Origin of the sequence: Streptomyces sp. CB01580 (assembly GCF_001905795.1) — a bacterium.
In the GTDB taxonomy this organism is placed as follows: domain Bacteria; phylum Actinomycetota; class Actinomycetes; order Streptomycetales; family Streptomycetaceae; genus Streptomyces.
Window position 1 is genome coordinate 53,333 of record NZ_LIXJ01000003.1, and the last position, 230,686, is coordinate 284,018.

At 72.0% G+C, this 230,686-nt stretch carries 187 protein-coding genes, 1 other RNA gene, 6 pseudogenes and 1 riboswitch (2 of these 195 cut by a window edge); of the genes and pseudogenes, 82 read left to right on the forward strand and 112 right to left on the reverse strand.

Annotated features, from left to right (window positions below; translation table 11 throughout):
• The 4 genes from AMK22_RS05320 to AMK22_RS05335 form a co-directional block, all read right to left on the reverse strand.
• A protein-coding gene (locus tag AMK22_RS05320; RefSeq protein ID WP_073782082.1) for a hypothetical protein crosses the window boundary here: on the reverse strand, positions 1-299 show its 5' portion. 76 nt of this gene lie to the left of the window's left edge; the window shows 299 of its 375 coding nt (coding positions 1-299); it begins with the start codon at positions 297-299; its stop codon lies beyond the left edge, outside the window.
• Positions 299-670: a hypothetical protein gene (locus AMK22_RS05325; RefSeq protein WP_242433847.1), complete on the reverse strand. Its 372-nt coding sequence runs from the start codon at positions 668-670 to the stop codon at positions 299-301. Before AMK22_RS05325 ends, AMK22_RS05320 begins: the two co-directional genes overlap by 1 nt.
• Before the next feature lie 65 nt (positions 671-735).
• On the reverse strand, positions 736-927 hold the full coding sequence (locus AMK22_RS05330) for a hypothetical protein (protein ID WP_073782083.1): 192 nt from the start codon (positions 925-927) through the stop codon (positions 736-738).
• Complete coding sequence (locus AMK22_RS05335) at positions 924-1,130, reverse strand: helix-turn-helix domain-containing protein (RefSeq protein WP_073782084.1); 207 nt, start codon at positions 1,128-1,130, stop codon at positions 924-926. The genes AMK22_RS05330 and AMK22_RS05335 overlap by 4 nt, the downstream gene beginning before the upstream one ends.
• A gap of 280 nt (positions 1,131-1,410) precedes the next feature.
• Here AMK22_RS05335 and AMK22_RS05340 point away from each other — a divergent pair, with 280 nt between their 5' ends.
• The 3 genes from AMK22_RS05340 to AMK22_RS05350 are packed head-to-tail and all read left to right on the forward strand — an operon-like array spanning position 1,411 to position 3,672.
• Complete coding sequence (locus AMK22_RS05340) at positions 1,411-1,815, forward strand: helix-turn-helix domain-containing protein (RefSeq protein ID WP_073782085.1); 405 nt, start codon at positions 1,411-1,413, stop codon at positions 1,813-1,815.
• 16 nt (positions 1,816-1,831) lie between these two features.
• Entirely contained in the window at positions 1,832-2,035 is a 204-nt protein-coding gene (locus tag AMK22_RS05345; protein ID WP_073782086.1) for a hypothetical protein, read from the forward strand.
• Positions 2,032-3,672 carry a recombinase family protein gene (locus tag AMK22_RS05350; RefSeq protein ID WP_073782087.1) on the forward strand — a complete coding sequence of 547 codons (1,641 nt, stop codon included), beginning with the start codon at positions 2,032-2,034 and terminating at the stop codon, positions 3,670-3,672. The genes AMK22_RS05345 and AMK22_RS05350 overlap by 4 nt, the downstream gene beginning before the upstream one ends.
• 256 nt (positions 3,673-3,928) lie before the next feature.
• Here AMK22_RS05350 and AMK22_RS05355 read toward each other — a convergent pair whose 3' ends face one another.
• Entirely contained in the window at positions 3,929-5,110 is a 1,182-nt protein-coding gene (locus AMK22_RS05355) for a peptidoglycan-binding domain-containing protein (RefSeq protein ID WP_242433848.1), read from the reverse strand.
• A 512-nt stretch (positions 5,111-5,622) separates the two neighbouring features.
• On the opposite strand from AMK22_RS05355, the gene AMK22_RS05360 reads away from it, so the two are divergent.
• Positions 5,623-7,602: an MFS transporter gene (locus AMK22_RS05360; RefSeq protein ID WP_107430491.1), complete on the forward strand. Its 1,980-nt coding sequence runs from the start codon at positions 5,623-5,625 to the stop codon at positions 7,600-7,602.
• Between the two features lie 105 nt (positions 7,603-7,707).
• Here AMK22_RS05360 and AMK22_RS05365 read toward each other — a convergent pair whose 3' ends face one another.
• Both AMK22_RS05365 and AMK22_RS05370 read right to left on the reverse strand, forming a co-directional pair.
• On the reverse strand, positions 7,708-8,193 hold the full coding sequence (locus AMK22_RS05365; RefSeq protein ID WP_073782089.1) for a GNAT family N-acetyltransferase: 486 nt from the start codon (positions 8,191-8,193) through the stop codon (positions 7,708-7,710).
• 152 nt (positions 8,194-8,345) lie between these two features.
• Positions 8,346-9,536 (reverse strand): DUF2330 domain-containing protein, encoded by a 1,191-nt coding sequence (locus tag AMK22_RS05370; RefSeq protein ID WP_073782090.1) that lies wholly within the window; start codon positions 9,534-9,536, stop codon positions 8,346-8,348.
• Positions 9,537-10,004: 468 nt separating this feature from the next.
• On the opposite strand from AMK22_RS05370, the gene AMK22_RS05375 reads away from it, so the two are divergent.
• Complete coding sequence (locus AMK22_RS05375) at positions 10,005-12,047, forward strand: bifunctional glycosyltransferase 87/phosphatase PAP2 family protein (protein ID WP_242433849.1); 2,043 nt, start codon at positions 10,005-10,007, stop codon at positions 12,045-12,047.
• Positions 12,048-12,329: 282 nt separating this feature from the next.
• Here the strand turns inward: AMK22_RS05375 and AMK22_RS40590 are convergent, their stop codons facing one another.
• The gene (locus AMK22_RS40590) at positions 12,330-13,493 is read right to left on the reverse strand and encodes an AEC family transporter (protein WP_242433850.1); all 1,164 of its coding nucleotides are present in this window, start codon (positions 13,491-13,493) and stop codon (positions 12,330-12,332) included.
• 203 nt (positions 13,494-13,696) lie between these two features.
• The gene (locus tag AMK22_RS05395) at positions 13,697-15,052 is read right to left on the reverse strand and encodes a cytochrome P450 (protein ID WP_073782751.1); all 1,356 of its coding nucleotides are present in this window, start codon (positions 15,050-15,052) and stop codon (positions 13,697-13,699) included.
• A 327-nt stretch (positions 15,053-15,379) separates the two neighbouring features.
• Here AMK22_RS05395 and AMK22_RS05400 point away from each other — a divergent pair, with 327 nt between their 5' ends.
• Complete coding sequence (locus tag AMK22_RS05400) at positions 15,380-16,549, forward strand: steroid 3-ketoacyl-CoA thiolase (RefSeq protein WP_073782091.1); 1,170 nt, start codon at positions 15,380-15,382, stop codon at positions 16,547-16,549.
• A gap of 115 nt (positions 16,550-16,664) precedes the next feature.
• A complete protein-coding gene (locus tag AMK22_RS05405) occupies positions 16,665-18,023 on the forward strand; it encodes an alpha/beta hydrolase (protein WP_073782092.1) in 1,359 nt (452 codons plus the stop codon).
• Positions 18,024-18,116: 93 nt separating this feature from the next.
• Here AMK22_RS05405 and AMK22_RS40595 read toward each other — a convergent pair whose 3' ends face one another.
• The 7 genes from AMK22_RS40595 to AMK22_RS05440 all read right to left on the reverse strand — a co-directional run bounded on the left by AMK22_RS40595 (position 18,117) and on the right by AMK22_RS05440 (position 26,512).
• Positions 18,117-18,887 (reverse strand): hypothetical protein, encoded by a 771-nt coding sequence (locus tag AMK22_RS40595; RefSeq protein WP_242433851.1) that lies wholly within the window; start codon positions 18,885-18,887, stop codon positions 18,117-18,119.
• A 310-nt stretch (positions 18,888-19,197) separates the two neighbouring features.
• Complete coding sequence (locus tag AMK22_RS05415; protein WP_073782753.1) at positions 19,198-19,992, reverse strand: ECF transporter S component; 795 nt, start codon at positions 19,990-19,992, stop codon at positions 19,198-19,200.
• A 146-nt stretch (positions 19,993-20,138) separates the two neighbouring features.
• Positions 20,139-21,857 (reverse strand): ABC transporter ATP-binding protein, encoded by a 1,719-nt coding sequence (locus tag AMK22_RS05420; RefSeq protein WP_073782093.1) that lies wholly within the window; start codon positions 21,855-21,857, stop codon positions 20,139-20,141.
• Positions 21,854-23,134, reverse strand: a complete 1,281-nt coding sequence (locus AMK22_RS05425) for an energy-coupling factor transporter transmembrane protein EcfT (RefSeq protein WP_242433852.1) — start codon at positions 23,132-23,134, stop codon at positions 21,854-21,856. The genes AMK22_RS05420 and AMK22_RS05425 overlap by 4 nt, the downstream gene beginning before the upstream one ends.
• Entirely contained in the window at positions 23,131-23,814 is a 684-nt protein-coding gene (locus tag AMK22_RS05430; protein WP_073782094.1) for an SCO2322 family protein, read from the reverse strand. Before AMK22_RS05430 ends, AMK22_RS05425 begins: the two co-directional genes overlap by 4 nt.
• Entirely contained in the window at positions 23,811-25,094 is a 1,284-nt protein-coding gene (locus tag AMK22_RS05435) for a prenyltransferase/squalene oxidase repeat-containing protein (RefSeq protein WP_073782095.1), read from the reverse strand. Before AMK22_RS05435 ends, AMK22_RS05430 begins: the two co-directional genes overlap by 4 nt.
• Positions 25,095-25,229: 135 nt before the next feature.
• A riboswitch (cobalamin riboswitch) is annotated at positions 25,230-25,302 on the reverse strand.
• 169 nt (positions 25,303-25,471) lie between these two features.
• Positions 25,472-26,512: an MBL fold metallo-hydrolase gene (locus tag AMK22_RS05440; protein ID WP_073782096.1), complete on the reverse strand. Its 1,041-nt coding sequence runs from the start codon at positions 26,510-26,512 to the stop codon at positions 25,472-25,474.
• A 911-nt stretch (positions 26,513-27,423) separates the two neighbouring features.
• Between AMK22_RS05440 and AMK22_RS05450 the strand changes: the two genes are divergently transcribed.
• On the forward strand, positions 27,424-27,876 hold the full coding sequence (locus AMK22_RS05450) for a hypothetical protein (RefSeq protein ID WP_073782098.1): 453 nt from the start codon (positions 27,424-27,426) through the stop codon (positions 27,874-27,876).
• A gap of 71 nt (positions 27,877-27,947) precedes the next feature.
• On the forward strand, positions 27,948-29,282 hold the full coding sequence (locus AMK22_RS05455; protein ID WP_073782099.1) for a VanZ family protein: 1,335 nt from the start codon (positions 27,948-27,950) through the stop codon (positions 29,280-29,282).
• 220 nt (positions 29,283-29,502) lie between these two features.
• Here the strand turns inward: AMK22_RS05455 and cutA are convergent, their stop codons facing one another.
• Positions 29,503-29,772 (reverse strand): divalent cation tolerance protein CutA, encoded by a 270-nt coding sequence (cutA, locus tag AMK22_RS05460; RefSeq protein ID WP_242433872.1) that lies wholly within the window; start codon positions 29,770-29,772, stop codon positions 29,503-29,505.
• Between the two features lie 261 nt (positions 29,773-30,033).
• Between cutA and AMK22_RS05465 the strand changes: the two genes are divergently transcribed.
• The 3 genes from AMK22_RS05465 to AMK22_RS05475 all read left to right on the forward strand — a co-directional run bounded on the left by AMK22_RS05465 (position 30,034) and on the right by AMK22_RS05475 (position 32,617).
• Complete coding sequence (locus AMK22_RS05465) at positions 30,034-30,720, forward strand: hypothetical protein (RefSeq protein WP_073782100.1); 687 nt, start codon at positions 30,034-30,036, stop codon at positions 30,718-30,720.
• A 182-nt stretch (positions 30,721-30,902) separates the two neighbouring features.
• Positions 30,903-32,384: an aldehyde dehydrogenase gene (locus AMK22_RS05470; RefSeq protein ID WP_073782101.1), complete on the forward strand. Its 1,482-nt coding sequence runs from the start codon at positions 30,903-30,905 to the stop codon at positions 32,382-32,384.
• A complete protein-coding gene (locus AMK22_RS05475; RefSeq protein WP_073782102.1) occupies positions 32,384-32,617 on the forward strand; it encodes a ferredoxin in 234 nt (77 codons plus the stop codon). The genes AMK22_RS05470 and AMK22_RS05475 overlap by 1 nt, the downstream gene beginning before the upstream one ends.
• Before the next feature lie 61 nt (positions 32,618-32,678).
• Here the strand turns inward: AMK22_RS05475 and AMK22_RS05480 are convergent, their stop codons facing one another.
• Both AMK22_RS05480 and AMK22_RS05485 read right to left on the reverse strand, forming a co-directional pair.
• Complete coding sequence (locus tag AMK22_RS05480; protein ID WP_242433853.1) at positions 32,679-33,101, reverse strand: hypothetical protein; 423 nt, start codon at positions 33,099-33,101, stop codon at positions 32,679-32,681.
• 100 nt (positions 33,102-33,201) lie between these two features.
• A complete protein-coding gene (locus AMK22_RS05485; protein WP_073782104.1) occupies positions 33,202-34,704 on the reverse strand; it encodes an extracellular catalytic domain type 1 short-chain-length polyhydroxyalkanoate depolymerase in 1,503 nt (500 codons plus the stop codon).
• A gap of 742 nt (positions 34,705-35,446) precedes the next feature.
• Between AMK22_RS05485 and AMK22_RS05490 the strand changes: the two genes are divergently transcribed.
• Both AMK22_RS05490 and AMK22_RS05495 read left to right on the forward strand, forming a co-directional pair.
• Complete coding sequence (locus AMK22_RS05490) at positions 35,447-36,325, forward strand: 3-hydroxybutyrate dehydrogenase (RefSeq protein WP_073782105.1); 879 nt, start codon at positions 35,447-35,449, stop codon at positions 36,323-36,325.
• A gap of 29 nt (positions 36,326-36,354) precedes the next feature.
• Positions 36,355-38,406 carry a helix-turn-helix domain-containing protein gene (locus AMK22_RS05495; protein WP_073782106.1) on the forward strand — a complete coding sequence of 684 codons (2,052 nt, stop codon included), beginning with the start codon at positions 36,355-36,357 and terminating at the stop codon, positions 38,404-38,406.
• Between the two features lie 304 nt (positions 38,407-38,710).
• Here AMK22_RS05495 and AMK22_RS05500 read toward each other — a convergent pair whose 3' ends face one another.
• The 7 genes from AMK22_RS05500 to AMK22_RS05530 all read right to left on the reverse strand — a co-directional run bounded on the left by AMK22_RS05500 (position 38,711) and on the right by AMK22_RS05530 (position 45,519).
• Positions 38,711-39,598: an alpha/beta hydrolase gene (locus AMK22_RS05500; RefSeq protein ID WP_073782107.1), complete on the reverse strand. Its 888-nt coding sequence runs from the start codon at positions 39,596-39,598 to the stop codon at positions 38,711-38,713.
• Positions 39,595-40,755 (reverse strand): branched-chain amino acid ABC transporter permease, encoded by a 1,161-nt coding sequence (locus AMK22_RS05505; protein ID WP_073782108.1) that lies wholly within the window; start codon positions 40,753-40,755, stop codon positions 39,595-39,597. Before AMK22_RS05505 ends, AMK22_RS05500 begins: the two co-directional genes overlap by 4 nt.
• Positions 40,752-41,639, reverse strand: coding sequence for a branched-chain amino acid ABC transporter permease (locus tag AMK22_RS05510; RefSeq protein WP_073782109.1), 888 nt, complete (start codon positions 41,637-41,639; stop codon positions 40,752-40,754). The genes AMK22_RS05505 and AMK22_RS05510 overlap by 4 nt, the downstream gene beginning before the upstream one ends.
• Positions 41,639-42,427 carry an ABC transporter ATP-binding protein gene (locus AMK22_RS05515; RefSeq protein ID WP_073782110.1) on the reverse strand — a complete coding sequence of 263 codons (789 nt, stop codon included), beginning with the start codon at positions 42,425-42,427 and terminating at the stop codon, positions 41,639-41,641. Before AMK22_RS05515 ends, AMK22_RS05510 begins: the two co-directional genes overlap by 1 nt.
• Positions 42,424-43,227 carry an ABC transporter ATP-binding protein gene (locus AMK22_RS05520; RefSeq protein ID WP_079185934.1) on the reverse strand — a complete coding sequence of 268 codons (804 nt, stop codon included), beginning with the start codon at positions 43,225-43,227 and terminating at the stop codon, positions 42,424-42,426. The genes AMK22_RS05515 and AMK22_RS05520 overlap by 4 nt, the downstream gene beginning before the upstream one ends.
• A 3-nt stretch (positions 43,228-43,230) precedes the next feature.
• Entirely contained in the window at positions 43,231-44,487 is a 1,257-nt protein-coding gene (locus tag AMK22_RS05525) for a substrate-binding domain-containing protein (protein WP_073782111.1), read from the reverse strand.
• Between the two features lie 414 nt (positions 44,488-44,901).
• Positions 44,902-45,519 (reverse strand): TetR family transcriptional regulator, encoded by a 618-nt coding sequence (locus AMK22_RS05530; RefSeq protein ID WP_073782112.1) that lies wholly within the window; start codon positions 45,517-45,519, stop codon positions 44,902-44,904.
• A gap of 292 nt (positions 45,520-45,811) precedes the next feature.
• On the opposite strand from AMK22_RS05530, the gene AMK22_RS05535 reads away from it, so the two are divergent.
• The 7 genes from AMK22_RS05535 to AMK22_RS05565 all read left to right on the forward strand — a co-directional run bounded on the left by AMK22_RS05535 (position 45,812) and on the right by AMK22_RS05565 (position 52,691).
• Complete coding sequence (locus tag AMK22_RS05535) at positions 45,812-47,146, forward strand: glycosyltransferase family 4 protein (RefSeq protein ID WP_073782113.1); 1,335 nt, start codon at positions 45,812-45,814, stop codon at positions 47,144-47,146.
• A 129-nt stretch (positions 47,147-47,275) separates the two neighbouring features.
• Positions 47,276-48,094, forward strand: a complete 819-nt coding sequence (locus AMK22_RS05540) for a class I SAM-dependent methyltransferase (RefSeq protein ID WP_073782114.1) — start codon at positions 47,276-47,278, stop codon at positions 48,092-48,094.
• Positions 48,091-49,176 carry a prenyltransferase gene (locus tag AMK22_RS05545; protein WP_073782115.1) on the forward strand — a complete coding sequence of 362 codons (1,086 nt, stop codon included), beginning with the start codon at positions 48,091-48,093 and terminating at the stop codon, positions 49,174-49,176. The genes AMK22_RS05540 and AMK22_RS05545 overlap by 4 nt, the downstream gene beginning before the upstream one ends.
• Positions 49,177-49,302: 126 nt before the next feature.
• Entirely contained in the window at positions 49,303-49,860 is a 558-nt protein-coding gene (locus tag AMK22_RS05550) for a hypothetical protein (protein ID WP_073782759.1), read from the forward strand.
• A 39-nt stretch (positions 49,861-49,899) separates the two neighbouring features.
• Positions 49,900-50,679: a maleylpyruvate isomerase family mycothiol-dependent enzyme gene (locus AMK22_RS05555; RefSeq protein WP_073782116.1), complete on the forward strand. Its 780-nt coding sequence runs from the start codon at positions 49,900-49,902 to the stop codon at positions 50,677-50,679.
• A 226-nt stretch (positions 50,680-50,905) separates the two neighbouring features.
• The gene (locus tag AMK22_RS05560; RefSeq protein WP_073782761.1) at positions 50,906-51,994 is read left to right on the forward strand and encodes a PHP domain-containing protein; all 1,089 of its coding nucleotides are present in this window, start codon (positions 50,906-50,908) and stop codon (positions 51,992-51,994) included.
• A gap of 4 nt (positions 51,995-51,998) precedes the next feature.
• Positions 51,999-52,691, forward strand: a complete 693-nt coding sequence (locus AMK22_RS05565) for a VOC family protein (protein WP_079185935.1) — start codon at positions 51,999-52,001, stop codon at positions 52,689-52,691.
• Here the strand turns inward: AMK22_RS05565 and AMK22_RS05570 are convergent.
• The 7 genes from AMK22_RS05570 to AMK22_RS05600 form a co-directional block, all read right to left on the reverse strand.
• Positions 52,684-53,691, reverse strand: coding sequence for an LLM class F420-dependent oxidoreductase (locus tag AMK22_RS05570; RefSeq protein WP_073782763.1), 1,008 nt, complete (start codon positions 53,689-53,691; stop codon positions 52,684-52,686). The two genes, AMK22_RS05565 and AMK22_RS05570, sit on opposite strands and share 8 nt — an antisense overlap.
• A gap of 111 nt (positions 53,692-53,802) precedes the next feature.
• Positions 53,803-54,672, reverse strand: coding sequence for a hypothetical protein (locus AMK22_RS05575; RefSeq protein ID WP_073782117.1), 870 nt, complete (start codon positions 54,670-54,672; stop codon positions 53,803-53,805).
• Between the two features lie 184 nt (positions 54,673-54,856).
• Entirely contained in the window at positions 54,857-55,789 is a 933-nt protein-coding gene (locus AMK22_RS05580) for an N-acetylmuramoyl-L-alanine amidase (protein WP_073782765.1), read from the reverse strand.
• Between the two features lie 189 nt (positions 55,790-55,978).
• A complete protein-coding gene (locus AMK22_RS05585) occupies positions 55,979-56,635 on the reverse strand; it encodes a class I SAM-dependent methyltransferase (protein ID WP_073782118.1) in 657 nt (218 codons plus the stop codon).
• A gap of 115 nt (positions 56,636-56,750) precedes the next feature.
• Entirely contained in the window at positions 56,751-57,830 is a 1,080-nt protein-coding gene (locus AMK22_RS05590; protein ID WP_073782119.1) for a methyltransferase domain-containing protein, read from the reverse strand.
• A complete protein-coding gene (gene tgmB / locus AMK22_RS05595; RefSeq protein WP_073782120.1) occupies positions 57,827-58,801 on the reverse strand; it encodes an ATP-grasp ribosomal peptide maturase in 975 nt (324 codons plus the stop codon). Before tgmB ends, AMK22_RS05590 begins: the two co-directional genes overlap by 4 nt.
• On the reverse strand, positions 58,801-59,022 hold the full coding sequence (locus tag AMK22_RS05600) for a hypothetical protein (protein WP_073782121.1): 222 nt from the start codon (positions 59,020-59,022) through the stop codon (positions 58,801-58,803). Before AMK22_RS05600 ends, tgmB begins: the two co-directional genes overlap by 1 nt.
• 193 nt (positions 59,023-59,215) lie before the next feature.
• On the opposite strand from AMK22_RS05600, the gene AMK22_RS37310 reads away from it, so the two are divergent.
• From AMK22_RS37310 to AMK22_RS05620, 4 genes are all read left to right on the forward strand, one after another.
• The gene (locus AMK22_RS37310) at positions 59,216-59,545 is read left to right on the forward strand and encodes a DUF397 domain-containing protein (protein WP_079185936.1); all 330 of its coding nucleotides are present in this window, start codon (positions 59,216-59,218) and stop codon (positions 59,543-59,545) included.
• Between the two features lie 153 nt (positions 59,546-59,698).
• Complete coding sequence (locus AMK22_RS41990) at positions 59,699-59,935, forward strand: hypothetical protein (protein ID WP_199883137.1); 237 nt, start codon at positions 59,699-59,701, stop codon at positions 59,933-59,935.
• A 150-nt stretch (positions 59,936-60,085) separates the two neighbouring features.
• Positions 60,086-60,433: a hypothetical protein gene (locus AMK22_RS05615; RefSeq protein WP_073782122.1), complete on the forward strand. Its 348-nt coding sequence runs from the start codon at positions 60,086-60,088 to the stop codon at positions 60,431-60,433.
• A gap of 45 nt (positions 60,434-60,478) precedes the next feature.
• Positions 60,479-64,441: a hypothetical protein gene (locus AMK22_RS05620; RefSeq protein ID WP_143203522.1), complete on the forward strand. Its 3,963-nt coding sequence runs from the start codon at positions 60,479-60,481 to the stop codon at positions 64,439-64,441.
• A gap of 93 nt (positions 64,442-64,534) precedes the next feature.
• Here AMK22_RS05620 and AMK22_RS05625 read toward each other — a convergent pair whose 3' ends face one another.
• The 3 genes from AMK22_RS05625 to AMK22_RS05635 are packed head-to-tail and all read right to left on the reverse strand — an operon-like array spanning position 64,535 to position 68,270.
• Positions 64,535-65,890, reverse strand: coding sequence for a M20/M25/M40 family metallo-hydrolase (locus AMK22_RS05625; protein WP_424860931.1), 1,356 nt, complete (start codon positions 65,888-65,890; stop codon positions 64,535-64,537).
• Positions 65,887-67,317, reverse strand: coding sequence for a cytosine permease (locus AMK22_RS05630; protein ID WP_073782124.1), 1,431 nt, complete (start codon positions 67,315-67,317; stop codon positions 65,887-65,889). Before AMK22_RS05630 ends, AMK22_RS05625 begins: the two co-directional genes overlap by 4 nt.
• The gene (locus tag AMK22_RS05635; protein ID WP_073782125.1) at positions 67,317-68,270 is read right to left on the reverse strand and encodes a DUF1177 domain-containing protein; all 954 of its coding nucleotides are present in this window, start codon (positions 68,268-68,270) and stop codon (positions 67,317-67,319) included. Before AMK22_RS05635 ends, AMK22_RS05630 begins: the two co-directional genes overlap by 1 nt.
• 219 nt (positions 68,271-68,489) lie before the next feature.
• Between AMK22_RS05635 and AMK22_RS05640 the strand changes: the two genes are divergently transcribed.
• Complete coding sequence (locus AMK22_RS05640; RefSeq protein WP_073782126.1) at positions 68,490-69,323, forward strand: IclR family transcriptional regulator; 834 nt, start codon at positions 68,490-68,492, stop codon at positions 69,321-69,323.
• Positions 69,324-69,409: 86 nt separating this feature from the next.
• Positions 69,410-70,138, forward strand: a complete 729-nt coding sequence (gene pepE, locus AMK22_RS05645) for a dipeptidase PepE (protein WP_073782127.1) — start codon at positions 69,410-69,412, stop codon at positions 70,136-70,138.
• A 231-nt stretch (positions 70,139-70,369) separates the two neighbouring features.
• On the opposite strand, the gene AMK22_RS05650 is transcribed toward pepE, so the two are convergent.
• On the reverse strand, positions 70,370-72,211 hold the full coding sequence (locus AMK22_RS05650) for an MFS transporter (RefSeq protein ID WP_073782128.1): 1,842 nt from the start codon (positions 72,209-72,211) through the stop codon (positions 70,370-70,372).
• A 354-nt stretch (positions 72,212-72,565) separates the two neighbouring features.
• On the opposite strand from AMK22_RS05650, the gene AMK22_RS05655 reads away from it, so the two are divergent.
• The 3 genes from AMK22_RS05655 to AMK22_RS05665 all read left to right on the forward strand — a co-directional run bounded on the left by AMK22_RS05655 (position 72,566) and on the right by AMK22_RS05665 (position 77,571).
• Positions 72,566-74,752 carry an acyl-CoA dehydrogenase gene (locus tag AMK22_RS05655; protein ID WP_073782129.1) on the forward strand — a complete coding sequence of 729 codons (2,187 nt, stop codon included), beginning with the start codon at positions 72,566-72,568 and terminating at the stop codon, positions 74,750-74,752.
• A gap of 78 nt (positions 74,753-74,830) precedes the next feature.
• Positions 74,831-76,054 carry a lipid-transfer protein gene (locus AMK22_RS05660; protein ID WP_073782130.1) on the forward strand — a complete coding sequence of 408 codons (1,224 nt, stop codon included), beginning with the start codon at positions 74,831-74,833 and terminating at the stop codon, positions 76,052-76,054.
• Positions 76,055-76,140: 86 nt separating this feature from the next.
• Positions 76,141-77,571 carry an MFS transporter gene (locus tag AMK22_RS05665; protein WP_073782131.1) on the forward strand — a complete coding sequence of 477 codons (1,431 nt, stop codon included), beginning with the start codon at positions 76,141-76,143 and terminating at the stop codon, positions 77,569-77,571.
• Between the two features lie 15 nt (positions 77,572-77,586).
• Here AMK22_RS05665 and AMK22_RS05670 read toward each other — a convergent pair whose 3' ends face one another.
• Entirely contained in the window at positions 77,587-78,225 is a 639-nt protein-coding gene (locus AMK22_RS05670) for a response regulator transcription factor (RefSeq protein ID WP_199883138.1), read from the reverse strand.
• Positions 78,226-78,611: 386 nt separating this feature from the next.
• Here AMK22_RS05670 and AMK22_RS05675 point away from each other — a divergent pair, with 386 nt between their 5' ends.
• The 3 genes from AMK22_RS05675 to AMK22_RS05685 all read left to right on the forward strand — a co-directional run bounded on the left by AMK22_RS05675 (position 78,612) and on the right by AMK22_RS05685 (position 82,025).
• The gene (locus AMK22_RS05675) at positions 78,612-79,511 is read left to right on the forward strand and encodes a MaoC/PaaZ C-terminal domain-containing protein (protein ID WP_073782132.1); all 900 of its coding nucleotides are present in this window, start codon (positions 78,612-78,614) and stop codon (positions 79,509-79,511) included.
• A 267-nt stretch (positions 79,512-79,778) separates the two neighbouring features.
• Positions 79,779-80,855 (forward strand): Zn-dependent alcohol dehydrogenase, encoded by a 1,077-nt coding sequence (locus tag AMK22_RS05680; protein ID WP_073782133.1) that lies wholly within the window; start codon positions 79,779-79,781, stop codon positions 80,853-80,855.
• A gap of 216 nt (positions 80,856-81,071) precedes the next feature.
• Complete coding sequence (locus tag AMK22_RS05685) at positions 81,072-82,025, forward strand: 3-oxoacyl-ACP reductase (RefSeq protein WP_073782773.1); 954 nt, start codon at positions 81,072-81,074, stop codon at positions 82,023-82,025.
• A 516-nt stretch (positions 82,026-82,541) separates the two neighbouring features.
• Here the strand turns inward: AMK22_RS05685 and AMK22_RS05690 are convergent.
• A complete protein-coding gene (locus AMK22_RS05690; RefSeq protein ID WP_073782134.1) occupies positions 82,542-83,837 on the reverse strand; it encodes a hypothetical protein in 1,296 nt (431 codons plus the stop codon).
• A 209-nt stretch (positions 83,838-84,046) separates the two neighbouring features.
• Between AMK22_RS05690 and AMK22_RS05695 the strand changes: the two genes are divergently transcribed.
• The 4 genes from AMK22_RS05695 (at position 84,047) to AMK22_RS05710 (ending at position 88,260) form a co-directional block, all read left to right on the forward strand.
• Complete coding sequence (locus tag AMK22_RS05695) at positions 84,047-85,090, forward strand: ABC transporter substrate-binding protein (RefSeq protein ID WP_073782135.1); 1,044 nt, start codon at positions 84,047-84,049, stop codon at positions 85,088-85,090.
• A 223-nt stretch (positions 85,091-85,313) separates the two neighbouring features.
• Complete coding sequence (locus AMK22_RS05700) at positions 85,314-86,156, forward strand: Nif3-like dinuclear metal center hexameric protein (RefSeq protein ID WP_073782136.1); 843 nt, start codon at positions 85,314-85,316, stop codon at positions 86,154-86,156.
• The gene (locus AMK22_RS05705) at positions 86,153-86,896 is read left to right on the forward strand and encodes a zinc ribbon domain-containing protein (RefSeq protein WP_199883152.1); all 744 of its coding nucleotides are present in this window, start codon (positions 86,153-86,155) and stop codon (positions 86,894-86,896) included. Before AMK22_RS05700 ends, AMK22_RS05705 begins: the two co-directional genes overlap by 4 nt.
• Positions 86,896-88,260: a bifunctional RNase H/acid phosphatase gene (locus tag AMK22_RS05710; protein WP_073782138.1), complete on the forward strand. Its 1,365-nt coding sequence runs from the start codon at positions 86,896-86,898 to the stop codon at positions 88,258-88,260. The genes AMK22_RS05705 and AMK22_RS05710 overlap by 1 nt, the downstream gene beginning before the upstream one ends.
• A 166-nt stretch (positions 88,261-88,426) precedes the next feature.
• On the opposite strand, the gene eda is transcribed toward AMK22_RS05710, so the two are convergent.
• The 4 genes from eda to AMK22_RS05730 form a co-directional block, all read right to left on the reverse strand.
• The gene (gene eda, locus AMK22_RS05715) at positions 88,427-89,047 is read right to left on the reverse strand and encodes a bifunctional 4-hydroxy-2-oxoglutarate aldolase/2-dehydro-3-deoxy-phosphogluconate aldolase (protein WP_073782139.1); all 621 of its coding nucleotides are present in this window, start codon (positions 89,045-89,047) and stop codon (positions 88,427-88,429) included.
• Between the two features lie 87 nt (positions 89,048-89,134).
• Positions 89,135-89,935, reverse strand: a complete 801-nt coding sequence (gene yaaA, locus AMK22_RS05720; protein ID WP_073782140.1) for a peroxide stress protein YaaA — start codon at positions 89,933-89,935, stop codon at positions 89,135-89,137.
• A 58-nt stretch (positions 89,936-89,993) separates the two neighbouring features.
• Positions 89,994-90,830, reverse strand: a complete 837-nt coding sequence (locus AMK22_RS05725; protein WP_199883139.1) for a hypothetical protein — start codon at positions 90,828-90,830, stop codon at positions 89,994-89,996.
• A gap of 5 nt (positions 90,831-90,835) precedes the next feature.
• Positions 90,836-91,603, reverse strand: coding sequence for a MerR family transcriptional regulator (locus tag AMK22_RS05730; RefSeq protein WP_073782142.1), 768 nt, complete (start codon positions 91,601-91,603; stop codon positions 90,836-90,838).
• A 107-nt stretch (positions 91,604-91,710) separates the two neighbouring features.
• Here AMK22_RS05730 and rnpB point away from each other — a divergent pair.
• Positions 91,711-92,112: RNase P RNA component class A (rnpB, locus tag AMK22_RS05735), an RNA gene on the forward strand.
• 447 nt (positions 92,113-92,559) lie between these two features.
• Positions 92,560-93,456 (forward strand): metallophosphoesterase family protein, encoded by an 897-nt coding sequence (locus AMK22_RS05740; protein ID WP_073782143.1) that lies wholly within the window; start codon positions 92,560-92,562, stop codon positions 93,454-93,456.
• Here AMK22_RS05740 and AMK22_RS05745 read toward each other — a convergent pair.
• Together AMK22_RS05745 and AMK22_RS05750 are read right to left on the reverse strand one after the other, a co-directional pair.
• Positions 93,434-93,799, reverse strand: coding sequence for a VOC family protein (locus AMK22_RS05745; RefSeq protein ID WP_073782144.1), 366 nt, complete (start codon positions 93,797-93,799; stop codon positions 93,434-93,436). The genes AMK22_RS05740 and AMK22_RS05745 overlap by 23 nt on opposite strands.
• Positions 93,800-94,085: 286 nt before the next feature.
• Positions 94,086-94,745 (reverse strand): ScbR family autoregulator-binding transcription factor, encoded by a 660-nt coding sequence (locus tag AMK22_RS05750; RefSeq protein ID WP_073782145.1) that lies wholly within the window; start codon positions 94,743-94,745, stop codon positions 94,086-94,088.
• Positions 94,746-94,874: 129 nt separating this feature from the next.
• Between AMK22_RS05750 and AMK22_RS05755 the strand changes: the two genes are divergently transcribed.
• Both AMK22_RS05755 and AMK22_RS05760 read left to right on the forward strand, forming a co-directional pair.
• Positions 94,875-95,909, forward strand: coding sequence for a ScbA/BarX family gamma-butyrolactone biosynthesis protein (locus AMK22_RS05755; protein WP_079185938.1), 1,035 nt, complete (start codon positions 94,875-94,877; stop codon positions 95,907-95,909).
• Positions 95,906-96,895, forward strand: coding sequence for an NAD-dependent epimerase/dehydratase family protein (locus AMK22_RS05760; RefSeq protein WP_073782146.1), 990 nt, complete (start codon positions 95,906-95,908; stop codon positions 96,893-96,895). Before AMK22_RS05755 ends, AMK22_RS05760 begins: the two co-directional genes overlap by 4 nt.
• 122 nt (positions 96,896-97,017) lie before the next feature.
• Here AMK22_RS05760 and AMK22_RS05765 read toward each other — a convergent pair.
• From AMK22_RS05765 to AMK22_RS05775, 3 genes and pseudogenes are all read right to left on the reverse strand, one after another.
• A pseudogene (locus AMK22_RS05765) lies at positions 97,018-97,517 on the reverse strand (PhzF family phenazine biosynthesis isomerase).
• A gap of 81 nt (positions 97,518-97,598) precedes the next feature.
• The gene (locus tag AMK22_RS05770; protein ID WP_073782147.1) at positions 97,599-98,066 is read right to left on the reverse strand and encodes a lamin tail domain-containing protein; all 468 of its coding nucleotides are present in this window, start codon (positions 98,064-98,066) and stop codon (positions 97,599-97,601) included.
• A 233-nt stretch (positions 98,067-98,299) separates the two neighbouring features.
• A pseudogene (locus AMK22_RS05775) lies at positions 98,300-98,398 on the reverse strand (3-oxoacyl-ACP reductase); the annotation flags it as partial.
• 285 nt (positions 98,399-98,683) lie between these two features.
• Between AMK22_RS05775 and AMK22_RS05780 the strand changes: the two are divergent.
• Entirely contained in the window at positions 98,684-100,312 is a 1,629-nt protein-coding gene (locus tag AMK22_RS05780; protein ID WP_073782148.1) for an alkaline phosphatase D family protein, read from the forward strand.
• 137 nt (positions 100,313-100,449) lie between these two features.
• Here AMK22_RS05780 and AMK22_RS05785 read toward each other — a convergent pair whose 3' ends face one another.
• Positions 100,450-101,499 (reverse strand): Gfo/Idh/MocA family protein, encoded by a 1,050-nt coding sequence (locus AMK22_RS05785; protein WP_073782777.1) that lies wholly within the window; start codon positions 101,497-101,499, stop codon positions 100,450-100,452.
• Positions 101,500-101,583: 84 nt separating this feature from the next.
• On the opposite strand from AMK22_RS05785, the gene AMK22_RS05790 reads away from it, so the two are divergent.
• On the forward strand, positions 101,584-102,912 hold the full coding sequence (locus AMK22_RS05790; RefSeq protein WP_443333276.1) for a multidrug effflux MFS transporter: 1,329 nt from the start codon (positions 101,584-101,586) through the stop codon (positions 102,910-102,912).
• A 206-nt stretch (positions 102,913-103,118) separates the two neighbouring features.
• On the opposite strand, the gene AMK22_RS05795 is transcribed toward AMK22_RS05790, so the two are convergent.
• Complete coding sequence (locus AMK22_RS05795; RefSeq protein ID WP_073782149.1) at positions 103,119-104,426, reverse strand: hypothetical protein; 1,308 nt, start codon at positions 104,424-104,426, stop codon at positions 103,119-103,121.
• 343 nt (positions 104,427-104,769) lie between these two features.
• On the opposite strand from AMK22_RS05795, the gene AMK22_RS05800 reads away from it, so the two are divergent.
• Positions 104,770-105,780, forward strand: a complete 1,011-nt coding sequence (locus AMK22_RS05800) for a small ribosomal subunit Rsm22 family protein (RefSeq protein ID WP_073782781.1) — start codon at positions 104,770-104,772, stop codon at positions 105,778-105,780.
• A 141-nt stretch (positions 105,781-105,921) separates the two neighbouring features.
• On the opposite strand, the gene ddaH is transcribed toward AMK22_RS05800, so the two are convergent.
• Positions 105,922-106,794, reverse strand: a complete 873-nt coding sequence (gene ddaH / locus AMK22_RS05805) for a dimethylargininase (protein WP_338014137.1) — start codon at positions 106,792-106,794, stop codon at positions 105,922-105,924.
• A 180-nt stretch (positions 106,795-106,974) separates the two neighbouring features.
• Between ddaH and AMK22_RS05810 the strand changes: the two genes are divergently transcribed.
• Together AMK22_RS05810 and AMK22_RS05815 are read left to right on the forward strand one after the other, a co-directional pair.
• Positions 106,975-107,637 (forward strand): TetR/AcrR family transcriptional regulator, encoded by a 663-nt coding sequence (locus tag AMK22_RS05810; protein ID WP_073782785.1) that lies wholly within the window; start codon positions 106,975-106,977, stop codon positions 107,635-107,637.
• 143 nt (positions 107,638-107,780) lie between these two features.
• On the forward strand, positions 107,781-108,527 hold the full coding sequence (locus AMK22_RS05815) for a bifunctional DNA primase/polymerase (protein WP_073782150.1): 747 nt from the start codon (positions 107,781-107,783) through the stop codon (positions 108,525-108,527).
• A 58-nt stretch (positions 108,528-108,585) separates the two neighbouring features.
• On the opposite strand, the gene AMK22_RS05820 is transcribed toward AMK22_RS05815, so the two are convergent.
• From AMK22_RS05820 to AMK22_RS05855, 7 genes are all read right to left on the reverse strand, one after another.
• Positions 108,586-109,518, reverse strand: a complete 933-nt coding sequence (locus AMK22_RS05820) for a hypothetical protein (protein WP_338014138.1) — start codon at positions 109,516-109,518, stop codon at positions 108,586-108,588.
• Positions 109,451-110,425 carry an iron uptake transporter permease EfeU gene (efeU, locus tag AMK22_RS05825; protein ID WP_073782152.1) on the reverse strand — a complete coding sequence of 325 codons (975 nt, stop codon included), beginning with the start codon at positions 110,423-110,425 and terminating at the stop codon, positions 109,451-109,453. Before efeU ends, AMK22_RS05820 begins: the two co-directional genes overlap by 68 nt.
• 88 nt (positions 110,426-110,513) lie before the next feature.
• A complete protein-coding gene (gene efeB, locus AMK22_RS05830; protein WP_073782787.1) occupies positions 110,514-111,797 on the reverse strand; it encodes an iron uptake transporter deferrochelatase/peroxidase subunit in 1,284 nt (427 codons plus the stop codon).
• Positions 111,798-111,850: 53 nt separating this feature from the next.
• Positions 111,851-112,987, reverse strand: coding sequence for an iron uptake system protein EfeO (gene efeO, locus AMK22_RS05835; RefSeq protein WP_073782153.1), 1,137 nt, complete (start codon positions 112,985-112,987; stop codon positions 111,851-111,853).
• Between the two features lie 550 nt (positions 112,988-113,537).
• Complete coding sequence (locus AMK22_RS05845; RefSeq protein ID WP_073782155.1) at positions 113,538-114,371, reverse strand: heme ABC transporter ATP-binding protein; 834 nt, start codon at positions 114,369-114,371, stop codon at positions 113,538-113,540.
• A gap of 40 nt (positions 114,372-114,411) precedes the next feature.
• Positions 114,412-115,512, reverse strand: a complete 1,101-nt coding sequence (locus AMK22_RS05850) for a FecCD family ABC transporter permease (RefSeq protein ID WP_073782789.1) — start codon at positions 115,510-115,512, stop codon at positions 114,412-114,414.
• 11 nt (positions 115,513-115,523) lie between these two features.
• The gene (locus tag AMK22_RS05855) at positions 115,524-116,660 is read right to left on the reverse strand and encodes a heme/hemin ABC transporter substrate-binding protein (protein WP_073782156.1); all 1,137 of its coding nucleotides are present in this window, start codon (positions 116,658-116,660) and stop codon (positions 115,524-115,526) included.
• 137 nt (positions 116,661-116,797) lie between these two features.
• Between AMK22_RS05855 and AMK22_RS05860 the strand changes: the two genes are divergently transcribed.
• The 3 genes from AMK22_RS05860 to AMK22_RS05870 all read left to right on the forward strand — a co-directional run bounded on the left by AMK22_RS05860 (position 116,798) and on the right by AMK22_RS05870 (position 120,689).
• The gene (locus AMK22_RS05860) at positions 116,798-118,240 is read left to right on the forward strand and encodes an HtaA domain-containing protein (protein ID WP_073782157.1); all 1,443 of its coding nucleotides are present in this window, start codon (positions 116,798-116,800) and stop codon (positions 118,238-118,240) included.
• Positions 118,241-118,288: 48 nt separating this feature from the next.
• Complete coding sequence (locus tag AMK22_RS05865) at positions 118,289-119,884, forward strand: HtaA domain-containing protein (protein WP_073782158.1); 1,596 nt, start codon at positions 118,289-118,291, stop codon at positions 119,882-119,884.
• A 76-nt stretch (positions 119,885-119,960) separates the two neighbouring features.
• Positions 119,961-120,689, forward strand: coding sequence for a PhzF family phenazine biosynthesis protein (locus AMK22_RS05870; RefSeq protein ID WP_073782159.1), 729 nt, complete (start codon positions 119,961-119,963; stop codon positions 120,687-120,689).
• A gap of 185 nt (positions 120,690-120,874) precedes the next feature.
• Here the strand turns inward: AMK22_RS05870 and AMK22_RS05875 are convergent, their stop codons facing one another.
• Positions 120,875-121,540, reverse strand: coding sequence for a biliverdin-producing heme oxygenase (locus AMK22_RS05875; protein ID WP_073782160.1), 666 nt, complete (start codon positions 121,538-121,540; stop codon positions 120,875-120,877).
• A 295-nt stretch (positions 121,541-121,835) separates the two neighbouring features.
• Positions 121,836-122,693, reverse strand: a complete 858-nt coding sequence (gene map, locus AMK22_RS05880; RefSeq protein ID WP_073782161.1) for a type I methionyl aminopeptidase — start codon at positions 122,691-122,693, stop codon at positions 121,836-121,838.
• Positions 122,694-122,916: 223 nt separating this feature from the next.
• Between map and AMK22_RS05885 the strand changes: the two genes are divergently transcribed.
• Positions 122,917-123,159 carry a hypothetical protein gene (locus tag AMK22_RS05885; protein ID WP_073782162.1) on the forward strand — a complete coding sequence of 81 codons (243 nt, stop codon included), beginning with the start codon at positions 122,917-122,919 and terminating at the stop codon, positions 123,157-123,159.
• A gap of 107 nt (positions 123,160-123,266) precedes the next feature.
• On the opposite strand, the gene AMK22_RS05890 is transcribed toward AMK22_RS05885, so the two are convergent.
• The gene (locus AMK22_RS05890; protein WP_079185940.1) at positions 123,267-124,679 is read right to left on the reverse strand and encodes an MFS transporter; all 1,413 of its coding nucleotides are present in this window, start codon (positions 124,677-124,679) and stop codon (positions 123,267-123,269) included.
• Positions 124,680-124,779: 100 nt separating this feature from the next.
• Positions 124,780-125,382, reverse strand: a complete 603-nt coding sequence (locus tag AMK22_RS05895; RefSeq protein WP_073782163.1) for a hypothetical protein — start codon at positions 125,380-125,382, stop codon at positions 124,780-124,782.
• Positions 125,383-125,558: 176 nt separating this feature from the next.
• Here AMK22_RS05895 and npdG point away from each other — a divergent pair, with 176 nt between their 5' ends.
• Together npdG and AMK22_RS39950 are read left to right on the forward strand one after the other, a co-directional pair.
• On the forward strand, positions 125,559-126,269 hold the full coding sequence (npdG, locus tag AMK22_RS05900) for an NADPH-dependent F420 reductase (protein WP_073782790.1): 711 nt from the start codon (positions 125,559-125,561) through the stop codon (positions 126,267-126,269).
• 122 nt (positions 126,270-126,391) lie between these two features.
• Positions 126,392-126,568: a hypothetical protein gene (locus tag AMK22_RS39950; RefSeq protein ID WP_199883140.1), complete on the forward strand. Its 177-nt coding sequence runs from the start codon at positions 126,392-126,394 to the stop codon at positions 126,566-126,568.
• Positions 126,569-126,622: 54 nt separating this feature from the next.
• Here the strand turns inward: AMK22_RS39950 and AMK22_RS05905 are convergent, their stop codons facing one another.
• Together AMK22_RS05905 and AMK22_RS05910 are read right to left on the reverse strand one after the other, a co-directional pair.
• Complete coding sequence (locus AMK22_RS05905) at positions 126,623-127,411, reverse strand: site-2 protease family protein (RefSeq protein WP_073782164.1); 789 nt, start codon at positions 127,409-127,411, stop codon at positions 126,623-126,625.
• Positions 127,412-127,581: 170 nt separating this feature from the next.
• Positions 127,582-128,496, reverse strand: a complete 915-nt coding sequence (locus AMK22_RS05910) for a glycoside hydrolase family 19 protein (protein WP_199883141.1) — start codon at positions 128,494-128,496, stop codon at positions 127,582-127,584.
• A gap of 417 nt (positions 128,497-128,913) precedes the next feature.
• Here AMK22_RS05910 and AMK22_RS05915 point away from each other — a divergent pair, with 417 nt between their 5' ends.
• Complete coding sequence (locus tag AMK22_RS05915) at positions 128,914-132,294, forward strand: AfsR/SARP family transcriptional regulator (RefSeq protein WP_073782792.1); 3,381 nt, start codon at positions 128,914-128,916, stop codon at positions 132,292-132,294.
• A gap of 73 nt (positions 132,295-132,367) precedes the next feature.
• Here the strand turns inward: AMK22_RS05915 and AMK22_RS05920 are convergent, their stop codons facing one another.
• The 3 genes from AMK22_RS05920 to panB form a co-directional block, all read right to left on the reverse strand.
• Entirely contained in the window at positions 132,368-133,231 is an 864-nt protein-coding gene (locus tag AMK22_RS05920) for an ABC transporter permease (protein WP_079185941.1), read from the reverse strand.
• Entirely contained in the window at positions 133,228-134,250 is a 1,023-nt protein-coding gene (locus tag AMK22_RS05925) for an ATP-binding cassette domain-containing protein (RefSeq protein ID WP_107430480.1), read from the reverse strand. Before AMK22_RS05925 ends, AMK22_RS05920 begins: the two co-directional genes overlap by 4 nt.
• A 237-nt stretch (positions 134,251-134,487) precedes the next feature.
• On the reverse strand, positions 134,488-135,375 hold the full coding sequence (panB, locus tag AMK22_RS05930; protein WP_073782166.1) for a 3-methyl-2-oxobutanoate hydroxymethyltransferase: 888 nt from the start codon (positions 135,373-135,375) through the stop codon (positions 134,488-134,490).
• A gap of 220 nt (positions 135,376-135,595) precedes the next feature.
• Between panB and AMK22_RS05935 the strand changes: the two genes are divergently transcribed.
• From AMK22_RS05935 to AMK22_RS05945, 3 genes are all read left to right on the forward strand, one after another.
• Positions 135,596-137,230 carry an MFS transporter gene (locus AMK22_RS05935; protein WP_073782167.1) on the forward strand — a complete coding sequence of 545 codons (1,635 nt, stop codon included), beginning with the start codon at positions 135,596-135,598 and terminating at the stop codon, positions 137,228-137,230.
• Positions 137,231-137,389: 159 nt separating this feature from the next.
• Complete coding sequence (locus AMK22_RS05940) at positions 137,390-138,037, forward strand: TetR/AcrR family transcriptional regulator (protein ID WP_073782168.1); 648 nt, start codon at positions 137,390-137,392, stop codon at positions 138,035-138,037.
• A 289-nt stretch (positions 138,038-138,326) separates the two neighbouring features.
• Positions 138,327-139,349: an endonuclease/exonuclease/phosphatase family protein gene (locus AMK22_RS05945; protein ID WP_075806949.1), complete on the forward strand. Its 1,023-nt coding sequence runs from the start codon at positions 138,327-138,329 to the stop codon at positions 139,347-139,349.
• Between the two features lie 216 nt (positions 139,350-139,565).
• On the opposite strand, the gene AMK22_RS05950 is transcribed toward AMK22_RS05945, so the two are convergent.
• The 5 genes from AMK22_RS05950 to AMK22_RS05970 form a co-directional block, all read right to left on the reverse strand.
• The gene (locus AMK22_RS05950; RefSeq protein ID WP_073782801.1) at positions 139,566-141,326 is read right to left on the reverse strand and encodes an NAD+ synthase; all 1,761 of its coding nucleotides are present in this window, start codon (positions 141,324-141,326) and stop codon (positions 139,566-139,568) included.
• Positions 141,327-141,427: 101 nt separating this feature from the next.
• Positions 141,428-143,194, reverse strand: a complete 1,767-nt coding sequence (locus AMK22_RS05955; RefSeq protein ID WP_073782803.1) for a multicopper oxidase family protein — start codon at positions 143,192-143,194, stop codon at positions 141,428-141,430.
• Between the two features lie 496 nt (positions 143,195-143,690).
• The gene (locus AMK22_RS05960) at positions 143,691-144,116 is read right to left on the reverse strand and encodes a CBS domain-containing protein (RefSeq protein WP_073782805.1); all 426 of its coding nucleotides are present in this window, start codon (positions 144,114-144,116) and stop codon (positions 143,691-143,693) included.
• 192 nt (positions 144,117-144,308) lie between these two features.
• Positions 144,309-145,070, reverse strand: coding sequence for a DUF305 domain-containing protein (locus tag AMK22_RS05965; RefSeq protein WP_073782807.1), 762 nt, complete (start codon positions 145,068-145,070; stop codon positions 144,309-144,311).
• Positions 145,067-145,789 carry a DUF3105 domain-containing protein gene (locus AMK22_RS05970; protein WP_073782169.1) on the reverse strand — a complete coding sequence of 241 codons (723 nt, stop codon included), beginning with the start codon at positions 145,787-145,789 and terminating at the stop codon, positions 145,067-145,069. Before AMK22_RS05970 ends, AMK22_RS05965 begins: the two co-directional genes overlap by 4 nt.
• Before the next feature lie 243 nt (positions 145,790-146,032).
• Between AMK22_RS05970 and glnA (AMK22_RS05975) the strand changes: the two genes are divergently transcribed.
• The 3 genes and pseudogenes from glnA (AMK22_RS05975) (at position 146,033) to AMK22_RS05985 (ending at position 151,788) form a co-directional block, all read left to right on the forward strand.
• Positions 146,033-147,394, forward strand: a complete 1,362-nt coding sequence (gene glnA, locus AMK22_RS05975) for a type I glutamate--ammonia ligase (RefSeq protein WP_073782170.1) — start codon at positions 146,033-146,035, stop codon at positions 147,392-147,394.
• Between the two features lie 402 nt (positions 147,395-147,796).
• Positions 147,797-148,579, forward strand: a pseudogene (locus AMK22_RS05980) (putative protein N(5)-glutamine methyltransferase); the annotation flags it as partial.
• Between the two features lie 218 nt (positions 148,580-148,797).
• A complete protein-coding gene (locus AMK22_RS05985; protein WP_073782171.1) occupies positions 148,798-151,788 on the forward strand; it encodes a bifunctional [glutamine synthetase] adenylyltransferase/[glutamine synthetase]-adenylyl-L-tyrosine phosphorylase in 2,991 nt (996 codons plus the stop codon).
• Between the two features lie 86 nt (positions 151,789-151,874).
• Here the strand turns inward: AMK22_RS05985 and AMK22_RS05990 are convergent.
• From AMK22_RS05990 to AMK22_RS06000, 3 genes and pseudogenes are all read right to left on the reverse strand, one after another.
• Positions 151,875-152,291 (reverse strand): annotated as a pseudogene (locus AMK22_RS05990) (TetR/AcrR family transcriptional regulator C-terminal domain-containing protein); the annotation flags it as partial.
• Between the two features lie 19 nt (positions 152,292-152,310).
• On the reverse strand, positions 152,311-153,258 hold the full coding sequence (locus AMK22_RS05995) for a phosphatase PAP2 family protein (RefSeq protein ID WP_079185944.1): 948 nt from the start codon (positions 153,256-153,258) through the stop codon (positions 152,311-152,313).
• A gap of 99 nt (positions 153,259-153,357) precedes the next feature.
• Positions 153,358-154,431: a LacI family DNA-binding transcriptional regulator gene (locus AMK22_RS06000; RefSeq protein WP_073782172.1), complete on the reverse strand. Its 1,074-nt coding sequence runs from the start codon at positions 154,429-154,431 to the stop codon at positions 153,358-153,360.
• 518 nt (positions 154,432-154,949) lie between these two features.
• On the opposite strand from AMK22_RS06000, the gene AMK22_RS06005 reads away from it, so the two are divergent.
• The 8 genes and pseudogenes from AMK22_RS06005 (at position 154,950) to AMK22_RS06040 (ending at position 170,147) form a co-directional block, all read left to right on the forward strand.
• Positions 154,950-156,224: an extracellular solute-binding protein gene (locus AMK22_RS06005; protein WP_073782173.1), complete on the forward strand. Its 1,275-nt coding sequence runs from the start codon at positions 154,950-154,952 to the stop codon at positions 156,222-156,224.
• Between the two features lie 19 nt (positions 156,225-156,243).
• Positions 156,244-157,260: a carbohydrate ABC transporter permease gene (locus AMK22_RS06010; RefSeq protein WP_073782174.1), complete on the forward strand. Its 1,017-nt coding sequence runs from the start codon at positions 156,244-156,246 to the stop codon at positions 157,258-157,260.
• Entirely contained in the window at positions 157,254-158,150 is an 897-nt protein-coding gene (locus AMK22_RS06015) for a sugar ABC transporter permease (RefSeq protein ID WP_443333277.1), read from the forward strand. The genes AMK22_RS06010 and AMK22_RS06015 overlap by 7 nt, the downstream gene beginning before the upstream one ends.
• A gap of 80 nt (positions 158,151-158,230) precedes the next feature.
• On the forward strand, positions 158,231-159,958 hold the full coding sequence (locus AMK22_RS06020) for a glycoside hydrolase family 13 protein (RefSeq protein WP_073782176.1): 1,728 nt from the start codon (positions 158,231-158,233) through the stop codon (positions 159,956-159,958).
• Positions 159,943-161,001: a LacI family DNA-binding transcriptional regulator gene (locus AMK22_RS06025; protein WP_073782177.1), complete on the forward strand. Its 1,059-nt coding sequence runs from the start codon at positions 159,943-159,945 to the stop codon at positions 160,999-161,001. Before AMK22_RS06020 ends, AMK22_RS06025 begins: the two co-directional genes overlap by 16 nt.
• 93 nt (positions 161,002-161,094) lie before the next feature.
• Positions 161,095-162,483, forward strand: a pseudogene (locus tag AMK22_RS06030) (alpha-amylase); the annotation flags it as partial.
• A gap of 125 nt (positions 162,484-162,608) precedes the next feature.
• Positions 162,609-167,921: a pullulanase-type alpha-1,6-glucosidase gene (gene pulA / locus AMK22_RS06035; RefSeq protein WP_073782178.1), complete on the forward strand. Its 5,313-nt coding sequence runs from the start codon at positions 162,609-162,611 to the stop codon at positions 167,919-167,921.
• 189 nt (positions 167,922-168,110) lie between these two features.
• A complete protein-coding gene (locus tag AMK22_RS06040) occupies positions 168,111-170,147 on the forward strand; it encodes an ATP-binding protein (protein ID WP_073782811.1) in 2,037 nt (678 codons plus the stop codon).
• Positions 170,148-170,229: 82 nt separating this feature from the next.
• Here AMK22_RS06040 and AMK22_RS06045 read toward each other — a convergent pair whose 3' ends face one another.
• From AMK22_RS06045 to AMK22_RS06085, 9 genes and pseudogenes are all read right to left on the reverse strand, one after another.
• On the reverse strand, positions 170,230-170,994 hold the full coding sequence (locus tag AMK22_RS06045) for a TetR/AcrR family transcriptional regulator (RefSeq protein ID WP_073782179.1): 765 nt from the start codon (positions 170,992-170,994) through the stop codon (positions 170,230-170,232).
• A 145-nt stretch (positions 170,995-171,139) separates the two neighbouring features.
• Complete coding sequence (locus tag AMK22_RS06050) at positions 171,140-172,222, reverse strand: PDR/VanB family oxidoreductase (protein WP_073782180.1); 1,083 nt, start codon at positions 172,220-172,222, stop codon at positions 171,140-171,142.
• A 2-nt stretch (positions 172,223-172,224) separates the two neighbouring features.
• Positions 172,225-173,130: a metal-dependent hydrolase gene (locus AMK22_RS06055; protein WP_073782181.1), complete on the reverse strand. Its 906-nt coding sequence runs from the start codon at positions 173,128-173,130 to the stop codon at positions 172,225-172,227.
• 206 nt (positions 173,131-173,336) lie between these two features.
• Positions 173,337-174,161, reverse strand: coding sequence for a hypothetical protein (locus AMK22_RS06060; protein WP_073782182.1), 825 nt, complete (start codon positions 174,159-174,161; stop codon positions 173,337-173,339).
• A gap of 134 nt (positions 174,162-174,295) precedes the next feature.
• Complete coding sequence (locus AMK22_RS06065; protein WP_073782183.1) at positions 174,296-174,904, reverse strand: winged helix-turn-helix domain-containing protein; 609 nt, start codon at positions 174,902-174,904, stop codon at positions 174,296-174,298.
• 355 nt (positions 174,905-175,259) lie between these two features.
• On the reverse strand, positions 175,260-176,171 hold the full coding sequence (locus tag AMK22_RS06070) for a DUF6891 domain-containing protein (protein ID WP_073782184.1): 912 nt from the start codon (positions 176,169-176,171) through the stop codon (positions 175,260-175,262).
• A 213-nt stretch (positions 176,172-176,384) separates the two neighbouring features.
• The gene (glnII, locus tag AMK22_RS06075) at positions 176,385-177,419 is read right to left on the reverse strand and encodes a glutamine synthetase (protein WP_073782813.1); all 1,035 of its coding nucleotides are present in this window, start codon (positions 177,417-177,419) and stop codon (positions 176,385-176,387) included.
• A 238-nt stretch (positions 177,420-177,657) separates the two neighbouring features.
• Positions 177,658-178,815, reverse strand: a complete 1,158-nt coding sequence (locus AMK22_RS06080) for an ARPP-2 domain-containing protein (RefSeq protein WP_073782185.1) — start codon at positions 178,813-178,815, stop codon at positions 177,658-177,660.
• A gap of 113 nt (positions 178,816-178,928) precedes the next feature.
• Positions 178,929-180,470, reverse strand: a pseudogene (locus AMK22_RS06085) (hypothetical protein); the annotation flags it as partial.
• A 247-nt stretch (positions 180,471-180,717) separates the two neighbouring features.
• Here AMK22_RS06085 and AMK22_RS06090 point away from each other — a divergent pair.
• Entirely contained in the window at positions 180,718-181,632 is a 915-nt protein-coding gene (locus tag AMK22_RS06090; RefSeq protein WP_073782186.1) for a Gfo/Idh/MocA family protein, read from the forward strand.
• 179 nt (positions 181,633-181,811) lie between these two features.
• Here AMK22_RS06090 and AMK22_RS06095 read toward each other — a convergent pair whose 3' ends face one another.
• Positions 181,812-182,171, reverse strand: a complete 360-nt coding sequence (locus AMK22_RS06095; RefSeq protein ID WP_073782187.1) for an arsenate reductase family protein — start codon at positions 182,169-182,171, stop codon at positions 181,812-181,814.
• A gap of 119 nt (positions 182,172-182,290) precedes the next feature.
• On the opposite strand from AMK22_RS06095, the gene AMK22_RS06100 reads away from it, so the two are divergent.
• Entirely contained in the window at positions 182,291-182,560 is a 270-nt protein-coding gene (locus AMK22_RS06100) for a hypothetical protein (RefSeq protein ID WP_073782188.1), read from the forward strand.
• Positions 182,561-182,707: 147 nt separating this feature from the next.
• Here the strand turns inward: AMK22_RS06100 and glnA (AMK22_RS06105) are convergent, their stop codons facing one another.
• A complete protein-coding gene (gene glnA, locus AMK22_RS06105) occupies positions 182,708-184,117 on the reverse strand; it encodes a type I glutamate--ammonia ligase (RefSeq protein WP_073782189.1) in 1,410 nt (469 codons plus the stop codon).
• A gap of 226 nt (positions 184,118-184,343) precedes the next feature.
• Here glnA (AMK22_RS06105) and AMK22_RS06110 point away from each other — a divergent pair, with 226 nt between their 5' ends.
• Positions 184,344-184,811, forward strand: coding sequence for an RDD family protein (locus tag AMK22_RS06110; RefSeq protein WP_073782190.1), 468 nt, complete (start codon positions 184,344-184,346; stop codon positions 184,809-184,811).
• Between the two features lie 124 nt (positions 184,812-184,935).
• Here AMK22_RS06110 and AMK22_RS06115 read toward each other — a convergent pair whose 3' ends face one another.
• The 4 genes from AMK22_RS06115 to lipB form a co-directional block, all read right to left on the reverse strand.
• Positions 184,936-185,649: a DUF4191 domain-containing protein gene (locus tag AMK22_RS06115; RefSeq protein ID WP_073782191.1), complete on the reverse strand. Its 714-nt coding sequence runs from the start codon at positions 185,647-185,649 to the stop codon at positions 184,936-184,938.
• A gap of 19 nt (positions 185,650-185,668) precedes the next feature.
• Complete coding sequence (locus tag AMK22_RS06120) at positions 185,669-185,884, reverse strand: SCO2195 family GlnR-regulated protein (RefSeq protein ID WP_073782192.1); 216 nt, start codon at positions 185,882-185,884, stop codon at positions 185,669-185,671.
• Positions 185,885-186,317: 433 nt separating this feature from the next.
• A complete protein-coding gene (gene lipA, locus AMK22_RS06125; protein ID WP_073782193.1) occupies positions 186,318-187,283 on the reverse strand; it encodes a lipoyl synthase in 966 nt (321 codons plus the stop codon).
• A 243-nt stretch (positions 187,284-187,526) separates the two neighbouring features.
• Positions 187,527-188,339, reverse strand: a complete 813-nt coding sequence (gene lipB / locus AMK22_RS06130; RefSeq protein ID WP_073782194.1) for a lipoyl(octanoyl) transferase LipB — start codon at positions 188,337-188,339, stop codon at positions 187,527-187,529.
• Positions 188,340-188,611: 272 nt separating this feature from the next.
• Between lipB and AMK22_RS06135 the strand changes: the two genes are divergently transcribed.
• Positions 188,612-190,252: a regulator gene (locus AMK22_RS06135; RefSeq protein WP_073782195.1), complete on the forward strand. Its 1,641-nt coding sequence runs from the start codon at positions 188,612-188,614 to the stop codon at positions 190,250-190,252.
• A 119-nt stretch (positions 190,253-190,371) separates the two neighbouring features.
• Here AMK22_RS06135 and AMK22_RS06140 read toward each other — a convergent pair whose 3' ends face one another.
• Entirely contained in the window at positions 190,372-191,694 is a 1,323-nt protein-coding gene (locus AMK22_RS06140) for an NAD(P)/FAD-dependent oxidoreductase (RefSeq protein ID WP_073782196.1), read from the reverse strand.
• Between the two features lie 395 nt (positions 191,695-192,089).
• Complete coding sequence (locus AMK22_RS06145) at positions 192,090-192,989, reverse strand: TIGR01777 family oxidoreductase (protein WP_073782197.1); 900 nt, start codon at positions 192,987-192,989, stop codon at positions 192,090-192,092.
• Positions 192,990-193,201: 212 nt separating this feature from the next.
• Here AMK22_RS06145 and AMK22_RS06150 point away from each other — a divergent pair, with 212 nt between their 5' ends.
• Entirely contained in the window at positions 193,202-193,729 is a 528-nt protein-coding gene (locus tag AMK22_RS06150; RefSeq protein WP_073782815.1) for a GNAT family N-acetyltransferase, read from the forward strand.
• On the opposite strand, the gene AMK22_RS06155 is transcribed toward AMK22_RS06150, so the two are convergent.
• Positions 193,687-194,385 (reverse strand): TetR/AcrR family transcriptional regulator, encoded by a 699-nt coding sequence (locus AMK22_RS06155; RefSeq protein ID WP_079185946.1) that lies wholly within the window; start codon positions 194,383-194,385, stop codon positions 193,687-193,689. The genes AMK22_RS06150 and AMK22_RS06155 overlap by 43 nt on opposite strands.
• Before the next feature lie 181 nt (positions 194,386-194,566).
• On the opposite strand from AMK22_RS06155, the gene AMK22_RS06160 reads away from it, so the two are divergent.
• On the forward strand, positions 194,567-195,337 hold the full coding sequence (locus AMK22_RS06160; RefSeq protein ID WP_073782198.1) for an SDR family NAD(P)-dependent oxidoreductase: 771 nt from the start codon (positions 194,567-194,569) through the stop codon (positions 195,335-195,337).
• A 237-nt stretch (positions 195,338-195,574) separates the two neighbouring features.
• Here the strand turns inward: AMK22_RS06160 and AMK22_RS06165 are convergent, their stop codons facing one another.
• From AMK22_RS06165 to AMK22_RS06195, 7 genes are all read right to left on the reverse strand, one after another.
• Entirely contained in the window at positions 195,575-196,096 is a 522-nt protein-coding gene (locus tag AMK22_RS06165; protein ID WP_073782199.1) for a DUF4240 domain-containing protein, read from the reverse strand.
• Positions 196,097-196,157: 61 nt separating this feature from the next.
• Complete coding sequence (locus AMK22_RS06170; RefSeq protein ID WP_073782200.1) at positions 196,158-197,129, reverse strand: helix-turn-helix transcriptional regulator; 972 nt, start codon at positions 197,127-197,129, stop codon at positions 196,158-196,160.
• 183 nt (positions 197,130-197,312) lie between these two features.
• Complete coding sequence (gene aceE, locus AMK22_RS06175) at positions 197,313-199,979, reverse strand: pyruvate dehydrogenase (acetyl-transferring), homodimeric type (RefSeq protein ID WP_073782201.1); 2,667 nt, start codon at positions 199,977-199,979, stop codon at positions 197,313-197,315.
• Between the two features lie 406 nt (positions 199,980-200,385).
• Positions 200,386-201,009 (reverse strand): GntR family transcriptional regulator, encoded by a 624-nt coding sequence (locus AMK22_RS06180; RefSeq protein ID WP_073782202.1) that lies wholly within the window; start codon positions 201,007-201,009, stop codon positions 200,386-200,388.
• 148 nt (positions 201,010-201,157) lie between these two features.
• The gene (sucB, locus tag AMK22_RS06185) at positions 201,158-202,978 is read right to left on the reverse strand and encodes a 2-oxoglutarate dehydrogenase, E2 component, dihydrolipoamide succinyltransferase (protein ID WP_073782203.1); all 1,821 of its coding nucleotides are present in this window, start codon (positions 202,976-202,978) and stop codon (positions 201,158-201,160) included.
• Positions 202,979-203,039: 61 nt separating this feature from the next.
• Positions 203,040-204,428 (reverse strand): dihydrolipoyl dehydrogenase, encoded by a 1,389-nt coding sequence (gene lpdA / locus AMK22_RS06190; protein ID WP_073782204.1) that lies wholly within the window; start codon positions 204,426-204,428, stop codon positions 203,040-203,042.
• Between the two features lie 338 nt (positions 204,429-204,766).
• Positions 204,767-206,323, reverse strand: a complete 1,557-nt coding sequence (locus tag AMK22_RS06195; protein WP_073782205.1) for a leucyl aminopeptidase — start codon at positions 206,321-206,323, stop codon at positions 204,767-204,769.
• A 294-nt stretch (positions 206,324-206,617) separates the two neighbouring features.
• On the opposite strand from AMK22_RS06195, the gene AMK22_RS06200 reads away from it, so the two are divergent.
• The gene (locus tag AMK22_RS06200; RefSeq protein WP_073782206.1) at positions 206,618-207,508 is read left to right on the forward strand and encodes an endo alpha-1,4 polygalactosaminidase; all 891 of its coding nucleotides are present in this window, start codon (positions 206,618-206,620) and stop codon (positions 207,506-207,508) included.
• A 99-nt stretch (positions 207,509-207,607) separates the two neighbouring features.
• Here the strand turns inward: AMK22_RS06200 and AMK22_RS06205 are convergent, their stop codons facing one another.
• Complete coding sequence (locus tag AMK22_RS06205; protein WP_073782207.1) at positions 207,608-208,390, reverse strand: adenosylcobinamide-GDP ribazoletransferase; 783 nt, start codon at positions 208,388-208,390, stop codon at positions 207,608-207,610.
• 109 nt (positions 208,391-208,499) lie between these two features.
• On the opposite strand from AMK22_RS06205, the gene AMK22_RS06210 reads away from it, so the two are divergent.
• On the forward strand, positions 208,500-209,264 hold the full coding sequence (locus tag AMK22_RS06210) for a hypothetical protein (protein WP_073782208.1): 765 nt from the start codon (positions 208,500-208,502) through the stop codon (positions 209,262-209,264).
• Here the strand turns inward: AMK22_RS06210 and AMK22_RS39410 are convergent.
• The 5 genes from AMK22_RS39410 to AMK22_RS06235 form a co-directional block, all read right to left on the reverse strand.
• On the reverse strand, positions 209,204-209,947 hold the full coding sequence (locus AMK22_RS39410) for a hypothetical protein (RefSeq protein WP_158072025.1): 744 nt from the start codon (positions 209,945-209,947) through the stop codon (positions 209,204-209,206). The two genes, AMK22_RS06210 and AMK22_RS39410, sit on opposite strands and share 61 nt — an antisense overlap.
• Positions 209,944-211,746, reverse strand: a complete 1,803-nt coding sequence (locus tag AMK22_RS06220; protein ID WP_107430482.1) for a phosphatidylglycerol lysyltransferase domain-containing protein — start codon at positions 211,744-211,746, stop codon at positions 209,944-209,946. The genes AMK22_RS39410 and AMK22_RS06220 overlap by 4 nt, the downstream gene beginning before the upstream one ends.
• A 114-nt stretch (positions 211,747-211,860) precedes the next feature.
• Positions 211,861-213,024, reverse strand: a complete 1,164-nt coding sequence (cobT, locus tag AMK22_RS06225) for a nicotinate-nucleotide--dimethylbenzimidazole phosphoribosyltransferase (protein ID WP_073782209.1) — start codon at positions 213,022-213,024, stop codon at positions 211,861-211,863.
• 157 nt (positions 213,025-213,181) lie between these two features.
• Positions 213,182-214,036 carry a class I SAM-dependent methyltransferase gene (locus AMK22_RS06230; protein ID WP_073782210.1) on the reverse strand — a complete coding sequence of 285 codons (855 nt, stop codon included), beginning with the start codon at positions 214,034-214,036 and terminating at the stop codon, positions 213,182-213,184.
• 89 nt (positions 214,037-214,125) lie between these two features.
• Entirely contained in the window at positions 214,126-215,328 is a 1,203-nt protein-coding gene (locus AMK22_RS06235; RefSeq protein ID WP_073782211.1) for a bifunctional adenosylcobinamide kinase/adenosylcobinamide-phosphate guanylyltransferase, read from the reverse strand.
• Positions 215,329-215,704: 376 nt separating this feature from the next.
• Here AMK22_RS06235 and AMK22_RS06240 point away from each other — a divergent pair, with 376 nt between their 5' ends.
• Positions 215,705-215,923, forward strand: a complete 219-nt coding sequence (locus tag AMK22_RS06240) for a hypothetical protein (RefSeq protein WP_073782212.1) — start codon at positions 215,705-215,707, stop codon at positions 215,921-215,923.
• A gap of 497 nt (positions 215,924-216,420) precedes the next feature.
• On the opposite strand, the gene AMK22_RS06245 is transcribed toward AMK22_RS06240, so the two are convergent.
• The 3 genes from AMK22_RS06245 to AMK22_RS06255 all read right to left on the reverse strand — a co-directional run bounded on the left by AMK22_RS06245 (position 216,421) and on the right by AMK22_RS06255 (position 219,187).
• A complete protein-coding gene (locus tag AMK22_RS06245; protein ID WP_073782213.1) occupies positions 216,421-217,515 on the reverse strand; it encodes a S1C family serine protease in 1,095 nt (364 codons plus the stop codon).
• A 224-nt stretch (positions 217,516-217,739) separates the two neighbouring features.
• Positions 217,740-218,474 carry a class I SAM-dependent methyltransferase gene (locus AMK22_RS06250; RefSeq protein WP_079185947.1) on the reverse strand — a complete coding sequence of 245 codons (735 nt, stop codon included), beginning with the start codon at positions 218,472-218,474 and terminating at the stop codon, positions 217,740-217,742.
• Between the two features lie 113 nt (positions 218,475-218,587).
• The gene (locus AMK22_RS06255; protein ID WP_073782215.1) at positions 218,588-219,187 is read right to left on the reverse strand and encodes a DUF3043 domain-containing protein; all 600 of its coding nucleotides are present in this window, start codon (positions 219,185-219,187) and stop codon (positions 218,588-218,590) included.
• 316 nt (positions 219,188-219,503) lie between these two features.
• Here AMK22_RS06255 and AMK22_RS06260 point away from each other — a divergent pair, with 316 nt between their 5' ends.
• The 5 genes from AMK22_RS06260 (at position 219,504) to AMK22_RS06280 (ending at position 226,309) form a co-directional block, all read left to right on the forward strand.
• Positions 219,504-220,286: a PspA/IM30 family protein gene (locus AMK22_RS06260; RefSeq protein WP_073782216.1), complete on the forward strand. Its 783-nt coding sequence runs from the start codon at positions 219,504-219,506 to the stop codon at positions 220,284-220,286.
• A 9-nt stretch (positions 220,287-220,295) separates the two neighbouring features.
• Positions 220,296-220,574: a PspA-associated protein PspAA gene (gene pspAA, locus AMK22_RS06265; protein WP_073782217.1), complete on the forward strand. Its 279-nt coding sequence runs from the start codon at positions 220,296-220,298 to the stop codon at positions 220,572-220,574.
• Positions 220,575-220,854: 280 nt separating this feature from the next.
• Positions 220,855-222,219 (forward strand): sensor histidine kinase, encoded by a 1,365-nt coding sequence (locus tag AMK22_RS06270; RefSeq protein WP_073782218.1) that lies wholly within the window; start codon positions 220,855-220,857, stop codon positions 222,217-222,219.
• Positions 222,216-222,914, forward strand: a complete 699-nt coding sequence (locus AMK22_RS06275) for a response regulator transcription factor (RefSeq protein ID WP_073782219.1) — start codon at positions 222,216-222,218, stop codon at positions 222,912-222,914. The genes AMK22_RS06270 and AMK22_RS06275 overlap by 4 nt, the downstream gene beginning before the upstream one ends.
• A 251-nt stretch (positions 222,915-223,165) precedes the next feature.
• Positions 223,166-226,309, forward strand: a complete 3,144-nt coding sequence (locus AMK22_RS06280; protein WP_073782220.1) for an efflux RND transporter permease subunit — start codon at positions 223,166-223,168, stop codon at positions 226,307-226,309.
• 82 nt (positions 226,310-226,391) lie between these two features.
• On the opposite strand, the gene AMK22_RS06285 is transcribed toward AMK22_RS06280, so the two are convergent.
• Complete coding sequence (locus AMK22_RS06285) at positions 226,392-226,586, reverse strand: DUF397 domain-containing protein (RefSeq protein WP_073782221.1); 195 nt, start codon at positions 226,584-226,586, stop codon at positions 226,392-226,394.
• Positions 226,565-227,407 carry a helix-turn-helix domain-containing protein gene (locus tag AMK22_RS06290; RefSeq protein ID WP_073782222.1) on the reverse strand — a complete coding sequence of 281 codons (843 nt, stop codon included), beginning with the start codon at positions 227,405-227,407 and terminating at the stop codon, positions 226,565-226,567. Before AMK22_RS06290 ends, AMK22_RS06285 begins: the two co-directional genes overlap by 22 nt.
• Positions 227,408-227,556: 149 nt before the next feature.
• Between AMK22_RS06290 and AMK22_RS06295 the strand changes: the two genes are divergently transcribed.
• Entirely contained in the window at positions 227,557-227,865 is a 309-nt protein-coding gene (locus AMK22_RS06295) for a hypothetical protein (protein ID WP_079185948.1), read from the forward strand.
• Between the two features lie 17 nt (positions 227,866-227,882).
• Here the strand turns inward: AMK22_RS06295 and AMK22_RS06300 are convergent, their stop codons facing one another.
• Positions 227,883-230,686 carry the 3' portion of a tetratricopeptide repeat protein gene (locus AMK22_RS06300; protein ID WP_107430495.1) on the reverse strand. Its footprint extends 2,245 nt past the window's final position, so only the last 2,804 of its 5,049 coding nucleotides appear in the window; its start codon lies off the right edge, out of view; the stop codon is at positions 227,883-227,885.

The following is a 230,686-nucleotide window of genomic DNA, read 5'->3' on the forward strand; positions in this document are numbered from 1 at the left end:
GCGTCCGGCGAGAGGTGCGGGTCGGTCTGGCACTCGGTCGGCAGCTCGTCGAGCAGCAGCTCGCGGGTGGCGTCGGCCCCGGCCGCGCGGATCGACCGCTCGTAGTCCGGCATGGCGTCGTCGGTCACGGCCTGGTCCAGGCGCCGCACCGACTCGGCGTGCGCCCGCAGCAACGTGCCGAGCAGCGACGGGTTCTCCGTGTACGCGGTCGCGAGGTCGTCGAGCAGCGGGGCGAGCAACTGATCGCGGGTCGGGAGGCGGACGGCGGTGCCGTCGGCGGTGAGCGTCGGGCGCAGCATCAGTGCAGCTCCTCGGGCAGGGACGGAGCGTCGAGAACCAGGGCGCCCGTCGCCACGTCGTAGGCGTACGGCTGGGCCCAGTCGGCGGGGTACGCCGCGGCGAGCAGTTGGTGAGCGGCGCGGCGGGCGGCGAGGTCGGCGCGGAGCGCCAGGCCGAGCGCGTCGAGCAGCACGACGGCCGTCGACATGCGAACGGTGCCGGTCCCGTCCGTCCACACCGGGACGGTGCGCACCGTGTGTACGCCGGGCGCGATCTGGTCGAGCTGTCGCCGGATCACCGCGGTACGGACGATGTGACGGCGGCCGGCCTGCCCGCCACGGATGGCGAGGGCGGCGCGCGGTGCGCGGCGGCGGGTAGTCTGCTGGTTCACGATTCGTGCTCCATTCACGGGTCGTGGGGGCCGTCCGGGTCGTGACCGGGCGGCCCTTTTGCGTGTCAGGCGGCGGTCTGGGCGGGCGCCACGGGGGCGTGGTGGCGAGGCTGCTGCCGTTCGAGGCGGCGCAAGATCAGCTCCACATCGGCCGGGAGCCGTCCGGCGGCGCGGTCGGCGTCGCGGCGGGCGCGGGCGCGGTCCAGGGCGGCGCGGGCATTGGCGAACGCGACCTCGCGCGGAATCACGCCGGTCATGCGGCGGTCCGTTCGATCAGCTGCGGGAGGTCGACGCCGTACACGCGAAGTACGGCGGCGGCGGTGCGGGTCGACGGCTCGACGCGGCCGTTCCACAGGCGCCATGCGGTGGAGCGGCTGACACCGAGCTTGGCGCCCATCACCTCGTAGTGCTCATCCCCGAGGCTGCGGACGGCAGCGATCAGCGTTCGGCGGTCGTACATGCTCGATTCCTCTCTCAGGTGGAATCAATTGATTTCATGAGAGAAACGTAGCACGACTCTTCGGACTCGTGGGGTCACTCGTGACGGACCCCCGTCATTCCGCCGCATCCGGACGCTCACCCCTCAACGGCGTTGACATGGGGCGACGAAAGGGGGACGATCGGTGCTTATCGATCACATGTTCGAGTAAATTCGTACACCGGATGGGGCTTGGGGCGCTTTCTGGTCACGCCGCAGCCGCTTGTAGCGTGCAGATTTCACGCGCGATACCGTTTCATCCATGAAACGAAACGGACCCAAGGAGTTCGCCGCATGGCTGCGGACTCAGCTCACGCAGCGCGGATACGACCTCAGTACGCGAGGAGGAGGCCAGAAAGCCTTTGCTGAGAGGTCAGGCATCAGCCGCTCAACGATCAGCCGCATGCTGTCGGGCGACATCGCGTCCACTGACATCCGGGTCCTTACCGCCATCGCCGATGCGCTCGGCCTCCCCCTCACCACTGTCTTCGTCGCCGCAGGCACCCTCAGCGCCGACGAAGTGGCCGGCGTGCAGTCGCCCACCGGACACCTGACCGCCGACCAAGCCGCCGACCAGCTTGGGCTTCCCGCAGACCCGCAAACTCGGGCCGTCTTCAAGAACCTTGTAGAGACGCTCCGACCAAAACCCGGCAACGACGCCGGATAGCACCAGGAGGTATCTCATGCGCCGCGCCACCACCATCCCGGCCGCCATCGCAGTCATGGCCGGACTCACCGTCGGCGCACACATCCTGATCCTGCACCGTGCACACCAATGGGCAACGCCCGCGGCTGGCCAGCTCGCTGACGCGCACGCTGCCGGATACCGGATGGCACTCGACCACGTATCGCGCGGACTCTTCACCGCGCCAATGGAGGAACCGTGACAATACCCGCCACGTTCCAGGGCTCGCCGACCGGGGAGGACGGCGAGCCCTGGCTCGGCTATATCCGAGTGAGCACGTGGAAAGAAGAGAAGATCAGCCCGGAGCTGCAACGCTCCGCGATCGAAGCATGGGCCGCTCGTACCGGCCGCCGCATCATCGACTGGGTTATCGACCTCGACATGACCGGCCGGAACTTCAAACGGAAGATCATGGGCGCGATCGAGCGCGTCGAGACTGGCGAAGCGCGCGGCGTGGCCGTGTGGCGCTACTCGCGCTTCGGCCGCAACAGAACCGGCAACGCGGTCAATCTCGCCAGGCTCGAAGCAGCGGGAGGACAACTCGAATCGGCAACCGAGCCTGTCGACGCTTCTACCGCCATTGGCGAGTTCCAACGCGAAATGATCTTCGCCTTCGGCAACTTTGAGTCCAACCGTGCCTCGGAGCAATGGCGGGAGACTCACGACCACCGACGTGACACCCTCAAACTTCCCGCCACCGGGCGCGGACGCTTCGGGTACATCTGGCACCGCCGATGGGACGCGCGAACAGAGACCCTACAGAAGGAACGGTACGAACTCAGCGGCGACGACGGAGCGGCCGAAGCACTGTACGAGGCGTACGAACGCAAGGTCGGCGGCGACGCATTCGCCACCGTGGCCGGATGGCTCAACGCTGCCGGATATCGAACCGTGCGCGGCCACCTCTGGGACGACAGCGCCCTACGCAAGTACATGGACTCGGGATTTGCGGCCGGCCTACTTCGAGTCCACGACAGAACCTGTAAGTGCGGTGCCCTGTGGAAGTGCCCCAACTACACCTTCCGGCCCGGCGCACAGCCGTCCATCTTCGCCGAAGGTGACGACCTGTGGGACCGATACCTCAAACATCGTGAGCAGACCAGAGCCATTGCGCCACGCGCGCGAATCGCCACGTACACGCACAGCGGGCTCATGAGGCACGGCGACTGCCGACAGGGTATGGGGGCCTCACAGGGTGTCAGCCCGAAGCGCGGGAAGATAAACGGCTACAGCTACCGGTGCAGCTACTACATTCGCACCGGTGGCGCTGGGTGCAAGGGTGGGCAGATCCCCCGCGAGCGAGTCGAGAACGAGACGCGTAAATGGCTCGCGGACGCGGTGGCTGAAGGAGTCGACGCCGCAGAACCGGCCATCCCCCGGCAGCGGCGCGACGTAGCGAAGGAGCGGGCCCGCGCGGCCCGTGAGCGGGCCCGCCTGCAAGAGGAGTTGGTGAAGCTCCAGGACGGTTTGGCGCGGCTTCAGGCCGACCGGGCCGTGAACCCGGACGACTACCCGCCCGGTGTCTACGAGGCGGCTCGCGACCGCATCAAGACCCGGCGCGAGACGGTCGAGCAGCTGCTCGCCAAAACCGCCGCCATCGAGGCCACGCCCGACGTCTCTGACTACGAACCGCTGATTGTCGGACTGCTGGATGAATGGGACACGATCAACCCTGGTGAGCGCAGCGGCATACTGCGGCAGTTGCTACGGCGTGTGGCCGTCTACCGGGTAGAGCGCGAGGGATACGCGCGGGCCACGAGCCGGATCGAGTTTCACCCGGTGTGGGAGCCGGACCCGTGGGCCGATCAAGCGTCATCCGACAGTGCTACAGAGGATTAGTCGAGAAGGAGGGCGCTGGCTGTGAGGGCGGTGGCCGGCATGGGGCGGCTCCAGGGCGCGGGGAGGTGGTGACGCGGGGTGGAGAAACAAGCAGCCTCGCCCGCCGGTCAGGGGGTGGCGGGCGGAGGCTACTTTGTTCCATCACGATACAAAAACCGGCGCGGGAACGCCAATCGTGTCCGGGACAGACCGGAGTCGCGGGCAGGGGTAGGGGGAGGGGCGAGGTGAAGGAGGGGGCGGGGAAGGGGCCAGGGGTTCAGGAGCGGCCGCGGCCCGAGGTTTCCGCCTCCAGGGCGCGGCGCGTGTGGGGTCCGTACACGCCGGGCGGGTCACCCTGGATGAACTTGTACGACTGATAGACGCTCACGGCGTGCTCGACCGTCGCCGTGTAGTCGCCGTCGTCCTGCCCGTGGAACAGCCAGATCTCTTCCAGTCGTCTCTGCAACTCGGCCACCGCCGGTCCCTGGTCGCCGGGGCGCAGTGTGGGCCCGGTCAGCGACGCGGGCGGTGCGGCCGAGGTCGGGCGGCTCGTCTGCGGTGCCGTCGCCGACGGCGAGACGGTGTCCGGCGGTGTGGTCGTGGCGGATGCGGATGTGGAGGGGGATGGGGAAGTGCCCGTCGAGGAGGACGCGGACGGCGATGTGGAGGCGTACCCGGACGAAGGGGGCGACGCGGAGGCCGAAGCGGACTCCTTCGCCGTCGCGCTCGCTTCGGGGGTGCTGAGCGGCAGGTCGGGCAGGGCCATTTCCCGGTCGGCGGGCCTGTCGTCGCTCGATTCGAAGAGGCCGCTCGCGAACACGGCGGTGCCCACCACGGCGAGCGCCGCCGCTCCTGCGGCGAACGCGGCGAGAGGGCTGCGGCGACGTGGCCGATCGGACGCGCCGGCGGGCGCGGTGGCGGATGCCCGGGGTATGAGGACCGTGGCGTCGTCGACCGGATCTGTGACGGTCTGCGGCGGCGGACTGCCGAACTGCGCGGGATCGCCGAACTGTCCCGGGCCGCCTGGACGCCCCGAACCATCGCGATGCCCCGGACCGCCGACCTGCGCCGGGCCGCCCGGTTGTCCCGGGCCTGCCGGGCCGCCGGGACTTGTCACGCCGCCGGGGCCTGGCGGGCCGAGGAGGAGCGGCATGGTCGTGTCCGCGTCCTCGGCGGGGTGGTCGTGTGGCCGCCCGGGGTGCGGGAGCCGAGCGTCTTCGGCCTCCGGTGCCACGTCGCCCCGCAGCTTGACGTACGGCCGGACGCGCAGCGGATCGAAGTCCTCCGCGGCCGCGACCTCCACCCTGTCGGCCGCCGACCGCTCGGCCCGTCGCCGCTCGGCGGCCTCCTGCCCCTCGCCGGGCCGTCGTGCGGCGCCTCCCCCGCATGCGCAGACCGGGCCGGTGCCCAGGCCGCCGTTCCCGCCCGGAACCCCGCCTTCGCTCGTTGGCGTGAACATGCGCATACCGCACTCCGGGCACATATGTCCGGTCATGGTGGACCCCTCCCCTTTGAACTGCCTGCGATTATGCAGCCCGGCACCGGAACGCCCAATGTCGTCCGAAACGCGGTCAACCGGTGCGCGTCCGCTCGGTTCCCGGAGGGCTCGGCAGGCCATAACCACATGAAACGTCCAGGATGGGGATGTAGCGGACCCGAGGAGACGTTTCCATGGCGCAGCACCCGAGCCCCCCGGAGCCGGAGCCGCAACGGACGGCGGCAGAGGAACCGGAACGCACGACGGGAGAGGAACCGGAACGACGGACGGCGGCACGGCAGTCCGAACCAGGACCGGAACCGGAAACCGAACCAGGACCGGAACCGGAAACCGGACCGGGACCGGAAACCGGACCGGGACCGGAACCGGAATCGGAGACCGGACCGGAACCGGAAACCGGACCGGGACCGGCTCCCGGTGAGGACCGCTCCACCCGGTCGGCCCTGGTGGCCATCGGGGCGCTGCTCCTCGGCATGCTGCTGGCCGCGCTCGACCAGACCATCGTCTCCACCGCGCTGCCGACCATCGTCAGCGATCTCGGCGGTCTGGAACACCTCTCCTGGGTGGTGACCGCCTACCTGCTGGCATCGACCGCCGTGACCCCGCTCTGGGGCAAACTCGGTGACCAGTACGGTCGCAAGAAGCTGTTCCAGGCCGCCATCGTCATCTTTCTCATCGGCTCCGCGCTCTGCGGGATCGCCCAGGACATGCCGCAGTTGATCGGCTTCCGGGCTCTTCAGGGCCTCGGCGGCGGCGGTCTCATGGTGCTCTCGATGGCGATCGTCGGCGATCTCGTGCCGCCCCGCGAACGGGGCAAGTACCAGGGTCTGTTCGGCGCGGTCTTCGGGACGACGAGTGTCCTCGGACCGCTGCTCGGCGGCTTCTTCACCGAGCATCTCAGCTGGCGCTGGGTCTTCTACGTCAACCTGCCGATCGGTGTGGTCGCGCTCCTCGTGATCGCCGCCGTGCTGCGCATCCCGGTCCACCGTACGAAGCACACCATCGACTACCTCGGTACGTTCCTCATCGCCTCCGTCGCCACCTGCCTGGTCCTCGTCGCCTCGCTCGGCGGCACCACTTGGGCCTGGGGCTCGGCACAGGTCGTCGCGCTCTCCGTCCTGAGCGTGCTGCTGGTGGTGGCCTTCGTCCACGTGGAACGCCGCGCCACCGAACCCGTCATCCCGTTGACGTTGTTCCGGGGCAGGACCTTCACCCTCGTCGCCGTCATCAGCTTCGTCGTCGGTTTCGCGATGTTCGGCGCGATGACCTATCTGCCGACCTTCCTCCAGGTGGTGCACCACATCACGCCGACCATGTCCGGGGTGCACATGCTGCCCATGGTGCTGGGGCTGCTGCTCACCTCCACCGCCTCCGGGCAGATCGTCAGCCGTACCGGCCGCTGGAAGGTCTTCCCGATCGCGGGCACCGGCGTCACCGCGATCGGACTGCTGCTCCTGCACCGGCTGACCGAGACCAGCGGCACCTGGCTGATGAGTGTCTACTTCTTCGTGTTCGGCGCCGGCCTCGGCCTGGTGGTGCAGGTCCTGGTGCTGGCCGTGCAGAACGCCGTCACGTACCGGGACCTCGGCGTCGCCACGTCCGGGGCCACGTTCTTCCGATCCATCGGCGCCTCGTTCGGCGTCGCCGTCTTCGGCACGATCTTCACGAACCGGCTCACCGACGAGCTGGCCGCAGCGCTCGCCGGGCACTCCCTGCCGCCCGGCGCCAGTGCCGGACGGCTGGCCGCCGACCCGCGCGCCATCGGCCAACTGCCGCCCGTGCTGCGGACACAGGTGCTCCACGCGTACGCGACGTCGATCACCGATGTGTTCCTGTACGCGGCCCCGATCGTCCTGATCGCCTTCGTCTTCGCCTGGTTTCTCAGGGAGGACCGCTTGCGCGGCTCGGTGACCGCCCCGGAACCCAGCGAGACACTGGCGACCAACCCGGTCGAGCGCTCCTCGTACGACGAATGCGCCCGCGCCCTGTCGGTACTCGCCACCCGCCAGGGGCGTCGCGAGATCTACGAGAAGATCACCCGGCAGGCGGGGTACGACCTGCTGCCCGCGGCGAGCTGGATGCTGTTGCGGATCAGGCGTCACGGCACGGTCGAACCGGCCGTGCTCGCCGACACCACCCCCGTGCCGCTGCGCGTGGTCGGTGACGCGTCGCGGCAACTGGAGGAGCGCGGCCTGGTCCGGCGCGAGGGCGTGCAGCTGACGCTCACCGACGCCGGGGCGGAGGCGGTCGCGAGGCTCGCGGAGGCCCGGGAGCGGATGATGGCCGAGTGGCTGGGGGACTGGTGGGGCCCGGAACGGCCCACGGACCTCGTCAGGCTGGTGGCGGAGCTGACCGCGGAGACGAGTGGATCCCGCAGGCAACGGCCGCGCGGCCCGGAGCCGCGCCGCGACCACACGGCCGGTCCGGTCGGCCGCCCCGCGGACACGTCCTGAGTGCCCGTCCCTCGGAGTCGGACAACCCCTGGCCGGAGTCGGACAACCCCTGGCCGGAATCGGAGCACCCTCGACCGGAGGCGGAGCGCCCGGCTCCGGAGGCGGCTACCCGACCGTCTTGGCGAACCAGTGTTCCGCGTACAGCCCCTGGTTGAACGCCGGGACCTCCCGGTACCCGTGCTTGGCGTACAGTCCTCGCGCCTCGACCAGGTCGTGGCGGGTGTCCAGCCGGATCGTGCGCATGCCGAAGGCACGCGCCGCGTGCTCGGCGGCGGCCAGGAGCAGCCCGCCGCCGCCCGTGCCGCGGTACTCGGGGCGCACGAACACCCGGGTCAGCTCCGCGATCCCCGCGTCCGCGTCCGCCACCAGCAGGCCGACGCAGGCCGCGGCCCTCCCCTCGAACCGGCCGACGACGAACTGTCCGGTCGGTGGCACCAGCCGGACGGCCCCGTCGTCGGTGAGCCCCGCGTCGATCTCCTCGGCGGTCGCGGGCCGTCCCCAGTACCGGCCCGCGACCTCGCCGTAGTAGTCGCGACGCAGCACAGACGCGTCCGGGGAGTCGACAGGTTCGTGGGCCATGGTCCAGGTCATGCCGGTCATTGTGGCCGGGGCACGAACGCGAGATCGAACGGATTGATCCGCTCGATCGGCGCACGTACGAGAACGTATGGCGATGGGCGGGAGGCGGATGGGGATGGGCGGGGCGAACGGGCCCCGGACGGGCGGGGCCCACGGCGGTCCGCTCAGCACGTCGGTGTGACCGAGGCCGTGACCGGCGCCGTGGGTGTCCCCGGCCGCTTCCGGCGCCGCCCCCTCCACACCAGCGCGACGACGATCAGCAGCGCGGCTCCCAGGACCGACAGCAACCAGGCCGGGATCCCGCCCACGGTCAGCAGCTCGTCCCGGTACACCAGGGTCCGGTACGGGGTGTCGGTGTCGGCCGCCCTCAGCTCGTGATCGCCGTCGATCCGCTCCGGACGCGGGAACCACTGCTCGATCGCGGTGACGAACACGGGCTTGCCGCCGGTCATCGCCGACAGCGCCTCGGCCCCGTCCCGTGCCGAACCTCCCTGCGTCGCTGCGTCCTGCGCCGTCCCGTCGAGGCCGGGATCGATCCGGCCCGCGTACGTCACGCGCGGCGCGGCACCGCCGATCGCGTCGCGCGGCTCCATGCGGTGCGCCGCCAGGACGTACAGGGCGAGCCGCTGCGGGGTCGAGGCGAGCTGCGACAGCCGCATGGGGTAGACCGGCCGCTCGCTGGCGAAGCGCAGCCGCAGCGGATCCAGGTCGCCACGCAGCGGGTCGTTCCCGTCCCGTGGGGCGAGGCGGATCGCGACGTACTCCCACTTCTGGTCGACGTAGGGCTTCAGCGCCGTCGCCAGGCGGTCGGGCAGCTCGAAGCCGTTGTCGTCCAGCCAGTCCCGGAGTGCCTCCGGGTCGGTCGCGGCCAGTCGTGCCACGTCGAAGGGGCCGAGCCGCTCGCGGCCGACGACCTGTACCGGCGGGGCGGCGGCCGACGGGCGGCCCGCCCCGTCCGCGATGCTTCCCGGGCCGGTGAACGGCCAGTCGCGGGAGCGCGGCCAGAAGTAGTGCCGGGACGTCGGTACGGGCGCGGTGAGGGTGTCCAGCTCGGAGAAGAGCGACGGATCACCGAGCTCCACGTCGGCCCGGTGCGGCACCGGCATGATCCAGGCCGCCTCCGGCGCGTTGCCACGGACCGTGAGGCGCATGACGATCTCTTCCTCACGGCCGTCCCAGGCCACCACCGACGTCTCCCGGTCGACGGCGACCTCGGTCGCCCTGCTCGGGACCATCGCCCCGCAGCCGCACGCGTACGCCGGGCTGATCAGCGATCCCAGCTGCGTCGACACCAGCAGCAATGCCAGGGACAGCGCGCGCACCACCCACGCCCGGCCCAGCCATCCACGCCCCATCCGTCTTCCTCCCCCGTGATCAACGAACCGTGATCGACGAACAAGGGGGAGGACGTGGGAGCGACGGGCCCGGTTCCGGGTTCCGACACCGCCGACCACCGACGGGCGACGGCCGGTGACCGACGGCCGGTGACCGACAGCCGGTGACCGACAGCCGGTGACCGACAGCCGGTGACCGACAGCCGGTGACCGACAGCCGGTGACCGACAGCCGGTGACCGACAGCCGGTGACCGACGGCTGGTCATCGACGGCCGAGGGGTCCGTCACCGGTCACCGTGCTCAGGTCTCGTCGCGAGCGGTGACTCGGTCATCCTTTCGGAAAAAGGCCGGATGACAGCCAGGCAACGAGGGGGTTGATTGGGTCTTCCTCATGGTGCAATGCGAAGGTTTCACGGCGCGCCCATGTCGAGGGACGGGCGCGAGAACGGCGGGAGGGTCGGCGCAGCGTGGCGAATGCGGAACACAGTGTGCGCTCGGATGCGGCGACCGGGACGGGGACAGGCGCTGTCCGGGTCCTGCTCTGGCTGGTCGTGGCCGCGTTGGCGGTGCGGCAGGTGGCGGCGGTGCTGCGGCGTCCGCCGGGCGAGCGGCTCGCCGATCTGGAGACCTGGATAGGCGACAACGGCGTCCTGCACGTGACGGGCTCGCTCTACGACAGTGACCGGTTCACCGGCACCCCGTTCGCCGGGCTGGTCCTGAAGCCGCTGACCCGGGCGGCGGAGCAGAGCCTGGGGGTCGTCTGGACCTTCGGCTCCCTGCTGCTCGTCGTCGCCCTGGGGGTCGTGGCGGCGCGTGCGCTGCCGGGCCCGGTCGCGCGCCGTACCTCGCTGCTGGCCGCGCCGGTGGCGATCAGCCTGCTGATGCTGTCCCTGCCGGTCCGTAACGCGTTCCACCTGGGGCAGACGAGCATCATCCCGGTGCTCCTGGTGCTGCTGGCCTGTTTCGCGGTCCGCGGGGAACGCGCCTCGGGCCTCCTGATCGGTGTCGCGGCCGCGCTCCAGCCGACCGTCCTGCTCTTCGCGGTCCTGCTCCTGTTCACCGGACGCCGGAGGGCGGCGGTGACCGGCGGGGTCACGTTCGCCGCCTGCACGGCGCTGGCCTGGGCGGCGATGCCGCACGACTCGTGGACGTACTGGGTTCACCATGTCGCGGGCGCCGGGCTCGGCGAGAACGCGGACAGTCTGGCCAACCAGTCGCTGCACGGCGCGCTGCTCAGGTTCGGCCTGACCGGTCCCCTGGAGATCGCGCTGTTCGTGGTGCTGGCGGCCGTCGTCTGCTGGTTCGGGCTGCGCCGCGCCGTACGGTACGCGCACGACGGACAGCTGCTGCTGGCCGTCGCCGTGACCGGCTGTGTCGCCGTCGCGGTCTCGCCGACCGCCTGGCAGCACCAGCTGCTGTGGGTGCTGCTCGCGGTCGTCGGCCGGGTCGGCAAACGGGCCTCCGACCGGCTGATGTGGCCGACGGTCGTGGTGCTCGTGCTCACGCTGCCCGCGAAGATGCTGCTGCCGAACATGGCGGTGGTCGTCCCCGTGCGTGACAACGTGCTGCTGATCACGGCGCTCGGCGCGGCCTGCGCCGTGCCGTTCCTGCCGCGCACCTCGCCCTACTGGCGCGACCCGGTCCCCACCGACCACGCGGCCCCGGTCGCCGCCCGCTGGAGCCGGATCCCGCTCCTGCCGTTCTGGCGCCGGGTGCTCAGCCGCCCCAACCTGCTGCTGGAACTGCTCCTGATCCGGGTCGTGTACTCCGCGTACTCGCAGGTCAGGCTGGCCGCCACGGCAGGCCGCGACACGGCCGAACGCCACGGCACGCAGGTCCACTCCCTCGAACAGTGGCTGCACATCGACATCGAGCACTGGGCCAACCACGCCGTCGTCGAGATCGACTGGCTGCGGGACTTCTTCGACTTCTACTACACGTCGTTCCACTTCATCGTGCCGCTGACGATCCTCGGAGTGCTGTACGTGCGGCGCCCCGCGGACTACCGCTGGGTCCGCAGTTCCATCGGCTTCACCACGGTTCTCGCGCTGGTCGGCTTCTGGCTCTACCCGCTTGCGCCGCCCCGGCTGATGCCGGGACTCGGCTTCATCGACACCGTCCACGGCGTCCAGGACTTCGCGAAGCCGGACTACGGGTCGCTGACCTCGGTGACGAACCAGTACGCGGCGATGCCCTCGCTGCACTTCGGGTGGTCGCTCTGGTGCGGTGTGGTCATCGTGATGCTGGCCCCGAAGCCGTGGATGAAGGCGCTGGGGCTGCTGCATCCGCTGTTCACGGTCTCCGCGATCGTCGCCACGGCCAACCACTGGGTGCTGGACGCGGTGGGCGGTGCGGCCGTCGTCGCGCTGGGTTTCGGCCTCACCTACGCGCTGTCCGGGCCCCGGAAGCTGCGGGCACCGGCCGTACCGGCCGCGGCGAAACCGCTGGACGACCTGGTGGACGGGGCACCGCCGGGACAGGTCGGCGACGCGGTGGGCGGCAGTCACGGCCAGGGCGTGTTTCGAAAGTAGCGTCGTCCGCCCGAAGGGCGGGGCCCGACACCACCTCCACCGGATGGCCGACGGGGCTCTGCCGCGGCGGCTCGTCCTGCGGAGTCCATCGAGATGTCCAGGTCGATCCCACCCGCCGCGTCGGCCCGTGCCGAGCGTCCCCGGTACGGAGGCGTCGAGCTCCCGCCGTACGGGAGGTGCCGAAGGGGTGCCGGGACGAACACATCGTCCCGGCACCCCTTCGGCCTGGATCGCCGCTCGACCAGCATCCGCCCATCGGCTCCGGTCCGCCACTCGAACGGCTCAGGCAGCCGTGCCCAGGGCCCACACGACGAGCGACAGCGTGGCCATCGACACCACCGTCGAGGCCACCACGAAATCACGCGCCTGCCGGGTGTCCAGGCCGTACTGCTGGGCGTAGACGAAGACGTTCTGAGCGGTCGGCAGCGCGGAACAGACCACCACCGCGAGCAGTTGAGGGTCCGACAGCCGCAGCAGCGGGCCGCCGACGCCGTACGCGATCAGCGGCTGGACCAGCGTCTTGAGGACGACCACCACGGCGACCTCCGCGCGCGCCGTGCCTTCCGTACGCCGTGCCGGCCCGTCATGCCGTGCCGGCCCGTCATGCCGTGCGAACCCGTCATGCCGTGTGAACCCGTCATGCCGTGCGGGGTCCCTGCGCCGCGCGAGCCATGTGCACCGTACGAGCCCGGTGCGCCCTGTTCGGGGCGCCGGCTGACCGTTTCTCGCCCTTCCCGGTAGGTGAGCCCCGGCGGACGGGCGGCCGTTCAGGGACAGACCGAGCGCGATCAGGGCCGTCGGCACGGCGGCGCCGCCCAGCAGATCGCAGGAGGCGGCGAGGGCGTGCGGCAGTCGCAGCCCGAGCGCGGAGACGACGACCCCCAGGAACGAGGCCATGATGATGGGGTTGCGAGCGGGCAGAGTGAGGGCCCGTCGGATCGCGGCCCCCGGTCCGGCCCGCCTCCCGGTCGCCGTGCCCGCTCCGACCCCGCCCCTCGTCCTGGCATCGAGCAGCGTGAGGACCACGGGAGTGACCAGCAGCACCTGGAACAGAATGACCTGTGCGACGAACGAGGCGTCGCCGAGCACTTGGACCGCGACCGGTATGCCGAGGTTGGCCGAGTTGACGTAGCCGGAGGCCATGCCGCCGATCGCCCGGTCCGCCGCTCCCCGTCCGAAGAGGCGGCCCGCCACCACGTGACCGAGACCGCAGGTCAACGCCGTACCTGCGGCGAAGGCCGACATCGAGGGATGGGCGAACGCGTCCGGGCGTGCCCTGGACACCATGGTGAACAGGGCGGCGGGCATGGCCACGTGGAAGACGAACCGGCCGAGGACGTCCTCCGCCCGCTCGCCGAGGAGGCCGCCGCGCCCGACCGCGTATCCGACGGCGGTGAGCGCCCAGATGGGGGTGAAGGCGGAGAGCAGGGCGTGCATGCCCGCCATGATCCTCGTGACATCGTGCGCGTCCCGCACGGGGGTTCGGGCGGGGCGGCCGGCCCCCGGAGTGGCCGACCGCCATCCCCGCCGCTGTCGCCTCCGGAGCTGAACTCGCCCCCGCCGTTGCCCCCGGACGGCCTGTCCTGTGGACATGACGGTCCATCAAAGCGGGTCGGCACTCGCCGACTTGCTCACCAGCAAGGACTTGTTCATCCGGAGGCCGGCCCCGGGCGCCCCGCGTCGACCTGGAGCTGCTTGATCCCGTTGAGCCAGGCCGAGCGCAGCCGTCGCGGTTCACCGACCAGCCGCAGGGACGGCATCATGTCGGCGATCGCGTTGAAGATCAGGTTGATCTCCATCACGGCCAGGGACTTGCCGAGGCAGAAGTGCGGGCCGCCACCCCCGAAGCCGAGGTGGGGATTGGGATCGCGGGTGATGTCGAAGGTCTCCGGGTTCTCGAAGACCTCGGGGTCGTTGTTGGCCGACGAGTAGAACAGCCCGACCCGGTCCCCCTTCTTGATCAACTGCCCGCCCAGTTCGACGTCCTGGGTGGCGGTCCGCTGGAAGGAGACCACCGGGGTGGCCCAGCGGACGATCTCCTCGGCGGTCGTCTCCGGACGCTCGCGCTTGTAGAGCTCCCACTGGTCGGGGTGGGTGAGGAAGGCGTGCATCCCGTGGCTGATGGCGTTGCGGGTGGTCTCGTTCCCGGCGACGGCCAGCAGGATCACGAAGAAGCCGAACTCGTCGGAGGAGAGGTTCCCCTGGCCCTCGGCGGCGACCAACTGGCTCACGATGTCCTTGGCCGGGCACTCCTTGCGGGCCGCCGCGAGGTTCATCGCGTACGAGATCAGCTCCATGGCCGCCTCGGTGCCGACCTCCTCGGTGATCGCGTACTCCGGATCGTCGTACGCGGCCATCTTGTTGGACCAGTCGAAGATCTTGGACCGGTCCTCCTGCGGTACGCCGATGAGTTCGGCGATCGCCTGGAGCGGCAGTTCGACCGCGACCCGGGTGACGAAGTCGAACGAACCGTCGGCTTCGAGGCTCGCTGCGGAGCTCGCCCCGGGGTCCGAACCGGAGTCCGCACCGGGGCTCGTACCGGAGTCCGCGCCGGGGCCGGTGTCGCGGCCGGCTCCGGCGAGCGCGGATTCCACGATCGAGCGGGCCCGGCTGCGCAGGGCCTGTTCCAGGGAGCGCACCGCCCGGGGGGTGAAGCCGCGCTGGACGATCTGGCGTACCCGGGTGTGCTCGGGCGGGTCCATGTTCAGCATGATCAGCTTCTGGACCTCGATCTGGTCCCGGCCGATGGACTCGTTGAAGCGGATGACCGCCGTGTTGGTGTGGGACGAGAACAGCTCCGGGTGGGTGGAGACGTACTTGACGTCCGCGTGCCGGGTGACGACCCAGTAGCCCTCGTCGTCGAAACCGGAGATGCCGGCCGGCTGGGTGCACCACCAGACCGGTGCGGTCTGCCGCATCTCGGCGAACTCCGGGTGCGGGACGCGGGCTTGGAGCAGGTCAGGATCGGTGAAGTCGAAGCCTTCGGGCAGATGGGGGCAGGGCATCGGCGTCTCCAGGTCGGTCCGAGGGCCGTCCGACGCTGTCTGACGGTCCATCAGAAGTTGTCCGCAAGGTAGTAACGGGTTCTACAACTGGCAAGAGGGGTGGTCGGTTCTGTTGCGCGAAGAGCGGGTGGGGCGACCGTGGAGCGGACCGCAGTGGAACGGTACTACTCCCGGCGGCGTTCACCCGGTCGCGGCAGTCGGTGCGTGCAGCACCCTTGCGCACCGACGGCGGGTCTCATAAGACTGCCCAAAGAACTAGAACGCGTACTAGTTTGCTTCCGCGGGCGCCGGGACGCCTCTGCGGAGGCGCGAGGAGAGGACGAGCTCATGGCCGCGGAACCCGTCATCGTCGAAGCCGTACGCACCCCCATCGGCAAGCGCGGAGGCGCGCTCGCCAATCTGCACCCCGCCTATCTGCTGGGCGAGACCTACCGGGAGCTCCTCGGGCGCACCGGGATCCACGCCGACTGCGTCGAGCAGATCGTCGGCGGCACGGTCACCCACGCCGGCGAACAGTCCATGAATCCGGCCCGCAACGCCTGGCTCGCCGTGGGGCTTCCGTACGAGACGGCCGCCACCACCGTGGACTGCCAGTGCGGTTCCTCGCAGCAGGCGTCCCACATGGTCGCCAACATGGTCGCGGCCGGGGTGATCGACATCGGGATCAGCTGCGGCGTCGAGGCGATGTCGCGGGTGCCGCTGGGCAGCGGTTCCAAGCACGGGCCCGGGAAGCCCTGGCCCGACGAGTGGAACGTCGACCTGCCCAACCAGTTCGAGGCCGCCGAACGCATCGCCCGCAAACGCGGTCTGAGCAGGGAGGACGTCGACCGGTTAGGAGTGCTCTCGCAGGAGCGGGCGGCCGTCGCGTGGGCCGAGGAGAGGTTCAAGCGCGAGACCTACGCGGTGCAGGTGCCGACCACCGAGGAGGAGCAGGCCGCCGGGCAGGGTATGTGGCGTCTGGTGGACCGCGACGAGGGACTGCGGGACACCGGCATGGAAGCGCTGGCGGGCCTCAAGCCGGTCATGCCCACCGCGATCCATACCGCGGGCAACTCCTCGCAGATCTCCGACGGGGCCTGCGCGATCATGTGGGCGTCCAAGCGCATGGCGCGCGCGCTCAAACTCAGGCCGCGCGCCCGGATCGTCGCGCAGGCACTCGCGGGCGCCGACCCGCACTACCACCTCGACGGGCCCGTCGACGCGACGCGCGCGGTGCTCGGCAAGGCCGGGATGTCGCTCAAGGACATCGACGTCGTGGAGATCAACGAGGCCTTCGCGTCCGTGGTGCTCAGCTGGGCCCAGGTCTTCGAACAGGATCTGGACAAGGTCAACGTCAACGGCGGGGCCATCGCGCTCGGCCACCCGGTCGGTGCCACCGGCGCCCGGCTGATCACCACCGCCCTGCACGAACTGGAGCGCCGGGACAAGGAGTTCGCCCTGATCACGATGTGCGCGGGCGGTGCCCTGGCGACCGGCACGATCATCCAGCGGCTGTGACGGCGAGCCGTACGCCCATGGGGAGAAACCCGGGCCCGGGGTGCGGTCGACGGCACTCCCGGACCGGGGGCCGGACCCATGTGCGTCCGGTGTCCGGCCGTATAGCGTCGGAGGAATGAAAGAGAACAGCCTTACGGGCAAGGCGGCTCGGGGTCGCCTTCGCCGTCGTCGCACCGTCCGGCGGGGACTCGCCGCCGCCACCGTCGTGGTCCTGACCGCGCTCGGTGCAGCCCCCGCCGTCGCGACCGTCGCCCCCGCTGTCACTGCTTCCGCCGCCGAATCGGCCCCCGGTGCCACCACCTTCGTCGCACAACATCCCCTGGCACACGGCGAATCGCATCGGACCGGCTCCGCGCACGGCCACCGGGGCGACCTCCTCGACGTCACCCCGGTGGCCGGTCTCGAACGTTTTGACGTCATCCGGTTCCTGGCCTCCGGCGGTGTGGACACCGGCACCGTTCGCCACGGAGTGCGGGCCTACCGACTCACCTACCGCACCGTCACCCCGCAGGGCGCGCCCACCACCGCCACCGGCCTCCTGGCCCTTCCCGAGGGCGGTCCGCACCGCCTCGACCTGGTCTCCGACACCCACGGCACGATGGCCCACCGGGACTACGCCCCCTCCGTCGGCGAGGACTTCGGCCGCCTCGCCCCGTACCTCCACGCCTCCGCGGGCCGCGCCGTCGCCGCCCCCGACTACCTGGGGCTCGGCAAGGGGCCGGGCCGCCACCCGTACATGGACACCGGGTCCGCCGTCACCGCCTCCCTCGACATGCTGCGCGCCTCCCGCACCGCCGCGCGGAGCCTGGGCCGGTCGCTCACCGGCGATCTGTACGTCAGCGGCTTCTCCCAGGGCGGCCAGGTCGCGATGGCCCTGGCCAAGGCCCTCGACAAGGGCGCCGAACGGCACTTCCGGCTCCGTGCCCTCGCTCCCGTCTCGGGACCGTACGACATCGAGCACGCCGAGATGCCCGCCCTGTTCGACGGCCGGGTCAACGACATCAGCGGCGTCTTCTACATGACGTACTTCCTCACCGCGCAGAACCGGCTCCACCCACTCTACGAGGACCCCTCCGAGGTCTTCCGGGAGCCGTACGCGGGCATCGTCGACGACCTCTTCGACACCCACCACACCGAGGAGGAGATCATCCCCGCCCTGCCCGCGACGCTGCGGGAACTGCTCACCGACGACTACTACCGGCAGATGCAGCACCCCTCCGGCGCCCTGCTGGCCGCCGTGCGCGCCCAGGACGGCAGCTGCGCCTGGACGCCGGGCGTCCCCGTACGTCTCCACACCTCGTCCAAAGACACCGACGTGCCCGCTGCCAACACCCGCTCCTGCGCCGCCGACCTGGCCGCGCACGGCGTCGAGGCCGAGGTCGTCGATCAGGGGACGACGGACCACATCGCCACGTACGTGAAGTCGGGCCCGGAGATCGTGCGGTGGTTCGACGCCGTCGCCGCGCGGCGCTGAACGGGCCCCTTCCGGGCGGAGTCGGCCGTCTCCGCCCGGGAAGGGGCCGGGGCACCGGCCGGCTCCGCCCGCCGCTGCCCCGGCGGCGGGCGCTCAGTACGGCAGGTGCGTGGGGAAGGCGGTGGTCGGGGCGAACAGCGCCGCGTACGCCTGCTCGTCGAAGTTCTGGCGGCGGTGGCGGCCCGACCGGTTCACCTCCGGGGCCGGGTCGGCGAGCGTGAGCATTCCGTCGTTGGCGAGCTCCTGCACCCGCATCAGCAATGCCCGGACATCCAGGCCGAGTTCGGCCGCGACCGTCTGCACGTCGAGCCCGGACTCCCAGCTCCACAACAGCACGGAGTCCATGCTGGGCGACCAGGCGACCGTGCTGTTCGCCTCGAACGGGGGCGCCGGGGGAGGAGAGGAGGGAGGCGGGGGCACGGTCGGGGGCGTGGCCGGCACCGGCGGCACGATCACGGGCGGCGTGCTCATGCGCGCGCTCCCCGTCGTCCGCACCGTCATCTCCTTGCGCGGACGCGGCAGAGGGATCTCGGGAGCGGGAGCGGGAGCGGGAGCAGGAGCAGAGGCGGGAGCGGGAGCGGGGGCGGCGCCGGGAACCGGGCCGGCGGCGGGAACCGGGCCCGGGGCGGCGGCGGTTTCGCCGGGTGCCTCCTTGGGCGCCGGCTGCTTCCGGCTCAGCAACTTCTGGGCGAGCGAGCGTGCGTCATTGCGGCCCACCGTGCGTCGTGCTAATCGCACTTCGCGTTCGTTCAGGCCCATCAGGTCCGCGATGGATCCGTCGTCGCCGACCGTGACGGCGAACGCGGCCAGCGTCCGGCTCCGCTCCGCCTGCGCCTCGTCCAGCAAAGCCTGCGCTCGGCGCATGCGTTCGTCGCTGGCGCAGAAAGCTTCCGCCAGGACGGTGTTCCGATCCCAGAAATCACGAGGTTCCACGTATGTGACAACGCTCCGGCCGCTGACGGGAACGGACGTCAGAGCAAAATGCGCCTATATGGACCAACGGGTAATTAAGTCGTCCAAGTAAGAGAAAACCGGGCCTTTGCCGGGTGTTGACGCGGTGCGCAATGTCCCGAAAGCCCTGAAATCTGGGGAAAAGTAGAGGGAAATCGAGGGAATGGAGAGGGAGTGACCGTCACTCTACTCGGTCATGGAGGTCAAGCGGATGCGCGGGCCCTCACCCGTCAGGGGCGTCGAACGTGCCCCGCGCGTCGAAGGCGGCCCGGCGCGTGGCCCGGCGCAGCGCCTTCAGCAGCGTCGAGCCCAGGGTCAGGGTCAGCACCACGGTGAGGACGGCCCGGCCCAGGTCCCAGCCGAGCGAGGTCGCCACGCAGTAGGCCAGGAAGCGGACCAGGTTCTCGGACAGGGGATCACCCGCGTGGTACGAGATCCCCGAGCCGGCGCCGGGCACGATCGTCCATCCGTACAGGTTCATCACCGTGCCGTACGCGAACGCCGCCAGGAACCCGTACCCGGCGAGCATCAGCAGCTCGGCCCGCCCGCGCAGCCGGTCCGGGCCCGGCAGCAGACCCGCGCCCATGGTGAACCAGCCCATCGACAGCATCTGGAACGGCATCCACGGCCCCACCCCGCCGGTCAGCAGCGCCGACGCGAACATGGTCACCGAGCCGAGCACGAATCCGAAGCCGGGGCCGAGCACCCGGCCGCTCAGCACCATCAGGAAGAACATCGGCTCCAGGCCCGCCGTGCCCGCGCCGAGCGGGCGCAGCGCGGCACCGACCGCGGCCAGCACCCCCAGCATCGCCACCGCCTTCGCGTCCAGCCCGGAGTCGGCGATCATCGCGACGACCACGCCGACCAGCAGCGGCAGCAGCGCGGCGAACAGCCACGGCGCGTCCTGGGAGTGCGCGAGACCGGAGCCCGCGTCGGCCAGCAGCGGCCAGCCGAACGCGACCACGCCGATCGCGCTGATCAGCACGAGCGCGGCGATCGCGCGCGGCCCCAGACGCACCGGCCGTACCGTCCGGCCCGACCGCCGCGCATGCCCGGTGAGGGCCGTGCGTCCCGTCCGGGCCGGGCCGTTCGTTCGCTCCACGGGGCCCGCGGGCGCGCGACGCCCGTCCGCCACCTTCGCCGCCCGTCCCTCGGGCCCGCTCGTCACCGCTCCTCCAGCGCGTCACGGACCTGTGCCACGGTCAGCCACTCCTGCGGGGCGAGGATCTTCGCGGTCTGCGGGGCGAATGCCGGGGAGGAGACCACCACCTGCCGGGTCTCCCCGTCCGCGACGACCTCCCCGTCGGCGAGGATCACCACCCGGTGCGCGAGATCGGCGGCGAGTTCCACGTCGTGCGTCGCCAGGACGATCGCGTGCCCGTCGGCGGCGAGCCCCCGCAGCACCCCGGTCAGCCGGGCCTTCGCCGCGTAGTCCAGACCGCGGGTCGGCTCGTCCAGGAGCAGCAGCGGCGGACGCGCGGTGAGCACCACCGCCAGGGCGAGCGCGAGCCGCTGCCCCTCGGAGAGATCACGGGGATGGGTGTCGTCCGGCACACCGGGCAGCAGCTTCGAGACCAGCTCCCGGCAACTGCCCGCGGCGGCGCCCGCGTCGGTGTCGGCGGCGGCGCACTCGGCGGCGACCGTGTCCGCGTACAGCAGATCGCGCGGTTCCTGCGGTACGAGCCCGACCCGGCGCACCATCTCGCGCGGCGGCGTGCGGTGCGGGGTCCGGCCACCGACGAGGACGGTGCCCGCGGTGGGTTCGACCATGCCGACGAGCGTGCCGAGCAGCGTGGACTTGCCCGCGCCGTTGCGGCCCATCAGGGCGACGGTCTCGCCCGGGGCGACGGAGAGCGTGACCCGGCGCAGCGCCTCGACGCGCCCGCGCCGCACGCCGAGGTCCTCGACCCGGGCCGGGACGTCGACGGCGGGCCCGGGAACGGGGGCGGCCGTGTGCGTGCCGCGTCCCAGCAGCCGGGCCAGGGCGCCGCGTCGCGCGGGGGCGGGCGCGGCGGGCAGCGGGGACACCAGGGTCCGGGCCGGGGCGGGCGCGGCGGGCGGTCGCCGGTCCGCGAGCCGTTCGCGCAGGCCGGTGGCCCGGCGCCGGGCATCACGGACCGACAGCGGCAGCGGCTCCCACCCCGCCAGCCGGCCCAGAGCCACGACCGGCGGACGGACCGGGGAGACGGCCATGACATCGGCGGGGGCGCCCATGACCGGAGCGGCGCCCGGCGACGGCAGCAGGACGACCTGGTCCGCGTACTGCACCACCCGTTCCAGCCGGTGCTCCGCCACCAGGACCGTGGTGCCCAGGTCGTGCACCAGCCGTTGCAGCACGGCCAGCACCTCCTCGGCCGCCGCCGGGTCGAGCGCGGACGTCGGCTCGTCGAGGACCAGGACCTTCGGATGCGGGGTGAGCACCGAACCGATCGCCACCCGCTGCTGCTGCCCTCCGGAGAGCGTGGAGATCGGCCGGTCCCGCAGCCCGGCCAGACCCAGCAGGTCCAGGGTCTCCTCGACCCGCCGCCGCATCACGTCCGGGGCCAGCCCCAGCGACTCCATGCCGTACGCCAGCTCGTCCTCGACCGTGTCGGTGACGAAGTGGGAGAGCGGGTCCTGGCCCACCGTGCCGACCACGTCGGCGAGTTCGCGCGGCTTGTGGGTACGGGTGTCGCGCCCCGCGACCGTGACCCGGCCGCTCAGCCTGCCACCGGTGAAGTGCGGCACGAGACCGGAGACGGCCCCCAGCAGCGTCGACTTGCCGACCCCGGACGGGCCGACCAGCAGCACCAGTTCGCCCTCGGGAACGGTCAGATCGATCCCGGACAGGGTGGGACGCTCCGCCCCCTCGTACCGCACCGAAACCTGCTCGAACCGGATCACTGGTCCTCCTCGGGACTCGGCCGCGTCTTCGAACCGGCGCCCACCGGCGGCGGAACGGGGGCCACCAGCGCGGGCAACAGCCCCACCAGCACCGCCGCCGCGGGCCACAACGGGAGCACCGGCGCGGTCAGCGGTACGACCCCGGGGTGCAGCGCCTCCGCGTCGACACCGCCCGCCCAGATCATCGCCACCGCCACCACGACCCCCGAACCCGCCACCAGCCAGGCCCGCGCACCCCACCGGTCGGGCCGGTAGCGGGTACGGACCGACCGGGCACCGCCCAGGCGCAGCCCGGCCGCCGCCGCGACGATCCCGGCGATCAGCAGCGGCAGCCCGTACACCGCGCCCTGCGCGGCCAGCAGCCCGTACGTGCCCGCGCACACCCCGAGCAGCCCGCCGAGCGTGAGCGCGTTCGTGGTGCGCCGGACGGCGGGCGAGACCTCGGCGGTACGCCCGTAGCCGCGCGCGTCCATCGACGCGGCCACCGCGACCGACCGCTCCAACGCGCCCTCCAGGACCGGAAGTCCGATCTGGAGGACCGCCCCGACACCGCCGGTCGGGCGGCCCCGCAGCCGTCGCGCGGTGCGCAGTCGCGCCACGTCGGCGACCATGTTCGGCGCGAACGTCATCGCGACGACGACGGCGACCCCCGCCTCGTACAGCGCGCCCGGCAGCGACTTCAGCAGCCGGGCCGGGTTCGCGAGCGAGTTGGCCGCGCCGACACAGATCAGCAGGGCGGCCAGCTTCGCCCCGTCGTACAGCGAGAAGACCAGCTGCTCGGCGGTGACCCGGCCACCGATCCGGACGCCCTGCGCCCAGTCGGGCAGCGGCACCTCGGGGAGCGTGAACAGCGGATGCGTACCGGGGATCGGCGAGCCGAGGAGGACGGAGAAGACCAGCCGCACGCCGACGACGAACAGCCCGATCCTGATGAACGCCCCGTACGAACGGGCCCAGGGCGCGTCCGTACGGCGCGCGGCGACCACATAGCCCGCGACCCCGACGAGGAGGCCGAGCAGCAGCGGGTTGGTGGTGCGGGAGGCGGCGGTGGCGAGGCCCAGTGCCCACAGCCACCACGCCCCTGCGGGCAGGGCGTTGCTCCGGTTCGCCTCGGGTGCGCGCAGCGCGCGCGGCGGCCGGTCGGCGGTGCGGGCGGCGCGAGTGGCACGGGCAGGGGTGACGCCGGTGGTGCGGGTGGGACCGGTCGCCGGACGGCCGGTGGCCGGGTGGTCGGGTGCCCCGTCCCCGGTCGCCGGGCCGCTGGTCGGAGTGGTCATCCTCGGCGGCGGCGGGCCTGCACGACCGCGGCCGAGCCGAGGACGAGAACGGCACCGACCCCGACGAGCATCCCGGCGGACGGTCCGCTGCCGGAACCGTCGGAACCGACGGAACCGTCGGCGGACGCGGCGGACGTGGCGGGGGCGGACGCGGCGGGCTTCTCGTGCCCGTCGCCCGACACCTGCTCGCCGCAGCCGGAGGCCGGGTACCCGGAGATGGCGCACAGCAGCGCGTTGCCGTCGTAACGCAGCGGCTTGGCCACCGCGGCGAGCGCCTCGGCGGTGCTCGCGTCCGGAGCGACCACGGCACACGCGGTCCGGAGCGCGGGCGGGGTCCGCCCGTCCGGGGCGTCCGTCGCGGTGCCCGGGTCGATGACGAGCGCGACCCGCTTGGACCCCTTCTCGGCAGGGGTGTCCGCACAGATCTTCGCGAAGCCGGGGGCGTGGCGCGGCCGGGCCGCGTCCTGGGAGTCCTCGCTCACCGCGAACCGGAAGCCCTGCACGGCACCGTCGTCCGGCCGGACCAGGGCGGGGCCCTGGGTGGCGTACGTCCAGTCCTGGCCCGAGCCCTCCCAGAACGACCAGTACCGGTAGCCGGCCGCCTGGGCCTCTCCCGCGCCCAGCACGGCCAGCAGCACCGCGCTCAGCACCGCGGCGGCGGCCCCTCCCGTCCGCCTCACAGCTGCTGGTTCTTCCGGCGGCCGCTGATCAGGAAGCCGACGCCCGCACCGACGACGAGGCCGATGCCGACGAACCACCACACGCCGCCGATCACGTCGTCGCCGCTGTGGACCCGGTCCTTCTCCGTGGCCTCGTACCCGGTGTCGCCGGACGGGTCGGGGGTCGTGATGGCCGCGGGCTTCGGGCCGGTCGCGTTCAGCCTGTCGACCAGGTTCACGCCGCCGAAGTCGCGGGCGTCGTTCCCGGTCGCGTGCGCGGCCAGGACCAGCTGCGCGTAGGCGGCGGGGCCGTTCTGCTCGGCCCAGGCGCCGGAGTTCCTTTTCAGCCAGGCCACGGCCTTGGCCGCCTCGTCCTTGTGGCCCGAGGCGGACAGCGCGACGACCGCGTCCGCGGTGTTGCCGACGTCGGGCTGAGGGGCGGAGTCCTCGGCGCCCGGCATCGGGGCCAGGTCGAGGTGGCCCTTCGCGGCGAGGGCGCCGACGAGGTAGTGGGCGCCGTTCTGGGCGGCCTGCTCGGGGGTGAGGGCGGAACCGGAGGCCGCGGGGCGGCAGCTGGTCCCCTTGGCGGCGGCGTTGTTGCCGGTGGCCAGGGCCTTGCCCATGGAGCCGAGCACGGCGGCGGCGGTGGCGTCCGCGTTGGCCGTGAGCTTCCCCGCCTTGTCCGGCTGGTACGCGAACGCGCCGCCGTCCTTCTCACCGCACGGGATCGAGAGCGCGAGCAGCGGATCGTACGGGGACTTGCCGTCGGCCGTGACGATGTCCGCGAGCCGCTGCCCCTGCCGGGCGAGGGCGCCGATCACGAGGGAGGTGGAGTTGGCGTCGCTGGGCGCGCCCGCCGTGTAGCCCCAGCCGCCGTCCTCGTTCTGCACGGACTTCAGCCAGCGGACCGAGTCGTTCACGGTCTCCCCGTGCCCGCCGACCTCGGCGAGGGCCTGCACGGCGACCGCGGTGGCGTTGGTGTCCAGCACCGTCTTCGCGTCGCACGGCTTGGCGGCGTCGGGCCGGTACGCGGCGTAGGCGCCGTTGGCGCACTGCTGGCCGATCAGCCAGTCGACCGACTTCGCGGCGGGCGTCACGCCTTCGACCCGCTGCGCGAGAAAGGCCAGCGACTGCCGCCAGACACCGTCGTAGGTGGGGTCCTTCGTGCCGTACAGCCCGGCGGGCAGTGCGGCGGACGGCGTGGGCGACGGGGACGGCGCCGCGACCGCGACCGGGGCGGCCGCGCAGAGCACGGCGGCCGTGGTCGCGGCGAGCGTTGCCGCGGTGCGGCGTACGGTCATGGCGGGCGGGGCCTCTCCTGTGCGGGGATCCGGACCGGGCACAGGCACGCTCACGCACCAGGCTCCGACTCCGTATACCTCGACGGTGCCGACCACCGGGGTTCCGGTGGTCCGAGCCGGTCACAACCGCGTCCAGGGCATTCCGACTCACCGTCCACGGGACGGCTCACGGCTGCGTGGTCAGTGCCGGATTCGCACCGGCTTCCCCCTGTACGGGCATGATGACGACCCACTCACTCTACCGGGCTACCCGGAAGGGGCCCGGGGCGGGCGTCGTTCCGGGAAGGAGGGTGGGGCCAGGGCGCCGCCCGCGCCCGTACCGCGCCGCACGCCCCTCACACCGCGACCTACGCCATCGCCCGTCGCCATGACGTCGCTCACACCGCGATGTACGTCACGGGGTCGCTCCCCGTCACCGCCTCCGCGCGGCCCAGCTTCACCAGCCGCCGCAGATGCGCCTCGGCCTCCGAGACCGCGATGTTGCGCGAACCGTGCGGGATCCGGTCCCACGGCCGGTTCCACTCCATCCGCTCGGCCAGCTCCCACGGGGTCAGCGGGGAGGACAGCAGCCCGAGGAGCCCTGCCAGCCGGTCCTCGTGGTGGTCGAGGAGCTCCCGTACGCGCCCGGCCGCGTCCGTGAACGCGTACTGGTGGGCGGGCAGCACCTCCGCCACCCCGAGCCGGCCCACGCGCTCCAGGGAACCGAGGTAGTCGCCCAGGGGATCGGTGACCGTGTCGTCGTCCGGGTCCTCGTACAGCCCGATGTGCGGGCTGATCCCGGGCAGCAGATGGTCACCGGAGAACAGCCGCCCCCGGCCGGGCAGACCGGTCGGATGCTTCTCCTCCAGATGCAGGCAGACATGACCGGGGGTGTGGCCGGGCGTCCAGACCGCCCGCAGCCGCCGCCCAGCCAGGTCCAGGAGCTCACCGGGCACGATCTCCCGGTCCGGCAGCGCGGCCCGCGCCCCGGGCAGGGTGCGCATACGCCCCCGGTCCGCCGCCGCGGCCCGCAATGGCGCGAGGTGCGCCTCGGGCGCGCCGACCGCGGTGAGCTTGGCGACGAGGTAGTTCAACCAGGTGCCCGGCTCCGACTCCCGGGTCCGGCGCACGATCTCGGCGTCCGCCGCGTGCATGGCGATCCAGGCCCCGGACGCCTCGCGCACCTGCCCGGAGAGGCCGTGGTGGTCGGGGTGGTGGTGGGTGATGACGATGCCATGGATGTCGGCGACGGTTACGCCGACGGCGGTCAGCCCGGCGGTGAGCGCGTCCCACGCCTCCGGATCGTCCCACCCGGTGTCGACCAGGACCGGACCGCGATCGGTGTCGACGACGTGGACGAGGGTGTGGCCGAGTGGATTGTCCGGGATGGGCACCTCGATGCTGTGCACGCCCCCGCCGTGGTCGGTCACCTGCGTCATGGGCTCTCCCTCTCCCCGCTGTCCGGCCGCCTCACCGGACGTACGACTGTGCGGTGCGCGGTGGTCGGTGTGCGCCGCCCACCGACCACCTGCCCACTGTAACGAGAACTTGTTCCAGTGGTAGCCCTGGGCGACCATCTGGCCCATCTCGGAGCGCGGACTCGAACACGACGAACAGCCGGGCCCTGGTGGGCCGGTGAGTTCGCGGTTCGGTGCCGGAGTGGTGTGATCACGCTGATCACGTTTGCGTGCCCGGCGTCGCACTTTCCGTCGTCCGTCTCGCGTGCGTACCGCACCTTGACGATGGGTTTCACACGTCCGTGGGCCTTGTTCGAGACCCGGCCCCAGTACTGGATGTCGGCGCCTTGCTGGTGTTCTCGCTGGTCAACCAGGCCCAGCGCCCACAGCGTCGCGAAGCCGGGCCGTTGCGCCGGCGGTGACTGCAGTGTCTGCACCACTACCATCAAGGAGCACAAGCGGGCAGAGGCTGAGGCCCGCGCCGCCGAAGAGGCCGAAGGCCGGGAGGAAGCCGGGAGGAATGGTCTCTTTGGTTTCCTGCGCTGACCCCCTCCGATGCCTTACCTCGCGCAAGGCATCGACGTGCGCATCGTCGCCCGCGACCAGAGCATGCAGGGGCCCGGAGGGACGCGCATAGCGCTGAGGCATATGCGTTTCCAGTCAAGAGGCAGTCTGCTTTGTGGGTATATCTACCGGTCGGGCGTAGGCATTCGGGCCATGAACCAATACATGCTTGACCCTTCGTGATAGGTCACATAATTTGGCGATCAACGGTTGCAATCAACCGCCGCAGGGGGTCACTTTCACGCCAGAGTTTTCACTCTTGGCGCATATGTCGTTCCCCTTCTGCTACGTGATGGAACGGGTTTTGCTATTCCTGGGGAGGGTTCAATATGAGCGCGTTCGCTCACAAGATAGTCCGCAGTGCAGCGGTGGCCGGTCTGACGTTGGCGGTCATGGGGGGAATGGGCGTTGCCCAGGCGTCGACTTCGGCCCCGAGCGGCGAGGTATCGGTTCAGGAAACGTGTCCGGGCAGCGGTCAGATCGGTTACGGCCGGGTATGCACCACGCTGTCGAGTGGTCGCCTGTTCCACGACAAGACGCAGGGTTCCGGCCCGGTGAACGTCAGGACCTGGTACGAGAAGTCGAGCGGCGGAACCATCTCGGCGAAGCTGGGGTTCAACTATGCCGGTACAACCACGTGGGGTTCGACGTTCAGCCAGGCATCGGGCACGACCAAGAGTGCCTCGTGGGATCGTAACTGGCCGTCGGACTGCTACTCCACCATTGGGATGCTGTCGGTGACCGGGCAGGGAACGTTCCAGACGCCCTCGGGCACCTGCTGAGTTTTCATCCACTGCCCCGCCCCGCGACTCACGCGGGGCGGGGCGCTCCCGTTTGAAGGTGTTGCGCCACCATGTTGCAAGCTGTTTTCAATGGTCGAGGTGAGTTCGTTCTCATCGCGTTGGCCGCAGTGACGATTGCGGCTCTCATCGGCTACTTCGCCGCGAAAAGGTTTCTGAATCGCCCATGGGCGTATGCGGGGCTTTCTGCCGTCCTGGTAGCGGAGCTGAGCGTTACCATTTTCTTTCCGTCCCCGGGTCATGTGTCCGGCCAGTGTGTCCTCAACCGGAATTTCAGTGAGCCTTTCGCGACAGAGCAGGGTCTGCTGAATGTGGCGATGTTCCTTCCTATCGGGCTCCTTGGGGTCCTTGCCGTCCGACGCGTATTTCCTGTCTTCCTGGGTGGGGCGCTGCTGTCGGTGGTAACCGAGCTCAGCCAGGCGCTCGCCCCGTGGGTGGGGCGAAGCTGTGACAGCGGTGATGTGCTGACCAATACGCTGGGCGCGGCGGCCGGGGCTCTCGCCGGCTGGGCGGTTGTCCGTGCGGCCCGAGGTGAGCTTCTGTCCCTACGCTCCGCAGCGAAGCCGACTGCTGTCATCTTCGTGACCGGCTTTCTCGCCTGTGCTGTGGTGTGGAAAGCCTGGATCACTCCCTTGGCTGTGGACTCCACGAGCCTGCAGATCGCGGGAGGCGACGAGAAGTCCCAGGCGCAGCAGGTCCTCGCCAAGGCCTTCGACGACCACTTCGACATCGCGAACGTACAGCTCCAGCCCGGGCAGAACGGCGCCCCCGACATGCTGTTGATCACCACACAGACGGGGTTCGCCGAACTGAGCTGGCCGGACAAGGAACAGCTCACGGTCAGCCTGGAAAACTCGAGCAAGCCAGGTCCCGGCAGTTTTCCCGTGACAGGCGCCGGAGCTGCACCCAAAACGGCCGACGAAGCGCTCCGCATCGCCACGAAGTACGCGAAGGAGCGCTTCCCCTGGGGCCTCAAAGACTCATACGTGAAATCCTTCCCGGTCGGAGATGATGCGGAGTTCGGCTGGATGGTCAGCTGGCGAAGTCGTATCGACGGCGTGCTCATGCCCATGCGTCTGGACGTGCAGATCAACCGAGCCGGCCGCGTCTCCGCGCTACTGACCCGGCATACAGAAGAATCGGTTTCACTCCCCCCGCGCCGGGTGAGCGAGAAGCAGGCCGCAGCCACGGCCTCCAAGTTCGCTGGTGGAGCGAAGACAGAGGCAGGCAACTTGCTGGCCATCCGACGCGAAGACGAATGGCGGGCACAATGGACCATTCCGGTCTCAGTTGGCAACGACGTCTACCCGGTCTACGTCGACGCTGAAACAGGAAAGGTGGATGAAAGGGCCTCTCCCACCCAGGGCCTGCCCACCACACCCAACTGACCTGGCGTTTTGCACAACCGCAGCAGCGCTACTCGCAGCGTTCGACTGCCCCGGCGCGGGAGGCAGCTGGATGCCTTGCCGCGAGGCCTGACGTAAGGCCCGGGCGTCAAGAGAGTCGTCTCCATGGCGTCCGGGCCGTACAACCAGGCTTCCTCTAGCCGTTCCAGGGGCGTGTCCGTCCTTGAGCTTGTCGTCTAATTAAGGCGACGCCTCCACGGAGTCAGTGATCCACTTCAGGCACCGCACACAGTTCCGGGTTGTCCCACGGATGACGCTCAAGGAGATGCGCTTCCGGCGCCGGGTATTGGTCCGCGGTCGTCTTGAGAAGGACTTGCCATTCCTCGCCGGTGCCGTACTCGCAGTGGTGCCAGAAGACGCTTGTGACCGGCTGATGATCTGGGCGCCTGCAGCGATCCGCTGCTGTACTACGAGTCCCGCGAGGGTCACTGCTTGGTCCTTCGTCGCCGTGGCCGTGGAGACTTGCACCTATTCAGTCATGGCCGGGAGCGTAGCCAACAGCGAGCTGTTCAGCACTCAGCCGACGGTGACGAGAGATGATCCCGAACGCACGAGACCGGCCCCTTCCAGTGGTCGTCCCAATGCCCCGGTTCAATGGGTGCGGTGGACTTCGAGATCAGGAAATACAGAACCGGGAGCGGGCGCCGTCCGGAGGGTGAGCGGGAGGCACAATTCGAGCTGAGGCGGTAGTCCGGGACATCATGCCTGGCTGTCACAGCGGGACAGGAGAGGAATGTCTTCCGGAAAGTATGAAGAAGCGGCCGATGCCGCAGGGCTTCGTGCCCGGCTGCGGCACGTGTACTGGATCGGCGGCGGGAGCGGCGCGGGGAAGTCGACCATCAGCCGCCGAGTCGCCGATCGCTGCGGTTGGCGGCTCTACGCCACCGACGACGTGATGCGGGACCACGCTCGACGGACCACGCCCCAGGAGGCCCCCTTCCTGCATGAGTTCATGGCCATGGACATGGACGAGCGGTGGGTGAACCGGTCTCCGGAGACCATGCTGGAGACGTTCCACTGGTTTCGCGGTGAGGGCTTCGGCTTGATCATCGAGGACCTCCTTCGCCTGCCGCGGGAACCGTGTGTCCTCGCGGAGGGCTTCCGGCTGCTGCCGCACCTGGTGAAACCCCTGCTCACCGTTCCCGAGCAGGCCGTCTGGCTCCTGCCCACGCCTGAATTCCGCCAGGCCGCCTTCCGGAGCCGGGCCGTGCCGGGGGAGGGGTTCGTATGGGAGACCAGCGATCCGGCCAAGGCCGGCCGTAACCTCGCCGAACGGGACGGCATGTTCACAAGACGCCTTCAGGAGGTGGCCGAGCGTCTCCGGTTGTGCTCCATCCGGGTCGACACCACATCGACCGAGGATGCTCTCGTCGAGCAGGTGACCACGGCGTTCGGACTCCGACGGCGACCGGCGCCGTGAATCCGGCCCGCGTCCCGGGCGGGTCGCCGGAGCACGTCGGGGCCCTCGCTTTCGGCGGGCCCGGCTGTGGGCCGTGGTTCTCCGGAAGCGCCGCGCACGTGGACTCCTGGAACTGGAACTGGTATCAGTTTTGACGGTCCATCAGGAATTCTCGTAACGCCGGTTCGCGGGAGGCAACAGCCATGACCGAGCTTGTCGAACACGGAAAACTGTTCATCGGCGGTGAGTTGGTCGATCCGCTGGGCCGGGAGGTCATCGAGGTCGTATCGCCCCACACCGAACAGGTCATCGGCCGGGTGCCGCACGCCTGCGAGGCGGACGTGGACCGGGCCGTCGCCGCCGCGCGGCGGGCGTTCGACGAGGGGCCCTGGCCGCGCATGGCCCTGGACGAGCGGATCGCGGTCGTGACCAGGATCAAGGACGCGTTCGCCGCCCGGTACGAGGAGATCGCCCGGGTCATCAGCTCGGAGAACGGCACTCCGTACACGTCCAGCGTGATGGTGCAGGCGCTCTCCGCGATGATGGTGTGGGACGCGGCGATCACCGTCGCCCGTACCTTCCCGTACGAGGAGCGGCGCGACGGGGCGCTGGGGCCGCTGCTGGTGCGCCGGGAGCCGGTGGGGGTGGTCGCGGCCGTGGTGCCGTGGAACGTTCCGCAGTTCACTGCCGCCGCCAAGCTCGCGCCCGCGCTGCTCGCCGGGTGCTCCGCCATCCTCAAGGCGTCGCCCGAATCCCCGCTGGACGCCTACGTCCTGGCCGAGATCGCCGCCGAAGCCGGTTTGCCCGAGGGCGTGTTGTCGATCCTGCCGGCCGACCGGGAGGTCAGCGAGTACCTGGTCGGGCACCCGGGCGTGGACAAGGTGTCGTTCACCGGGTCGGTGGCCGCGGGGCGCCGGGTGATGGAGGTCGCCTCCCGCAACCTCACCCGGGTCACACTGGAACTCGGCGGGAAGTCCGCCGCCTTGATCCTCCCGGACGCCGACCTGGAGACGGCCGTCGCCGGGATCGTCCCGTTCGCCTGGATGATCAACGGGCAGGCCTGCGTGGCCCAGACCCGCATCCTCGCCCCGCGCTCCCGCTACGACGAGACGGCGGAGGCGTTCGCCGCCGCCGCAGCCGCGTTGAAGATCGGCGATCCGCTCGACCCCGCCACCGAACTCGGCCCCCTGGTCGCCGAACGCCAGCAGCGGCGTTCGCTCGACTACATCCGGATCGGCCAGGACGAGGGCGCCAAGATCCTGTCCGGCGGTGGCCGTCCGGCCTCCCAGGAGCGGGGCTGGTACGTCGAGCCGACACTCTTCGGGGACGTCGACAACTCCATGCGCATCGCCCGCGAGGAGATCTTCGGCCCCGTCATCTGCCTGATCCCGTACGGCGACGAGGACGAGGTGGTGCGCATCGCCAACGACTCCGACTACGGCCTCAGCGGCAGCGTCTGGACCGCAGACACCGAGCACGGCATCGACATCGCCCGCCGGGTCAGGACGGGCACGTACAGTGTGAACACCTTCAGTCTCGACATGCTCGGCCCGTTCGGCGGGTACAAGAACTCCGGCCTGGGACGGGAGTTCGGGCCCGAGGGGTACGGCGAGTACTTCGAGCACAAGATGATCCACCTGCCGGCCGGTTACCAGGCCGGTGCCGCTGACGAGGGAGGCGCGTGATGGGGGACCGCTGGGCCGTGGAGGTCGACCGGAGGATCTGCATCGGCTCCGCGTTGTGCGTGAACCACGCCCCGGACACCTTCGCGCTGGACTCCGCCCGCCAGTCGCGGCCCGCCTCCCCGGAGAGCGACGCGGACGAGCGGGTCCTGGCGGCGGCCGAGGGATGCCCGGTCGAGGCCATCCTGATCACGCTCGCCGACTCGGGGGACGTGGTGTTCCCGCCGGAGGAGTAGCCGCCCCGGTCGCTGTGATGCGTGGCGGGGGGCGGACGGGGCACCCCGGGCGTTGTCCGGTTCACCGCTCCACGGGCGACACGGCGAGCGCGGGACGCAGGTGCCTCCGGGCGAACGGTGCGGTTCCCAGGACGAGTACGGCGAAGGCGGCGAGCCGTTGCAGCCCCGGCTCGTCCACGAACGTGCTGTGCTGGATGCCGTACACCGCGTACCAGTTGGCGGCGAGGTCCGTCGTCATGATGAGGCAGGCGAGGTCCACCCCGAGGCGCCTTCCCCGAAGCAGAAGCAATGCCGCCAGGGTGTCGAAGAGGGCCAGCGAGGACCAGTACAGGTTCAGCCAGAGCGGCGCCCAGGTGTAGGGGCGGAGGCCGTGCCGCAGCAGGTCGGTGACATGGGCGACGCTGCCCACGCACAGCAGGACGGCCGCGTACGCGCACACCAGCGCCACCGCCCATCGGGGAGCGCGGCGCATCCAACCGGTCATGGCGAAGATTGTGTCAGGAGACGCGCGCGGGCGGTCGGGAACGGGGCCGGGGGTGGTCGTGCGGAGCCCGCACGGCCACCCCCGGTGGGAGCGAGCAGGCTCAGGGCGCGCAGCCCGTGTCGGCGAGCACGAAGTGGCCCGTCGGTGCCTCCCGCAGGGTGTGGGCGATGAAGATGTTGTACAGGCCCATGTTCTGGTTCGAGCCGTTGGCGTAGACGTGGCCGAGCGTGGTGTGTGCCCTTCCGGCCGCCACGTGCGCGTAGTTGCTCGCCGTGAAGCAGCGGGCGGGTGCGGAGCCGGTGGTGGTCGCCGTGACCTGCGCCGAAGCCGTGCCGGGGGTGCCCGAGGCGTCGACCGCGGTCACGGTGTAGCGGTAGGCGGTACCGGCGGCGAGGCCCGGGTCCGTGTACGTCGTAGCCGTGGGGGAGGCGGCCTTCGCGCCGTCGCGGTGGACCACGTACGAGGCGGCGCCCTCGACCGCGTTCCAGGAGAGCGCGACGCTGTCCGCCGAGACGCCCGTGACGCGGAGGCCGGACGGGGCGGGGAGGTGGTCTCCGTCACCTCCCGGGGTGCCCTGGTCGAGGCCCCAGAAGACGGCCGTGTGGTACGTGGAGCAGATGGCGTTCAGGAAGTACGCGGCCGTCGAGCCGCACTGCTCCGTGCCCGTACCGGGGCTCACCGCCAGGCCGTGACCCATGCCGGAGACCGAGTACGTCCGGACGGCCGGCCGCCCGGAGGCGTCGTCGTACGTGCTGCGCGTCGTGCTGCCCGGGAGGGTGTCCGTCGACGACGGGGTCTGGCCGATGCCCCAGACGTCGGTCCACTGGTCGCGCAGGGCCGTGGCGTTGGCCGGGGCGACCGTGTAGTCGGCCGTGCCCTGCCAGATCGCGACCCGGGGCCAGGGGCCCGAGTAGCCCGGGTGGGAGGCGCGGACCTTGTCGCCCCACTGCGCGGGCGTCAGCTTCACCGTGCCCGTCTGGCAGGCGGACGCACCCGCCTGGCTCGTCGCGCACTGGGCGGGCAGGCCCGAGGCCACGGAGCCGCCCGCGAACACGTCCGGGTACGCGGCCAGCAGGTCGGCCGTCATGCCGCCGCCCGCCGACAGGCCGGTCACGTACACCCGGTCACCGTCCGAGCCGTAACTCTGCTTCGCGTACTCCACCATCTGTGCGATCGACGCGGCCTCGCCCCTGCCCCGGCCGCTGTCGGCCGGATCGAACCAGTTGAAGCAGGACAGCGCGTTGTTGGCGGCCGTGGTCTGCGGGAAGACCACGGCGAAGCCCCACAGGTCCGCGTACTTCGGCCAGCCGGAGTTGGCGTAGTAGGCGTCGGCCGTCTGCGTGCAGCCGTGCAGGGCCACCACCACGGGCGCGTTCGCGGGCAGATCGGCCGGGACGTACGCGAACATCTGGAGATTGCCGGGGTTGGTGCCGAAGCCGGTGACCGGTTGCAGGCCGCCCGCGGCCACGGCCGAGGCCGCCTTGGGAGCCGCGGCCTCGGCCGGCGGGGCGGTCGCCGCGGTGCTCAGCGTCGCCGCGACGAGCGCGAGCGCGGCGGTGGGGACGACGCGTCGGAGCAGGCGTCGCAGGATCGATGGGCGCACGGATGCCTCCCTGTGCTCGGTGGGCCGGGGTCTCCCGGCCGGTCGGACGGTTGCGGGTGCTTCGGGCCCGGACGAGGTGCGGGGCGTTCGTCCCGGGTGTTCCCGGTGTTCCGGGTGTCCTGGGTGGTCCGGTGTTCCGGGTGTTCCGGTGTTCTGGGTGGTCCGGTGTTCTGGGTGTTCTGGGTGTTCTGGGTGTTCCGGGTGTTCCGGGTCGTCCGGGTGAGTGGGGCGTGTTGGGCGGGCGTTGGGCGGGTGTTCGGCACGTGTTGGGCGAGTCGGGTGCGGGGCGGACGCTATGAGCCGGTGTCCTCGCCGCCCATGGGCCCGGCGGACACTCCCGGATCCCCGCTGTGTGCGCGGGCGCTCTTGCGTGCGTCGGCATCGAGTGCGCTTCAACGCGCAGACTCCGCCCCGTCGACGGGACCGAAGGCCCTTGGCCCGCCCGCCCGGTCAGGTCTTCGGCCCCGCCCCGCCGACGGCCCGTCAGGGCCGGTCCGCGACGGCTGCCGGTGCCGGACACCGGACCGCCCGTGCGGACCCGCACCCGGCTCCGGGCCGTCCCCGGGCCCGCGCCGAGCCCGTGCGGCACCGGACCCGTGTCCCGCCCCGGTCCACCCCCGGCTCCGGACCGTCCCCCGGCCCGTGCGGCCCCGCACCATGTAGGCCGCCACCATGCCGCCGTACGACGGTGTGTGCACCGGCCCCGTGTGACGCGGGCTCCGGTCTCCTTACGGTGACGGCCATGGAGACTCCTCAGAGCCAGGACCACGGGCCCGCCGGGACCGCGGCCCCGCACGCCGCCCCGCACGTCGTTCAGCCTGCCGCCCCGCCCGCCACGCCGTCCGCCGCCGCGGACGCGCCCCGGTCGGCGGACCGGCCGCCGCTCGCCGGGCGCACCGCCCTGGTGACCGGTGCCGCGAGCGGGATCGGGCGGGCCTGCGCCCGGGCCCTGGCCGTCGCGGGTGCCCACGTGCACGTCGTGGACAGGACCGCCGACGCCGCCCGGGACCTGGCCGAGGAGATCGGCGGGACGGTGTGGGTGGCCGACCTCTCCGTCCCGGACGAGGTGGACGCGCTGCCCGCCGACGCGGACATCGTCGTCAACAACGCCGGGCTCCAGCACGTCGCCCCCGTGCACGCGTTCCCGCCGGAGCGGTTCGCGCTGATCCAGCGCGTCATGGTGGAGGCGCCGTTCCGCATCTTGCGCCGCACCCTGCCGGGCATGTACGAACGCGGATGGGGGCGCGTGGTCAACATCTCGTCCGTGCACGGTCTGCGGGCCAGCCCCTACAAGTCGGCCTATGTGGCGGCCAAGCACGCACTGGAGGGGCTCAGCAAGGTGGTGGCGCTCGAAGCGGCGGAGCACGGGGTGACGAGCAACTGCGTCAACCCCGGCTACGTACGCACACCACTGGTCGAGGACCAGATCGCGGACCAGGCCCGTACGCACGGCATCTCGGAGGAGGAAGTGGTGGGACGGGTGATGCTGGAACGCAGCGCGATCAAGCGGCTGATCGAACCCGACGAGGTCGCCGAGGCCGTGCTGTGGCTCTGCGGGCCGCACACCGGGCACATCACCGGTACCTCGCTCTCCATGGACGGCGGCTGGACCGCCAACTGACCCACCGACCCCGATGAATTCCGGCCGCCATGTCTGATCCGTCCCAGCCCGCCGACCCCGCCGACCCCGTTGCCGGTATTTCCGCCGCCTCCGCCGCGCCCCATCTGCGGCGTCTCCTCGACCTGCTGGCCGACGGCGCCCCCGCCGAGGAGCTGGGGGCCGTCGCCTCGCAGGCGCGGGCCGCCGGGGTGCGGGCCGGTGATCTGGCGGAGGTGGAGCGGGCCACCGCCACCGCCCTGCGGATCAGGGGCGCCCTGCGCCAGCACCGGCGCCGTGAGCTTCAGCTCACCGCTCTCTTCGATACGGCGGGCGACCTGGCCGCCTCCCGCGAACTGGACGACGTGCTCAAGGCGATCGTCCGGCGGGCGAGGATGCTGCTCGGTACGGACACCGCGTACCTCACGCTTCCCGACGAGGAAGCGGGGGACACGTACATGCGGGTGACCGACGGTTCGGTGTCGGTGCTCTTCCAGAGGCTGCGGCTGGAACTGGGCGAGGGGCTGGGCGGACTGGTGGCGCAGACCGCCCGCCCGTACGCGACCCCCGACTACCGCACCGACGACCGCTTCCGCCACACCCGCAACATCAATGCCGGGGTGCTGGACGAGGGGCTCGTCGCCATCCTGGGTGTCCCCCTGCTCCTGGGCTCCAGCCGCGGCGGCACGGGCAAGGTCATCGGTGTGCTGTTCGCCGCCGACCGCGCGCCCCGGGTGTTCAGCCCCGACGAGGTCGCCCTGCTGTGCTCGCTCGCCGCGCACGCCGCCATCGCCATCGACACCGCCCGCGCGCTCGCCGACACCCGTTCCGCCCTCGACGAACTCGCCGGGGCCAACGCGGAGCTGGCCGAGGCCAACGCGGCCGTACGGGCGCACTCGGCGGCCATGCGGAGGGCCGAGGAGTCCCACGACCGGCTGACGGACCTGGTGCTGCGCGGCCGGGACGTCAAGGACGTCGCCGCCGCCGTCGCGGCACTGCTGGACTCCCCGCTCACCATTCACGATCCGGGCGGCCGGCCCCTCGCGGCCGTCCGGCCCGGTGGCGAGGACTTCGCCGCCGACAGCATGGACGCCGGATGGCTGGCCGAGACCGCGGAGGAGTCCCGTACGGGCGCCCGCGCCGTGCACCGCGACGGACGGTGGATCTGCGCCGTCCTCGCGGGCCGGGAGCTCATGGCCGGACTGGTCCTGCACCGGCGGGCACCGCTCGACGACTCGGACCGGCGGCTGTTCGAGCGGGCCTCCGTCGTCACCGGACTGCTTCTGCTGCTGCGGCGCACGGTGGCCGAGACCGAGAACCGGGTGCGCGGGGAACTGATCACCGACCTGCTGACGGACGCGGACCGCGACCCGGCCGGGCTCGTCGAACGCGGCCGGCGCCTCGGCATCGACCTCGACCGGCCGCATCTGCTGCTGCTGGCCGACGGAGGGGTGCGAGGGCGGCTGGCCCCGGCCGCGGTGCGCTACCTCTTCGGCGGCGACATGCGCGGGGTGAGTGCCGAACACCACGGCCAGGTCGTGCTGCTGGCCGCCGCCGACGGCCTCGGGGCGGGCGCGGGCTTCGAAGACGGTACCGGGGCGGGCGCCGGTGGCGTGGCGCGGGCGGCGGCCTCCCAGCTCGGGCAGCTGGTCCAGGCTCCGGTCACGGTGGCCGCGGCCGGGCCGGCGCGCGGGGTCCGGGAGCTGGCCGCCGCGTACGAGGAGGCCGCCCGCTGCCTGCGCGCCATGCGGGTCCTGGGGCGTGCCGGGGAGGGCGCGTGCGTCGACGAACTCGGCTTCCTGGGCGTGGTGCTGGGCAACGGGCAGAACGTCGACGGTTTCGTGGCGGCGACGCTGGGGCCGCTGCTGGAGTACGACGAGCGGCGCGGCACCCACCTCGTGCGGACCCTGCGCGCCTACTTCGGGTCCGGGGGCAGCCTCGTCCGCGCCAAGGACGAACTCCACGTGCACGTCAACACGGTGGTGCAGCGGCTCGACCGGGTGCAGGTGCTGCTGGGACACGACTGGAACGAGCCCGCACGGGCCCTGGAGATCCAGCTCGCCCTGAAGCTGCACCAGTTGGCGGGGTCCGCGGACTTCCTCTGAAGGTCCATGAGTCGGGGGAGCCTCGGACTGCCCTGAAACTTCACCGGTCGGCGGGGCCCGCGGACTCTCTTCGACGCCTCACGCGTCGGCGGGAGTCCCGGACCGCCCTGAAGCCGTACCGGTCGGCGGGCTCCCGGAGCGCCGACCGTCCTCGGGAGTCCCGGAGCGGTGACGCCTTCCCGGGCACTCGGTGCCGACGAAGGTCCCCGGCGATCCGGCGCGGGCGGAGGTTCCCGGAGGGCCGGCGGCGGCGGGTCCGGCCGGTGGCGTGCACCGGTCCGGCCGGACCCGCCCGCGTCCCGCTTCAGTGGGCGCCGCACAGCTCCAGCAGATGCCGCACGACCTCCCGGCCGCCCTGCTCGCCGGTCAGCACCGTGTAGTGGTTGACGTCCGCCACCCGCACCGGCGTCACCCCCGTGCCCCCGAGGTCCGCCGCCGCCAGGCGGGTCTCGTCGTACAGGCCCTGCTCCTCGTCCATCAGCCCGCGCGGCGCCCACAGCAGCGTCGCCGGGGCGGGCAGCTTCCGGACCGCCGTCAGCACCTCCTCGTCGAAGAGGCCGATGCCGTCGGTGCGCACCGCCTCGATCCGGCAGGTGGAGCGCAGTTCCGGTTCCTCGCCGGTCAGGTCGCGCTGGATGTACGCGTCGACCTCGTCCGACCAGTCGTCGGCGAACGCCGGGTGCGCCTGCCAGAACGCGCGGTAGGCGGCCCGGTCCGGGAACGTCATCGACAACCGGTCCATGGCCGGGCCGATCACCGCGGTCATCAGCTCGTCCGGGGACAGGTGCGTGGGTGCGGGGAAGCCGATCCCCCCGTCGACCAGCAGCAGCGGCCCGAACCGGTCCGGGTGGCGTACGGCGGCCAGCGCCGTCACGAACGCCCCCATCGAATGCCCTGCCAGCACCACCCGGCCCGGGGCCAGCGCCTCGGCCAGGGCGGCGACGTCGTCGGCGTGCGTGGCGATGCCGTACGGCCCCGGCAGTCCGCAACTCCCGGCCCGGCCCCGCAGGTCCGGGGCGATCAGGGTGGCGCGGCCGTCCAGCAGCCGGGCCACCGGGCCCCAGCTCAGGGCGTTGGAGGTGATGCCGTGCAGGGCTATGACCACCGGGGCGTCCGGTTCCCGGGCCGGCCATCGCAGGACGGCCAACTCGCCCCCGGTCACGGGGACCTGAATCTCTTCGTACGGCTTCACGACTGTCCGTTGTCCTTCCGGGCGGGGGTCGGGGACGGGGTTTTGGCCGGTCCGCGGCGTGCGGCGCCGAGCCGGGCGGGCAGCCGGGCCAGGCCGCCCGGCAGCAGGTGTACCACGGCGACGAACAGCACACCGAGCAGGAACAGCGGCTGGGACAGCGGCACCCGCAGCACCGCGGGCAGGTCCGCGACCGCGCCCGATCCGGCCAGATCGCCGAGCCGGTGATCGGCCCACGTGTACAGGATGCCGCCGACCATCGGGCCCCAGCGGGTGCCCGATCCGCCGAGCACCACCATCACCAGCAGCGAGAGGGTGAAGTCGGAGGTGGTCGTCTGCGGGGTCGAGCCGCCGGTGAGCAGCAGGTGCACCAGACCGCCCAGCGCGGCCAGGGCCCCGGCCAGGACGAACGCCGTCAGCTTGAACCCGTACGGCTTCAGCCCCAGCACCTCCACCCGGCGCTCGTTCTCCTTAATGCCCTCCCAGACCCGCCCGGTGGGGGAGCGGACCGCCCAGTGGACGACGGCCAGGGTGAGGACGAGATAGCCGAGCGCCACCCAGTAAAGGTTCGCGGTGTGGTCGATGCCCACCAGCCAGGACGGCAGCAGCTCGGCCGGGGCGGCCCGCCCCTCCTCGCCGCCCGTGAGCCCGCCGGGGTTGCGGGAGACCAGGATCGAGCCCGCCTGGGCGAACGCCAGCGTCACCATCGAGAAGCCGATGCCGGTGACCCGCAGGCTCACCGACCCCAGGACCAGCGCGAGCACGATCCCGGAGCAGAGGCCGAGCAGTGCGGACACCGCGAACGGCAGACCCGCCTCCAGCAGGAACAGATTGGTGGCGTAGCTGCCCGTCGCGAAGTACAGCGCATGCCCGAAGGAGAGCAGCCCGGTGCGGCCGAGCAACAGGTCGTAGCCGGTCGCCAGAGCGCCGAACAGCAGGCAGGTGGCGAGGAGCTGGAGACTTCCCGGACTGCCCACCGGGCCGTCCAGGAGGCCCGGCAGCGGCAGCGCGCTGAACGGCGCGACGAACAGTGCGAGCAGCACCGCGGCGGGCCACCAGCGGCGCAGCACCCGGGCCGCGTTCCGGGACCCGGCCGGGGCGGCGGGGTGGCCGCCGCGCCCGTCGGCGGTGCGGTCGTGTGTCTCGGTGACGGTGCTCACGCGAGCCTCCCGGTCAGTCCGCGCGGCCGGACGAGCAGCAGCGCGGCGAGCAGGACGACGACGGCCAGGTCGCCGAGGCCCGCTGCGGTGTAGTAGTTGGCGAACTGCTGGACCAGCCCGATGACGACGGACGCCACCGCGGCGCCGGTCACCGAGCCCATGCCGCCGGTGACCACCACGACGAAGGCGAAGATCAGCAGCGAGGTCCCCTGGCGGGGATCGACCGAGCCGAAGTACAGGCCGCCGAGCGCCCCGCCGAGCGCGGCGGCACAGCCGCCGATCGCGAAGACGAGGGTGAACGCCCGGCGCACGTCGATGCCGAGCGCGGTGACCATCGCCCGGTCCTCGACCCCGGCCCGTACCACCAGGCCGTGCCGGGTACGGCCGAGAAAGAGCCGCAGCGCCACCAGCACCACGACCGCCGCCCCGACCAGCACCAGCCGGTTGACCGGCACCTGGGCACCGAGCAGTTCGAAGGTGCCCGACAGCGCCTTCGGCCCGGGGAAGGTCCGGGCGTCCGAGCCCCAGATCCCCGACAGCAGCGCGGGGACGGCGAGGCCCACCCCGACCGTGGCGAGCACCTGCTCGCGGGGGCGGGTGTAGAGCGGGCGGACGACGGTGAGTTCCAGCAGCACGGCGGCCGCGGTGCCCACCGCCGTACCGAACAGCACGGCGAGGACGAAGCCCGCGCCGCCGGGACCGGCGCCGGGCAGGTTCCCGGACGCCGCCCACCAGGTGCCGTACGCGCCGACGGAGAGCAGCGCCCCGTGCGCGAAGTTGAGCACGTCCATCAGGCCGAAGATCAGGGAGAGACCGGATGCGACGAGGAAGTAGAGCGCCCCCAGACCGAGTCCGGTCATGGTGAGCAGAACGACGGTGGACATCAGGAATCCGCCTCCACGGAAGGTGAATCGGCCTCCACGGACGGCGAACCGGACCCCACGGAGGACGTGTGGGGGGCCGGGCCGTGTCCCACGCCCAGCAGGCGTCGTGCCGCCTCCGCGTCGGCGAGCAGTTCGTCCGCCGGGCCCTGGTGGGCCGTCCGGCCGTCGGCGAGCACCGCGCAGTGCGCGGCCAGGCGCCGTACGACGGCGAGGTTCTGCTCCACCAGCAGCACCGGCACCGCCTCGGCGGCCCGCTCCAGCACCTGGGCGACCTCGGTCACCACCTTGGGCGCCAGGCCCTTGGTGGGTTCGTCGGCGATGATCAGCCGGTTGTCGTTCAGCAGCGTGCGCCCGATCGCCACCATCTGCTGCTGACCACCGGACAGCGTCCCGGCCAACTGCCGCTCCCGGCGCTTCAGCTCGGGGAACAGCTCGTGGACGAGCGGGTAGGCGGGCTCGCCCGCGCCGGGCCGCTCGGCCAGCCGCAGATTCTCCGCCACGGTCAGCCCGGCGAAGATCCCCCGGTCCTCCGGGGCGTAGCCGACGCCCAGCCGCACCACGGTGTGGGTGGGCATCGACACCGTCTCCGTCCCGTCCAGCCGCACGCTGCCGGTGCGCGGGACGAGGCCGAGGACGCCGCGCACGGTGGTGGTCTTCCCGGCGCCGTTGCGGCCCAGGAGCGCGGTCACGCCGTGCCGGGCGACGTCCAGGTCCACACCGTGCAGGATGTGCCGGCCGCCGATCAGGACCCGCAGATCCCGTACGGCGAGCAGGGGTCCGGTCGTCACAGCTCCTCCCCGAGGTAGGCCTGCTGCACGGTCGGGTCGGCCGTCACGGCCTCGGGGGTGTCCAGGGCCAGCAGACTGCCGTGGTGCATCACGGCGAGCCGGTCGGCCAGGCCCAGCAGGACGTCCATGTGGTGCTCGACCATCAGGACGGTGCGGCCCTCGTCCCGGTGCAGGGTGCGGATGAGTTCGGTGAGCGCGGGGACCTCCTCCGCGCTCACCCCGGCCATCGGCTCGTCCAGCAGCATCAGCCGCGGTTCGCCGACCAGCAGCACCGCCAGCTCCAGCTTCCGCTTCTCGCCGTGCGACAGCTCGGAGGCCAGCGCCCGTGCCCGGTGGCCGAGACCGGTGCGTTCCAGCACGTCGGCCACCTCGGTGGGGTAGGCGGAGGCGCGCCGCCACAGCCGGTACGAGCCGCCGCGGGCCGCCTGCGCGGCCAGCCGCACATGGTCGGCGACGGACATCCCCGGCCAGAGGCTCGACGTCTGGAAGGTGCGGCCGATGCCGCGCCTCGCCCGCTCGTGCGCGGGACGGTCCGTCATGTCCGTGCCGTCCAGCTCGATGGTGCCCGCGGTGGCCGGGGCCAGCCCGCTGATCAGGTTGAACAGGGAGGTCTTGCCCGCCCCGTTGGGGCCGATGAAGGCCAGGAACTCGCCCTCGCGGACGTCCAGGGAGACGTCCTCGACGATCGTCGCCCCGCCGACGCGCCAGCCGAGGCCGGTGAGCCGCAGCACCGGGGCGGGGGCCGGGGTGCCACCCGGGGCACCGCCCGGGTGGCGCGCGGTGGTGTGGGGTACGGGCATCGGTCAGCCCGCCGAGGGCTTCGCGGGCGGCGCCACCACGTCCATCGGCTCGGTGGTCACCAGCCGCGGCTTCGCGTCGGCGCCCTTCCCGTCGAGCCTCGCGACGAACATCGACTGGAGCAGGGCGTGGTCCTCGGCCCGGACCCGCACCTCGCCCTTCACCCCGTCGAAGGTCCAGTCCTCCAGGGCCTTCACCATGGCGGCGGTGTCGGTGGCGCCGCCCTTCTCGACGGCCCGCACCACCATCTGCGCGGCGGTGAAGCCGTCGGGGGTGAACAGGTCCGGGGTGCCGCCGGCCTTGCCGACCGCGTCGAGCATGGCCTTCTCCACGGCGTTGCCGCCGCCCGCGCCGGGGAAGTAGTGCGCCAGGAACGAGACCTTGGCGCCCGCGTCCCCGAAGACCGGGTACGAGGCGGTCCCGGCGAGGCCCGTCACGACCTTGCTGGCCGCCGGCACGCCCTGCTGGTCCAGCGCGGTCCACAGCGCCGGTGCCGTGGAGCCCGCCCAGGCGACGAAGACCAGGTCGGGCGCGCCCGCCTTCACCTGCCGGGCGAACGGCGTCAGGTCGGTGGCGCTGGGCGGGGCCAGCACGGATCCCACCTTCGCGCCCCGGCCGCCGAGGACCGCCTTCACCGCGGCCACGTTGGCCTGTCCGAAGGTGGAATCCTGGGCCAGCACCGTGACCTTCTTGCCCTTGGCCCCGCCGAGCATCGCCCCGGCGGTGAGGATGTCCTGGTAGGACTGCCGGCCCGAGCGGAAGGTGTAGTCGTTGATCCCGGTCACGGCGTCGGTGGCGGCCGGTCCGCTGATGTAGAGCACCTTGTTCTGGGCGGCGAGCGGCGCCATCTGGAGGGCCACGCCGGAATCGGTGGTGCCGGCCAGCACCTTGTGGCCCTTGCCGATCAGGTTCTTGGCCGCCGAGACCGCCTTGCCGGGGTCGCCCGCGTCGTCTTGCTCGGTGACCTCGATCTTGTGCCCGGCGACCTTGCCGGTGCCCTTCGTCGCGTAGTCCAGGCCCGCCATGAAACCGTCGCGGTACTGCTTCCCGTAGTCGGCGAGCAGCCCGGTGCGGGAGTACACGAGACCGACCTTCACACTGCGGTCCTTCGCGTCCCCGCCGGATCCGGAACCGTCCTCGCCCGCCTTCCCCGCGGCGGTGCACCCGGCCAGCAGGAGACCGGTTGAGGCCAGCACGGCGACGGCGGACAGGGATCTGGGACGGCGGCGGACGGTGCCTGTGCCTGTGGCTCTGGGACGCATGGTGACCGGCTCCTCGGCGAGTTTCGGGGGATGTCGCCGAACCGTATGAACACCGCGCCGCCGTCGACATGGTGCAGAGCACCCCACCTGACGCGGCAGGCATGTGGCGGTCGCACATGGGGCGGCCCGCGGCGCGCCCACGGCCCGGTGGACATCGGGCCACCGGGCCACCGGGCCACCGGGCCACCGGGCCGTCGGGCCCGTTCCGGGAACACGTGCCGCAGGCCCCGTGCCCGCGCTCATGGCGGGGCCGGGACGTGCGGGTGCTCCGGTGCGTCGCCCGTCCATGCGGGCTGATGGGGCGTCAGAAGCCGTACGCGGTCGGGTTTCTCGGCCCCCGCACCCAGGCCCCCGCACTCAGGCCCCCGCACCCAGGCCCCGCGCCCAGGCCCTGCGCCCGCCTTCCGGTGCGGGTCAGGATCCGTTCCCGTGCTCCGGTGCCGTCAGGTCGATCAGCCGGCACACCGTCTCGATGTCGATCTTGACCTGGGCGATCGACGCCCGCCCCGACAGCCATGTGATCAGCGCCGAGTGCCAGGTGTGCTCGATGACCCGGACCGCGGACAGCTGCTCCGGCGTCGGGTCCTCCAGACCCATCGCGTCCAGGATGATCGCCGTCGTGATCCGCGAGACCGTGTCCACCTCCGGGCTGACACTGCGGTCCGCGAAGGTCAGCGCCCGCACCATCGCGTCCGCCAGGTGGGGTTCGCGCTGGAGGGCGCGGAACGCCCGCATCAGGGTGTCGGCCACCCGCTGCGCCGGATCGTCCCCGGATGGCGGGCGCTTGTGCAGCGTCGTGTGCATCTGCTGGAGCTGGTCCTGCATGGTGGCGACCAGCAGATGGATCTTGGAGGGGAAGTAGCGGTACAGCGTGCCGAGGGCGACCCCGGCGGCCTCCGCGACCTCGCGCATCTGCACCGCCTCGAACCCGCCCCGGACGGCGAGCCGGGCGCCGGCGTGCAGGATGCGGCGGCGGCGGGCCTCCTGGCGCTCGGTCAGGGGCGGCGATGCCGGTCTGGCTTCCGCTGTCATGTGTCCCCCATCCATGGCTTTCGTCCAGGGCCGGAAGGAGGTGCTCCGTCTCCCGGCGGCGCACAGCATGCTAAGGGCTGGGACCCCTCAGGCCCTGCCTCCGGTCGAACGACGGCAGTCCGAAGACGGGCCCCGGAGTGCCGGTCGTGGCGCGAATCACCCGGTCCGGCCGTTGCCCCGACGCTACCTGCCGGTAGATTCGTAGCTCATTGAACGATCCAGTCTGAAACTTGTTCTAGATTAGCGCGAGCGGTTACGCTCCGGCGAAAGCGCAGTCAGAAGGGGGCCGAGTGTGACCGCCGAGGCCATAGAGACCGGCCCCCGCGCGAGCGGCGACCCGTCGGGCAGCGCCGACGAACGCCCGTTGCGCATCGCACTCCTCACCTACAAGGGCAATCCTTTCTGCGGCGGCCAGGGCGTCTACGTACGCCACCTCAGCCGTGAACTCGCCCGCCTCGGCCACAGTGTCGAGGTGATCGGCGCCCAGCCGTACCCCGTGCTCGACGAGGGCGTGCCGCTCACCGAGCTGCCGAGCCTGGACCTCTACCGCCAGCCCGACCCGTTCCGCACTCCGAAGCGCGACGAGTACCGGGACTGGATCGACGCGGCCGAGGTCGCCACCATGTGGACCGGCGGCTTCCCGGAGCCGCTCACCTTCAGCCTGCGCGCCCGGCGTCATCTCGCCGAGCGGAACGGCGAGTTCGACGTCATCCACGACAACCAGACCCTGGGATACGGCCTGTTGGCGGATCTCGGCGCCCCGCTCGTCACGACGATCCATCACCCCATAACGGTCGACCGCCAGTTGGAGCTCGACGCCGCAGAGAGCCGTCGTCGGCGTGCCTCCGTACGCCGCTGGTACGGCTTCACCCGCATGCAGAAGCGGGTCGCGCGCCGACTGCCCTCCGTGCTCACCGTCTCCGGCTCCTCCAAGCAGGAGATCGTCGACCACCTCGGGGTGCGCGAGGACCGCATCCACGTCGTCCACATCGGCGCGGACACCGACCTGTGGTCGCCCGACCCGTCCGTCGCGGAGGTCCCCGGCCGGATCGTCACCACCTCCAGCGCCGACGTCCCGCTGAAGGGCCTCGTCCACCTCGTCGAGGCGCTCGCCAAGATCCGTACCGGGAACGCGCGGGCGCACCTCGTGGTCGTCGGCAGACGGGCCGAGGACGGGCCGGTCGCGCAGGCCATCGAACGGCACGGGCTCCAGGACGCCGTCGAGTTCGTCAAGGGCGTCAGCGACGCCGAACTCGTCGACCTGGTGCGCGGCGCCCAGATAGCGTGCGTGCCCTCGCTGTACGAAGGCTTCTCGCTGCCGGCCGCCGAGGCCATGGCCACCGGCACGCCCCTCGTCGCCACCACCGGCGGCGCGATCCCCGAGGTCGCCGGGCCGGACGGCGAGACCTGTCTGGCCGTCCCGCCGGCCGACGCGGGGGCACTGGCCGACGCGCTCGCCCGGCTGCTCGACGACCCGGAACTGCGGGCCCGGCTCGGCGCGGCGGGCCGCGCCCGGGTGCTGTCCCGGTTCACGTGGAAGCAGGCCGCCATCGGCACCGCCGCCCGCTACCGCGAGGCGATCGCGGCGGCCCGTGCCGGTACCGCGCGCGCCGGCGGCCGTCGTTGACCCCGCTCCCGCGACCGCCCCGGCGCCCCCGCCCCGTGGCACCGCCCACCGAAATCCCCTCCGATCACCCCTGATCACCCCGATTCCCGATCGCCTCCGACCGTCTCCCGACCGCGAAAGCAGGCACCCGTGCTGACCGTGGACTTCACCCGATTCCCGCTCGCCGCAGGCGACCGGGTGCTCGACCTGGGCTGCGGCGCCGGACGCCATGCCTTCGAGTGCTACCGGCGCGGCGCCCGGGTCGTGGCCCTCGACCGGAACGGCGAGGAGATCCGCGAGGTCGCGAAGTGGTTCGCCGCGATGAAGGAGGCGGGGGAGGCCCCCGAGGGCGCCACCGCCACCGCGATGGAGGGCGACGCCCTCAACCTGCCGTTCCCCGACGAGTCGTTCGACGTCGTGATCATCTCCGAGGTCATGGAGCACATCCCCGACGACAAGGGCGTGCTCGCCGAGATGGTGCGGGTCCTCAAGCCCGGCGGCCGGATCGCCGTCACCGTTCCGCGCTACGGCCCCGAGAAGGTCTGCTGGGCGCTCTCCGACGCCTACCACGAGGTCGAGGGCGGCCACATCCGCATCTACAGGGCCGACGAACTGCTCGCCAGGATGCGCGGCGCCGGTCTCAAGCCGTACGGCACCCACCACGCCCACGCCCTGCACGCGCCGTACTGGTGGCTCAAGTGCGCGTTCGGCGTCGACAACGACAAGGCACTGCCCGTCCGCGCGTACCACAAGCTGCTGGTCTGGGACATCATGAAGAAGCCCGCCCTCACCCGGATCACCGAGCAGCTGCTCAATCCGGTGGTCGGCAAGAGCTTCGTGGCGTACGCGACCAAGCCGCACCTGCCCGGGGCCGGGCACGCCGCCGACACCGCCGCCACCGCCGCCACCGCCGCCACCGCCGGTACCGCTCGCGATGCCGCCGAGGATCTGTCCAGGGCCGAGGCGTGAGCACTCCCGAGCGGACCGAACACCTCGTCCTGCCGGGGGTCCTCACCGCCGAGCAGGCCGCCGAGACCGTCTCCGCCCTGCTCGCCGTGCAGCGCGGGGACGGCGCCCTGCCGTGGTTCCGGGGCCACCACCTCGACCCGTGGGACCACGTCGAGGCCGCCATGGCCCTCGACGCCGCGGGCGAACACGCCGCCGCGGAACGCGCGTACACCTGGCTGGCCCGGCACCAGAACGGTGACGGCTCCTGGTACGCCGCCTACCACGACGGCGACCCGGAGCAGCCGACCGACCGCGGCCTGGAGACCAACTTCTGCGCCTACGTGGCCGTCGGTGTCTGGCATCACTACCTGGCCACCGGCGACGACGCGTTCGTCGACCGGATGTGGCCGACCGTCCACGCCGCCGTCGAGTTCGTGCTGGGTCTCCAGCGGCCCGGCGGCCAGATCGGCTGGAAGCGCGAGGCCGACGGAACCCCTGTCCACGACGCGCTGCTGACCGGCTGCTCCTCCATCCACCAGGCACTGCGCTGCGCGCTGGCCATCGCCGAACGGCGCGAGGAGCCGCAGCCCGACTGGGAGTTGGCGGCCGGGGCCCTCGGTCATGCGATCCGGGAGCACCCCGAGCGCTTCCTGGACAAGAGCCGCTACTCGATGGACTGGTACTACCCGGTCCTCGGCGGCGCGGTAACCGGAGCGGCGGCCGGGAAACGGATCGACGAGGGCTGGGACCGCTTCGTCGTTCCCGGTCTCGGGGTGCGCTGCGTGCTGCCCAACCCGTGGGTGACCGGGGGCGAGAGCTGTGAACTCGCCCTGGCGCTCTGGGTGATGGGCGAATCCGACCGGGCGCTGGAAATCCTCCAGTCCATCGGGCACCTGCGCGCGGACGGCGGCCTGTACTGGACGGGGTACGTCTTCGAGGGCAACCGGGACTTCTGGCCCCAGGAACTCACCACCTGGACCGCCGGTTCGCTGCTGCTCGCGGTCGCCGCGCTCGGCGGCGACGAGGCCACCACCGCCGTGTTCGGCGGCGAACGCCTGCCGCACGGACTGGAACCGGACTGCTGCCGGGAGCCTTCGAAGTAGCTCCGGGCTCCGGGTGGCGTAGCGCCCGGGGCCGGGTGAGCCTGAGGAGGAGTGTCCATGGCGCGCTCACCGTGGCGACCGTCGCCACGGACCGGGCCAGGGAGGTCCGCCGTGCCCAGTTCCGCCGTGACCGGTCGCGTACCGGCGCACCGTCTGCTCCTGTCACTGCTGTTGTCCTGCACCGTACTGGTGGGGATCGCCGGCTGCGGCGGCGACGGCGGCGGCGCCAGGAGCGTGAGCGGCTCCGTGTCCCCGGGCGACACCCCGTCGGCACAGAAGCAGAAGCTCGCCAGGACGAGGTTCGTCGCCAACGCGGGGCTCGCCGCCGGAGCGACGTACCAGTGGATCGTGAAGCCCTACCGCGCGGGCAAGTTCAGGAAGGGCGCGGACGGGCGCAGGCTCACCCTGGTCAAGGCCGGGCTGGCGGGCGGGTTCGCGTACAGCCGGCTGAAGGCCGCCGTGGCCGACGCCAAGGGCGACCCGCTGCTGTCGAAGGCGGTGGCACCGCTTACGACGGGCATCGAGTCGCTCAAGGGACTGGGTGAGAAGCTCCGCAGGGGCCAGGCGGGCGAGGGCGACGTCGGTGCCTTCGAGGACGTCATCGACAACGTCAGGGGCGCGGGACGCAGCGCCGGGGCCGTGGTCGAGGACAAGGTGCCGAGCGCATCCCAACTCGGACGATAATGCCCCTGGTTGGCGCGAACCATTCGTTAGGGTCGGGGCATGGGATCACTTTCGCACGACCTCTACTGTGACGAGATCATCAGCCGCACCGACGCGCTGAGGTCCGTGCTTCGCGCCGCGGACCTCTCCGCGACCGTGCCGACCTGCCCCGACTGGAACCTGCGCGACCTCGCCGTGCACGTGGGCGGAGCCCATCGCTGGGTCGGTGAGATCGTACGCACCCGGGCCACCGAGGCGCTCCCGCCGGAACGCGTGCCGGGGTCCTCGCCCGAGGGCGACGACCCCGCCGCCCTCGACGCCTGGCTGGCGGAGGGCGCGGCGAAGACCGTCGAGGCGCTGCGGGCGGCCGGACCGGGCCAGGAGGTGTGGTCCTGGGCGTGGGAGCCGAGCACGGGCTTCTGGGCGCGCCGCATGGCGCACGAGACCATCGTCCACCAGGCCGACGCGGCGCTCGCCGCAGGGGCCGACTACGCGGTGGCCCCCGAACTCGCCGCCGACACGATCGACGAATGGCTGGAGATCATCACCTTCGTACGTTCCACGGGATACAAGAAGGAAGCCCTGGAACTGACCGGTCCCGGGCGTTCGATCCATCTGCACGCCACGGACGCCCCGGACGCCGAGTGGCTGATCGAGCTCGGTGAGGACGGCTTCGCCTGGCGGCGCGCCCACGAGAAGGCGACCGTCTCGCTGCGCGGCCCGCTCACCGACGTGATGCTGGTCTTCAACCGACGCCTCCCGGCCGACAGCGACCGGGTCGAGGTGCTGGGGGACGCCGAGCTGCTGGACTTCTGGCTGGAGCGCACGACGTTCGGCTGAGCCCCGACACACGGGACCGGCCCCGGGGCCCGGCGGGCCGATGCTGCGTCGGTCCACGGGGGCGGACGCGGCCCCGGGCACGGGTCCGGGACACGGGCACGGGGGCACGGCCCCGTCCGCTGCGGTGCGGGCGGGGCCGTGCTGGGCCAAGCTGGAAGGGACAGCCCGCGGTGCCGGGTGCCGCGGCGCCCGGAGCATCGTGCCCGGCGGCCCTGTGGAGGTGCCGATGGAGCCCGTCCGCGCCCTGAAACGGATCGCCTTCCTGCTCGAACGCGGCGGCGCCGACACCTACCGCGTACAGGCGTTCCGCACGGCCGCCGCGGTGGTGGCCGGCATGGCGGACGGGGAGGCGGCACGGCGTGCCGAGGACGGCTCGCTGGTGTCGGTCAGGGGCATCGGGCCGAGGACCGCCGAAGTGATCCGCGAGGCGCTGGCCGGGAACGTGCCCGGCTACCTGGCGCGGCTGGAGGAGTCGGCCGCCGCCGGGCCGCGCCCCGAGGGCGGCACCGATCTGCTGGCCCTCCAGCGCGGCGACTGCCATCTGCACTCCGACTGGTCGGACGGCGGCAGCCCCATCGAGGAGATGGGCCGCACGGCCGCGGAACTGGGGCACGAGTGGGCGGTCCTCACCGACCACTCGCCCGGGCTGACCGTCGCGAACGGGCTCTCCCCGCAGCGGCTGCGCGGACAGCTGGACGAGATCGCCGAGCTGAACACCCGGTGGGCGCCGTTCCGGCTGCTCACCGGCATCGAGTGCGACATCCTCCCCGACGGCTCCCTCGACCAGGACGACGAACTGCTGGAGCGACTGGACGTCGTGGTGGTCTCCGCGCACTCCCAGCTGCGGATGGACGCCGCGCCGATGACCAGGCGCCTGATCGCCGCCGTCCGCCACCCGCACGCGAACGTCCTCGGCCACTGCACCGGCCGCCTGCTCACCGGCCGCGGCCGTCCGGAGTCGCGGTTCGATGCGGACCGGGTCTTCGCCGCGTGCGCGGAGGCGGGAACGGCCGTGGAGATCAACAGCAGGCCCGAGCGGCTCGACCCGCCGCGCCGCCTGCTGCGCCGCGCCGTCGACGCCGGTGTCCTGTTCGCCGTCGACACCGACGCGCACGCGCCCGGCCAGCTGGACTGGCAGATCCACGGCTGCGCCCGCGCCGAGGAGTGCGGTGTCCCGGCGGAACGCGTCGTCACCACATGGCCGGTCGGGGAACTGCTGGCCTGGTCGCGCGACGGCACCCTGCCGGAGGGCATCGGCGCAGGGGGCGACGGGACGGGCGGCGCGGTCCGCGCGGCGCCGGGACAGGGACGGTGAAGCCATGACAGGCACGAGCGTGCGGGGCATCGACCACATCGGGGTCACGGTCCCCGACCTGGAGACCGCCACCCTCTTCCTGGCCAGGGCGTTCGGAGCCGTGGTGCGGTACGACACCCTGCGCCGCCACGAGGGACCACGGGGCGGGCCGGACGTCGAGCGGTGGCTCGGTGTCCCGGCGGGCACACAGCAACTGGCGGTCAGGATGCTGGCCCTCCCCGGCGAGGGCCCGGGCATCGAGCTGTTCGAGTTCCAGGGCCCGCGCCGCGAACCCCCGGTGCGGCCGTGCGACTTCGGCTGGCAGCACGTGGCGCTGTACGCGGACGACCTGGACGCGGCCGTACGGGACTGCGTGGCCGCCGGAGCCGCCCTCCTCGCCCCGCCCCGGCCGCTGCCCGGCCCGGAGGCGGGGGAGCGCAACCGGTTCGCTTATTTGCGCACCCCCTGGGGGAGCACCCTGGAGCTCGTGACGTATCCGGACCCGCAGCCCTGGGAACGCACCACGGCCCGCCCGCGCTCCCGGCCCGCACCGCTCGCACCACCCGCGGGGCCCGTACCGACGGACACTCCCGGTGCCTGGCCCACGGATCCGGACCGCCCGGGGCCCGCGCCTGCCGCGCGCCGGGTCCCCGTACCGGCCGAGCCCGCCGCCTCCTGGCCCAGGGACCCGGACCGGCCGCCCGGGACCGTCAGTTGAGATCCGCGAGCACTCGCAGTGTGTGCGGGTCCGGTGCCGTCACCAGCAGGTCGGTCACCGGCCCCGCACGCCACAGCTCCAGCCGTTCCGCGATGCGCCCCCGCGGGCCGACCAGCGAGATCTCGTCGGCGAACGCGTCCGGCACGGCCAGCACCGCCTCCTCCCTGCGCCCTTCGAGAAAGAGCCGCTGGACGTGCCGGGCCTCCTCCTCGAACCCCATCCTCGCCATCAGATCCGCGTGGAAGTTGCGGGCGGCGTGCCCCATCCCGCCGATGTAGAAGCCGAGCATCGCCTTCACCGGCAACAGTCCCTCGGCGACGTCGTCGCAGACCCGCGCACGGGCCATCGGCGCGATCATGAACCCCTCGGGCAGGTCGGTGAGCGACGCCTCGTACACCTCGGGACGCAGCGGCGACCAGTACAACGGCAGCCAGCCGTCGGCGATCCGGGTGGTCTGCGCGATGTTCTTCGGCCCCTCCGCCCCGAGCAGTACGGGGAGCCGGGCACGCAGCGGGTGGGTGATGGACTTCAGCGGCTTGCCCAGACCGGTGCCGTCCGGGCCGCCGTACGGGTGGGAGTGGAAGCGCCCGTCCAGCACGACGGGAGCCTCCCGGGCGAGGACCTGCCGGATCACGTCGACGTACTCGCGGGTCGCGGTCAACGGGCTGCGGGGGAACGGCCGTCCGTACCAGCCCTCCACCACCTGCGGTCCGGACAGCCCCAGTCCCAGCATCGTCCGGCCGCCGGAGAGATGGTCGAGAGTGAGCGCCTGCATGGCGGTGGCGGTCGGGGTGCGCGCCGCCATCTGCGCGACGGCGGTGCCCAGCCGGATGCGGGAGGTGTGCGCGGCGATCCAGGTCAGGGGGGTGAACGCGTCGGAACCCCAGGCCTCCGCCGTCCACACCGAGGCGTACCCCAGCCGCTCCGCCTCCCGGGCGAGTTCCAGATGGCCGGGGTCCGGGCCGCGGCCCCAGTAGCCGAGCGCGAGTCCGAGCCGCATCCCGTCGCCTCCCATATGTCTGACGCCTCATCAGATCTCTGGTGCAGGACGGAGAGTACGACAGTGGCCCCCCGCCCGGAAGGGCGAGGGGCCACCGCTCGGCACGAGGGCTCAGCCGCGCTGGATGCCCGTGGTGTCCTGGAGCACGCCGCGACGGCCGTCCTGGGTCTGCGCGACGAGCGCCGGACCGCGCTGCTCGACCGCGAGGTACCAGGTGCCCGGCGCCAGTTCGGCGATCGGCGACGGCGAACCGTCCTCGCCGTACAGCGGACGCGCCACCGGCACCGCGAACCAGAACGGCGCGAAGTCGCCGGCCGGCTGACCGCCCTGCGGCTGCCCTGCCTGCGCGTGCGGCTGACCGGCCTGGGGCTGACCGCCCTGCGACTGGCCCGGCTGGGGCTGACCGGCCTGCGGCTGCGCGCCGTAGGCCTGCTGCTGCCCCGGCTGCGCCCCGTACGGCTGCTGCTGGGCACCGGGGTAGCCGTACCCCTGGCCGGCGGCCTGCGGCTGGCCGCCGTACGGCGACTGCACGGCCTGCGGGGCCGGGCTCGGCGCGCCCATCAGCGGCGCCTTGAGGACGGGGATCAGCGGCGTGCCGACCGCACCGACCGCGAGCAGGACCGCACCCAGCAGACCGAGGATCAGACCGGCGCCCGCGTTGCTGGAGTCGATCAGCGTCCAGAACGCCGTCCACAGCACGAATACGCTGAACGCGGCACCGAACTGGCCGAGTTCGAAGCCGAGCACCTTGCGGCTCGGCATGGTGCGGCCCACGATGACGAGCGCCGCCGCGATGATGCCGCCCAGGAAGACGCTCATGAGCAGCGAAAGCGCGTCCCAGGCGTTCGGGGCCGAGTAATTGGAGCAGTTGATGCCCGGCGGGCACGCGTAACTGCTGAGGTGGAGGAAAGAGGCGATGAACAGCACCACCGCTGCTCCGATCACCACGCCGTCGCCTCTAGTGAGGGAGCGCATATTCACGTGAAGGTCCTTCGTCGGTCGTCTCGTCGGGGTGGTCGCCGTCACCGCCGACGGGCGGTCGCGGCGCGAAGCTCGGGGGTGGCTCCCCATCGTACGGATGAATCTATCGTCTGCCCGGCCGGGTTGTGCGTCGGCGGGGAACCGTGACGCACTTCCCCCGGTTTCGCCTCGGAACGTCCTCTTGCTACCCCTTCAAGTAGCCGCTGATGCCGTCGGCGATGCCCTGCGCCGCCTTCTGGCGCCATCCCGCACTGGTGAGCAGAGCGGCGTCCTTCGGGTCACGCATATTGCCGCATTCGATGAACACTTTGGGCACGGTCGACAAATTCAGTCCGCCCAGATCCTTACGAACGTCCAACCCGGTTTTGTCGCCGATGTAATTGGAGGGCGCACTTCCGGTGGCGCGGAGGAAGAGACCGGCGATCCGCGCACCGAGGTCGCGGGAAGGGTCGACGATCTTCGAGGTGTCCGCCTTTCCGGCACGCACCAGCCCGGGGAGGATCACGTGGAATCCCCGGTTGCCGACCGCGGAACCGTCCGCATGCACCGACACGACCGCGTCGGCCCCCGCCGCGTTGCCGATCCGGGCCCGCTCGTCCACGCACGGCCCGTACGGGCGGTCGCCGTCCTGCGTCAGCACGACCTTCGCCCCCTGCGCCCGCAGGAGATCGCGCACCCGGCGCGAGACGTCCAGGGTGAACCGGGCCTCCGCGTAACCGGCGTCGGTCGACGTGCCGGTGGTGTCGCACTCCTTGCGCCCGGTGCCGACGTCCACCTGACGGTTGATCTCCTGGGTGTGCAGGCGGTTGTCGGGGTTGTGCCCGGGGTCGATGACGACGGTCTTCCCGGACAGCGGCCCGGACCCCGGGCGGTCCGCGGCCTTCGAGGACGAACCGGACGGGGCGGCGGACGTCCGGTCCGGTGCCGGGCCTGAGGGCGCGGCGGCGGAGGTGCCGTCACCGCCCGGCCGGGGGTCGGCCGGCTGCCCGGAAGGTCCGTCGTCGGCGCCCGCGCCGCAACCGGCGGCGGTCAGGCACAGGGACACGGCGGCGAGCGCGGCGGCGGCACGCGGGGTCCGGCGGCGCGGGGTGGGGGGAACGCTCTCGTCGTACGGCACCACGCGATGCTATCGGGGGGTGCCCCCGGCCGCCCGTCGTGCACGCCCCGGGCCCGACGCCCGCGCGTGCGTACCGGGCCCGACGCCCGGGTCCGCACCGGCCTGTACGCGGGCTGCCCGTACCGCAGTCGACGGCTGCCTCCGCCGTCCCCGGCCCCGGCCCGGATCCCCGGCCTCGGAACGTCGGGCTCAGATCCCGGGGCCCGTGCGCCGCAGCACCCGCAGCGAGTCCGTGACCGACACCTCGGTGAACGCGCCGGAGGCCAGCGCCCGCAGGTAGATCCGGTACGGGGCCTGCCCGCCGTGCGCCGGGTCCGGGAACACGTCGTGGATCACCAGCAGCCCGCCCTCGGCGACATGCGGCGCCCAGCCCTCGTAGTCGCCGTTCGCGTGCTCGTCGGTGTGCCCGCCGTCGATGAAGACGAAGCCCAGCTTCCCGCTCCAGACGGCCGCCACCTGCGGGGACCGTCCGACCATGGCCACGACGTGGTCCTCCAGGCCCGCCGCATGCAGCGTCCGGCGGAACGTCGGCAGGGTGTCCATCCGCCCCACCTCCGGGTCCACCACGGTCGGGTCGTGGTACTCCCAGCCCGGCTGCTGCTCCTCGCTGCCCCGGTGGTGGTCCACGGTCAGCGCCGTCACTCCGGCGGCGCGGGCGACGTCGGCGAGCAGGATGGTGGAGCGCCCGCAGTACGTCCCCACTTCGAGAAGCGGCAGCCCCAGCGCGGCGCCCTCCACGGCGGCCCGGTACAGCGCCAGCCCCTCCACCACCGGCATGAAGCCCTTGGCGGCCTGGAAGGCGGCGAGAATCTCCGGCGACGGCTCGGCGACGGACTCGGCGGTCACGGGTTCCTCCTGGTGGGCGCGGTGATGCGGCTACGCGTTCGACGGCGCCCTATCGTGCCGTACACGCCCGGCGGGGGCGCGGGCGGGGCGTCCACTTCGCCGTGATCTACGTCCGTCAAAGCAGGGTCCAGGAAGGGCCGTCCGGCACGCGATACCAGGCACGCTGGCTGTCCGGAGTGATCGCGAGCCTGAAGTCCTCACGGGCGGGGGTGCCCTTCGGGAAGATCGAGGCCAGTTCCTCAACGGTGTCCCAGAGCCGACGAGGGCCGATTTGCCGGACCTTTCCCCCGACGTGGGCCGTGGCCGTGGAGCCGTCGTCCACCCACAGGCCCACACCGGTCAGGTCGCCCTCGTCATCACGCCAGGAACACGAGTGGTATCCGGGGAGTGCGAGCGACAGCGGAAACTTCAGCCGGTCGAGCACGTCCTGGGCCGGAACCGCGGTCCTCTCCACCGGCTGGACTTCCAGGCCCGCGAAGTCGGGACTCCTTCCCGTCGTGCGGCGCGGCATGAAGAACGCGGGCGTCGGGAGAAACCGCCCAGTCGCCTCGCCGTGGTCCCGGACGACAACCCTTGCCACGCCGAAACCGACGGGAGCGACGATCACCGCGCCCTCACGCACCTGGGAGAGGAGCGGGGGCGGGATGCACTGGAGTCCGGCCGTGGCGATGACGCGGCTGTACGGTGCGCGGGCCGGGTAGCCCTCAGCGCCGTCCCCGGTGAACGTGAAGGGGTGGAGCCGGCATTGGGCCAGCCGTTCGCGGGCGAGGCGCACCAGTTCGGGATCGACGTCCACACTCACCACACTGTCGCTGCCCAGGCGCGATGCCAGCAGAGCGGCGTTGTACCCGGTACCGGTGCCCAGCTCGTACACCGTGTCGCCGACCTGAGCGTCCAGCGCGTCCAGCATGGCCAGCATCAACCCGGGTTCACTCGACGACGAGGTCGGGACACCGTGTTCGTCGAGTTGCGTCGTCAAGGCCGTGTCCGCATACACGGTCTCCAGATAGCCGGGATCGGCAGCGGACACTTCAATCCATCGGCCCCGTTCGTCCTGCCTGAGGAAGACGGGGACGAAGTGCTCCCGCGGCACGTCGGCGAACGCGGCCGGCCATTCGCTTGAGTGTCCCTCGCAGAGGGCGGCAGCGAACTTCGCGCGCAGCTCGGCCGCTGTGTTGTTGCTCGGTGCGCTCATGCGGTGGTTCCTTGCAGATAGTCAGCGTGTGCCGCCGCGATGGGTAACCCGGTGCGGTTCTCGACCCAGGACCAGGTGCCGGCCGGGTTGTTCTCAAAGAACACCCACTCGTCCTCGGGGGTTACGGCGAAGTCGAATGAGCCGAAGACGATTCCGTACGAGGCCATGAAGCGGCGTACGGCTGTGGCCACCTTCGCGGGCACGGTGGTCGTGCCGTACTCGATCGCCCCGTAGTCCGTTCGCCAGTCCGTGCGCGCCTTCTCGGATGTGCCGACGAGGGTGCCCGCGAACATGTTCCCGTCCACGACGACGAGGCGCACTTCGTACTGCTTCGGGATGGCTTCCTGCATGTAGTGCGCGGTCAGGCGGATGCTGTCATCGAAGTCGACAGGGTCGATCCTGTGGGTTGCGACCATCAGCTCTCGCCCTGTGCCCGTGTTCAGACGGCCGCCGAGGACGGGCTTGCAGATCAGCGGAGCGTTCAGCTGCTTGGCGAAGGCGCGGGCCGCGTCCGGGTCGTTCGTAATGATGCTGTGCGGCACCCTGAGCCCCGCACGTGTGGCCGCGACGAGCTGCTGTGGCTTGTGAGCGGCGACGCGGTCGGAGTGCGGGTTGTTGATCCAACGGACAGGGAGCGCGGAGAGCAGGTTCAGCATTGCGGCGTCTGCTTGGTTCTGCGCCCAGGTCGCATACGGTTCGGTCACGGTGTCGGCGATGACGGGACGTCCGGGCCGCCTGTAGTAGACGGCCCGGACATCCTCCAGCCGCACCGATCGATGCCCGTCGTCCAGCGTTCCTCGCCACCCCGTGACTGCCGGGGCATGCCCGGCGGTCACGGATACCTTCTGCGGGAAGTCGGCGGAGTCGAAACGCATCACAGGGACGTCCCGCTGATTGAGCTGGTCCACGACCATGTCGGCGGAGGCGTCGAGCTGTTCAGCGACGACGAGTACAGGCCGGGCGGCCGTCATCAGGAGGCCGGTGCGAAATAGGGGTCGGACACGTCATCGCCCTTGCCGTCCAAGTTCGTGTCCGTGGTTGAGGCGGCGTGGTCGGCGGTGTGCCAGGGCGACCCGTCGGCCTGGACGTTGAGCTGACGCTCTTCGTCCCAGACGACTCCTTCAATGGACGTGGCAACGAGACATGGACGGTCAGCAGCGCGAGCGGCGAGCGGGATCAAGTTTGTGGTCATCGATCCTCTCTCCTTTTATTTTCCATCTCGTCGGCGGCCGCTCGACGAGGAGTTGCGGAGCCTGCCCGTTTGTCAGCCGTCACACAACCGGATGTCGACGGGCAGGAGCTTTTGTCAGCCACGCGCTCGGCAGTGGTGCGCAGAGCGCCCACCAAGTCGTAAGCGTCGTTTCTACCGCTCTCTGCCGTGCTGGATGGACCCTCACCGGGGAATCCTTGTCCTGATCTGTGTCAGCCGAGAGGATGTCGCCTCGTCAACGCAGTACCGCTGCGGCCAGCGAGCCGCCGAGGGCGGTGAGGCAGATGATGTACGCGAGCTGCCGACGGAGTTCGCCGGTGCCCGCTGGTTCAGGTCGAGCTACAGCAACGACCAGGGCGGGCAATGCGTCGAGGGTGCCCGGTTGGACGGGGCGCGGATGGCCGTGCGCGACTCGAAGGCTCCGGAGTTGGGGGCTTGTCTTTTCCCGGCCGCCGCCTGGCACGCGTTCGTCGACGGGATCAAGGACGGTGGCACCGTCGGCTGACCCCTCGTGTACGGAGGTCCCTGCCAACCCGCCGGCGGGGACCTCCGTCACGTTCCAGTGCCCCCTCATGCCGTTGCGGCATGCCAGGCGGATCGGACCGCCAGGCGCAGATCGATTCAGGGCACGGTGTCGCCCTCGCACAGCAGACAGCGTTTGAGTTCGATGAAGCCGCACTTCTCGGCGAAGCGAAGTCCGTCCGGGCCGGAGGCCGGCACCACGGTCTCGATCACCTGGGCGTTCGACCGGCGCGAGCCCCGTGCCGAGGACTACCCGGACCTGCGACCTGATCATCCCGCTCTCCCCGGCCACGCTCGTGGCGCACGGCCGGTGACCTTCGACGAGTGGCTGGGGCGCGACTCCTGGGACCTGCTGCCGCCGGGCTGGGGGTGAGGGCCGGGGCTGCGGAAGCTCCGCTGCGGCACCGACCGGATCATCAGCATGGCACTGGGTATCGTGGAGATACGCGTCAATTCTTGACTGCTGAGCGGCGATTCGAGGCGTATCTGGCGCGGCTCGATCGTCCTGTGGGACTGTGTTGGCATGAATACGGGACGTATCGCATTGATCGTCACCTGCCTGTCGGTCGCGGTATTAGGTATTTGGCTGACGGTCGTGCGGTGGGACGACGCGAGCAAGGTTGCGACGGTGGTGTCGGCGCTGGGCGCGGTCGCGGCAGTCGGTGTCGCAATCTGGGCGACCTTGCAGACACCTCCGACCCGAGGCCCGGTCGTTGTGTCGCGGACCGGTCGGGCGACCGCCCGTTCCGGCGGAAGGGCCATCACGGGTCTGACCGGAAGGGCTGACGGGGCCGGCTCGGTGCGGGTGGAGCACACCGGTGATGCGGAGTCCTCCGGTGGGGACGCGATCACTGGTTTTGAGCAGAAATAGGGCACTCGCTATGAGGCGCAATGGTTTCAGCCGGGTGGGGGACGGATGAGCGAGGTCTCGAAGTCGAGCAAAGTGGCTCGTAGCGGCTCAGCAACTGCATCAGGCGGCGTTGCCAATTCCGGGATTCATTACGGGGACATCAATATCCTGCCCGGGACGCCGGTGCGGACGCGGTACCTCGAACAGGTGCAGCGCATCGCTCCACCCGAATTGGAAGGAAGGGACGCCGAACTGGCGGAGTTGGCCGAGTTCTGTGTCTCGCCAGCCAGCGCCGGTACCTATGCCTGGTGGCGTGCACCGGCATGGTCGGGCAAGTCGGCGTTGATGTCGTGGTTCGTGCTGCATCCGCCTCGCACCGTGCGGATCGTGTCATTTTTCATCACCGCACGGCTGGCGAGCCAGAACGACCGGGGCGCGTTCCTCGACAATGTACTCGAACAGTTGCTGACCATGCTGGGTGAAGCACCGCCTTCGTTCTTGACCGAGTCGACTCGTGATGCCCATATGCTGAACTTGTTGGCCAGGGCTGCCGAAGCCTGCCGCGACCGCGGGGAGCAGTTCGTGCTGTTGGTGGACGGGCTGGACGAGGACCGCGGCGCGGGAAACGGCCTGGATTCGCACAGCATCGCCGCGTTGCTGCCCGCCCGTCCGCCCGCTGGGATGCGGGTCGTCGTCGCGGGTCGGCCGAATCCACCCATCCCTGCCGAGGTGCCGACGCATCATCCCCTGCGCAACGATTCCATCGTCCGGAAGCTGACGCCGTCCCCCAGGGCCCAGGTCGTTCGGGCAGAGATGGAACACGACCTGCTGCGGCTCCTTGAGGGGACCGCCGGTGAGCAGGATCTTCTCTGCCTGGTGACTGCCGCGGGCGGTGGATTGTCGGCAGAGGACCTGGCGGAGCTGACGGGCTGGTGGCCATGGGAGATCAATCGGCGTTTGCGTACCGTGGCCGGGCGGAGTTTCTCGGTGCGTGGCAGCCAGTTCCGGACCAGTGGGCCGGAGGTGTTCCTGCTCGGCCATGAACAGTTGCAGGTCACCGCGGCCGATATGTTCGGACCTGCCCGGTTGGCTGAATATCGCGAACGCCTTGACACCTGGGCCCAGCAGTACCGCGCACGGAGATGGCCGGAGGAAACACCGGAATACCTACTGCGCGGCTACTTCCGTATGCTCCACGCTGTCGGCGACGTGAAGAAAATGGTGGCTCTTTCCACCGATACTGATCGCCAGAACCGCATGCTCGATTTGTCAGGGGGTGATGCGGTCGCACTATCCGAGATCTCGACGGTCCTGGATACGCTTGCTGAGAAGGACGAGCCTGATCTGCTGGTGATGCTCCGTCTGGCGATGCATCGCGAGCACCTTTCCGACCGTAACAGCCATATGCCTGGAGGCCTTCCTGCGGCGTGGGCCAGGATCGGCCAGTTTCACAGAGCGGAATCACTCGCCGAGTCCATGCCCATCGATTCCCGAGTCGCCGCGATGGCGTCTCTGGCCGAGGCCGTCTCGGAAGTGGGAGACGGTCAACGGGCGCGGGAGATTCTGGAGCGGGCCGAGACGGTCGCCCGGTCCCTGGGCGACCCCGGCAAGCAGGCGTGGGAGCTGGCCTGCGTAGCCGGGGCCGTATGGGAGGTGGGAGACGGTCAACGGGCGCGGGAGCTTTTGGAGCGGGCCGAGGCGGTCGCCCGCTCCACGAGCGACCCTTCAGGGCAGTCGGCGGCGTTGGGATTCATGGCCCAGGCCGTTTCGAAGCTGGGAGACGGTCAACGGGCACGTGAGCTTCTGGAGCGGGCCGAGAAGGTCGCCCGCTCCATCGCCGACCACAACGAGCAGTCGGCAGATTTGCAGAGAGTGGTTAGCGCCGTGGCGGGGGTCGGGGACTGCGCGTGGGCCGAGAGGATTGCCCGTTCCATCACTGACGACGGCTGGCAGGCAGTGGCGCTGGGCTCCGTGGCCCGGGCTGTCGCGGAGGCCGGAGACCACCGGCGGGCCGAAAAGATCGCTCGCTCCGCCGCCACCACTGACGGGAAGGCTGTGGCATTGGGGGAGGTGGCGGAGGCTGTCGCGAAGACCGGAGACCACCAGCGGGCCCACGGACTTCTTGAACGGGCCGAGACGATGGCCCGCTCCATCACCGACGATCAGCAGGCGGAGGTGGAGCGTGCGGACCGGATCAGCCAGGAACAGGCGTTGATGCTTCTGTCCGGTTCCGTCGCGGAGGCCGGGAACTGCGCGTGGGCCGAGACGATGGCCCGATCCATCACTGAGCTTGCCCGACAGTCGAGCGCGTTGGTGTACGTGGCGCGGACCGCCGCAGGGGCTGGAGACTACCGGCGGGCCGAAACGATCGCTCGCTCCCTCACCACCGCTGAAGGGCGGGCAGGGGCGTTGGTGTCCCTGGCCAACGCGGCCACGGCGAGGGGAGACCGTCGGCGAGCGCGGGAAATCCTGGAGGAGGTCGAGACGCTCGCCCGTTCCATCACAGACTCCAAATCACAAGCGGAAGTGCTGACCTTTCTGGGCGATGCTGTCGCGAAGGCCGGAGACCGCCAACAGGCACACGGCCTTTGGGAGCAGGCGGAAGCGTGTGCCCGTTCCGTGGACGGATTCTGGCAGAGGATCACGGTGTATCCCTTGGCATACAGCGTGGCAGGGGGTGGGTACTTCGAGTGGGCCGAGAAGATCGCCCGTTCCATCACCTATCCCGCCTGGCGGGCCGAGGCGTTGGCGTGTGTGGCCGGGGTGGTCGCGGAGGCTGGAGAGCACCGGCGGGCCGAGGAGATCGCCCGTTCTATCGCGGACCCGGATGAGCAGGCCGAGGCGCTGGTGAAGGTGGTCCAGGCTGTCGTGGAGGCTGGAGAGTACCGGTGGGCCGAGGAGATCGCCCGTTCTATCGCGGACCCGGATGAGCAGGCCGAGGCGCTGGTGAAGGTGGTCCAGGCTGTCGTGGAGGCTGGAGAGTACCGGTGGGCCGAGGAGATCGCCCGTTTCGTCACAGGCCCTGAAAAGCAGGTCGAGGCGCTGGTGTGCGTGGCTCGGGCTGTTGCGGACAGGGGAGACGGGCAGCGGGCATCGGAGATTCTGGAGCAGGCCGAGGAGATCGCCTGTTCTGCTGACGACCCCGACGAGCAGGCCGAGGCGCTGGTGTCCGTGGCCCGGGCCGCCGCGGACACGGGTGGCAGCCGGCGGGCGCAAGCGGTGATGGAGCGGGCTGAGGAGATCAGTCGCTCCATCACCGAATCCGACTGGCGGGCCAAGGCGCTGGTGTGCGTGGCTCGGGCTGTTGCGGACAGGGGAGACGGGCAGCGGGCATCGGAGATTCTGGAGCAGGCCGAGGAGATCGCCTGTCTCACCACTGACCGTGAGTGGCAGGCCAGGAGGCTGGTGTATGTGGCTCGGGCTGTCGCGGATCTGGGCGACAGGCAGCGGGCACGAGGGGTTGTGGGGCGGGCCGAGGAGTTTGCCCGTTCCGTTGCCGATCCCGACGAGCGGGCCGAGGTGCTGGCGATGGTGGCCCGGGCTGCCGCGGGCACCGGAGACCACCGGCGGGCCGAGGAGATCGCCCGTTCCATCACCGAGCCCAACCTGCAGGTGGAGACGCTGGTGCATGTGGCCAGGGCCGTAGTGGAGTCAGGGGACTATCGGAGGGCTCAGCTGACCGTCTGCTTCATCACCGACGCTTTCCGGCAGGCATCAGCGTTGCTGAAAGTGGTTGAGGCTGTCGCGGATTGTGGAGAGCACCGGCGGGCCGAGGAGATCGCCCGCTCCATCCCCCACCCTGACCAGCAGGCACAGGCGTTGGCGTATGTGGCCGGTGCTGTCGCGAAGGCTGGAGATCGTCAACAGACATCCGCGGTGCGTCTGATTGCCGACGCCTTGAGGCTCGCTGATTGGCGCCGCTCGCTGTGGGAGCTGATCCAGGTCGCTCCCGGCGGGGTCAAGGCATGCGTCACCGAGCTGGAGACCCTGCGCGACGCTCGGCTCGTTGACCGCGCGCACCCGGCTTGAGCGCGCGTACACCCCCACCGGGCGGCGTGTCCGGTGGGGGTGTACGGGGGGTGAGCCCGGGTCGGGCCGTCCGGCAGGGCTGCGATGTGGTGGTCAGCAGCTCTGCCAGAGTCGGGACATGACACGGACGCCGAAGCGCAGGCCCTCCAGGGGCACGCGCTCGTCCACGCCGTGGAAGAGCCGGCCGTAGTCCAGGTCGTGCGGGAGCTTGAGGCCCTTGAAACCGAAGCAGCGGATGCCGAGGCGGGTGAACGCCTTGGCGTCGGTGCCGCCCGGGTTGCAGTACGGGACGGGGTGGCCGTCCGGGTCCTCGGCGCGTACCGCCGCGCACATGGCGTCGACCAACGGGCCGTCGAACGTCGTCTCCATCGCGATGTCGTGGTTGACCCACTCGCGGGTGACCGAGGGCAGCAGGAGCCGGTCGATGGTGTCGATCAGCTCCTGCTCGTGGCCGGGCAGGAAGCGGCCGTCCACCCGGGCCGTCGCCTTTCCGGGGATGACGTTGGTCTGGTAACCGGCGTCGAACATGGTGGGGTTCGCGGAGTTGCGGAGCACCACCTGCATGAAGTCGGAGACCGGGCCCAGCCGTTCGAGGCTGCCCTCGATGTCGTCCTCGTCGAACTCGACCCCGTAGAGGCGGGCGGCCTCTTCGAGGAGGGCGCGGACCGGTTCGATCAGGCGGATCGGGAAGGTCTCGCGGCCGATGCGGGCCAGCGACTCCGCGAGGTCGGTGACCGCGTTCTCGTCGTTGGGGGAGGAGCCGTGGCCGGCCCGGCCGGTGGCGGTGAGCTCCATCCAGGCCATGCCGCGCTGGGCGTTCTCGATCGGGTAGAGGCGGCGGGTGCCGTCGATCGCGAAGGAGAAGCCGCCACCCTCGCCGATCGCCTCGGTGACCCCGGCGAACAGGTCCGGACGGTGCTCGACCAGCCAGTGGGCGCCGAACTTGCCGCCCGCCTCCTCGTCGGCGAGGAAGGCGAGGACCAGGTCGCGGGAGGGCCGGGTGCCGGTGCGGGCGAAGTGACGGGCGGTGGCGATCATGACGGCCACCGTGTCCTTCATGTCGATCGCGCCGCGCCCCCAGAGGTATCCGTCGCGGATCTCGCCGGAGAAGGGCGGGACCTGCCACTCGGAGGCGTCGGCGGGTACCACGTCCAGGTGGCCGTGGACCAGCAGTGCGCCGCGCTCCGGGTCGGCGCCCGCGATCCGGGCGATCACGTTGGCGCGGCCCGGGGCCGATTCGACCAGTTCGGATTCGATGCCCGCCTCGGCGAGGCGGCCCGCCACCCAGTCGGCGCAGGCGCGCTCGTCGCTGGTGGGGTTCGAGGTGTCGAACCTGATCAGCTCGGCGCAGAGGGTGATGACCTCGTCCTGGGACAGTTCGGATGCCGGGACGAGCGGAGTGCTGGTGTCGGGGGTGGTCATGTCGCTCCCACGGTCGCTGGTGGTCATGCTGCTCCCACCGGGGTCGTGTCACGGGCGGCCGGGGCGTCGGCGTCCGCGTCGTCCAGGGTGGAGGTGCCGTACGGCTTCACCCAGCCCAGCAGGCCGAGGACGCTGTACAGGACGAAGGCGGTGGCCAGCGAGTTCAGGGCCGGTATGCCTCCGTCGTAGAACTTGCCGACGCAGAACGCCGCGATCCAGATGACGAGGGACATCGGCACCCAGGTCGGCGAGGTCTTCGGCAGGGTCTCGGACTCCCGTGTGTCGTCCAGCGGCTTGCGCATCCGCTTCACGACCCAGTACTCGGCCACGATGATGCCGCCGATCGGCGGGATCGCGACGCCGAGCACGGACAGGAAATCGGTGAAGTGGGTCATGATCCCGACGGCGGACAGGACGGTGCCCGCGACGCCCAGGACGATCGTGATGACACCGCGGTGCAGCCGCTTGCCGAAGACGACCTGGAAGAAGTTGACGACGCCGAGCGACGAGCCGTACAGGTTCCAGTCGTTGATCTTCGCGGTCGACATCAGGACGACGATCACGCCGAAGGCGCCGGAGGTGGAGAGCACGATGTGCGACACCTCGCTGCTCTTGACCAGGTGGCCGAGGAGCACACCGGTCATGCCGACGATGTACTCGGAGAGGATCATCGACGCGGCGCTCTGCAGGAAGACGTGCGAGCCCTTGCGGTTGTAGCGGGTCATCTCCGGGGCCACGATCGCGCCCGTCATGTAGCCGCCCGCGATGGCGGTGGCGGCGACGGCCAGCGGGATCGTCTGGCCCGGGGCCGGGGAGTCGATCAGATCGCCGATGGAGTGGTCCTTCAGCGTCGAGACGATCGACCAGGCGACCATCGCGAAGAAGAGCGGGGTCACGATCTTGGCGAAGACGGCCATGTAACGGAAGCCGAAGATCACCAGGGCGGTGATCGCGGCACCGGCCAGCGCGCACCACATCCAGGAGGGTCCGCCGATCAGCGCCGAGACGCTGTTGCCGAAGATCGTGTTCTGGACGCCGAACCAGCCGACCAGGCTGACCGCGATGACGAAGCTGACCAGCGCGGAACCGTTGCGGCCGAAGCCCACCCAGCGGGTCAGCATGGGGGTCGCCAGGCCCTCGCGCATGCCGGCCATCCCGATCGCGAAGATCACGATCTCCAGGATCACCGCCCCGAGCGTGAAGGCGAGGAAGGCGTCCCCGAACGTCATGCCGACGCCGATGGTGGCGCCGAGGGTGAACTGCGAGATCGAACCGGACTGGGCCAGCCACTGGAGCAGCATCGACCAGAAACCGAACCGCTTGTCGCGCGGGACGCGGGAGAGCGAGTAGTCGTCGCTGCCGATGCTCTTCGCCTCGGGGGCGCCGTCCGTCCCGTGCGTGTCGTCGTGTCTCGCCGCGCGGGTCGCGGCACCGGCCTTCGGGGTGGCTGCCATCAGGGCTCCTGGGAGGTACGGCCGAGGGTCTGGAGGTGAGCCAGGGACCCGTAGCGGCTGACGAGGTTGTCGAACTCCACCGCGTCGTGGAAGTCCAGGTGGCCGCCGCCGTAGGACTTGGCGACCTCCACGGCGTAGCGGGCGGCGGAGGCGATGTCCGCCTCGTGGCTCGCACCCGTGGCGCAGCCCGGCACCGCGGCGGCCGAGGTGATGGCCAGGCCGACGACCGGGGCGGCCGTCGCGGTGGCGGGCTGGAGGATCGAATTGATGTGGTGTGCACCGTTACCGTACGGTGTGATGTCCTGCGTGGTCACGGGATACGTGACCAACGGCTCACCGGTCACCACGGCCAGCAGTTCGCCCAGCGCCTCGCTGACCCGCAGCACCCAGCCCTCCTTGACGGTGGGTGACAGGGCGAGGCCCTTGTGGTTGATGATGCGGTTGCCCTTGGTGGTGTCGATGGAGAGCACGGCCTCCATCTCGTCGGTCACCTCGTGGCGGTTCATGGTCGCGATGTCCACGGGCGAGCCCATGAACGGCACCGGGTCGTGCGGCTCGGTCGGCGCGCTCGGGCAGATGTGGGTGGCGACGACCACGTCGCCGGGCAGCACGTCGCCGCGGCGGCGCATGTCCAGCAGCTTGGCGGCGGTGGCCAGCGCGGCGACCGCCCCGTCGGCGTCGGAGACCATGCCGGTCACCTCGGGCCGGGCGCCGATGCCGCCGAGCCGGCCCACCACGCCCAGCGTGCGGGCGTCGCCGCCGGACGCGCGCCCTCGCGCACCCGGGATGCGGACCAGTACGAAGTCCGTCGAGCCGCGCTCGCCGGTCACCGTGGTGACCTGTGCGGACGCGCCCTCGGCCCCGCTGACGGAGTCGAGGTACCCGGCTACCGCCTTGCCATCGACCTGGGGATCGTCCAGCAGATCGACGATGTCCAGCACGTACTTCAACATGGGGGGCCTTTCTCATCTCACTCGTCCGGACACCCGGGCTTCACGCATCCGGGCATTCGGGTCCCACTCGTCCGGACACCGGCAGGTGCGGTCCGGGCACCCGGGCCCGCGCCCGGCGGGGGCAGGAAGACGGGGCGGGGTGCTGAGGCAACATTCGGGATCGGATAGCGTTGAACGCAACACTTTCCCGTTATTTGCAATTCACGTCTGAATGGTGAGATGACCATGGCGGACTTCGATCTCGACCGGCGCACCCCCACCGGGGCACTGCAGACCGTCGACCGGGCGCTCCTCGTGCTGCTCGCCTTCGAACGGACCCGGCCCGACTGGGGCGTCACGGAGGTCGCCGTGGAGTTCGGCTGGGACACCTCTGTCGCCCAGCGGCTGCTCGCCACCCTCGCCGGGCGCGGCTTCCTCGTCTCCGACCCCGTCACCCGCCGCTACCGCATCGGCCCCGCCGTGCTGCGGCTGGGCCGGCTCTGGGAGCGTTCCGGATCACTGGAGCTGCTGGCCGGGCCCGTCCTGGAGGAGCTGCGCCGGGTCACCGGCGACACCGTGCTGTTCTGCCTGCCCGACAGCTTCCACATGCGGTGCGTCGCCGCCGAGGAGGGGGAGGCCGGACCGCTGCGCTACTACCCGCTGGTCGGTGAGCTCTACCCGGCGCACGCCGGCGCGACGAGCAAGTCGTACTACGCGTACCTGCCCGACGAGCAGCGCCACCGGCTGTTCCGGGGCCGCCCCATGGCCCGCTTCACCGACCGGACGGTCACCGACCCGGACCGGCTGGAGGAGGAGTTCATCAGGGTCCGCTCCCAGGGGTACGCCTGGACGGTCGGCGAGTACGACACCGGTATCGCGACCGTCGCCGTGCCCGTCTTCCTGGGGCGCGAACCGTACGGGAGCCTCAGCCTCGGCGGCGCCGAGGAACTCTTCCGAGGGGCGCCCGAGGACCGGCTCGAACCCCTGCGCCACGCTGCCCAGCTGCTGGAGAAGCGCCTCACCCAGCCCCCGCAGCGCCCGGGGCCGCGCGCCCGGCGCCCGCGTACCGCCTGATGATCCGGAAAAGACCCGTGCGCGGCCGGGAGCCCGTGACCCGTATGGGGCCCGGACGACACCGAAGAGAACCGAGAGGACCCCTTGTGAATCTGCTCCTGCTCTCCAACTCCACCCAGTACGGCCGCGGTTACCTGGAACACGCCCTCGACACCGTCACCGCGTTCCTGCCCTCCGGCGCCCGGCTGGCCTTCGTGCCGTACGCGCTCGCCGACTACACCGCGTACACCGCGCGCGTCCGCGATGCCCTCGCGCCGTCCGGCATCACCGTTCGCGGCGTGCACGAGAACGCCGACCCGGTCGCCGAACTCGCCGCGTCCGACGCCGTGTTCATCGGCGGCGGCAACTCCTTCCGGCTGCTGAGCGCCCTGTACCGGACCGGTTTGCGGGACGCCGTGACCGAGGCGGTGCGCGACGGGCTGCCGTACATGGGCGCCAGCGCCGGCACGAACATGGCGGCGCCTACCCTGCGCACCACCAACGACATGCCCATCGTGGAGCCGCCGTCCTTCGAGACGCTCGGGCTGATCCCGTTCCAGATCAACCCGCACTACCTCGACCCGGACCCGGAGAGCACCCACAAGGGCGAGACGCGCGAGGAGCGGCTCACCGAGTTCCTGGAGGAGAACGACGTACCGGTGCTCGGCCTGCGCGAGGGCTCGTGGCTGCGGGTCGACGGACGTCAGGCCCGGGTGCAGGGCGCCCGTCCCGCCCGGCTGTTCGTCCGCGGCGCGGAGCCGCAGGAGCTGCCCGCCGGGACGGACGTCTCCCATCTGCTCGCGACGACACCGCGGTTCGACGCGCCGGTGCGCTGACGACCCGCGCCTGCCGACGGCGCCGGTGTGCCGACGATTCCGGTGTGCCGACGGCCCCGGCGCGTCGGCTGCCCCCGGTATGGCGGTTGCCCCCGGCGTGGCGGCGGTTTTGTGACGCCGCCCCGCCCGCTGCCGGGGCGCGGGAAGGGCGGGGAACGTGCTGGGTCGAGGGATTGTGCTGCGCCGGGGCGGGCGGAAGACGTGTCCGGCCCGGTGGCCGGTGCGGGCCGGTCAGGCGCCGGGGCCCGCGAGCTCCGCGCGGCTCCCGTGCGGGGTCCTGGCCTCCAGCACCAGGTCGGCGTCGACCGGAAGCCCGTTGCCCGGGCGGGTGACGGAGCGGGCGCGCGGCGCGTACCCGGTGGCCGAGCCGGCCAGGACGTAGGTGCCGCCGGACGGGGCGGGCAGCGCGTAGCGGCCGTCCTCGTCCGCCACGGCGAGACCGGCCTGATGCCCGTGGTGGTCGATCAGGGTGACATTGGCGCGGGCCACGGGGGCCCCGTCCTCGTCCAGCACCCGGCCCCGGAATCCGGCCGAGCCCGCGACGGTACGGGACGCGGTGGGCGCCGCGACCGGGGCCGACGCCGCGTCGTCCGCGCTGCCGGGACCTGTCGTGGTCGGCGGCACCGGCCGCATGGCGTCACGCTGCGACGGCAGGAACGCGGCCAGCACCAGCCCGGCCGCCACCGCCCCCGCCGCGATCAGGAACGAGGTCCGGAACCCTTCCATCGACGGCACCGCCACCCCGCCCGTGCGTACCGAGGTGTTCGCGAGGACCATCCCGATCACGGCGCTCGACGCCGACGTACCGATCGATCGCATCAGGCTGTTCAGGCCGTTGGCCGCGCCCGTCTCGGACGGGTCGACGGCCCCGTTGATCAGTGCGGGCAGTGAGGAGTACGCGAGTCCGATGCCGGCCCCGATCACCACCGTGATCACCACCGTCTGCCAGGCGGCGTCCATCAGCCCGAGCCCGGCCCCGTAACCGACCCCGATGACCAGCATCCCGAGCATCAGCGACGCCTTGGGGCCGCGGCGGGCGGACAGTCGGGCGTACAGCGGGGTCACGAACATCATCGTCAGGCCGAGCGGTGCCATGCACAGCCCGGCGACCACGAGCGACTGCCCGAGGCCGTAGCCCGTGGCCGTCGGCAGCTGGAGCAGCTGCGGCAGGACCAGCGACACCGCGTAGAAGGCGACCCCCACCATGATCGAGGCGAGGTTGGTCAGCAGCACCTCGCGCCGGGCGGTGGTCCGCAGATCGACGAGCGGTGCCGCGATGCGCAGTTCGAAGAGGCCCCACAGCCCGAGGACCAGCAGCGCGGCGCCGATCAGACCGAGCGTGGTGCCCGAGGTCCAGCCCCAGTCGCTGCCCTTGGTGACCGGCAGCAGCAGACAGACCAGGCCGAGCGAGAGCCCGAGCGCGCCGACCAGGTCGAACCGCCCGGGGGCGCGCAGCGTCGTCTCCGGTACGGCGAGGACGGTGAGCGCCATCGCCAGCACCCCGAGACCGGCCGCGGCGAAGAACAGGGTGTGCCAGTCGAAGTGCTGGGCGATCAGCGCGGCGGCGGGCAGCGCGAGTCCGCCGCCCACCCCGATCGAGGAACTCATCAGTGCCAGCGCCGACCCGAGCCGCTCACGGGGCAGTTCGTCGCGCATGATGCCGATGCCCAGCGGTATGACTCCCATCGCGAAGCCCTGGAGCGCGCGCCCCACGATCATCACCACGAGAGCGTCGGTGAAGCCGCATATCAGGGAGCCGGTCACCATCACGGCGAGGCTGGCGAGCAGCATCTTGCGCTTGCCGTACAGATCGCCGAGCCGCCCCATGATCGGGGTGGCCACGGCCCCCGCGAGCAGAGTCGCGGTCATCACCCAGGTGGCGTTGGACGGGGTGGTGCGCAGGAAGGCGGGCAGGTCCTTGATGACGGGAACGAGCAGGGTCTGCATCACGGCGACGGTGATGCCCGCGAAGGCGAGCACGGGGACGACGCCGCCGTTCGCGCCGCGCCTCCGCGGATCGGGGAGTTCCTCGGTGTCGGTACGGGGGTGCTGTCCGTGGGACGTCTTCGGCATGCGTGCGGCCTCCGGGCGGCATGGTCGGGGGCGGTGATCGAGGGCAGGCGTCCGGGCGCGGCGGCGGAATGCGCCGGCCGCCACGTACGTGCACGGTGCAACTTGCCATGGATGCCCGGTATTCCGGTGAGCGCGGCGCGAACGGGGCACGGCAGCGCACTCGGCCCGAAGCAAGCGCCGGTGGGGCGTGGTCCGGCCGTCGGATCGCCGTCGCGCGGCGCGGGTGACGAGGAGTCGGCCGCCCTACGCCACCCCGCGGCCGTCCGGACCGCACCGCATTCTGACCTTCCGTCAGAATGGAACGTGTTCTACTCTGGCCGCCCGTTCCAGTGGCTGCGACCGGCGAGGATCCGCATGGGCATCGGAATCACCGAAGAACAGAGGGAGTTGGCGCAAGCCGTACGGGGGTGGCTGGCCCGCGCCGTACCACCGGAGGAGGTGCGCGAGCCCCTCGACGCGGAGGCCCCGGCCGCCCCCGGAGCGCGTCCCGGGTACTGGGGCGCGCTCGCGGAACAGGGCCTGCTCTCCGTCCATCTGCCCGAGAAGCACGGCGGCGGGGGCGGCCGGCTCCTCGATCTGGCCGTCGTCCTGGAGGAGACGGGCCGGGGCGTGCTTCCCGGCCCGCACGTGACGACCGCACTCGCCGCCGCCGTGCTGCACGCGGCGGACGCCGACGATCCGGTGCTGCGCGATCTCGCGTCCGGTCGGCGCGTCGGCGCCGTCGCCCTCGGGGCCGGCACCCTCACCGCCGTGGAGCAGGGGGACGGCCACCTGCTCGACGGCGCGGCCCCGCCCGTCCTGTCGGGCGCCGACGCCGATCTCCTCCTGCTCCCCGCCGAATCGGCCGACGGAACCCTCTGGTTCGCCGTCGACGCCACAGCCGACGGGCTGACCGTCCGCCCGCACCGCGGCGTCGACCCCACCCGCCCCACGGCCGAGGTCCGCGCGGACGGCGTACTCGTCCCGGCGGAGCGCCTCGTACGGACCGACACCGCGCAGGTCCGCGACCTCGCCGCCGTCCTCCTGAGCGCCGAGGCGTGCGGCATCGCGTCCCGGGCGCTGGGCACCGCCACCGAATACGCCAAGGTCCGCGAACAGTTCGGCCGCCCCATCGGGCGGTTCCAGGCCGTCAAGCACCTCTGCGCCGACATGCTCGTCCGGGTCGAGCGGGCCCGCGCCCTGGTGTGGGACGCGGCCCGCGCCGCCGAGGAACCGGGCACGGCCCCGGACGTGCGCTCCCTGGCCGCCGCCCTCGCGGCCTCCGAAGCCCTCGACGCCGCCCACGGCTGCGCCAAGGACTGCATCCAGATCCTCGGCGGCATCGGCTTCACCTGGGAACACGACGCCCACCTGTATCTGCGCCGGGCCGTGGTCGCCCGGCAACTGCTGGGCCCCGGGGACGCCCACCGGCTGCGGGCGCTGCGGCTCGCCGAGGGCGGGGCGCGCCGCGAACTCGTCCTCGAACTCCCCGCCGAGGCCGCCGGCCACCGCGCCGAGGCCCGCGAGGCCGTCACCGCCGTCCGCGGCCTCGACCCGAAGGCCGCCCGCCGCGCCCTCGCCCCCACCGGCTACGCCGCCCCGCACCTCCCCGCCCCGTACGGGCTGGGCGCGAGCCCTGTGCAACAGCTCGCCGTGCAGAAGGAGTTGAGGGAGCAGGGCGTACGGCTCAGCGATCTCGGCATCGCCACCTGGGTCATTCCCTCACTCATCGCCCATGGCACGCCCGAGCAGCAGGAGCGCTATCTGCTGCCCACCCTGCGCGGCGAACTCCAGTGGTGCCAGCTGTTCTCCGAGCCCGGCGCGGGTTCCGACCTCGCCTCGCTCCGCACGAAGGCGGAACGGACCGACGAGGGCTGGCGGATCAACGGGCAGAAGGTGTGGACGAGCGCCGCCCGCTCGGCCGACCACGGGATCCTGCTGGCACGGACCGACCCGGACGCCCCCAAGCACCGGGGGATCGGCTACTTCCTCGTCGACATGAAGAACACCGAGGGCATCGACATCCGCCCGCTGAAGGAGATCACCGGCGACTCCCTCTTCAACGAGGTGTACTTCGACGACGTCCTGCTGCCCGCCGACGCCGTCGTCGGCGCGCCGGACGACGGCTGGCGGGTCGCCCGCAACACCCTCGGCAACGAACGCGTCCACATGGCCGATCAGTTGACCTTCGACACCGGGCTGGAGGCGCTGATCGCCCGCTCCGGCGAACTCGACGGCAGCCACCGGGCCCGGATCGGCGCCCTCGCCGCCGAGGCCCACGCGCTCGCCTGCGTCTCCCTGCGCACCACCCTGCGCCAGGTGTCCGGCCTCGAACCCGGCGCGGGCGCCTCCGTGCGCAAGCTCGTCCAGACCACCCACCAGCAGAAGGTCGCCGAACTGGCCCTCGAACTCCTCGGCCCGGCCGGGGCGACCGCCGAGGGAGCGGCCGAGCGGGCCGTGCACGGCTTCCTGATGTCCCGCTGCCTGACCATCGCGGGCGGCACCACCCAGGTCCAGCTCAACGTCGTCGCCGAACGCATCCTCGGTCTCCCGCGCGACTGAAGGAACCGAACGCGACCGAAGGAACCGAACACGACCGAAGGAACGGAACGCGACCGAAGGAACGGAAGGGGTTCGTCCATGAAGCCGCACGAAACACGCAGGGCGTCCAAGGCGTACGTCGTCGGGGTCGGGATGACGAGGTTCGAGAAGCCCGAGACCCGCGACTGGCAGTACTGGGACATGGCGAAGGAGGCCGGGACGGCGGCCCTCGTCGACGCCGGGATCGACTACGCGCAGGTGCAACAGGTGCCCGTCGGCTACTGCTTCCAGCCGTCCACCGCCGGGCAGCGGGCCGTGTACGAGCTGGGGCTGACCGGGGTGCCCGTCTACAACGTCAACAACAACTGCGCCACCGGCTCCACCGCGCTCATGATGGCCCGGCAGTTCGTCGAGGGCGGCGCCGCCGACTGCGTTCTCGCACTGGGCTTCGAGAAGATGTCCCGGGGTGCGCTCGGCGGGGGCGGGGCGGACGGGGGCGCCGCGGACTTCAGGACGTCGCCGGTCGCCCGCCACTACGGGGTGATGGCCGCCGCACACGGCTTCGAGATGAGCCCGCCCACCGCCCAGATCTTCGGCAACGCGGCCCGCGAGCACATGGACCGGTACGGGACGACCGAGGCGCAGCTCGCCGCGGTCGGCGCCAAGAACCACCGGCACTCGGTGAACAACCCGTACGCCCAGTTCCAGGACCCGTACACGGTCGAGGAGATCCTCGCCGCGAAGACCATCCACCGCCCGCTCACCAAGCTCCAGTGCTCACCCACCTCCGACGGGTCGGCCGCCGCCGTCGTCGTCTCGGAACGCTTCGTCGAGAGCCACGGTCTCGGCGACCGGGCGGTCGAGATCGTCGCCCAGGCCATGACCACCGACACCGAGGAGTCCTTCGCCTCCGGCACGTGCGTCGACGCGGTGGGACAGCCGATGTCCCGGGCCGCCGCACAGCAGGTGTACGAGGCGTCCGGGCTGTCGGCCGCCGACCTCGACGTGATCGAGCTGCACGACTGCTTCTCCATCAACGAGCTCCTCACGTACGAGGCGCTGGGGCTGTGCGGCGAGGGCGAGTCCGGGAAGCTCGTGGAGTCCGGGGCCACCACGTACGGCGGCCGTTGGGTGGTCAACCCGTCCGGCGGGCTGATCTCCAAGGGGCACCCGCTCGGTGCCACCGGACTCGCCCAGGCCGCCGAACTCACCTGGCAGCTCAGAGGCGAGGCGGGGGAGCGACAGGTGGAGGGCGCCCGCACCGGCCTCGCCCACAACATCGGGCTCGGCGGGGCGGCGGTGGTGACGCTGTTGCGGAGGTAGCGGAGGCAGAAGGCCGGTGCGTGCGTGGCCGGTCCGGACCCGGCCGGTCCGTACGACGATGTACGAGGTGCGGGACTGCTGCGAGGATGGCCGCCATGGTTGACGTCACCACATCCACGCCCCCGCGAACCGGACCGGACACCCGTACCTGGGCGGCGGTACTCGCCGCCTGCGTCGGTCAGTTCCTCGTCGTGCTGGACGTGTCCGTCGTCAACGTCGCCCTGCCGTCCATGCGCACCGACCTCGGAATGAGCCCCGGGGGACTGCAGTGGGTGCTCAACGCCTACTCCATCGCGTTCGCCGGGTTCATGCTGCTCGGCGGACGCGCCGCCGACATCTACGGCCGCAAGCGGATGTTCCTCACCGGCCTCGGCCTGTTCACCGCCGCCTCCCTGGCCGGTGGCCTCGCCCAGGAGGGCTGGCAGCTGCTGGCCGCGCGCGCCGTGCAGGGGCTCGGCGCCGCCGTGCTCGCTCCCGCCACCCTGACCCTGCTCACCGCCGTGTTCCCCGAGGGCCCGGCCAGGACGAAGGCCATTGGCACCTGGATGGCCGTCGGCGCGGGCGGCGGCGCGGCCGGCGGGCTGATCGGCGGGGTGCTGACCGACCTGCTCTCCTGGCGGTGGGTCCTGCTGGTCAATGTGCCCATCGGGGCGCTCGTCCTGGTCGGCTCCGCGCTCCTGCTCGCCGAGGGCCGCTCGGGCGAGCGGCGGCGGATCGACTACCTGGGCGCGGTCCTGGTCACGGTGGGCCTCGCGGCCGTCGCCTACGGCATCGTGCAGACCGAGGAAGCGGGCTGGACGGCGGCGCGGACCCTGGTGCCGCTGCTCGGCGGGGTGGCCGTGCTCGTCGTGTTCGTCGTGGTGGAGGCTTGGTCGGCCGAGCCGCTGATGCCGCTCAGGGTGTTGCGGGTGAGGTCGGTGACCTCGGCGAACGCGGCAACGTTCGTCATCGGTTCCAGCACGTTCGCGATGTGGTACTTCATGACGGTGTACGCCCAGACGGTGCTGGGCTACACCCCGATGAAGGCCGGACTCGCCCTGCTGCCCACGTCGTTGGCCGTGGTCCTCGGCTCGAAATGCGCACCACCGATCATGGCCCGGGTCGGCGCGAAGAACCTGGCGCTCATCGGTACGGCCGCCGCCACCGCGGGCTTCGCCTGGCAGTCCACGATGAACGCCGACGGCTCGTACCTCACCGCGGTCTGTCTGCCGGGCATCCTGATGATGGCCGGCGCGGGCCTGGCACTCACCCCGCTCGCCTCACTCGCCATCTCGGGCGTGGCACCCGGCGAGTCCGGTCTCGTCTCCGGCCTCGTCGGCACCTCCCGCACGATGGGCGGCGCGCTCGGTCTCGCCGTGCTCTCCACCGTCGCCGCCGCCCGCACCGCGGGCGGCACCGGGCCCGAGGAACTCACCGCCGGTTACGCGCTCGCGTTCCGCACGGCCGCCGCCGTCCTGCTGGGCGGGCTGCTGCTGATGGCCCTCTGGCTGCCGCGCCACCGGCCCGCCACGCGGTGACCCGGTCGTCCCCCGTCAGAGCCACCCCTGCTGCCGGGCCTCCCGGACCGCCTCCATCCGATTGCGCGTTCCGGTCTTGCCGATGGCCGAGGACAGATGGTTCCGTACCGTCGACTCGGACAGGTGCACCGTCGCCGCGATGTCCGCCACCGTCGCCCCGTCCACGGACGCGTTCAGCACGTCCCGCTCCCGCGCGGTCAGCGGGCTGGGCCCGGCACCGAGCGCGGCGGCGGCCAGCGCCGGGTCGACGACCGTCTCGCCGGCCAGCACTCGGCGGATCGCTCCGGCGATCTCCTCGACCGGGCCGTCCTTGACCAGGAACCCCACCGCCCCGGCCTCCATCGCCCGGCGCAGACAGCCGGGCCGACCGAACGTGGTGAGGATCAGCACCCGGCAGTCCGGCACCTCCTCCCGCAGGTCGGCGGCGACGTCCAGACCGCTGCGGCCCGGCAGTTCGATGTCCAGCAGCGCCACATCGGGGCGGGACAGCAGCGCCGCGTCCACGATCTCGTCCCCGGCGGCCACCTGCGCCACCACCTCGATGTCCGGCTCCAGCCCGAGCAGCAGGGCGAGCGCGCCGCGCATCATGCCCCGGTCCTCGGCGAGCAGGACTCGTACACACTTCGCGGGCCGCCCACCGGGCATGTCGGTCATACGGCAAGCGTCCCAGACGGAGGGGCGCACCGGGGCATACGGCGGCGAACGATCGTGCCCGCGTCGGGCGCGTGTCCCCCGGTGGTCGCCCAGCCCAGGTCGGCCGACCGATGGGCGGGCTACGGAGGGGCCCCGGGGACCGGCAGGGGCGTGCGTACGGACTTCGCCATGGCATGTGTCATGGGTCCCGGTGGCGGCCGACGACATGGATCTGACGCATCGTCAGCAATGGCCTTCACAACGACTGGGGGCTGCGTTATACATGGGGGTCATCGGCTGGAACACGTTCTAGAACGAGTGTGACGGCCGGTCCCGCACGGCCTCGGTGCGGTCGACGGTGCGGACGGCCGCGCCGAGGTCTCCCACCGTCAAGGAGCAGCTTTCCCATGCCGATTGATGCCGAAAAGGCTGTTGCCGCCGAACCCCGTTCCACCCGGATCAGCTGGGACCACAAGGACGTCCAGCTCTACCACCTGGGCATCGGCGCGGGCACCGGCCCCGCCGGGGCCGACGCCGCCACCGACCCCGGCGAACTGCGCTACACCCTGGAGTCCCGGCTCCGGGTGCTGCCCTCCTTCGCCACGGTGGCGGGCGCGGGCATGGGCGTCGTCGGCGGGCTCTCCTCGCCCGGCGTCGACATCGATCTCGCCGCCGTCCTGCACGGTGGGCAGAGCGTCCGGGTGCACCGGCCGATCCCCGTGAAGGGCGCAGCCGTGCAGACCTCGAAGGTCGCCGCGGTGTACGACAAGGGCAAGGCGGCCGTCCTGGTGCTGCGTACCGAGGCCGCCGACGACGAGGGGCCGCTGTGGACGAACGACGCGCAGATCTTCGTGCGGGGCGAGGGCGGCTTCGGCGGTGAGCGCGGCCCGTCCGGACGGTCGGACCCGCCCACCGGCGACCCCGACCACGTCGTGGAGCGGCCGATCCGCCCGGACCAGGCCCTGCTCTACCGCCTCTCCGGTGACTGGAACCCGCTGCACGCCGACCCCGAGTTCGCCCGGCGGGCCGGCTTCGACCGGCCGATCCTGCACGGACTGTGCACCTACGGCATGACGCTCAAGGCCGTCACCGACACGGTGCTCGGCGGCGACGTGACCCGTATCCGCTCCTACCGCACCCGGTTCGCCGGGATCGTCTTCCCCGGCGAGACCCTCCGCATCCGGATGTGGACCGGCGAGGACCACGTCCGGGCCGAGGTGAGCGCCGTCGAACGGGACGATGCCCCGGTGCTCGGCGACACCTTCGTCGAATACGTCGAGCGTTCCGGGGGCTCCGGGGGCTCCTGAGACTTCCGCGGACCTTCCCGGGAGCCCGCCGCTCCTGTCGTTCCCGTCACCCGACACCCGTGCCACTCCTGCCGTTCCCGTCGCCCTCGGCGCCTCCGGCACCACCGGCGCTTCCGGGCACTCCCAGCACCTCTGGCACTCCCAGTACCTCTGGCACCTCCGCCGTTCCTGTTCGTCACTCCTGATCCGATTCCGAGAGGTCCGCCGGCCCGCGGTACGGGCCGGCGGGACGCGTACCCGACCCGGGCCCATGAGGGGAGCCGCACCATGCGCGCAGCCGTACTGCATGAGATAGGCCAGGACAAACTGGAGGTCCTCGACGACGTCGAGGCGGTGGGCTTCGGCCCGGGGAAGGTCCGGATCCGGATCCGCGCCACCGGGCTGTGCCACTCCGACCTCTCCGCGATGAACGGCGTGCTGCCCCAGCCGGCCCCCTTCATCCCCGGCCACGAGGGCGCGGGCGAGGTCGTCGACGTCGGCGACGGGGTCACCGGGCTGAAGGCGGGTGACCGGGTGCTGGTCTGCTGGCTGCCCGCGTGCGGGGCGTGCCCGTCCTGCAGGCGTGGTCAGACCCATCTCTGCCTGGCCGGCTTCATGAACGCGGGCACCCCCAACTTCAAGCGCCCCGGCGGGGACGTGTTCGGATTCGCGGGCACCGGCACCTTCACCGAGGAGGTCGTCGTCGGCGCGGGCTGCGCGGTGCCCATCCCCGACGACGTCCCGTTCGAGATCGCCGCGCTGATCGGCTGCGGGGTGACCACGGGGCTCGGCGCGGCGATCAACACCGCACAGGTGGAGGCCGGTTCGTCGGTCGCGGTGATCGGCTGCGGCGGCGTCGGGATCTCGGCGGTCCAGGGAGCCAGGGTGCAGGGCGCCGCCCAGATCGTCGCGGTGGACCCGGTCGCGTCCCGGCGCGAGGCGGCGCTGCGGTTCGGCGCGACCGAGGCCGTGTCCCCCGACGAGTTCGCCGACGCCAGGCAGCGGATCACCGCGGGCGAGGGCTTCGACTACGTCTTCGAGGTCGTCGGCAAGTCGGCCACCGCGCGCACCGCGTACGAGAACACCCGGCGCGGTGGCACCCTCTGCATCGTCGGCGCGGGCGCGCTGGACGACCACTTCCAGGTCAACATGTTCGAGCTGTTCTTCGACGAGAAGCGCATCCTGCCCTCCATGTACGGCGGGGGCGACGTGCTCCGCTCCTACGGACGCGCCGTCGAACTGTGGCGGGCAGGCCGGATCGACCTCGAATCGATGATCACCCACCGGGTGCGGCTGGACGGCATCAACGACGCCCTCGACCAGATGCGGACCGGGACGTCGCTGCGCACCTGCGTCGAGCTCTGAACCCCTCGCCGCCGCTTCCGCCGTCCGCCCCGGCCCGGGCCGCCCCGGTTCCGGGCCCGGCCCAGGACCTCGGTCCGGATCCGGCCCGGACCGAGGTCCGGGACCGGGCCACGGCCACGGAACCGGGACCTGGATCGGTTCCAGGCCCCGGCCCGGGACCCGGCTGTGGCCCCGTTCCCGTACCCCCGCTCCCTCCTGAGAGGTTCCGAGAACCCGATGTCACATCCCCTGTCACTTCCTCTGGACGGCCTGAGCGCGATCGTCACGGGCGCGGGCCGCGGCCTCGGACGCGCCGAGGCGCTGGAACTCGCCCGGCTCGGCGCGTCCGTCGTCGTCAACGACTACGGGCAGGCCGGACGCGACGGCTCCGGCGAGGCGTCGGCGGACCCGGCGCAGGAGGTCGTCGAGGAGATCCGCGCGGCGGGCGGCCGGGCGGTCGCGCACCTCGGCGACGTCTCCGACCACGAGCAGGCCCGCTCCCTGGTGGAACTGGCCGTCGACACCTACGGAAAGCTCGACATCCTGGTCAACAACGCGGGCATCCTGCGTGACCGGATGATCTTCTCGATGACCGAGGACGAATGGGACTCCGTCATCAGGGTCCACCTCAAGGGCCACTTCAACACCACGCACTTCGCGGCGGTGCACTGGCGTGCCCGCTCCAAGGAGTCCGGCGGCCCGGTGTACGGACGGGTCGTCAACACGTCCTCGGAGGCGTTCCTGGCCGGTTCGGCGGGGCAGCCGAACTATGCGGCGGCCAAGGGCGGCATCGTCGGCCTGACCACCTCCACAGCCCTCGCCCTGGCCAAGTACGGCGTCACCGCCAACGCCATCTGCCCGCGCGCCCGCACCCGGATGACCGAGGACGTCTTCGCGGGCTTCCAGGAACCGGAGGACGGCAGGCTCGATCCGCTCGCCCCCGAGCACGTCTCGCCCCTGGTCGGCTACCTGGCCTCCCCGGCCGCGGCCCGGGTCAACGGGCAACTGCTCGTCGTGCACGGCGGAATGGTCGCGATCGCCGAACGCCCCAGGGTGGCCGCGAAGTTCGACTCGTCGAAGGAGGCGTTCACCTTCGACGAGCTGGACGAACTGCTCTCGCCGTACTATGCCGACCGCCCGCCGAACGAGACCTTCGCGGCGGCGGAGGTGCTCGGCCTGAAACGGGGCTGAGCGGGGCGCGCACGCACCGGTACGGGAAAGGCCGGCCGCGTGCCGGTAGGGGGCCACGCACCGCGCACCGGGAACGACCACCCCCGCGCACCGGAAGCCCGGAGGCGGATGGCCCCCGGAAGCCGGAGACGGGTGGGCCCCGAAAGCCGAGAACGGCTTCCGGGGCCCACCCGTCCCTCGTCGCTGTCGTTGTTGCGCGCGGTCAGGCCGCCCGGCTGTCCCCCTCGGAGGGGCGGCGGTGGCGGCCGTGCGGCTGTACTGCCGTGTCGTCCGTCGACACACCCCCTCGGTGCTTTCCGGAGCCGCCGGCTTCGGCCCGTTCCGCGTCCGCCCCCTGCGGGCGCGTCTGGGTCGTGTCGGTTCGGGCTTCAGACATGTGGGAAGTCACCCCGTCGTGATCGCTTACGTGCTTATGTGCTTGCGTGTGAGTGTCACCAGGGCCGAACACGCCACCGCGGCACGACAAGGCCGCCTCCGGCGACCGCCGACACGGCTGCGCGGCCCAGGCCCGAAATCTTAACCAGGTACCACGCGTCCCACGAGTGGTGCCTGCCCCAGTGGAACCGGCCTGCACACAGGAAGAGGCACAGCGGCGGCGGACGGTTGCATACCGCTTTCCGTACCCGCCGCGGCACCCGTCCCCGCCCAGGGACCGATACCCGCCCGCGCGTCCGCCGCCGCATCCGCAGGAAGCTCCACCGACGCGTCCAGCGACACCACCCCGCACGCCACGTTCGCGTCGGTGTACGGCAGCCTCAGCACGCCGTCCCGGGTCCACACCCCGCGCCCGGCGTGCCAGCCCTCGGGAGCGGCCACCTGGAACAGCCGACGGTCCGCCGGGCGCCACAGCCCGAGCCAACTGCCCGCCGCCCCGTCCACGCGCAGCGCCACCGCGCAGTCCTCCGGCGTCAGCATCTGCCCCGGCTGCACGGCGAACGGCGTCACCGCCACGTCCGCCGGACACAGGCACTCCGGGAAGCGCACCGGCAGACGACTCCCCAACACCCCCCAGCCGATCCGGTCGTGGCCCGGCGCGTTCGAGCGGATCAGCAGCAGCCCGCTGTCCGGGTCGGCGAGCAGCAGCCGGTCGTCGCTGTCCGGTCCGATCTGGAGCAGCGGCGTCAGCGCGCCGCCCCGCCCCAGGTCCACGGCCACCGCCTTGACCGGTCCGCCGCCCGGCAACTCCCGGTCCAGGGCGAGCATTCGCCCGGCCCGGTCCAGCCAGACCCCTCCGGTGCAGCGTCCCGGCACCTGTGCGACCGGCTCGGGGCCGAGGACGCCGCCCGTGACCAGCCAGACGGTGGTGGACCGCTCGCCGGGCGACAGGGCGTACGCGCTGATGCCGTCCGGGCACGGCGGCAACAGCGTCAGCTCCTCGCATCCGACGGTGCCGAGCGACAGTTCACCGGTGCCGGGTCCGGTCGGGTAGAGCAGCGAGAACGCGTGCCGGTCCGCGACCCGGCGCCGGATCAGCACCCGCCCGTCGGTCAACGGCAGTACGTCCGAGTCGGGTTCCTCCGGCTGGTCGAGGGGGAGCGGCACCGCGTACGGCTCGTGCCCGTCGAGCGTCCAGCGCTCCACGAACCACGCCCGCGCGGCGGCGCCGGGCGGCTCCCCGGTCCCGTGGCACGGATCTCCGGGGACCTCGCGCGCGGCGAGCCGGGCCGCGTACGAGCCGTCCGCCGCGATCGTGAACGCGGGCCGCGCCGCCGGTGTGTGCGGCGGGTCGTCGTCCTGCGGTACACCGTCCCCGGGGTCTCCGGTCGTCCCAGTGGCCCCAGCGGGCCCACCCTCGATGGCACAGACAGTCACGGTCTGATCACCTCCAGCGACAGACGGTAGTTATCGCACTGCCAGCCGAACAATGCGAGCCTCCGCACTTCACGCATAAGGGTGGTGATGTCCGTAATTCCCTGACGGATAGGGGGTGGCTGTGGTTGATCCTGGGGGACTGGCTAAGGTTAGGCATCCCTAAGCGATACCTGTTTGACCTACGGCTTGATCGACAACTGGAGCAAGACATGTCCCTTCGTCGCCGCGGCACCGCCGCAGTCGGCCTTGCGGTGGCCGCCGCCCTCTCCCTCTCTGCCTGCGGGAGCGGCGACGGGGGCTCCGAGGACTCCGCCAAGTCGGACAACGGCGGCGACAAGAAGGCGGCCGTCGCGACGGGCGGCAAGGACTTCGCCGACGCCGCGAAGAAGACGGCCGGGTACGGAACCGACGCCGAGGCGGGCGAGTTCCCCCGGACGGTCACCCACGCCATGGGCAGGACCGAGATCAAGGCGGCCCCCAAGCGCGTCGTCGTGCTGGACGTCGGCGAGTTCGACAACGTCGTCTCGCTGGGCGTGAAGCCGGTCGGCTACGCCCCCTCAGAGGGCGACGCGGCCATCCCCTCGTACCTGAAGAAGGACGCGGGCGACCCGAAGAACATCGGCACCATCAACAACCTCAACCTCGAGGCGATCGCCAACCTCAAGCCCGATCTGATCCTCGGCAGTCAGCTGCGCGCCGCCGACAAGTACGACGCGCTCTCCAAGATCGCGCCGACCGTGTTCTCCATCCGCCCGGGCTTCACCTGGAAGGAGAACTACCTCCTCAACGCCGCGGCGCTGGACAGGACCGCCAAGGCGAAGACCGAACTCGACGCCTACGAGGCGAAGGCGAAGAAGCTCGGCGACGACATCGGCGCGGACAAGCCGACCATCTCCATGGTCCGCTACATGCCGGACCGGATCCGCCTCTACGCCAAGGCGTCCTTCATCGGCACCGTCCTCGAGGACGTCGGCCTGCCCCGGCCCAAGAACCAGCAGATCGACGACCTCGCCGCGGAGATCAGCTCGGAGAAGATCGACGAGGCCGACGCCGACTGGATCTTCACCGGCGTCTACGGGGACGTGAAGGCCACCAAGCGCGACACCACCCAGTCCAACCCGCTGTGGAAGAACCTCAAGGCGGTCAAGGAGGGCCGGGCCAAGGACGTTCCCGACGAGACCTGGTACCTCGGCCTCGGCGTCACGGCCGCCGACCTGGTCCTCGACGACCTCCGCGCCGACCTCGTGAAGTAGTTGACACGGCCGGGGCGCGGGGCGGCCTCACGGCGCGGCTGCCCCGCCCGCGGCGCGACCGGCTTCGCGGCCGGCGGGCCCGTTCCGCGGCGCCGTCGGCCGGCTGCGGCGGACCGGCGGCCACGGCCGACGGAAGGCCGGCGGCCGCGACCGACCGCGGGGCCGACGGCGACGACCGGCGGCCCTGGTCGACGGCGCGCGGCGGGCAGGTAGCCTTTTCCTTGTGCCCCGTCTGTCTGAAGTCCTCGCCGAGATCGACGCGCTCTGGCCGCCCGAGCGGGCCGAGAGCTGGGACGCGGTCGGCACCGTCTGCGGCGACCCCGGGTCGCACGTGGACCGGGTCCTCTTCGCGGTCGATCCCGTCCAGGAGATCGTCGACGAGGCGCTCCGGCTCGGTGCCCAGCTGATCGTCACCCACCACCCGCTCTACCTGCGGGGTACGACGACGGTCGCCGCCTCCACCTTCAAGGGCCGTGTCGTGCACACCCTGATCAAGCACGACATCGCGCTGCACGTCGCCCACACCAACGCCGACACCGCCGACCCGGGTGTCTCGGACGCCCTCGCCGGTGCCCTCGACCTGCGCGTCGAACGGCCCCTCGTACCGGATCCCACCGACCCCGCGGGCCGTCGTGGCCTCGGCCGGATCTGTGTGCTCGACCACCCCGAGAGCCTGGCCGACTTCGCGGCCCGCGCCGCCGCCCGGCTGCCCGCCACCGCCCAGGGCATCCGGCTCGCCGGGGACCCGGCGGCCATGGTGCGCACCGTGGCGGTCAGCGGGGGGTCCGGCGACAGCCTCTTCGACGCGGTGCGCGCCGCGGGCGTCGACGCGTTCCTCACCGCCGACCTGCGCCACCACCCGGCGTCCGAGGCCATCCAGCACTCCCCGCTCGGCCTGGTCGACGCCGCGCACTGGGCCACCGAGTGGCCCTGGTGCGAACAGGCCGCGGCGCAGCTCGACGCGATTTCCGACCGCCACGGATGGGACCTGCGGGTCCACGTCTCGAAGCAGGTCACCGACCCCTGGACCACCACCACCCACCACTCTTCTGGAGCCCCCAACTGAACGCCGCGCCCGCCGACCAGATCCGACTCCTCGACGTCCAGGCCCTCGACGTCCGCCTGTCGCAGCTCGCCCACCGGCGCAAGTCGCTGCCCGAGCACGCCGAGATCGAGTCGCTCACCAGCGACCTCGCGCAGCTGCGCGACCTGCTGATCGCCTCGCAGACCGAGGAGAGCGACACCGCCCGCGAGCAGACCAAGGCGGAGCAGGACGTCGACCAGGTGCGCCAGCGGGCCGCCCGCGACCAGCAGCGCCTCGACTCGGGCGCGATCACCTCGCCCAAGGACCTGGAGAACCTCCAGCGCGAGATCACCTCGCTGGCCAAGCGCCAGGGCGACCTGGAGGACGTCGTCCTGGAAGTGATGGAGCGCCGCGAGGCCGTCCAGGAGCGCGTCACCGAGCTGTCCGGCCGGGTTTCCGCCGTCCAGGCCAAGGCGGACGACGCCACCGCCCGCCGTGACGCCGCGACCGAGGAACTCGACGGGGAGGCGGCGTCGGTCACCAAGGAGCGCGAGGTCGTCGCCGCCTCGGTCCCCGCCGACCTGCTGAAGCTGTACGACAAGCTCCGCGAGCAGCAGGGCGGGATCGGCGCCGCCCGCCTCTACCAGCGCCGCTGCGAGGGCTGCCGCCTCGAACTGAACATCACGGAGATCAACGAGGTGAAGGCGGCCTCCCCGGACACCGTGCTGCGCTGCGAGAACTGCCGTCGCATCCTGGTCCGCACGGCGGAGTCGGGCCTGTAATGACCCCGCCGCGCCAACTCGTCGTCGAGGCCGACGGAGGATCCCGGGGCAACCCCGGGCCCGCCGGTTACGGGGCCGTCGTCGTCGACCCGGCGACGGGGGAGACCCTTGCCGAGGCGGCGGAGTACATCGGCATCGCGACGAACAACGTCGCCGAGTACAAGGGCCTGATCGCGGGCCTGAAGGCGGCGAGGGCGCTGGTACCGGACGCGTCGGCGGACGACGCGCTCCGGGTGCGGGTCCGGATGGACTCCAAGCTGGTCGTGGAACAGATGTCGGGCCGCTGGAAGATCAAGCACCCGGACATGAAGCCGCTCGCGGCCGAGGCGGGGCGCGTCCTGCCGCCCTCGGCCGTCACGTACGAGTGGATCCCCCGCGAGCGGAACAAGCACGCCGACCGGCTCGCCAACGAGGCGATGGACGCGGGCCGACGTGGTGAACAGTGGGATCCATCGGCGTCGACGGCCGCCCTCGACATCGCCCGGCCGTCGGTCGCCGCCGCCCTGCCGCCGGTCTCCGGCCCGCCCGGTGACGCGACGGCGGGCGCGGCGAGGGCACGCGCGGCCCTCGCCTCCCGGCCGTCGGCGGGTGCGGCGGCGGGTGCGGCGACGGCGGCCCCGCCGACGGACACGGAAGCGGCCTCGGTCACCGGTGCGGCTCCCACGGCGGGTACGGCCCCGGAGCGGGCGGCCGTCCCGGCGGCCGCGCCCCAGGTGGGCTGGGGCGCTGCCCCCGACCTCGGCGCGCCCGCCACCTTCGTCCTGCTCCGGCACGGCGAGACGGCCCTCACCCCCGAGAAGCGGTTCTCGGGCAGCGGCGGCACCGACCCCGAGCTCTCCGCGGCGGGTCGCCGTCAGGCCGAGGCCATCGCCCGGTCGTTGGCCGCCCGGGGCACCATCCAGGAGGTCGTCAGCTCCCCGCTGCGGCGCTGCCGCGAGACGGCCGATGCGGTGGCGGCCCGGCTCGGCCTGGAGGTCCGCATCGATGAGGGGCTGCGCGAGACGGACTTCGGCGCCTGGGAGGGGCTGACGTTCGCCGAGGTGCGTGAACGCCACGGCTCCGACCTGGACGCCTGGCTCGCGTCCGAGGAGGCCGCTCCCACCGGGGGAGGCGAGAGCTTCGCCGAGGTCACCCGTCGGGTGGCGGCCGCCCGGGACCGTCTCGTCGCCCGCCATGCGGGCCGCACGGTCCTCCTCGTCACCCATGTGACGCCGATCAAGATCCTCGTCCGGCTGGCCCTCGGTGCCCCGCCGGAAGCCCTGTTCCGCATGGAACTCTCGGCGGCGTCGGTGTCCGCGGTGGCGTACTACGCGGACGGGAACGCCTCGCTCCGGCTGCTGAACGACACCTCGCACCTGAGGTAGGCCGCGCCCGCGGCACATCGGTCCTGTCCCGCATCGCCCCGGACGGCGGATGCCCGCCCCGGTCCGGGGCCCCGTGGTCCTGTGCCCGTCCCGGGCCGCCCGTGGCCGTCCGGGTCCCGGGTCAGGGCGTCTCCCGTCCTCGTCCCCGGGCCCGGATCGGTCCCGGTCAGCCGCGCAGCGCCGCGGCCTCGCGCGCGAGCCGTTCCACCCGCGCCCAGTCCTTCGCCGCCACGGCATCCGCCGGGACCATCCAACTGCCGCCCACGCAACCGACGTTGGGGAGCGCAAGATAGGACGGGGCACACGCCGCCGAGATGCCGCCCGTCGGGCAGAACCGGGCCTGTGGCAGCGGAGAGGACAATGCCTTGAGGTAGGCGGTGCCGCCCGCCGCCTCGGCCGGGAAGAACTTCATCTCCGTGACCCCGCGCTCCAGCAGCGCGACCACCTCGGACGTCGTCGAGACCCCGGGCAGGAACGGCGTTCCCGACGCCCGCATCGCGTCCAGCAGCGGGTCCGTCCAGCCCGGGCTGACCAGGAACCGGGCCCCCGCGGCGACCGCGTCGGCGACGTTCCGGGGCGAGATCACCGTGCCCGCGCCGACCACCGCGTCCGGCACCCCGTCGGCGATCGCGCCGATCGCGTCCAGGGCCGCGGGCGTCCGCAACGTGACCTCGATGGCGGGGAGCCCCCCGGCGACCAGGGCCCGGGCGAGCGGCACCGCGTCGGCGGCATCCGTCAGGACGACTACGGGGAGGACGGGGGCAAGGTCCAGCACGGAGGAGGTCATGCGGCACATCCTGCCGCGCACCTGCATCATGCACAACGCGCGTTGCGCATGATGCAACGCATCCCCGGCGGCTCGTCCGGTCCCGCGTCAGTGGATCTCCGTCACCACGACGTCCAGCGACCACGCCCGCCCGGACCGTTCCGGGGCCTCGGCCTCCACCACGTACCCGAGGTCCCGCAGCGTACCGACCAGCTCCGCGGGTCCCTTCGGCCGCGCGCCCGACACCAGCAGGTCGCGCACCAGCCGGCCCTTCGTCGCCTTGTTGAAGTGGCTGACCACGGACCGCTTCTCGACCCCGTCCACCATCTGGGAGTGCAGCACCCGCACGCTCGCCGTGCGCTGAGCCACCTCCCCCTTCGGCTTCCATGCGGCGGCGTAGGCGGAGGACCGCAGGTCCAGGACGAGCCCGTCCCCGGCCACCTCCGGCATGACCTCGGCCAGCGGGCCGCGCCAGTACGCCCCGAGGGCGCCCAGGCCGGGCAGCTTCACCCCCATCGAGCAGCGGTACGACGGAATCCGGTCGCCCACCCGCACGGCGCCCCACAGCCCGGAGAAGACCAGCAACGACTTCCCGGCCCGCCGCTTGGCCGCCGCGTCCAGCGAGGCCAGGTCCAGGGCGTCGTACAGCACCCCGGTGTAGATCTCCCTGGCCGGCCGCGTTCCCGCCGTCCGCAGTTCCGCGTTCTTCGCGACCTCGCCGCGCAGCCCCTCGCTCAGCCCCAGGACCTCACGGGCCTTCTCCTCGTCCGCCGCGCACAGTTCGACCAGTTCGTCGAGGACCGCCGCCCGCGCCGCGGCCAGCCCCGGGAGCGACAGCGACTCCGGTTTCAGCGGCGCGCCCCGCCCCGACGCGGCCTTGCCCTCCGACGGCGGCAACAGCACCAGCACGGCGTTTCCCTTCGTACGTACGCACAGGTGAACGGCCCACGAAGGGCCTCGCACCAGCCTACGGGGACTTCCGCGGCCCCTGTACGAGAGCGGTCACGACGGCCCCCGGATCGTCCGCGTGGAACCGCACCGTCCGCGCCGAGCCGTGCTTTCCCAGCGGTCGCACGAACGTCACCGGACCCGTCAGCTCCACCGTCACCGTCGTCTGGCCGCCCACGGCGAGATCGAGCACGCCGTCGGCGCCCACCCGCGCCGATCCGCCCTCGGGGCAGCGCCGTTCGACCCGAGCGGACGCCACCGTCCCCGCCGGAACCCGCACGTCGAACAGGGCGCCGTAACGGATCCGCAGCGCCCCGTCGGCCCCCACCACATGCGGCCGGGTCACGCACGAGGCGTGGAACGCGAGGACGAAGACCACTCCGTACGCGTCCAGCACCAGTACCACCGCGTGCACGACCGGCCACGGGATCAGCAGCGCCAGCACCAGCGTCTCGACCAGCGCGACGAACAGCAGGCCGTACACCATCGCCGTCTGCGGGCCGGTGTACGGCACGGCGAGGGCGTCTTCCGGCACGCCGTGGCGCCGCCGCAGCACCCACAGCCCGAGGCTGCTCAGAGCCCGTGCCTCGTGCGCGACGAGCCGGCGCACCGGCCCCGGCACGGCGGTGCGCACCACCGCGCCCACCGCGTCCCGCCGACCGGCACCCGCGCGCCGCGCCGCGAGCCACAGCCGCCCCAGCACGACGCACTCGACCGCCATGGCGCACGCCGCCAGCGCCGCCGCCCCCGCCAGGACCGCCCCCGGTGTCCGGACCCCGGCCGCCCGGCAGCCGAGCAGCACCGCCTCCACGGCCAGGGCGGCTCCCGCGACACCCCGCACCACCCGTCTGCTCACCCCGCTCACCCCGTTCCCCGCCCCGCCGCACGTTCCGCCACGCGCGCGGCCAGCGCGGCCATCACCCGGCGCACCACCTCGGCCTGCGCGGGCGCGCACTCGTCCAGCAGCGCCTCACCGAAGCCGGACGCCGTGACCGGGTCGCCGGAGGAGGCCGCCGCCAGCACCCCGTCCAGCACCTCCTCCGGTACGGCGGCGGCCAGATCGGCGGCCAGCGGGGCGATGCGCGGATCGTCCGCGGGAGCCTCCGCCAGGGCGTCCAGCCGTTCGTACATGGCCGGCAGGCCGGGGTCCTCGGCCATGGGCCGCAGCGTGTCGGAGAAGTCGCCGCCGGTCATCGTCTCCAGCAGCACGAGGTGCTCGCGGTCCCTCACGGCCATGGGGGAGGCGATGCCGGGCGCCGTGCCCAGCAGTTCCACCAGCGCGGGCGGCATGGACCCCCCGGAGCCGCCCGACGTGTCCAGCAGCCGGGCCAGCCGCATTCTCCGTTCCCGGATCGCACGCTCCTGCCGTGCCAGATCCGCATCCAACTCGGCGAGTATGTCGAGGAGTTCACGGCCGTCGTCGTCGGCCAGGGCGTCACGGACCTCGTCCAGCGTGAGCCCCAGCTCGGTCAGCCGACGTATCCGGGCCAGTTTCACCGCGTCACGCACGCCGTAGACCCGGTATCCATTGGCGCGGCGCCCGGGCTCGGGCAGCAGACCGATGTGGTGGTAATGCCGGACCGCCCGCGAGGTGACCCCGGCGAGCGCGGCGATCTCTCCTATCCGCATGAGGCCAGTAGAAACGTTGACGCAACGGCAAGGTCAAGCGCCGCCCGCCCCGGACCCTGCCGCGTCGGGGGCTCCCGCCGGGCGGGTAGCATGGTCGGCACGGCAGACGAGCCGGGCGGACGGCCGCGTGGTGATCTTCGGATCTCCCCGAGGAACGTCCGGGCTCCACAGGGCAGGGTGATGGCTAACGGCCACCCGGGGCGACCCGCGGGACAGTGCCACAGAGAACAGACCGCCGGGGACCTCGGTCCTCGGTAAGGGTGAAACGGTGGTGTAAGAGACCACCAGCGCCTGGGGTGACCCAGGCGGCTAGGTAAACCCCACCCGGAGCAAGGTCAAGAGGGGCCGTCGTGAGACGGCCCTGCGCGAATGATCGAGGGCGGCCCGCCCGAGTTCGCGGGTAGACCGCACGAGGCCGGCAGCAATGCCGGTCCTAGATGGATGGCCGTCTCCCCGGCCGCCGCGAGGCGACCGGGTGACAGAACCCGGCGTACAGCCCGACTCGTCTGCCGCCCTCCACCTTTCCGTCCACGCCCGGGACTTGTGGGCGCACCGCGTCGGGCGGGCGCACGGGCGCCGCCGCGCCCGTCGGGACCGGGACCGCCGGGCCGGACGGGGGCCACGCCGGGGCGAGGAGCTCCGGGCGATGACCGCCGGGACGCGGCTCGGCATCTCCGTCACCGTTGCTCCGGACCCGACGCACGGCCACGGTCCGCACTGGTCCGCCCGGACGCACCCGGCCGGATGACCGTACGCGGCCGGGCCGGACGGCCGTACGCCGTCGGGCCGGTCCCTGAAGGGACACCGGCTCGGCTCCCCGGGGCCCGGCCGACCCGGGTGCCCCGCGGCGCGTCCGGGGGACGGCTCCGAGCGGGCCGGTCCGCGGGAACTGCTGGGCGGAGAGCCGGTCGTGAGGCACGATCGTGTCGAGCTGACTCCTCGGGAAAGGTTCGCACGTGTCCGAACACGCCTCCGGAAGCCGCGGTTCCCTGTTCGCGGTGAGCGACCTGCACATCGGGATCGCGGACAACCGCCCCCTCACCGAGTCCCTGCGGCCGGAATCGGACGAGGACTGGCTGATCGTCGCCGGTGATGTCGCGGAACGGGCCGAGGACGTGGAGTGGGCGCTGCGGCTGCTCGCGGGACGGTTCTCCCGGGTGCTGTGGACCCCCGGCAACCACGAGCTGTGGACGGTCAACCGCGACCCGCTCCAGCTGCGGGGGCGGGAGCGGTACGAGCACCTGGTCGAGGTGTGCCGGAGCATCGGGGTGTCGACGCCGCAGGACCCCTACCCGCTGTGGCCGGGCCCCGGGGGACCGGTGGCCGTGGCGCCCGTGTTCCTCCTGTACGACTACAGCTTCCGGGCGCCGGGAACCGCGACCAAGGAGGAGTCGTTGGCGTACGCGCACGAGACCGGCGTGGTGTGCACCGACGAGTACCTGCTCCACCCCGACCCCTACCCGGGCCGGGACGACTGGTGCCGGGCCCGGGTGGCGGAGACGGAACGGCGGCTCGCCGCGCACGATCCGGCGATCCCGCTGGTCATCGCCGGTCACTGGCCGCTGGTGCGGGATCCCATGAACGTACTGAAGTACCCCGAGTTCGCGCAGTGGTGCGGCACCGAGCTCACCGCCGACTGGCACCGGCGGTTCAACGTGGCGGCCGTGGTCTACGGCCATCTGCACATCCCGCGCACGACCTGGTACGACGGGGTCCGCTTCGAGGAGGTGTCCATCGGATACCCGAGGGAATGGCGCGAACGCGGTCACCCCAAAGGACTGCTGCGGCGGATCCTCCCGTACGACGGTGTCCCGGTGGCACGGCCCCCGCTCAACGGTGGCCCAGCACGTTGACCACACGGCCGTTGGGGTCGCGGACGAAGAAGCGGCGTACGCCCCAGTCCTCGTCGCGCAACGGGTACACGATCTCCGCGCCGTTCTCCTTCATGGCCGTGTACGCCGCGTCCACGTCGTCCACCTCCACGCTCAGATCCGGTGTGACCGGCGCGGTCGCGTCGGCCGCCACGATGCTGATCTGGGCCGATGGGTGGGCGGGGGAGGCGAGCGTCATGATCCAGCCGTGGTTCATGACCTCCTGGAGGCCCAACCGGCCGTAGAACTCGGCGTTCCGCTCCATCGCGGGCCCCGGGGCGACGGTGGCTGTCCGGATGTTGGGGACGATCCGGCGGATGGACATCGGCGACTCCTGTCCGGGGCCCGTCTGGGCCCGTCTCGGGATCCGCGCCTTTCCGCAGAGCCGACGGATCGACGGAGCGACGGGTCGGCGGGCGGGTGCGGACGGGTGGCGTGGACCGGTCCGGATACCGGACCGGTCGGTCGGTCAGCCCCTCCAGTCTTGCCCTCCGGCGCCCCGTGTGCCACCGAACAGGCCGACATCGCCCCCCGTGGTGTACGGAATCTCACGCCGTGGGCCGGGCGGGCCGGTCGTCGGCCGCTCGTAGCGGCCCGGACGGGCGCGTCCCTCAGCCGGTCGCGCCGGCCCGGCCGGGCACCGCTTCGAGGGCCTCGGAGAGCCGCTCGCCGCGGTCCTCGGCCATGTCGAGCGTGGTCAGTACCGCCGGTGTCGAAATGCTCGGCAGTACGAAGTGCAGAAGTACCGCAATTCGATGCCCCAAATCCTCCCGCTTGCAAAGGGCTTGGGACATCACTTGAATACCGGAGAAGGAACCGGCGAGCATTTCCGCGGTCTCGCGCGGGTCGACGTGCGGCAGCAGCTCGCCCTGATCCTTCGCCGCGTTCAGCAGGTGTTCCAGCCTGTCTATCCAGGCACGGAACGGGGTGCCCCGGTCGAGCCCCTCCACCGCCTGGTCCATGGCCAGCCCGACGCTGGCGCGCACCAGCGGCTCGTGGCGGAGCCGGTGGGCGAGCAACATGCCCTGGTCGACGAGCTCCTGGAGCTTCGTCAGCTGAGGCAGCGGATTGCTGTCCAGCTGCACGTCCATCACCCCGAGTGCCAGGTCTTCCTTCGAGGAGAAGTGGAAGTAAAGTGCACCTTTGGTGACTCCGGCCCGGGCGAGGATCTCGCTGATGGTGGCGCTGCTGTAGCCGCGTTCATCAAATACGGTGGCGGCCGCCGCCAGGATCGACCGTCGAGTCTGGATCGCGCGCGCCTGCTGTGCCATCAGCTACAAGTCTCTCTCCGCCGTGGCGTGGTCAGCACCAAGTATGGCTGGATAGGAAAACCGGACTGTCAGTATCTTACTGCGGAGGCCATCGGCCCTCCCGGTATGGATCCTCTGGGAGGAAGATTCATGGTTCAGCTCACCTCGCACAGCGCCTCGGTCCGCACCGAGGGCGTCGGGGCCCGCGAAACCACTGGAGTCCCGGACGCCGACGGGGCGGCACCCGGGCGCAGGCAGGTGGACGCGGGCCTGCTGGGGCGCCTCGTCCACCGGCACGACCCGCAGGACGTCTTCCCCACCGGCTGGACCCCGCAGACCGGAACCCAGTTCTCGGTATCGGCCCGTTGGCCGCGCGCGCACCGGTTCTTCGCGCCCGTGGGGGGCCGTCACCAGGACCCGCTGCTGATCGCGGAGACCATGCGCCAGACGACGATGCTCCTGGGGCACGCGGAGTTCGGGGTCCCGGACGGGGACCAGTTCGTGATGTGGGAGCTGTCGTACGTCTCCGAGCCCGGCAGGCTGCTGCTGGGGGACGAGCCCTGGGACATCACCGTGGACGTCACCTGCTCCCGCGTCAGGCGTCTGCGCCAGAGCATCGGATCCATGCACGTCGAACTGCTCCTGCATCGCCTGGGCACCGTCCTCGCCCGGGGCGGCGGGCGCATCAGCTGCACCTCCGCCAAGGCGTACGGCAAGCTGCGGGGCGACCGCAGACATGTCGTGGGCGCCCCGATACCCCTGCTGCCCGCCGTCCTGCCGGCCGAGGTGGGCAGGGTGGACGAGCGCGACGTCGTCCTGGCGCCCGCCGCGCGGAGAAACGTTTGGCGGCTGCGGCTCGACACCGGGCACCCCACCCTGTTCGCCCGGCCCAACGACCATGTGCCGGGCATTGTGCTGTTGGAGGCGGCCCGTCAGGCGGCCGTCGCGGCCACTCCCGGCCACGACTTCCTCCCGCTGTCGGTGCGGACCGACTTCCTCCGGTACGTGGAGCTCGACCGCCCCTGCTGGATCGAGGCGCGGCGCCTCCCGGTCGACGACCCGGCGGTGGCCCGGGTGCACGTCACGGCGACCCAGGACGACCGCGCGGCCTTCGCCTGCACCCTCGAATCACCCGTCCAGGGCTCGCGGTACCGCACCGCCGTGCCCCGGAGCAGGCAGTCGTGACGCCTCGCGGATCCGGGGCCGCCCGCGTGCTCGTCACCGGTGCCACCGGGTTCGTCGGAGGCCATGTGGTGGCCGCCGCCCGCGCGGTTCCCGGCCTCCGGCTGCGGCTGATGACCCATCGGACCCCTCCGGCCCCGTTCCTCGGCGTGGGCACCGGACCCGGGACCGGGGTGGAGACGGTGCACGGGGATCTCGGCGCCCCGGAGACGCTGCGCGGCAGCTGCGAGGGGGTCGACGCGGTGATCCACTGCGCCTCCGCGATCGGTGGTAACGAACCGACCGCCCGGTCCGTTAATGATCAAGGAACTCGGGCTCTGGTCGACGAGGCCGTCCGCTGCGGGGTCCCCCGCATCGTCCAGCTGAGCACGGCGTCCGTCTACGGGCGGGGCCCGTTCACCCGGCTCCGGCCCGGTGGCGCCGAGCCCGCCCCCGCGTCCGCGACCAGTCTGACCCGTGCTGCCGCCGAGCGACACGTCCTCGCGGCCGGCGGCGTCGTCGTGCGCCCGCACATCGTCTACGGGACCGGGGACCGGTGGGCCGTGCCCGGACTGGTCGCGCTGCTCGGGCAACTCTCCGCCGTTCCGGCCGGATGCGGGGCGCGGCACTCGATGATCGAGGCGGGGGCCCTGGGGCGGGCGCTGCTGGGGGCGGCCCTTTCCTCGAACGAACCGGCCGGGATCTACCACGTCAACCACCCCGAGCCGGTGAGCTGTTCACGGCTGCTGTCCACGGTCGTGGACGAACTTCGGCTGCCCTGGGGGGCCGAGAGGGTCGATGTGGCGGAGGCCCGGGAGCGGCTCGTCGGCGTCCCGTACGCGCTGCACCATTTCGGCATGCTCGCCGTGGACCACTGGTTCACCGACGAGCGGGTCGGCCGGGACTTCGACTGGGAGCCCGGCGAGGGCTTCACGGCCGCGTTCGCCCGGCATGCCTCCTGGTACCGGCGGCACCTGGAAACCGTGCGGCGGTCGGCCCCCGGGCGGTGAGGGCGGGGGCCGACGACCGGAGGGGCCCGGTGGCGGGGGCCGGCCTTCGGGGGTGTGGTGTCCGGGGCCCGAGGGCCGATGCCCGGCCGGGCGGTGGTGGCGTCGTGGCTCGTGGAGCGTCGTCAGTCCGTGATGCGGGTGCCGGTTCCGCCGACCCTGACCCGGGCGTCGCCCGCGCGGAGTTCCACGGTGAGCGTGCCGGGGCGGCCCATGTCCTCCCCCTGGTGGAGCGTCAGAGTGGCGGTGTCCGGGACGAGGCCCAGCGCGCGGGCGTAGGCGCCGAACGCGCCCCCGCGACGGTGTGGAACACCAGATCTCCGGGGCCGTCGCGCTCGGCCAGTGCGAGGGCCGTCGCGACGGTGGCATGGCCGCAGAACGGGACCTCGGCCTTCGGGCTGAAGTAGCGGATCGTGTACTCCCGGGCGGCCGACGGCCGCGCGTCCGGTGATCCCGCGCCCGTGAGGAAGGCGGATTCGCTGTAGCCCAGCTCGGCCGCGAGGGCCAGCATCGCCGCGTCGTCGAGACCCGACGCGTCCAGGACCACCCCCGCCGGATTGCCGCCCGCCGGATCGGCGGAGAAAGCGGTGTAGCGCAGGACCCCGGTACCTGAATTCTGGCTCATGTCGCAGATCAACCGCGCCGCTGCCCGGGGCATTCCCCGCCGGCGCGACGGAGGGGCGGCCCCGGGCAGCGGTCGTCCGGCTCAGTGGCAGTTCTTGACGCCCTTGCCGGTCTTCGACCAGGAGCAGGAGTCCTGGAGCTTGCCGTTCGGCTTGATCAGCCGCGCCTTGTCGCCGGTGTTGTTCCAGACGTACGAGCCGCGGTTCCAGTAGACGTGGCCGGAGCCGTTCTTGCCCTTGCCGGTGTGGACCTTGACGGTCTTGCCCGCGCCGATGGTGTAGCTGCCGAAGGTGTACGTGTACCCGGTGTTGTCCTTCAGCTTGTATCCCTTGAGCTGAAGCTTCGACTTGCCGTTGTTGTGGATGTCCACCCACTCGGCGTTCAGCGAGGCGTTGCTGCGGGTGTCCTTGCCGGGGCTGTCGTACTGGATCTTCCCGAGGTGCAGCCCGCCCTGGTGCGAGGCGGCCGTGGCCGGGGCCGTGGCGAGCAGCGAGCCGGCCAGGGCGGTGGCGGCGGCCAGGGCGAGCGGTGCCGCGGTGCGTATGCGCATTCCATGATCCTTATGTGTGCTTCCGGTGAAGGATTGTGATCATAGTGCGGCGCGGCGGCCGTCCGGGGCGGAAAGCCGGAATTCCCCCGGGGGTAGGACATGTGTGCGGCAACTTTCCGGTGCGGACAGGTGGATTGGGGTGCTCCTCGCCTTCCCGGGGCGCGGTCGCACGGGGGAGCCGCTCCCGACGGCATCGGCATCCGCCGCGTCGTCGGCCGCGCCCGGCCGCTCCGTCAGCCGCGTCCGACGTACGGCATCGCCGTCGCCATGACCGTCGCGAACCGCACGTTCGCCTCCAGCGGCAGCTCCGCCATGTGGAGCACCGTCCGCGCCTCGCCGCCGACCGGTCGGGGCCGCGGACCGCGCCGCCGCCGTACCGGTCGGCCCGGCGGATCCTGCGACCGGTCAAGAACGAGTATGGGGTGGGGAGTTCGCCGCATGGACAGGTCTTCGGGCGGAGATCATGCCCCTCGATACGTATGCGTTCTTTGCCCCGCGAATCCATTCCCACCGCGTTCCTCATCCGCCGGTCGCCCCGACGACGCGAGCACGACAACAGCTCGACGGGCTGGGCCGGTGCACTGTTCCGAGCACACCATCAGCCAGGGGAGGGACAGATGACGCACTCATCGCACCCACAGGAAATGCGGGACGCCGCCCGGCACTTCGGCCGCCGCCGCTTCCTCACCGTCACGGGTGCCGCCGCCGCGCTCGCGTTCTCGGTCAACCTGCCCGCCGCGGGCACCGCGAGCGCCGCCGAACTGGACGCGCGGAAGATCAAGGAGGATCCGTTCACCCTCGGCGTCGCCTCCGGCGACCCGCTGCCCGCCTCGGTCCTGCTGTGGACGCGGCTCGCCCCCCGGCCGTACGAGGCCGGCAGCGGACTGCCCCGGGCCCGGGTCCAGGTGGGCTGGGAGCTCGCCCGCGATGCCCGCTTCTCGCGCATCGTGCGGCGCGGCAGGGCCACCGCCCACCCGGAGTTCGACCACAGCGTCCACGTCGAGGTCAAGGGCCTCGAATCCGACCGCGTCCTCTACTACCGCTTCCGCGCCGGGAGCTGGACCAGCCCCGTCGGCCGCACCCGCACCGCGCCCGCCCGCGGCGCCCGCAACAGCTCGCTGCGCCTCGCCGCCGTCTCCTGCCAGGCGTACCACGACGGCTACTTCACCGCGTACAGGCACCTCGCCGACGAGGACGTCTCCGCCGTCTTCCACCTCGGCGACTACCTCTACGAGTACGCCGTCACCGCGACCGGCGGCGCCCGCAACCACACCGACCGTACGCTGCCCGCCCACTTCAACCGCGAGACGATCACGCTGGAGGACTACCGGCTGCGGTACGGCCTCTACAAGTCCGACCCCGACCTGCGCGCCGCGCACGCCGCGCACCCCTTCGTCGTCACCTGGGACGACCACGAGACCGAGAACAACTACGCGGGCGGCACCCCCGAGAACGACGTGCCGCCGGAGGAGTTCCTGCTGCGCCGCGCCGCCGCCTACCGCGCGTACTGGGAGAACCAGCCGCTGCGCCTCCCGCAGCGCCCCACCGGACCGGACATGAGGCTCTACCGGCGCCTGCACTTCGGCACCCTCGCCCAGTTCGACATCCTGGACACCCGCCAGTACCGCAGCGACCAGGCGTACGGCGACGGCTGGCAGAAGCCCGGACCGGACTCCGAGGACCCCTCGCGCACCATGACCGGCGCCACCCAGGAGCGCTGGCTGCTGGACGGCTGGCGCGCCTCGAAGGCCACTTGGAACGTCCTCCCGCAACAGGTCGTCATGGCCCGGCGCAAGGACGTCCCCACCGACGCCTTCAAGCTGTCGATGGACGCGTGGGACGGCTACCCCGCCTCCCGGGCGAGGATCCTGAACGGGGCCGAGGCCGCCCGGATCGAGAACCTGATGGTGCTCACCGGCGACGTGCACGTGAACTACGGCTTCGACCTGAAGAGGGACTTCGACGACCCGTCGTCCCGCACCCTCGGCACCGAGATCGTCGCCACCTCCATCACCAGCGGCAAGAACGGCTCGGACAAACCTGCCAGTTGGGACAACCTGATGCGGGCCAACCCGCATCTGAAGTTCTTCAACGGCAGGCGCGGATACGCGCTCGTCACCCTGGGCCGCGAGCGGGCGCGTGCCGACTACCGCACGGTGTCGGCCGTCACCACGCCCGGCGCGCCCGTGACGACCGCCGGATCCTTCGTCACGGAGGTCGGGAACCAGGGGCTCACGCCCGCCTGAGGGCTGTCCTCGCACCGGCGTCGTCCGGCCGGAGGCGGTTCGACGACAGGGGCCCGGGCCCGGCACGCGGTGGCGGGTGCCCCGGCCGTCGTGGCGCGGATGCCGGAGGGGAGCGGACGCGCCGGAGGGGACGTCGGTCAGCCGGCGTCGTCGGCGGGGTAGCGGACGCCGACGCGGTCACGTATCGCGTCGAGCGTCCGCATCACCGCGAGCGAGCCGTCCAACGGCACGAGCGGCGACTCCGTCTCGCCCGCCCGCAGCGCCCGCGTCACCTCCGCCTGCTCGAACTGGAGCCCGCGCAGAGGGCCGCCCGCCGTGTCCGGTGCGTCCGCCGGAACTGCCTGACCCGCCTGACCCGCTGGACCCATGGTGAACTCCTCCGGTTCGCGCCCCTCGCGGTGCAGTACGAACCGCTCCGGGTAGAAGAAGCCGCGTGGGAAGTCGATGCGCCCCTTCGTGCCGGTGACCGAGGCGGTCAGCGGGGTGTCCGCGACGATCGAACAGTTCAGCAGCGCCGAGGCCCCCGCCTCCTCCCAGCCCAGCAGAATCGCCGTGTTCAGGTCGACGCCCTCCTCGGAGAGCAGCGCGTCGGCCCGCACCCGGTCCGGTTCGCCCAGCAACAGATGCGCGAACGACACCGGATAGACCCCGAGGTCCAGCAGCGCGCCGCCGCCCAGCGCCGGGTCGCGCAGCCGGTGCCCGGGCCCGAAGGGCCCCGCGAGCCCGAAGTCGGCCTGGATCACCCGGACATCACCGATGGCTCCGTCCCGCACCAGCTCCGTCATGCGCCGGACGAGCGGGTTGCAGTACGTCCACATGGCCTCCATCAGGAACAGACCGCGGTCCCGGGCGAGCTTCACCAGCTCACCGGCCTCCCGCGCGTTCAGCGTGAACGCCTTCTCGCACAGCACGTGCTTCCCGGCCTCCAGGCAGAGCGCCGCCGCCTCCCGGTGCGCCGAGTGCGGGGTCGCGACGTACACCACGTCGACGTCCTCGTCGGCGGCGAGCGCGGCCCAGCTCCCGTGGGCCCGGGGTATCCCGAACCGCCGCGCGAACGCCTCCGCCGAGGCCTCCGTACGGGAGCCGACGGCCACCACCTCCGCGCCCGGCAGCCCCCGCAGGTCCTCGGTGAACGTCGCCGCGATACCGCCCGTCGCCAGTACGCCCCAGCGCACGACCTCGCCCATGCCCGTCATGCCCGCTCTCCCCCCGAAAGGTCTCGACCAGTGTGGCCGAGCTGAGAGCATAGATGCAGATTCAACGACATGGAGATGACAATGGCGGAGAGCGGAGCCCGGCAGGGCAACGCGCACATACCGGCCGCCAGGGGGCGCGGCCGGTCCCACGACGAGACCATGACCCCCGGCGCGCACTCCGGGAGACCGGCCGCGGCCGAGGCGGTCCGTCGCACCGGACTGCTCGTCACCCTGGTGCTCGGCGGTCTCACCGCGCTGCCGCCGCTCTCCATGGACATGTACCTGCCGGCACTGCCCGCGGTCACCGAGTCCCTGCACGCCCCCGCCACGACCGTCCAGCTCACTCTCACCGCCTGCCTCGCCGGCATGGCGCTCGGGCAGATCGTCGTCGGGCCGATGAGCGACCGCTGGGGGAGGCGCCGGCCGCTGCTCCTCGGCATGACGGTCTACGTCGTCGCGACCGTGATCTGCGTCTTCGCGCCCACCGCAGAACTCCTCATCGGCTTCCGCCTCATCCAGGGGCTGGCCGGCGCGGCGGGCATCGTCATCGCCCGTGCCGTGGTGCGCGACCTGTACGACGGCGTGGAGATGGCCAGGTTCTTCTCCACCCTGATGCTGATCTCGGGCGTCGCCCCCGTCGTCGCCCCGCTGATCGGCGGGCAGGTGCTGCGGTTCACCGACTGGCGGGGCATCTTCGCGGTCCTTGCCGTCGTCGGCCTGCTGCTCACCCTGGTCGTCTGGAAGTGGCTGCACGAGACGCTGCCGCCGGGCGACCGGCACACCGGCGGCTTCGGCGACGCGCTGCGCACCATGCGCGGGCTGCTCGCCGACCGGGTCTTCGCCGGCTACATGATCGCGGGCAGTCTGGCCTTCGCCGCCCTCTTCGCGTACGTGAGCGCCTCGCCGTTCGTCATGCAGGAGATCTACGGGGCGTCGCCGCAGACGTTCAGCCTGCTCTTCGGGATCAACTCGGTCGGCCTGGTCGTGGTCGGCCAGATCAACGGCAAGCTGCTGGTCGGCCGGGTCAGCCTGGACAAGGCGCTCGCCTTCGGACTCTCGGTCATCGTGCTGGCCGCCACCGCGCTGCTGGTCATGACGTCCGGGATCGTCGGGCAGGTGGGCCTGGTCCCGATCGCGACCGCGCTCTTCGTCCTGATGTCGGCGATGGGGCTCGCGATGCCGAACACCAACGCGCAGGCGCTGATGCGGACGAAGCACGCGGCCGGATCCGCCTCCGCGCTGCTCGGCACGTCGTCGTTCCTGGTCGGCGCGGTCGCCTCGCCGCTCGTCGGGATCGCGGGCGAGGACACGGCCGTTCCGATGGCGGTCGTGCAGTTGGTGTGCGGACTGGGCGCGCTGGCCTGCTTCCTGGGCATGTGCCGCCCCTGGCAGCGGGCGTCGTAGCCCGGCCCGGCCCGGTCGGGGCACGCGGGGCGCGCACCGGCCCGCGCAGGGCCGTACCGCCCCGCCCGGGACGGGCTCCCGGACCCCATTGGAACGGGCCTGTCCGAACAGCTCGGTACGCGGAACCGGCTCCGCCCCGCCCGGACCCGCACGGAACGGGTCCGGGCGGATCCGGGCGGGGCGGAGCCGTGGCGGGCCCGTACGGCTCAGCGCGTGCCCGGGTAGCCGATCAGATGCGGGCGGTCCTTCTCGTCGGTCCAGCGGAACAGTCCCACACCGTCCGACGTCACCGCGCCCGGAACCCGCACGTTCGACGGCAGGGCGCCCGTGGAGCCGCTCCTGACCGCGACCGCGACGGGGGCGCCGCCACCGGCCAGCACGTCCCCCGCGTTGCGCGCGCTCGCCGCGCCGTACGCGATGCCCTCGTCGTTCACCGACACCAGGGTCAGCGGCTTCGAGCCGTCCGTGCCCTCGAAGCAGAAGCCCCGGTGCGTCACCAGGTCGAAGGCGAGCGGCCCCGCCACCACGGAACCGGCCGAGGGGGCGGCGACGAGCTGCGGATACTGGCCCGGCTTGATCGCGGGCTTGCTGCACTCCACCGAGGCGAGCGCCTTGCCCGTCTCCAGGTCGTGCACCGTCCACAGGTCGTGCGTGGCGGCGCGCTTCGCGCCCTTCGCGAGCTGCCACTTCGCCAGCAGCAGGCCCCGGATCACCGACGTGGGGATCCCGCTGCGGCGGTCGGTGCCCTTGGGCGCGACATCGCGGCTGAACCAGCCGTCCTGCACCCAGAACTCCTTGGAGCCGCTGACCAGCAGGCCCTTCTGCGCCAGTCCCCGCACCTCCGTGAGCTGCTTGCAGGTGGGGCAGTCCTTCGGATACTTCAGCTGCGCGGCGGTGATCTGCGACACCCGGCCGGTCGCCGGGTCGACCACCACACTGTTCGTCCGGCCGTCACCGATGAGGATGCCGGGGCCGGTGGAGGAGACCGTCGGGACGGTGCTCCACGGCACCTCGACGCGCCTCCGGGAGCCGTCCTGCGCGTTGTAGACATCCATCGAGACGATCGTGTCGGCGGGGGTCAGCGCGTTCTCGCCGACCTTTCCGTACGACCACGTCACGAAGTACTCCTGGTCGTCCACGGTGGCCGTCAGGAGCCTCGGGAAGCGCTGCGGGGACGGCGGACGCCAGCTCTCCCCGTGCCAGCCGGACTGCCCGGTCTTCGAGTCGATGGTCCGCAGCTGGAACTTGGTGTCCGAGACCCGTACGAGGTAGGCGAGACGGCCCGTCTCCCGGGAGATCGCGTAGTCGGGCGAGGTACCGACCAGCTCCCAGCCGTGCTCCGTCTCGAACGCGGAGGGGACGGTGAGCTGCGTCACCGGTGTCGCGCTCGTCTTGACCTGTTTCTCCGCCTTGTCGGGTTTCTTCCCGCCGCTGCCGCACGTGGCCAGCAGAAGCAGCATGGCAAGCACGAGCACTCCGCCGACCAGAACCAGGCGCACGATCTTCTGTCTCATGGTGTCCCTCGATGGGCAGTCCCGACCTCGCGGCCGTCAGACTAGCAACACGCGTAGCGTTCGGGGCAGTTCGCGAGTACCGCTGTTCTCCGCCGTTTCCGGGCCGTAGGCCCTGTCTTCCCGGACCGTAGGCCCTGCCGTCACACTGCCGCCCGCCGTGTGCCCGGTACTTCCCCGAGCCCGCGGCGTCGTCGGAGCGGTCCTCGTACGTCCGTCCGGTACGAGGACGGTCCTCGTCTCGCGCTCGCACGCACCGGACGCCGCACGGCCCGGCCCCCGGCCGAACGACGGCAGCGTGACGACAGGGCCCGGCCGGTTCGTCACCTCCGCCTACAATTCGCCGGTGAACGCCACCTTCTCCACCGCGGAAGCCCTGCGCGCCGCACTGGCCGGACTGCTCGACGGACTGCCGCCCAAGCAGGCCGCCCAGGCCGTCGACCGGCTCATCGCCAACTACCGGGGCAACACCCCCACCCACGCCCCGGTGCTCCGCGACCGCTCCGACGTGGCCGCCTACGCCGCGTACCGGATGCCCGCGACCTTCGAGGCGGTACGGTCCGCCCTCGACGCGCTCCGGGCGGCGGCCCCGGACTGGGCGCCCGCCACGCACACCGACGTCGGCGGCGGCACCGGAGCGGCGAGCTGGGCGGTGGCCGGGGCCTGGGAGGACGCGCGGACGACCGTGCTGGACTGGGCGGAGCCCGCCCTCGACCTCGGCCGTGAGCTGGCCGCCGCCTCCGGCGTTCCCGCCCTGCGCGCCGTCCAATGGCGCCGGGAGCGGATCGGCGCGGATCTCGAACTCGCCCCCACCGACCTCGTCACCGTCTCCTACGTGCTCAACGAGCTGACGGCACCGGTCCGGGCCGCCCTCGTCGATTCCGCCGCCGCGGCGGCGCGGGCGGTCGTGGTCGTCGAGCCGGGCACCCCCGACGGGTACGCCCGGATCATCGAGGCCCGGGACCGGCTGATCGCCGCCGGGCTGACGGTCGCCGCGCCCTGCCCGCACAGCGACGCCTGCCCCATAGAGCCGGGCTCCGACTGGTGCCACTTCTCGGCCCGGGTCAGCCGTTCCTCGCTGCACCGGCAGGTCAAGGGCGGCTCGCTGCCGTACGAGGACGAGAAGTTCAGCTACGTCGTCGCGACCCGGTTCGAGACGGCGCCCGCACCGGCGCGCGTCGTCCGCAGGCCGCAGATCCGCAAGGGACAGGTGCTGCTGGACCTGTGCACCCGTGACGAGGCGCTGCGCCGGGCCACGGTCACCAAGCGGCACGGCGGGCTGTACCGGGCCGCCCGGGACGCCGCGTGGGGCGACGCGTGGCCGCCGGACGGACCGGACGACGGACGGGACGACTGAGAGCCGCGGGGACGACGGGCGGCGGACGGGACGGCCGGGTGGTGCGCAGATGACGGTGGCGGACCGGGCCGGGGGTGCGTGGGCCAGAGGTCGCGGACGACCGGAACCCCCGGTCGCCCGCCACCCGCGCGGTTCCCGCGGTTATCCGCGCAGCTCCTGAGTGCAGCACTTCACGCTGCCGCCGCCCTTCAGCAGCTCGCTCAGATCCATCGGTACCGGCTCGAAGCCGCGTTCACGCAACGGCTGGAAGAGCCCCGTCGCGGCCTGCGGCAGCAGCACGTGCAGCCCGTCGCTCACCGCGTTCAGGCCGAGCGCCGCGGCGTCCGCCTCCTCGGCGATCAGCGCGTCGGGGAAGAGGCGCGCCAGCACCGCCCGGCTGCCCGGCGAGAAGGCGTCCGGGTAGTACATGATCTCGTCGCCCGCCTCGTCCAGCACGGACAGGGCCGTGTCCAGGTGGTAATAGCGCGGATCCACCAGATCGAGACCGATCACCGGGCGGCCGAAGAACTCCTGCGCCTCGTCGTGCGACAGCGGACTGGACCGGAAGCCCCGCCCGGCCAGCAGATACGACGCGGTGACCGCGAAGTCGCCCTCGCCCTCGTTCACGTGCGCCGGCTCGTGGATCTCGGTGAAGCCGGCCGCACGGAACCACTCGCGGTGGGCGGCGGCCTCCTCGTACCGCTCCCGGTACGCGAACCGCGCCCCCAGCACCCGGCCGTCGACGACGGTGGCGCCGTTGGCGGCGAAGACCATGTCGGGCAGGTCGGGGCGGGGCGTGAGCAGCTCCACCGTGTGCCCGAGAGCGCGGTAGCGGTCCCGCAGGTCCTCCCACTGGGTCTGGGCCAGCCGGAGGTCCACGGGCTTGCCGGGATCCATCCACGGATTGATGGAGTACGTCACCCGGAAGTGCGCCGGAGGGCACATCAGGTAACGGCGGGGCGTGGCCCGACGACCGGGGGCGTGGCGCGGGGCGCCCCGGTGGAGGGGAGTGGTGTCCGGGTGGTTCGTGGGCAATGAAGGCTCCTCACGAAACGCAGGGGTCGCCTGCCGGGTACGTCGCACGGGTGCGTGCGTGAGCCCATGGTCCGCCTTCCGCGGGCGGTGCGCAGTGATCCGATCGGGTGGTTCCGCACGGTGGCCGGGGACGCGATGCGACGATACGTAGCGACTCGTACCGTCGTCAGATCGGGCGTCATGACAGACAAGCGTTCCCCCGACTCCAGCCGTCGCAGCGAGCGCTCGCGCCGTGCGATCCACGACGCGGCGCTCGCCCTGGTCGGCGAGGTCGGCTACCGGGCCACCACCATCGAGGCCATCGCCGCGCGGGCGGGCGTCGGCAAGCAGACGATCTACCGGTGGTGGCCGTCCAAGGCGGCCGTGCTCCTGGAGGCGTTCGTGGCGCTCGGTGAACGGTCCGGGCGGCAGGGCGGGGGGCACGGAGAGGGCCACGAGAGCGACGGGGGCGATGAGGCCGGTGGGGCCGGGGAGCAGGGCTTTCCGGACACCGGGGATCTGGCGGCCGACCTCAAGACCGTCATGCGGGCCACCGTCGACGAGCTGACCGACCCCGCCTTCGAGGCGCCGACCCGGGCACTGGCCGCCGAGGGCATCGTCGATCCCGAGCTCGGTGCCGCGTTCGTCCAGAAGCTGCTCGAACCGGGGCTCCGGCTGTACGAGGCGCGGCTGCGCGCCGCCCAGGAGGCCGGCCGGGTGCGCGCCGACGCCGACCCGCGGATCGCCCTGGAACTCCTCGTCGGTCCGCTCACGCACCGCTGGCTGCTGCGCACCCGTCCGCTGACCCACGCCTACGTGGACGCGGTCGTCGACCACGCCCTGCGCGGCCTGGAGGAGCCATGAGACATGTCCATCATTTCGTAGTAAAAGGTGCCGTAGTGACCGGTTCCGTGTGGCGTCTCCCGTACCCCGCTTCGGAACTCCGGCCACCTGAGGCGCAGGATGGTGGGACGATGGGCAGAGGCAATACTGAGGTGAGGGGATAGATGGGCGCCGATTTCGGCCGTAGTCGCGGCTCAGCGAGCAAGATTTCCCAATGGCTCCGCCGCCGACCCAAACCGCAGCAGAGCGAGGTCGACGACACCGCCCGGGAGGCGCTGCTCCTGGCCGTGGCGGACGCCGGAATGCCGATCGCGCCCGCGGCCCACCCGGTCGGCTACCGATGTTCGTGCGAACGCATCGGCTGTCCCACGCCCGCCCGGCACCCCGTCTCCTTCGCTTGGCAGACCCAGGCCACCACCGACCGCGCCCAGATCGAGCGCTGGGCCCGCAACCAGCCGCAGGCCAACTTCATCACCGCGACCGGCATGATCCACGACGTGCTCGACGTGCCGCTGTCCGCGGGGGAGCAGGCCCTGGAGCGGCTGCTGGCCGCGGGCGTCGAGGTCGGCCCCGTCGCCCGGTCCGGCGACGACCGGATGCTGTTCTTCACCGCCACCCGGGGCACCCCCGAGGACGAGGACGAGTGGTGGCCCTGCGAGCTGGACTGCCACCCCGAGACCATGGACGAGCATCCGGGGCTGCGCTGGCACTGCCGCGGCAGCTACGTCCTGCTGCCGCCGGCCATGCTCCCCGCGGAACTGGACGTGCGATGGGTGCGCGGACCGGAGCATCCGCTGCCCGATCCGCTCACGCTGCTGGGAACGCTCACGGACGCCTGCGCCCAGTACGTGGACGCGGCGGACCAGAACGAACTCGATCACGGCTCGGTGGCCTGGCCACTGAGCCGTTAGCGTTCCCGGGCCCGGCCGCCGGGCTCCCGGGCCCCGGACTCCGTACCGCCGGGACCCGTCAGGAGCCCTTCGCCGACGTCAGACCCGGCAACCGGTTCAGCACGACCACCTTGCCGTCGCCCGCGCCCTTCTTCGGCACGTGGACCAGTTGACCGGACACCCGCTCCTTGGTGAGGGTCGACTTCACCTCGCCCGTCAGCAGCGCCTCCACGTCCGCGTTGAGCGGCGGGCGCAGCCCCTTCGCGGCGGTCTGCCGTTCGAAGTGCTTGCTGCTGAAGAAGACCAGCGCCCCGCCGTCGTCCGTCTCCAGGCCCAGGGGAGCGAACGAGCCGGTGTCCAGCGGCTGGTCGACGTACTGGTACGAGAAGCCGGGACGCCGGGTGGTGCGGCGCGCCTCGCGCCAGCCGGAGGTGGAGTCGCCGGGGGCGAACACGTCCGGGGTGCCCTTCTGGAGGTACTCCGTGTACCGGGTGCTCAAGTCCTCGGGTGCCACGGCGAGGCCGTCGTCGTCCGAGGCCACCGGCTGGGCGAGGCCGTCGTCGTCCTTGGCGAACCGGGGCAGCCGCGAGGGCGCGACCACCGCCAGATAGGAGGTCCGCCACCCCGCGTCGGGACCGGACTTGACGAAGACGAGCAGCCAGCGGGTGTCGAGCTTCCCGTTGTCCTCGTCGCGGTTGGAGTCCGTGTCCGCGACGAACCAGCGCGGCCAGCCGGCCTTCCTCGGGATTAGGTAGGTGGCGTCGGTCAGTTCCAGCGGCGTGTGACGGGAGTTGCCGTCCGGGTTGTTCTTCCGGCGTGCCTTCAGGCCGGCCTGGTTGACCGCGCCGAGCGGGCCGGCGACCCGGTCCGCGTCGAGGGCCGGGTCGTACGCCTTGTCCGCCGCGTTGTACGCGTCGGTGAAGTCCTTCAGGGCCTGTGCGGCCTCAGCCCTGGTTGCCGACGGCACCACTTCCAGCTCGCCGTGCACCGTCACGCACCCGCTCGCCGTCACGCACAGCACCGTCGCCGCCGCCGTGAGACCCGTCGTCCGCCGAATCGGCCCCAGACTTCTCATCCGTTGCTTTCCGCGCCTTCTGATCCGTCGCCCGCACTGACCGTCCGAACCCTACCGGGGCGAGGAACAGGGCGAGGGTGGGGACCAGATACAGCGCCCACACGATGACCTGGAGAACGGTCGGATCCGGCTGGAAGTTGAACGTCCCCTTCAGCAGCGTGCCGTACCAGCTGTCCGGCGGAATCGCGCCGCTGATGTCGAACGCGCGGTTGTGCAGGCCCCCGATGAACTCGGCCTCCTGGAGGTCGTGGACGCCGTACGCGAGGACGCCCGCGGCGACGACGACCAGCATGCCACCGGTCCAGGTGAAGAACTTCGACAGGTTGATCCTGAGCGCGCCCCGGTAGAACAGCCAGCCCAGCACGACGGCGGCGGCGATCCCGAGGAACGCGCCGACCATCGGGTGCCAGCCGTCGTCCGCCGCGTGCACCGCGCGCCACACGAACAGCGAGGTCTCCAGGCCCTCGCGGCCCACCGCGAGGAGCGCCGTGGCGACCAGGGCGCCGGTCCCCATCGCGAGCGCCGCGTCCAGCTTGCCGTGCAGCTCCGTCTTCAGGTGCCGGGCGGTGCGCCGCATCCAGAACACCATCCAGGTGACCAGACCGACCGAGATGATCGACAGTGAACCGCCGAGCGCCTCCTGCGCCTTGAACGTCATCTCCTGCGAGCCGAATTCCAGACCCGCGCCGAACGCCAGGCTGACGAGGACCGCGATGCCGACGCCGATCCAGATCGGCACCAGCTTGTCCCTGTTGCCGGTCTTCACCAGATAGGCGATGAGGATGCAGACGACCAGGCTGGCCTCAAGGCCCTCGCGCAGGCCGATCAGAAAGTTGCTGAACACGTCTCGGTTCTCCTGTTCCGCTGTTCCGCTTCGGATCCCGGCACGAGATCCGCTCCGGGTCCCGTGACGGAACCCGCTCCGGGGCCCGTCACGAGAACAGCGCCCGGCCCCACCAGTCGTCCTTGCCGCGGACGCCCGGCGGGACGGCGAAGTGCGCCGAACCCACGTGCTGGATGTACACGTTGAGCGCGTCGTGTGCCGCCAGGCGGCGCTGCATCGGGATGAACGCCTTGCGGGAGTCGTGCTGGTAGGCGATGAAGAACAGTCCGGCGTCGAGCCGGCCGAGGCCGTCCGTGCCGTCGGTGAACGAGTACCCGCGGCGCAGGATCGTCGCACCGTCGTTGCTGTCCGGGTGGGCGAGCCGCACATGGGCGGAAGGCAGCATCGCCTTCAGGAACGGCTCGTCGTGCTCCTTGGGCTTCCCGACCGCGGCGCCCTCGCCCTTGTCGCGGCCGAAGATGTCCTCCTGCTCCTGGAGCGGGGCGCGGTCCCAGGTCTCGATGTGCATCCGGATGCGCCGGGCCACCAGGTACGAACCCCCGGCCATCCAGCCCGCGTCGTCGTCCTTCTCGCCGACCCAGACGTGCTTGTCCAGGGCGGCGGTGTCGGTGCCGGAGATGTTCCGGGTGCCGTCCTTGAAGCCGAACATGTTGCGCGGGGTCTGGGCGTCCGGCGTCGTCGAGGACGTCTTGCCGAAGCCGAGCTGGGACCAGCGGATCGCGGTGCGGCCCATGCCGATCCTGGCCAGGTTGCGGATGGCGTGCACCGCGACCTGCGGGTCGTCCGCGCACGCCTGGACGCAGATGTCGCCGCCGCTGCGGGCCGTGTCGAGGTTGTCGCCGGGGAACTTCGGCAGGTCGACGAGCGCCGCGGGGCGCTTGTCCTCCAGGCCGAACCGGCCCTTGGCGAAGAGCGAGGGGCCGAAGCCGATGGTGAGGGTGAGCCGGGACGGCTTGAGCCCCAGGGCCTCACCGGTGTCGTCCGGCGGCGCCTCGGCCGGGCCGCCGTACGCGCCGTCGCCGACCGCGTGACCGGCCGTCATCCGCTCGGCCGCCCGGGTCCACTCCTTGAGCAGAGAGACCAGTTCGGCGCGGTCCTTCGTCGTCACGTCGAACGCGGCGAAGTGCAGCCGGTCCTGCACGGCGGTGGCGATGCCCGCCTGATGCGCCCCGTGGAAGGGCACGGCCGCACCGCTGTCGGCGGCCGGCACCGCGTCGTTCTCCGGCCGGATCACGGCCATCGCGCCACCGGCGGCGGCCGCGCCGAGCGCCAGTCCGGCGCCGCCCCAGCCGAGCAGCGCCCTGCGGGACGGTGCGGGGCCGGCGGGGGCCGCCACCCCGGTTTCGTCGTCGTTCCGCTTCTGTTCGGACATCCCGGTCACTCCCGTCCGCTCCTGCTTCCGTCCGCTCCTGTTCCCGGCCGCCGCTACTTCGTCACCGCCGCGGCCAGCTTGGACAGCGGCTCGGCCAGCGCGTTCACCGCGTCCGACAGTTCCTTGCGGTCCGCCTTGCCGACCTTCTCGTACGAGGTGAACTCGTACGAGGACTTGTCCTCGCGGTACTTGTCCAGCAGCGTGTTGAGTTCGGCGAACCGCTTGTCCAGGGCGGCGGTCAGCGTCGGGTCGTTCTTCGAGGCGATCGGCTTCAGCAGCTGGTAGGACTTCTCCGCGCCCTCGACGTTGCCCTTGAAGTCGACCAGGTCGGTGTGGCTGTAGCGCTCCTCCTCACCGGTGACCTTGCCGGTGGCGACTTCGTCGAGGAGTTCCTTGGCGCCGTTGGCCATCGAGGTCGGGGTGATGTCCGCGGTGCCGACGCGCTTCTGCCAGTCGACCAGGTCCTTGTAGAGGACCGGGGCCAGGGCCTTCTCCTCGGCGCCCAGCTTCTTGTCCTGCCACAGCGCCTTCTCCAGACGGTGCCAGCCGGTCCACTTCTGCCCGGCCTCCAGGCCGTCCTCGCGGATGTCGACCTTCGGGTCGATGTCGCCGAACGACTCGGCGACCGGCTCGGTGCGCTCCCAGCCCAGTCGCGAGTCGGCGTAGAGCTTCTTGGCGGTCTCGATGTCGCCGGCGGCGACGGCGTCCGTGAACTTCTTGGCCTTCGGCAGCGTCTCGTCCGCCTGCGCCTGGACGTAGGTGCGGTACTCCGCGACGGCCTTGTCCATCTCGGGGCTGCGCTTGGCCGCGTTGGCGCCGGTGACCTCGATCTTCTGCCGGATGCCGTGGCCCTTCATGCCCGGCTTGCAGGCGATCTCGTACGAACCGGCCTTGATCTCGGCCGTGATGTTCGCCTTGGTGCCGGGGCCGATGTTCTCGCGCTCGGCGACGATGCGGTCGTCCGGGAACAGGACGTAGACCTCGGTGACCTTGGAGCCCTTGTTCTGCACGGCCAGTTCGACGTGACCGGCCGGCACCTTCGTCTTCGACACCTCGCAGGCGTCGTCCTTCGCGACGACCTGCACGGCGCCGTCGCCCTTGCCGTCGCTCTTCTGCGCACAGCCCGTGACGGCGGTCAGGGCCGCCACGCCGGCGGCAGCGGTGACGACGGAGAGACGAACGGCTCGCATACGAGGCTCCACAAGAGGATGAAGGAGAAGCGGGAGAAGAACGGACAAAGACAGGTGAGGCAGACCTAACTTAGTCGAGGCTTACCTGTCCGGTACCCGCTTGGGCCGTGATTCACCTCTCACCTCGACCCCACGGATACGAACCGGTTACGGCCGTGTCATGGGGGTCTCTCGCAATGGTCAAGAAATGGTCAAGGGCTCGTGTCGGACGGCTGGGCCCGCCGGACGAACCGCCCGCCGGACGAACCGCCCGCCGGACGAACCGCCCGGCGGACGAACCGCCCGGCGGACGAACCGCCCGGCGGACGAACCGCCCGCCGGACGAACCGCCCGCCGGACGAACCGCCCGACGGGCCCGAGCAGCCCCGGCCGCTCAGGTCGCAGCACTAGTGCTGTGGCCGGGAAGGTTCACCGGCTCGCGACGCCCGGCACGGCACCTCGCGGTGTTGTCGCATCGTCCGCGTACGTCCAGTACGCGGACGATGCTCCGCCTTGCGATGCACCGCACCGGACGCCGCGAGCCACCCGGCAAACCTTCCCGGTCACAGCACTAGCGGTCCGGCACGACGAGCGGCACCCCGGTCCGCGGATGCGGGAACACCTCGACCGGCTGCCGGTAGACCTCGCCGAGCAGCCCCCCGGTGAACACCTCCGCGGGCGGGCCCGCCACCGCGATCCGCCCGCCGTGCAGCACGGCCGCCCGGTCCGCGTACGCCGCCGCCAGGCCCAGGTCGTGCAGCACCACGACGACCGCGTCCCCGGCCGCGGCCCGCTCCCGGCAGATCCGCAGCACCAGCTCCTGGTGGCGCAGGTCGAGGGCGGCGGTCGGCTCGTCGAGCAGCAGCAGCGGGGCGCGCTGCGCCAGCACCCGGGCCAGCGCGACCCGGGCCCGCTCCCCGCCGGACAGCGCGGAGAAGGAGCGCGCGGCGAACTCGGCGACCTCGGTGGCCGCCATCGCCGCGGCGACGGCCGGATCGTCCTCGTCCGCCCGCTCCGTCCCGGCCCACGGCGCCCGGCCCATCCGGACCACGTCCGCCACCGGGAAAGGGAAGGACAGTGCGGCGGTCTGCGGCAGCACCGCCCGGCGCAGGGCCAGTTCGGCGGCCGACCAGTCGGTCACCGGGCGCCCGTCGATCCGTATCCCGCCGTTCTCGGCGGGCAGATCGGCGGCCAGCGCCGCCAGCAGCGTCGACTTCCCCGCCCCGTTGGGCCCGACCAGCGCGAGCACCTCGCCCGCGTGCGCGGTCAGATCGATGGAGTCGAGCACCGCCCGCCGCCCCAGCCGCACCCGCAGCCCGTGCGCCTCGACGGCGGCGGCGCCGGGGGAGAGGGGACCGGGCAGCCGGCGCCCCCGCGCCCGGAACGGATTCCTCGGCACCTTCATGCCCGACCACCTCGCCCGTGACGGTCCATCGGTGTCGTCCTCATGCCCAACCACCTTGCCTGCGACGGGTCCTGCGCAGGAGCCAGAAGAAGAACGGGCTGCCGAAGAGCGCGGTCAGCACACCGAGCGGCAGCTCGGCGGGATCGGCCACGGTACGGGCCGCGAGATCGCCCACCACCAGGACGAGGGCGCCGCCCAGCGCACTGCCGGGGACGAGGAAGCGGTGCCCCGGACCGTTCGCCATCCGCAGCAGATGCGGCACCAGCAGCCCCACGAACGAGATGATCCCGGCGACCGCCACCGCCGCGGCCGTCAGCAGCGCCACCACCAGCACGAGCGTGACCCGCAGCCGCTCGACGTCGACCCCCAGGTGCCGGGCGGGCCGCTCGCCCAGTGCGAGGAGGTCCAGCTTGCGTGCGTAGAACGGCGCGACGAGCAGCCCCAGCAGCGCGCACGGCAGCACCGCGAGCACCTTCGGCCAGGTCGCCTGCGCCAGGGAGCCCAGCTGCCAGAAGGTGATCTGGGAGATCTGCGCGTTGTCGGCGAAGAAGACGAACAGCCCGATCAGCGCTCCCGCGAAGGCGTTGACCGCGATCCCGGTGAGGATCAGCGTCACCACCTCGGTGCGCCCGTTCGACCGCGACAGCGTGTACACCAGCAGCACCGTCCCGAGCCCGGCGGCGAACGCGCAGACGGTGATGGTCCAGTTGCCGAAGAAGGTCAGCCCGAGCGCGATCGAGGCGACCGCGCCGACCGCCGCGCCGGCGGAGATGCCGATCACCGCGGGTTCCGCGAGCGGGTTGCCGAACACGCCTTGCATCAGGGCGCCCGCGCAGCCCAGTGACGCCCCGACGAGCAGGGCGAGGACGACCCGCGGCAGCCGTACGTTCCACAGCACGCTCTCGCCGACCCGGTCCAGCGCCGCGCCGCCGAGCCCGAGACGGTGCTGGACGGAGCCGATGACATCACCGAGCGGGATGTTGTACGCGCCGAGCCCGGCGGACAGCAGACAGCCCACCAGGAGGGCGGCGACCAGACCGGTGGTCAGGAGGAAGGCGGTGGAGCGTCGGGGCCTCGCCCGCTCCTGCCCAGGGTCTGAGGGGTCCGCCGGTCGGGCGCGTTCCCCCTGCGGGGCGGTCATGTGCGAGGTCGTCACTCGGCCGTACCGCCCTTCGGGTGGAGCTGGGCGATCAGGTCGCCGAGCACCCGGTCGGTGCGCGGCCCGTAGTTCAGCAGCACTCCGTCGTCGATGGAGACGATCCGCCGGTCCATCCCGGCCGGGGTCTCGGCGACGCCCGGGATCTTCACCAGCCCGTCGACGCCGCCCACCGAGTCCAGCCCCTTGCTCATCACCAGGATGGCGTCGGGCGCCGCCTTGGCGAGGGCCTCACTGGTGATGGCGGTGAAGTCCTTCTTCAGCCCGGACGCCTTGCCCGCGTCGACGCCCCCGGCCGCCTCGACGAGCGAACTCGCCCCCGACTCCCGGCCGCCGAGCAGATAGACGGAGGCGGAGCCGCGCAGGTAGAGGAAGGCCACCCGGGGCTTCTTCCCGCTGTCGCCGGGCACGGACTTCTTCACGGCCTCGATCCGGGACCGGGTGCGGGCGTCGAGTTCGGCCCCCGCGTCCGGCACGCCCAGGGCCGCCGCCACGGTCTCGATCCGGCGGCCGACATCGGCGAGTTCCTTGGCCGGGTCGACCACCACGAGCGGGATGCCGGCATCGCGGATCTGGTCGATGGCCTCGGCCGGTCCCGTGGTGGTCTCCGCGAGCACGACGGTGGGCCTGAGCGAGAGCACGCTCTCCGCCGAGACGTCGTGGGCCCGGGTCACGACCGGGAGATCCGCCGCCTGTTCGAAGGTGGCGGTGATGTCCCGGGCGACGACCTGCTTGCCGAGGCCGAGCGTGAAGACGATCTCGCTCAGGCCGCCGGTCAGCGGCACGACGCGATCCGCCGAGGTGATGGTGGCCTGGGTCCCGTCGGCCGACTGCACGGTGACGGGCAGTCGGGGCTCCGGAGTGCCGGGCAGCGGCTCGACCCGGTCGGCCGCGGCCTTCGCGGAGCCCGGGGACTTCGCGGCGGGCGTCCCGGCGTCGGTGCCGCCGCAGCCGGCCAGGAGGAGGGCCAGGGCGAGGGCCGCCGTCAGGACGCCGAGCGGGCCGCGCGTGCCGGACCGCCGGGTGGAAGCGGCGTCCGTCCCGGCACCGAACGGCCCGTCGGCCCCGGGGCGTTCGCGTCCCGGTCGCCGGGTGCGCCGCCCCGGTGGGGTGAAGTCCTGCGAGAAGCGCACTGGGGCACCGTCCTGTCGTTCCGTCGCGCGTAGTTGGTCGTGATTCACGGATTTTGCGGTGGAAGGGGGGTACCACCACGCGATCTCCATAGCTTAGGTTAGCCTTACCTTGCTCGCTAGATCTCGGAGGGGTCCTCATGCTGTCGTCCCGACCTGCTCGCGTGCCCGGACGGGCGCTCGCGGTCGCGCTGTTCGCGGCGCTGCTCGGAGCCCTGCTCCCGGCCACCGCCGCCCATGCGGCGAGCCGCACGGTGCAGGGCGGCCGGCTCGACTGGGGCATCAAGTCGTCGTTCCAGAGCTATGTCACCGGCCCCGTCGCGCACGGGAGCTGGAGCCTGACCGGCGGCGCCGCCACGGTCGGCGGCAGCCAGTTCCGTTTCCACTCGGCCACCGGCTCCTACGATCCGGCGACCGGCGCCTTCAGCGCGGGATTCTCCGGCGGGGTCCGCTTCGTCGGACACCGCAAGGCGGACGGCGGCAACGAACTGGACCTCGCCATCAGCCGCCCCACCGTCCGGATCACCGGCGGCCGGGGCACGCTCCACGCCGACATGGTCAGCAAGGAACGGGGGACCGGCCGGGTCACGTCCGCCGCGCAGGTGCCGCTCGCGACGCTCGGGCTGTCCGGGATCGACATGAGGGGCGGCACCACCCCCCTCGCCCTCACCAATGTTCCGGCGACCTTGACGACGCAGGGCGCGAAGGCGTTCGCCGGCTACTACACGGCCGGTACGCCGCTCGACCCGATCAGCCTCTTCGTGGACACCTCCGCCCCGGCGGGGAAGCCGGACACGGGTGCCTCCCCGGGGAAGAGCGACGACAAGGCCGGCAAGGCGAAGAAGACCGAGAAGACCGAGAAGACCGAGAAGGCCGCGGGACGTGTCGAGGACGCCGCCGTCGACTGGGGCGTGCGCCGCACCTTCCGCGAGTACGTCACCGGCTCCGTCGGCAAGGGCGGGTGGACCCTCGCCGACGGTGCGCAGGACGGCGGCGCGCTCTTCCGGTTCCCGCGCGGCAAGGGCACGTACGACCCGAAGAAGCAGACCCTGGACGCCCGGTTCGCGGGCAGCGTCCGCTTCACCGGCGCCGACGGGCTGGACCTGGAACTCTCCTCGGTCGCGGTCCGGGTGACGGACGGCAAGGGCACGCTTTCGGCCGACGTGCGCGGCGACGGCGAGCCGAAGAAGGCCGTCCCGCTGGTCACCTTCGCCGCGAAGGACTTCGCGCCGAAGAACGGTGTCGCCGTGCTCACCGAGGCGCCCGCGACCCTCACGGCCGACGGCGCCGGGGCGTTCGGCTCGCTCTACAAGGCGGGCACCGCGATGGACCCGGTCTCCCTGGCCGTCGCCGTCGACCGCGGCGCCGAACTCCCCGCCCTGCCCGACCTGGGCAGCGACCCCGCCCCGTCGCCCTCGCCGACGAAGAAGACCACCACCGCCGCGTCCGCGCCGGACACCGGCTCCGACGCGGGCTCCCGCACCGGGCTGTACCTCGGCGCCGGAGGCGCGGGCGTCCTGGCCGTCGCGGCCGGTGCGTTCCACCTCGCCCGCCGCCGCGGCGCCTCGCAGCAGAACAGCTGACCCCCTGTTTCACCCCCGTACCTCATTCCCCCGAGGAGACCACCCACCATGGCAGCCACCCGCCGCCCCATAGCCCTCGCCGCCGCCGTCGCCACGGCGGCAGCCCTCGGCGCGACCGCCTTCGCCCTCCCGGCGCTCGCCGCCGCCGACGCCGCCCCCGGCCGTGCGACCGCCGGCGCGCCCATGCTGGACCTGAAGGACGGCACGCTGGAATGGGGCGTCAAGGCGTCCTTCCGCACGTACCTGGCCTCGCCGTTCTCCGGCGGGAAGATCACCGTCAAGGACGGGGCCACCCAGGCGCCCGACAACGGCGTGTTCACCTTCGTCGACGGCAAGGGCACCTACGACACCACCACGCACGGCACCCGCACCGCCTTCGGGGGCGGCGTCAGCTTCTACGCCCACGGCGGTGCCCTCGACATCACGCTGTCGGACGTGAAGCTCTCCACCACCCGCACCGGCGGCGCGATCACCGTCGATGTCACCACCCCGGAAGGCACCCGCGACGACGTGGAGTTCGCCTTCCTCGACCTGACGGGCGTGAAGCCCGGACAGGGTGAGGGCGGGGCGATGGTCTTCAAGGACATCCCGGCGACGCTGACGAAGACGGGCTCCGAGGCGTTCAACGGCCAGTACAAGGAAGGCGACGAGCTCGACCCGGCCACGCTCTCGGTGAAGGCGGGCGCGGCCCCGACCACGGAACCGACCACCGAGCCCACCGAGGAGCCGACCAAGGAGCCGACGACCGGGCCCACCAAGGAGCCGACGGCCGAGCCGAGCGGCAGGCCCACGTCGCCCGCTTCCCCGTCCCCGTCCGCCACCGGCAGGCCGGGCACCGACGAGCCGGCCGCCGAGACCGGCGCGATCCTCGACGGGACCCTGGACTGGGGCGTCAAGAAGTCGTTCCGTACGTACGTCACCGGGCCCATCGCGCACGGCAAGGTGGAGACGACGGGCGGCGCCGCCGCGTCCGGCGACGGCTACCGCTTCCCCGACGCCACCGGCGACTTCGACGCCGCGAAGCAGACCCTGACCGCCGGGTTCGACGGCAAGGTCCGCTTCCTGGGCCACGAGGAGAACGGCGCGTACACCCTCGACCTCTCCCTCACCGGCCTGGAGGTCCAGGTGAGCGGCGGCAAGGGCCGGCTGATCGCGGACGTCTCCACCAAGGACCGCGAGACCAGGAAGGTCTCCACCTACACCGGCATGACCATCGCGGATCTGAAGCTGCCGAAGGGCGAACTCACCGCCGAGAACGGCGTGGTGACCCTCTCCGCGGTCCCGGCGACCCTCACCGCCGACGGCACCGAGGCGTTCGGCGGCATGTACGGCATGGGCGAGCAGCTCGACCCGCTGACCGTCGCGGTCGCCCTCGACAAGGACGCCGAACTCCCCGGCGCCGCGGGCGGCAGCGGTTCCGGCGGGTCGGCCGGCTCCATCGGTTCCACGGGTCTGGCGGGCGGTTCCGCGTCCCTCGGCGGCGGCAGCGTGGGCGGCGGTTCCGTCGGCGGTTCGGTCGGTGGCTCCGGCGCCCTCGCCTCCACCGGCTCCGACATTCCGACCGGCGCCCTGATCGCCGGAGCGGGCATCGTTGTGGCGACCGGAGCGGGGGTCTTCCTCGTCGCCCGCCGCCGTACCGCCTGACGGCACACGGTCCGGGGCACCGCCCGGGTGACGGCCCGGCCGAAGGCCGTCACCCGGGCGGTGCTTGAATGCGGACGTGAGCGCGAGCGACAGCGAATACGACGGCGGCCCCGGCTCCGGTCCCGGCTTCGACCCACCCGAGGGCGTCGACGTCCTGCGGGTGTTCTGCGGCCCCGACGGCCGGTACGGCAACCCCCTCGGGGTGGTGCGCGACGGGCGGTCCCACCCCGACGAGGAGTCCCGGCAGCGGCTGGCCCGCCGACTCGGCTTCAGCGAGACCGTGTTCGTCGACGACCCCGAGCGCGGGCACGTCGACATCCACACCCCGGGGCTGCGCCTCCCGTTCGCCGGGCATCCGCTCGTCGGCACCGCCTGGCTGCTCGATCTGGAGATCCTGGAGCTTCCGGTCGGGGACGTGTTCGCCCGGCAGGACGGGGAGTTCACCTGGATCGGTGCCCGCCCGGAGTGGGCGCCGCCGCGCACGCTGCAGCGGTACGCGTCCGTCGCCGAGGTCGAGGCGCTGACCGGCCCGCCGCCCGGCGAGGGCCGGCTCTACGTCTGGGCGTGGGAGGACGAGGCTGCGGGCCGGGTCAGGGCGCGCGCCTTCCCGAGGCGCGCCGGGGGGATCGTGGAGGACGAGGCCACGGGCGCGGCGGCCCTGCTGCTCAGCGCGGAGCTGGGGCGGGCCCTCAACATCACGCAGGGACGCGGCTCCCAGATCCTCACCGCGCCCGCGCCGGACGGCACGGTGGAGATCGGCGGCCGCGTCCTGTGGGCGCATCGGGCGGTCCCGTCCCGCGTCTGAGGAAACCGGCGAGCGGGAGAGCGGGAGAGCGCGAGAACGGGCCGGGGACACCGGGGAGAAGGACCACCGGGGAACGGCCCCCGGGCAACGGGACCGGCGCGGCCGAAGGCACCGGACCGGGATCACCGGTCGGTGCCTTCGGCCGCGCGGGTACGAAGGCCCTCGAAGGCCCTGCGCGCGAGGCCCTACGCGCTGATCGGGAACGCCTCGCCCAGCTCCCGGAACACCGCGGTGTTCAGCGCGAACGCGCGCTTGCACTCGTCGACGACACGCTGCTTCTCCAGGTCGTCCGCGTCCAGCGCGTCCAGCAGCTCGCGGTAGCCCCGCTTGAACGCGGCGGGGTTGGGGATCTCCTCGAAGACGTAGAACCGGACGCCGTCGCCCTTGCGCGCGAAGCCCCAGGTCTTCTCCGCCTTGTCGCGGATGATCTGGCCGCCCGAGAGGTCGCCGAGGTAGCGGGTGTAGTGGTGGGCGACGTAGCCGGCGGGCCAGGTGCTGGCGCACTGTGCGACCCGTGCGGCGTACGCGGCGGTGGCGGGCAGCGGCTCCAGTCCCTCGCACCAGTCGGCACCCCGCAGATGGGCCAGGTCGCGCTCCAGCTCGGTGGTGCGCATCAGCTCGGCGCGTATGAACGGGCCGGCGACCGGGTCGTTCCGCAGCGCCTGGGCCCCCTCCTCCAGCGCCCGGTAAACGAACCACAGCTGTTCCGTGTAGCGCGTGTACGCGTCCACTCCGAGGCGCCCGCCGAGCAGGTCGCTCATGAAGGTCGAGGTCTCCGCCTCGGTGTGCTGTTCGTGCGACGCCGTGCGGATGAGCGTCGAGAAGGGCGGGACTGCGGCGGTTGCGTCCAAGGCGGGCCTCCCGGGGGCCGAGGGGACGGGAAAGTCCTGAAAGAGGCGGACAAAAAGACGGCAGTGACCGCGTCGCGCAGTCCCTGTCGACATCTCCGATCTTCCTACTTAGGCTTACCTAAGTCAACAGCTTCCCGACAGTCTGTCGGTAAAAACCATACGCCTGGTTCCGCCGATGTGCGCAGGCGCGGTGGGACGGGGCGGCGCGGGTACGCGAAAGCGGCCGCCCGCGGGCGGCCGCTTTCGCGTCGGTACGTGGTGATGCCCGGCGGGCTGTCCGTGAGACTGGCAGCCCTTACGGGAGGGTCAGGATCTCGGCGCCCGTCTCCGTCACGACCAGCGTGTGCTCGAACTGGGCGGTGCGCCTGCGGTCCTTCGTGACCACCGTCCAGCCGTCGTCCCACATGTCGTAGTCGTGGCTGCCGAGAGTCAGCATCGGCTCGATGGTGAACGTCATGCCGGGCTTCATCACGGTGGTCGCGTGCGGGCTGTCGTAGTGCGGGATGATCAGCCCGGAGTGGAACGAGGAATTGATCCCGTGCCCGGTGAAGTCCCGCACCACCCCGTACCCGAAGCGCTTCGCGTACGACTCGATGACCCGCCCGATCACGTTGATCTGCCGCCCGGGCCGGACCGCCTTGATGGCCCGGTTCAGCGCCTCCTCGGTGCGCTCCACCAGCAGCCGCGACTCCTCGTCCACGGCGCCGCAGAGGTAGGTGGCGTTGTTGTCGCCGTGCACGCCGTCGATGTACGCCGTGACGTCGAGGTTCACGATGTCGCCGTCGCGCAGCACCGTGGAGTCCGGGATGCCGTGGCAGATCACCTCGTTGATCGAGGTGCACAGCGACTTGGGGAACCCGCGGTAGCCCAGCGTCGACGGGTACGCGCCGTGGTCGCACATGAACTCGTGGGCGACCCGGTCGAGTTCGTCCGTCGTGACGCCCGGGGCGATGTGCTTGGCGGCCTCCGCCATCGCCTGCGCGGCGATCCGGCCCGCCACGCGCATGCGCTCGACGGTGTCGGCGTCCTGGATCTCCGGGCCGGCGTACGGGGTGGGGGCCGGCTTGCCCACGTACTCGGGGCGCCGGATCTTTCCGGGAACGGAGCGGATGGGAGTGATCTCCCCGGGCACGAGCAGCGACTGGCCAGACATGTCAGCGAGTTTAAGGGCTGCCCCGGCGTCCCCGGCGGGCGCCCGACGCCGGCTGCGGCGTCTCGCCGCATTGCCGGGACACCCGCATACTGCCAGTGTGCGGGCGCCCCTCCGCCCTGCGATGCACCACATCCGGCGCCGTGCGCCGATCCGTCACGGATGACGGGACAGCTCTCAACCCAGCGCGCTCGGGGCAGCATGGCCCCGAGGGAAGGAGCCGGAGATGGCCCTGTTCAAGAAGCGCACGGTCGGCAAACCGGGCGAGTGGTACTACTGCCTGCAGCACAAGAAGGTCGAGGAGGGCCCCGAGTGCCCGGCCAAGGACCGGTTCGGGCCGTACGCCTCCCCGCAGGAGGCGCGCCACGCGATGGAGACGGCGCGGGAGCGGAACCTGGAGTGGGAGACGGACCCCAAGTGGCACGACACCGAGACCCCGGGGGACCGGGATCCGGACGCGGACGCGTGACGGGCCGATGGCCCGGGGCACGGCGGACCGTCGGCGAGGCGGACGGCCGACCACCGGTGAGGTAGACCTGACCGTCGGCGAGGCGTCCGACGGACGATGGCCCGCCCTCAGCCCCCGGACGGGCTGGATCCCGGATCGATCCGGCCGTGCCCCGCACCGGACGGGCCGGTTTCCGCCCCGTACGGGCGGGCCTGCGCCTCCGGTGTTCCGGCCCTTGACCCGGGCGCGCCCGCATCCTCCTCGCGCTGCGCCCGCCTGCGTACCGCGTCCTCGTCCGTCGCGGAGTCGTACGTGAGCAGCTTCGGCAGCGCGGCGGTGAGCAGCGCGACCGAGGCCACGCACGCCACACCGCCGCTCCAGATCGCGGAGCGGGTCCCCGTCCAGCCCGCCATCGCACCGGCCCGCACCTGACCCAGCTGCGGGCCCGCGCTGTACGAGAGCACCTCGATGCCCGCCAGGCGGCCCCGCAGTTCCTCGGGGATGGTCTGGTTCCAGATCGTGGAACGCCCCAGTCCGCTGAGCATGTCGCCCGCGCCCGCGATCGCCAGGCAGACCAGCACCGGCCACACGCCGGTGAACCAGCCCGCCGCCGCGATCGCCAGCCCCCAGACCGCCGCCCCGAACACCACGAACAGTCCGTGCCGCCGTACCCGTGACGTCCATCCGCTGGTCAGGCCCAGCGCCAGGGAGCCGACCGACCCCGACGCGTACATCAGGCCCAGCGACCACTCGGCGTCCAGCTCGTCCGCGAGGAACGGGAAGATCGTGTTGGGGAAGGCGAAGAACATCGCGACCACGTCGACCGCGTACGTCCCCAGCAGTATCGGCCAGCTCCAGGCGAATCGCGCCCCCTCGACGATCCCGCGCAGCGACGGCTTCGTGTTCTCCCGGACGGGCGGGGCCGGGGCCAGGCGCAGGCACAGCAGGACGGAGAGGGAGAACGTGACCACGGTGACCGAGTACGCCGTGGCGTGCCCGGCGTAGGCCACCACGAGCCCCGCCACCGCCGGACCGGTGATCGCGCCGACCTGCCAGCGCAGCGAGTTCAGCGCGGCGGCCGCGGTCAGCTGGTCGTGCGGCACGATCCGGGCCATCAGCGAGTCCAGCGCGGGCCGTTGCAGCCCGGAGAGCGCGGAGACCCCGCCCGCCACCAGATAGAGCGGCCAGAGCAGCGGATCGGGCAGCACGGCGTTCACCAGGAGCACCAGGGCCAGCACCCCCAGGCCCGCCTCGGTGCCCAGGATCACCCTGCGGCGGTCCACGGCGTCCGCGAGCGCCCCGCCGTACAGGCCGAAGACGACCAGCGGCACCAGTTCGACCGCGCCCATCGCGCCGACGGCCAGCGGCGATCCCGTGAGCTCCTTGATCTGGAGCGGCAGCGCGATCAGCGCCATGAAGCTGCCGAAGTACGTGATCACGCCCTGGATCCACAGCAGCCGGAAGTCTGCCGACGAACGCAGGGGGGTGAGGTCGGGCAGCAGCGCGGAGAGACGGCCGGACGGGGAAGGGGCTGAGGTCACGAGGGGTCATGCTCCGAAGTCGTGGTGCCCGGTGCAACACCTTTTCCGTGTCCGTATCCGTGTCCGCGTCCCGGGCCGCAGGGGCGGGCGGTGCCGGCACTCACCAGCGCGGCGGAGGCGGCGCCGTCAGCCGGTCGGCGAGCCGGGACAGCCGGTCGCGGAAGCGACGGCCGCCGCGCGGAACGGGGTCGCCGTTCTCCCCGGCCGCCGCGCTCACCAGATGCTGCACGGTGTCCAGGTCGACGTCGTCGGAGCCGGTCACCGCCAGCGCCTCGTGGGCGAGCCCCCGCACCTCCGGGTCGCCGCCGTCCAGCGAGAGGACCGTCGCCCCGGCCCTGCGGGCGTCGTGCATGCGCTCCAGCAGCCCCGCGCAGGGCCGCTCCGGCGCCACCAGCAGCAGCGTCTCGCCCCGACCGGCCGCCTCGATCCGGCCCAGGCCGACCGCCAGATGCACCGGATCGCCCGGCTCCACCCGGTGGCGCACCAGGGTCGGGGTCAGCTCGGGCATCCCGGACCAGGTGGACTCGTCGACCAGATGGGCCGCCAGATGCCACGGCTCGTAATCCGCCGTCCCCACCAGCAGCAGCCCGCCGCCGTGCGGGACGACGGACGACCTGAGCGACCCGGCGAACCGGCGGGCCGCGGCCGGCCACTCGGTCCCGGCGAGCACTTCACGCAGCAGAGCGACGCGTACGGCATCCATGGCCAGGCATCGTGCCCCGGGCTCCGGCCGCGCCGTCGGCGAACGCCGCGGAACCACACGAACGGGGCATGGGCACGGGTGCGCGGTACGGGGCACGGGGACGCGCCGGACGGGTCGGTGGCTCCGCGTCGGGCGACGGACTGTTCGCCCCGGTGGCGGGCAGTAGTGTCGAAGCCATGACTACGAATGAGACGGGCAGCGAGCCCAAGCCCCCCGCCAAGGACCCCTGGGACCTTCCCGACGTGTCCGGGCTGACCGTCGGCGTGCTCGGCGGCACCGGCCCGCAGGGCCGCGGCCTCGCCTACCGGTTCGCCCGCGCCGGGCAGAAGGTGATCATCGGGTCCCGTGCCGCCGACCGTGCGCGGGCCGCCGCAGAGGAACTGGGCCACGGCATCGAGGGCGCGGACAACGCGGAGTGCGCCCGGCGCAGCGACGCCGTGATCGTGGCCGTGCCGTGGGACGGTCACGCCAAGACCCTGGAGGCGCTGCGCGACGAACTCGTGGGCAAGCTCGTCATCGACTGCGTCAACCCGCTCGGCTTCGACAAGAAGGGCGCCTACGCCCTGAAGCCGGAGGAGGGCAGCGCCGCCGAGCAGGCCGCCGCCCTGCTCCCGGAGTCCCGGGTCACCGCCGCCTTCCACCACCTGTCCGCGGTGCTGCTCCAGGACACGGCCGTCGAGGAGATCGACACCGATGTGCTGGTGCTGGGCGAGGCCCGTGCCGACACCGACCTGGTGCAGGCGCTGGCGGGCCGGATCCCCGGCATGCGCGGCATCTTCGCCGGGCGGCTGCGCAACGCCCACCAGGTCGAGTCGCTCGTCGCGAACCTGATCTCGGTCAACCGCCGCTACAAGGCGCACGCGGGGCTGCGTACGACGGACGTCTGAGCGGGGCCCGCGCCGGGGCGGCCCGGTCCGGCCCCGCTTCCGGGCCACCCCGCGACGGGCGGAAAGGGGCATGGGGGACACTGGACGGGACCGTGCACCACTCCGGACAGGAGCCGACTTTCATGCCCCGACTCGCTCTCTACGCCATCGCCGTCTGCGTCCTGGCCGTCGTCGCGGCCGTGTTCTCGTTCGTCCGGGGCAGCTGGCTCGGGATCGTCTGGGTGCTGCTGGCCGGGCTCTCGTCCAACATGGCGTGGTTCTACCTGCGCCGGCACCGCGCCGGGACCGCCACGGGCTGAGCCCCGTCGCCGTGACGACTCCGGCGTCCGGGCCGTCGGCCCCGACGCCGTCGGTCAGGCCTGGACCGCGCAGACCGGATCGGCCGACCGCCAGAACCGGTAGGCGTCCCAGCCGCAGTACGTCGTGAAGTCGTCGACGCCCAGCGCCCGCAGCAGGGCGTGGACGGCGTCGAAGAACGCCACGTTGATCCCCGGGATCCACAGGAGGGCGAACACGGCGATCAGCCCGAACGGGGCGAACGGCTCGACCTGGCGGCGGACGCGGTACGAGAGCCAGGGCTCGATCACCCCGTACCCGTCCAGCCCCGGGACCGGCAGGAAGTTCAGGATCGCGGCGGTGACCTGGAGCAGCGCCAGGAAGCCCAGTGCGTGACGGAAGGCCACCGGCACGCCGTCGAGCGCGTGCAGCCAGAACGGCGCCGTGCACACGAGCGCGAACAGTACGTTCGTCAGCGGGCCCGCCGCCGAGATCAGGCTGTGCCGCCAGCGTCCGCGGATCCGGCCCCGCTCGATGAACACCGCACCGCCCGGAAGACCGATCCCGCCCATGATCACGAACAGCACCGGCAGCACGATGCTGAGCAGCGCGTGGGTGTACTTGAGCGGATTCAGGGTCAGATAGCCCTTCGCGCCGACGGAGATGTCCCCGCTGTGCAGCGCGGTACGGGCGTGCGCGTACTCGTGCAGGCACAGCGACACCACCCACGCCGCCGTCACGAAGAGGAAGACCGCGATCCCGGGCAGCTCCGCGAAGCCCGTCCACACGGCCCAGCCCGACACCGCCATGACGGCGACGATGCCGAGGAAGACCGGGCTGATGCGCTGGTGCGATGCAGTGACCATGGGGCCGAGCCTACGGGCGGCCGGCCCCATGGAGGCGTGGATGCGGGGCGGCGGCGCGCAGCCGGGCCGACGACGGGGCCGCGGGCCGGGGAAGGGTGCCCGGCCCGCGGCGGTCCGTCGGGGAACGGAGGGGAAGGATCAAGGAAAGGGAGAGGAAGGACGCGGCGGCGTCAGCAGGAGAGGCTGGAGCCCGTCGGCACGCCGAGGATCCCGGTGAACTCCTTGTACCGGTTGATCCGGCTCTCGACCTGGCGGGGGTTGCCGCCGTCGCACTCCAGCGCACCGTTGATCGAACGGATCGTCTGGCCGAAGCCGGCCCCGCTCACCATGGCGTCATGGCCGGTGATCGGGCCGGGGCCGTTCTGGGTGTTCCAGTACCACAGGCCCGTCATCATGGCGACGGCCGGGTCCGTCTCCACCTTCCAGGGGTCGTTCAGCAGGTCGATGCCGAGGAAGTCGCCCGCGGCCTTGTAGTTGAAGTTCCAGCTCAGCTGGATCGGGCCCCGCCCGTAGTACGCCGACTGGCCGGCCGGGCAGCCGTATGGCTCGTTGCGGTCGCAGTAGTGCGGGTAGTTCGCCTCGTTGACCTCCTTGATGTAGTAGAGGCCGCCGGTCTCGTGGCTGATGTTCGCGAGGAAGGCCGCGGCCTCCTGCTTGCGCATCGTGTCGTCGCCGGTGTGGGCGAACTTGGGGAACGCCTTCATGGCGTCCGTCAGGCCCTTGTACGTGTAGAAGGGGTTCCTGTTCGGGAACATCCGGTCGAACTGGGCCTCGCTCACCACGAAGCTGTTCGGGTACGGGTTGCCCCCGGTGCCGCAGGTGTACGGCGCCCAGTAGTAGGTGCTCACCGTCGGGTCGTAGCCCGGGTTGTCGCGCTGGGCGACGTAGATCTTCCCGTCGGTGTACTTGACGATGTCGCGCGCCTGGTAGTTGGCGCCCTTGGACCAGGCGGGGGCCACGGCGCACTCGTCCACCGGCGCCGGGGCCTCGGCGGCGCTCGCCGTCGCGGGCACGAGGGCCGTCGCCGCCAGCGATCCGACGGCCGCCAGGCCGGTCAGCAGCGCCTTCATACGATTTCTGAGCACAGGGTTCCCTTTCGTGCGACGCGGACATGTCCCTCGGAGGTGGGCATGCCCGTATGACGCGGGCATGACGGATGGACCCGGTGGGAGCCGGGCCAACCTGTGCAGGCCGCGCCGAAGGATGCTTTCGGACACTGAACCCTCCCCCTTGATCGCAGTCAAGGTCTAGACCAAAGGGAATTTCGTCGGCCCCTTCCGGTTGCCGTCCGTTCGCCGTCCGGGGGTGCGGCCGAGGGCGAGCGGTCCGAGGCGCGCCGCGAACTCGCCGTCTTTCCTTCCTGGTTGGGGAACGGGGCCGAGGCCGCCGGCGGGGAGCGCCTCGCGGACGCGGGCACCGGTACGGGCGCCTTCGGCGACGCCGAACCGGGCACGTGTCGCACGCGTGTCCTGCCGCAGCTCCCGGTCGCGGAGAATGGGCGAGTGCGCTACAGCATCCTCGGAACCACCCAGGCACTCCGTGACGACGGCACCGCCGTCCCCGTCGGCGGTGCGCGGCTTCGTGCCCTGCTCACCGCCCTCGCACTGCGTCCGGGCCGCTCCGTCCCCGCCGCCGTGCTCGTCGACGAGGTGTGGGACGGCGACCCGCCGGCCGATGCGGTGGGCGCGCTCCAGGCGCTCGTGGGGCGGCTGCGGCGGGCCCTCGGACATGGGGCGGTCACGTCCGGGGAGAGCGGCTACCGGCTGGCCGCCGCCCCGGACGAGGTCGACCTCCACCGCTTCGAGCGGCTCGCGGGGGAGGGGATGCGGGCCCTGACGGAGGGAGACCCGGCGAAGGCCCTGGACGTGCTCGACGACGCCCTCGCCCTGTGGCGCGGCCCGGTCCTGGTCGATCTGCCCGACCGCGGCGCCGTCGCGGCCCGCTGGACGGCCCGGCGGCTGGACGCCCGCCGCACCAGGATCACCGCGGCACTCGCCCTCGGCCGCGCCGAGGAGACCCTGCCCGAACTGGTCGCGCTCTGCGCCGGGCATCCGATCGACGAACCGCTCCAGGCGCTGCGGCTGCGGGCCCTGCGCGACGCCGGTCGCCCGGCCGAGGCGCTGGCCGCGTACGACGAGGTGCGCACCGTGCTCGCCGACCGGCTCGGCACCGACCCCGGCCCCGAACTGCGCGCCCTGCACGCCGAGTTGCTGGAGCAGGACGCGACGGGCGGGAAGCACCCGGCCGGGCCGTCACGGCGTCCCGCACCCCGGCCCACCGCCGCCGCCCCGGCCGGAGACACCGGCGCGCCGCAGGAAGCCCTCGCCGCCCCGCGCGGAAACCTGAGAGCCCGGCTCACCAGCTTCGTCGGGCGCGAGAACGACATCGAGGCCCTGCGCGAGGACCTGGCACGCGCCCGGCTGGTCACCCTCCTCGGCCCCGGCGGCGCCGGGAAGACCCGGCTCTCCCAGGAGGCCGCCGAGTCCTTCGGCTCCGCCTGGCCCGACGGCGTCTGGCTGGCCGAACTCGCCCCCGTCGACGACCCCGAGGCCGTGCCGGAGGCCGTGCTGACCGCGCTCGGCGCCCGCGAGACCGTGCTGCGCGGGGCCGGTGCCGAGGAACTGCGGGTCGCCGAGGGCAACGCGGGCGACCCGCTCGTGCGCCTCACCGAACACTGCTCCCGGCGCCGGATGCTCCTGCTCCTGGACAACTGCGAGCATCTCGTCGGGGCCGCCGCCGCCCTCGCCGACCACCTGCTCGCCCGCTGCCCGCAGCTCACCGTGCTGGCCACCAGCCGTGAACCCCTGGGCGTGCCCGGCGAGTTCGTGCGGCCCGTCGATCCGCTGCCCGACGCGATGGCGCTGCGGCTGCTGGCCGAACGGGGCGCCGCGGCCCGGCCCGGCTTCCGGACCGACACCGACGAGGAGACCGCCGAGGCCGCCGCGGAGATCTGCCGCCGCCTCGACGGGCTGCCGCTCGCCATCGAACTCGCCGCCGCCCGGCTGCGGATGCTCACCCCGCGCCAGATCGCCGACCGGCTCGACGACCGGTTCCGCCTGCTCACCAGCGGCGCCCGTACCGTACTGCCCCGCCAGCAGACGCTGCGCGCCGTGGTCGACTGGTCCTGGGAACTGCTCGACGCGTCCGAACGCGCCGTCCTGCGCCGCCTGTCCGTCTTCGCGGGCGGCTGCACCCTCGCCGCCGCCGAGGCCGTCTGCGCGCAGGACCCCGGTGGCGCGCGCGAGGTCGCCGGGCTGCTCGGCTCGCTCGTCGACAAGTCCCTCGTCGTCGCCGCGCCCGCCGAGGACGGCGAGATGCGCTACCGGCTGCTGGAGACCGTGGGCGAGTACGCCGCCGAACGGCTCGACGAGGCGACGGAACGGGATGCCGCGGAACGGCGCCACCTGATGTACTTCCGGGAGTTGGCCCGCACCACCGACCCGCTGCTGCGCGGCGCCGGGCAGCGGGCCGCCATCGAACGCCTCCAGCGCGACTACGAGAACCTCCGCACCGCCCTGCGCCGGGCCGTCGTCGCCCGCGACGAGCAGGAGGCGCTCTGCATGGTGCTGTCGCTGTGCTGGTACTGGCAGATGCGCGATCTGCGCGCCGAGGGCCTGCAATGGGCCGACGCGGTGGCCGCGCTGGGCCCCGACCCCTTCGCCGGGCCCGCCGAACCCGCGCCCTCCCTCCACGAGCGCTGCACCGACGCCCCGCCGCCCATGTCGCCCGAACTGCTCCAGGAGGCGCGGCGCCAGGTGGCCCTGGTCCAACTGGTCAGCATGGACCACTCCAAGGACGTGTGGGCCGACGAGCAGGGCATGGCCCGGCTGCGGATCATCGCGGCCACCTACCGCGCGGGACAGCCGCAGACCTGCCGCGCCCCCGGATCGCTCTGGTTCTTCGCGGTCATGATGACCGGCGGGGTCGACGACCTGCGCGCGCTGCTCGACGAGACCGTCCGGGTCAGCCGGGAGCTCGGCTACGCGTGGGAGCTGGCCGGAGCGCTCCAGACACGGGCCAACATCCTGGCCAACCGCCCCGAATGGGCGGGCGGCGCGCACGCGGACGCGGACGAGAGCCTGGAGATCTTCCGTCGGCTCGGTGACGACTGGGGAGTCGCCGAAGCGCTCTCCTCCCGGGGCGAGGCCAACGAGAAGCACGGCGAGTACGCGCGCGCCGCCGAGGACTTCCAGGCCGCCATCGGCTACGCGGAGAGGCTCGGCGCCCAGTCCCAGGTGTCGGTCCTGCGCACCAGATACGCCTCCGCCCTCACCGAACTCGGCCGCGGCGACGAGGGCGAGACGATCCTGCGCGACGTGCTCATGGAAGGACGCCACGCCGGTCACGAGGCGATCCCCGCCGCCCGGATCTACCTCGCCCTGTGGCTGGGCCGCACCGGACGCACGGCCGAGGCGCGCGAGCAACTGTCCCTGCTGCGAGCGGAGTTCCAGTCCGAGACGCTGGCGATGTTCGACGGGTTCGTGCTGGGCACGTCGGCCTGGCTCGACAATCAGGACGGGCGCTACGCCGAGGCCCTGCCCCGGTCCCTGGAGGCGCTGCGGCGGTCCCACGACCGGCTTTCGCAGATGGTGGCTCCGCAGATGTCCGTCATCCACCTCGTCTCCGCCGCACGGGCGTTCGCCGGGATCGGTGGCGAACGCCGGGCCGTACTCGCGGCCCGGCTGCTGGGGGCCGGCCAGGCGCTGCTGCCCCTGGGACACGCGCCGACGTCCATGGAACGCGACGACTACGCCCGGGTGGAGGAGCTGGCCCTCGCCGTCCTCGGCCGGGACGCCTACGACTCGGCGTACGCCGAGGGCGGCGGCCTCTCCATGGAGGAGGCCACCGCCCTCGCCGAGACGTACGGACCGGAGCGGGACTGAACCGCCGCCCGGCCGTCCGGCGCACGCACCCGCGTCCGGCACGTACCGGGCGCGCCCTTCGACCCGCACCGGCTCAGCTCTTCTTGCGGAACTTCGAGACTGCCAGCGGAGCCGCCACCACGGTGATCGCCACCGCCCAGCCGAGCGTGAGCCACGTCGCGTGGGCGACCGGTCCGCCGATCATCAGCCCGCGCGCCGCGTCCGCCAGGTTGGACAGCGGGTTGTAGTCGGTGAACGCCTGGAGCCAGCCGGGCATGGTCGCGGTCGGGGCGAAGATCGAGGAACCGAACTGAAGGGGCATCAGCACCAGGAACCCCATTCCCTGCACCGCCTGGGCGGACTTCAGCGACAGCCCCAGCAGGATGAAGATCCACATGATCGCGGCGCCGAACACCATCGAGAGGCCGACCGCCGCGAGCAGGCCGAGCACCGAGGTCTTCAGCTCCATGCCGAGCAGGAAGCCCATGCCCAGCAGGATCGCCGTGGCCACCGCCATCCGGCCCAGCTCGACCACGATCTTCGCGACGAGGACCGACGACCGGGCGATCGGCATCGTCCGGAACCGGTCCATGACCCCCTTGCGGAAGTCCTCGTTCACCCCGGTGCCGACCGCGGTGGCGATGTTCATGCCCAGCATCGCCATCATGCCCGGGACCACGTAGTTGATGTACGTCTGCCGGTCGCCGCCTAGACTCGCGCCGATGGACCCGCCGAAGACGTACACGAACAGCAGGATGAAGACGATGGGCATCAGCAGCACATCGAACATCGACTCCGGATCCTTCTTGATCTGGAGCACGTTGCGCCGCATCAGCGCGCCGATGTGCCGCAGGTTGGCGCGCAGCCCGATCCGGCCCTCGCCGACGAGCGCCCTCGGCGCGGCGGACGGGGCCTGGCCGGTCGTGACCGGCTGCTGGATCGTCGTACTCGTGCTCATGCCGCGACCTCCGCGGGGATCGTGTCGGTGGCGGAAGTGCTCTTCTCGCCGGTGATGGCCAGGAACACCTCGTCCAGGCTGGGCAGTGCGGTGGCGACATGCGCCAGCGGGTAGCCCCGGGCGCCGAGCAGGCCGATGACGGCGGTCAGCTGCTCGTCGCTGAGGATCGGCACGTAGAGCAGTCCCTCGTCCGGGACCACCTGCGCGCCCGCGACCCCGTCCAGACCGGTCTCCCGCAGCGCCTGCGCCATCGCGGGCAGCTGCGCCGGGTCCGAGGGGCGGATGTGCAGGGTGCGCCCGCCCACCTTCGCCTTGAGCTCGTCGACCCCGCCGTTGGCGATGATCCGGCCCCTGTCGATGACGGTGAGCTCGTTCGCGAGCTGCTCCGCCTCCTCCATGTACTGGGTGGTGAGCAGGACCGTCGCACCCTCCGCGACCATCCTCTGCACCTCGTCCCAGACCTCGTTGCGGGTCCGGGGGTCGAGCCCCGTCGTCGGCTCGTCCAGGTAGAGGACGGCCGGGCGGCCGATCATCGAAGCGGCCAGGTCGAGGCGGCGCCGCATGCCGCCGGAGTAGTCCATCGCGGCGCGCCGGGCCGCGTCGGTGAGCGAGAACCGCTCCAGCAGCTCGTCGGCCCGGGCGCGGGCGGCCTTGCGCGACAGATCGAGCAGCCGCCCGATCATGTAGAGGTTCTCCCAGCCGGACAGCTTCTCGTCGACCGAGGCGTACTGCCCGGTCAGTCCGATGGTGCGGCGCAGCTGCCGGGGCTGCTTCACCACGTCGTAGCCCGCCACGACGGCGTGCCCGGCGTCGGGGACGATCAGGGTGGACAGGCAGCGCACGAGGGTGGTCTTGCCCGCGCCGTTGGGACCGAGCACACCGAGCACGGTGCCTTCGCGGACGTCGAGGTCCACGCCGTCCAGAGCCTTGGTCGAGCCGTAGTGCTTGACCAGCCCCCGGACTTCCACGGCGTTGGTGCCGTTCCTGGGGTTCTTGTCGTTTCGTGTCATGCCCACCATGGGACCAGGCGCCACCGACAGTCCGCCGACAACAGGCCGACACGGGGCCGACAAGGCGTCGACGACGGACCGGGGGACGGACCGGTGGAAGGCCGACAGCCCGCCGATGGGGGAGGTCGGCGGGCTGTCGGTGGTGCGGGCAGTGGCCTGTGCCGGGCCCGTTCGCCGGACGCCGTGTCCGGCGAACGGGCCCCGACGGGCAACGGGCGGGGCCCGGCCCGGTCCGAACGAAAGGTCCTAGTGGAAGGTGTGCTCGGCGGCCGGGAAGGCGCCGCCGACGACCTCTTCCGCGTACTCCTTCGCCGCGTCGCCCAGCACCTTGCGCAGATTCGCGTACTGCTTGGTGAAGCGCGGCATCCTGCCGCCGGTCAGTCCGACCATGTCGGTGTGGACCAGCACCTGGGCGTCCGTGTCCGGACCGGCGCCGATGCCGACGGTCGGGATGTGCAGGGTGCGGGTGATCTCGGCGGCCAGCTCGGCCGGTACGAGCTCCAGGACGACGGCGAACGCGCCCGCGTCCTGCACGGCCTTGGCGTCGCGCAGCAGCTGCTGCGCGGCCTCCTCGCCGCGGCCCTGCACCCGGTAGCCCATCGCGTTCACGGACTGCGGGGTCAGGCCGATGTGGGCCATCACCGGGATGCCGGCGTCGACCAGCAGCCGGATCTGCTCGTTGCTGCGCTCGCCGCCCTCCAGCTTGACCGCGCCCACACCGGACTCCTTGATCAGCCGGGTGGCGTTGCGCAGGGCCTGGACGGGACCCTCCTGGTACGCCCCGAAGGGCAGGTCGGCGACGATCAGCGCACGCCTGGTGCCTCGTACGACGGCGGCGGAGAGAACGGCCATCTCGTCCATCGTGACGGGCACGGTGGTCTCGTAACCGAGGTGGCAGTTGCCCATCGAGTCGCCGACGAGCAGGACCGGGATACCGGCCTCGTCGAAGACGGACGCGGTCATCGCGTCGTACGCGGTGAGCATGGGCCACTTCTCGCCGCGCCCGGTGGCGGCGGTGATGTCGTGGACGGTGATGCGGCGGGTGTTCTTGCCCCCGTACAGCGCCTTGCTGCTTTCGGTGGCGGCTCCCGCGTCGGATGTGGCGGAGGTGTTCCGCGCAGCCTGAAGCGACATGTGCCTACGGCTCCTTCGTCATCTCGAGGCGCCCTGACGGCGTCCCCGGACCGGTTCCATGGTGGCATCCCGTGCCCGCCCGCGGGAAGTGGGTCCGCACAAGCCCGTGTCGCGGGCACCGGCGCGGCGCGGCGCCCCGTCCCCGGCTCAGGACCCGCTCCCGGCGGGGAGTTTACCTATACGAGACGGTCTCGTATCGAATTCGGGTAGGCTCCCGGCCATGTCCATACCGTCGGGCGCTCGCACCGCCCTGCCCCAAGTCCCCGAGGCGGTCCACCGCCGCCGTTGGGCGATCCTCGCCGTTCTGATGTTCAGTCTGCTCATCGTGGTTCTGGACAACTCGATCCTGAACGTCGCGGTCAAGACCATCGCCAGTCCCGCACCCACCGGCATCGGTGCCACCCAGAGCGAGCTGGAGTGGGCCATCAACTCCTACACGCTCGTCTTCGCCGGGCTCCTGTTCACGGCGGGGCTGCTCGGCGACCGGGTCGGCCGCAAGAAGGTGCTGCTCTTCGGCATCCTCGTCTTCGGCGTCGGCTCGGCCCTGGCCGCCCTGTCCGGCTCGCCCGGTGAGCTGATCACCTGGCGTGCCGTCATGGGCTTCGGCGCCGCGTTCGTCATGCCGGCCACGCTCGCCGTCCTGATGAACGTCTTCGAGCGCGACGAGCAGCCCAAGGCCATCGGCATCTGGGCCGGCAGCGTCGGCCTCGGCATCGCGATCGGCCCGATCACCGGCGGTCTGCTGCTCGAACACTTCTGGTGGGGCTCGATCTTCCTCGTCAACGTTCCCGTGGTGGTCGTCGCCCTGATCGCGATGGTGCTGCTGGTGCCCGACTCCAAGGACCCGAAGCCGGGCCGGATCGACCCGCTCGGCGTCCTGCTCTCCGTCGTCGGCCTGGTCCTGCTGGTCTACGGCATCATCCGCGGCGGCGAACTCGGCGACTTCACGGACGCCGCGGTGCTCATCCCGATCGTCGGCGGTCTGGCCGTCCTGGCCGCGTTCGTGTGGCATGAGCGGCGCAGCAGCCACCCCGCCCTGGACGTCACGTACTTCAGGCAGCCGCCGTTCGCCGCGGCCGTCGCCGCCATCGCGCTGATCTTCTTCGCGCTGATGGGCGTGACCTTCTTCTCCGCGTTCTACATGCAGAGCGTGCGGGGCTGGACCGCGCTCCAGGCCGGTCTGCTGATCCTTCCGCTGGCCGCCGCCCAGATGGTCTTCGCGCCGCGCGCTCGGCTGGTCGTGGACCGGTTCGGCGCCCGCGCGGTGTGCACCGTCGGCCTGCTGATGGTCGCGTGCGGACTCGCGGCGTTCGCCCTGTTCGACGCCACCACACCGGTCTGGGTGCTGTGCGTGCTGTTCTTCGTCCAGGGCACGGGCATGGCGCACGTGATGACGCCGGTCACGGTCTCCGTGATGCAGACGCTGCCCCGGGAGAGGGCGGGCTCCGGATCGGCCGTCAACAACACGTTCCGGCAGGTCGGCGGGGCGCTCGGGATCGCCGTGCTCGGCTCGGTGCTGTCCACCGTCTACCGCGGCGGCATCGAGGGGCATCTCGACGCGCTCCCGGCCGGTGCCAGGGACGTGGCGGGCGAGTCGATCGAGGCGACGCTCGCCGTCGCGGAGAGAATGGGTCCCGCGGGTGCTCCGCTGGTCACGGCGGCGCACGACGCGTTCCTGGACGCCATGCACGTCACCGCCCTCTGCTCGGCCGGCGTCGCCCTGGTGGGGGCGCTCGTGGTCGCGCTGTTCCTGCCGGGCAGGGCGCCCGTCGGCCGGGCTCCCCGAGGGGCCGACGAGGAAGGGGCGTCCGTCCGTACGGGCCGGGGCGCGCCGGTGACGGTCACGGAGGACTGAGAAGAACGTCTCCGGAGTCCTCCGGGAACGAAGGACTCCGGAGGACCGGGAAGCGCCGCCCCGGGGACCGGCCCGGACCCCGGGGCGGCGAGGGCGGCACACCGGGGCGTCGTCGCCGTCGGCGAGAATCGGTGCGGCGGACGGTGCGGCGAGAGGTGGATGCACGTGACGGCACAGGCACAGGTACCGGACCGGGACCGCCCGGCCGGGAAGGATCCGGAACCGCGCAGGGGCCGGCCGCGCAGCGCGGCGGCCGAGCGGGCGATCCTGGATGCCGTCGTCGGGCTGCTGGAGGCCGGTGAGCCCCTTGCCGCGCTGTCCATCGAGCGGATCGCCAGGACCGCCGGGGTCGGCAAGGCGACCATCTACCGGCGCTGGAGCGGCAAGGAGGAACTCTTCGTCGACGTCCTGCGCGATATCGAGCCCCCGGAACCCGCCGTCTCCGGCACGGCCGGTCTCGACGACCTGCGGCTGCTGCTGGACTCGCTGCGCAGGCGCGGCCTCGCCCAGCGCTCCTCCGTCCTGCTCCACAACGTCTTCGCCCAGATGAAGAGCCACCCCAAGCTGTGGTCCGAGTACCAGTGCACGGTGATCGCGCCCCGCCGTACCGCCATGCTGGCCGCCGTGCGGCGGGCGGTCGACGCGGGCGAACTCCGCGCGGACCTGGACGTGGAACTCATGAACGACCTGTTCCTCGGGCCCATGCTCGTCCGCACCATCCACCGGCCCGACGCGCCCCTGCCCGAGGACCTCGCCGACCGCATCATCCGCACCCTGAGCGAGGGGCTGGCGCCGGCCCGCCCCTGACCGGACCGGTCCCATGGACGGCCACGGCGACGGCGTCCGCGCCCGGAGCCTGTGAGGGTGAAGCCGGACTGGGGAGACCGGGGGGGACCGGGGGAGTGAGCGGGACCGTACCCGTGGACTGTGATCGTTCTGTCACAAGCCCCGGCGGAACCCGCCCCGTCGGAACTCATCGGCCCCCGCCCTTCGTCCTTGTGGCAGTACCACCGTCGTGGACGGTCGGGAACACCCCGCGCATCGCCTAGGGTCGGGAGCGCGGCGACACGTACGGCAAGGCAGTGAGGACAGCGCGATGGTGCAGGCGTACGGAGCGGACACCGGGAACGACCGCGCGGAGGCGCGGAGCACCGGGCCCCGTGTCCGGGACCTGCGCGACCGGTGGAGCCGGGCCAGAGGCATCTGGCGGCGCGGTGTCGTCCTGGCCGTCTGCTCGGTCCTCATGACCCTCGTGATGGTCTTCCACGCGCAGATCCCGAACGCCGTCGGCAACCTGGGCAGCCTCACCGAGACGTTCCTGCCGTGGATCGGCGTGCTCGTCCCGCTGCTGCTGGTCCTGGCCCTGGTACGCCGCTCGGCGACCGCGCTGATCGCCCTGCTGCTGCCGGTCGCGGTCTGGCTCAACCTGTTCGGCGGTCTGCTCACCGGCAAGTCGGCCGAGGGCGGCGACCTCACCGTGGCCAGCCACAACGTCAGCGCCGACAACCCCGACCCCGCGGGCACCGCCCGGAAGGTCGCGGGCTCCGGCGCCGACGTCATCGCCCTGGAGGAACTGCCGAACGACGAGGTGGCGAAGTACGAGGCGGCGCTCGCCGACCGCTACCCGTACCACTCGGTGCAGGGCACCGTCGGCCTGTGGAGCAAGCACCCGATGCGCGACGCCCGGCCGGTCGACATCAAGATGGGCTGGCCCCGGGCACTGCGTGCCACGGTGACGACGCCCGGGGGCGACGTCGCCGTCTACGTCGCCCACCTGCCGTCCGTGCGCGTCAAGCTGCACGCCGGGTTCACCGCCAACCAGCGCGACAACAGCGCCGACACCCTGGGCGAGGCCATCGCCGACGAACGGCTCGACCGGGTGATCCTGCTCGGCGACCTCAACGGGACGATGAACGACCGCTCGCTCAACGCCGTCACCTCGCAGTTGCGGTCCACCCAGGGCGCGGCGGGCGACGGCTTCGGCTTCAGCTGGCCGGCGTCCTTCCCGATGGCGAGGATCGACCAGATCCTCGTGAAGGGCGTCGAGCCGGTGTCCTCGTGGACGCTCCCGGCGACGGACAGCGACCACCTCCCCATCGCGGCGCGCGTCCGGCTCTGACGCGCACTCGCTCCCGGCCCGCCCGGACCCGGACCCGGCCTCGGATCCGGGTCCGGGTCCGGGCGGGGCCGCATCGGCTCACCGGCATCGAGGCACGGCGACGACGCACCACGGCTCACCGGAGCACTGCCCGCCTGCCGGGTCCGTGGACGACGGGGCCGCCGCTGCCGGGCCGGTCGTCGCCGGCCCGCCCACGACGGCCCGCCGTCCCGTCGCTCAGACCGATTCGCGCCACCGGTTGGTGATCGGCAGACGACGGTCCTTGCCAAAGCCCTTCGGGGAGATCTTCGTGCCCGGCGGGTACTGCCGCCGCTTGTACTCCGCCGTGTCCACCATCCGCAGGGTCCTCGCGACCAGCGCCTCGTCGAAGCCCGCCGCGACGATGTCGGCCAGCCCCCGGTCCTGGTCGACGTACAGTTCCAGGATCCGGTCCAGCACGTCGTAGTCGGGCAGCGAGTCCGTGTCGACCTGGTCCGGGCGCAGCTCGGCGCTGGGCGGCTTGGTGATGGACGCCTCCGGGATCGGCGGGGTCTGCCCGCGTTCCTCGGCGGCGCGGTTGCGCCACTTCGCGAGCCGGAAGACCGACGTCTTGTAGACGTCCTTGATCGGCCCGTACGCCCCGACCGAGTCGCCGTACAGCGTCGAGTAGCCGACCGCCAGCTCGGACTTGTTGCCCGGCGCGAGGACGATCTGGCCCTCCTGGTTGGAGACCGCCATCAGCATCGTGCCGCGCAGCCGGGACTGGAGGTTCTCCTCGGCGAGACCGGCGAGCCCCAGCGACTCCATGTAGGCGTCGAACATCGGCTCGATCGGTACGGTGCGGAAGTTCAGCCCGGTGCGGCGGGCCAGTTCGGCCGCGTCGCCCTTGGAGTGGTCCGAGGAGTACTTCGACGGCATCGAGATGCCGTACACGTTCTGCGCGCCCAGCGCGTCGCAGGCGATGGCCGCGACCAGCGCCGAGTCGATGCCGCCGGACAGCCCGATCAGCACACTGCGGAAACCGTTCTTCGCGGCATACGCCCGCAGGCCCACGACCAGCGCCGAGTACAGCTCCTCGTCGTCGTCGAGCCGCTCGGCGTATCCCCCGGCCAGCTCCGGCTCGTACGCGGGGAGGGGGTCCTCGGAGAGCACCAGGCGGTCGATCCGCAGCCCGTCGTTCACCACGCCCGACGCCGCGTCGGCCCCGGTCGCGGCGGCCGGCAGGTCCAGGTCGAGGACCACGCAGCCCTCGGCGAACTGCGGGGCACGGGCGATCACCTCGCCGTCGCGGTCGACGACGATGGAGTCGCCGTCGAAGACCAGCTCGTCCTGGCCACCGATCATCGCGAGGTACGCGGTGGTGCAGCCGGCCTCCTGGGCCCGCTTGCGGACCAGCTCCAGCCGGGTGTCGTCCTTGTCCCGCTCGTACGGAGAGGCGTTGATGGACAGCAGCAGCCCCGCGCCCGCCGCCCGCGCGGCCGGCACCCGGCCGCCGTCCTGCCAGAGGTCCTCGCAGATCGCCAGCGCCACGTCCACGCCGTGCACCCGTACCACCGGCATCGAGTCGCCCGGCACGAAGTAGCGGAACTCGTCGAAGACGCCGTAGTTCGGGAGGTGGTGCTTGGCGAAGGTCATCGCGACCTGCCCGCGGTGCAGCACGGCGGCGGCGTTCTGCGGGGCGCCCGCCGGCTGGCCGTAGCGCGGCTGGGCCGTCTCGGAACGGTCGAGGTAGCCGACGACGACCGGCAGCTCCCCGAGCCCCTCCGCGTCGAGCCGGGCGGCGAGCGTGCGCAGCGTCCGGCGCGACGCCTCGACGAAGGACGACCGCAGGGCCAGGTCCTCGACGGGGTAGCCGGTCAGCATCATCTCGGGGAACGCCACCAGATGGGCGCCCTGTTCGGCGGAGTGCCGGGTCCAGTGGACGATCGCCTCGGCGTTGCCGGAGAGATCACCGACGGTCGAGTCGATCTGATTCAGTGCGAGACGTAGTTGAGGCACGCGCACCAGTGTAATCGTCTGACTGACGCGATGTCCCGGCGGGGAGCGCGGGCGCCGCCGGGCACCCGCCGGGGCGAGAGGCGCGGCGGGGTCCGCGGGGATCAGCGGAGGTAGCCGAGGACCGTCATCATGCCCACGTCCGAGTGGTAGATGTTGTGGCAGTGGAGCATCCACAGGCCGGGGTTGTCCGCCTCGAACTCCATCGCAACGGAACTGTTCGGCCGGACGATCGCGGTGTCCTTGCGCGCCCACTGCCACTCGCGCCGGTGCGACGCGCGGTGCGCCGGACCCGACGTCCCCACCAGGCCGAACGAGTGCCCGTGCAGATGGACGGGGTGCCACATCGAGGTGATGTTGAAGAACTCCAGCCTCACGCGCTCGCCCGCCGCGACCGGGCGGCGCCGGTCCGGCGAGTACGGCTCGTGGTCGAAGCCCCAGTCGTACGCCTTCATCGTGCCGGTCAGCTTGTACCGGATGGTCCGGTCGGGCTTCCGGGCGGACAGGGCCACGGACGGGTGCGGCGACAGCTGCGTGGCCTCCACCAGCTTCCCGTTCAGCTCCTTGGGCCGCACATGGGCGGCGGGCGGTGTGCCCATCCCGGTGCGCAGCAGGGCCAGGGCCGTCGCCCGCTTGCCCTCGGCGAGCGCGGTCAGCGGGAACACCCCGTCCTTGGCGGTGACGATCACGTCGTAGCGCTCTCCCATGCCCAGCACCAGGGCGTCCGTCGTGGTGTGCTGGACCGGGTAGCCGTCGGTGTGGGTGATCGTCATCCGGTGGCCGCCGAGTGCGACCCGGAAGGCGGTGTCGCCGCCCGCGTTGATGATGCGCAGCCGGATGCGTTCGCCGGGCTTGGCGAGGAAGGTGGTGGGGGCCTTGGGGACGCGGCCGTTGATCAGGTAGTGCGGGTAGTCGACGTTGCCGCCGTGGCTGTCGAGCAGTTTGCTGAAGCCGTGCCGCATGATCCGCGAGGGTCCGGAGCGCCGCCCGGGGGAGCCGGGCGAGCCGGAGGGGCCGCCGCGCCGGGTGTCGTCCGCGTCGTTCTTGCCGTCCGTCTCGTCCGCCCTGCCCTCCTCGTCCGTCTCGTCCGCCCCGTGGGTGCGCTCCATGGAGCCGTGGCGCTTTCCGCTGTGGTCCATGCCGCCCCGGCCGCCGCTCAGCTCGTCGAGCACCGCGTCCGGGGTGGAGCCGCCGACTCCGTCGACCCAGTCGTCGAGGACGACGACCCATTCCTTGTCGTACTTCAGTGTCTCCTTCGGGTCCTCCACGATCAGGGGCGCGTACAGCCCCCGGTCCTGCTGGACGCCCGTGTGCGGGTGGAACCAGTACGTCCCCGGGTGCGGCACCTTGAAGCGGTAGGAGTACTCCTCGCCCGGCTTGATCGGCCGCTGCGTGAGGTCGGGGACGCCGTCCATGTCGTTGCGCACGTTGAGGCCGTGCCAGTGCAGCGTGGTGGCCTCCGGGAGGTGGTTGGCGAGCGTGACCGTTACGTTGTCGCCCACCGTGAACCGCAGCTCCCGGCCGGGCAGCCGGGCCTCGTAGGCCCAGGAACCGACGACGAGGCCGCCGCCCAGGTCCAGGCGGGACGGGGTGGCGGTGAGGTGGAACTTCCGGTGGGGACCGGAGCGTCGTTCGGCCTCGGCTTCGGCGACCTCCTTCCCGTCGGGGGAGACGTACTCGTCCCAGGACTTCCCGTGGTGGGGGATTCCGTGGCTCGCGCTGCCGCGCTCCGGGCCGCCGGCGTTCGCGCCACCGCTCTGCGGGGCGCGGCGGTCCGGGTCGGATTCACCGGAGCAGGAGGCCAGGAACGCCGTACCGGCGGTGGCGGCGGCCGCGCCGAGCACGGCGCGTCGGGTGGGTGGAGTGCGCATGACGGAGAGCACCTCGAGGTGTTGTCGGTACGGCGGGCTGCTGGGGAGGGGGGAGGTGCCCCTTCTCTATGCACAGCACCGGCGACGGCGCGCGGAGGGCCGGACCGGGCCGGGGGACCGGCCACGGCATCGACGGCATCCGCGCCGCGACACCCGCGAGGAGGTGGGCGATCCCGATGAGCAGCGCCACGAACAGAGACAACTGTCCGTATGTCGCACATCTACTCAGGGTCATGTCGGGCACCTTACCCCGGTTGGGTACCCCCCGCGCGGGGAGGCGCGTCCGGATGCGTGGGAGGGCGGACGGGATGCGAGGAAGCCCGGCAGGCCTGTGAGGAAACGTATCGGCACGGGTGCGCGCTCCCGGCCGGGGCGAGGCGTACGGGCGGCTGCTCGCCCGCTCGGCGGGGCGGGCACGCAGCGGCCCGGCGACCCCGTGGGGCGGGGTGCCGGGCCGTCGAACACGAGTCCAGGACGCGTGTGGTGCGTGGACCCGTCAACCGCGTGCGTACACCTTCTCCATCCAGCAGGCGAGCTGCTCGTCGGAGAGGTGCCGCGCCAGGTCGGCCTCGCTGATCATGCCGATCAGTTTCTTGTTCTCGACGACCGGAAGCCGACGGATCTGGTGGGTCTGCATCTCCTCCAGGACCATGTCCACGCTCGCGTCGGAATCGATCCAGCGCGGGGTGCCGTGGGCGAGGTCGCCCGCGGTCACCCTCGACGGATCGCGTCCCTCCGCCACGCAGCCGAGCACGATGTCGCGGTCCGTGAGGATGCCGATCATCCGGTCCTGTTCGCCGCTGGCCGAGATGGGCAGCGCGCCCACGTGATGCTCGCGCATCAGCTGCGCGGCCCGGTCCAGCGTCTCGTGCGCGGGGATCCAGGTGGCCCCGGTGTGCATGATGTCCTTCGCAGTGGTCATGAGGGATTCCTCCTGCGTGCCGACGGGCATGCCGTTCACTCCCGAGAACATCCATCGTCGTACGTCCGTTCGGGGTATGCGACCGCTATAGCCCGTTCGGGTGTATTCGGGGTCCGGAGGGAACCGCCGGGTCCAGGCGTCGAAGTGCCGTCGCACGGCAGGTGGCACTTCGACGCCGGAGCCCGGGGCCGTTCATGACCGGGGCTTCGCCCCGCGCGCCTCCAGCATCGCGGCCATCGCGTCCAGCTCGGACCGCTGGGCCTCCACCATCCCCTGGGCCAGCCGTTTCTCCGCCCCGACCGTGCACAGCCGGACGCAGCCGCGGGCCATGTCGACACCGCCGCGGTGGTGGTCGCTCATCAGCCGGAGGTAGAGGACCTCGGCGTCCCTGCCGCCCGCCGCGCGGAGCCGGTCCAGTTCGGCCCGGGTGGCCATGCCGGGCATGAGGGAACCGTCGCGGGGCGGGTGTCCCGCGTGCCCGGCGTGTCCCGTGAGGCCCCCGTGTCCTGCGTCCCCCGTGTGTCCCGGGTGGCCGTCCGTCATCCAGGACATCGGCCCCTGCCCGCCCGGGGCCGTCTTCGGCAGCTCCCACAGGTCCAGCCAGCCGAGCATCATGCCCCGCTGATTGGCCTGCGTGTTGGCGATGTCGTACGCGAGGAGGCGCACCTCCTCGTCCCGGGTGCGATCGCGCACGATGAAGGACATCTCCACGGCCTGCTGGTGGTGGGCCGCCATGTCCCGGGCGAACCCGGCGTCCGCGGAGTCCGCCCCGGGCACGCGGAGGGCGGTGGGGGAGTGGGTGCCCCTCGCCCCGCCGCCACGGGCTCCACCGTCCCGGGCCCCGTCGTCCCGGGCGGAGGCGACCGTCGCCGCCCCCGCGAACAGCAGCGCGAGCAGCGCGGCGGAGCCCGCCGCCCGTACTGCCACGCGCCGGTCGCGCCGTACCCCGGTCACGAGGCCCCCAGCCCGCCCGAGCACGTCGCGCCGGGCTCGGGCGTCTGCGGCCCCTGCACGAACGCCGAGAAGAACCGGTCGACCCGCGGGTCGTCGGCGCCGTCCACCGTCAACTGGTTGCCCCAGGCGGTCAGCATGATCGCGCCGTCCTGGCCCTCGTACGGGCTCATCAGCGAGTACGGCGTCCTGCCGACCCGCGCGGCGAGCTCGGCGACGTCGGCGTCCGCGGCCCTGTTCGTGTACGTCACCCACACCGCTCCGTGCTCCAGCGAGTGCACGGCGTTCACATCGGGGATCGCCTTCTCGTACACCTCGCCGTCGCAGTTCATCCACACGGGGTTGTGGTCACCGCCGACCGGGGGCTTCATGGGGTACGCGACGGGCCCGTCGACGTGGTTGCGGGTCAGCTTGGACGCGTCCCACGTCCTCAGCCCCCGGATCGGCCCGTCGGCGGACCCGCTGCGCCCCGGCCCGTCCGGCCCCGGATCGTTCCGGCCCGCTCCGTTCCGGTCCGGCGCGGGTGCCTTGGCGTCGTCCGCCCGGACGCTCCGCTCGTTCTCCGACGCCTCGGACTCGTTCAGCAGGGTGTACGAGCCGAACCCGACCAGGCCGACGACGACGAGGACGCTCAGGCCTATGGCCGTGACACGGGTGCGGCGGTCACGCGAGCGGTCGGCGTCGCGCGTCTGCTCCGGGCGGGTCCGAGGGTCGAGGCTCATGTCGTCGGGTCCTTCTGCGAGGAAGCGGGAAGGGACGGAAAAGACCGGGAAACCGGCACGCCCCGGGCCGCCGCCGAGCGGCTCCGCCCCACGCGTGCCATGGGCGCAGATCGTAGTGGGTGGCCGGGTGCTCCATCTCACTCCAGGTGCGTAATCTGGGTGAAATCCCGGGTCGTGATACTGGAGCTCCTCCCCTACCCCGGGCGGTGGTGCACAGACCGTCTGAACTGCAAGGATGTGGCTATGGACAAGCAGCAGGAATTCGTCCTCAGGACGCTTGAGGAGCGCGACATCCGCTTCGTACGGCTGTGGTTCACCGACGTCCTCGGCTACCTCAAGTCCGTCGCCGTGGCCCCCGCCGAACTGGAACAGGCGTTTGACGAGGGAATCGGCTTCGACGGCTCCGCCATCGAAGGCTTCGCCCGGGTGTACGAGTCCGACATGATCGCCAAACCCGACCCGGGCACGTTCCAGATCCTGCCGTGGCGCGCGGAGGCACCCGGCACGGCCCGGATGTTCTGCGACATCCTGATGCCCGACGGTTCGCCGTCCTTCGCCGATCCGCGCTACGTCCTGAAGCGGATCCTCGCCAAGACCTCCGACCTGGGCTTCACCTTCTACACTCACCCGGAGATCGAGTTCTTCCTGCTGAAGGACAAGCCCGTCGACGGCAGCCGGCCCACCCCCGCCGACAGCTCCGGGTACTTCGACCACACCCCGCAGAACGTCGGCATGGACTTCCGGCGCCAGGCGATCACCATGCTCGAATCCATGGGCATCTCGGTCGAGTTCAGCCATCACGAGGGCGCCCCCGGCCAGCAGGAGATCGACCTGCGGTACGCGGACGCGCTCTCCACCGCCGACAACATCATGACGTTCCGCCTCGTGATGAAGCAGGTCGCGCTGGAGCAGGGCGTGCAGGCGACGTTCATGCCGAAGCCGTTCTCCGAGTATCCCGGTTCGGGCATGCATACGCACCTCTCCCTCTTCGAGGGCGACCGCAACGCCTTCTACGAGTCGGGCGCGGAGTACCAGCTCTCCAAGATCGGCCGCTCGTTCATCGCCGGCCTGCTCAACCACGCCGCGGAGATCTCCGCCGTGACGAACCAGTGGGTCAACTCCTACAAGCGCATCTGGGGCGGCTCCTCCCGCGCCGCGGGCGCCGGCGGCGAGGCTCCCTCGTACATCTGCTGGGGCCACAACAACCGTTCCGCGCTGATCCGCGTCCCGATGTACAAGCCCGGCAAGACCGGTTCGGCCCGCGTCGAGGTCCGCTCCATCGACTCCGGCGCCAATCCGTACCTGACCTACGCGGTCCTGCTCGCCGCGGGCCTCAAGGGCGTCGAGGAGGGCTACGAACTCCCGGCCGGCGCCGACGACGACGTCTGGGCGCTGTCCGACGCGGAGCGCCGCGCGATGGGCATCGAGCCGCTGCCGCAGAACCTGGGCGAGGCGATCTCGCTGATGGAGAAGAGCGAACTGGTCGCCGAGACGCTCGGCGAGCACGTCTTCGACTTCTTCCTGCGCAACAAGAAGCAGGAGTGGGAGGAGTACCGCAGCGAGGTCACCGCCTTCGAGCTGAAGAACCTGCTGCCGGTGCTGTAGGAGCTGGTCGGCGCAGTCGCAGCGTCTGTACGCGGCCCTCGGGCCGACGGGTGTCGCACCCTCGGCCCGAGGCCGTTCGCGGCACCTTCTCGGTCAGCGGGGCGGGCAGGTGGTTCACCCCCGAGCCGATGAGGGCCGCCATGGCCACATGGACCGGTAGCAGGCATTCGGTGGAAGGGAACTGACGTAGCGTCATACTCTTCGCCGGACAGTGAACCGGGCGAAGGGCATCGTCAGGCGCCGCTGGTGGGGTAGTGTGACGCCTCCCCGTACGGGACCGACCAAGGAGGTGAGACCCATCAACGCTGTGTCAGACCGGGTGCTCACCTCGCACGACCGCGTGGCCGACCCGACATAATCGGCCGCGGAGCGCCCATCGGCTTCCCCGAAAGGCCCCGCCGCATGTCGGTTCACGTTTCGTCGCACGTCGTCTCCTCCATCGTCACCACACTCCGCGCCGCCGGCTGCGTATTCGCCGAGGACGAGGCGGATCTGCTCGTCTCCGCGGCCACCGACCACGCCGGGCTCGCCGCGATGGTCGAACGACGGGCCGCCGGGCTGCCCCTGGAACACGTCCTCGGCTGGGCCGAGTTCGGCGGCCTGCGGATCGACGTGGACCCGGGGGTCTTCGTCCCCCGCCGCCGCACCGAGTTCCTGGTCGAACAGGCGGTCGCACTCGCCGCGCCCGGGGCGGTCGTCGTCGACCTCTGCTGCGGGTCGGGCGCGCTCGGCGCGGCGCTTGCCGCGGCCATGGACGGGATCGAACTGCACGCGGCCGATGTCGAACCCGCCGCCGTGCGCTGCGCCCGCCGCAACATCGGCGACGCGGGACGGGTCCACGAGGGCGACCTCTTCGAACCGCTCCCCGGCACCCTGCGCGGCCGGGTGGGGATCCTGCTCGCCAACGTGCCGTACGTACCGACGGACGACGTCGAACTGCTCCCCGCCGAAGCCCGTCTCCACGAACCACGCGTGGCGCTCGACGGGGGCGCCGACGGCCTGGACGTGCTGCGGCGCGTCGCCGCCGAGGCCCCGCGCTGGCTCGCCCCCGGCGGGCACCTCCTGGTCGAGACGAGCGAGCGGCAGGTGCCCCGGGCCGAGGAGACCGTCGCCCGCGCCGGTCTGGTCCCGCGCGTGGTCACCCGCGACGAGCTGTGCGCCACCGTCGTCATCGCGACCCGGCCGGGCGCCCCTGCCGCGCCTCCGGCGTTGTCGTCGGTTGCCGACGCTCCTTCCCCGAGCTCTCAGCTGCTTTCGAGCAGGGGAGACCCCATCCGACTCCCTCTTCCGCCTTGGATGCGGAGGTCCCGGACACCGCTCCTTCTCCCACTGCCAATCGTGGACGAGGTCGTTAGGCTCGGAACGCTGGATCGTGTATGGGCGGCGAGCAGGAGAGCACGGAAATGACGACGGCGCCGGGGCGCAGAAGCAGCACGTTCACCCGACTGCTGCGGCACGGATTCACCGATCCCTCCGTCGCCGAGCGTCACCTCGACCTGCCCGCGCTGTCGTCCGTGCGCACCGATCCGGTGCTCCTCGACGCCCTCGGCGCCACCGCCGACCCGGACCTCGCGCTGCGCGGGATGGCCCGACTGGTGGAGGCCCAGGACGGGGAGGAGCGGCAGGCCCTGCTGGACACCCTCGTCACCGCCAAGCCGTTGCGGGACCGGCTGCTCGGGGTCCTCGGCGCGTCCGAGGCGCTCGGCGACCATCTGGTCCGCCATCCGCGCGACTGGCACGCGCTCGTCACGTACGAGGCCACCGATCTGCACCCCGGGATCGCCGAGTTCGAGCGGGAGCTGGCCGGGGCCGACGACCCCGACTCGCTGCGCGTCGCCTACCGCCGGTGCCTGCTGGCCATCGCGGCGCGCGACGTGTGCGGGACGACGGACGTCACCGAGACGGCCGCCGAGCTGGCCGACCTGGCCACGGCGACGCTGCGGGCCGCGCTCGCCATCGCCCGTACGGCCGCGCCCGAGGACGACGCCCGGTGCCGGCTTGCCGTCATCGCCATGGGCAAGTGCGGCGGGCACGAGCTGAACTACGTCTCCGACGTCGACGTCATCTTCGTCGCGGAACCGGCCGACGGCGTCGACGAGGGCGTGGCGGTGCCGGCCGCCACCCGGCTGGCCGCGCACATGATGCGGATCTGCTCCGACACGACCGTCGAGGGCACCATCTGGCCCGTCGACGCCAACCTCCGGCCCGAGGGCCGCAACGGGCCCCTCGTACGGACCCTGTCCTCGCACCTCGCGTACTACCAGCGCTGGGCCAAGACCTGGGAGTTCCAGGCGCTCCTGAAGGCCCGGCCGGTGGCCGGGGACCCCGAGCTGGGTGCGGAGTACGTCGAGGCCGTCTCCCCGCTCGTGTGGCAGGCGTCGGAGCGCGAGAACTTCGTCGCCGACGTGCAGAGCATGCGCCGTCGCGTCGTCGACAACATCCCCGCCGACCGCGTCGACCGCGAGATCAAGCTCGGCCCCGGCGGGCTGCGGGACGTCGAGTTCGCCGTGCAGCTGCTCCAGCTGGTGCACGGCCGCAGCGACTCCGCCCTGCGCAGCGGCACGACCCTGGAGGCCCTGCGGGCGCTCGCCGCGGGCGGCTACGTGGGCCGGGTGGACGCCGCGCAGCTCGACGACGCGTACCGCTTCCTGCGTGTCATGGAGCACCGCGTCCAGCTCTACCGGCTGCGCCGCACCCATCTGGTCCCGGAGGACGAACCGGACCTGCGGCGGCTCGGACGCTCCCTCGGGATGCGCACGGACCCCATCACCGAGCTCAACCAGACGTGGCGGCGCCACACCTCCGTGGTGCGACGGCTGCACGAGAAACTCTTCTACCGGCCGCTGCTCGACGCCGTCGCCCAGCTCGCCCCCGGCGAGTCCCGGCTCAGCCCCGAGGCGGCCCGGCACCGGCTCGTGGCCCTCGGGTACGCCGACCCGGCCGCCGCGCTGCGGCATCTGGAGGCGCTGTCCTCCGGGGTGTCCCGCAAGGCCGCCATCCAGCGCACCCTGCTGCCGGTGCTGCTCGGCTGGTTCGCGGACTCCGCCGACCCCGACGCCGGTCTGCTCGGCTTCCGCAAGGTGTCCGACGCCCTGGGCAAGACCCCGTGGTACCTGCGGCTGCTGCGGGACGAGGGCGCGGCGGCGGAGAACCTCGCCCGGGTGCTCTCGGCCGGCCGGCTCGCCCCGGACCTGCTGCTGCGGGCGCCGGAGGCGGTGGCGATCCTCGGCGACCCGCAGGGCCTGCGGCCGCGCGGGCGGGCGCACCTGGAGCAGGAGGTGCTGGCCGCCGTGGGGCGGGCGGACGGCGCCGAGTCGGCCGTCGCCGCGGTGCGCGGGGTGCGGCGGCGCGAGCTGTTCCGTACCACCGCCGCGGACCTCATCAGCTCCTACGGGACGGAGGAGCGCCCCGCCGAGGAGGATCCCGGCGCCCTCGTCGACCGGGTCGGCGACGCGGTCACCGATCTGACCGCCGTCACGATCGCGGGCGCCCTGCGCGCCGCCGTGCGCGAACAGTGGGGGGACACCCTGCCCACCCGGTTCGCGGTCATCGGCATGGGCCGGTTCGGCGGGCACGAACTCGGCTACGGCTCCGACGCCGACGTGCTGTTCGTCCACGCGCCGCGCGAGGGCGTCGACGAGCAGGAGGCGGCACGCGCCGCGAACACGGTGGTCGCCGAGATGCGCAGGCTCCTCCAGCTCCCCACCGCCGACCCGCCGTTGCTCATCGACGCGGATCTGCGCCCGGAGGGCAGGAACGGCCCGCTGGTGCGCACGCTCGGGTCGTACGGGGCCTACTACCGGCGCTGGTCGCTGGTCTGGGAGAGCCAGGCGCTGCTGCGGGCCCTGCCGGTGGCCGGCGACGAACAACTGGGCCGCGACTTCATCGAGTTGATCGATCCGCTGCGCTATCCGATGGAGGGGCTGGGGGAGGACGCGGTCCGGGAGATCCGCCGCCTGAAGGCCCGGATGGAGTCCGAGCGGCTGCCGCGCGGCGCGGACCCGACGCTCCACACCAAGCTGGGGCGCGGCGGGCTGAGCGACGTCGAGTGGACCGTCCAGCTGATGCAGATGCAGCACGGCTGGTCGGAACCGGGGCTGCGGACGACGCGGACGCGCGAGGCGCTGGCCGCCTCGTGCGCCGCCGGGCTGATCCCGACCGAGGACGCGCAGACGCTGGACGAGGCATGGGTGCTGGCGACGCGGGTCCGCAACGCGGTGATGCTGGTGCGCGGCCGGCCGGGCGACACGTTCCCCTCCGGCCCGCGCGAACTCACCGCGGTGGGACGCTACCTGGGGTACGAGCCGGGCCATGTCGGGGACATGCTGGACGACTACCGCAGGATCACCCGCCGGGCGCGCGCGGTGATGGAGGAGCGCTTCTACGGGGCGTGAGGCGGCCCCGCGCCCCTCCCGGCGACGCCCGCGGATGCCGTCCGCCGTCGCAGGGGCGGCTCCGCGGGCCGTGCGGTGGGGCCGTGCTACGGGGCGTGGGACGGGGCCGCCGCGGACCGGCCCGCGGCCAGCAGCGCGCGGCAGTGTCCGATGAACGCCTCCAGAGCCAGCTCGAACGCCGCGTCCGCCCGGCCGGGTCCCACCGCCTCCAGCGCCCGGGCGAGGCGGGGCGTCGCGCTCTCGTCGGGCAGCTCCCACATCGCCTCGGGCGCCGCCAGGTCCAGGGCCGAACCCAGCACCAGGTTCTCCAGGGCGGTGATCACCGCCATCACCTCGGCCGTGGCGAACCCGACGCCCGTCAGCAGCCGTACCGCGTGCTCGTACTGCTCCAGGACCTTCGGCGCGCGCACGGGTGACGTCGTCAGCAGCGGGATCGCGCGCGAGTGGGCAGCGAACGCGGCGCGGCAGGAGAGGGCCCAGGCCGTCAGTGCCGCGTCCCACGGCTCCGGGCGGGCCCGGCGTTCAGGCCGCGGGCGGGAACGCCGGCCGGGGCACCCCGGCCGCGGCCCGCACCGCCCGGGGGAGGCGGTGCGGCAGCGACCCGTACCAGACGTACGAGACCGCGAAGCCGAAGGTCAGGCACAGCAGACCGCCCAGCGCGTCCAGCCAGAAGTGGTTGGCGGTCGCCACGATCACGACCAGGGTGGCCGTCGGGTACAGCAGCCCCAGGATGCGGGCCCAGGGCGCGGAGACGAGCGCGAAGACGGTCAGGCCGCACCAGAGCGACCAGCCGATGTGCATCGAGGGCATGGCCGCGTACTGGTTCGACATGTTCTTGAAGTTGCCCGAGGCCATCGAACCCCAGGTGTGGTGGACCAGGACGGTGTCGATGAAGTGGCCACCCGTCATGAGGCGGGGCGGCGCCAGCGGGAACAGGTAGTAGCCCAGCAGCGCCACGGCCGTGGTCGCGAACAGAGTCAGCCTGGCCGCCGCGTAACGGCCCGGGTGACGGCGGAACAGCCACACCAGGACGCCGAGGGTCACGACGAAGTGCAGGGTCGCGTAGTAGTAGTTCATCGACACGATCAGCCATGTCACGGAGTTCACCGCGTGGTTGACGGTCTGCTCGACGGCGATCCCCAGGTGCTTCTCGACCGACCAGATCCAGTCGGCGTTGCGCAGCGCCTGGGTCTTCTGCTCCGGAACGGCGTTGCGCACCAGGGAGTAGACCCAGTAACTGACCGCGATCAGCAGCACTTCGAACCAGAGGCGCGGACGGCGCGGGGAGCGTGCCCGCACGAGTGCCATCCGGCGCCGGGTACGCGTGTACAGGGGACGTGGCTCTGCCTGGCCGGACTCCTGCCGCTCGGTGTCCCGCTCCGCGTTCACGGTGCGGGCCGCCCCGCCCACGGTGGGTGACGGGGTGGCATCCGGTCGGGCCTCCTGCGATGTCACGCGCGATTCACCCATAGGCACAGAGTCTGCCAGAAATGTTTCCCCACCCGATCATCTTCCCATCGGTGGGGAGACGCTCCCCTGCCGGGGGCGACGGGCGTGGGCGAAGCGGGATCAGGGGCGGTCGGGCGCCGCCGGCAGGGCCCCGGCGGACGGCGTCGCGGAGGGGGCCGGTCCGGGACCCGCCGCCGTCGAGCCGCGGACCACCAGCTCGGGCATGAAGACGAACTCGCTGTGCGGGGCCGGTGTGCCGCCGATCTCCTCCAGGAGCGTGCGTACGGCGGCCTGGCCCATCGCCGTCACCGGCTGACGGATCGTGGTCAGCGGCGGATCGGTGAACGCTATGAGCGGCGAGTCGTCGAAGCCGACCACCGACAGATCGCGCGGCACCTCCAGCGACAGCCGACGGGCGGCGCGGATCGCGCCGAGCGCCATCATGTCGCTCGCGCACACCACCGCCGTGCACCCGCGCTCGATCAGCGCCGACGCGGCGGCCTGCCCGCCCTCCAGCGTGAACAGCGAGTGCTGGATCAGCTCCTCCGTCTCGTCGGGCCCGGCCTCCAGCTGTTCCCGCATGACGGCACGGAAGCCCTCGATCTTGCGCAGCACCGGCACGAACCGCTTCGGGCCGACGGCCAGACCGATCCGCTGATGCCCCAGCGACACCAGATGCGTCACCGCGAGCCGCATCGCCGCCCGGTCGTCCGGTGAGATGAACGGTGCCCGCACCTCGGGGGAGAAGCCGTTGACCAGGACGAACGGGACGCCCTTGGCGCGCAGTTGCTCGTAGCGCCGCATGTCGGCCGAGGTGTCCGCGTGCAGCCCGGAGACGAAGATGATGCCGGACACCCCGCGTTCGACGAGCATCTCGGTCAGCTCGTCCTCGGTGGAACCGCCCGGGGTCTGGGTCGCCAGCACCGGGGTGTAGCCCTGCCGGGTCAACGCCTGGCCGATGATCTGGGCCAGCGCCGGGAAGATGGGGTTCTCCAGCTCGGGCGTGATCAGCCCGACCAGTCCCGCGCTGCGCCTGCGCAGCCGCACGGGGCGTTCGTAGCCGAGGACGTCGAGCGCGGCCAGAACGGATTCGCGGGTGGCCGCCGCAACACCGGGCTTGCCGTTCAGCACGCGGCTGACCGTCGCTTCGCTGACCCCCGCCTGAGTTGCGATATCGGCAAGCCGTGCGGTCATGGAAGTGGACTGTACCGGGCGTATGTCGGATTGCCCACCATCGGCCGGAGTTGGACACTCGCGCCCGGCCGGACCCCGGGGGACCCGCGCGGGCCGCCCCCGCCCCCGTGCTCCGGCGATACGAGGGCGCCCCGCCCGCATGACGTCCGGCGCCCCGCCCGCATGACGTCCGGCGCCCCGCCCGCACGACGTCTGGCGCCGCGCCCGCAGGCTGTCCGGCCTGCCGGACGTGTCCGTTCCGGCCGGCACGGCAGAAAGATCTTGCAAGGGCTTGCGATCCCCCGTCCGGCACCCGGTCGGGCCGCCGAACGGTTGCGATCGCGTGCGCTGGGCCGCCTCTGCAAGGTTTTCCGCTCCTCGTCAAGAGGTTTGACGGCAACCGTGAGGACACGCGAATGTAACGATCGTTGGCCTTTGCAGAAATATCCTGCAAACTCTTTCGGTCCTCTTTCATCCTTGTTACGTTCCACGTCGACCCGGCGCCGCGACGGAGCGGTACGGCAGTTGAAGGAGTTCAGATGCGACGTGGCATAACGGCCACCGCCCTGGTCGCGGCCCTGGCGCTCGCGGCGACCGCCTGCGGCAGCGATGACGAGAACGGCGGCACGAGCAAGGGCTCGGGCGAGCTGTCCGGCACGGTGACGTGGTGGGACACCTCCACCGCGGGCAGCGAGGACAAGGTCTTCAAGAAGCTCGCCGAGGACTTCACCAAGGAACACCCGAAGGTCCGCGTCAACTACGTCAACGTGCCCTTCGGCGAGGCGCAGAACAAGTTCAAGAACGCGGCCCAGTCCGGCTCCGGTGCCCCCGACGTCATCCGCTCCGAGGTCGCCTGGACGCCCGAGTTCGCCGACCTCGGCTACCTCGCCCCGCTCGACGGCACCTCCGCGCTGAAGAAGCCGGACGACTTCCTGAAGCAGGCCGCCGCGTCCACGAAGTACAAGGACAAGACGTACGCGGTGCCGCAGGTCATCGACTCCATGGGCATCTTCTACAACAAGAAGATCTTCAAGGAGGCCGGGGTCGAGGTCCCCAAGACCGTCGACGAACTCAAGAGCGTCGCCGAGAAGATCAAGGACAAGACCGGCAAGACGGGCATGTACCTGCGCGGTGACGACGCGTACTGGTTCCTGTCCTTCCTGTACGGCGAGGGCGGCGACATGGTGGACGCCGGGAACAACACCGTCACCATCGACAACGCCCAGGGCGTCAAGGCGATGAAGGTCGTCAAGGACCTCGTCGACTCCGGTGCGGCCAAGACGGACGCCACGGACGGCTGGGAGAACATGCAGGCGTCCTTCAAGGACGGCAAGGTCGCCATGATCATCAATGGCCCGTGGGCCGTCGCCGACACCTACGCCGGCAAGGAGTTCAAGGACAAGGCCAACCTGGGCGTCGCCCCGGTCCCGGCCGGCTCCGTTGCACAGGGTGCCCCGCAGGGCGGCCACAACCTGGCCGTCTACGCCGGCTCCAAGAACCTCGACGCCTCCTACGCGTTCGTCGAGTACATGACCTCCGCCGAGACCCAGGCCAAGGTCACCAAGGAGCTGAGCCTCCTGCCGACCCGCACCTCCGCCTACGGCATGAAGGACGTCGTCGACAACGAGATCGTCGGCTTCTTCAAGCCCGTCGTCGAGACCGCCGTCGAGCGGCCCTGGATCCCCGAGACCGGCAGCCTCTTCGCGCCGCTCGTCACCGAGTACACCAAGGTCCTCACCGGCCAGACCACGCCGGAGAAGGGCGTGAAGACCACCGGCGACTCCTACCGCAAGCTCCTCAAGGGCTGGAAGTAACAGGAAGGCAGGCCGGCTGATGGCTGTCCACACCGGCCAGTCGGTGGCGAAGGCCGCGGACGACGACGTCGTCCGCGGCCGGAGCCGCGGCACTGGCAACCCTCCGCCGCCGAGCAGGCTCCGGCGGGCGCTGTCGACCCACTGGTACGCCTGGGCCATGGTCGCCCCGGTCGTCGTCGTGATCGGCGTCATCATCGGCTACCCGCTGGTCCGCGGGATCTACCTGTCGATGACCGACGCGGACGAACGCAACGTCGCACGCTCCATCGGCGTCAACCACATGCCCGCCACGTACGAGTTCGTCGGCCTGGACAACTACGCCGACGCGCTCACGGGCGATCAGTTCCTCGGCACGCTCGGGTGGACCCTGGTGTGGACGGTCTCCTGCGTGGCCATCACCTTCGCCCTCGGACTGGCCCTCGCCAACATCCTCAACCGCAGGATCGCCGGGCGCTCCGCGTACCGGATGGCGCTCATCCTGCCCTGGGCCATCCCCGGATTCGTCTCCGTCTTCGCCTGGCGGTTCCTCTACAACGAGGACCGCGGGCTGCTCAACAAGATCCTCTCCGGTGCCGGGTTCGACGGCATACCCTGGCTGAACGACCCCGCCTGGGCGAAGCTCTCCGTCATCGCCGTCAACGTCTGGCTCGGCGTGCCGTTCATGATGGTCGCCCTGCTCGGAGGGCTGCAGTCGATCCCCGCCGAGCACTACGAGGCCGCCGAGATGGACGGCGCCACCGCCTGGCAGCGCTTCCGCCACATCACCCTTCCCGGGCTGCGGCCGGTCTCCACCACGGTGGTCCTGCTCTCCACCATCTGGACCTTCAACATGTTCCCGGTGATCTTCCTGCTGACCCGCGGCGGACCCGGCGAGGCCACGCAGATCCTGGTCACCCAGGCGTACAAGTTCTCCTTCGAGATCAGCCCGCGCGACTACGCGCAGTCCTCCACCTGGGGCGTGCTGATCCTCGTGCTCCTGCTGCTCTTCGCCGCCGTGTACCGGCGCGTCCTCCGCACCCAGGGAGACGACTGGTGACCACCGCCCCCGCCCCCGCCCCCGCGACGACCACCGCACGCCGCCCCGCCCGCAAGGCCCGGCCGCGCGGCGAGCGCGCGCCGATCGCCTCCGTCGGACTGCACCTCACGCTCCTCGTCGCGTCCGTCATCGCCGTCTTCCCCGTGCTGTGGGTCCTGCTCACCTCGCTGAAGCCGGCCGCGTACGCGACCACCACCGACTTCTTCAAAGAGACGACGTTCGAGAACTACACGAACCTGATCCGGGACACGAAGTTCCTCACCTGGTTCGGCAACTCCCTGCTCATCGCGGGACTCACCACGCTCCTCGGCGTCATCGTCTCCGCCTCCACCGGCTACGCCGTCAGCCGCTTCCGCTTCCCCGGCAAGCGCGGACTGATGTGGACGCTGCTGGTCACCCAGATGTTCCCGGTCGCCGTCCTCATCGTGCCGATCTACAACATCATGTCCGGCATGGGCCTGCTGAACCAGCCCGCCGGCCTCGTCATCACCTACCTCACCATCTCGGTGCCGTTCTGCGCCTGGATGATGAAGGGCTTCTTCGACACCATCCCGCGCGAGATCGACGAGTCGGGACAGGTCGACGGCCTCACCCCGTTCGGCACCTTCTGGCGGCTCGTGCTGCCGCTCGCCAAGCCCGGCCTCGCCGTCACCGCGTTCTACTCCTTCATCACCGCGTGGGGCGAGGTGGCGTACGCCTCCGCCTTCATGGTCGGCGAGGACAACCTCACCCTCGCCGGCGGCCTCCAGCTGTTCGTCAACCAGTACGGGGCCCAGTGGGGAGCGATGACCGCCGCGTCCGTGCTCATCGCGATACCCGCCGCCCTGGTCTTCCTCTTCGTCCAGCGCCATCTGGTCACCGGCATGTCCGCCGGAGCCGTCAAGGGCTGACCGGCCGCACCACGTCACCGCGTCCGCCGGAACCCCACCCGGTCCCGGCGGCGCACCCACCCCGACACCCCAGGGACGACATGACCCAGCACCTCGCTGCCCCCTCCACCGGCCCGTCCGCCGACGCTCCGGCCCACCAGAACGGCTGGTGGCAGGACGCGGTGATCTACCAGGTCTACCCACGGAGCTTCGCCGACGGCAACGGTGACGGCATGGGCGACCTCGCGGGCGTACGCGGCAAGCTCCCGTACCTCAAGGACCTCGGCGTCGACGCGGTCTGGCTCAGCCCCTTCTACGCCTCCCCGCAGGCCGACGCCGGCTACGACGTCTCCGACTACCGCGCCATCGACCCCATGTTCGGCACCCTGCTGGATGCCGATGTACTGATCCGGGACGCCCACGAACTGGGCCTGCGGATCATCGTGGACCTGGTGCCCAACCACTCCTCCGACCGGCACGACTGGTTCCGGCGCGCCCTCGCCGAGGGCCCCGGCTCCGCGCTGCGCGACCGCTACCACTTCCGCCCCGGAAAGGGTGAGCAGGGCGAACTCCCGCCCAACGACTGGGAGTCCGTCTTCGGCGGCCCCGCCTGGACGCGGACCACGAACCCGGACGGCACCCCCGGCGACTGGTACCTCCACCTCTTCGCGCCCGAGCAGCCCGACTTCAACTGGGAACACCCGGCCGTCGCCGACGAGTTCCGCTCGATCCTGCGCTTCTGGCTCGACATGGGCGTCGACGGCTTCCGGGTCGACGTCGCCCACGGCCTCGTCAAGGCCCCCGGACTGCCCGACATCGGCAGCCGCGACCAGCTCAAGCTGCTCGGCAACGACGTCATGCCGTTCTTCGACCAGGACGGCGTCCACGAGATCTACCGCTCCTGGCGCACCATCCTCGACGAGTACCCCGTGAAGAAGGGGCCCGAAGGGCCTGCGTCGGAAGGGCGGTGGTGGGCGACGGGCGGACGGATCCTCGTCGCCGAGGCGTGGACCCCCACCGTCGAACGCACCGCCCACTACGTGCGCCCCGACGAGATGCACCAGGCGTTCAACTTCCAGTACCTGACCACCGACTGGGACGCCGCCGCCCTGCGCGAGGTCATCGACACCTCGCTCGCCGCCATGCGCCCCGTCGGAGCCCCCGCCACCTGGGTGCTCTCCAACCACGACGTGACCCGGCACGCCACCCGGTTCGCCAACCCGCCCGGCCTCGGAACCCAGATCCGCACCCCCGGCGACCGCGAACTCGGCCTGCGCCGGGCCCGCGCCGCCACCCTGCTGATGCTGGCACTGCCCGGTTCCGCCTACGTCTACCAGGGCGAGGAACTCGGCCTGCCCGATGTCACCGACCTGGCCGACGAGGTCCGCCAGGACCCGTCGTTCTTCCGCGCGGAGGGCCAGGACGGCTTCCGCGACGGCTGCCGGGTGCCGATCCCGTGGACCCGCGACGGCGGCTCGTACGGCTTCGGCAGCGGTGGCAGCTGGCTGCCCCAGCCCGACGGCTGGGGCGAGCTGAGCGTCGAGGCCCAGACCGGCGTCACCGGCTCCACCCTGGAGCTCTACCGGGCCGCGATCGCCGCCCGCCGGGCCCACCCCGGGCTCGGCGCCGGTGCCTCGGTGGAATGGCTCCAGGCCCCCGAGGGGCTGCTGATCCTCGCCCGTCCCGGCTTCGTCTGCACCGTCAACACCACGGACCGCCCGGTCCGTATCCCGGTGCGCGGCAGTGTCCTGCTGTCCAGCTCCCCGGTCGTCACCGACGGCGCCGAGATCGACCTGCCCGCCGACACCACGGTGTGGTGGACGGTGTGACGACCCCCCTGGTCAGGACCGGCGGTGCGCCGAGACTCTCGGACATCGCCGGACGGGCGGCGGTCAGCGAGGCCACCGTCAGCCGGGTGCTCAACGGGAAGCCCGGTGTCGCGGACACCACCCGTCGGCGGGTGCTCGCGGCGCTGGACGTCCTGGGCTACGAACACCCCGCACGGCCGCGGCAGCGCAGCGCCGGCCTGATCGGACTGGTGACGCCCGAACTCACCAACCCGATCTTCCCGGCGTTCGCGCAGTCCGTGGAACAGGTCCTGGCCGGACACGGCTACACCCCGGTGCTCTGCACCCAGATGCCCGGTGGCGCCACCGAGGACGAACTCGTCGAGCAGCTCGTCGAACGCGGCGTCGACGGGATCGTCTTCCTCTCCGGGCTGCACGCCGACCTCTCGGCCGACCCGGCCCGCTACGCCGCGCTCGTCGACCGAGGCGTCCCGTTCGTCCTGATCAACGGCTACAACGAACGGATCAGCGCCCCGTTCGTCTCGCCCGACGACGTCGCGGCGGTGCGGATGGCCGTCGGCCACCTCGCCGATCTGGGCCACCGCAGGGTCGGCCTGGCCATCGGCCCGCAGCGCTACGTACCGGCCCGCCGCAAGCGCGACGGCTTCGTCGAGGCCGCCGCCGACCTCCTCGGCATGGACCGCGCCGAGGCCGAACTCCTCGTCTGCACCACCCTGTTCAGCGTCGAGGGCGGCCAGGTGGCCGCGGGCGCGCTGCTCGACCGGGGATGCACGGGCATCGTCTGCGGCAGCGACCTGATGGCGCTCGGCGTGGTGCGCGCCGCCCGGGACCGCGGGCTCCACGTGCCGCGCGACGTGTCGGTGGTGGGCTTCGACGACTCGCAGCTGATCGCGTTCACCGACCCGCCGCTGACGACGGTGCGCCAGCCGGTGCACGCGATGGCGGGGGCGGCGGTGAGCGCCCTGCTGGAGGAGATCGGCGGCAGCCCGGTGCAGCGCACGGAGTACGTGTTCCAGCCGGATCTGGTGGTACGGGGTTCGACCGCTGCGGTCGGCCCGGCCTGAGCCCCGGCCTGAGCCCCGGCCCGCGTTCCGGCCGGGCCCTCGATCCCGTACCCGGCACCGTGACCCGCATTTCTCCCCGCAACAGGAGGAAACATGGCACGCACAGCACTGCGCGGACCCCTGTCCGCGGCGCTCGCCCTGGCGGCGGGCGCCACCGTCCTCATGGCCCCCGCCGCCACCGCCGAGGCGTCCGCGCCCGGCGACAAGGACGTCACCGCCGTTCTCTTCGAGTGGAAGTTCGACTCCGTCGCCCAGGCGTGCAAGGAGTCCCTGGGTCCGGCCGGCTACGGCTACGTGCAGGTCTCACCGCCCCAGGAGCACATCCGGGGCGACCAGTGGTGGACCTCGTACCAGCCCGTCGGCTACCGGATAGCCGGGCGGCTCGGCGACCGCGCCTCCTTCGCCGCCATGGTGAACGCCTGCCACGAAGCGGGCGTCGGCGTCGTCGTGGACTCCGTCATCAACCACATGGCGGCGGGCTCCGGCACCGGCACCGGAGGCACCTCGTACACGAAGTACGACTATCCCGGCCTGTACTCCGCGCCCGACATGGACGACTGCACCGCGCCGGTCACCGACTACCGGGACCGGGCGAACGTCCAGAACTGCGAACTCGTCGGCCTCGCCGACCTGGACACCGGCGAGGAGTACGTCCGCGGCAGGATCGCCCGCTACCTCGACGACCTGCGCTCGCTCGGCGTCGACGGCTTCCGCATCGACGCGGCCAAGCACATGCCCGCCGCCGACCTGGCGGACATCAAGTCCCGGCTGAGCGACCCGGACGTCTACTGGAAACAGGAGGTCATACACGGGGCGGGGGAGGCCGTCCAGCCCGAGGAGTACGCCGGCAACGGGGACGTCCAGGAGTTCCGCTACGCACGCGGCCTCAAGCAGGTCCTCACCGGCGAGAAGCTCGCGTATCTGAAGAACTACGGCGAGGGCTGGGCCTTCATGCCCTCGTCGACGGCCGCGGTCTTCGTCGACAACCACGACACCGAACGCGGCGGCGACACGCTCAGCTACAAGGACGGCGCCGCGTACACCCTCGCCCACGTCTTCATGCTGGCCTGGCCGTACGGCTCGCCCGACGTCCACTCCGGGTACGAGTGGTCCGACAAGGACGCCGGGCCGCCGGGCGGCGGTACGGTGAACGCCTGTTACCGCGACGGCTGGAAGTGCCAGCACGCCTGGCCGGAGATCTCCTCCATGGTCGCCCTCCGCAACACCGCGCGCGGCGAGCCCGTCACCGACTGGTGGGACGACGGCGGCGACCGGATCGCGTTCGGCCGCGGCGCCCGGGCGTACGTCGCGATCAACCACGAGGGTTCCCCGCTCAACCGCACCTTCCAGACCTCGCTGCCCGCCGGTGACTACTGCGACGTCCAGTCCGGCAGGGGCGTCACCGTCGACTCCTCCGGCCGCTTCACCGCCACGCTCGGCGCGGACACGGCCGTCGCCCTGCACGTGGGCGCCCGCACCTGCGGCGACTGACCCGGCCGACCGGTCCGGGGCGCCCCGCACACCTGGGCGCCCCGGACCGGTGCGCACCGCCGACGGGCCCCGCCCCGTCCCCCGATTCCCACAGCACACGCAAGGAGAATCCGCACGTGTCCCGCTCCCTCCTCGGACGGGGAATCGCGGCCGCGCTCTGCGCCGCGCTCCTCCCCGTCGTCCCGGCGGCCTCCGCCTCCGCCGCACCGAGACCCCCGGCCCCGCCCTCCGACGCCCGGCTGGCCGCCGAACCGGCCCGCCACGACCTGACGCGCGAACAGTTCTACTTCGTCCTGCCCGACCGGTTCGCCAACGGCGACCCCTCCAACGACCGCGGCGGGCTGACCGGTTCACGCCTGCGGACCGGCTACGACCCCACGGACAAGGGCTTCTACCAGGGCGGCGACCTCAAGGGCCTGACCGACCGCCTCGACTACATCAAGGGCCTCGGCACCACCGCCATCTGGCTCGCCCCGATCTTCAAGAACCGCCCCGTCCAGGGCACGGGCAAGGACGCCTCGGCCGGCTACCACGGCTACTGGATAACCGACTTCACCCAGGTCGACCCGCACTTCGGCACCAACGCCGACCTGTCGAAGCTGATCGACAGGGCCCACGCCAAGGGCATGAAGGTCTTCTTCGACGTCATCACCAACCACACCGCGGACACCGTCGACTACGCCGAGAAGACCTACGGTTACCGGCCGAAGGGCGCCTACCCGTACCTGGACCGGGACGGCCGCCCGTTCGACGACGCCAAGGGCCTCGCGAAGGTGGACGCGGACTCGTTCCCGTACACGCCCGAGAACACCGGGAACAAGGTCCCGTCCTGGCTCAACGACCCGACGATGTACCACAACCGCGGCGATTCGACCTTCGCCGGCGAGTCCGCCACCTACGGCGACTTCGCCGGGCTGGACGACCTGTGGACCGAGCGGCCCGAGGTCGTCTCCGGCATGGAGAAGATCTACGAGAGGTGGGTCAGGGACTTCGACATCGACGGCTTCCGGATCGACACCGTCAAACACGTCGACCTGGACTTCTGGACCCAGTGGGCCACGGCCCTGGACGCCTACGCGGCCGAGCGCGGCCGTGCGGACTTCTTCATGTTCGGCGAGGTCTACTCCGCCGACACCGCAGTCACCTCGCCCTACGTCACCCGGGGCCGGCTCGACGCGACGCTCGACTTCCCCTTCCAGGAAGCGGCACGCCAGTACGCCTCGCAGGGCGCCCCGGCCGCGAAGCTCGCGGCGGTGTTCGGTGACGACTACCGCTACACCACCGACAAGGCCAACGCCTACGAGCAGGTGACCTTCCTCGGCAACCACGACATGGGCCGCATCGGGACGTTTCTCAAGCAGGACAACCCGAAGGCCGACGACGCGGAGCTCGTCCGGCGCGCGGAGCTCGCCAACGAGCTGATGTTCCTCGGCCGGGGGAACCCCGTCGTCTACTACGGCGACGAACAGGGCTTCACCGGAGCGGGCGGCGACAAGGACGCCCGCCAGACCCTGTTCGCCTCGAAGACCGCCGACTACCTCGACGACGACCGGATCGGCACCGACCGCACCCACGCGGACGACGCGTACGACCCGGACCACCCGCTGTACCGGAGCATCGCCGCGCTCTCCGAACTGACCAGGAAGAACCCGGCACTGCGCGACGGCGTTCAGACCGAGCGGTACGCGCAGGGCTCCGTCCACGCCTTCTCCCGCACGGACCCCGAGAAGCCGAACGAGTACCTCGTGGCCACCAACAACGCCACCGCCCCGCGCACCGTCGAGCTTCCCACCGCATCGGTCGACATGAAATTCCGTACGTTGTACGGAGGTTCGGGTACGGTCCGCAGCGGTGCGGACAAGAAGATCACGGTCACCGTCCCCGCCCTCTCCAGCCTCGTGCTGCGCGCCGAGAAGCCGATGGCCGACCCCGCCACCAGGCCCTCGATCACCCTGAAGGCGCCCGCCGCCGGAGCCACCGGCACCGTGGAGCTGTCCGCCGACGTCGACGGCGGACAGCTGAACCGCGTCGTCTTCGCCGCCCAGACCGGCAACGGCAAGTGGGTCACGCTCGGTTCCGCCGACCACGCCCCGTACAAGGTCACCCAGTACCTGGACGGCAAGGTGGCGGCCGGAACACCGCTGCGCTACAAGGCGGTCGTCGTCGACCGCGCCGGCCGCACCGCGAGCGCCCTCGCCGCGACCACCGCCGGACAGGCCCCCGCCGAGACGAAGCCCGTGGCCGTCCAGCGCGACTACGCCGTCGTCCACTACCGGCGCGCCGACGGCGACTACGACGGCTGGAAGCTCCGCTCCGGCGACACCGCGGCCGGCTTCACCGGACGCGACGCCTACGGCGCGTTCGCCTGGATCAAGCTCGAAGAGGGCGCGTCCACCCTCCCGTACACCGTCGAGAGGGACGGCGCCGCCGACGGGCCGCAGCGCACCGTCGAACTCGCCAGGACCGGAGAGGTCTGGATCGAACAGGGCGAGGACGGACAGGCCGACAAGGCCCCCGACGGCGCCTACCCGCCGCAGGACACCACCAAGGCCGTCCTGCACTACTACCGGGCCGACGGCGACTACGACGGCTGGGGACTGCACACCTGGACCGGCGCCAAGAACCCCACCGACTGGGCGAAGCCGCTCCGGCCGGTGAAGCAGGACGCCTCCGGCGCCACCTTCGAGGTACCGCTCGCCGAGGACGCCACCTCGCTCGGCTACATCCTGCACAAGGGCGACGAGAAGGACCTCCCCGGCGACCAGTCCCTCGACCTCGCCACCCACGGGAACGAGGTCTGGCTGCTCGGCGGAACCCCCGGCTACCTGCTGCCCCAGGCCGGCGGCGTACCCGCGCCCGACCTCGGCAAGGCCGAGGCGCAGTGGATCGACGCCGACACCGTCGTATGGAAGGTGAAGGCCACCGCGGCCACCAGCCAGCAGCTCGTCCACGCACCGGGCGGCTCTCTCACCGTCGTCGACGGGGAGCTCTCCGACCAGGGCCAGTGGCTGCGGCTCACCCCCTCCGCGCTGACCGACGCGCAGAAGGCCGCGCACCCGAACCTCAAGGACTACCCGGCGTTCACCGTGGACGTCCGGGACCGGGACCGGGTCCGTGACGCGCTGCGCGGCCAGCTGATCGCCACCCAGCGCGCCGCCGACGGCGCCCTGCTCGCGGCCACCGGCGTCCAGACCGCGGGCGTGCTCGACGACCTGTACGGGAAGCACGCGGCCACCGCCCCGCTCGGCCCGGTGTTCGACCACGGCCGCCCCATCCTGTCCGTGTGGGCGCCCACCGCCCGTACCGTCGCCCTCGAACTCGACGGCCGCACCATTCCCATGCGCCGCGACGACCGCACCGGCGTCTGGTCCGTCACGGGCACAAAGAAATGGACGGGCAGGCCCTACCGCTACGTGGTCGACGTCTGGGCGCCCACCGTCGGGAAGTTCGTCACCAACAAGGTCACCGACCCCTACTCCACCGCCCTGACCACCGACTCCGCCCGCAGCCTCGTCGTCGACCTCGACGACCCGCGGCTCGCGCCCGAGGGCTGGAACGGGCTGAGGAAGCCCGCCGCCGTCCCGCTGCGCGAGGCCCGGATCCAGGAACTGCACATCCGCGACTTCTCGATCGCGGACCGCACCTCGAAACACCCAGGCCAGTACCTCGCCTTCACCGACACCCGCTCCGACGGCATGAAGCACCTCAAGAGGCTCGCCGACGCCGGAACCAACTACGTCCACCTGCTGCCCGCCTTCGACATCGGCACCATCCCCGAGAAGAAGTCCGACCGCACCGAACCCGCCTGCGACCTGTCCGTGTACGCCCCCGACTCCGCCGAACAGCAGGCGTGCGTGGCCGCGGCCGCCGCCCGCGACGGCTTCAACTGGGGCTACGACCCGCTGCACTACACCGTCCCGGAGGGCTCCTACGCCTCCGACCCGGAAGGCCCCCGGCGCACCGTCGAGTTCCGCCGGATGGTGCAGGGACTCAACGGCGCGGGCCTGCGCGCCGTCATGGACGTCGTCTACAACCACACCGTCGCCGCCGGCCAGGACGACAAGTCCGTGCTCGACCGGATCGTGCCCGGCTACTACCAGCGGCTGCTGGACGACGGCACCGTCGCCACCTCCACCTGCTGCGCGGGCACCGCGCCCGAGCACACCATGATGGGCCGGCTCGTCGTCGACTCGGTCGTCACCTGGGCCCGGCAGTACAAGATCGACGGCTTCCGCTTCGACCTGATGGGCCACCACCCCAGGGCCAACATCCTCGCCGTCCGCAAGGCGCTGGACGCGCTGACCGTGGCGAAGGACGGCGTCGACGGGAAGAGGATCGTCCTGTACGGGGAGGGCTGGAACTTCGGCGAGGTCGCCGACGACGCCCGGTTCGTCCAGGCCACGCAGAAGAACATGGCCGGCACCGGCATCGCCACCTTCTCCGACCGCGCCCGCGACGCCGTGCGCGGCGGCGGCCCCTTCGACGAGGACCCGGGCGTGCAGGGCTTCGCCACCGGTCTGTACACCGACCCCAACACCTCACCGGCCAACGGCACGAAGGCCGAACAGAAGGCCCGGCTGCTGCACCACCAGGACCTGATCAAGGTCGGTCTCACCGGCGGCCTCGCCGACTACGCCTTCACCGACTCCTCGGGCCGTGCCGTCAGGGGCTCCGAGGTCGACTACAACGGCGCTCCCGCCGGATACGCCGCCGCCCCCGGCGACGCCCTCGCCTACGTCGACGCGCACGACAACGAGTCGCTGTACGACGCGCTCGCCTTCAAGCTCCCGGCGGGCACGACGGCGGCGGACCGGGCCCGCGCGCAGGTTCTCGCGATGGCGACGGCCGCCCTCTCGCAGGGCCCCTCGCTCTCCCAGGCGGGCACCGACCTGCTGCGCTCCAAGTCCCTGGACCGCAACTCGTACGACAGCGGCGACTGGTTCAACGCCCTGCACTGGGACTGCCGCGACGGCAACGGCTTCGGCCGCGGGCTGCCCCCGGCCGCCGACAACGCTTCCAAATGGTCCTACGCCCGGCCGCTGCTCGCCGACACCGCCCTCCGGCCGGGGTGCGCGCAGATCGAGGGCGCCTCGGCCGCCTACCGCGACCTGCTGACCATCCGCGCCACGGAACGGGACTTCGGCCTCGCCACCACCGCGCGGGTGCAGTCCGCCCTGTCCTTCCCGCTCTCCGGGAAGGAGGAGACACCGGGCGTGATCACCATGCGCCTCGGCAGGCTGCTCGTCGTCTTCAACGCCACCCCCGGCACCACGACGCAGACGGTCACGGCTCTGGCGGAGAAACGGTTCGCCCTGCACCCCGTCCAGGCGAAAGGCGCTGATCCTACCGTTAAGAAGTCGACGTATGAGCAAAGTTCAGGAAGTTTCACCGTTCCGGGACGCACGGTGGCGGTGTTCGCCCAGAACTGAGCCGCGACAGTACTAGGTTGGGCACCAGGCAGCCGCCGGGGAGTGCCGCACCTGGGCACCCCCGGTACGCCCTTCCCACCCCCGGCCGGTCCCGGCCCCTTCTCCGGCACCCCCAGGTCCCTCCCATGCCTGGGGCGTACGGACCAGGGGCCGGGGCCGGCCGGTCCACCTGTTTCAGTGACGGTGACCATGGCGAGCGACATCCCCGAGGAGACGACGAGCTTTGTCGGACGGAAAGCGGAACTGGCCGGGCTCGAACGCACCGTCGCCGCTCACCGGCTGACCACCCTCACCGGAAGCGGAGGCGTCGGCAAGACCAGGCTCGCCGCCCGCGCCGCACGACACGCGGCCTCCGCGTACCGCGACGGGGCCCGCTGGGCGGACCTGTCCCCGCTGCACGACGACAGCCTGCTCATCGCGACCGTCTCCGACGCGGTCGGGCTCTCCGACCACACCCTGCGCATGCCCATCGACGCGCTGTGCGAATGGCTCGCCGACAAGGAACTGCTGCTGGTCCTCGACTCCTGCGAACACCTGCTCCCGGCCAGCGCGCACCTGCTCGGCGAGGTCCTCACCACCTCGCCCGGCCTCACCGTGCTGGCCACCAGCCGGCAGCCGCTCGGTCTGCGGGGCGAACGGCTCGTCGAGGTCGAGCCGCTGCCGTTCGAGGGCGCGGGCGACGCGCTGACCCTGTTCCGGGACCGGGCCGTGGCCGCGGCCCCCGGACTCGCCCTCCACGCACCGGCCGACACCGCGGCCGCCGCCGAGATCTGCCGCCGTCTCGAAGGCATCCCGCTCGCCATCGAACTCGCGGCCGGGGCCCTCGGCGGGGAGAGCGTCGAGCAGGTCGCCGCCCGGATCCGCACCCGCTTCGACGTGCCGGCCGACGACACGGCCCTGCCGCCGCGCCACCGCACCCTGCGCACCGCCATCGGCTGGAGCCATGAACTGTGCACCCCTCCGGAGCGGCTGCTCTGGGCGCGGCTGACCGTCCTGCGCGGCGACTTCGACGAGGCCACCGCCCGCGAGGTCTGCGCCGGCGGACCGCTCACCGCGGACGGGGTCACCGGGGCGCTGAACGGCCTGGTCGCCAAGTCCGTCGTCCGACGGGACGGCGCACGCCACCGGATGCTCGACACCATCCGCGAGTACGGGCGGATGTGGCTCGCCGAACTGGGCGAGGAGCGGGCCGCCGCCGACCGGCACGCCGCCTGCTTCCTCGGCCTGGCCCGCCGGGCCCACGCGGGCTGGACCGGTGACGACCAGATCATCTGGTACCACCGCATCGCCGAGACGCACGCCGACCTGTGCGCGGCCCTCGACCATCTGTTGGTCCACGACACCGCGGCCGCCCAGGAGATGGCGGGCCGGATCGGCTTCTTCTGGTGCTGCTGCGGCCATCTGCCGCAGACCCGCGACTACGCGCGGCGCGCTCTGGACGTCGGCCCGGAACAGGGCCCGCACCGCACCCGCGCCCTGTGGGTGCTGGGCATGACCGTCATGCTCCAGGGCGACTACCCGGCTGCCCGCCGCCTGGGCCGGGAGTGCACCCGGTCCGCGTCCCGGGACGGCACCCACGAGGGCATCCTCGCCGCCGCCTACCTGTGCGGCCTCACCCATCTGATGACCGGCCGTCCCGAGGCGGGCCTGCGCCGGATCGACCAGGTCCTGCGCGTCGCCGACGCCGGGACCCGGCTCGAAGCCGCCTACCGGCTGCGCTGCCGCCTCATCACCGTCTTCGCCCTGACCAGCCTCGGCCGGCTGGAAGAGGCGGCCGAGGCGGCTCGCAACCTGCGCGCCGTCTGCGAGGCCCAGGACGAGTGCTGGACCCGCAGCTACGTCGACTACCAGCTCGCCCTGATCGCCCTGCTGCGGGGCGACGCCGAGGCTTCCGCCGCCCACGCCCGCGCGATGCTCGCGGGTAAGCACCGCCTGCGCGACCGCTTCGGCATCGCGCTCGGGCTGGACATCCTGGCCGCGGCGATCGCCGCCCAGGGCGCCGGTGCCCGCGCCGCCCGGGTGTACGGCACGGGCCAGGTCTACTGGCGCATGGTCGGCCACCCGCAGCGCGGCACCCCCGAGCTGGGCCCGCTGCGCGAGGCGTGCGAACGCCGGGCCCGCGAGGCCGTCGGCGACGCCGCCTTCCAGCGCGCCTTCGAGCGGGGCCGGGCGGACAACGCGGAGGTCGGTCTGGCGGCGGCGCTCCAGGGCGAACTGCTGATGTAGCGCGCGGGCGCCGGACGCCTCCGTGCCGCGGAACGCCGGGCCGCGAGCCCGTCACGACCTGCCGAGCCGGAGGGCCGGGCCGTCACGGGGCGCCGGTCCGTGGGTCCGTCGCGGTGGGCGTCGCGCGTTGCGCGGGAACGGCCGGTGCGACCGGTACGGCGGGTGCCAGGGCGGAGAGCCGTTCCAGCAGCTCGCCGAACGGCCCGTCCGCCGGCTCCTGCGCGAGCACTCGCAGCACGATGCCCGCCATCTCGGTGTCGTACGCGGCGCTCACCGCGGCCAGCGCCGCGAAGTCGTGCACCAGCTGCGTCTCCAGCTCCTCGCGCGGGACACGCCGCCCGTCCAGCCAGATCAGCGCCGTCGACTCGGCCAGCGAAACCCACGACCGCACGACCAACTCCAGCCGTGCCGGGGGGACCTCGACGCCGAGATGGGCCAGGATCTGCTCGTACGCCGCCTGCCGCACCCCGTCGATCACCGCGTTCGCCGTCGAGGAGCCCGCCGCGGGTCCGCCCCGCATCAGGGCCGAGAACCCCGGGCCGTGCTCGTCGACGAAGTCGAAGAACCGCTTCATCACCTTCAACAGCCGCTGACCGAGCGGTCCTTCACGCGGTTCGACGAACCGCGCCGCCAGCTCGTCCGCCGCCCGTCGCAGCGCCGCCTCGTACAGGCTCTGCTTCCCGGGGAAGTAGTGGTAGACCAGGGGGCGCGAGATCCCGGCCGCGGCCGCGATCTCGTCGATCGACACCTCGTCCGGGGCGCGGTGGCTGAACAACTCCAGCGCGACATCGATCAGTTGCCGCCTGCGCTCCTCGACGCCCATCCTGCGCCGCACTCCGGTCGTCATGGTGGACAGCGTACCCAGTGCCGTGACCGGCGGCGTCTGACCCCGTCGCGGCCGACGCCGCCGGTCACGGCGCCGGGCGGGGGCTGGTGGGAGGTGTCGGGCCGGCCCGCCGACGATCCGCGGGGCGACGGCCGGCCCGCTGCCGTCACAGGTCCAGGACCAGTCGTCCTCCCCGGCACCGGGACACGCAGATCAGCATCGAGTCGTCCCGTTCCGAGTCGGTCAGCAGCTCGTCACGGTGATCGACCTCGCCTTCCAGGACGCTCTGCCGGCACGTACCGCAGAAGCCTTGTTCGCAGGAGTAGGAGACGTGCGGAAGTTCCTCGCGCACCGCGGACAGCACCGACCGGTCCGCCGTCACGTGGACCGTGCGGCCGGAGCGGCGCAGTTCGACCTCGAAGGGGCCGGCACCGGCCGTCGACGTGCTCGCCGGGGCGAAGCGCTCCAGGTGGAGGGTGCGGCCGGGCGGCAGGGCGGCGGCGACCGCGTCCATCAGAGGCTCGGGACCGCAGCAGTAGACGGCCGTGCCCTCCGCCGTGTCCGCCAGGGCCCCGGCCGTGTCCGGACGGCCCGCCTCGTCGGCGGGGACGACCGTCACCCGGCCGCCCTCCGCGCCCAGCTTCTCGATCTCGTCCAGGAACGGCATCGAGGCACGGGACCGTCCGCCGTACAGCAGCCGCCAGTCGGCCCCCGAGGCGGCCACGGACCGCAGCATCGGCAGGATCGGGGTGATGCCGATGCCGCCCGCGACGAAGAGGTACGCGGGGGCGTCGACGAGCGGGAACCGGTTGCGCGGGGCGCGGACCTCCACCTCGTCGCCCGCGCGAAGCCGTTCGTGGACCTCCCGCGAGCCGCCCCGGCCGTCCTCCACCAGGCGCGTCGCGATCGTGTACGTGTCGGCGGCGGCCGGGTCCCCGCACAGCGAGTACTGCCGGACCAGGCCGGAGGGCAGCAGCAGATCGAGGTGCGCGCCGGGCTGCCAGGCCGGCAGACCGGCGCCCTCCAGACGGAGCAGGACCACGTCCTCGGCGGCTGAGGCACGTTCCGTGATCAGCAGCCGGTGGGTGGTGGTGGAGCGGCGGCCCGAGTGCCCCGACACCGGGGTGTCCAGGGCCGGGAGCGGCCACAGCGGGGAGCGCCGGACGCGGCGGCGCACGGCACGCCGGGCCAGCAGCGCGGCGCCGGTGAGGAGCAGGGCGGTGCGTGCGCGGGGCAGCGGGAGCGGCATGGTCAGTGGCCCCCCGTCGTCCGGGCCTCGGCGGCCGTCGCCGCGGGCGAGTGCGCGAGGTAGTCCATCGCCTGGGCCGTGCTGCCCTCCTGCGAGGGGTGGTAGGAGCGGCTCAGATAGCGGGGGACGGAGCGCAGCAGATCACCCGTCGCGGGCAGCGTGCCCTGCCTGCCGCTGACGTAGAACTCCTTGAACGACGCCTTGCCGTCCAGCAGCGTCGGGTCGTTCTCCATGAAGAAGCGCGCGCCGCGCTGCCAGAGGAAGAACAGCGCGGAGAAGCACGTCGCCCAGGTCCGCACCCGCCGCCGGTAGCCGCCGTCGACGTGCATGAACAGGTCGAACGCGACCGAGCGGTGCTCGACCTCCTCCGCGCCGTGCCAGCGCAGCAGGTCCAGCATCGTCGGATCGGCGCCGCGCCGGTCCAGCTCCTCGGCGTTCAGCACCCAGTCGCCCAGGAACGCGGTGTAGTGCTCGATCGCCGCGATCATCGCCACCCGCTCCATCAGCCACCACTTCCGGGCCCGGCCCGGTGGCAGCGTCCGGTCGCCCAGGAGCTTCTCGAAGAACCAGTCGATCTGCGCGGTGTACGGCGTGGGGTCCAGACCGAGCCGCCTCAGATGGGGCAGCACGTCGTCGTGGGCCTGCGAGTGCACGGCCTCCTGTCCGATGAACCCGAGGACGTCCTGGCGCAACCGCTCGTCGTGGATGTACGGCAGGACCTGCCGGTACACGTGGACGAACCAGCGTTCCCCGGCGGGCAGCAGCAGATGCAGCACGTTGATGGTGTGCGTGGTGAACGGGTCGCCCGGCACCCAGTGCAGGGGTGTCTCGTCCCAGGCGAAGGAGACCTTGCGGGCCTTGAGCGGCGTCCGCTCCGACGTGACCGGCGCCGGCTGCGTATGAGACATGACGTCAATGTACTGACGGGTATGCCGATGTGACAGGGGGCGTACGACGATTTCCTCGGGGTGCCCGGACACCGGGCCGGTGCGGAGCGCCCGTACGGACCGGTGTCGGCGGAGGGGGGCACGCGGGCCGGGCCTGCGCGCGGACACGTAGCCGGCGCGCGACCCCGCCCCGCGGGGCGGGGGCCGCCGTTCCCGCTGTCAGGAGTTCACCGGCCGCTCGTCGTGCGAAGCGGCGCATCCGGATCCGGGGCCCGTTCGCCCGTGGGGCCGGGGACGCGCGGGCGTGCGGGGGAGGTGTCGCGCTCCTGGTCGTGGCCCGGCGGACCCAGCAGCGCCCCGCACACCAGCAGCGCCGCCACGGCCGCCATCGCCGCCTTCGTGTACTGGTGGCGGCGCGGCAGGTCCGGAGGGCGGACGTGGAGCGCACAGGGGTCGAACTCCGGGGAGTCGAGCAGCCGGTGAGGCGTCGGCACACCATCCGCCTCGGCGAGGGCCGCGTGCGGGTCCGCCACCCCGGCGGTGGTGAGCACCCGTCGCACCCGGGCGTCGGGCAGCCGTTCCAGGCCGCGCAGGACGCAGGCGGCGCGCCCCGCGCCCGAGAGCTCCGACAGGGCGTGTTCCAGGGCGAGTTCGTCCGATCCGCCCGAGTGCGGCACCAGCCGCAGCCCCCACACCTGCGGCAGCGACGCCGCCGTCCGGAGGCGGTGCCACGGGCGTTCCGCCTCCAGCGCCGCCCGCACCACCAGCCCCCGGGCACACGTGTGGAGCGGATCCTCCGACGCCATCGGATCGCCGGGCAGGTGCGGCGACGGGATCCCCGAGCGGTCCGGGTCCGCCGTACGGTGCGCCGACAGCAGGGCCCGCTGGGCGAGGGCGTGCGCCGTCAGTACCCGCCGATGACGGCCGAGCGACCGCGGCAGCACCAGATATCCCAGCCGGGTCAGCCGCGGATAGTGCTCGACGAGCGCAGCCCCGCCCCGCCCCGCGTCGGCCCGGGCGTCCGTGGAAGGTATCTCGGGCAGTGGGCGCACATTCAGCAGAACGAACGGATCGTGCGATGGTCACTCCGCCCGACCGTTCCCGGCCCGGGGCCATCGACCCGGGCCGTCCCGGTCCGGTGGGCATCCGGACCGGGACGGCCCCGCGCACGGTCCCGCTCCCGGTCTCAGGGGGCGTACTTGTACCCGACGCGCCGCACCGTCTGGATCGAACGCCGGTGCTCGGCCCCCAGTTTGCGGCGCAGCCGGGCGATGTGGACGTCCACCGTGCGCCCGTCGCCCACGTGCCCATAGCCCCAGACCGTGGTCACCAACTGGTGGCGGGTGTGCACCCGGTGCGGATGCGCGACGAGATGGGCGAGCAGTTCGAACTCCAGGAAGGTGAGGTCGAGCGACTTCCCGCCCACCGTCGCGGTGCGCTGCGCGGGATCGACGCTGACCGGACCGGTGGCCGGTTCGTCCACCGGCGACGGCACCACGTACCGGGCCGCGGCGGTCGCGGCGGCGACCGCCGGCTGCTGATCGGCCGGTACGAGCACCAGGTAACCGACCATCGGCGGTCGGCCGGGCAGCGCCGGGACGGTGTGCTGGGGTGCCGGCAGCCAGGTGGCGTCCGGCGGCAGGAACTCCGCCACATCGGCCAGCTGCACGACCTCGTCGGGATCGACGGCGCGCAGCCGATGGCGGTTGGCGGAGAGGGAACGGGCGGAGGAGGCGGCGGCAGTGGCCGCCGACGGTGCCGCGGTGGCGGGGGACAGGGTACGGCTGTTCTTCATGAGGTCAGCTCTTTCGCGCGAAGGAGTCGTCGACGGACGGACTTTGCTTGCGCGCGGACCGAAGGCCGCGGTGAGCGGTTTTAGAGGGCCTGCGCGTTCGACGCGCGGCAACACACCCTGTCGAAGTCGTGGTGCTGACGGGAAGGCCAGAACGGTTCGAGGTCGCTGCGACCCGTCGAGGTGTGCTGGATACCGGCCATGGCCCCATTCAACCAGAGAACACGACGACGCAGCAGGCGTCCGCCACCCGTCCGTACCGGCCCCGGCGTCGGCTTCCTCACTTCCGGCCATGGATCCGACACTCCGGCGTCGGCCCGCCGGTCCGCTCTCCCCCGCCCTTCCCGTACGCCCCGCGTCACCCCACGAGGCGCTTGCGCCAGTCCAGCGGGAACAGCTCGATCGCCTGGTCCGGCGAACCGTCCCACTTCACCGTCAGCCCCGCCCCCTCCAGTGCCGCCGCCACCTCACGGCCGACCGCGGTGGTCGTCTCCTCCGACTCGTCGAACCCGCCGTAGTACAGCGAGAGTCCCTGCCCGGCCGCCGCGCTCTCGGTGCACTGGAGATGGAAGAAGACGAAGCCGCGCGCGTCCTCGCGTCCGGCGTCGTACATCTCGCCGAGCCCGCACGCACGGCAGCAGGAGAAGTGCTCCCGCGCCGTGATCCCGCGCTCGTCCAGTGCGGCGAACGCCCGCTCCAGCCGGTCCGCGTCGGTCACGTCCGACCACCCCCGCTGCTCCTCGACCCGCTCCAGCCACAGCCGCTCCACCAGCACTCGCGCCTGCGCCTCGGTCACCGGACGGACCCCGTCCTCCACGAGGTACTCCTCGGCCGCCTCGGTGAGCTCGTCCACCGTGTCGTAACCGCAGCGGAGCAGCACCCGTATCCGTTCTTCCAACTGCGCGCGGATCTCCGCAGGCAGCTCGGGAACGGGCTCCTCCTCCGGCATTCCGGCGCTCTCCCACTCCACGCCCGCGTCCCACTCCGGCTCCTCGCGTGCCCAGCGGGCCATCAGCTCGGCGACCCGATCCGGCGAGCCGATCACCGTCCGGCAGTGCGTGGCGGGGCCGCCGGAGCGGTGCTCCAGTTGGTAGTCGCCGCCGTGCTCGTGCCACACCTGCACGTAGGTGCCCGGGATGTCGGGTATGCGCTGCACCACCAGGAAGTGGTCGTCCTCGCCGCCGATCCGGTGCACGAGATCGCCCAGCGCCCGTTCCGAAACGCGGGTGTGGTTCTGCCAGTTCTCGGTCTCCACCTTGATGTCGAGCATGCGCCCACCCTCACACACGCCACTGACAACGAGCCGGGAACGGCCGGAGGGCGAGCACCGGGAACGACCGGGTCAGCCGACATCGGGAACGAGCGGGGGCGAGCGCGGGCGAGGACCGCGGCCGGTGCGCGGAACGATCGGGACCGGGCGGCGGAAGGGCGCGGCCGACGACGGCCCGCCGGGCTCGGTGGAGTCCGGCGGGCCGTGCCTGGATCAGACCTGGTCGGCCTTCTCCAGCGCGGTGCAGCAGGTGTCGACGATCAGCCGCGTGACGACGTACGGGTCGACGTTGGCGTTCGGCCGGCGGTCCTCGATGTAGCCCTTGCGGTCCCGCTCGACCTGCCACGGGATGCGGACCGAGGCGCCGCGGTCCGAGACGCCGTAGCTGTACTCGTTCCACGGGGCGGTCTCGTGCAGACCGGTCAGACGGTCGTCGATGCCCGCGCCGTAGTTCTTCACGTGGTCCATCGGCTTCGAGCCCTCGCCCATCGACTCGCACGCGGTGATGATCGCCTCGTAGCCCTCGCGCATCGCCCTCGTGGAGAAGTTGGTGTGCGCACCCGCGCCGTTCCAGTCGCCCTTGACCGGCTTCGGGTCCAGGGTCGCGGACACGTCGAAGTCCTCGGCGGTGCGGTACAGCAGCCAGCGGGCGACCCACAGCTGGTCGGAGACCTCCAGCGGGGACAGCGGACCGACCTGGAACTCCCACTGGCCAGGCATCACCTCGGCGTTGATGCCGCAGATTCCGAGCCCCGCCCGCAGGCAGTTGTCGAGGTGCTTCTCGACGATGTCGCGGCCGAAGATCTCGTCGGCGCCGACGCCGCAGTAGTAGCCGCCCTGCGCGGCGGGGAAGCCTCCCTCGGGGAAGCCGAGCGGACGGTGGCCGTCGAAGAAGGTGTACTCCTGCTCGATGCCGAAGATCGGCTCCTGACCGGCGAACCGCTCGGCCACCTCGCGCAGCGAGGCGCGGGTGTTCGAGGTGTGAGGCGTCAGGTCGATGTCGAGGACCTCGCACAGGACGAGGACGTCGTCGCCGCCCCGGATCGGGTCCGGACACGAGAACACCGGCTTGAGCACCAGGTCGGAGGAGCGTCCCTCGGCCTGGTGGGTGCTGGAGCCGTCGAAGCCCCAGAGCGGCAGCTCCGCCACCTCCCGCGAGGCGCCCGCGGCCATGATCTTCGTCTTGGAACGGAGCTTGGCGGTCGGCTCGGTGCCGTCGATCCAGATGTACTCGGCCTTGAACGTCACGGAAGCCATCCTTTGCGGGTCCTGCGGTGGTGCGGTCGGGTTTCTGCCGTCCTCAGAGTCGCAAGCCGCGATTTCCCGTCCGTTGCCCGTATGTGAACCCGGTGTTACCGAAGGAGCCCGATGGTGCCGCGACAATCGGACCCTGTCGAGGCAATCGGTGTGACTGGGATATTCGGTTGTTACTGGGAGGGCGGGTGTGAACCCGTGTCACCGGGGAACCGCGAGGGCGTACCCGGTGCTACCGCGGGATTCCGCCCGGCGCCCGGTGCCTGAGCAGCGCCTCGAAACCGGCGGACCGGATCCGGCGCAGCAACTCCTGCTCACTGGTGCCCAGGGCCGCCGCCGCGCCCGTGAGCCGCCAGTCCGCGGCGGCGAGCCGGTGCAGCAGATGGCCGCGCCTGATCTGCGCGTCCGACAGCCGGAACGTCTTCAGGTACGCCACCCGCCCCTTGTGATCGGTGATCGTCTCCCCGATGTGCCGGCCGTCCCCGTCGAGCCGGAACGGCGGCAGGAACCGCCACAGCGTGAACGATCCCATCCGGTACACCCGGTCGAAGGCGTACGACGTGTCCAGCAGCTCACGGGCGAACACTGTGTCGTGCGCCTCGGCCCAGACCCGCTCCTGGTCCCGTGCCGCCGCCCGCAGACCGGCGAGCGTCCGCAGATGCGGACCGTCGTCGATCCGCGCGGCGAACTCCGCCACCGGTCCGCCGTACAGCGCGTAGTGGTGGACCAGTTCCCCGTACATGTCCTGGACCAGCGAGCCGTGCAGCAGCCGGTAGTCGTCCGGATGCGGCACCACGAACGCTGCGGCGAGCGCGTCGGCCGCGTACACCATCACCCCGCACTGGCCGGGGTGGATCTCGAAGGTCCGCAGCGCGTCACCGAGCCCGCGCACCGACCACCCCATGTACGCGCTCTCGGCGCGCGGCGAGAGCCCGTCGCGCAGCGCCTGGCGCGACCACTCCTCCCAGGCGACGGAGGGGCCCCCGAAGTGCAGGGCGAGATACCCCTCCAGGGCGAGGTGCAGCGGCAGGAACCGCAGCCGGTCGCCGGGCTGCCGCTTCGCCATCCGGTGGTGACGGCCGCGCTGGAGCCGTACGGTCCGGGGCGGCCGGTTCCGCGACGCGTCGTCCCCTCCGGGACCGAGCTGCGTCCCGTACGCGGCGGTCTGCGCGCCCTCGCCGGACCAGTCGGCGACGAAGCCGTGCGGGATGTAGGAGATGTAGTGCGTGCGCGGGCCGACGTCGACGACGCCGGTCGCGGAGCCCGCGTAGACCTCGCGGTGCAGCCGGAGCCCCTCGACGGGCTCCTCGCGGACGAGCGGCACCAGCCGGATGCCGCCCCACACCTGGGCGGGCCGGGTGACGAGCCCGGTCGGTTCGAGCCGGTTCACGAGACGTCCCCCGTACGCCGGGCGTCGTCCGTCCCACGGGCGTCGGCGGCGGAACCGGCGACGGGGACGGGGACAGGGACGGGGACGGGGACAGGGACGGTTGCGGGACGTCCTCCGACGAATCGTTCGACCCGACGGTCCAGGTAGGCATACAGGGCATCCGTCCCGCTGCGCCCTTCGGCAAACCGGGCGATCTCCACCAGCGCCGGCAGGTCCTCCGCATCCCGGATGCCGGCCGTGGGCACCTCCCCGGAGAGCCGCCGCACATCGAAGCCGTCCGCGTCGTACACGGGGTTCACATGCACCACCGCCGTGCGTCGGTCCGGATCGAGCCGGGTCCGCCACACCCGCAGCACCTCGCCCGCGAGACCGGGCGGCGCGTTGTCCCAGCCGTCCGACACGATGACCAGCCGGTCCGGTCCGTGCTCCAGCGCGTCCAGCACACGGCTGCCCAGCGGCGTCGGCCCCCAGGGCCTGGCCAGCAGCGGATCGGTGCCGCCCGAGGTCCACAGCCCGGTGTACGCGCCCGGCGCGGACAGCGCCTCCAGCAGGAAGTGGCAGCCCAGCGCCACGGCGAGCGGGCGGCGCCGCGTCTCGCTCGACCCGAAGGACGAGTAACTGTCGTCCAGCACGCCCGCCACCTTCCCCCAGCTCCCGGCCTGCGGGCCCGCCGCACGCCGGGCGGCGGCGCGCAGCGCACGCGTCAGCTCCGCGCGGTGCGCCGACCGTACGTCGAAGCCGAGAGACAGCACATACAGCGCGAGCCGGGTCAGCGGCATCACCGTCAGATCGACGTCCGCGGGCAGCGGCGCCTGCGCCGAGGGGCCGCGCCGCCCCGAGGCCCGCAGCCGTTCCACGCTCCGCAGCCGCTCCAGCCGGGTCATCCGCGGGATCATCCGCTCCAGGAACACCTCGCGCTTCATCCCGTGCCGGGCGGCGAAGCCCTCGGCGACGGTGAACGGCAGTTCCGCGACGGCGCCCTGTTCGTAGTGGGCGCGCCGCCACGCGTCGAGCAACGGGTGCCGGTAGCGGGGCCGTCGGCCGGGCCGGAACAGGAAGTCGCCCACTTCACCGGCCTCGTCGTTCTCACCGGAGCCGGAGCCGGAGCCGGAGCCGGAGCCGGAGCCGGAGCCGGAGCCGAACCGGAAGTGTGCATGGCGGGCGGCCGTCTTCAGACCGGTGCGGTACTTCACCGCGTCGTGCCCAGGATCCGGCCGGGCGGCCAGCCAGTCGCGCGTGATCGCGCGGGTGCGTCGGTTGTTCACCCCGGCCGTGCGCAGAGCCCGGAACAGCTTGTAGACGCGCTGCGGCGGCAGCTTCGCCAGCCGGGCTGCGATCAGCCGCCCCTCGGCCCGCTTTTCCTGCGCCGTCGCCTCGGAGGAGGTCTCCAACAGCCCCTGGACGATGCGCACGGCGTTGTGGTCGTTGATGTCGAGGGCCAGTGCGGCGGCGTACACCCGGCGGTAGTTGATCCGTACGTACGCGTGCAGGAAGTCCAGCGAGAGCCGCTGCTGCTCGGCCGTCGAGCGGAAATCGCGCCAGCCGGTGGCGGTGATCGCCGCGTTCACGAAGAGGAGCACGTCCTCCGCCGCGACGAGACCGGCGCCCGTCCCGGAGTCCCCGGCCGCGGTCGTGCTCGTGTACGTGTCCGTCATGGTTCCCCCGTGGTGTCGCGCGCCGCCGTACGCGGGGGCGGCGAGACGCCGGCCGGGGAATGGGGGCGCGAACAGCGAAATCTTTGCTTCAGAGGCAAGTCCCGGAAGTCGCGGCCGGAGTCCCGCGGCCGGCCCCGCAAACGTATCCGGCGACCTCGTCCCGTGCCAACCGCGATACGGGTCCGGGGCGGCACGCTCGGGGCGCCGTGGCACGGGTCCGGAACGGGGGACCGGGCAGACTTGCCCCATGACGACACATTCCCCGATTCCTCTGCGCGTCGGCCTCGTCGGTACGGGCCCCTGGGCCAGGAACACACAGGCACCCGCCCTCGCCGCCCACCCCGACGCGGTCCTGAGCGGCGTGTGGGGCCGCCGCCCCGAGGCGGCGGAGGCGCTGGCCGCCGCCCACGGGACCACGGCGTACAGCGACGGCACGGGCCTCGACGAGCTCTTCGCGGCCAGCGACGCCATCGCGTTCGCCGTGCCACCGGACGTCCAGGCCCATCTCGCCGCCCGCGCCGCGGCGACCGGACGCCATCTGCTGCTGGACAAGCCGGTCGCGACCACCATCGCGGGAGCCCGCGAGGTCGCCCGGGCCGTGGAGCAGTCCGGGGTCGCGTCCGTCGTCTTCTGCACTCTGCGGTTCGCCCCCGCCACCGCCGCCTGGATCGACGAACAGGCGGCCCTGGACGACTGGTTCACCGCCCACGCCCAGTGGATCGGAGCCCTGTACGCCCCCGACACGGCCAACGAGTACGCGGCCTCGCCCTGGCGCCGTGAGAAGGGCGGACTGTGGGACGTCGGCCCGCACGTCCTGTCGGTCCTGCTCCCGGTGCTGGGTGACGTGACCGAGCTGACCGCCGCCCGCGGCCGTGCCGACACCACCCACCTGGTCCTCCGCCATACCTCCGGCGCTTCCAGCACGGTGACCCTGGCCCTGGGCGCGCCGGTGGGCGCAGTGGGCACCGAGATCGAGCTGCGCGGCGAACAGGGTGTCGTCACCCTGCCGCGATGGAGCGACGCGGTCGGCTCGTTCCGGGCGGCCGTCGACGCGCTCGTCGACTCGGCGCGCACGGGGGAGCCGCACCCGTGCGACGTACGGTTCGGGCTGCGCCTGACGGAACTGCTGGCCGAGGCGGAGGAACAGGCGGGGAAACGGTAGGGGAGGGGCGCGGTACCGGGCGGGTGCGGGGGATGCCACAGCGGTGGTGGGGTCGCGGGCTGCCGGGCGAGGCGGGGACAGGGGAAGCCGGGCGCGACACTTGGGCGCACCCGGCGTCCGGCCAGGGCCCGGCGCCCCGTCCCTCCTCAGCGCCCCCTCCCCCCAGCGCCTCACCCTCCTCAGCGCCCCAGGGCGTCCCGTACGGCCTCGTCCGTACGGGCCACGACGGCGGTCCCGTCGTCGGCCGTGATGATCGGCCGCTGGATCAGCTTCGGGTGCCCGGCGAGCGCCGAGATCCACCGCTCCCGCGAACCGGCCTCGCGCGGCCACTCCTTGAGCCCGAGGTCCTTCGCCTCCGCCTCCTGCGTACGAGTGATGTCCCACGGCTCCAGCCCGAGCCGGTCCAGCACGCCCCGGATCTCGTCCGGCGACGGCACGTCCTCCAGGTAGCGGCGGACGGTGTACTCGGCACCCACGGCGTCGAGCAGATTCACCGCGCTGCGGCACTTCGAACAGGCGGGATTGATCCAGATCTCCATGGTGCCAACGGTACGGGAGAAACCCTTCAAAGTGCCGCTGGCCAGGGCCGATTGTCAGTGGTGGGCCGTAAAATGGAGGGAGTTCGTGAGGGTTCCACGACCGTGCCAGGAGGATGCCCATGGCCGTTGCCGCAGTCACGACCGAGCAGTATCACAAGCCCTTGCGGAAGAAGCCGCTCCCCGCAGGACGGCCCCGCGAGTGGTACATCACCCACAACCGTCGCCTGAAGGCCATGCGCCTGGCGATCGCCCTGCTCGACACGGGCGTCTACTGTCCGTCGACCGCGACCGACCGCAGGATACGCGCGACCGCCGAGCGCATCGGCATCCATCCGCCGTCCGACACCACCTGCCGCATGGTCCGCTCCCTGATCCGCCACGGCCGCTGACGGCCGTCCGCCGACCCGCCCGTTCGCCCATCACCCGGAGCCCGCACCCCGTACCCCGGGGCGCGGGCTCCGGTCCGCACCGTCAACCGTCCGGCCAGGCGGTCACAGTGGGTTCTGCGCCCCCGTGCAAGTCGCCCGGCCCGCTCCTTACAGGTCGAAGTACAGCTCGAACTCGTGCGGGTGCGGGCGCAGCTGGATCGGGGCGATCTCGTTGGTGCGCTTGTAGTCGATCCAGGTCTCGATCAGGTCGGCCGTGAAGACGCCGCCGGCCTGGAGGTACTCGTTGTCCGCCTCCAGCGCGTCCAGGACGGCCGGGAGGGAGGTCGGGACCTGCTGGACGTTCGCGTGCTCCTCGGGGGCCAGCTCGTAGAGGTCCTTGTCGATCGGCTCGGCGGGCTCGATCTTGTTCTTGATGCCGTCGAGACCGGCCATCAGCAGCGCGGAGAAGGCGAGGTACGGGTTCGACGACGGGTCCGGGGCGCGGAACTCGACGCGCTTGGCCTTCGGGTTGGCGCCGGTGATCGGGATACGCATCGCGGCGGAGCGGTTGCGCTGCGAGTACACCAGGTTGACCGGGGCCTCGAAGCCGGGGACCAGGCGGTGGTAGGAGTTCACCGTCGGGTTGGTGAAGGCCAGCAGCGACGGGGCGTGCTTCAGGATGCCGCCGATGTAGTAGCGGGCCATGTCCGAGAGGCCCGCGTAGCCCTGCTCGTCGTAGAAGAGCGGCTGGCCACCGGCCCACAGGGACTGGTGGACGTGCATGCCGGAGCCGTTGTCGCCGAAGATCGGCTTCGGCATGAAGGTCGCGGTCTTGTTGTTGCGCCAGGCGACGTTCTTCACGATGTACTTGAAGAGCATCAGGTCGTCGGCGGCGGCGAGCAGCGTGTTGAACTTGTAGTTGATCTCGGCCTGGCCGGCGGTGCCGACCTCGTGGTGCTGGCGCTCGATCTCCAGACCGCTCTTCTCCAGCTCCAGGGACATCTCCGCACGCAGGTCGGCGAAGTGGTCGACCGGCGGGACCGGGAAGTAGCCGCCCTTGTAGCGGACCTTGTAACCCCGGTTGTTCTCCAGCGCGCCGGTGTTCCAGGCGCCGGCCTCGGAGTCGATGTGGTAGAAGCTCTCGTTCGACGACGTCTGGAACCGGACGCTGTCGAAGACGTAGAACTCGGCCTCGGGGCCGAAGAACGCGGTGTCGGCGATGCCGGTGGAGGCCAGGTACGCCTCGGCCTTCTTGGCCACGTTCCGGGGGTCGCGGCTGTACTGCTCGCCGGTGATCGGGTCGTGGATGAAGAAGTTGATGTTGACGGTCTTGTCGCGGCGGAACGGGTCGACACGGGCAGTCGACAGGTCCGCGCGCAGCGCCATGTCGGACTCGTGGATGGCCTGGAAGCCGCGGATCGACGAGCCGTCGAAGGCGAGGTCGTCGGCCGGGTCGAAGGTCGCCGCCGGGACCGTGACGTGCTGCATCACTCCGGGCAGGTCGCAGAACCGGACGTCGATGAACTTGACGTCATTGTCCGCGATGTACTTCTTCGCGTCGTCGGCGTTCTGGAACATCCAACTCCTCCTACTCCCGGCCCGGGAGGGACGGGGTTGTAGCCCATCGTGCGGCCAGTGCGGTGGCACGCGCTGGCCCCGACCATAGGCAGACCGGATTTCTCAATCATGACCCATTTGTTTCGCAGAAGTTAACCGGGCCGTGTGCGGGTGGTGCCTCTCGCCTGTTCGCCCGTCCGCGGACCCGCCCGGCCGGGGCCGCGGCCGGGCGCAGTACCGTGGTCGGGTGGACAAGAGGCAAGTAATCGGATCGTGGCTCTCCGGACCGCGCGTGGCTGCCGAGGAGATGGGGGTCGACTTCGGCCACCGGGGCAAGCGGCTCGGACTGCCGGAGGACGGGCCGGGGTCCGTGGCACCGCTCGGCCGCCGCTTCGGTGCCCTCTTCATCGACTGGGCCCTGTGCATGCTGATCGCGTACGGGCTGTTCGCCCGCGGTGACCAGCAGGCGGTCGGGAACTGGGCCCTCGGCGTCTTTTTCGTGCTGAGCGTGCTCACCGTGGGGACCATCGGCTGCACGCCCGGCAAGCGCGTCCTGGGCATCAGGATCGTCGCCGAGAACGGTGGTCGGCTCGGCTTCGGGCGCGTCGTCGTCCGCAGCCTGCTGCTGTGCCTGGCCGTCCCCGCCCTGGTCTGGGACCGCGACGGGCGTGGTCTGCACGACCGCCTGTCCCGCGCCGTCCAGGTCCGCATCTGAGTCCGGGACCGTCGTCCGGGTCATCCGGCGGCATGGGACGGCCGGCACAGGACGACGGAAACGAGGGTGGGGCGGACCGAATCGGTCCGCCCCACCCTCGTTTCCGTTTCCGCCGCGTCGGGCGTCAGCGCATCTTCCCGCCGCCGCCACGAGGCATCCGCATGCCCTTCGGCATGGGACCCTTCGGCAGCGGCATGTTGCTCATCAGATCGCCCATCGCGCGCAGCCGGTCGTTGGCGGTGGTCACCTGCGGGCCGGTGAGCACCCGGGGCAGCTTCAGCATCTTGGTGCGCACCTTCTTCAGCGGCACCTGGCCCTCGTCGTTGCCGACGATGATGTCGTGCACCGGCACGTCGATCAGGATGCGCGCCATCTTCTTCTTCTCGGCCGCGAGCAGCTGCTTCACCCGGTTCGGGTTGCCCTCGCCGACCAGCACGATGCCCGCCTTGCCGACGGCGCGGTGGATGACGTCCTGGCTGCGGTTCATCGCGACCGCGGGGGTCGTGGTCCAGCCGCGGCCCACCCGGTCGAGCACCGCCGCCGCGGCACCCGGCTGCCCCTCCATCTGCCCGAAGGCCGCGCGCTCGGCACGCCGCCCGAAGACGATCGCCATCGCGAGGAGAGCCAGTACGAAGCCCAGAATGCCCACGTAGACCGGGTGGTCGATCAGGAAGCCGACCCCGAGGAGGACACCGAAGGTGACGATTCCCACGCCCGCGACGACAAGACCGACCTTGGGATCGGTCCGCCGGGTCATCTTGTAGGTCAGGGCGATCTGCTTGAGCCGCCCCGCGTTCTCGGCGCTCTCCGCGCCTTCAGTGTTTGCCTTCCTCGCCATGCACAGAAGTTTACGTGGCTCAGGAACGGCGGTCGGCCGCGGCCTCCGGTACGTGCCCGGCCAGTACGTGCTCGGTCTCCACACGGTCCTCGGCCCGGCGGCGGTCCTCCAGGACGGCGGTCCAGGCGTTGCGGCGGGCGGTGCGCTGGCCGCCGCTCAGCAGCAGCGATTCGACGGCGCGAAGGGCATGGGTGACGGAAGGGAGGGTGGTGGCGCGTACCGGCACGGCCTGCATCGTGGAGATCTCCTCGGAGCGGATGTGCGGACCGGGTCGTGCGGACGAGCCGCGCGTACCCGGCTGCCCGGAACGGACGGCCCGGGGCGGACTGCTCCGGACCGCGTTGCGCGAAGCGGGTGGGGGAAGCGGGTGGGTGAGCGGTGGCGTGGGTGCGGGAAAGGGGACGGTGGCGGCGACAGCGGCGCGGGGTGCCGCCGCGGCGTGACCGCCCGGCGTCACCGTGCTGCGACCACCTGGTGTCACCGCACCGTGAGCACCCAGCGTCACTGTCAGGGGTGACCAGCGTATGACCGGGGGGCCACACACCAATGAAACCTCGATCCGGACGCGGCGCACGCCGAAGCGGCCCATATGCGCCTTTGACCTGCGAGGAGCGCACGGGGCCGCTTCGGACCGGTGATGACCGGAGAGTATTCGCCTGTGGGCGGATTCACACGGTGGGAGCCGTGGTGGCGGCGCCGCGCCGGTCCATCGCCTGCTGGAAGAGCCGGCCCGCGCGGTACGAGGAACGGACCAGCGGCCCGGACATCACACCGGAGTAGCCGATCGCGTCGGCCTCGTCCTTCAGCTCCACGAACTCCTGCGGCTTCACCCAGCGCTCGACCGGGTGGTGGCGCACGGACGGGCGCAGGTACTGCGTGATCGTGATGAGCTCGCATCCCGCCTCGTACAGGTCGCGCAGCGCCTCGCTGACCTCCTCGCGGGTCTCGCCCATGCCGAGGATCAGGTTGGACTTGGTCACCAGACCGGCCTCACGGGCCCGCGTGATGACCTCCAGGGAACGCTCGTAACGGAAACCGGGGCGGATCCGCTTGAAGATCCGCGGCACGGTCTCGACGTTGTGCGCGAGCACCTCGGGGCGCGCGGAGAAGACCTCGGCGAGCTGCTCGGGCACCGCGTTGAAGTCGGGGATCAGCAGTTCGACCTTGGTACGGCCGGCCTCCCGCTCCGCGGTCATCGCGTGGATCCGGCGCACGGTCTCCGCGTACAGCCAGGCACCGCCGTCCTCCAGGTCGTCGCGCGCGACGCCCGTGATGGTGGCGTAGTTCAGGTCCATGGCGACCACGGACTCACCGACCCTGCGCGGCTCGTCCCGGTCCAGCGCCTGCGGCTTGCCCGTGTCGATCTGGCAGAAGTCGCAGCGCCGGGTGCACTGGTCGCCACCGATGAGGAACGTGGCCTCGCGGTCCTCCCAGCACTCGAAGATGTTGGGGCAGCCGGCCTCCTGGCACACCGTGTGCAGACCCTCGCTCTTCACGAGCTTCTGCAACTGGTTGTACTCGGGACCCATCTTCGCCCGGGTCTTGATCCACTCGGGCTTGCGCTCGATGGGGGTCTGGCTGTTCCGGACCTCCAGGCGCAGCATCTTGCGCCCGTCGGGTGCGACAGCGGACACTCCGGCACTCCCCTTTGCTTTCACTGCACTGGTTGCTTCGGTTGCTTCGGCATTGGATTCCTCGGCGGACACCAGGGTACGCCCGTGGTTCACACGGCTTTACGACTGGCCAACCTGTGGCCGGCAGGCCCTATTCCCGGCGGGCACGTCCCGCGCCCCCCCGTCGGCCCTCACCGGACCGCCCGGACATCGGGCTCCGGCCGTCACGGGACCGCCTCGACCGTCACCGGGCAGTCCCGGCCGTCAGGCCGTGGCCACGGCGTCCGTGGGGTGTTCGACGGCGCGGGGGGCGAGCTCCGCGTTCTCCAGGACGTCCTTGAGGTGCTTCTCGACGACCGGCAGCACCTCGGCGATCGTGATGTCGCGGCCCAGCTCGTACGCGAGCGAGGTGACGCCCGCGTCCCGGATGCCGCACGGCACGATGCGGTCGAACCAGGTGGTGTCGGGGTTCACGTTGAACGAGAAGCCGTGCATGGTCACGCCCTTGGCGACCCGGATGCCGATCGCGGCCAGCTTGCGGTCCTCGCGGCGCTGGCCCGCGTTGGACGGGGCGTACTCGGGCCCGTGCAGCCGCGCGTCGAACTCCTCGTCCGTCAGCCGCGGGTCGAAGTCGAGGGAGAGACCGCCGAACGGCGGGCGGTCCTCGACCGGGTCGCCCAGCACCCAGACCCCGCTGCGGCCCTCGATCCGGGTGGTCTCCAGACCGAACTCGGCGGCGGTACGGATCAGCGCCTCCTCCAGCCGGCGGACGTGCGCCACCACGTCCACCGGGCGGGGCAGCTTCTGGATCGGGTAGCCGATGAGCTGGCCCGGGCCGTGCCAGGTGATCTTGCCGCCCCGGTCCACGTCGATGACCGGGGTGCCGTCCAGTGGGCGCTCGCTGTCGGTCGTGCGCCGACCCGCCGTGTAGACGGGCGGGTGTTCCAGCATCAGGCAGGTGTCGGGGACGGCGTCCTCGAACCTGGCCGCGTGCACCTCGCGCTGCTTCTGCCAGGCCACCTGGTAGTCGACGGCTTCCTCGCCGAATCCCAGCCGGACGAACCGGAGCTCGGTCACGACAGATGCCTCCCTACTCGTGGTGGCGGGGGCCGGGTATGCCCGGAGCCGCGTCACCAGCACTGAATCAGCCCCGAGCCACTGTACGTCCGGTGCCGGGGAGACGGACCGGCAGGTGGATTCCGTCGGGCCTCGTCAGCGCCGCCATCAATCCTCACACGATCGGATGAAAGCGAAGCGAAGGTGGCTTTGGCCTGGGCGAAGGCCGCTAAATTCACGCCGTTCCATTAGGGCTGCCCGCCCGGCCCCGAAGGCAGGAGACCGTACAGCTGATGTCGGAACGACCTCCGCAGCGCACACCCAACCGCCGACTCGCCTCCCTCATCACCGAGGCCGGCTTCTCGCACGCCGGTCTGGCCCGCAGGGTGGACCAACTGGGTCTGGAGCACGGCCTCGATCTGCGGTACGACAAGACCTCCGTGACCCGCTGGCTGCGCGGTCAGCAGCCGCGCGGCACCACGCCGGCGCTGATCGCCGAGGTCTTCACCCGGAGACTCGGCCGTCGCCTCTCCGCGCAGGATCTGGGCCTCGACGCGTGCGCTCCGGTCTACGCGGGCCTGGAGTTCGCCGCCACGCCCGCCGAGGCCGTCGACATCGTCAGCGGACTGTGGCGGAAGGACTCGGGCAGCCACGCCGAGCTGCGCAAGATCGCCTTCACTCCGGCCGGGCTCGTCGTGCCCAGCCGGGACTGGCTGATCGGCCGGGCCGACGAGTGGGTGGCGCGGGGGAGCGAGTCCGCCGCGCCGGTGCCGGGCGACACGGCCGGGAGCCGTACGCCCGGCGGGGTCCGGACGTCCGAGGGGGCCGGAGCACAGGGGGCACGCGGGTCGCACGGGGCACATGGGTCGCATGGGGTGCACTGGCCCGGCGGCATGCACGGCGGCCATGTCGGGACGCGAGGGCCGGGTCCGTCCCGGCCCGCCGGACCGCCCGCGCCGTCCGGGCCCCCCGTCGGTCCGTCCGGCGGCCCCGCTGTGCCCCGGCAGCGGCAGACCGAGCGGAGCCCCGGCCAGCGCGTCGGCGGCGGTGATGTCGCCGCCCTCCGATCGGTCGGCGAACTCTTCCGCACCCTCGACCACACCTACGGCGGCGGCCACGCCCGCCAGGCGCTCGTCCGCTACCTGGAGCACGAGACGGAGCCGATGCTGCGGGGCACGTACGGCGAGGCCACCGGGCGCCGGTTATTCTCCGCCGCCGCCGATCTGACCCGGCTGGCGGGCTGGACCTCGTACGACATCGCGGCCCACGGCCTGGCCCAGCGGTACTTCGTCCAGGCGCTGCGGCTGGCCCAGGCCGCGGGGGACCGCGCGTACGGCAGCTACGTCCTGATCACCATGAGCCGGCAGGCGGTCTATCTCGGGCACGGCAGGGAAGCCGTGCAACTGGCCCGGGTGGCGCAGCAGGGCATCGGCTCGTCGGCGCCGCCCGTCGTCCAGTCCCTGCTGCACGCCGTCGAGGCGCGGGGGCACGGGGTGCTCGGCGACGCCAGGTCCTGCACCGCCTCGCTGGCGAGGGCGGAACGCGCACTGGAGATCGCCCGCACTGGGGACGAGGTCCCGCACTGGGCGCGACACTTCGACGAGGCCCAGCTCGCCGACGAGTTCGGGCACTGCCACCGCGACCTCCAGCAGTACCGCGCCGCGGCGCAGCACGCGGAGCGCTCCCTCGAACTGCGCGCACCGGTGTACGCCCGCAGCCGGTTGTTCTGCCGGGTGGTGCTGGCCTGCGCCCGGCTCGGGCTCGGTGAGCTCGACCAGGCATGCCTGTTGGGCGCCGAGGCCGCCCAGCAGGCGATGGAGATGCGGTCGGCACGGGCGACGGAGTACGTACGGGACTTCGAGCGCCGTCTGGAACCGTACCGGGACGCGGCCGCGGTGCGCGGATACCGCGAACGGGTCGCCGCGCTGGGCTGAGGCGAGTCGCGCCGGGGTGGGGCATGTCTCGCCGAGGTGACGGCGAGCGGTTCTCCGCCCGGCCCGGCGGGCCACTTTGACCGGGTGTCACGCCGCTCCGGCGGCGCGGGCCGGGGGCGTCACGCCGCTTCGGGGAGTGCCTCACCGCCTCCGTCGCCCTTTCCTCCGCGCCCCGGGCGCACACCCAGGTCCGTGAGGATCGCCTCGGCCGCGCGACGCCCCGAGCACAGGGCGCCCTGGACCGTGCTGGTGTCGCGGTGGTCGCCGCACACGTACAGCCCGGCGAGCAGCCGGACCGGGCGGCGCAGATCGTGGGGCGCGGGCATCGCGGGGACGGCTTCGGGGTCGTGATGGGCGGCCAGCAGCTCCCAGTCGTCGGTGGGGGTGCCGTACAGGACGGCGAGATGGGAACGGACCGCGCGGTCCAGGTCCGGCGGCGGGGTGCCGAGCACCGTCGAGCTGATCAGCGTCCGGCCGCGCGGGGCGCGCGCGGGGTCGACCGCGCTCATCACCGCCGTGTGCGCGACCGGACCCGAACGGTCGGAGTCGAGCAGAAGTGAGGCACCGGTCTGCGGGGGAACCGGCGCGGTGTGATGAAGCACCGTCACCGGGTGGAAGGTGGGCACCCGCAGACCGGGCAGCAATGCGGCGGCGGCGCCGGCGCCGGTCGCCAACAGCAGGGAACGGCAGCCGAGTTCGCCGTGCTCCCTGGTGCGGACCGAGGTGATGTCGGCGGCCGTGACATGGACCCCCGTCCGTATCGTGCCGGGCGGCAGCGAGGCCGCGAGCAGCTCGGGCAGCCTGCCCGCACCGCCCGCCGGCACGCACAGCCTGCCGCGCGCGTAGTCGCGCAGGACGAGGTCGGCACAGCGGCTGGACGTGGTGAGTTCCGGGTCGCTCAGGAGCGCGGAGAGAAGCGGGCGCAGGAAGCCGTTGACCGTTCGGGAGGGCAGGCCCCGGTGGGACAGGGCGGCGAGCGCGGTCTGCTCGGGCCGGGCCAGGATGCGGGACGCCGGGGTGGCGGCGAGCCGGTTCAGGGCGGCACCCAGCCGGGCCCGGTCGATCGGCCCGCCCATCGGCGGCCGGGGAGAGCTCGCCAGGGCGCGCGCCGCCTTGAACGCGCCCCGCGCGCCCCGTACGTCGCCGGTCCGGTACTGGCGGCCCTCGCTGTGGACGAGCAGCCCCGGTGCGAAGGGGCGCAGGGCGAGTCCTTCGAGGGCGGGCATGAGGCGGAGCTCCGGGTACGCGGTGCTGAGCAGCGGTCCGAGGTGGTCGAGCAGGAAGCCGTCCGACTCGGTCGTGGTCATCCGGCCGCCGACCCGGTCGCTCGCCTCCAGGACGTCGACGCTCACTCCCGCGCTGGTCAGGCGGTGGGCGGCCGACAGGCCGGCGATGCCTGCCCCGATGATGACGACGTCCGCGTGATGTGCCGAGCTGAGCACGTGCCCTCCCCGAGTCGTCGCAACCGGTGGGGGCTCGTGCCCCCGACAGGCCCCCGGAGTACCGGAGTTCGCAAGGAGGCTAGGAGGGCGTCCGGGACAGTCGCAGACGCGCGCACCCGGGGCACCGTTGCACGGGGTCGCATGTCCGTCCGATTCGGTGGCGGGCGCGGACGGCCGCGCGTCCGAGAGGCGCGACCGGTGTGCGCCGGTGCCCTTCACGGTGCGCTGGGCGCGGCGCCACGAGGCGCGTTCGGCGTGGTGCGGGGTGGTGGCGTACGGAGCGTTCGGTCTCGGTGGGGGCGTTCGGTCCGGTGTTGCGTGCCGTGTTCGGCATGGCTCGGACCGGTGTTCCGCGCCGCGTTCGGCGCGGTGTCGTACGGAGTGGCGCGGGCCGCTCAGCTCAGCGCCGCGCGGATCGCCGCGTCGATGCCGGGGAAGGCGAAGGCGAAGCCCGAGTCCAGCAGCCGGCCGGGCAGTACCCGCTGGCTGGCCAGCACGTCCTCGGCGAAGTCGCCGAGGACCAGGCGCAGGGCCGGTGCGGGGGCGGTCAGCAGCGTGGGGCGGCGCAGTACCCGGCCCATGGCGGCGGTCACCTCGGCGTTGGTGACCGGGTCGGGGCCGGTGAGGTTCACCGGGCCCGACAGCGACTCCGTGTCCAGGATGTGCCGCAGCGCGGCGACCTCGTCGTGCAGGGCGATGAAGCTCCAGTACTGGCGCCCGTCGCCCAGCCGTCCGCCGAGCCCCGCCCGGAACAGCGGGAAGAGACGCCCCCAGGCCCCGCCGGCCCGGCCCACGACCAGACCGGTACGGGCGTGGACGGTCCGTACGCCCGCCTCCTGCGCGGCCGTCGTCGCCGCCTCCCACTCCACGCAGACGGACGGCAGGAACCCGGTGCCGGCCGGGGCGCTCTCGTCGACCGCCCGGTCCCCGGTGTCGCCGTAGTAGCCGATGGCCGACCCGGACACCAGCACCTTCGGCGGCACGTCCAGCGAGGCGAGGGCCTCGGCCACCGCCGTCGTCCCGTGCACCCGGCTGTCCCGGATCTCCCGCTTGTACGCCGGTGTCCAGCGGTGGTCGCCGACCCCGGCCCCGGCGAGGTGGACGACGGCGTCGCAGCCGACCAGGCCCGCCACGTCGACGTACCGGCGCTCGGGGCTCCACTCCACCTCGTCGCCGGCCCGCGCCGGGTGCCGTACCAGGCGGACGACCTCGTGCCCGTCGGCCCGCAACGAGCGCACGAGCGCCGCTCCGATGAGTCCGGACGCTCCGCTGACGGCGATACGGGAGTGCAGCATGGCCCCATCCTGCCGCAGGGGTCCCCGGATGCCCCACCGGCCGGGCCGACCGGGAGGCAGAACGGCCCCACCGGGCGACATCGGGCCGCCGTCCGCCGACGAAAGCCGTCCTCGGCGGACGGGACCGGTCCGCCGGCGGACGGGGCGGGGCCGGTCCGTCGACGGGCGAAATGAGCTGTCCGACGGGTGGACGGCGTGGCACAGTGGCGCGCATGCAAGAGATCCACACACCTCCGGCCTGTTCCGTCCGCCCCGCGAACCTCTCCGACGACGACGCCCTCGGAGAGCTCGACCGCGCCACCTGGTCGCCCCTGCACGCGGTGATGCCGAGGCCGCAGCCGCCCTACTCGCCCTTCTTCGACGACCGCCACCTGCCCGAGGACCTTCTCGTGGCCGAGGCGGAGAACGAGGAGGGGGAGACGGGGATCGCCGGGTACATCAGGGTCGTTTCGCCGACCCCGCTGCCCTGCAACTCCCACGTCCGCCAGATACAGGGCCTGGCCGTGGCCGACTGGGCGCGCGGCCGGGGCGTCGCCAGGACCCTGCTGCGGGCCGCGTGCGCGGCGGCGCGGGACGGCGGCGCCAACCGGATGACGCTGCGGGTGCTCGGGCACAACGCGCCCGCGCGCGCCCTGTACGAGGCGGAGGGGTTCGTCGTCGAGGGCGTGCTGCGCGGCGAGTTCTTCCTCGACGGCCGTTATGTCGACGACGTCCTGATGGGGCGTTCGCTCGCCCCCTGATCCGCCCTCGCGTCCCCGGCTCGGTCGTCGAACAGTCGCATGCCGCCAATGAGCTCGTGCAGGCAGCGCACCGCGAGATCGGCGGGTGAGCCGGGCCCGCTCGTCGGCGCGTCCGTCAGCGCCCAGGATTCCAGTGCCACCCGCACCGCGTCCGTGGCGGCGGCCGCGGCCAGCCTCACCTCCAGCGGGTCCGCCCCCTCGCCCGCCAGCCGGGTCAGCACCGGCAGCAGCCGCTCCTCCGATTCCTGATTGCCCCGGTACCAGACGGCTCGCAGCGCCGGGTCGTCCGCCGCCGCCCGCAGCAGCCCGCGCGTCCGCTCCAGTTCCTCGACGGCCTGCGCGTCGGGCATCCGGAGCGCCTCGGCGGCCGCCTTCTCCAGGGCCCGGGCGAACCCGTCCCCCGGATCGGCCGCTTCGAGCAGCGCCCGCCAGCGTTCCGCGCCGCCGCACAGCAGCGGCCCCACCGCGTCCTGCTTGGAGCGGAAATACCGGTAGAACGTGCGCAGCGCGACCCCCGCCCGGAGCGCGATGTCCTCCGCCGTGGTGCCGTCGGGCCCCCGTTCGGCGAAGAGCGCGGCGGCGGCGCGCGCGATGTCCAGCTGGGTCGCAGCCTTGCGGCGCTCGGTGAGGGACGGCTGATTCGGCTTGGGGCTCACCCCCGCAGACTACCCCGGCGAGTGATCACCATGCATGAAATGACGTCGTGGCAAAACGTGCCACCTAGGCGTACGGTGGACATCGTTCGAGGTCGTGAAGAGGCGGCTTCGGGACGTCCAGGACATTCAGGGCGTCCGAGGGGTTCGACACGGCATGCGCCGGGATCGGGAGAGAACAGACATGAACCGCTACGAAGGTCGCCGCGCGCTCGTCACCGGAGGCGGCTCCGGCATCGGGCAGGCCACTGTCCACCGGCTCCTCGCGGAGGGCGGCCGCGTCGTCGCCGCCGATGTGAACGAGACCGGGCTGAAGGCCACGTACGCGTCGGCCGAGGCGAACGGCACCGCCGACCGCCTCACCGTCCTCGCCCTCGACATCTCCGACGAGGAGGCGGTCCGCTCGGGTGTCGCCTCCGCCCTGGAGGTCCTCGGCGGTCTCGACGTCCTCGTCAACGCGGCCGGGATCCTGCGGTCCGAGCACACGCACAAGACCTCGCTGGAACTCTTCAACAAGATCATCGCAGTGAACCTCACGGGTACGTTCCTGATGATCCGCGAGGCGATCCCGGCCCTGCTGGCGGGCGTCGAGCCGGTCGTCGTGAACTTCTCCTCCACCTCGGCGAGCTTCGCGCACCCCTACATGTCGGCGTACGCGGCGAGCAAGGGCGGCATCCAGTCGATGACGCACGCGCTGGCGAGCGAGTACAGCAAGCAAGGACTCCGGGTCGTCGCCGTCGCCCCCGGTTCGATCTCCTCCGAGATGACCAGCGGAACCGGCCCCGGGCTGCCCGCCGACGCCGACATGTCGCTCTTCGCGAAGCTGGCCCCGGCGCTGGGGCAGGGGTTCGCCAGTCCGGACACCGTCGCGGGGGTCGTCGCGATGCTCGGTTCCCGGGACGGGGCGTTCATCACGGGTACCGAGATCCGGATCGACGGAGGCACCCACTTCTGAACCGGAGGAAGCCGCCTCCGCCCGGGGAGCCCCGCCCCGGGAGCGGAAGTAGCGTCTCCGGTCGAAAAGACCCGTGCCCGGCGCGGGAGAATCGTCTCCGCGTCGGGGAGGCGCCCGTCCTGGTGAGGAGAGGCCCGCCCCGGCGTGGAGGGACCCGTTCCACCCGACGCGGAGGGGCCCGTTCCCAGCGCGGAGAAGTCCCTTCCATCCGGCGCGTTCAGCCGCGCGCGGTCGCGCTCAGCCGCCCCTGAACCGTGCCCAGAGCGCGGGGAAGTGCTCTGCGAGGGTCGCCTCGTCCTCGATCGCCAGCGGGACGCCTTCCGGCTCCGCGGGCTGGGGCGGCAGCCCGAGGTCCGGATCGACCACGCCGGTGAGCTGCTCGTACGCCTCGTCGGCGGCGTAGCCGAGGTCCTCACCGTCCCCGTCGATCTCCTCGTCGAAGTCGTCGAGGAGATCGGCGAGGGCGTCCGGATCGTGCAGCGCGCCCTCGAAGACCTCCCGTCCCTGCCCGATCAGCCAGCAGCGGAAGAAGTCGAAGGCGTCGTCGCCCGCCCCGCCGAGCAGCACGGCGGCGGCGCCGCGCAGATCCCAGCGGTACGCGCGGTTGTAACGGGCCTCGAAGTGCCGGGCGAAATCCAGCACGGCTTCCGGATCGAGCCGCACCAGTCGTTCGACGAGCAGATCGGCCTGATCCTCGGGGTCGCCCTCGGCGTCCTCGCGGGTGCTGTCGATGATCTCCCAGAACTCCGTCTCGTCCATCACGGATCAAGCATCGGCCGTGCCGACGGACCGCGCACGCGGACGCGACCGGAGGACGCGCTCAGCGGTACAGGTCGTGCAGGCGCCGCGCCGCCGCGGCGAGACGGGTCCGCAGACCGGCCGGTTCGAGCACCTCCGACTCGGGCCCCAGCCCCAGCAGTTGGGCGTACGCGATCTCCAGGGACTCGACCGGCAGAGTGAGCGTGCGCCACCCCCGCGCGTCGGGCGGGCCCGCCGCCTCCAGGGCCTCCCGGACCGCCGAACGGTCCATCACGTGCGGCAGTCGGCGTACGCCCTCCTTCGACACCCGCACCGTCACCTCCTCCCGCAGCAGTGAGCGGGCGAACTGCGCGGACCGCTCCGCCCAGAACCCCGGCAGGTCGAAGTCCTCGTCGCGCGCGAACCGTTCGTCCGACACCGTGACCGCCGAGAACCGGTCGATCCGGTACACCCGGAAGTCCTCCGCCACCCGGGCGCAGAGGTACCAGACACCGGCCTTCAGGACGAGCCCGTAGGGGGCCAGTTCCCGCTCCACGTCCTCGTCCCGCCCGTTGCGGCGGTAGCGGGCACGCACGAGCCGGTCGTCCCACACGGCCTGCGCGACGGCGGACAGCTGTTCGGGGGTCTCCGGCTCCCGGAACCAGCCGGGCGCGTCCAGGTGGAAGCGCCGGGCGGTGTTCTCGGAGGCGTCCCGCAGTGAAGGGAGCAGGGCCGCCGACACCTTGAGCCGGGCGGCGGACGCGGCTTCCTCCAGACCCATCTCGCGCAGGGCGGAGGGCAGTCCGGAGAGGAAGAGCGCCTCGGCCTCGTCGCGGGCGAGACCGGTGAGGCGGGTGCGGTACCCGCCGACCAGGCGGTAGCCCCCGGCTCTGCCCCGGTCGGCGTACACCGGAACACCCGCCTCGGAGAGGGCCTGCGCGTCCCGGGTGACGGTCCGCTCGGACACCTCCAGCTCCCGGGCGAGCTCGGCGGCGGTCATGGCGGGGCGGGACTGCAGGAGCAGCACCATCTTGATGAGGCGGGCAGCACGCATGGCCCCATTGTGGCCGCGGGCCGTCCACCGCCCGCGCCCGCTGTCCCGGCCTGCGCCGCCCCGGTCCGGCGTCGGCCGGCCTGCGCCACCCGGCCGCGGAAACGGTGCGGTGGTGGAAACGGTGCGGCGGCGGCCGGGCGCACCCGGCCGCCGCCTTCCACCGTTCCCGGTGTCACCCCAGGGTCACAGCCCGTACCGCTCCCGGGCCTCCTTGACCGCGGCCGCGCTCACCTCGCCGCGGCGGGCCAGCTGGGCCAGCGCCGCGACCGTGATCGACTGCGCGTCCACACCGAAGTGGCGGCGGGCCGCGTCACGGGTGTCGGACAGACCGAAGCCGTCCGTGCCGAGCGAGGACCAGTCCTGCTCCACCCACTGGCTGATCTGGTCCGGGACCTGCCGCATCCAGTCGCTGACCGCCAGGACCGGACCCGGCGCGCCCTCCAGGGCGCGGGTCACGTACGGCACCCGCTGCTCGCCCCGCAGCAGCGCCTCGTCGCACGCCAGGGCCTCCCGGCGCAGCTCGCCCCACGAGGTCGCGGACCACACGTCGGCCGTGACGCCCCAGTCCGCCGACAGCAGCTCCTGTGCCGCCAGGGCCCAGTGGATCGCCGTACCGGAGGCCAGCAGCTGGACGCGCGGCGCGTCCGCCTTCGCGGGCGTGCCCTCCTTGAAGCGGTAGAGGCCCTTGAGGATGCCCTCCTCGACACCCTCCGGCATCGCGGGCTGCGGCTTCGGCTCGTTGTAGACCGTCAGGTAGTAGAAGACGTCCTCGGCGTCGGGACCGTACATCCGGCGCAGACCGTCCTTGACGATCACCGCGATCTCGTACGCGAACGCCGGGTCGTAGTTGAGCGAGGCCGGGTTCGTGGACGCGATCAGGTGCGAGTGACCGTCCGCGTGCTGGAGACCCTCGCCCGTCAGCGTCGTGCGGCCCGCCGTGGCGCCGACCACGAAGCCGCGTCCGAGCTGGTCGCCGAGCTGCCAGAACTGGTCGCCAGTGCGCTGCCAGCCGAACATCGAGTAGAAGATGTAGAAGGGGATCATCGGCTCGCCGTGCGTCGCGTACGACGTGGACGCGGCGATGAAGTCCGCCAGGGCGCCGGCCTCGGTGATCCCCTCGTTGAGGATCTGGCCGTCCTTGGCCTCCTTGTAGTACATCAGCTGGTCGCGGTCGACCGGCTCGTACGTCTGGCCCAGCGGCGAGTAGATACCGGCCGACGGGAACAGCGACTCCATGCCGAAGGTGCGGGCCTCGTCGGGCACGACCGGCACCCAGCGCCTGCCGGTCTGCTTGTCCCGCATCAGCTCCTTGACGAGGCGGACGAAGGCCATGGTGGTGGCCATCTCCTGCTTGCCGGACCCCTTCTTCAGCGCGGCGAACGCACGCTCCTCGGGCTCGGGCAGCGCCACGGAGTGCACCCGGCGGGCCGGGGCCGGGCCGCCGAGGGCGGCGCGGCGCTCCTGGAGGTAGCGCACCTCGGGGGAGTCGGCGCCCGGGTGGCCGTAGGGCACCAGGCCGTCGACGAAGGCGCTGTCCGGGATCGGCAGCCCCAGCAGGTCGCGCATGTCCTTGAACTCGTCGGCGGACAGCTTCTTCATCTGGTGGTTGGCGTTCTTGGACTCGAAGCCCTTGCCGAGCGTGAAGCCCTTCACCGTCTGGGCGAGGATCACGGTCGGGCCGCCCTTGTGCTCCAGGGCCGCCTTGTACGCCGCGTAGACCTTGCGGGGCTCGTGGCCGCCGCGCGAGGTGTAGAAGCACTCGGCGATCTTCGCGTCGGTGAGCAGCTTCGCCATCTCGACGAGCGCGGGCTCGGCGCCGAAGAAGTGCTCACGGATGTACGCGACGTCGCGGGTGGCGTACGTCTGGAACTGCGCGTCCGGGACCTCGCGGAGCCGACGGACCAGCGCACCCGTGGTGTCCAACTGGAACAGCTCGTCCCAGGCGTTGCCCCAGAGCGTCTTGACGACGTTCCAGCCGGCCCCGCGGAACGCGCCCTCCAGCTCCTGGACCACGCGGAAGTTGGCGCGCACCGGGCCGTCGAGGCGCTGCAGGTTGCAGTTGATGACGAAGGTCAGGTTGTCCAGCCGCTCGCGGGCCGCGAGGGCGAGGGCGGCGGTCGACTCGGGCTCGTCCATCTCGCCGTCGCCGAGGAAGGCCCAGACGTGCGAGTTCGAGGTGTCCTTGATGCCGCGGTTGGTCAGGTAGCGGTTGAAGCGCGCCTGGTAGATCGCGGAGAGCGGGCCGAGGCCCATCGACACGGTGGGGAACTCCCACAGCCAGGGCAGCCGACGCGGGTGCGGGTAGGACGGCAGGCCGTCGCCGCCCGCCTCCTGGCGGAAGTTGTCGAGCTGCCGCTCGCTGAGCCGGCCGTCGAGGAAGGCACGGGCGTAGATGCCGGGGGAGGCGTGGCCCTGGACGTAGATCTGGTCGCCCGAGCCGTCCCCCTCCTTGCCGTGGAAGAAGTGGTTGAAGCCGGTCTCGTACAGCCAGGCGGCCGAGGCGAAGGTGGCGATGTGACCGCCGACCCCGAACCGGGCGCCGCGGGTGACCATCGCGGCCGCGTTCCAGCGGTTCCAGGCGGTGATCCGGCTTTCCATCTCCAGGTCGCCGCCGAACGCGGGCTCGGCGGCGGTCGGGATGGAGTTGACGTAGTCGGTCTCCAGCAGCTTGGGCAGCGCGAGACCGGCGCCCTCGGCGTGCTGGAGCGAGCGGCGCATCAGATACGCGGCGCGGTGCGGGCCGGCGGCCCTGGTGACGGCGTCCAGGGAGGCCGCCCATTCGGCGGTCTCCTCGGGGTCGCGGTCCGGGAGCTGATCGAGCTCGCTCGGAAGCTTTACGGGGTCGGTCATGATCGCCGCCTTCCGGAGTGGGAGGAGGGTGGAGAAGTCCCTGGCTGGCAGGACAGGGCGATGGGGCCGGTGAGCCCGCGACTGAACTCTAGGCCGTCGATCGATGATCGATCAAAGGGTGAACGGCAAAACTTCTCGATATGAAGAAATTGGCATTCGGTGCCGCGAAGTGGGGCACGGAGTGACGGGATTTAGTGCGCAAAAGGGGCGCGTGATCGCGCAGTCGAGCACCCCTCGTCACAGATGCGTCACCTGTACCGGACGGCCTGCGCGGCGTCGGACAGGTCCCGGACGGCCTCGCACGGGACGGACGAGCGCCGGGCCGGTCGCCGGAATGCCGGACGAGCGCGGGGCCGGTCGCCCGGGTGCCGGACGAGTACCGGGCCGGTCGCCGCCGCCGTGCTGCTCAGGCGCGCGGCGCGCAGCCCAGGACGTGCGCCTTGACCAGCGCCCCGATGTCCGGGTCCTTGCGCAGGAACGCCTCGATGAGCGCCTCGTGCTCCTCCGCGTACGACTTCTGCACCGTGCCCAGCCAGCGGATCGACAGGGCGGTGAACACCTCGATGCCCAGTCCCTCCCAGGTGTGCAGCAGCACGGCGTTCCCGGCGGCCCGCACCATCTCGCGGTGGAACGCCACGGTGTGCCGCACCTGCGCCTCGCCGTCGGCCAGCCGGTCCGCCTCGTAGAGCGCCGCCACGTGCGGGGCCAGGCGCGAGCAGTCCTCGCCCAGGGCCGGGGCCGCCAGCTCCGCGGCGATCTGCTCCAGACCGGCCCGGACCGGATAGCTCTCCTCCAGATCGGCCGCGGTGAGGTTGCGGACCCGCACGCCCTTGTTGGGGGCGGACTCGATCAGCCGGAGCGTCTCCAGTTCCCGCAGGGCCTCGCGCACGGGCGTCTGGCTGACCTCCAGCTCGGTGGCGATGCGGCGCTCCACGATCCGTTCGCCCGGCTTCCAGCGCCCGCTGACGATCCCGTCCACGATGTGCTCGCGGATCTGTTCGCGCAGCGAGTGGACGACGGGCGGGGTCATGTGGAGCTCCTTCGAGGCGGACCGGTGCTGTCTGCGCCATCACGGCGGCCGAGGCGACCGGTGAATGACTAGACAATACGGCGGTGCCCCCGCCCGGACGTGGTCCGGACGGGGGCACCGCTCGTGAGGCTGGTTACAGCCGCGACGTTCAGAGGCCGAGCTCGACCTCGAACTCACCGGCCTCCAGGATCGCCTTGACCGTGGTCAGGTAACGGGCGGCGTCCGCGCCGTCCACCAGACGGTGGTCGTAGGAGAGCGACAGGTACGTCATGTCGCGCACCGCGATCGTCTCGCCGAGGTCCGGGTGGTCGATGACCACCGGACGGCGGACCGTGGCACCGATGCCCAGGATGGCGACCTGGTTCGGGGGCACGATGACGGTGTCGAACAGCGCACCGCGCGAGCCGGTGTTGCTGATGGTGAAGGTGGCGCCGGACATGTCGTCCGGCGTCAGCCCGCCACCGCGGGCCTTGCCCGCCAGCTCCGCGGTCTTCTTCGCGATGCCGGCGATGTTCAGGTCGCCCGCACCCTTGATGACCGGGGTCATCAGACCCTTCTCGGCGTCCACGGCGATGCCGATGTTCTCCGAGTCGAAGTACGTGATGGTGCCCTCGTCCTCGTTGATCCGGGCGTTGACGACCGGGTGGGCCTTCAGCGCCTGGGCCGCCGCCTTGACGTAGAACGGCATCGGGGACAGCTTGACGCCCTCACGGGCCGCGAACGCGTTCTTCGCCAGGCCGCGCAGCTTCATCAGCTTCGTGACGTCGACCTCGACGACCGACGTCAGCTGGGCCTGCGAGTGCAGCGCCTTCATCATGTTGTCGCCGATGACCTTGCGCATGCGGGTCATCTTGACCGTCTGACCGCGCAGCGGGGACGCCTCCAGCTTCGGCGCCTTCGGGGCGGCGGCAGCGGCGGCGACCGGAGCCGGCGCGGCGACGGCGGCCTTGGCGGCCTCAGCGGCGGCGACGACGTCCTGCTTGCGGATACGGCCACCGACGCCGGTGCCCTTGACCGCGCCCAGGTCGACACCGGTCTCGGCGGCGAGCTTGCGGACCAGCGGCGTGACGTACGCGCCGTCGTCACCGGCGGTCGCGGCCGGGGCGGCGACGACGGGAGCCGGGGCGGCGGGTGCGACCGGGGCGGGGGCGGCGGGTGCGACCGGGGCGGGAGCCGGGGCCGCCGGGGCGACCGGAGCCGGGGCCGGAGGCGCGACCGGAGCCGGGGCCGGAGCGGCGGGCGCGACCGGGGCCGGGGCGGGGGCCGCCGGAGCGGCCGGGGCCGGGGCGGGAGCCGGTGCGGCGGCGGGCGCGGGGGCGGCGACCGGAGCGGCCGGGGCAGCCACCGGAGCGGCACCCGGGGCACCGATCACGGCGAGCTTGGCGCCGACCTCGGCGGTCTCGTCCTCGGCGACCACGATCTCCAGCAGCACGCCGGATACCGGGGCCGGGATCTCGGTGTCGACCTTGTCCGTGGAGACCTCCAGGAGGGGCTCGTCCTCCGTGACCTCCTCGCCGACCTCCTTCAGCCAGCGGGTGACGGTGCCCTCGGTGACGCTCTCGCCGAGCGCGGGGAGGGTGACGTCGGTGCCGGCCGCGCCACCGGCCGGAGCGGCGGCGGGAGCCTCGGCGACCGGGGCCGGGGCCGGGGCGGCGGGGGCCTCGGGAGCCGGGGCCGGGGCGGCCTCGGGCTCGGCGGCGGCCGGGGCGGCAGCGGCGGCGGGCGCACCCGTGCCGTCGTCGATGACGGCCAGTTCGGCGCCGACCTCGACGGTCTCGTCCTCGGCGACCTTGATGGCGGTGAGGACGCCGGACGCCGGGGCCGGGATCTCGGTGTCGACCTTGTCGGTCGAGACCTCGAGCAACGGCTCGTCGGCCTCGACGCGCTCGCCCTCGGCCTTCAGCCAGCGGGTGACAGTGCCCTCGGTGACGCTCTCACCGAGCGCCGGAAGGGTTACGGAAACCGACATGGTTTCGGTTGCTCCTTACGAAAGTGCGGAAGTGGTCGGTCGTCGCGCCCGGTCGACTGGATCAGTCGTGGGAGTGGAGGGGCTTGCCGGCCAGAGCCAGGTGGGCCTCGCCCATCGCCTCGTTCTGGGTCGGGTGGGCGTGGATCAGCTGCGCGACCTCGGCCGGCAGCGCCTCCCAGTTGTAGATCAGCTGGGCTTCGCCGACCTGCTCGCCCATGCGGTCACCGACCATGTGGACGCCGACCACCGCACCGTCCTTGACCTGGACGAGCTTGATCTCGCCCGCGGTCTTCAGGATCTTGCTCTTTCCGTTGCCCGCGAGGTTGTACTTCAGGGCGACGACCTTGTCCGCGCCGTAGAGCTCCTTGGCCTTGGCCTCGGTGATGCCCACGGAGGCGACCTCGGGGTGGCAGTACGTCACCCGCGGGACGCCGTCGTAGTCGATCGGGACGGTCTTCAGACCGGCCAGGCGCTCCGCGACGAGGATGCCCTCGGCGAAGCCGACGTGCGCGAGCTGGAGCGTGGGGACCAGGTCGCCCACGGCCGAGATGGTGGGCACGTTGGTGCGCATGTACTCGTCGACGAGGACGTAGCCGCGGTCCATCGCGACGCCGGCCTCCTCGTAGCCCAGGCCCTGCGAGACCGGGCCGCGGCCGATGGCGACCAGCAGCACCTCGGCCTCGTAGGTCTTGCCGTCGGCCAGGGTGACCTTGACGCCGTCCTGGGTGTACTCGGCGCTCTGGAAGAACGTGCCGAGGTTGAACTTGATGCCGCGCTTGCGGAAGGCGCGCTCCAGGAGCTTCGAGCTGTTCTCGTCCTCGACCGGGACGAGGTGCTTCAGGCCCTCGATGACCGTGACCTCGGTGCCGAAGGACGTCCACGCCGAGGCGAACTCGACGCCGATGACGCCGCCGCCCAGCACGATCGCCGACTTCGGGACGCGGTCCAGCTTCAGCGCGTGGTCCGAGGAGATGATGCGGTTGCCGTCGATCTCCAGGCCCGGCAGCGACTTCGGCACGGAACCGGTCGCCAGCAGCACGTGGCGGCCCTGGACCCGCTGACCGTTCACGTCCACAGAGGTGGGGGAGGAGAGCCGGCCCTCGCCCTCGATGTACGTGACCTTGCGCGAGGCGATGAGACCCTGCAGACCCTTGTACAGGCCCGAGATGACGTCGTCCTTGTACTTGTGGACGGCCTTGATGTCGATGCCCTCGAAGGTGGCCTTGACACCGAACTGGTCCGCCTCGCGCGCCTGGTCGGCGATCTCGCCGGCGTGCAGCAGGGCCTTCGTGGGAATGCAGCCGTTGTGCAGGCAGGTGCCGCCGACCTTGCCCTTCTCGATCAGGGCGACGTCCAGGCCCAGCTGCGCCCCGCGCAGGGCCGCGGCGTAACCGCCGCTACCGCCGCCGAGGATCACTAGGTCGAAAACGGTGCTGGCGTCGTTCGCCACGTCACGTCCTCCATGCATGTGCGCCGTACGCCGGGCCCCGTCGCTGGGGGATGACCGGCCGGTCGGCTGGTGTGCGGCCGCTTGTCGTTCGGCCCTGTGGTGGGGGCCCTGTCCTGCCGAGAACCCATCTTCGCACTTGTCGACGGGTGGCGGGACGCGGGGCCCGGGTCTGGGAAGGACGATCATCCGTCCCGGACGGTTACCGCTGCGTAGTGAGGTGCTGTGCCCATCAAGTTTCGTCGAGAGCGAAACCCTCCTCCGCGCCGTGGTGCCACGGGGGGAACGCGAACGGCCCCGGACGTATGCCCGGGGCCGGTGGTCGTCCGCGTGACGCGGCCTCAGCCGAGGTCGCCGGCGGCCGTGCGCTCGGCCAGCCTCACCAGCGTGCGGACCGCGGAACCGGTGCCGCCCTTCGGCGTGTAGCCGTACGGCGCGCCCTCGTGGAAGGCCGGACCCGCGATGTCCAGGTGCGCCCAGGCGATGCCCTCGCCCACGAACTCCTGGAGGAACAGGCCGGCCACCAGGCCGCCGCCCATCCGCTCGCCCATGTTGGCGATGTCGGCCGTCGCGGACTCCATGCTCTTGCGCAGGTCCGCGGGGAGCGGCATCGGCCAGGACGCCTCGCCGACCTCCTCGGCGATCTCGTGGACGGAGGCGCGGAAGGCGTCGTCGTTCGCCATGATGCCGAAGGTGCGGTTGCCCAGCGCCAGCATCATCGCGCCGGTCAGCGTCGCCACGTCGACGATCGCGTCCGGGTTCTCCTCCGAGGCGCGGGTCAGCGCGTCGGCGAGGACCAGGCGGCCCTCGGCGTCCGTGTTGAGGACCTCGACGGTCTTGCCGCTGTACATGCGCAGCACGTCGCCGGGGCGGGTGGCGCTGCCCGACGGCATGTTCTCGGCGAGCGCCAGCCACCCGGTGACGTTGACCTGGAGGCCCAGACGGGCGGACGCGACGACGGCCGCGAACACGGCGGCGGCGCCGCTCATGTCGCACTTCATCGTCTCGTTGTGGCCGGCCGGCTTCAGGGAGATGCCGCCCGAGTCGTAGGTGATGCCCTTGCCGACGAGGGCCAGGGTCTTCTCCGCCTTCGGGTGCGTGTAGGCGAGCTTCACCAGGCGCGGGCCGTTGACCGAGCCGCTGCCGACGCCGAGCAGGCCGCCGAAGCCGCCCTTGACGAGCGCCTTCTCGTCGAGGACCTGCACCTTGATGCCGTGCTCCTTGCCCGCGGCGGCGGCCACGGCGGCGAAGGACTCGGGGTACAGGTCGTTCGGCGGGGTGTTGATCAGGTCGCGGGCGCGGTTGATCTCCTCGACCAGCGCGACGGCACGCTCGGCGGACGCCTTGAACGCCTTGTCGCGCGGCTTGGCGCCGAGCAGGGCGACCTCGCCCAGCGGCAGCCTGGGGCCGTTGCCGTTCTTCTTGCCCTTGGGCGCGACCTTGTCCTCGCCGCCCTGGTACGCGGTGAACGCGTACGCGCCGAGCAGCGCGCCCTCGGCGATCGCCCCGGCGTCCTCGGCGGACTCGACGGGCAGCGCGAAACCGGCCTTCTTCGAACCGGCCAGCGCGCGGGCGGCCGAGCCCGCGGCCCGGCGCAGCGCCTCGGCGTCGTACGCCTCGTCCTTGTCCGGGGCGGAACCGAGTCCGACCGCCAGGACGACCGGGGCCTTGAGGTCGTCGGGTGCGGGGAGCTTGGTCACCTCGCCCTCGGCACCGGTGGCGCCCAGGGCCTCCAGGACGGTGGCGAGCTTCCCGCCGAACGCCTTGTCCACGGCCTCGGCGCCCGGTGCGAGGACCAGGCCCCCAGACTTGGATCCGGCGCCCTTGCCGACGCCGACGACGAGTGCGTCGGCGCGCAGCGTCGCCGCACCGGCAGTGCTGAGAGTGAGAGCAGTCACGGTGGTGAAATCTCGCTTCCGTTGAGTTCGTTGTCGGTCGAGGGGTGGGCCGACCATGCCCGGCGCATCGTAGACGCCGTCGCGATGTGCCGGGAATGAGCCTACGCGCGCCTTTGCTGCGGGAACACGGCGGCGGGCCGTCGAATGAACGGCGCGGGAGCCCGGGCCGCGCTCGCGGACGGCCGTCGGCGGAGGCCGGGGCCGCGGGTCGCACGGACATGCGGTGGGGTCGTACGGGGTGAACAAACGGTGGAAGTAGGGTCGTTCGGAATGCCGCACCCGAGGGGGAGAACCATGCGCGCCCGACGAGCCGCCCGCCCGACACGTCCGGGCGCGGTGTTGCCGGCCGTGGTCCTGGCCCTGCTGGCCCTGCTGGCCGGTTGCACCGCCGCCCCGGAACCCGGCGGGACGTCCGCCGCGAGTTCCGGGAAATCCGGTGAGAAGACCGGGGAGAAGCCCGGTGGGCAGGAGGCGCGTTGGCGGCCCGAGCCCGGCACTGGCTGGCAGTGGCAGCTCTCCGGCAAGCTCGACCCCACGGTGGACGTCCCCGTGTACGACATCGACGGCTTCGACCACGGGGCGCCTGCCGTAGCCGATCTGCACCGCAGGGGCCGCAAGGTGATCTGCTACCTGTCCACCGGGGCCTGGGAGGACTTCCGCCCCGACGCCGGGAAGTTCCCGAAGTCGGTGCGGGGCGAGAGCAACGGCTGGGAGGGGGAGTGGTGGCTCGACATCCGCCGCACCGACATCCTGGAACCGCTGATGGAGAAGCGGATCGAGATGTGCGCGGAGAAGGGCTTCGACGCGGTGGAGCCCGACAATATGGACGGCTATCGCAACCGTACGGGCTTCCCGCTCACCGCCGCCGACCAGCTGCGCTACAACCGGCTCATCGCCCGGATCGCCCACCGTCACGGACTCGCCGTCGGGTTGAAGAACGACCTCGGCCAGATCCCGGAGCTGGAACCGGACTTCGACTTCGCGGTCAACGAGCAGTGCGCCCAGTTCGAGGAGTGCGACGCGCTGACCCCCTTCGTGAAGGCGGGCAAGGCCGTCTTCCACGTCGAGTACGAACTGCCGGTCGCCCGGTTCTGCGCCGACTCGAAGCGGCTGGGCCTCAGTTCGCTGCGGAAGAAGTACGACCTGGGCGTGTGGCGTCAGGAGTGCCCGCAGGCCCGGCCGTAGTCCCCGCCCCTCGCGCAGGGGCCGGGGCCCGGCCGTAGTCCCCGTCCCCCGCACAGGGGCCGGGGGGACGGTCATGGCCCCGCCCGTCGCACGGGGGACCTATCCGAGCGCGAGCACCACCAGCGCCGTCGTCGCCGCCGTCTCGGCCAGGGCCCCGAAGACGTCCCCGGTCACCCCGCCGAAGCGCCGGACGCAGTGCCGCAGCAGCAGGTCGGCGGCGGCGAGGGCGGCCAGTACGGCGAGCGCGTGGTGCGCCGCCGCCCCGTACCCGCCCAGCGGCGCACCCGCCCCCGCGCACGCCGCGACCACCACGACGCCCGCCGCCACCGCCCCCGCCACCGGGACGGTCCCGGCCACCGCCGCGCCCAGACCCTCCGGACGCGCCGCGGGCACGCCCCGGCGGGAGGCGAGGGTGAGCGCCAGCCGGGCCGCCACCGCGGCGACGACCGCCGCCACCGCGCCGTGCGCCCAGCCCCGCCCGTACGACTGCTGGAGCACCGCCACCTGGGCCAGCAGCACGAACAGCAGCGTGATCACGCCGAACGGGCCGATGTCCGACCGCTTCATGACGCGCAGCGCCTCGTCGGCCGGCTTGCCGCTGCCCAGACCGTCGGCGGTGTCCGCGAGACCGTCCAGATGCAGCCCCCGGGTCAGCACCGCGGGCACGGCGGCGGACGCCACCGCGGCGAGCAGCGGCCCGGAGCCGAGCAGCAGCGGCAGAACACCGGCCGCCGCCGCGAGCACTCCCACCACGAGACCGGCGAGCGGGGCGCACAGCATCCCGGCGCGGGCGGTGTCCCGGTCCCACCGGGTGACGCGGACGGGGATCACGGTCAGGGTGCCGAAGGCGAAGCGCGGGCCGTGGCTGTTCAGGAAGGTCACGGCGCGCAGGCTAATCGCTGCGACCGGCCGATAGATTGGACGGAGGCCGGATGAAACACGGCCAACCATGACGAACCATGACGAAAGCGGCTTGTCGGGGGTGGGTGGCATGGGTCACTGGTTCGACCGGAACGTCATCGAGCCGGGGAAGCTTCCCCTGCTCCTCGCGCTGGCCGCCTTCGTGCTCACCTTCGCCGTCACCCGGGTCGTCACCCGGATGATCAGGGCGGGGAAGGGCCCCTTCCGCAACATCACGCCCGGTGGGCTGCACGTCCATCACGTGGTGCCGGGCGTGGTGCTGAGCGTCGTGGGCGGCTTCGGGGCGGTCGCGAGCGGACGCCACGGCATCAGCGCCGCGGTGTGTGCGGTGATCTTCGGCACGGGCGCGGGGCTGGTGCTGGACGAGTTCGCTCTGATCCTTCACCTCGACGACGTGTACTGGACCGAGGAGGGGCGGCAGAGCGTCGAGGTCGTGGTGCTCACCGCGGCGCTCGTGCTGCTGGTCCTCGCCGGGTTCTCGCCGCTCGGCGTGAACGAACTGAGCAGTGACGAGCAGATGAGCAGGCTCGGGGTCGCCCTGACCCTGATCGTCAACTTCTGCTTCGTGCTGATCGCCCTGTTCAAGGGCAAGGCGCGGATGGCGGTGCTCGGCACCCTCGTCCCGTTCGTCGCGCTGATCGGCGCGATCCGGCTGGCCCGGCCGACCTCGGTGTGGGCGAGGCGGTTCTACCGCGGGCGGCACCGGGCCCGCGCCCGGGCGGTGCTGCGCGCCTACCACCACGACGTGCGCTGGGCGGGGCCGCGCCGCAGACTTCAGGACCTCATCGGCGGCGCGCCGGACCGGGTCCCGGCCCGCGGACGGCGCGACTCCTGAGCGCGGTGGTCCGCGTCACGGCCCCGGCGCCGGTGCCGGGCGACCGTGACGACGCACAGCACGAGCACCGCGGCGATCGCCGCCAGATGCTCCTTCCCGGCCAGGTTGTTCTTGAGGAACACCTCGACCACCATCGCCACGATCACCAGCCCGCCGGTGAACCACGCCCGGTAGACGCAGCACACGTACACGGCGAGACCGACCACCGCGGCCGACGGGCCGGTGTCGACGATCCGGGCGTCGGACGCGGGCAGCCCGAACGGCCCGTCCGGGCCCAGGGCGATGCCGATCCGCGCGTACAACGTCCCGGCCAGGGTGGTGACGTACGCGACGGCGAGCATGCGCCACCGGCCCAGACAGATCTCGGCGATCCCGAACACCACCAGGATCTGCGCCAGCGCCCCCCACACCGGCAGGTCGAGCGCCGGGACGAACAGCGACAACGGGGTACGCAGCAGGGCCGCCCAGAACGGGTCCTCGGCCCGCACCGCCCCCAGCGCCCGCACCGCCCCGACCCCCCAGGGCCGGCTCTGCACCGCGTGCAGCAGCGCCGTCAGGCAGACCGCGGCGAGGGTCAGGGGGACGGCCCGCAGCCGGGCGGCCACGAGCCCCGCGCGCACGGTCCGCGCCAGTGGCTCCCACTCGCGTCGGGCCGCCCCGCGCAGTCTGCGGCCGGGTCTCATCCCCCCGCCCCGAGCTGCGAGCGGTGCAGCCACTTCGGCAGTCCCGGCGCCTCCAGGAACCCTTCGGCGCGGCCCGCGGCCAGACCGATGCGGGGCAGGTCGGCACTCTTTTCGAAGAGCATGAAGCGCGGCTCCCAGATCGGCCGGTACTTGGCGTTGGCACGGTACAGCGACTCGATCTGCCACCAGCGCGAGAAGAAGCCGAGCATGGAGCGCCACAGCCGCAGCACCGGTCCGGCGCCGAGCCGCGAACCCCTCTCGAAGACGGACCGGAACATCGCGAAGTTGAGCGAGACCTGAGTGATCCCGATCTCCTCGGCGCGTCGCAGGAGTTCGATGACCATGAACTCGACCAGCCCGTTCTCGGAGTCCCGGTCACGGCGCATCAGGTCCAGCGAGAGACCGTGCGGCCCCCATGGGACGAAGCTCAGCAGCGCCCGCAACCTGCCGGGGCCGCCCTCCTTCCCGGGCGCGTCACGGCATTCGAGTATCACGCACCGGCCGTCGGCCGGATCACCGAGCCGGCCCAGCGCCATCGAGAAGCCGCGCTCGGTCTCCCCGCCCCGCCAGTCGTCGGCGCAGCGCACCAGCTCGGCCATCTCGTCCGCCGGGATGTCCTCGTGCCGGCGCACGGTCACCGTGTACCCGGCCCGTCGGACCCGGTTGTACGCCTGGCGCACGGTTCGCATCGCCCGGCCCTCCAGGGTGAACTCGGCGGTCTCCACGATCGCCTCGTCGCCCAGCTCCAGCGCGTCGAGGCCGTGGCGCGCATAGATCGTGCCGCCCTCCTCGCTCGCCCCCATCACCGCGGGGATCCAGCCGTGCTCGCGGGCCTCGTCCAGCCACGGGACGATCGCCCCCGGCCATGCCTCCGGGTCGCCGATGGGATCCCCCGAGGCCAGCGAGACCCCGCCGACCACCCGGTAGGCGACGGCCGCCTTGCCGGTCGGCGACCAGACGACGCTCTTCTCCCGGCGCAGCGCGAAGTAGCCCAGCGAGTCCCGTTCCCCGTGCCTGTCGAGCAGCGCCCGCAGCCGGGCCTCGTCCTGCGGAGTGATCGGATCGACCGCCCGACGGGACCGGAACGCCGCGTACACGACGGCGATCAGCAGCAGCGTGGAGAGGATGTTGATGGTGACGTCGACCCAGCCGGGCGTGGTGATCCCGTCGTAGTGCACGTCGTTCTCGGCGATCGACACCAGGCGCAGCGTGCCGTAGCGCCAGCGGTCCAGGAACGTCGAACGGTACTCGTCGTGGGCGGTGTTGGTGAGGGTGACCAGGCCCGCGGCGATCAGTGAGGTGACCAGCAGTCCGCCGCCCGCGACGAGGGCGGCCAGCTTCGGGTTGGACCGGTCGCCCTTCGCGTAGAACTCGCGCCGTCCGAGGAGCAGCGCCAGGACGAACACGGCGGTCAGCGCCAGCGACACCCAGTTCTGCGGGTACCGCCGCACCTCAGGGAACGGGATCACCAGCGCGAAGAGCAGCAACAGCAGGCTGCTCACCACCATGTTCACGATCCACGCGGCCCGCTTGCGGCGGCGCATGGTGATCGCCAGGAAGAGTGCGACCACCCCGGAGGAGAATCCCGCGGTGAGCAGGTAGGGGGTGAAGAGGTTCGCGGTGTTGTGGCGACGCAGGTCGTTGCCGAGGGTGACCCAGACCGCGCTCAGGAAATTGATGAACGAGACGACCCGGAGGTACCAGATGGTGTACGCGGCGCAGCGGCGTGACCGGACGGTGCTCGGTGCCCGGGTGCCGTCCCGCCCGGATTCCACGGTGGACAATCGGACCTCTCCCATGAAAAGCGATCATATGGTGCATCGCGTCGTGTGAGAGAGCGGGGCCGCGGCCGATGTCCGTCGACCACGGTCCGCCGGATCCGCCGGCCGCCGATCAGGGCCCCGCCGGGCCGGTCAGCCGACGGCCGTCCCGCCGGTCCTCCCACCGACGCCGTTCCTCCCCTCGGTCCCGGCGTCCTCGCCCTCGCCGCTTTCGGTGTCCTCGCCGGACTCCTCGCCGGTGTCGCCCTCCTCGGCGTCGGACGCGCGCTCGGGGAGCTCCGCCGCCAGCGCGGCCGCGGCCCGGACCAGCGGGAGCGCGAGCAGGGCCCCGCTTCCCTCGCCCACGAGGACGCCGTGATCCAGCAGCGGGTTGAGCGCCATCCGGTCCAGGGCCTTGGCCTGTGCCGGCTCACCGCTCGCCTGGCCCGCCAGCCACCAGTCCGGCGCCCGGAAGGCCGCCCGCTGGCCCACCAGCGCACAGGCCGCCGAGACCACACCGTCCAGGATCACCGGCAGCCTGCGCACCGCGCACTGGAGCAGGAACCCGGTCGTCGCCGCCAGGTCCGCCCCGCCCACCGCGGCCAGCAGCTCCAGCTGGTCGCCGAGGACCGGCCTGGCCCGCCGCAGCGCGTCCCGGATCGCCGCGCACTTGCGCATCCACGCCAGGTCGTCGATGCCCGCTCCGCCGCGCCCGGTGACCACCGAGGCGTCCGTGCCGCACAGCGCCGCGATCAGCGTGCCCGCCGCCGTCGTACCGCCCACGCTCAGATCGCCCAGCACCACCAGGTCCGTGCCCGAGTCGGCCTCCTCGTCGGCGATCGCCATGCCGAGCCGTACCGCCCGCTCGGCCTCCTCGGCCGTCAGCGCGTCCTCGACGTCGATCCGGCCGCTGCCCCGCCGCACCCGGTGGCGGACCACGGACTCGGGCAGCAGCTCCGGATCGCAGTCCAGTCCGGCGTCCACGATCCGCACCGGTACGGAGAACTGCCGGGCCAGCACGGCGAGCGGGGTCGCGCCCTCCAGCGTGGCCCGCACCAGTTCGTGCGCGCTGCCGGCCGCACGCCCCGAGACCCCCAGCTCGGCCACCCCGTGATCACCGGCGAAGAGCACCACGCGCGGCCGCTCGATGGCCTTGACCGGAACGGACTGCTGGGCGGCCGAGAGCCACTCGCCCAGCTCGTCCAGGCGGCCGAGCGCGCTCGGCGGGACGACCAGGCGCTCCCGGCGTTCCTCGGCATCGCGCCGTACGCCGCCGTCGGGGCGTTCGATCAGGTCGGAGAAGTCGTCCAGATTCACGGGATCTGCCTCGCGGGTCGATACGTCGGTGATACGTGATGGGGCCGCGGGCCCGGCGGCGGGCCCACTGCGGAACAGTACCCGGAGCGTTTCCGGTCCCCGGCCGCCACGAGGCTCCGCGTCCGGCGCGGTGCCCGGCCGTCGTGCGACGGCCGCGTCATCGCGGGGCCGGACCCGTGTCCCCGAAGTCCCCGAACCCCAGCCGCGTGATCGCGGGCGTCAGCGCCCGCACCCCCGGCAGCAGCGACTGGAGCCGGATCAGTTCGCCCATCGCGCCCCGCCCGCGCGGCAGCCGCAGCGCCCGCACCTCGGTGATCCCCGGATGGGCGCCGCGCAGCTTGGGCCGCTCGCCGGGGTCCATCGCCCAGCGCATCGGCGGAATGGTCATCCCGCCGACCCGCCACCGCCCCGTCAGCGTGTACCCGGCCGGACGGCGGGCCATCGAGTCCAGGACGAGGACACCGCCGGGCAGCCGCTCGGCACAGGCGGCGAGGATCCCCCGCACCTCCGCCGGACGCAGATACATCAGCAGCCCCTGCGCCGTGACGACGACGCCGCGGCCCCGCGGGTCCTCGATCTCGTCGAGCCAGGCCGGATCGGTCGCCGAGCGGGCCAGGACGCGCGACCGGTCCGAGGCCGGCAGCAGCTCCCGGCGCAGTTCGGCGACCTCCGGGAGGTCCACGCTCAGCCAGTTCAGCAGACCGTTGTCGACCCGCCAGAAACCGGTCTCCAGGCCGTCCCCGAGCGCGACCACGGTGGCGCGGGGCCGTTCGGCGAGGTACGCCTGCACGGCCAGGTCGAAGCAGCGCGAACGCAGCCCCTGGAGCTGCGAGTAGAACGCGTTCGGGCGGCCGAACCGCTCCTCGAAGGGGTAGTCCAGCGCCTCCATCAGCCGGAGCGCCATCGGATCGTCCAGCACCGGATAGCGCCGTCCCGCCTCGTACGCCCGGTTGTAGAGGGTCCACAGCAGGGTCTCGGGGACCCCGCTCAGCATCGGTCGTATCCGCGCCATGACCGCTCCTCCTCGTCCTGGTCGTTCTCCTCGTCCCCTCCTCGCGTACGTCCGTCGTCGCTGCGCTCCGGCCGCTGTCGCCGTCGCCGTCAGCCGCGCAGCGTCAGCGCCTGACCGGCCACGACCAGCAGCACCTGTTCGCACTCGTCGGCGAACGCCGCGTTCAACCGGCCCAGTTCGTCACGGAACCGCCGCCCGGCAGCCGTCGCGGGCACCACGCCCGAGCCGGTCTCGTTGGTCACGGCGACGACCGTGCGGCGCGTCCCGCGCACCGCGGCGACCAGTTCGGCGGTCCGCTCGCGCAGCGCGCTGCGCCCGCCGCCCGCCCACGCCGTGTCGTCCCAGGCGTCCACCCGGTCCATCGCGTCCGTCAGCCACAGCGACAGACAGTCGATCAGCAGCGGGGGACCGTCCGACTCCAGCAGTTCCACCAGCTCACAGGTCTCCTCGGTGCGCCAGGCGGCGGGCCTGCGCTCCCGGTGCAGCCCGATCCGGACCGCCCACTCCGCGTCCCCCTCCCGGGTCCCCCCGGTCGCCACGTACACCACCTCGGGGTACGTCTCCAGGCGCCGCTCGGCCTCCACCGACTTCCCGGACCTGGCACCACCCGTCACCAGGGTGCGCCGGGGCGTCCGGGGCGGCGTCCGGTACTCGCCCACCACCAGCGTCGTCCCGTCCGGCACGGCCCGTGCCCCGGCGGTCGCGAGCCGCCGGTCCAGCTCGGCGCCGGGCGGTGCGTCGTGGTCCACGTGGACGGCGATGATCTCGGTGTGCGGGCCGATCGCCTCGACGGCCCGCAGCCGCGCCACCGCGTCCGGCCGCCCGACCACGTCCCCGACCACGGCGTCGTACGGCTGCGCCACCCGGTCCGTGAGGCCGGACGGAGCCGCGCCGGGCGGCAGGTAGAGCAGCCGGACACCCTCCGGCCCGGTCACCTCGTAACCCGTCCCCGGGGCGTCCATCGCCACCGCCCGCACCCGGTGTCCGCTGATCAGCGTCAGCTCCCGTCCGTCCGGCACCCGACCCGCGGGAGGCAGCCCGGCGGGCAGCTCCACGGCGGGCCCGTCGTGCGGATGGGTGAGCAGCACCTGCCGTACCCCGGTGAGCGAGTGGCCCGCGCGGGCGGCGGCGAACACGGCGCCGGGTGTGAGGTCGAGCAGCAGCGCGTCGTCGACCAGCAGCGCGGTCGCCGCCCGCGAACGCGTTCCACGGGCGGTCGCGCAGGCGGCACAGGGGCATTCGGGCCTCGGCAGCCCGTCGGGGGCGCCGGTGCCGAGCAGAGTCAGTTCCACGTTCCGATCCTCCCGCGTCCGCGCGGCCGATGCGCGGCCTGGGCTTTCACCGGGCAGACGCACGCCCCGCCCCGTGCCGGACGCGGACCCTCGCGGCGCGCCCACCCCCGCCCGGGCCGCTGCCGCGAGGGTGCGTGCCGGGCCGTGCGACGGGGCAGACTTCGCCGGGAGGCGGACCAGGGCCTGTCTCCGAACTGCCGCCGTCCGGCCGGAGGCCGGGCCGTGAGGCGTCCGGTGCGTGCGAGCGCGAGACGGAGGATCGTTCTCGTACCGGACGTATGAGGACGACCCCGGCGAGGCCGTGAGCGTGCGTGGCGGGCGGCGGTTCGACGACAGGGCCTAGGCTGCGGGCAGCAGAGCGATCCAGGAGGCGGGCATGGCGTGGACATGGCGGTTCGAGAAGTCCGACGGCACGGAGACGGAGCCGGCCCTGCGGCCGGAGGAATTCACCACGCAGGGCGACGCGGAGTCCTGGATCGGTGAGAACTGGAAGGAGCTCCTCGACGGCGGGACGGAGCAGGTGAGGCTCTTCGAGGACACCACCGAGGTCTACGGACCCATGAGCCTCAACGCCGACCGGGCGGAACAGGTCTGACCGCCTTCCCCGGGCGGCCCTGCCCCGGCACGCGACGACGGGCGCGGCCGACCGAAGCACAGCCCGGTCGAAGTGCGTCCGGTCCGAGGTGCAGCCGGTCGCGCGGCCCGTACCGGGAGATCGCACGCCATCGGGAGATCGTCCGCCGGTCCGGCCCGGCACGCCGCGACCGTACGGCCCGCTCGGGGCTCGTACGGTCGCCGCGTCGCCGGGCCCTTGCCTCGTGGCGGGGCCCGCCCGGCGCCGACGGCAGTTCGACGGCACGGACCAGTGCCGGGAGCGGCGCTAGTGCTGTGACCGGGAAGGTTCACCGGCAAACCGTCCCGGTCACAGCACTAGTGCCGTGACCGGCAACGTTTGCCCCGTCGCACCGTCCGGCACGCACGCTCGCGGCGTTGGCCGAAAGCCCACGTAGCCCGCTACGAGGGCTTTCGGCCGCCTTGCGATCGCACGCACCGGACGACGCTCCTTCCGGGCAAACCTTGCCGGTCACAGCACTAGATCTCGCCCAGCATGACCCGGGCCGTCGCCTCCCGCCCGTTGCGGCGGTACGTCACCGTGACCTTCTGGCCGGGCTTGTCCGAGGCCAGCGCCTCCGACAGGGAGGTGATCGTCGTGATCGGTGTGTCGTTGATCCTGGTGATGACGTCGCCGGCCCGGAGCCCCGCCTTCTCCGCGGCTCCGCCCCTCGTCACCTCCACCAGTGCCACCCCGGCCGGCTGGTAGTTCTGGTCGACGACCGTGCGCCCGGTGATGTTCAGGGCGGCCCGGCCGGAGTCGATGACCCGGCCGTACCTGATGATCTGGTCGGCGATCGTCTTCACCATCGACGCCGGAATCGCGAACCCGATCCCCGGCGCCGCGCCGCCACCCAGATCGGGGTCCGTCGCCGCCAGTGTCGGGATGCCGATCACCTCGCTGTTCAGGTTGACCAGCGCGCCCCCGCTGTTCCCCGGGTTGATCGCGGCCGAGGTCTGCACCATGTTCGCGATCGTCGCGCCGGTCCCGCCGCCCGAGCTGCCCTCGCTGACGGTCCGGCCGACCGCGGAGACGATGCCCTGGGTGACGCTCGACGACAGACCGAGCGGCGAGCCCATCGCCAGCACGATCTGCCCCACCTCGACCTTCTCCGAATCGCCGAACGTGGCGGCCCTCAGCCCCTTCGGCACGGTGTCGAGCTTGATGACGGCCAGATCCTGTTGGGGGTACGCCGCCACCAGCGAGGCACCCTGGGGCTTCTCGCCGGTGGCGACCGTGACCCGGAACCGTCGCTCCGCGCCGACCACGTGGGCGTTGGTGACGATATGGCCCTTGGAGTCGTAGACGACGCCGGAGCCCAGGCTGTTGGAAGCCTGGATCTGCACGACCGACGGCAGCACGTTCTTGATCACGGCCTCGTACTGGGCCTGGAGATCGTCGCCGGACGGCTGGGACACGGGGCCCTGCCGCGACGAGGCCGTCGTGGTGACGCCGGGCTCGGGTGAACCGTAGCCCTCGCCCGAACAGCCGCTCACCAGGGCGATCGCGCAGAGACCCGTGGTCAGGGGGAGCAGCAGTCGACGCGAGCGGTGGCGGGAGTGGAATGCGTCCATGTCCGGATCATCGCCTCGCCACCCGCCGACGGCCCGCCGGGTTCCGCCGACCGGGTGCCCCGCCAGGGACGAGCGGAGCGACCGATCCGGCCGCTCACCAGGGACGACGCACAGGACGACGACTCCGGCCGCCCATCGCCGGTCCCGGTCCCGGTCGCGCACCGCGCACAGCAGACCCGGTCGCGCACAGCGGATCCGCGGTCGCGCACCGTGCGCGGCCGTTCTCAGCCGCGCACTCCGCACAGATGCAGCAGCGCGGCCACCCGGCGGTAGGGATCCGTCCGCCCGGCCCGGTCCTCCACGGCCAGCAGCCGCTCCAGTTCGGTGGCGGCCGGCAGCTCCACGTCGTTGCTCACGTTGTCCGTGAAGACGCGCACCCCGTACCAGGCGTGCAGGGGCGCCGCGATCCCGGCGAGCGTGGCGGTCAGGGCATCCAGCCGGTCGGCGCGGACCGTGAGACCGAGCCGGTTGGTGTACGTGTCCGTCTCGAAGGCGTCCGACGCCGCGTCCCAGTCCCCGGCGTTGCCGGGGCGCATCGCGAGCGCGTCGGCGTTCCGTACGAGCAGCGAGAGCAGTCCGCCGGGGGCCAGCATCCGGGCCAGACCGGCCAGCATCGCGTCCGGCTCCCGGACGTACATCAGCACGCCGTGGCAGAGCACCACGTCGAAACTGCCGGGCAGGAAGTGCACCCCGGTCTCCAGGCCGTCGCCCTCGATGAGCCGGACCCGTTCGCGGATGCCCGCGGGCTCGCCGCCGAGCGCCTCGCGCGCCACCCGCAGCATTTCGGTGTCCGACTCCAGGCCCGTCACGGTGTGGCCGGCCCTGGCCAGGCGCAGCGCCTGGGTGCCCTGCCCCATGCCGACGTCGAGGACGCGCAGCCGTTGACCGACCGGGAAACGGGCCGCGATCTGCTCGTCGATCTGGCGGGCGACGAGCTCCTGGCGGACCGTGTTGCGCAACCCCCCGAGCCCTTTCAGCCATGTCGAGCCCGCTCCCGAGAAACCAGTGACGGGGGCGATGTCGCCCGGCGGGCCGGCGGGTGGACCGCCGACCGGTCCGGAGGTGTCCTTGCTCAGGGTCGTTCTCCGCGCTTGACCTGCGGCTTCGGCAGCCGGAGCCGGCGCATCTGGAGGGTGCGCATCAGCCCGTACGCGACCGCGCCGCGCTTGGGGGCGTTGGGGAAGCGTGCGTTCAGCTGCTTCCGCAGACGGAACGCCAGGCCGATCGAGTCGACGACGATCAGCACGATCACGAAGAGCCAGAGCAGCAGCGAGATGGTCTGGATGTTCTGCACCTGGATCACGCTGAGGATCAGAATGATCACGGCCATCGGCAGGAAGAACTCCGCGACACAGAAACGCGAGTCCACGAAGTCGCGCACGAAGCGGCGCACCGGCCCCTTGTCGCGAACCGGCAGATAGCGCTCGTCGCCGTTGGCCAGCGCCTCGCGCTGGCGCGCAAGGTCCGCACGGCGCGCCTCGCGCTGCCGCCGCACGGCCTCCTTGCGGTCCAGCGGCGCGCCGCTGGAGGCACGACGGCGCTGCGACTGGGCCTCGCTGCGCTTGGGGGTGGGGCGACCCTTGGGGGCCTGCGGGTCGCGGGGCTGCTTGGAGAGGTCCGCCGTCACCTTGCCGGTGGGCGCCTTCTCTTCCTTCGAACGGCTACGGAACACAAGGCCCAAGGGTACGGGGTCGCTCGCCGCGACCCCAGGCCGGTCGGGAACGATCCGGCAACGGACCGCGTCCTCACCGGCGTCACCGGGGGTTTTCCCGCCCGGATACGGCGGCGGTGTCCCGGATGTCGCGGCGGCCCCGGACCCGCCCTACTCCCTGGGCCGGACCGGCGACCGGGCGCAGTCGTCCTTGGGGAGGAGCACATCGGTGCTCGAACAGTGCGGTAATAGAGGTAGGGCCCGTACTGTGGGTTCTGTATGGAGTGCTGGAGCTCAGTCCGTCAGAAGGGGGCGCGCGAAGCCCATGAGCGGTGTCATGAAGCGTATGGGGATGATCTTCCGCGCGAAGGCGAACAAGGCCCTTGACCGGGCCGAGGATCCGCGCGAGACCCTCGATTACTCGTATCAGAAGCAGCTGGAGCTGCTGCAGAAGGTGCGTCGCGGTGTCGCCGACGTGGCCACCTCGCGCAAGCGGCTGGAACTGCAGCTGAACCAGCTGCAGGGGCAGTCCGCCAAGCTGGAGGACCAGGGCCGCAAGGCGCTCGCGCTCGGCCGGGAGGACCTGGCCCGCGAGGCGCTGTCCCGGCGTGCCGCGCTCCAGCAGCAGGTCACCGACCTGGAGACGCAGCATTCCACGCTGCAGGGCGAGGAGGAGAAGCTGACCCTCGCCGCCCAGCGGCTCCAGGCCAAGGTCGATGCCTTCCGCACCAAGAAGGAGACCATCAAGGCCACCTACACCGCCGCCCAGGCGCAGACCCGGATCGGCGAGGCGTTCTCCGGTATCTCGGAGGAGATGGGCGACGTCGGTCTGGCGATCCAGCGGGCCGAGGACAAGACCCAGCAGCTCCAGGCCCGGGCCGGCGCGATCGACGAACTGCTCGCGTCCGGCGCCCTGGACGACCCGACCGGCACGGCCAAGGACGACATCGCGGCCGAGCTGGACCGGATCTCCGGTGGTACGGACGTGGAACTGGAGCTCCAGCGCATGAAGGCCGAACTGGCCGGCGGTTCCGCCCCGCAGCAGGCGATCGAGGGCGGCCCGCAGGACGCGGCACAGCGGCAGGCGTCCCAGTCCCCGCACAAGTTCGACAAGAGCTGAGGCAGCGTCATGATCGTACGGATCATGGGGGAGGGCCAGGTCGCCCTGGCCGACAGTCATCTCGCCGAACTCGACGAGCTCGACGACGAACTGCTGACCGAGATGGAGAACGGCGACGGCCCGGCCTTCCGCTCCACCCTCCACGCGCTCCTGGACAAGGTGCGCGAACTCGGTACGCCGTTGCCGGACGACTCCCTGGAACCGTCCGATCTGATCCTGCCGTCGCCCGACGCGACTCTCGAAGAGGTGCGCGCGATGCTCCGTGACGAGGGTCTGATCCCCGGCTGACACGCGCGCCCCTCGCCCTCCAGCACCGGCACGACCCCGTACCCGCACGGGTACGGGGTCGTGCCGCACGCATCCGCGCCCGCACGCATCCGTGTCGCGGGCATCCGTGTCGCGGGCATCCGCGCCGTACGGGCCCGTGTCCGTACGGCGCCGCCCGTCGGCCCGCGCGTCGGCTCGTGCTCTGGGGCGCCGGTCCGCCGGGGACCCGGGGCACGGTCGTGTCCGGAACCTTCCGGCGACCGGGCCGGACCAGGCGCGACACGCCGTAACGTAGCCCGACGTGACCACCCTCGGAACCGGCGTTCCGCGCGCCCGGAACTGGCTGCGCGACCATCCTCTGGCCATGGACGCCGCGCTCGCGCTGGCCGCCCTCCTGACGATGCTCACCGTGTCGTTCGTCCATCCCGGCGTGCCCGACGGCTCGGGCATGGCCGCCCGCAGCCCGGACACCGGCGATGTGCTGCTGATGGCGATCGGTGCCGCGGCGCTGGTCTGGCGGCGGCGTCGGCCGATAGCGGTGCTGGTCGTCACCACCGTGCCGTCCGTCGTCGAACTGGTGGTCTCCGATCCGCCCTCGCCCGTGGTGATGACCAACGCCATCGCGCTGTACACCGTCGCCGCGCGCACCGACCGGCCCACCACCTGGCGGGTCGGTGCGCTCATGGCGGTCGCGCTGACCGTCACGGCCATGTGCTTCGGTGCCGGCCCCTGGTACGGGCAGGAGAACTTCGGGGTCTTCGCCTGGATCGGCATGGCCTGCACGGCGGGGGACGCCGTCCGCTCCCGGCGTGCCTTCGTCGACGCGATCAGGGAGCGCGCCGAACGTGCCGAGCGGACCCGGGACGAGGAGGCCCGGCGCCGGGTCGCGGAGGAGCGGCTGAGGATCGCCCGCGATCTGCACGACGTGGTCGCCCACCACATCGCGCTCGTCAACGTGCAGGCGGGGGTGGCCGCCCATGTCATGGACCGGCGCCCCGACCAGGCCAAGGAGGCGCTGGCCCACGTCCGGGAGGCCAGCCGGTCCGCGCTCGACGAACTCCGGGCCACCGTCGGCCTGTTGCGGCAGTCCGGCGACCCGGCCGCGCCGACCGAACCGGCCCCCGGGCTCGCGGTCCTCGAAGAACTGGTGGACACCGTGCGGCGGGCCGGCCTCGCGGTGGAGGTGGCCTGTGCGGACGGGCGGCCCACGCTGCCCGCGGCCGTCGACCTGGCCGCGTACCGGGTGATCCAGGAGGCCCTGACCAACGTCCGCAAGCACGCGGGGCCGGGCGCGAAGGCCGAGGTCAGCGTCGTGCGCGTCGGAGCCGTCGTGGAGATCACCGTGATCGACAACGGACCGGGCGGCGGTCACGAGGCGCGCGGCGGTGGACCCGAATCGGGCGGTGGACCCGACTCGCGTGGCGATGGACACGACTCGCGTGGGGGTGGCGGCGGTCATGGCCTGCTCGGCATGCGGGAACGCGTCACCGCGCTCAACGGCACCCTCACCGCCGGGCCCCGCTACGGCGGCGGATTCCGCGTCCATGCGATCCTGCCCGTCGAGGCGCGTACGGCGGAGCCGGACGAACGGGACGCGCCGGGCACGGCGGGTGCGGCGGGCGCCGCGGGCCGGACCGGCCGGACGGGGGAGGACGAGAACGCATGACACCGCCCATCAGGGTGCTGCTCGTGGACGACCAGGCATTGCTGCGCAGCGCGTTCCGGGTGCTGGTCGACTCGGAGACCGACATGGTGGTGGTCGGGGAGGCGGCGGACGGCGCCCAGGCCGTGGAACTCGCCCGCTCGACCCGCGCCGACGTGGTGCTGATGGACATCCGGATGCCCGGCACGGACGGCCTCGCCGCGACCCGCATGATCAGCGCCGACCCGGAACTGACGGGTGTGCGGGTCGTCATGCTGACCACCTTCGAGGTGGACGAGTACGTGGTGCAGTCGCTGCGGGCCGGGGCGTCCGGTTTCCTCGGGAAGGGCGCGGAGCCGGACGAACTCCTCGCCGCCATCCGTATCGCGGCCGCGGGCGAGGCTCTCCTCTCACCGGCCGCGACCAAGGGCCTGATCGCCACCTTCCTCGCGCAGGGCGGCGGTTCGGGCGGCGGCCAGGGGGCGGGCGCCACCGAGTACTCCGAGCGGCTCTCCGCGCTCACCGGCCGGGAACGCGAGGTCCTCGTCCTCGTCGCGGGCGGGCATTCCAACGACGAGATCGCCGAACGGCTCGCCGTCAGCCCACTCACCGTCAAGACCCATGTGAACCGGGCGATGGCGAAGCTCGGCGCGCGGGACCGGGCGCAGCTGGTGGTCATCGCCTACGAATCGGGACTGGTGCGGCCCCGCGCGGAATGAGGACGCAGCCCGGATGGAGCGGGCGGTCGCGGGGGCGGGTGCTCCCAGGGGTGGAGAGGCAGGCCGCCCGGGGTGCAGCGAGAGGTGGAGAAAGGACGTACTCCAGCTGCGGTATGCGGAGCATAAGAAAGCGACCCAGGGGCCGAGGCTTCCGGGTCCGGTCATGAGGGATCGTGTACGTGGGCCGGGTCCGTTCCCCAGCCACCCGCCGCCCACCTGCCGCGCAAGCCACAGAAGAGAGACCACCACCCATGTCCTGGCTGTCCAGATTCAGCCTCGCGCAACGAGCCCTGATCGGACTGATATCGATCGTCGCCCTCGTCTTCGGCGCGATCGCGATACCGCAGCTCAAGCAGCAGCTGCTGCCCACCATCGACCTTCCGATGGTGTCGGTGCTCGCCCCCTACCAGGGCGCGTCGCCCGACGTGGTCGAGAAGCAGGTCGTCGAGCCGCTGGAGAACTCCATCAAGGCGGTCGACGGCGTCACCGGCATCACCTCGACCGCGAGCGAGGGCAACGCCGTCGTCATGGCGTCCTTCGACTTCGGCAGCGAGGGCACCAAGCAGCTCGTCGCCGACATCCAGCAGGCGGTGAACCGCGCCCGGGCCCAGCTGCCCGACACCGTGGACCCGCAGGTCGTGGCCGGTTCGACGGACGACATGCCGACCGTCGTCCTCGCCGTCACCTCCGACAAGGACCAGCAGGCGCTCGCCGACCAGCTCGACCGCACGGTCGTTCCCGCGCTGGAGGACATCGAGGGCGTCGGCCAGGTCTCCGTGAGCGGTGTGCGGGACATCCAGGTCTCCATCACCCCCGACGACCAGAAGCTCGCGGCGTCCGGTCTGAACGCCATGACGCTCTCCCAGGCGCTCAAGGCGGGCGGGGCGACGATCCCGGCCGGTTCCTTCTCCGAGTCGGGCAAGAGCCGCACCGTCCAGGTGGGCGGGCAGTTCACGTCGCTGAAGCAGATCGAGGACCTGAAGGTCACCGCGACCGACCCGGCCACGGGCAAGTCCGGCAAGGCCGTCCGGGTCGGTGACGTCGCCACCGTGAAGCAGGAGCCGGCCACCGCGGTCTCCCTCACCCGCACCAACGGCAAGCCGAGCCTCGCCGTGATGGCCACGATGGACAAGGACGGCAGCGCCGTCGCCATCTCCGACGCGGTCAAGGACAAGCTTCCCGACCTGCGGGGGGACCTCGGTTCCGGTGCCGAGCTGACCATCGTCTCCGACCAGGGCCCCGCCGTCTCCAAGGCCATATCCGGCCTCACCACCGAGGGTGCGCTCGGCCTGGTCTTCGCCGTCGTGGTGATCCTGTTCTTCCTCGCCTCGCTGCGCTCCACGCTGGTCACGGCGGTCTCCATCCCGCTGTCCGTGGTCCTCGCGCTGCTCGTGCTCTGGACCCGCGACCTGTCGCTCAACATGCTCACCCTCGGCGCGCTGACCATCGCGATCGGCCGCGTCGTCGACGACTCGATCGTGGTACTGGAGAACATCAAGCGCCACCTCGGCTACGGCGAGGAACGCCGGACGGCGATCATCACCGCCGTCAAGGAAGTGGCGGGCGCGGTCACCTCCTCGACCCTCACCACGGTCGCCGTGTTCCTGCCGATCGGTCTCGTCGGCGGCATGGTCGGCGAACTCTTCGGCTCGTTCTCGCTGACCGTCACCGCGGCCCTGCTGGCGTCCCTGCTGGTCTCGCTGACCGTCGTCCCCGTCCTGTCGTACTGGTTCCTGCGCGCCCCCAAGGGCACCTCCCAGGACCCGGACGAGGCCCGCCGCCAGGCCGAGGAGCAGGAAGCCCGCAGTCGGCTCCAGCGGCTGTACGTCCCGGTCCTGCAGTTCGCCACCCGGCGCCGGATCACCAGCATCGTCATCGCGTTCGCGGTGCTGTTCGGCACCTTCGGCATGGCGCCGCTGCTCAAGACCAACTTCTTCGACCCGGGCGAGCAGGAGGTCCTGTCCGTCACGCAGAAGCTGGCGCCCGGCACCAGCCTGGCGGCCACGGACGCGGCGGCCAGGAAGGTCGAGAAGGTCCTCCAGGACGAGAAGGGTGTCAAGGACTACCAGGTCACCGTCGGTTCCTCCGGCTTCATGGCGGCCTTCGGCGGCGGCACGGGCGCCAACCAGGCGTCCTACCAGATCACCCTGAAGGACGCGGGCGACGCCGAGGCCGTACGCAAGCGCCTGGAGACCGAGTTCGGCAAGCTCGACGGCATCGGCGACACCACCATGTCGGCGGGCAACGGCTTCGGCAGCCAGGATCTGGCCGTGGTGGTCAAGGCCGCCGACGCGGACGTCCTGAAGAAGGCGGCCGAGCAGGTACGGGCCGAGGTCGCCGAGCTGAAGGACGTCACCGACGTCCAGAGCGACCTCGCGCAGAGCGTCCCCAGGATCTCCGTCAAGGCCAACGCCGAGGCGGCGGATGCCGGCTTCGACCAGACCTCGCTGGGCGCGGTCGTCGCCGGAGCGGTGAGCGGCACCCCGGCCGGCAAGGCCATCATGGGCGACACCGAGCGCGACGTCGTCGTCACCTCCGCCCACCCGGCCACCACGATGGCCGAGCTGAAGAAGCTCCCCCTCGGCCCGGTCACGCTCGGCCAGATCGCGGACGTCGAACTGGTCCCAGGACCGGTCTCGAAGACCCGTATCGACGGCCAGCGCGCGGCGACCATCACGGCCCGCCCGGTCGGTGACAACACCGGCGCGATCGGCACCGAGCTCCAGAACAAGATCAACGCCCTGAAGCTCCCGGACGGCGCCACGGCCACCATCGGTGGTCTCTCCGAGGACCAGAGCGACGCGTTCCTGAAGCTCGGCCTCGCCATGCTGGCCGCGATCGCGATCGTGTTCATGCTGCTCGTGGCGACCTTCCGGTCCCTCGTCCAGCCGCTGATCCTCCTGGTCTCCATCCCGTTCGCGGCCACCGGCGCGCTCGGCCTGCTCGTCCTCACCGGCACCCCGATGGGCGTCCCGGCGATGATCGGCATGCTGATGCTCATCGGCATCGTGGTCACCAACGCGATCGTCCTGATCGACCTGATCAACCAGTACCGCGCCCAGGGCCTGGGCATCGTCGAGGCGATCGTCGAGGGCGGACGCCACCGCCTCCGCCCGATCCTGATGACGGCGCTCGCGACGATCTTCGCCCTGCTCCCGATGGCGCTCGGCGTCACCGGCGAGGGCGGCTTCATCTCGCAGCCGCTCGCGGTGGTGGTGATCGGCGGTCTGATCACCTCGACCCTGCTGACGCTGCTCCTGGTTCCGACGCTCTACGCGATGGTCGAACTCCGCAAGGAGCGCCGCGCGAAGAAGAAGGCGGACAAGCGCGCCGGGAAGACGGGCACCCCGCTCCCGTCCGAGGAGACGCGCACGGCGGAGCCGTCGGGCGTGTAGCCGATCTGCTGAAGACGGCGACGGCCTGTCCCACGTTCACTCGTGGGACAGGCCGTTCCGTTGTGCCTGCTGTTTCCCGCCGTTACTTGAGGGAGTTGACGAAGTCGTTCCAGGCGGGGGCGGAGATGAGGAGCGCGGGGCCGGCCGGCTGCTTGCTGTCGCGCACGGGGATGGCGCCGGGGATGTTGTCGGCGATTTCGACGCAGCTCCCCCCGTTGGTGTTGCTGTGGCTGCTCTTGCGCCAGCGGGCGTTGCTCAGCTCGGGGGTGTGTCGCATGGCTTGTAGTCCTCCATAGCCTTTCTGATCAGCTCTGCTGACTCGGCCAGGGAGAGCGCGTTGGCGCGCAGCACCTCGTACTGTCGACGCCGTTTCAGCACGGTCTCCCGGTCCTCGTGGAGGTAGCCGGTCGAGATGCTTTCTTCGTAGGCCACTGTGGTGTCGTCGGGGAGCGTCAGGAGATTGAGGGTGCCGCCCATGAGTGCGTGTGGCCCTGCGCTGAACGGCAGCACCTGAACTTTACAGTTCGGAGTATCCACATGTTCCAAGAGCGAGACCAGCTGTTTGAGCATGCCCTCTGGGGTACCAACCGGCCGCCTGAGTACGGCCTCATCGAGGATGGCCCAGCGCAGGGGAGCGGCATCGGCCGGCCAATCGCGCCGTGACATCCGTGCGTTGACCAGTTGCTCTACCTGCTCAGCGTTCAGGTCTTCTTGGCAGCGCAGCAACTCGTATGCGTACTCCCTTGTCTGCAACAGCCCAGGAACGACCTGCGGCTCATACACCTCTATGACCTCCGCCTTGGCCTCGAAGTCCATGTACCGGCGGTACTGGTCCGGGTGGATCTCCTTCTTCGCCAGCTCGTACAGCCCGTGGAAGTGCTTGTCCGTCCCGAACGCCGCGTCGAGCCGGGCTGGGATGTCCGGCGGCGGCATCAGGTCGGCCGTCTCGATCCGGGCCAGCGTGCTCTTGCTGGAGTTCACGACGCCCGCGAGCTGCACGAGCGACAGGCCCGCCCGCTCGCGGTGGCGGCGCTGTTCGGAGCCGAAGTAGTGGCGGGCGGACAGATAAGGGGTGAGCGGCTGGGGCTTGAACGTCACGGTGCGTGCCTTTCGTGTGTCCCGTTCCCAAGGCCGGGACAGCGGCGCCCTGTTGGGGCGAGGTTCCCCAGGGCGACGATTGCGGCACACACCGTAACCGTCCTCTCGTGCGGCGCACCAGAGGGCCTGCTCCGGAGGTAGCGACCGACATGATGTCCGACGGACAGGGCCGGGCCCTGCGACTGCTCCCGTGGACCAACGAGCGCGGCGGCCCGTGCTGGCTGAGTACGGCGAACCCGGACAGCCGCATCTCCCGGATGGCCGACGAACTGGAGGCCGACATGATCGCCTCGGCCGAGTACGTACTGGAGCAGGCCCGGGCGCTGTTGGCGGAGACCGTGGTGGGGGAGCGGGAGCTACGGTTCGCGGGCACCCGGCTCGCCGAGTCGCTGGGGGACACCCTGCGGATCGCGGAGAGCCGGGGCGGGCGGTTGGAGAGCGGCGAGAACGCCGGCTGACAGCGGGGCGGCGGGCGTCAGGCGGTCCCGCTTCCGCTGAGGGCCTGGACGATCCGGAGCCACGTCTCGCCGTGTGGATGGGCGTGCCGGACGCTGAGGGCGACGATCTCCTTCAGCAGCCGGGCACGGGTCTCCTCGGGTGCGCGGGGGAGGAGCGTGGCCAACTCGTCCGGTTCGACGCCCTCGACGGCTCCGGCGAGCACCATGCCCGCCTGGGCATGGGTGAGGGAGGACAGCCTGTCTTCGAAGACCTGCCCCTCGATGGCCGCCGCGTGCAGCAGCGCGTTGCCGTCCCCGGCCGCCAACGCCCTTTCCACGTACGCCTGGAGGGCGTCGCGGTCCTCGACGAGGCGGTACGCGGCGTCCATTCCCTCGGTGCGGGTGACATCAAGGACGGCGACGTGCGCGAGCGGGGTGTCCTCGGACGGCTGGGCCTGGAGGATGCGCGGGCGCTCCTGGAGGAAGGCCCGGGACTCCGCCCAGTCCGCGCAGTCCACCCACTCCGCCACCTGCTCCGCGAGGATCAGCGGATCGTACGCGGCGGTCACGCCGTGGGCGAGGACGGCCTCGCGGAGCGCGGCGTGCTGCTGTGCGGTGTGCGGGTCCAGGAGTGCCAGCTCTTCGAGGGCTGTGGCTGTCTCCTCGCTGCTGAGCACTTCGGCATTCCGGGACCAGACATCGCGTGACTGGGACCAGTTGGCCGCGAACATCCAGGAGCTGACGAGGTCCAGGGTCTCCGGCGACAGGGCGAGCCAGGTGGGTGCGGGGGTGAAGGTCTCTTCTTCCCACGCGGTGCGTACGGCCTCGGTGTCGCTGTGGGCGCGAAGCGCCCGCCGGGCCCGTACGGTCACGGGGCCCGCGCCGCTGCCGTCCGGCGCGGAGTCACCGGCGAGAAAGGACACGAGCCCGCGTACGCCGATCGAAGCCTGGGGATCAGGACAGTCCAGCAGGAAAACACTCCGCTCGACCCCGAGACGCCGGGCGGTTGCGGGGTGGGCGGAAGCGAACTCCGCCACGACCTCGTCGAACTGCCGGATCGCCGACGCGCGGTCGTCGGTGCGGACGAGTGCCCGTGCCAGGTTGGCGAGAGCGGAGACCAGGTCGGTCGCGAAGGCGCCGGGGTCCGCCAGCGCCAGGGTTCGGTAGGCGGCGACCGCTTCCTCTGCCGCGCGCGCCGCTCCTTTGGCGTCCCGGTTCAGCCCCAGGTGCTTGCTGAGGCTGCGGAGGGACCGGGCCAGATCTGGGTGGAAGACCTTGGCCTGTTTGACGACGAGTTCACGCAGGAGGCGGACGGCCTCCTGCGCCGGTGACAGTGCCCTTTCCGGGCTGCCGACGTCGGCGAGATTCTGCGCGAGTGAACTGAGCCCGGCGGCCAGGGTGGGGCGGAACGCGGCGGGGTATTGCGCTGCCAGTTCGCGATAGATGGCGACAGCCTCCTCCGCTGCCTGTAGCCCCGCTGCAGGATCTCCGGTGCTGTTGAAGTGGTTGGCAAGGTTGTTGAGGGTGGTAGCCAGGTCAGGGCGGAAGACACCCGGCTGTTGTGCGGCGAGCTCGCGATGGATGACAAGGGCCTCCTGCGCCGCATCGAGCGCCCCTGAGACGTTGCCGACGTACGCGCGATGAGTGCCGAGGGTGTTGAGTGCGGTAGCGAGCTGGGAGCGAAACGGGCTCGGATCCTGAGAGACGAGCTGTCGATAGACGCCGACCGCTTCCTCGATGTGGGGCAGAGAAGCAACGGGATCTCCGGCAGCGGCGAGGCAGGAGGCGAGGTTGTTGAGCATCCCGGCCAGGCCCGGGAGGGACGCTGTCGGCCGGTCCGCGGCTAGTCTGCGCTGGATGCGCACTGCCTCCCGCGCAAACGGCACGGCGGTAGCTCGGTCTCCGGCGGCGGCCGTCCGGTTGGCCAAGGTATCCAAGGACAGGGCGAGGGCCGGACTGAAGGCCTCAGGATGCGTCACAGCGAGTTTGGCGTACAGGCGGGCGCACTCCTGCGCCGGGGCGAGGGCACCCTCGTGGTCTCCGGCTTCGGCGAGCCGGTCCGACAGGTTGCCAAGGGCGTCGGCCAGGTCAGGCCGGAAGGCAACTGGGTGACGCGCGCCGAGCTCCCGGTAGATGTGTACCGCCTCCTGTGCGGAATCAAGGGCCCTTCCGTGATCTCCGACGTAGGCGCATTCCACGGACAGATTGTGCAAGGAGACAGCCAGGCCCGGCAGGAGAGCCGTGGGGTGGTGCGCGGCCGCACTTCGCCGGATACGGACCGCTTCCTCGATGTGGGGCAGCGCGTCCGTGTGTGCACCGAGGAGGCTGAAACTTCTGGACAGGTTGAGCAGGGCGGAGGCCAGGCCGCTCAGGAACTCGCCAGGGTGCTGCGTGGCGAGCTCGCGGTAGATACTGACGGCTTCCTCGGCGGGCGGCACTGCGCGCCGAAGCTGCCCGCCATCACCCAGGTGTACCGCCAGACTGTTGAGGGCATCGGCAAGGCCGGGGCGGAACGCCTTCGGACTCTGCACGACGAGTTCGCGGAAGATGCCAACGGCCTCCTGGACGCACGCAAGGGCCTCGTGGTGGTCACCAATATCGGCCAGGTGACTGCCGAGGGCCACGAGGGACGATGCCAGACCCGGGAGTGACGCGACGGCGCCGGAACGGACCAAGGCTTGCTGGATCCGCACTGCCTCCCGGGCGGGGGCCACGGCCCCTTGCCTATCGCCGGTGGCGGCGCAACGGTTGGCAACCAGATGCAGAGCACCGGCCACTGCCGCTCGATGGGTGCCGGGATGCAACTGCTCCAACTGCTCCGAGAGGGATAACGCCTCCCGCG

Coding starts and splice junctions, on each gene's coding strand:
- AMK22_RS05330 (WP_073782083.1), bottom strand. CDS start 927: ATGACCGGCGTGATTCCGCGCGAGGTCGCGTTCGCCAATGCCCGCGCC.
- AMK22_RS05335 (WP_073782084.1), bottom strand. CDS start 1,130: ATGTACGACCGCCGAACGCTGATCGCTGCCGTCCGCAGCCTCGGGGAT.
- AMK22_RS05340 (WP_073782085.1), top strand. CDS start 1,411: ATGAAACGAAACGGACCCAAGGAGTTCGCCGCATGGCTGCGGACTCAG.
- AMK22_RS05345 (WP_073782086.1), top strand. CDS start 1,832: ATGCGCCGCGCCACCACCATCCCGGCCGCCATCGCAGTCATGGCCGGA.
- AMK22_RS05355 (WP_242433848.1), bottom strand. CDS start 5,110: ATGTTCACGCCAACGAGCGAAGGCGGGGTTCCGGGCGGGAACGGCGGC.
- AMK22_RS05360 (WP_107430491.1), top strand. CDS start 5,623: ATGCTGCTGGCCGCGCTCGACCAGACCATCGTCTCCACCGCGCTGCCG.
- AMK22_RS05365 (WP_073782089.1), bottom strand. CDS start 8,193: ATGACCTGGACCATGGCCCACGAACCTGTCGACTCCCCGGACGCGTCT.
- AMK22_RS05370 (WP_073782090.1), bottom strand. CDS start 9,536: ATGGGGCGTGGATGGCTGGGCCGGGCGTGGGTGGTGCGCGCGCTGTCC.
- AMK22_RS40590 (WP_242433850.1), bottom strand. CDS start 13,493: ATGGCGGGCATGCACGCCCTGCTCTCCGCCTTCACCCCCATCTGGGCG.
- AMK22_RS05395 (WP_073782751.1), bottom strand. CDS start 15,052: ATGCCCTGCCCCCATCTGCCCGAAGGCTTCGACTTCACCGATCCTGAC.
- AMK22_RS05400 (WP_073782091.1), top strand. CDS start 15,380: ATGGCCGCGGAACCCGTCATCGTCGAAGCCGTACGCACCCCCATCGGC.
- AMK22_RS05405 (WP_073782092.1), top strand. CDS start 16,665: ATGAAAGAGAACAGCCTTACGGGCAAGGCGGCTCGGGGTCGCCTTCGC.
- AMK22_RS40595 (WP_242433851.1), bottom strand. CDS start 18,887: ATGCGCCGAGCGCAGGCTTTGCTGGACGAGGCGCAGGCGGAGCGGAGC.
- AMK22_RS05425 (WP_242433852.1), bottom strand. CDS start 23,134: ATGACCACTCCGACCAGCGGCCCGGCGACCGGGGACGGGGCACCCGAC.
- AMK22_RS05435 (WP_073782095.1), bottom strand. CDS start 25,094: ATGACCGTACGCCGCACCGCGGCAACGCTCGCCGCGACCACGGCCGCC.
- AMK22_RS05440 (WP_073782096.1), bottom strand. CDS start 26,512: ATGACGCAGGTGACCGACCACGGCGGGGGCGTGCACAGCATCGAGGTG.
- AMK22_RS05450 (WP_073782098.1), top strand. CDS start 27,424: ATGAGCGCGTTCGCTCACAAGATAGTCCGCAGTGCAGCGGTGGCCGGT.
- AMK22_RS05455 (WP_073782099.1), top strand. CDS start 27,948: ATGTTGCAAGCTGTTTTCAATGGTCGAGGTGAGTTCGTTCTCATCGCG.
- AMK22_RS05465 (WP_073782100.1), top strand. CDS start 30,034: ATGTCTTCCGGAAAGTATGAAGAAGCGGCCGATGCCGCAGGGCTTCGT.
- AMK22_RS05470 (WP_073782101.1), top strand. CDS start 30,903: ATGACCGAGCTTGTCGAACACGGAAAACTGTTCATCGGCGGTGAGTTG.
- AMK22_RS05475 (WP_073782102.1), top strand. CDS start 32,384: ATGGGGGACCGCTGGGCCGTGGAGGTCGACCGGAGGATCTGCATCGGC.
- AMK22_RS05480 (WP_242433853.1), bottom strand. CDS start 33,101: ATGACCGGTTGGATGCGCCGCGCTCCCCGATGGGCGGTGGCGCTGGTG.
- AMK22_RS05490 (WP_073782105.1), top strand. CDS start 35,447: ATGGAGACTCCTCAGAGCCAGGACCACGGGCCCGCCGGGACCGCGGCC.
- AMK22_RS05495 (WP_073782106.1), top strand. CDS start 36,355: ATGTCTGATCCGTCCCAGCCCGCCGACCCCGCCGACCCCGTTGCCGGT.
- AMK22_RS05510 (WP_073782109.1), bottom strand. CDS start 41,639: ATGTCCACCGTCGTTCTGCTCACCATGACCGGACTCGGTCTGGGGGCG.
- AMK22_RS05520 (WP_079185934.1), bottom strand. CDS start 43,227: ATGCCCGTACCCCACACCACCGCGCGCCACCCGGGCGGTGCCCCGGGT.
- AMK22_RS05525 (WP_073782111.1), bottom strand. CDS start 44,487: ATGCGTCCCAGAGCCACAGGCACAGGCACCGTCCGCCGCCGTCCCAGA.
- AMK22_RS05530 (WP_073782112.1), bottom strand. CDS start 45,519: ATGACAGCGGAAGCCAGACCGGCATCGCCGCCCCTGACCGAGCGCCAG.
- AMK22_RS05555 (WP_073782116.1), top strand. CDS start 49,900: ATGGGATCACTTTCGCACGACCTCTACTGTGACGAGATCATCAGCCGC.
- AMK22_RS05560 (WP_073782761.1), top strand. CDS start 50,906: ATGGAGCCCGTCCGCGCCCTGAAACGGATCGCCTTCCTGCTCGAACGC.
- AMK22_RS05565 (WP_079185935.1), top strand. CDS start 51,999: ATGACAGGCACGAGCGTGCGGGGCATCGACCACATCGGGGTCACGGTC.
- AMK22_RS05570 (WP_073782763.1), bottom strand. CDS start 53,691: ATGCGGCTCGGACTCGCGCTCGGCTACTGGGGCCGCGGCCCGGACCCC.
- AMK22_RS05590 (WP_073782119.1), bottom strand. CDS start 57,830: ATGAGCGCACCGAGCAACAACACAGCGGCCGAGCTGCGCGCGAAGTTC.
- tgmB (WP_073782120.1), bottom strand. CDS start 58,801: ATGACGGCCGCCCGGCCTGTACTCGTCGTCGCTGAACAGCTCGACGCC.
- AMK22_RS05600 (WP_073782121.1), bottom strand. CDS start 59,022: ATGACCACAAACTTGATCCCGCTCGCCGCTCGCGCTGCTGACCGTCCA.
- AMK22_RS37310 (WP_079185936.1), top strand. CDS start 59,216: ATGGACCCTCACCGGGGAATCCTTGTCCTGATCTGTGTCAGCCGAGAG.
- AMK22_RS05615 (WP_073782122.1), top strand. CDS start 60,086: ATGAATACGGGACGTATCGCATTGATCGTCACCTGCCTGTCGGTCGCG.
- AMK22_RS05620 (WP_143203522.1), top strand. CDS start 60,479: ATGAGCGAGGTCTCGAAGTCGAGCAAAGTGGCTCGTAGCGGCTCAGCA.
- AMK22_RS05625 (WP_424860931.1), bottom strand. CDS start 65,890: ATGACCACCAGCGACCGTGGGAGCGACATGACCACCCCCGACACCAGC.
- AMK22_RS05630 (WP_073782124.1), bottom strand. CDS start 67,317: ATGGCAGCCACCCCGAAGGCCGGTGCCGCGACCCGCGCGGCGAGACAC.
- AMK22_RS05635 (WP_073782125.1), bottom strand. CDS start 68,270: ATGTTGAAGTACGTGCTGGACATCGTCGATCTGCTGGACGATCCCCAG.
- AMK22_RS05640 (WP_073782126.1), top strand. CDS start 68,490: ATGACCATGGCGGACTTCGATCTCGACCGGCGCACCCCCACCGGGGCA.
- AMK22_RS05650 (WP_073782128.1), bottom strand. CDS start 72,211: ATGCCGAAGACGTCCCACGGACAGCACCCCCGTACCGACACCGAGGAA.
- AMK22_RS05655 (WP_073782129.1), top strand. CDS start 72,566: ATGGGCATCGGAATCACCGAAGAACAGAGGGAGTTGGCGCAAGCCGTA.
- AMK22_RS05660 (WP_073782130.1), top strand. CDS start 74,831: ATGAAGCCGCACGAAACACGCAGGGCGTCCAAGGCGTACGTCGTCGGG.
- AMK22_RS05665 (WP_073782131.1), top strand. CDS start 76,141: ATGGCCGCCATGGTTGACGTCACCACATCCACGCCCCCGCGAACCGGA.
- AMK22_RS05670 (WP_199883138.1), bottom strand. CDS start 78,225: ATGACCGACATGCCCGGTGGGCGGCCCGCGAAGTGTGTACGAGTCCTG.
- AMK22_RS05675 (WP_073782132.1), top strand. CDS start 78,612: ATGCCGATTGATGCCGAAAAGGCTGTTGCCGCCGAACCCCGTTCCACC.
- AMK22_RS05680 (WP_073782133.1), top strand. CDS start 79,779: ATGCGCGCAGCCGTACTGCATGAGATAGGCCAGGACAAACTGGAGGTC.
- AMK22_RS05685 (WP_073782773.1), top strand. CDS start 81,072: ATGTCACATCCCCTGTCACTTCCTCTGGACGGCCTGAGCGCGATCGTC.
- AMK22_RS05695 (WP_073782135.1), top strand. CDS start 84,047: ATGTCCCTTCGTCGCCGCGGCACCGCCGCAGTCGGCCTTGCGGTGGCC.
- AMK22_RS05710 (WP_073782138.1), top strand. CDS start 86,896: ATGACCCCGCCGCGCCAACTCGTCGTCGAGGCCGACGGAGGATCCCGG.
- eda (WP_073782139.1), bottom strand. CDS start 89,047: ATGACCTCCTCCGTGCTGGACCTTGCCCCCGTCCTCCCCGTAGTCGTC.
- AMK22_RS05730 (WP_073782142.1), bottom strand. CDS start 91,603: ATGCGGATAGGAGAGATCGCCGCGCTCGCCGGGGTCACCTCGCGGGCG.
- AMK22_RS05745 (WP_073782144.1), bottom strand. CDS start 93,799: ATGTCCATCCGCCGGATCGTCCCCAACATCCGGACAGCCACCGTCGCC.
- AMK22_RS05750 (WP_073782145.1), bottom strand. CDS start 94,745: ATGGCACAGCAGGCGCGCGCGATCCAGACTCGACGGTCGATCCTGGCG.
- AMK22_RS05755 (WP_079185938.1), top strand. CDS start 94,875: ATGGTTCAGCTCACCTCGCACAGCGCCTCGGTCCGCACCGAGGGCGTC.
- AMK22_RS05770 (WP_073782147.1), bottom strand. CDS start 98,066: ATGCGCATACGCACCGCGGCACCGCTCGCCCTGGCCGCCGCCACCGCC.
- AMK22_RS05780 (WP_073782148.1), top strand. CDS start 98,684: ATGACGCACTCATCGCACCCACAGGAAATGCGGGACGCCGCCCGGCAC.
- AMK22_RS05785 (WP_073782777.1), bottom strand. CDS start 101,499: ATGGGCGAGGTCGTGCGCTGGGGCGTACTGGCGACGGGCGGTATCGCG.
- AMK22_RS05790 (WP_443333276.1), top strand. CDS start 101,584: ATGACAATGGCGGAGAGCGGAGCCCGGCAGGGCAACGCGCACATACCG.
- AMK22_RS05795 (WP_073782149.1), bottom strand. CDS start 104,426: ATGAGACAGAAGATCGTGCGCCTGGTTCTGGTCGGCGGAGTGCTCGTG.
- AMK22_RS05810 (WP_073782785.1), top strand. CDS start 106,975: ATGACAGACAAGCGTTCCCCCGACTCCAGCCGTCGCAGCGAGCGCTCG.
- AMK22_RS05815 (WP_073782150.1), top strand. CDS start 107,781: ATGGGCGCCGATTTCGGCCGTAGTCGCGGCTCAGCGAGCAAGATTTCC.
- efeB (WP_073782787.1), bottom strand. CDS start 111,797: ATGTCCGAACAGAAGCGGAACGACGACGAAACCGGGGTGGCGGCCCCC.
- efeO (WP_073782153.1), bottom strand. CDS start 112,987: ATGCGAGCCGTTCGTCTCTCCGTCGTCACCGCTGCCGCCGGCGTGGCG.
- AMK22_RS05845 (WP_073782155.1), bottom strand. CDS start 114,371: ATGAAGGTGCCGAGGAATCCGTTCCGGGCGCGGGGGCGCCGGCTGCCC.
- AMK22_RS05850 (WP_073782789.1), bottom strand. CDS start 115,512: ATGACCGCCCCGCAGGGGGAACGCGCCCGACCGGCGGACCCCTCAGAC.
- AMK22_RS05860 (WP_073782157.1), top strand. CDS start 116,798: ATGCTGTCGTCCCGACCTGCTCGCGTGCCCGGACGGGCGCTCGCGGTC.
- AMK22_RS05865 (WP_073782158.1), top strand. CDS start 118,289: ATGGCAGCCACCCGCCGCCCCATAGCCCTCGCCGCCGCCGTCGCCACG.
- map (WP_073782161.1), bottom strand. CDS start 122,693: ATGTCTGGCCAGTCGCTGCTCGTGCCCGGGGAGATCACTCCCATCCGC.
- AMK22_RS05885 (WP_073782162.1), top strand. CDS start 122,917: ATGGCCCTGTTCAAGAAGCGCACGGTCGGCAAACCGGGCGAGTGGTAC.
- AMK22_RS05895 (WP_073782163.1), bottom strand. CDS start 125,382: ATGGATGCCGTACGCGTCGCTCTGCTGCGTGAAGTGCTCGCCGGGACC.
- npdG (WP_073782790.1), top strand. CDS start 125,559: ATGACTACGAATGAGACGGGCAGCGAGCCCAAGCCCCCCGCCAAGGAC.
- AMK22_RS39950 (WP_199883140.1), top strand. CDS start 126,392: ATGCCCCGACTCGCTCTCTACGCCATCGCCGTCTGCGTCCTGGCCGTC.
- AMK22_RS05905 (WP_073782164.1), bottom strand. CDS start 127,411: ATGGTCACTGCATCGCACCAGCGCATCAGCCCGGTCTTCCTCGGCATC.
- AMK22_RS05920 (WP_079185941.1), bottom strand. CDS start 133,231: ATGAGCACGAGTACGACGATCCAGCAGCCGGTCACGACCGGCCAGGCC.
- AMK22_RS05925 (WP_107430480.1), bottom strand. CDS start 134,250: ATGGTGGGCATGACACGAAACGACAAGAACCCCAGGAACGGCACCAAC.
- panB (WP_073782166.1), bottom strand. CDS start 135,375: ATGTCGCTTCAGGCTGCGCGGAACACCTCCGCCACATCCGACGCGGGA.
- AMK22_RS05935 (WP_073782167.1), top strand. CDS start 135,596: ATGTCCATACCGTCGGGCGCTCGCACCGCCCTGCCCCAAGTCCCCGAG.
- AMK22_RS05940 (WP_073782168.1), top strand. CDS start 137,390: ATGCACGTGACGGCACAGGCACAGGTACCGGACCGGGACCGCCCGGCC.
- AMK22_RS05945 (WP_075806949.1), top strand. CDS start 138,327: ATGGTGCAGGCGTACGGAGCGGACACCGGGAACGACCGCGCGGAGGCG.
- AMK22_RS05955 (WP_073782803.1), bottom strand. CDS start 143,194: ATGCGCACTCCACCCACCCGACGCGCCGTGCTCGGCGCGGCCGCCGCC.
- AMK22_RS05960 (WP_073782805.1), bottom strand. CDS start 144,116: ATGACCACTGCGAAGGACATCATGCACACCGGGGCCACCTGGATCCCC.
- AMK22_RS05970 (WP_073782169.1), bottom strand. CDS start 145,789: ATGAGCCTCGACCCTCGGACCCGCCCGGAGCAGACGCGCGACGCCGAC.
- glnA (WP_073782170.1), top strand. CDS start 146,033: ATGGACAAGCAGCAGGAATTCGTCCTCAGGACGCTTGAGGAGCGCGAC.
- AMK22_RS05985 (WP_073782171.1), top strand. CDS start 148,798: ATGACGACGGCGCCGGGGCGCAGAAGCAGCACGTTCACCCGACTGCTG.
- AMK22_RS05995 (WP_079185944.1), bottom strand. CDS start 153,258: ATGGGTGAATCGCGCGTGACATCGCAGGAGGCCCGACCGGATGCCACC.
- AMK22_RS06000 (WP_073782172.1), bottom strand. CDS start 154,431: ATGACCGCACGGCTTGCCGATATCGCAACTCAGGCGGGGGTCAGCGAA.
- AMK22_RS06005 (WP_073782173.1), top strand. CDS start 154,950: ATGCGACGTGGCATAACGGCCACCGCCCTGGTCGCGGCCCTGGCGCTC.
- AMK22_RS06010 (WP_073782174.1), top strand. CDS start 156,244: ATGGCTGTCCACACCGGCCAGTCGGTGGCGAAGGCCGCGGACGACGAC.
- AMK22_RS06020 (WP_073782176.1), top strand. CDS start 158,231: ATGACCCAGCACCTCGCTGCCCCCTCCACCGGCCCGTCCGCCGACGCT.
- AMK22_RS06040 (WP_073782811.1), top strand. CDS start 168,111: ATGGCGAGCGACATCCCCGAGGAGACGACGAGCTTTGTCGGACGGAAA.
- AMK22_RS06045 (WP_073782179.1), bottom strand. CDS start 170,994: ATGACGACCGGAGTGCGGCGCAGGATGGGCGTCGAGGAGCGCAGGCGG.
- AMK22_RS06050 (WP_073782180.1), bottom strand. CDS start 172,222: ATGCCGCTCCCGCTGCCCCGCGCACGCACCGCCCTGCTCCTCACCGGC.
- AMK22_RS06055 (WP_073782181.1), bottom strand. CDS start 173,130: ATGTCTCATACGCAGCCGGCGCCGGTCACGTCGGAGCGGACGCCGCTC.
- AMK22_RS06065 (WP_073782183.1), bottom strand. CDS start 174,904: ATGAAGAACAGCCGTACCCTGTCCCCCGCCACCGCGGCACCGTCGGCG.
- AMK22_RS06070 (WP_073782184.1), bottom strand. CDS start 176,171: ATGCTCGACATCAAGGTGGAGACCGAGAACTGGCAGAACCACACCCGC.
- AMK22_RS06090 (WP_073782186.1), top strand. CDS start 180,718: ATGACGACACATTCCCCGATTCCTCTGCGCGTCGGCCTCGTCGGTACG.
- AMK22_RS06095 (WP_073782187.1), bottom strand. CDS start 182,171: ATGGAGATCTGGATCAATCCCGCCTGTTCGAAGTGCCGCAGCGCGGTG.
- AMK22_RS06100 (WP_073782188.1), top strand. CDS start 182,291: ATGGCCGTTGCCGCAGTCACGACCGAGCAGTATCACAAGCCCTTGCGG.
- glnA (WP_073782189.1), bottom strand. CDS start 184,117: ATGTTCCAGAACGCCGACGACGCGAAGAAGTACATCGCGGACAATGAC.
- AMK22_RS06115 (WP_073782191.1), bottom strand. CDS start 185,649: ATGGCGAGGAAGGCAAACACTGAAGGCGCGGAGAGCGCCGAGAACGCG.
- AMK22_RS06120 (WP_073782192.1), bottom strand. CDS start 185,884: ATGCAGGCCGTGCCGGTACGCGCCACCACCCTCCCTTCCGTCACCCAT.
- AMK22_RS06135 (WP_073782195.1), top strand. CDS start 188,612: ATGTCGGAACGACCTCCGCAGCGCACACCCAACCGCCGACTCGCCTCC.
- AMK22_RS06145 (WP_073782197.1), bottom strand. CDS start 192,989: ATGCTGCACTCCCGTATCGCCGTCAGCGGAGCGTCCGGACTCATCGGA.
- AMK22_RS06150 (WP_073782815.1), top strand. CDS start 193,202: ATGCAAGAGATCCACACACCTCCGGCCTGTTCCGTCCGCCCCGCGAAC.
- AMK22_RS06160 (WP_073782198.1), top strand. CDS start 194,567: ATGAACCGCTACGAAGGTCGCCGCGCGCTCGTCACCGGAGGCGGCTCC.
- AMK22_RS06165 (WP_073782199.1), bottom strand. CDS start 196,096: ATGGACGAGACGGAGTTCTGGGAGATCATCGACAGCACCCGCGAGGAC.
- AMK22_RS06170 (WP_073782200.1), bottom strand. CDS start 197,129: ATGCGTGCTGCCCGCCTCATCAAGATGGTGCTGCTCCTGCAGTCCCGC.
- aceE (WP_073782201.1), bottom strand. CDS start 199,979: ATGACCGACCCCGTAAAGCTTCCGAGCGAGCTCGATCAGCTCCCGGAC.
- AMK22_RS06180 (WP_073782202.1), bottom strand. CDS start 201,009: ATGACCCCGCCCGTCGTCCACTCGCTGCGCGAACAGATCCGCGAGCAC.
- sucB (WP_073782203.1), bottom strand. CDS start 202,978: ATGTCGGTTTCCGTAACCCTTCCGGCGCTCGGTGAGAGCGTCACCGAG.
- AMK22_RS06200 (WP_073782206.1), top strand. CDS start 206,618: ATGCGCGCCCGACGAGCCGCCCGCCCGACACGTCCGGGCGCGGTGTTG.
- AMK22_RS06210 (WP_073782208.1), top strand. CDS start 208,500: ATGGGTCACTGGTTCGACCGGAACGTCATCGAGCCGGGGAAGCTTCCC.
- AMK22_RS39410 (WP_158072025.1), bottom strand. CDS start 209,947: ATGAGACCCGGCCGCAGACTGCGCGGGGCGGCCCGACGCGAGTGGGAG.
- AMK22_RS06220 (WP_107430482.1), bottom strand. CDS start 211,746: ATGGGAGAGGTCCGATTGTCCACCGTGGAATCCGGGCGGGACGGCACC.
- AMK22_RS06230 (WP_073782210.1), bottom strand. CDS start 214,036: ATGGCGCGGATACGACCGATGCTGAGCGGGGTCCCCGAGACCCTGCTG.
- AMK22_RS06240 (WP_073782212.1), top strand. CDS start 215,705: ATGGCGTGGACATGGCGGTTCGAGAAGTCCGACGGCACGGAGACGGAG.
- AMK22_RS06245 (WP_073782213.1), bottom strand. CDS start 217,515: ATGGACGCATTCCACTCCCGCCACCGCTCGCGTCGACTGCTGCTCCCC.
- AMK22_RS06260 (WP_073782216.1), top strand. CDS start 219,504: ATGAAGCGTATGGGGATGATCTTCCGCGCGAAGGCGAACAAGGCCCTT.
- pspAA (WP_073782217.1), top strand. CDS start 220,296: ATGATCGTACGGATCATGGGGGAGGGCCAGGTCGCCCTGGCCGACAGT.
- AMK22_RS06275 (WP_073782219.1), top strand. CDS start 222,216: ATGACACCGCCCATCAGGGTGCTGCTCGTGGACGACCAGGCATTGCTG.
- AMK22_RS06280 (WP_073782220.1), top strand. CDS start 223,166: ATGTCCTGGCTGTCCAGATTCAGCCTCGCGCAACGAGCCCTGATCGGA.
- AMK22_RS06285 (WP_073782221.1), bottom strand. CDS start 226,586: ATGCGACACACCCCCGAGCTGAGCAACGCCCGCTGGCGCAAGAGCAGC.
- AMK22_RS06295 (WP_079185948.1), top strand. CDS start 227,557: ATGATGTCCGACGGACAGGGCCGGGCCCTGCGACTGCTCCCGTGGACC.